The organism is Pseudomonas kuykendallii (assembly GCF_900106975.1).
Classification (GTDB): Bacteria; Pseudomonadota; Gammaproteobacteria; order Pseudomonadales; family Pseudomonadaceae; genus Pseudomonas_O; species Pseudomonas_O kuykendallii.
Map to the genome: position 1 here is coordinate 280,928 of NZ_FNNU01000005.1, position 164,313 is coordinate 445,240.

Genomic DNA, 164,313 nt, shown 5'->3' on the forward strand with positions numbered 1-164,313 from the left:
TTGCGCAATACGGAAGCGGCTAGGCCACCTCCGCCGTGGTTTCGAACTCGAAGGCCAATTCACCGGCCTCGACATCGATGTGCACGATTCCGCCATGCTCTGCGAGTTCGCCGAACAGGATCTCTTCGGCCAGAGGACGCTTGATCTTGTCCTGAATCAGGCGCGCCATCGGCCGAGCCCCCATCTGCGCATCGTAGCCACGCTCCGCCAGCCAGCCGCGAGCGGCATCGCTGACTTCGAGTTGCACGCGCTTGTCCTCGAGCTGCGCCTGCAATTCGGTGAGGAACTTGTCGACGATGCTCTTGATCACTTCGGTGCTCAGACGGCCGAACTGGATGATGGTGTCCAGGCGGTTGCGGAACTCGGGAGTGAAGCTCTTCTTGATGACTTCCATGGCATCCGAAGAGTGATCCTGATGGGTGAAGCCGATCGAGGCGCGCGAGGCGGTTTCCGCACCGGCGTTGGTGGTCATGATCAGGATCACGTTGCGGAAGTCCGCCTTGCGCCCGTTATTGTCGGTCAGCGTGCCGTGGTCCATCACCTGCAGCAGCAGGTTGAAGACTTCCGGGTGCGCCTTCTCGATCTCATCGAGCAGCAACACGCAATGCGGCTGCTTGGTGATCGCTTCCGTTAGCAGGCCGCCCTGGTCGAAGCCGACGTAGCCCGGAGGCGCGCCGATCAGCCGGGAAACGGTGTGGCGTTCCATGTACTCCGACATGTCGAAGCGCACCAGCTCGATGCCCATGGCTTTCGCCAATTGCCGCGCCGCTTCGGTCTTGCCGACACCGGTCGGTCCGGCGAAGAGGAACGAGCCCACCGGCTTGTCCGGTGCCTTCAATCCCGCACGAGACAGCTTGATTGCCGTAGACAGCGAGTCGATGGCTGCATCCTGGCCGAACACCGTGAGCTTGAGGTCGCGCTCCAGGTTACGCAGCAGTTCCTTGTCGTCGCTGGACACGTGTTTGGGAGGAATACGGGCGATCTTCGCCACGATGTCTTCCACCTGCGCCACGTCGATGCGCGCGACACGCCGCTCTTCGGGCTGGAGACGCTGATAGGCGCCCGCCTCGTCGATCACGTCGATGGCCTTGTCGGGCATGTGTCTGTCGTTGATGTAGCGTGACGCCAGCTCGGCGGCGGCGCGCAGCGCCTCATCGCTGTACTCGATGTGGTGATGCTGTTCAAAACGAGCTTTCAGGCCGCGCAGGATGCCGACGGTGTCCTCCACGGAAGGTTCGACCACATCGACCTTCTGGAAGCGCCGAGCGAGTGCGCGATCTTTCTCGAAGATGCCGCGGAATTCCTGGAAGGTCGTCGAGCCGATGCAACGGATCTCGCCGGAAGACAGCAGCGGCTTGAGCAGGTTGGACGCATCCATCACGCCGCCCGAAGCTGCGCCGGCGCCGATGATCGTGTGGATCTCATCGATGAAGAGGATCGCATGAGGCCGCTTGCGCAACTCGTTGAGCAGCGCCTTGAAGCGTTTCTCGAAGTCACCGCGGTACTTGGTGCCCGCCAGCAGCGCGCCCAGGTCTAGGGAGAAAACGATGCTATCGGCGAGAAGGTCAGGTACCTGGCCATCAACGATGCGCTTGGCCAGGCCTTCGGCGATCGCCGTTTTGCCGACACCGGCCTCGCCAACCAGCAGTGGGTTGTTCTTGCGCCGACGGGCCAGGATCTGAGCCACACGCTCAACTTCGCTTTCGCGCCCGACCAGCGGGTCGATACGGCCCTGACGAGCGAGCTCGTTCAGGTTGCTGGCGTAAGCTTCCAGCGGATGATTGGTGGAGACGGCTTCACCACCTTCCTCATCGTTGATTTCCTGCTCGCCGTCACCCTGATCACCCTGACCAGGCACCTTGGAAATGCCATGGGCGATGAAGTTGACGACGTCGATGCGGGCAACGCTCTGCTGCTTGAGCAGGAAAACCGCCTGGCTCTCCTGCTCGCTGAAGATGGCGACCAGCACATTCGCGCCGGTTACTTCGCGCTTTCCAGAACTTTGCACATGGAAAACGGCGCGCTGCAGAACTCGCTGAAACCCGAGCGTGGGCTGAGTTTCGCGTTCTTCATCATGCTGCGGAATGAGCGGAGTGGTCGAGTCGATGAACTCCTGCAACTCGTGCCGGAGCTTGTCGAGGCTGGCGCCGCAGGCACGCAATACGGTGGCTGCAGCTTCGTTATCCAACAGGGCCAGGAGCAGGTGTTCCACCGTCATGAATTCATGACGCTTGGAACGGGCTTCCTTGAAGGCCAGATTGAGGGTGACTTCGAGTTCGCGGTTCAACATAGCTTCACCTCATACCCAAGTGGCCGGCGTCTAACCGTCCTTCTCGATTTCACAGAGTAGCGGATGATGGCTTTCCCTCGCGTACTGATTGACCTGTTCAGCCTTCGTTTCTGCAATATCCCGGGTGAACACTCCGCATACTGCACGCCCTTCTGTATGGACGGCCAGCATGATTTTGGTCGACAGTTCTCGGTTCAGATTGAAAAACACCTCCAGCACTTCGACGACGAAATCCATCGGCGTGTAGTCATCGTTATACATGACCACTTTATACAGCGGAGGTGCCTGCAATTTTGGTTTGGCTTCCTGCACAGCGAGCCCGGACGCTTCGTCCTCCCACTTGTCCGGGCCATCCTGATTGAATGTTAGTCGAATCTGGCTGCTTGCAAACATACGGAAATAAAGGCTCGCACATGGTTGGAGCTGGGGCTGCAGGGCAAATATGACAGGCTTCTCAACCGTCCGCCGCATAGCCTTGACTAACGGCGAAACGGTGTTACAAACAATGAATGCCCAGTTGGGTATTAGGAGCCCACGCGAGTGCTTTTTTGCGTGGAGTCGTCGTGGATGATACTCCAGAGATGGAGTCCTTTGCAGAGGGATGTCAGCATGCTCAGCGGTAAGGTCAAGTGGTTCAACAACGCCAAAGGCTATGGATTCGTTCTGGCCGACGGCCGAGATGAGGACCTGTTCGCTCATTACTCGGCCATTCAGATGGACGGTTATAAAACCCTTAAGGCAGGACAGCCTGTGAGTTTCGACATCATTCAAGGGCCCAAGGGGCTACACGCGGTGAACATTAGCCCTGTGTTGAGCAATGCCGAAAACCTGACGCCGGCGGTAAATCTACAGAGTCAGGCCGCCGAGGCCTGACCCTTGGATAGCGTGCAAAAAAAGGCCGATCTCTGATCGGCCTTTTCTTTTATCCCTCACTTTACATATGGGCGATCAATGCGTCGCCGAACTCGGAACAGGACAGCAGCGTTGCGCCATCCATCAGGCGCTCGAAGTCGTAGGTCACCGTCTTGGCCGAGATCGCCCCATTAGTACCCTTGATGATGAGATCCGCCGCCTCGACCCACCCCAGGTGGCGGAGCATCATTTCCGCAGACAGAATCACCGACCCTGGATTGACCTTGTCCTGGCCGGCGTACTTGGGCGCAGTCCCGTGGGTAGCCTCGAACATGGCGATGGTGTCCGACAGGTTGGCGCCCGGCGCGATGCCGATGCCACCCACTTCCGCCGCGAGCGCATCGGAGAGGTAGTCGCCGTTCAGGTTCAGGGTAGCGATGACGTCATATTCCGCCGGGCGCAGCAGAATCTGCTGAAGCATGGCGTCGGCGATGGCGTCCTTGACGACGATGTTCTTGCCGGTCCGCGGGTTCTTGAACTGCATCCAGGGGCCGCCATCGAGAAGCTCCGCGCCGAATTCGTTCTTGGCGATCTCGTAGCCCCAGTCTTTGAAGGCACCTTCGGTGAACTTCATGATGTTGCCCTTGTGGACGATGGTCAGCGACTCGCGGTCGTTGTCCACGACGTACTGCAACGCCTTGCGCACCAGGCGCTGGGTGCCCTCCTTCGATACCGGTTTGATGCCGATGCCGCAATCCTGGTCGAAGCGGATCTTGGTGACGCCCATCTCTTCCTTGAGGAACTTGATGACCTTGGTCGCCTCGGGCGATCCGGCTTTCCACTCGATACCGGCATAGATATCTTCGGAGTTCTCGCGAAAGATCGTCATGTCGACGTCGCCTGGCTTCTTCACCGGGCTCGGCACGCCCTCGAACCAGCGCACCGGGCGCAGGCAGACGTAGAGGTCGAGTTCCTGCCGCAGTGCGACGTTCAGCGAGCGAATGCCGCCGCCCACCGGGGTGGTCAACGGGCCCTTGATCGAGACGACGAAATCGCGAACGGCCTCGAGGGTCTCCTTCGGCAGCCAGGTGTCCTGATCGTAGACCTGGGTGGCTTTCTCGCCGGCATAGACTTCCATCCAGGAAATCTTGCGCTCGCCGCCGTAGGCTTTCTCGACGGCGGCGTCGACGACTTTGATCATCACCGGGCTGATATCGATACCGATGCCATCGCCCTCGATGAAGGGAATGATCGGATTGTTCGGCACATTCAGGGTGTTATCGGCGTTTACGGTGATTTTCACACCATCGGCAGGCACCTGAATCTTTTGATATCCCATGCTGTACTCCACGTTGTGGTTAACCTCAGGCAGGTGTTCAGCGTAGTCCACCTGCGTCGAGCCGAGCTGTATTCCTTAGTCTAATCATCGGGCACCGGCAAGCTCCCGACGAACAACACGGTGGTATACTGCGCCGCGTGACTAAAGAGTCATCGAGAGCCGAGACATCTGCAACAGGATGTCCGCCCTCGCAACGGTCGAATCGCAAACCAGATCCGACCGCACAACGCTCTACTGGTGCCATCAACATCACCTGCGGCAAATTCTCGAATTTCGACTCTGACCTGAGCGAAAGCGTCTATCCGGCGCGCCTCGAGATCCTGTGCACGCCCAGCAAAGAGAGAGTTCTCGCCAATGTCCACCCGCTCGAAGATTACCTACACCTTCACCGACGAAGCCCCCGCCCTCGCAACCTATTCGCTTCTGCCCATCGTCAAGGCCTTCGCGGCCTCCGCCGATATAGACGTCGAAACCCGCGATATCTCTCTGGCTGGACGCATCATCGCAAGCTTCGCTGACCAGCTCGACAGCAGCCAACCGGTCGAAGACGAACTGGCCCAGCTGGCAGTTCTAGCCACTTCGCCGGACGCCAACATCATCAAGCTGCCCAATATCAGCGCCTCCGTGCCGCAACTCAAAGGCGCGATCGCCGAGCTGCAGGCGCAGGGTTTCGCCGTTCCGGATTTTCCCGAAGACCCACAGACCGACGCGGAAAAAGAAGTCCGTGCGCGTTACAGCAAAGTGCTCGGCAGCGCCGTGAACCCGGTGCTGCGCGAAGGTAACTCGGATCGTCGCGCCCCGGCCGCGGTCAAGGCCTACGCCCGCAAGCATCCGCACTCGATGGGCAAGTGGAGCATGGCTTCGCAGTCCCACGCCGATTACATGCGCGGCGGTGACTTCTTCTCCAGCGAGCAGTCCTTCACCATGCCCCAGGCCGGTGACGTGCGCATCGAATTCGTCGGCAAGGATGGCAAGGTCGAGCTCAAGAAGCAGCTGAGCCTGAAGGAAGGCGAAGTCTTCGACGGCATGTTCATGAGCTGCAACAAGCTGCGCGCCTTCTTCGAGAAGACCCTGCAGGACTGCAAGGAAACCGGCGTCATGTGGTCCCTGCACGTCAAGGCGACCATGATGAAGGTGTCCCACCCCATCGTCTTCGGCCATGCCGTCAGCGTGTATTACAAGGACGTCTTCGAGAAGCACGGCGCGCTCTTCGAAGAGCTGGGCGTGAACCCGAACAACGGTCTGTCCAGCGTCTACGACAAGATCAAGTCGCTGCCTGCCTCGCAGCAGGAAGAAATCCTCCACGACATCCACGAGGTGTACAGCCATCGCCCGGAAATGGCGATGGTCGACTCGGTCAAGGGCATCACCAACCTGCATATCCCGAGCGACGTCATTGTCGACGCCTCGATGCCGGCGATGATCCGCAACTCCGGCCAGATGTGGGGCCGCGACGGCAAGCAGAAGGACACCAAGGCGGTGATGCCGGAAAGCACCTACGCGCGCATCTACCAGGAGATGATCAACTTCTGCAAAACCAACGGCGCGTTCGATCCGACCACCATGGGCTCGGTACCGAACGTAGGCCTTATGGCGCAGAAGGCCGAGGAATACGGTTCCCACGACAAGACCTTCGAGATGAAGGCCGACGGCATCATGCGCGTCGTTCTGGCCGACGGCACCGTGAAGATCCAGCACGAAGTCGAAGCCGGCGACATCTGGCGCGCCTGCCAGACCAAGGACGCCCCGATCCGTGACTGGGTGAAACTGGCCGTTACCCGCGCCCGCCAGTCCGGCACCCCGGCGGTCTTCTGGCTCGACCCGGAGCGTGCGCACGACCGCCAGCTGAAGCTGAAGGTCGACGCGTATCTGCAAGAGCACGACCTGAACGGTCTCGACATCCGCGTCATGGATTACAACGAAGCCATCCGTTTCAGCATGGAGCGAATGATTCGTGGCAAGGACACCATCTCGGTGACCGGCAACGTCCTGCGCGACTACCTGACCGACCTGTTCCCGATCATGGAGCTGGGCACTTCGGCGAAGATGCTTTCCATCGTTCCGCTGATGGCCGGCGGTGGCATGTACGAAACCGGCGCCGGCGGTTCGGCACCCAAGCATGTCCAGCAGTTGATCGAGGAAAACCACCTGCGCTGGGATTCGCTTGGCGAGTTCCTGGCCCTGGCCGTATCCCTCGAGGAAACCGGGATCAAGACCGATAACCGGAAAGCCAAGTTGCTGGGCACCACCCTCGACGCCGCGACCGGCAAGCTGCTCGACAACAACAAGTCGCCTTCGCGCAAGACCGGCGAGCTGGACAACCGTGGCAGCCACTTCTACCTGGCGCTTTACTGGGCCGAAGCCCTGGCCACCCAGAGCGAAGACGCCGCGCTGCGCGAGCGCTTCAGCAAGCTCGCCAGCACCCTGGCCGAGCAGGAAGCGACCATCGTCGCCGAGCTGAATGCGGTCCAGGGTTCGCCGGTGGACATCGGTGGCTACTACCGCTCCAACCCGGAGCTGACCAGCCAGGTCATGCGCCCGAGCAACACCTTCAACGCCGCGATCGACGCCCTGATCCAGGGCTGACAGCGAAGGTTGTTGCGTTTCAACAGACCCCCGGCCACGTGCCGGGGGTTCTGTTTCCGGGCGATCATGGTCGTCCGTCCACCACTACAGAGATCATCCTTATGGATTGGAATCCGCACATCACCGTCGCCACCGTCGTCGAAGACCAGGGGCGCTTCCTGCTGGTGGAAGAGTTCGCGGGCGAGAAAGCCGTCCTCAACCAGCCGGCGGGCCATCTCGAAGCCAACGAAAGCCTGCTCCAGGCCGCCTTGCGCGAGACCCTCGAGGAAACCGGCTGGGAGGTCGAGCTGACCGCCGTTACCGGCATTTATCTGTATACCGCGCCGAGCAACGGCGTGACCTACCAACGCGTCTGCTTCGCCGCGCGGCCGCTGCGCCACCTGCCCGATTCGCCGCTGGACCACGGCATCATCGGGCCGCGCTGGATGACCCGCGACGAACTCGCCGCCGTGTCCGAGCGCTGGCGCAGCGAGCTGGTAGTGCGCTGCATCGACGACTACCTCCGCGGCGAGCGCTTTCCGCTGGCGCTGATCCGCACGGCCGGCTGATCGCCCTGCGGCAGTTCGCCTGTTAGAATTATTCCTTTTTTGTGGCCGTCAACCCCGAACCTATGCACGATCCAGCCCATACACGCGTCATCGTCGGCATGTCCGGCGGCGTGGACTCCTCGGTTTCCGCCCTTCTCCTGCTCAAGCAGGGCTACCAGGTGGAAGGTCTGTTCATGAAGAACTGGGAGGAGGACGACGGCACCGAATACTGCACCGCGCGCGAAGACCTCGCCGACGCCCAAGCGGTGTGCGACCGGATCGGCATCAAGCTGCACACCGCGAACTTCGCCGCCGAATACTGGGACAACGTCTTCGAGCACTTCCTCGCCGAGTACAAGGCCGGGCGTACGCCGAACCCGGACATCCTCTGCAACCGCGAAATCAAGTTCAAAGCCTTCCTCGACTATGCGCTGATGCTCGGCGCCGACCTGATCGCCACCGGCCATTACGTGCGCCGCCGCGATGTCGATGGGCAGACCCAGTTGCTCAAGGGCCTCGACCCGAACAAGGACCAGAGCTACTTCCTCCATGCCGTCGGCGGCGAGCAGATCGCCCGCACGCTATTCCCGGTTGGCGAGCTGGAGAAGGCCGAAGTGCGCGCGATCGCTGAAATGCACGGGCTGGCGACCGCGAAGAAGAAGGACTCCACCGGCATCTGCTTCATCGGCGAGCGGCGCTTCTCCGACTTCCTCAAGCAGTATCTGCCGGCGCAACCGGGCGAAATTCAGAACACCCGCGGCGAGGTCATTGGCCGGCACGCCGGGCTGATGTACCACACCATCGGCCAGCGCCAGGGCCTGGGTATCGGCGGCTTGAAGGATGCCGGCGACGAGCCGTGGTACGTGCTGGCCAAGGATCTGGAGCGCAATGTGCTGATCGTCGGCCAGGGCAACGACCATCCGCTGCTGTTTTCCAGCGCCCTCCTCGCCAGCGAGATCTTCTGGGTCAATCCGGTCGAGCTCGGCGCCACGCCACGGCCGTTGACCGCAAAGGTCCGCTATCGCCAGTCGGATCAGGCCTGCACGCTGGAGCGTACGCCCGACGGCTATCGCGCCGTTTTCGAAGAGCCCCAGCGCGCCGTGACGCCGGGTCAGTCGGTGGTGTTCTACGACGACGAAATCTGCCTCGGCGGCGGCGTCATCGAAATCGCCGAACCCTGCACCACCAAGGAATTCGCATGACGCCGATACAGGAACAACTGGTCGCCCTGGGAGCGGTGTTCAGCGCCGCCGCGCTCGCCGACCGGATCGCCAGGACCGGCCAGGTCAACGAAGGCGCCCTTGGCTGTCTGCTCGGCAGCCTGCTGGTACGCGATCCGCAAAACACACTGGACGTCTACGGCGGCGACGATCTCAACCTGCGCGACGGTTATCGCGCGCTGGCCAGTGCCCTGGAACGCGACCCCAACAGCCTGCAGCGCGAGCCGCTGCGCTACGCGCTTGCGCTGCTCGGCCTCGAACGCAAGCTGGCCAAGCGCGACGACATGCTGGAGACCATCGGCACCCGCCTCGACCAGATCCAGCTGCAGGTACAGCATTTCGGGCTCGTTCACGACAACGTCATCGCCGCCTGTGGCGGGCTCTATCAGGACACTCTGAGCACCTTCCGCCAGCGCATCCAGGTGCATGGCGACATGCGCTTCCTGCAGCAAAGCAGCAACGCCTCGAAGATCCGTGCCCTGCTCCTCGCCGGTATTCGCTCCGCACGCCTATGGCGCCAGCTGGGCGGACATCGCTGGCAACTGGTGTTCAGCCGCCGCAAGCTGCTGGCCGAGCTCTACCCGCTGCTGCGCAACTGACCGTCGGGGCACGCGGTCGGCAGGTCGGCCGATTCGTGTATGATACGCGCCCCATTTCCTGCCCCGACCGTCCGAGAACGCCCCATGCAGCTTTCCTCGCTCACCGCGGTTTCCCCCGTCGATGGCCGCTACGCCGGCAAAACCAGCGCTCTGCGCCCGATCTTCAGTGAATATGGCCTGATCCGTTTCCGCGTACAGGTCGAGGTCCGCTGGCTGCAACGCCTGGCCGCCCACTCCGGCGTTGCCGAAGTCGCGCCGTTCTCGGCCGAAGCCAACGCGCTGCTCGATCGGCTGGCCGAGGATTTCCAGCTCGAACACGCCGAGCGCATCAAGGAAATCGAACGCACCACCAATCACGACGTCAAGGCCGTGGAATACCTGCTCAAGGAGCAGGCGGCGAAGCTGCCGGAACTGGCCAAGGTCAGCGAATTCATCCACTTCGCCTGCACCAGCGAGGACATCAACAACCTGTCCCACGCCCTGATGCTCCGCGAAGGCCGTGACACCGTGCTGCTGCCACTGATGCGCCAGGTCGCAGAGTCGATCCGCGAGCTGGCGGTGAAGTTCGCCGACGTGCCGATGCTTTCGCGCACCCACGGCCAGCCGGCCTCGCCGACCACCCTCGGCAAGGAGTTGGCCAACGTGGTCTATCGCCTGGAGCGCCAGATCACCCAAGTCGCCGGCGTACCGCTGCTGGGCAAGATCAACGGCGCGGTGGGCAACTACAACGCGCATCTGTCGGCCTATCCGGACATCGACTGGGAAGCCAACGCCCGCGAGTTCATCGAGCAGGATCTCGGCCTGCAGTGGAACCCGTACACGACGCAGATCGAGCCGCACGACTACATCGCCGAGCTGTTCGACGCCACCGCGCGCTTCAATACCATCCTCATCGACTTCGATCGCGACATCTGGGGCTACATCTCCCTGGGTTACTTCAAGCAGCGCACCATCGCCGGCGAGATCGGTTCGTCGACCATGCCGCACAAGGTCAACCCGATCGACTTCGAGAACTCCGAAGGCAACCTCGGCATCGCCAACGCGCTGCTCCAGCACCTGGCCAGCAAGTTGCCTGTATCGCGCTGGCAGCGCGACCTGACCGACTCCACAGTGCTGCGCAACCTCGGCGTCGGCTTCGCTCATAGCGTGATTGCCTACGAGGCAAGCCTCAAGGGAATCAGCAAGTTGGAGCTCAATGCTCAACGTATTTCCGAGGATCTGGACGCCTGCTGGGAAGTCCTTGCCGAGCCGATCCAGACCGTCATGCGCCGCTACGCCATCGAGAATCCCTACGAGAAACTCAAGGAGCTGACCCGCGGCAAGGGCATCAGCCCGGAGGCGCTGCAGACTTTCATCGACGGGCTGGAGATGCCGGAAGACGCCAAGGCCGAGCTGCGCAAGCTCACGCCAGCCAACTACATCGGCAATGCCGTGGCCCAGGCCAAGCGCATCTGACCCGCTTCACTTTCTGCACGCCCGGCAGTGCCGGGCGTTTTTATTTGCATAGGCAAAACCATGACTTCCGATCTTCCCCTGCAAATCCTCGGCGGCATCAGCGCGCGTGAGTTCCTTCGTGACTATTGGCAAAAGAAGCCGCTGCTGATCCGTCAGGCCATCCCCAACTTCGAAAGCCCACTGTCCCCGGATGAGCTGGCCGGCCTGGCTCTGGAGGAACAGGTCGAGTCGCGGATGGTCATCGAGCACGGCGAGCGCCCCTGGGAATTGCGCCGCGGCCCGTTCGCCGAGGACGTCTTCCAGAATCTGCCCGAGCGTGACTGGACGCTGCTGGTGCAGGCCGTCGACCAGTTCGTTCCGGAAGTCGCCGAGCTGCGCGAACACTTCCACTTCCTGCCGAGCTGGCGCATCGACGATGTGATGATCAGCTATGCCGCGCCCGGCGGCGGCGTGGGACCGCATTTCGACAACTACGACGTGTTCCTGCTGCAAGCCCATGGTCAGCGTCGCTGGAAGATCGGGCAGATGTGCGACAGCGACAGCCCGATGCTCGACCATGCGGACCTGCGCATCCTGGCCGGCTTCGACGAGACCGACGACTGGGTCCTGGAGCCCGGCGACATGCTCTATCTGCCGCCACGCCTGGCGCATTTCGGTACCGCGGTGGATGAGTGCATGACCTATTCCGTGGGCTTCCGCGCCCCCAGCGCTGCTGAAGTTCTGACCCACTTCACCGATTTCCTCGCCCAGTTCCTTCCGGACGAAGACCGTTACAACGACGCCGACATCGCGCCGGTCAGCGACCCGCACCAGATCCAGATGGACGCCCTGCAGCGCCTCAAATCGCTGCTGGACGAGCACATGGGCGACGAACGTCTCCTGCTCACCTGGTTCGGCCAGTTCATGACAGAACCGCGTTATCCGGAACTCGTCGCCGGCGAAGAGCTCTCCGAGCGCGATTTCCTCCAGGCTCTTCAGGATGGCGCGGTGTTGATCCGTAACCCCAGCGCGCGCATGGCCTGGAGCCAGGTCGATATCGGCCTGCTGCTGTTCGCCAGCGGACAGAGCCGTCTGTTGCCCGAACACCTGCTGGAGCTGCTGAAGCTGGTCTGCGCCTCCGACGCGCTGCACCAGGAAAACCTCGCGCAATGGCTTGCCGACGACGACGGGCGTAATCTCCTGTGGGAGTTGGTCAAACAGGGAAGTCTGGAGTTTGCCGATGAGTAGCATCCACGTTCGTGTCGCCGACTGGCAGAAGGAAAATGCCGAGCTGAGACGTATCCGCGAAAGCGTGTTCATCGCCGAACAGGCGGTGCCGCCCGAGCTGGAATGGGATTCGGACGACGCGAGCGCCGTACACTTTCTCGCCCTGGAGGGCGACTACCCGATCGGCACCGCGCGGCTGTTGTCCAACGGCCACATCGGCCGGGTGTCGGTGCTGCGCGACTGGCGCGGGCTGAAGGTCGGTGATGCGCTGATGCGCGCCGTGCTGACCGAGGCGGAGCGCCTCGGGCTGCAGGAGCAGATGCTCAGTGCGCAGGTCCATGCCACGCCATTCTACGAGCGCCTTGGCTTCGAGATCGTCAGCGGCGAATACCTCGAAGCCGGCATTCCCCACGTCGACATGGTGCGCCGCAGCCACTGAGGATTCGCATGAACGATGCCCCGGAATTGCCTGATGAGCCGAGCGACCTGCCCGCTATCGAGTTCCAGTCGCCGGGTCGTTTCGATGTGCACAATCCTCTTCCCGATCTCCCCGAGGCGGAGCGCTGGGAAGCGGCGCCCTTCACGCTCAACCAGACCACCGAACTGCAGGCGTTCCGCACGGCGGACGAGACTCGTCGCCATGCCACCGCTCTTCTGCAGCAGGCGCGCCGCTCCCTGTGCCTGTACAGCAGTGACCTCGAGCCCTGGCTGTACAATCACAGCAGCATCCAGGAAGCCTGCACACGCTTCCTGCTGGCTCATCCGCGGAACCACTTGCGCATCCTCCTGCGTGACTCCGGCCGCGCCGTGAAGGAAGGCCATCGCCTGTTGAACCTCAGCCGGCGCCTGTCGAGCAACTGCCAGATACGCAAGCTGCATCCCGACTACCCCAACGAAGAGTGCGCATTCCTTATCGCCGACGACTGCGGGCTGCTGCTGCGTCCCGAGCTCGATCAGTACGCAGGTCACGTCCGTTATCGCGATGTTGCCCAGGTGCGGCTGCGCCAGGCGCAGTTCGACCAGGCATGGAACACCAGCACACTCGATCCCGATCTGCGGAGTTTTCTGCTATGACGCCTCGCACCCTCCTCGTCGCCCTGCTGCTCGCCGCTGCCGTGCCCGCGCAGGCCGCCACCGAGATCATCCAGCTGAACTTCCGCACCGCCGAGGATGTGCTGCCCACCGCGCGCTCGGTGCTCGGTCAGGAAGGCAAGGTGAGCGCTTACGGCAACCAGTTGGTGGTCAACGCGTCGCCGGAGAAGATTCAGGAACTGCGCGGGTTGCTCGGTCAACTGGATACCCAGCCGCGTCGGCTGTTGATCAGCGTCGACACCGAGGAAGCCAGCTCGCGCGATGACCGGGGTTACCGCGTGGACGGTTCGGCTAGCGCTGGTGGTGTTTCCGTCGAGAGCGGGCGTGGCGAAGTGAATGGCCGAGACCAGCTGCGGATCATCCGCCACAGTACGGAAAGCCGCGGCGACGGCGTGCAACAGGTGCAGGCAACCGAAGGCTATCCGGCGCTGATCCAGATTGGTCAAAGCGTGCCCCTCACAACAACGAGCACCGGTCCCTATGGGCAGGTGTATCAGGACACCCAGTACCGCAACATCACCCAGGGTTTTTACGTCACTGCCAGCCTGACGGGCGATACCGTGCACCTGAGCATCAGCAGCAACCGGGATCGTCTTTCGCAGCGCCAACCCGGCGCCATCGATATCCAGAGCACCGACACCCGCATCAGCGGACGGCTCGGCGAATGGCTGCCGCTGGGTGGTGTGACTCAGGGCAGCCAGGCCGACCAGCGTGGTTTCGTGCAGCATTATTCGACCCAGGGGCAGGACGACATGACCTTTCGGGTGAAGGTCGAGGCGCTCGACTGATCAGTCATCTTCAGCCTCATCAGACTTTTGTAGTAGCCTTAAAAAAACACTACAAAATCGTTTGACGAACGTTTTTGCCAGGGGCATGATGGCCTCGCTCCCGCTAGCCAGGGGCCTCGAAAGAGGTCTCCCGGGGCGTGCTCAGACCAACCAGTCGAGCCGTTCCGTGTCTGCGCCGCCCACAAGGCAGTTTGACGAGGTTGCGACTGGAACGAAGTCGTCCTGAGGGACGGGGAAGCGCTTGGCGTTACAACGAGATGGACTGCATGCTTCTGTCGGCGAACCGCCCGATCGGTTCGGAAACCCGCTAGAACGCCGCCCGCCCCGCTCGTTCCCCTCCTCAGCAGCAACCTCGCCCTAGTCGATCCCTCGACGCAGTAGCCCGAGCACCCGAACCCATTGACTTCAGCACACAGGTTTCGAGTGGCAGCGCCCAGCGCTTACCCATTCTCTACTTCGAAAGGATCGACCATGTCCGCTTATCAAAACGACATCAAGGCCGTCGCCGCTCTCAAAGAAAAGGCAGGCAGCAGCTGGAGCGCCATCAACCCCGAATTCGTCGCCCGCATGCGCACCCAGAACCGCTTCAAGACCGGGCTGGACATCGCCAAGTACACCGCCGCGATCATGCGCAAGGACATGGAAGAGTACGACGCCGACTCCTCCGTCTACACCCAGTCGCTGGGCTGCTGGCACGGCTTCATCGGTCAGCAGAAGCTGATTTCGATCAAGAAGCACCTCAAGACCACCAACAAGCGTTACCTCTATCTGTCCGGCTGGATGGTTGCTGCGCTGCGCTCCGAGTTCGGCCCGCTGCCCGACCAGTCCATGCACGAAAAAACCTCGGTAGCTGCGCTGATCGAAGAGCTGTACACCTTCCTGCGCCAGGCCGACGCCCGCGAACTCGACCTGCTGTTCACCGCACTGGACGCTGCCCGCGCTGCCGATGACAACGCCAAGGCCAGCGAAATCCAGTCGCAGATCGACAACTACGAGACCCACGTAGTACCCATCATCGCCGACATCGACGCCGGCTTCGGCAACCCGGAAGCCACCTATCTGCTGGCCAAGAAGATGATCGAAGCGGGCGCCTGCTGCATCCAGATCGAAAACCAGGTCTCGGACGAGAAGCAGTGCGGCCACCAGGATGGAAAAGTGACCGTTCCCCATGCCGACTTCCTGGCCAAGATCAACGCGGTTCGCTACGCCTTCCTCGAGCTGGGCGTGGACGACGGCGTGATCGTAGCGCGTACCGACTCGCTGGGTGCCGGTCTGACCAAGCAGATCGCCGTGACCAACGAGCCGGGCGACCTGGGCGACCTGTACAACTCGTTCCTCGACTGCGAAGAAATCAGCGCCAGCGAGCTGGGCAATGGCGATGTCGTCATCAAGCGCGAAGGCAAGCTGCTGCGTCCCAAGCGCCTGCCGAGCAACCTCTTCCAGTTCCGCAAAGGCACCGGCGAAGACCGTTGCGTGCTGGACTGCATCACCTCGCTGCAGAACGGCGCCGACCTGCTGTGGATCGAAACCGAGAAACCGCACGTGGGCCAGATCGCCGCTATGGTCAACCGCATCCGTGAAGTGATCCCGAACGCCAAGCTGGTCTACAACAACAGCCCGTCGTTCAACTGGACGCTGAACTTCCGTCAGCAGGTGTTCGACACCTTCGTCGCAGAAGGCAAGGACGTTTCGGCCTACGATCGTGCCAAGCTGATGAGCGTCGACTACGACGAAACCGAGCTGGCCAAGATCGCCGACGAGAAGATCCGCACCTTCCAGCGCGACGCCGCTGCCGAAGCCGGTATCTTCCACCACCTGATCACCCTGCCGACCTACCACACCGCCGCGCTGTCCACCGACAACCTGGCGAAAGGGTACTTCGCGGACCAGGGCATGCTGGCCTACGTCAAAGGCGTTCAACGTCAGGAAATCCGCCAGGGTATCGCCTGCGTGAAGCACCAGAACATGGCCGGTTCCGACATGGGCGACGCTCACAAGGAATACTTCGCCGGCGAAGCCGCTCTCAAGGCCGGCGGCAAGGACAACACGATGAATCAGTTCCACTGACGATCGGTTGATCCGCCGGAAATAAAAACGCCCCGGGCTTCAATCCGGGGCGTTTTTTTTATCCCATTTTTATAGCGCTGCGGCATAATGACCTACAGCGCCAAGCCCATACGGGTCGTCCGGTCTAGCATTTCCTTTAATAGGAATTCTTATCAACAAGCGGTAACAGAACGGATTGTTCGATATTTAATTCCGAGAAAAATTTACTTGAGCCCGGACAAACGCATAAAATCTCGCTCCAAGTCGGAAGACTGAACCTGTCCAAATAATTCAAAAGCCGTCCCAACGAGGAGTCCGGCATGCCTGATGCAGTTTCTACGATGCCTCACAACTGGGCATTTGCCATTTTCTTCCTGGGCGTATTCGGCCTTTGCGCCTTCATGCTCGGTGTCTCCAGCCTCCTGGGCAGCAAAGCTTTCGGTCACAGCAAGAACGAGCCCTTCGAAGCGGGTGTCGTTCCCACCGGCAATGCGCGCCTGCGCCTGTCGGCAAAATTCTATCTGGTCGCGATGCTCTTCGTGATCTTCGACGTTGAAGCCCTCTTTCTCTTCGCCTGGTCGGTGTCCGTTCGCGAAAGCGGCTGGGCCGGTCTCATAGAAGCTACCGTTTTCATAGCAATTCTGTTGGCAGGTCTTGTCTACCTTTGGCGGATCGGTGCGCTCGATTGGGCTCCCGAAAGCCGTCGCAAGCGGCAGGCGAAGCTAAAACAATGAGGCTTTGGCGATGCAATATAAACTTACTCGGATCGATCCGGATGCGGTCAATGACCAGTATCCAATCGGCCAGCGGGAGACCGTAACCGACCCTGTCGAAGACCAGGTTCATCGCAACATCTACATGGGCAAGCTCGAGGACGTGCTGAATGGCGCGGTCAACTGGGGTCGCAAGAACTCCCTGTGGCCGTACAACTTCGGGTTGTCCTGCTGCTATGTGGAGATGACCACGGCCTTCACTGCTCCCCATGACATCGCCCGATTCGGTGCCGAAGTAATTCGTGCATCACCGCGCCAGGCCGACTTCATGGTCATCGCCGGTACCTGCTTCATCAAGATGGCGCCCGTTATCCAGCGTCTCTATGAGCAGATGCTCGAGCCCAAGTGGGTCATTTCCATGGGCTCCTGCGCCAATTCCGGCGGTATGTACGATATCTACTCGGTCGTTCAGGGGGTGGACAAGTTCCTTCCCGTGGACGTCTACATACCCGGCTGCCCGCCCCGTCCCGAAGCATTCCTGCAAGGCCTGATGTTGCTGCAGGAATCCATCGGCAAGGAGCGCCGCCCGTTGTCCTGGGTCGTCGGCGATCAAGGCGTTTACCGCGCCGAGATGCCTTCGCAAAAGGAACAGCGCCGCGAACAGCGTATCCAGGTCACCAACCTGCGCAGCCCCGACGACGTGTGAATCCCGCGCTTTCCCGCGAAAGCGCACCTTCATACCTGACGTTGACCGATAGCGATCGAGACCATGACTGCAGACAGCGCTCTGTACATCCCGCCTTACAAGGCTGACGACCAAGATACCGTCGTCGAACTGAATGCGCGCTTCGGCGCCGACACCTTCACCGTGCAATCCACCCGCACCGGCATGCCGGTTCTCTGGGTGGCGCGCGAACGGCTGATCGACGTACTGACTTTCCTTCGCCAGGTGAGCAAGCCGTACGTGATGCTGTATGACCTGCACGGCATGGACGAACGCCTGCGGACCCACCGCCGTGGCTTGCCAGGCGCCGACTTCAGCGTGTTCTACCACCTGATGTCGCTGGAACGTAACAGCGACATCATGATCAAGGTCGCGCTGTCGGAGAGCGATCTCAGCCTGCCCACCGCCACCGGGATCTGGCCGAACGCCAACTGGTACGAGCGCGAGGTATGGGATCTCTACGGGATCACCTTCCGCGGCCACCCGCATCTGACCCGCCTGCTGATGCCGCCCACCTGGCAAGGCCACCCGCTGCGCAAGGACTATCCGGCGCGCGCCACCGAGTTCGACCCCTACAGCCTGTCCGTTGCCAAGCAGGATCTGGAGCAGGAAGCGCTGCGCTTCAAGCCCGAGGACTGGGGCATGAAGACTCACGGCGAGAACGAGGACTACATGTTCCTCAACCTCGGCCCGAACCACCCTTCGGCACACGGTGCGTTCCGCATCATCCTTCAGCTGGACGGCGAAGAGATTATCGACTGCGTGCCGGAGATCGGCTATCACCACCGCGGCGCGGAAAAGATGGCCGAGCGCCAGTCGTGGCACAGCTTCATTCCCTACACCGACCGCATCGACTACCTGGGCGGGGTGATGAACAACCTCCCCTACGTGCTCTCGGTGGAGAAGCTCGCCGGAATCAAGGTGCCGCAACGGGTCGACGTCATCCGCATCATGATGGCCGAGTTCTTCCGCATCCTTAACCACCTGCTGTACCTGGGCACCTACATCCAGGACGTGGGAGCGATGACTCCGGTGTTCTTCACCTTTACCGACCGCCAACGCGCCTACAAGGTGGTGGAAGCGATCACCGGATTCCGCCTGCACCCGGCCTGGTATCGCATCGGCGGGGTCGCCCACGACCTGCCGCGCGGCTGGGACAAGCTGGTCCAGGAGTTCCTTGACTGGATGCCCAAGCGCCTCGACGAGTACGAGAAGGCCGCGCTTCGCAACAGCATCCTGAGGGGGCGCACCATCGGTGTCGCTGCCTACAACACCAAGGAAGCCCTCGAGTGGGGCGTCACCGGTGCCGGCCTGCGCGCCACGGGTTGCGATTTCGACCTGCGCAAGGCGCGCCCCTACTCGGGTTACGAAAACTTCGAGTTCGAAGTGCCGCTGGCCGCCAATGGCGATGCCTACGACCGCTGCATGGTCAAGATGGGCGAGATGCGCGAGAGCCTGCGCATCATCCAGCAGTGCCTGAAGAACATGCCGGAAGGCCCGTACAAGGCCGATCACCCGCTGACCACGCCGCCGCCGAAAGAGCGCACGCTGCAGCACATCGAAACCCTGATCACCCACTTCCTGCAGGTTTCCTGGGGCCCGGTCATGCCGGCCAACGAAGCCTTCCAGATGATCGAGGCGACCAAGGGCATCAACAGTTACTACCTGACGAGCGACGGCAGCACCATGAGCTACCGCACGCGCATCCGGACGCCGAGCTTCGCCCACCTGCAGCAGATTCCCTCGGTGATCCGCGGGAGCATGGTGGCTGACCTGATCGCGTATCTGGGCAGCATCGATTTCGTCATGGCCGACGTGGACCGCTGATATGACTACCACGACCCTCATCCAGTCTGACCGCTTCGTACTCAGCGAAGCCGAACGTTCTGCCATCGAGCATGAACTGCACCATTACGAAGACTCGCGCGCCGCTTCCATCGAAGCGCTGAAGATCGTCCAGAAGCAGCGCGGCTGGGTACCTGACGGCGCGATTCCGGCGATCGCCGAAATCCTCGGCATTCCCGGTAGCGATGTCGAAGGCGTCGCCACATTCTATAGCCAGATCTTCCGCCAGCCGGTCGGACGCCACGTGATCCGCGTCTGCGACAGCATGACCTGCTTCGTCGGCGGGCATGAAAGCGTGGTGCAAAGCATTTCCCGCCAACTGGGCATCGGCCTGGGTGAAACCACGCCGGACGGTCGCTTCACGCTGCTGCCCGTCTGCTGCCTGGGCAACTGCGACAAGGCTCCCGCGCTGATGATCGACGACGATACCTTCGGCGGCGTGCAGGCCGACGGCGTTGGCGCCCTGCTGGAGAGCTACCCATGAAGAAGCTCACCTCCTTCGGCCCTGCCAACCTGATCGCCCGCAGCGCCGAAACCCATCCGCTGACCTGGCGCCTGCGCGAAGACGGCGAGCCCGTCTGGCTCGACGAATACCAGCGCAAGGATGGCTACAGCGCCGCCCGCAAGGCCCTTGCCGAAATGGCCCAGGCCGACATCGTGCAAACGGTCAAGGACTCCGGCCTCAAGGGTCGCGGCGGCGCCGGCTTCCCCACCGGCGTGAAGTGGGGGCTGATGCCTGCCGATGAATCCATGAACATCCGCTACCTGCTGTGCAACGCGGATGAGATGGAACCCAACACCTGGAAAGACCGCATGCTCATGGAGCAGCTGCCGCACCTGCTGGTGGAAGGCATGCTGATCAGTGCGCGCGCGCTCAAGGCCTACCGCGGCTATATCTTCCTGCGCGGCGAGTACGTCGACGCGGCCGCCAACCTGAATCGCGCCATCGATGAAGCCAAGGCTGCCGGTCTGCTGGGCAAGAACATCCTCGGCAGCGGCTTCGACTTCGAACTGTTCGTCCACACCGGCGCCGGCCGTTACATCTGCGGCGAAGAAACCGCGCTGATCAACTCGCTCGAAGGCCGACGTGCCAACCCGCGTTCCAAGCCGCCCTTCCCCGCCGCCGTTGGCGTCTGGGGCAAGCCGACCTGCGTGAACAACGTCGAGACGCTGTGCAACGTGCCGTCGATCATCGGCAACGGCGTCGACTGGTACAAATCCCTGGCCCGCGAAGGCAGCGAGGACATGGGAACCAAGCTGATGGGCTTCTCCGGCAAGGTGAAGAACCCCGGGCTTTGGGAACTGCCGTTCGGCATCACCGCTCGGGAACTGTTCGAGGACTACGTCGGCGGCATGCGCGACGGCTACACGCTGAAAGCCTGGCAGCCCGGCGGCGCCGGCACCGGCTTCCTGCTGCCGGAGCACTTGGATGCGCAGATGTACGCCGCCGGCATCGGCAAGGTTGGCACCCGCATGGGTACCGGCCTGGCGCTGGCCATCGACGACAGCATCAACATGGTCTCCCTGCTGCGCAACATGGAAGAGTTCTTCGCCCGCGAATCCTGCGGCTGGTGTACCCCGTGCCGTGACGGGCTACCGTGGAGCGTGAAGATCCTGCGTGCCCTGGAACGCAAACAGGGCACTTCCGAAGACATCGCCACGCTGCTCGGCCTGGTCAATTTCCTCGGCCCCGGCAAGACCTTCTGTGCGCATGCGCCAGGAGCCGTGGAGCCGTTGGGCAGCGCGATCAAGTACTTCCGCGAGGAGTTCGAGGCCGGCGTGGTGCGCGCACCGCAGGAGCCGAAACCTTCGGTGGTGGAGACGCTGCAGTAACGAAACCGATGATGAGGTCCGTGCAGCGGTGGGCAGGACGTTGGCAGTCGCCATTTCCCCAGCCGCCCTGCACGGCAGCAAAGAATTCCATTAGCCAAACCCGCTTCGGCGGGTAAAGAAGAAAACCTAGCCATGGCCACTATCCACGTAGACGGCAAAGACTTCGAAGTCGATGGAGCGGACAACCTCTTGCAGGCCTGTCTGTCCCTTGGCCTCGATATCCCCTATTTCTGCTGGCATCCCGCGCTCGGTAGCGTCGGTGCCTGCCGCCAGTGCGCGGTGAAGCAGTACAGCGACGAAAACGACAAGCGCGGACGCATCGTCATGTCGTGCATGACACCCGCCACCGACAACACCTGGATCTCCATCGACGACGATGAATCCAAGGCGTTTCGCGCCAGCGTCGTCGAGTGGCTGATGACCAACCACCCGCACGACTGCCCGGTCTGCGAGGAAGGCGGTCACTGCCACCTGCAGGACATGACGGTGATGACCGGCCACAACCAGCGCCGTTATCGCTTCAGCAAGCGCACCCACCAGAACCAGGAACTGGGCCCGTTCATCGGTCACGAGATGAACCGCTGCATCGCCTGCTACCGCTGCGTGCGCTACTACAAGGACTACGCCGGCGGCACCGATCTGGGCGTCTATGGCGCGCATGACAACGTGTACTTCGGTCGCGTCGCAGACGGCGTTCTGGAAAGCGAGTTTTCCGGCAACCTGGTCGAGGTCTGCCCGACCGGCGTTTTCACCGACAAGACCCACTCCGAGCGCTATAACCGCAAGTGGGACATGCAGTTCTCGCCGAGCATCTGCCACAGTTGTTCGAGTGGCTGCAACACCAGCCCCGGTGAGCGCTACGGCGAAATCCGCCGCATCGAGAACCGTTTCAACGGCTCGGTGAACCAGTATTTCCTCTGCGACCGCGGACGCTTCGGCTATGGCTACGTCAATCGCGACGATCGCCCCCGCCAGCCGTTGCTGGAAAGCGGCGCCACCCTGGGCATCGACGCCGCGCTGGACAAGGCCGCCGAACTGCTCAAAGGCAAACGCGTGATCGGCATCGGTTCGCCCCGCGCCAGCCTTGAAGGCAACTTCGCCCTGCGCGAACTGGTCGGCGCGGAAAACTTCTATTCCGGCATCGCCGCCGGCGAGCTGGAAAACATCCGCCTGATTCGCGACATCCTGCAGAACGGCCCGCTGCCGGTTCCGTCGATGCGCGAGATCGAGGAACACGACGCCGTGTTCGTTCTCGGCGAAGACCTGACCCAAACCGCCGCCCGCGTTGCTCTGGCGCTACGCCAGTCGGTGAAAGGCAAGGCCACGGAAATCGCCGCCTCGATGAAAATCCAGGACTGGCACATGGCGGCGGTGCAGAACGTCGCACAGCACGCGCTCAACCCGCTGTTCATCGCCAGCGTCGCCGCCACCCGTCTCGACGACGTAGCCGAAGAATGCGTGCATGCCGCGCCGGATGACCTCGCTCGCCTGGGCTTCGCCGTCGCCCACGCGCTGGATGCCAGCGCGCCGGCGGTGGAAGGTCTCGACAGCGAGACCGGCGAACTGGTGCAGCGCATCGCCGACGCCCTGCTCGCCGCAAAGCGACCGCTGATCGTCTCCGGCGCCTCCTTGGGCAGCAAGGCGCTGATCGAGGCGGCCGGCAACCTCGCCAACGCCCTGAAGAATCGCGGCAAGAGCGCCTCGATCAGCCTGGTCGTTCCGGAAGCCAACAGCATGGGCCTGGCGCTGCTCGGCGGCGAGTCGCTGGATGCGGCGCTCGACGCGCTGACGGGCGGCCAGGCGAACGCCGTACTGGTTCTGGAGAACGACCTGTACCGCCGCGCCGAGGCCGCCAAGGTCGACGCCGCGCTGGCGGCAGCCGAGGTCGTGATCGTCGCCGACCACCAGGCGACCGATACGCTGGTGAAGGCCGATCTGGTCCTGCCGGTCGCCAGTTTCGCCGAAGGCGACGGTACCCTGGTCAGCCAGGAAGGCCGCGCGCAGCGCTTCTTCCAGGTCTACGATCCCGCTTACTACGACTCCAATGTGCTGATCCGCGAAGGCTGGCGCTGGCTGCATGCGTTGCACAGCACGCTGCAGGGCAAGGCCGTCGACTGGACGCAGCTGGACGAGGTCACCGCTGCCTGTGCCGGCAGCAACGCGCAACTGGCCGGCATCGTCGACGCCGCGCCGAGCGCCTCGTTCCGCATCAAGGGCCTCAAGCTGGCGCGCGAACCGCACCGCTACAGCGGCCGTACTGCCATGCGCGCCAACATCAACGTCAGCGAGCCCCGCGCTCCGCAGGACGTCGATACGGCCTTCGCCTTCTCCATGGAAGGCTACTCGGGCAGCGCGGAAAACCGTCAGCAGATCCCATTCGCCTGGTCGCCGGGCTGGAACTCGCCGCAAGCCTGGAACAAGTTCCAGGACGAAGTCGGTGGTCACCTGCGTGCAGGGGACCCAGGCGTGCGCCTGATCGAGGCCAAGGGTGAAAGCCTGCCGTGGTTCAGCGTCGGCTCGGCATTCAATCCGGCGCCGGGCACCTGGCAGGCGGTTCCGCTGCATCACCTGTTCGGCAGCGAGGAAAACTCCTCGCGCTCCGCACCGATCCAGGCGCGCATTCCCCAGCCTTACGTCGCCTTGGCGAAGGCCGAAGCCGACCGCCTGGGCGTCAATGACGGCGCTCTGCTCAGTCTGAGCGTCAACGGCCAGGCCCTGCGTCTGCCGCTGCAGGTTCGCGAAGAGCTGGCTATCGGTGTCGTCGGGCTGCCGACCGGCCTGCCGGGCATTCCGCCCTTCGCCGCCGGGGCCGAAGTCACCCTTCTGCAGGAGGCCGCGCAATGAGCTGGCTGACTCCCGAAGTGGTCGACACCCTCATCGCCGTGCTGAAGGCCATCGTCATCCTGCTCGCCGTGGTCGTAAGTGGCGCGCTACTGAGCTTCGTCGAGCGGCGCTTGCTCGGTCTCTGGCAGGACCGTTACGGTCCGAACCGCGTGGGCCCGTTCGGCGCCTTCCAGCTCGGTGCCGATATGGTCAAGATGTTCTTCAAGGAGGACTGGACGCCGCCGTTCGCCGACAAGTTCATCTTCACCCTGGCTCCCGTGGTGGCGATGAGCGCGTTGCTGCTGGCCTTTGCGGTGGTTCCGGTCACGCCGACCTGGGGCGTGGCCGATCTGAACATCGGCCTGCTGTTCTTCTTCGCCATGGCTGGCCTGACGGTGTATGCGGTGCTCTTCGCCGGCTGGTCGAGCAACAACAAGTTCGCCCTGCTCGGCAGCCTGCGCGCCTCGGCGCAGACGGTCTCCTACGAAGTCTTCATGGGCCTCGCGCTGATGGGCATCGTCGCCCAGGTCGGCTCGTTCAACATGCGCGACATCGTCGAATATCAGCACCAGAACCTGTGGTTCATCATTCCGCAGTTCTTCGGCTTCTGTACGTTCTTCATCGCCGGCGTCGCGGTGACCCACCGTCACCCGTTCGATCAGCCGGAAGCCGAGCAGGAACTGGCCGACGGCTACCACATCGAATATGCCGGGATGAAATGGGGCATGTTCTTCGTCGGTGAGTACATCGGCATCGTTCTGGTCTCTGCACTGCTGGTGACGCTGTTCTTCGGCGGCTGGCACGGTCCGTTCCTGGAGACGCTGCCCTGGCTGTCGTTCATCTACTTCGCCCTGAAAACCGGCTTCTTCATCATGCTTTTCATCCTGCTGCGCGCCGCCATTCCCCGGCCGCGCTATGACCAGGTGATGGCTTTCAGCTGGAGGTTCTGCCTGCCGCTGACCCTTTTCAACCTGCTGGTGACCGGCGCTTTGGTGCTGGCCGCGGCCCAGTAAGGAGAAGAATGTGAGATATATCCTCGACGTGCTGCATGGCACCTGGACCCAGTTGCGCAGCCTGGTGATGGTCTTCGGCCACACCTTCCGCAAGCGTGACACCCTGCAATACCCCGAAGAAGCGGTTTACCTCCCACCGCGCTACCGCGGCCGGATCGTGCTGACCCGCGATCCCGATGGCGAGGAGCGCTGCGTGGCCTGCAACCTGTGTGCGGTGGCCTGCCCGGTCGGCTGCATTTCCCTGCAGAAGACCGAGGCCGAGGACGGCCGCTGGTATCCGGAGTTCTTCCGCATCAACTTCTCGCGCTGCATTTTCTGTGGCCTGTGCGAAGAGGCCTGCCCGACCACCGCGATCCAGCTCACGCCCGATTTCGAGATGGGCGAGTACAAGCGCCAGGACCTGGTGTACGAGAAGGAAGACCTGCTGATTTCCGGCCCCGGGAAGTATCCGGACTACAACTTCTACCGTGTCGCCGGGATGGCCATCGCCGGCAAGCCGAAAGGCGCCGCGCAGAACGAAGCCGAGCCGATCAACGTGAAGGGCCTGCTGCCATGAAGTGTCTTTCCGTCATCGCGTCCCCTTCCCTCACGTCGTCCGCAGGCCTGTCTGGGCGGACGCCGTGGGCGGCCGTGCCGAGGAGTTTTTAAACATGGAATTCGCTTTCTACCTGTCCGCGGGAGCCGCCGTCGTGGCGACGCTGCGGGTGATCACCAACAGCAACCCGGTGCACGCGCTGCTGTATCTGGTGGTGTCGCTGCTCGCCGTGGCGCTGTGCTTCTTCGCCCTTGGCGCGCCGTTCGCCGGCGCACTGGAAATCATCGTCTATGCCGGCGCCATCATGGTGCTGTTCGTCTTCGTGGTGATGATGCTCAATCTCGGCCCGGCGGGCGAGGCACAGGAGCGTGTCTGGCTGAAACCGGGCATGTGGGTCGGCCCGTCGCTGCTCGCAGGCGTACTGCTGCTGCAACTGCTCTGGGCGCTGTTCAAGCAGCCGAGCAATGCGCCGCTGGGGCTCGCCACCGTCGATGCGAAAGCCGTCGGTATCAGCCTGTTCGGCCCCTACCTGCTGGTGGTGGAGCTGGCCTCGATGCTGCTCCTCGCCGCGCTGGTCGCCGCCTACCACCTCGGCCGCCAGGAGGCGAAGGAGTAACGCCATGCAAGCCATTCCCCTCGAACACGGCCTGGCCGTCGCCGGCATCCTGTTCTGCCTCGGCCTCACCGGCCTGATGGTGCGGCGCAACATTCTGTTCGTGCTGATGAGCCTGGAAATCATGATGAACGCCGCCGCTCTGGCATTCATCGTCGCCGGTAGCCGCTGGCAACAGCCCGATGGCCAGGTGATGTTCATTCTGGTGATCACCCTGGCAGCCGCCGAAGCCTCCATTGGCCTGGCGATCCTGCTGCAGCTCTATCGCCGCTTCCATACCCTCGATGTCGACGCTGCCAGCGAGATGCGCGGATGAACCTACTATTCCTCACCTTCGTCTTCCCGCTGATCGGCTTCCTCCTGCTGTCGTTCTCCCGCGGTCGCTTCTCGGAGAACCTGTCGGCACTGATCGGCGTGGGTTCCGTCGGCCTCTCGGCGCTCACCAGCGCCTGGGTCATCCTGCAGTTCCACACCAACCCGCCCGCCGATGGCGTGTTCAACCAGTTGCTCTGGCAGTGGATGAGCGTCGACGGCTTCGCGCCGAACTTCGCCCTGCACCTGGATGGCCTGTCGGTGACCATGCTCGGCGTGGTGACCGGCGTCGGCTTCCTGATCCACCTGTTCGCGTCCTGGTACATGCGCGGCGAGAACGGCTATTCCCGCTTCTTCGCCTACACCAACCTGTTCATCGCCAGCATGCTGTTCCTGGTTCTCGGCGATAACCTGCTGTTCCTCTACTTTGGCTGGGAAGGCGTGGGTCTGTGCAGCTACCTGCTGATCGGCTTCTATTACAGCGAACGCAAGAACGGCAATGCGGCGCTCAAGGCGTTCATCGTCACCCGCATCGGTGACGTATTCCTCGCCTTCGGCCTGTTCATTCTGGTGGTCCAGCTGGGCACCCTGAACATCCAGGAACTGTTGGTGCTGGCGCCGCAGAAGTTCTCCGTCGGTGATCCGTGGATCGTCATGGCGACTCTGGCGCTGCTCGGGGGAGCGGTCGGCAAGTCCGCTCAGCTGCCGCTGCAGACCTGGCTGGCTGATGCAATGGCCGGCCCGACTCCGGTTTCGGCACTGATCCACGCGGCGACCATGGTCACCGCCGGTGTCTACCTGATCGCACGTACCAACGGCCTGTTCCTGCTGGCACCGGAAGTTCTCCATCTGGTCGGTGTCGTCGGCGCCGTGACCCTGGTGCTGGCCGGTTTCGCCGCCCTGGTGCAGACCGACATCAAACGCATCCTCGCCTACTCGACCATGAGCCAGCTGGGCTACATGTTCCTTGCTCTGGGCGTCGGCGCCTGGGATGCGGCGATCTTCCACCTGATGACCCACGCGTTCTTCAAGGCCCTGCTATTCCTCGCCTCCGGTGCGGTGATCGTTGCCTGCCACCACGAGCAGAACATCTTCAACATGGGCGGGCTGTGGAAGAAGCTACCGCTGGCCTATGCCAGCTTCATCGTCGGTGGTTCGGCGCTGGCCGCCCTGCCGCTGGTGACCGCGGGCTTCTACTCGAAGGACGAGATTCTCTGGGAAGCCTTCGCCAGCGGCCACCAATGGCTGCTCTATGCAGGCCTGGCCGGTGCCTTCCTCACCTCGATCTATACCTTCAGGCTGATCTTCATCGCCTTCCATGGCGAAGCGAAGACCGAGTCGCATGCCGGCCACGGCGTTTCCCATTGGCTACCGCTGGGCACGCTGATCGTGCTGTCCACCTTCATCGGCGCGTTGATCACGCCGCCGCTGGCCGGTGTGCTTCCGGAAAGCGCCGGCCATGCCGGCGGCGACGCCAAGCACAGTCTGGAAATCGCCTCCGGAGCCATCGCCATCGCCGGTATCCTGCTCGCCGCACTGCTGTTCCTGGGCAAACGGCGTCTGGTCGGCGTGATCGCTGCCAGCGCACCCGGCCGCTTCCTTGGTGCCTGGTGGTATGCCGCCTGGGGTTTCGACTGGCTTTACGACAAGCTCTTCGTGCAGCCGTACCTGCTGTTGGCCCGCCTGCTCGCGCGCGACCCGATCGACTCGGGCATCGGCCTCGTCCCGCGCCTGGCGCGCGGTGGCAACGGACTGATGAGCCGCACCGAAAACGGCCAGCTGCGCTGGTATGCCCTCTCCATCGTTGGCGGAGCCGTGCTGTTGCTCGGCGTCGTTCTGCTCTGAAATTGCGCAAGGAATCGAACCCGTCATGATTCTGCCTTGGCTAATCCTGATTCCCTTCATCGGCGGCTTCCTGTGTCTGGTAGCCGAGCGTTACAGCAATACGCTGCCGCGCTGGATCGCCATGCTCACCATGTCCCTGGAGCTCGTCCTGAGCCTCTGGCTGTGGCACACCGGAAACTTCCAGCTGGCTCCCGCACCGGGCGCCGATCCGACTTGGACCATGGAGTTCAAGCACGTCTGGATTCAGCGCTTCGGCATCAACCTGCACCTGGCGCTGGACGGCCTGTCGCTGCTGATGATCCTGCTCACCGGCCTGCTCGGCATTCTTTCCGTGCTCTGCTCGTGGAACGAGATCCAGCGTCACGTCGGCTTCTTCCACCTGAACCTCATGTGGATTCTCGGCGGTGTGGTCGGCGTGTTCCTCGCGCTCGACCTGTTCCTGTTCTTCTTCTTCTGGGAAATGATGCTGGTGCCGATGTATTTCCTCATCGCGCTCTGGGGTCATAGCGCCACTGACGGGAAGATGTCGCGGATCAACGCAGCGACCAAGTTCTTCATCTTCACCCAGGCCAGCGGCCTGATCATGCTGGTGGCCATCCTTGGCCTGGTGCTGGTCAACTACGACAACACCGGCGTGATCACCTTCGACTACAGCCAGTTGCTCAAGGCCGACCTTGCGCCGGGTACCGAGTACATCCTGATGCTCGGCTTCTTCATCGCCTTCGCGGTGAAGTTGCCCGTCGTGCCACTGCACTCCTGGCTGCCGGATGCCCATGCCCAGGCACCTACGGCCGGCTCCGTCGACCTCGCCGGTATCTTGCTGAAGACGGCGGCCTACGGTCTGCTGCGCTTCGCCCTGCCGCTGTTCCCCAATGCCTCGGCCGAGTTCGCGCCGATCGCGATGACCCTGGGGCTCATCGGCATCTTCTACGGCGCCATCCTGTCGTTCGCGCAGACCGACATCAAACGCCTGGTCGCCTATTCCAGCGTGTCGCACATGGGCTTCGTGCTGATCGGCATCTACTCCGGCAGCCAGCAAGCACTGCAGGGCGTCGTCGTGCAGATGCTCGCCCACGGTCTTTCCGCAGCGGCGCTGTTCATCCTCTGCGGCCAGCTCTACGAGCGCCTGCATACCCGTGACATGCGCCAGATGGGCGGGCTCTGGGCCAGGGTTCCGTACCTGCCGGCGCTCAGCCTGTTCTTCGCCTCGGCGTCGCTGGGTCTCCCGGGAACGGGCAACTTCGTCGGCGAATTCCTGATCCTGCTCGGCGCCTTCGCCAGCCAGCCGATCATCGTGGTCATCGCCACGTTCGGCCTGGTGTTCGCCTCGGTCTACTCGCTGATCATGATCCACCGCGCCTACTTCGGCCCCTCCCGGGCGGACAGCGTACTGGCCGGCATGAATGGCCGTGAGCTGGGCATGGTGCTCAGCCTGGCCGTACTGCTGATCCTGCTCGGCGTTTACCCGCAACCGGTGCTGGATGTCTCGTCCGCCAGCATGCAGGGCGTCCAGCAATGGCTGGGTGCCGCCCTTTCCCAACTCGTTTTGGCCCGGTAGCCGTTATGGAAAGTCACGCCTTGGAACTCACTTCGCAACACTTCATCGCCCTGCTACCGCTGCTGGTGACGTGCGCCACCATCGTCGTGGTGATGCTCGCCATTGCCTGGAAGCGCAATCACAGCCTCACCTTCGTCCTGTCGGTGGTCGGCCTCAACCTCGCGTTGCTGTCGATCATCCCGGCACTGCAGGTAGCGCCGCTGCAGGTCACCGGGCTGATTCAGGTCGACGCGTTCGCCTGCTTCTACATGGCCCTGATCCTGGTCGCGGCGCTGGCCTGCACGACGCTCGCGCATGCCTATCTCGGCGAGAAGACCGGCCCGGGCTATCCCGGCAACCGCGAGGAGCTGTATCTGCTGATGTTGCTGTCCGCTGCCGGCGGCCTGGTACTGGTCAGTACGCAGCATCTCGCCGGACTGTTCATCGGTCTGGAGCTGCTCTCGGTGCCGGTCTACGGCATGGTCGCCTACGCCTTTTTCAACAAGCGCTCGCTGGAAGCCGGCATCAAGTACATGGTGCTGTCCGCCGCTGGGTCGGCGTTCCTGCTGTTCGGCATGGCGCTGCTGTACGCGCAATCCGGCAGTCTGAGCTTCCAGGGCATCGGCCAGTCGCTGGCCGCAGGCGCTGCGCAGCTTCCGTTGGTGCAGATCGGTGTCGGCATGATGCTCATCGGGCTGGCCTTCAAGCTGTCTCTGGTCCCGTTCCACCTGTGGACGCCGGACGTCTACGAAGGCGCTCCGGCCCCGGTCGCGGCCTACCTGGCGACTGCCAGCAAGGTCGCGGTGTTCGCCGTGCTGCTGCGCCTCTACCAGATCTCTCCGGCTACCGCCGGTGGCTGGCTGAATGACGGCCTGACGATGATCGCCATCGCCTCGATCCTCATCGGCAACCTGCTGGCCCTGCTGCAATCGAACCTCAAGCGTCTGCTCGGCTACTCGTCCATCGCTCACTTCGGCTATCTGCTGGTGGCGCTGATCGCCAGCAAGGGCGTCGCCGTCGAAGCCATCGGCGTGTACCTGGCGACCTACACCGTCACCAGTATCGGCGCTTTCGGGGTGATCACGCTGATGTCGAGCCCGTTCCAGGGTCGCGATGCCGACGCCCTGTACGAATACCGCGGCCTGTTCTGGCGTCGTCCGTACCTGACCGCGGTGATGACCGTTATGATGCTGTCGCTGGCGGGTATCCCGCTCACTGCCGGTTTCATCGGCAAGTTCTACGTCATCGCCGTGGGGGTCGAAGCCAAGCTCTGGTGGCAACTGGCGGCGCTGGTTGTCGGCAGCGGCATCGGCGTCTACTACTACCTGCGGGTGATGGTCACGCTGTTCATGATCCAGCCGAACCTGCGCCGCCACGATGCCCCGTTCAACTGGGGCCAACGCGCCGGTGGCATCATGCTGGTGTTGATCGCGGCATTGGCATTCGTCCTCGGCGTTTATCCGCAGCCGCTGCTGGAGCTGGTCCAGGGCGCCGGGCTCTGACCTGAAAGCCAAAGAAAGAGCCGCATCAGCGGCTCTTTTCGTTTCTGCAATCTGCAATCGATAAAAAGGGCCGCAAATGCGGCCCTCTTCTTGTCGGCAACGCGACTCATCCCAGGTGATGGACCTCCGCGCGCTTGAACACCTCGGTATCCAGCCCCTCGTAACGCGCTTTGAGTTGCAGGGCGAGGTACAGGGAATAGTGGCGTGACTGGTGCAGGTTGCCACCGTGAAACCAGAGATTGTCCTGCCGGGTTGGCTTCCACATGTTGCGTAGTTCACCCTCGTAGGGGCCGGGGTCCTTGCCGGTGCCCGAGCCCAGGCCCCAGCAGCGCCCGACCCGGTCGGCAACCTCCTGGGAAATCAGCTGCGCGGCCCAGCCGTTCATCGAACCGTAGCCGGTGGCGTAGACGATCAGGTCTGCCGGCAGGCGCGTGCCGTCGTTGAGCAGCACCGCATCCTCCTCGATACGTTCGACACCCAGGCCCGGCGCGCTCTTCAGCTTGATGGTGCCGTTGGCGATCAGCTCGCAGGCGCCCACGTCGATGTAGTAACCCGAGCCGCGGCGAACGTACTTCATGAACAGCCCGGAGTCGTCGTCGCCGAAGTCGAGCATGAAACCGGCAGCAGCCAGGCGCTCGTAAAACGCCTTGTCGCGTTCGCGCACCTGGTCGAAGACCTTGCGGTGAAACTCCGGCATCACCTTGTACGGGATGGAAGCGAACAGCATGTCGGCCTTGTCGGTGGTCAGGCCCTGCTCCAGCGCATCCTCCGAATACAGCGGCCCGAACACCAGCTCCATCAGCGATTCCGAACGCACGATATGCGTCGAGGAGCGCTGCACCATGGTCACTTCGGCGCCGTTCTCCACCAGGTCTGCGCAAATGTCGTGTGCCGAGTTGTTGGCGCCGATCACCACGGCCCTCTTGCCTCGCCAGGCATCGCCCCCCGGATGCCGGCTGGAATGGTGCTGCTGCCCTGCGAAGCGCTCGGCGCCTGGATACCGCGGGATGTTCGGCACGCCGGACATCCCGGTGGCCAGGATCAGCTGGGTCGGCTGCAGGGTGATGGGCGTCCCGTCACGGCGCACCTCCACCGTCCAGCGGCCGACGTCCTCGTCGTAACTCGCCTTCACGCACTCGGTTTTCGTCCAGTAGTTGAGTTCCATGACCTTGCTGTACATCTCCAGCCAGTCGCCGATCTGGTCCTTTGGCGTGAACACGGGCCAATGCTCGGGAAACGGCAGATACGGCAGATGGTCGTACCAGACCGGGTCGTGCAGGCATAGCGACTTGTAACGCCCGCGCCACTGATCGCCGGGGCGCTCGGCCTTATCGACGATCAGCGTTGGCACACCCAGACGCTTGAGTCGCGCGGCCAGGCCTAGCCCGCCCTGGCCGCCGCCGATGATCAGGCAATACGGCTGCTCGGTGATACCCAGACTGGCCTCCTCGTCGCGTCGCCGTTCCGCCCAGTTGCGGCCATCGGCATGGCCATGACCGTGCTGCGCGCCGAGCGGCCGGCGGCGCCCGCTCGGCTCCTCGAAACCCTTCAGTTCGCGCATTGCGGTGAGCAGCGTCCAGCAGCGGCCGTCCTTAAGACGCACATAGCCCTTGCCGCGCGCCACCTCGGTTTCCAGCGATATCCAGCCTTCCAGCACACCATCGGCCTGGCTCGCTTCGCCTTCGAGGCGCCAGTGGTCCGGAGCGGTGCGCGTCAGGCATTCCTCGAGCATTTCGCGAATCGCGGCCTTGCCCTCCAGGGTCACGAGGTTCCAGGAGAACAGCACGAGGTCGCGCCAGTGGCAATCGTCGGCGAACAGCTCCAGCGCACCGTCGATGTCGCGTGCGGCCAGGCGCGAGGCCAGTGTTTCGATCCAGGCGGCCAACTCGCTGGTGGGTGTCTGCAGGGTGATGGGATCGACAGGTACATTCATGCGAGGTCTCTCCTCCGGGGCATTCTTGTCATGCGCAGCTCCGTCCCCGGAATAGGCGGGGCCACGTGGATGGAAAGCGCAATCGGCTCAGAGGGAGCCCGGCCGGCTGTTGTCGCGGATGCAGCCGGCGCAGTAGCGGAAATGGTCGGCGGACAGCGGTACGTCGGCGTTCAGCGTCTCGCGCACGGTCTTGCCGTTGCCCCAGGTTTCGGCGGCGGCATGCGCGGCGTCCAGCGCCTTGTAGATGTCCGCGGCCGAGGAATGCGGGAATTCGTCGATTACCGAGCCGTTTACCGGCGAGGTATCGGTGAAGCACCGGCCCTTGACCGGCGGCACGAACTCGCCACCGATGTAGTTGCCGTAGCGCGGCTTGAGGGTGAGGACGGAGCCAGGGGTGTTGGGGACTGCGTAACGCATGGGTGTTCTCCTGATCTTGTTGTTGTCATGGGCGGAACCCGCAATAACCTGAGCAAGAGCGAGGCCAGAAGAGACAAGGCCCCGGCTGACGCGGCCTGCAGCCTAACGCAATGGAGCCTGGGTACCCTCGATGTACCAGATACGAGACACCCCCGGTGACACCTCGTACCGCCGATGACCTGTATGCCTCGAGCGACATTTTGTCCTATGCTGGGCCGGCACCCGCTGCGGCACCGCTTCGGAGAACAACAAGAATGAACACGATCCATCAGCACGCGCAGCAGGTCCTGCGCTTTGGTGAAGGCCTGCCACCCATCCAGGGGCCGGCCAGCGACCCGGCCATCGCGCGTTCCTGGCGGCGCTGCCTGGAGCAGCACCACCTCGATCCTTCTCGGCTGCACGCGCCTTGCGTGATGGAACGTCCGCGGCTGAACGAATGCCGCGAACGTCTGCAGCGGATCATCGCCATCGCCCGCTGGCAGATGAATAGCCTGCATCAGCAACTGGGCGGCAGCGACCACGCGATCCTTCTGACCGACACCCAGGGAGTGGTCATAGATAGCCTGGCCCGGGACGCCGAACGCGCCGACTTCCAACGCGCAGGCCTATGGCTGGGCGCGGTGTGGGACGAGGCAACCCAAGGCACCAACGGGGTCGGCACCTGCCTGGTGGAGCGCCAGCCGCTGACCATCCGCCGCGATGCGCACTTCCACGGCCGCCATACCGGTCTCACCTGCTCCGCCAGCCTGATTCTCGACCCGCAGGGCGAGCCGCTGGCGGTGCTCAACGTTTCCACGTGCAGGGACGAGCCGACCGGCCGCAACAACTACCAGACCATGGCGCTGACCAGCCTGTCCGCCAAGCTGATCGAAGGCGCCTACTTCGTGCAGACCTGCAACGGCCGACGCCTGCTGCGCCTGCATGCGCGGCCTGAGTATCTGGGCATGCTCAGTGAGGGCTTGCTGGCCTTCGACGAACGTGGCCACATCGAGGCGCTCAACGAAGCGGCGCTGAGTCTGTTGGGCGAAACGCGCGAAGCGCTGCTCGGCCGTCCGCTGGAACATCTCTTCGAGCTGTCCGTCGAGCGCCTGCTTGACCCGTTACCCGGCGACGCCGGTGGTTGCCTGGCCTTGCGCACGCGCGATGGACGTTTGCTGCATGGCCAGCTCGCCCGCCCCGCCCCGGCAGCGAAACCGTCCAGAGGAAGCAGCCTGGCACCCTCAGGCACGGCGGGCCCTTGCCTGGCCGATCCGCGCCTGCGCGAAGCCTTCGGACGTGCCTGCCGCGTGCTGGAACGCGACGTACCGGTGCTGCTGCACGGTGAAACCGGCACCGGCAAGGATGCTTTCGCCGCCGCGTTGCATCGCGCCGGTTCGCGTTCCGGCAAGCCGTTCGTGGCGATCAATTGCGCGGCGATTCCCGAAAGCCTGATCGAGAGCGAGCTGTTCGGCTACCGCGGCGGCAGCTTCACCGGTGCGCACAAGGATGGCATGACCGGCAAGCTCCTGCAGGCCGACGGCGGCATCCTCTTTCTCGACGAAATCGGCGACATGCCCCTGGCCATGCAGACCCGCCTGCTGCGCGTGCTCGAGTCCCGCCAGGTGCAGCCGCTCGGTGCCTCGCAGGCATTGCCGCTGGACGTAAGGCTGGTCAGCGCGAGCCACCGCGATTTGCCGGCGATGATCGCCGAGGGCACGTTTCGCGAAGACCTCTACTACCGGCTCGCCGGCCTGCAGATCAGCTTGCCACCGCTGCGTGAGCGAAGCGACAAGGCCGAACTGATCGAACAGTTGCTGAGCGAAGAAACCGCAGGCGAACCACTACGGCTGGCTCCGGACGCCCTCCAGGCGCTGCTCGTACAGCCCTGGCCGGGCAATGTGCGCCAATTGCGCACCCTGCTGCGTGCGCTGGTGGCGCTAGCCGAGAACGGACGCATCGAACTGGAGGATCTGCGCGCGGTGCAACCGGAACTGTCCGTCGCACCGCTGCCCAGCACCGCCCCGCTGGCCGATGCAGAACGTGACGCACTGCTCGCCACCCTCAACGGAGAGCACTGGCACATGACTCGCAGCGCCCAGGCCCTGGGCATCAGCCGTAACACGCTGTATCGCAAACTGCGACGCCACGGCATCGCCCGGAATTGACACTAGCCGGGTCGCTCCGTGGGCGGCACTACGGGCATTTCCGCGCTCAGTGGCGACGGCGCGCTGGCTGGCCCGGTGAACAGCCCCCATGCCGACATGAACAACGCCGCGATCAGCGGGCCTACGACGAAACCGTTGAGTCCGAACAGCGACAGTCCGCCCAGCGTCGACACCAGCACCACGTAGTCCGGCATCTTGGTGTCCTTGCCGACCAGTATCGGACGCAGGATGTTGTCCACCAGACCGATGACGAAGATGCCGTAGAGGGTCAGAAGTACGCCCTGGGTCACCTGGTCGTTGAGCAGGTAATAGATCGCCACCGGAGTCCAGATGATGCCCGCCCCTACCGCCGGCAGCAGCGAGAGGAACGCCATCAGTACGCCCCACAGCAACGGGCTGGGAATGCCGAGGAACCAGAAGATCAGCCCGCCCAGCGCGCCTTGGGTGGCTGCCACGACGATGTTGCCCTTCACCGTCGCACGCGCCACCCGGGTGAACTTGCTGAACAGCTTGCGCTTCTGGTTCTGACTCAGCGGAATCGCCTGGCGGATGCGGGCAACCAGCTCCGGGCCATCGCGCAGGAAGAAGAACAGCAGGTAGAGCATCACGAAGAAGCCCACCACGAACTCGAACGTGCCCTGGCCGAAGCTGAAGGCCTTGGTCGCGAGGAACTGGCTGCCGGCGAGTGCGCCGCTGGAGAGGCGGTCACGCAGACTGCCGAGGTCATTGAGGCCGAATCGATCCAACTGGTGCTGAACGAAATTCGGCAGCATTGCGCGGAACTGTTCCACATAGGCACCGACGTTCAGGTCACCGCTTTCGATGCGCTGGTAGAGCGTGGCGCCCTCCTGGACCAGCAGCGCGGTGATGATGATCACCGGCAGCACCGCCACCAGCAGGCTGACCAGCAGCGTGGTCAGGGCCGTCAGGTTGGGTCGCCCGCCGAAGCGCTTGAGCAGGCGCCGCTGCATGGGCCCAAAGAGGATGGCCAGGATCACCGCCCAGAACACGGCGCCGTAGAACGGCAGCAGGATCCAGGCGAATGCCAGCGAAACTACCAGAAGCAGTGCCAGGAAGACCTTCTGTTCCAGGTTCGGTTTGTTCATCAGTTTCCCTAGATAACCACAGTCGACTCCTGCATTAGTCAACGCCGGCCGAAGCAAAGTGCCGGCGTTGAAGCCGAGCGCGGTCGATACGCCGCGGGCCGATTCCTTCGCGCGCCGAATAGCGGCATCATGCGCGCCTGTTTTCGCCACTCGACCGCCCCCACCGGACACGCACCACACCATGCCATTTCCCCTCGAACTCGCCGTAGATCCCGGCACCCTAGCCGTCCTCGCCCTGGTCGCGTTCCTCGCCGGCTTCATCGATGCCATTGCCGGCGGCGGCGGTCTGCTGACGATGCCGGCGCTGCTCACCGTCGGGCTGCCGCCGCACCTGGTTCTGGGTACCAACAAGCTTTGCGCGACCTTCGGCTCGGGGATGGCCGGCTTCACCTTTTACCGGCGCAAGCTCTTCGATCCGGGTGAGTGGCGAATCGCCTTGCTGGCGACGGCAATCGGCGCGCTGATCGGCGCGATCGTCGCCCACTGGGTGCCGGCACGCTGGCTCAATCAGTTGCTTCCGCTGATCGTGTTCGGCTGCGGGCTGTACCTGTTGTTCGGCAAGGTGCCGGAGGGTGCCCTTGAGGGCAGCGCAGCGCCCATCGCCAAGGGACGGCAGTGGCCGCAGGGACTTGGGCTGGGGTTCTACGACGGCGTGGCCGGCCCGGGGACCGGGGCATTCTGGACGGTCAGCAGCCTGCTGATGTACCCGCTCGACCTGCTGCGTGCCAGCGGCGTGGCGCGCAGCATGAACTTCGTGAGCAACGCCACGGCGCTCGCGGTGTTCATCTGTTCCGGCCAGGTGGCCTGGGCGCTCGGGCTCGGCATGGGGCTGGCGTTGATGCTCGGCGCGTTCATCGGGGCGCGCACCGCGATCAAGGGCGGCGCCCGATTCATCCGCCCGGTGTTCATCCTTGTGGTGCTGGCGTTGACCGCGCGGCTAGTCTGGCAGCACTGGATCGGCGCCGCCTGAGCGGCGAGCCACATAGAGATCGATCAGATACCGCGCGATGGACTTCGCGTTGGGCAGCGGTGGCAGGTCGTTCACGTTGAACCACTGCGCATCCTCTATCTCGCCGGGTTGCGGAACGATGTCGCCACCGGCGTATTCGGCATGGAAGCCGAGCATCAGCGAATGCGGGAACGGCCAGCTCTGGCTGCCGAGGTATTGCAGGTTTCGCACCTCCACGGCAACTTCCTCACGCACTTCGCGCACCACGCACTGCTCCACCGTCTCGCCCGGCTCGACGAACCCCGCCAGCGTGCTGTAGACCCCGCTGACGAAGCGCGGTGAGCGTGCCAGCAGGACCTCATCCCCCCGGGTGACCAGCACGATCATGCTGGGCGAAATCCGTGGGTACTGGTGCAGCCCGCACTCCACGCAATGCATCGCGCGCTCGCCGGAGTGCCGCTGCATCCGCGCACCACAGCGACCGCAGAAACGGTGCTGGCTGGACCAGGTGCCGATCTGGCTGGCATAGGCAAGCATCTGGAACTGCTCGGCATCGCTTTGCATCATGAACTGGCGCAAGCCCTGCCAGTGCGCGCCAGGCAGCTCGAACGGCTGGTCCGCCTGCAGCAGGAACACCGGTTGCCCGTCGAACTGACCGATCCCGTGCTCCTCGAACCTGGCCAGCTCCTGGCGCTTCAGCCATTCACGGGGGAACAGCACGCCATTGGCGTCCGAGAGAAAGCCCTCGGGGGACGCGGCCAGCGCCCATCCACCGGGAACACCGGCATCCACCAGCCCGGCACACCAACGGCTACCCATCAGGCAGCCACCGGCATGCCGAGGGCGCGAACGCTGTCGGCGGCGAGGTCGAGCACTTCCGAATGCTCGTCGGGCAGCAGCGTGCCGGCTTCCAGGTAGTACTCGAGACTGGCGAGGGCATCCGCGAGGGTTTCCAGCATCTGTTCCGACGGTCGCGCGGGTGCTTCGAGCATATGCCGCTGGATGTAGTCGGCGCAGGCGCCGATCATCGCCGCCGCTCGCGGCTGATCGAGGAACCACAACCCACCACGGGCGGTTTGCAGCGTTCCAGGGACGTTGAGCAGATGCATCTTGTCTCCTTCGGATTCCAGGTAAGCGGTGATCGCCCGCTTGGCCAGCGCGAGGCACGCCTGCGCTTCGTCGATCACCAGGATGCGCGCTTCCGCGAGCTGGTGAATGGCGAAGGACTGCGCGTCGGCCCCGGGAGCGGCTCGTGGACGGGCTTCGCGCCGCTCGCCGCGGTCGAGACTGGCAACCATGCCTTCCACGTACAACACCGCATCGGCCAGACCATGCAGTGCATTGGCCGGAACGGGATTCTGGTCGACCCAGGAAGAAACCTCGGCCAGTTGCGTCTGCAGCGCGTTGCCCGCGGAGGTCAGGCCAACCATCGCCAGGGTCTTGGACAACTTGCCGAGCAGCGCGTGCAGGTTGCCCAGGCTCTCTTCGTCGGCGGCGCCCCGTTCGATGAGATCGAGCAAGTCCTTGACGCTGGCGAGCTCCTCGCCGATCGCCGAAGACAGCGAGCGCATCACCGCCTGGCCGGGGCCGGTGAGGCGCTGGTATTCCTCTTCGAGAAGGTGGTCGGTGAACGGCAGCGCGGTCAGGCTGAAGGTCTCGCGCAGCGGTTCGACCAGCGGGCCATGGGTATCGGCCAGCGCGACCAGGTAGAGCATCTCCTTGAGCAACAGGCGCGGCGCCTCGTAATCGGGCGCGGCGAGCAACTGGCGGAGTTCGCGATCGATGCGGGCGAACAGCTGCTTGCGCGATTTGCGCGGCAACAGCTGGCCGTCGACCTGGGCTTCGATCGCGGCCGCAGCGATCCAGCACAGTCGCGAACGCGGATCGTCGCCGAGCAGCCCGTCGAGTCGCGTCAGCGCGCGCAGCATCAGGCGCAGGCTGGAGGCCGAACTCTGCTCGCGGATGAAACCAAGCAACCCGACCTGATACATCTGCCGCAGCCGGCGACCCTCGGCCGTCAGGTCGACCGTTTCGCGGGTTGTCCCATCGCGCAGCGGACGCGGCTGGTCGAGGCGGACACTGAAAAAGAAACTCTCCGGCAGCGGCGGCTGGTTGCCGGCCTTGCGCAGATCGTTGATCGCCGGCAGCAGGACTTCCGGCATTTCCTCTCGGTGCGCATCCAGGTTTTCCAGGTAACGGCGCAGCACGAAGAGTGCGGTGCTGAGCGCAGCCAACTGGATGTCGCGCACCTCGCTGGCACCCGCGGGAATGTCGGTCGCCTGCTGCTGAATCTCCTGGGCGAGCATTTCAGCGCCGGTGAGCTCGATCAGCTTGAGCGTTCCGCGAACCTGCTGCAGGCTTTCGATCGCCTGTTGCAGCAGGCTGACGTTCTCGCGTTCGGTGATGAACTGCTCGAGGCTCTGCTCGGCCTCCTCCATGGTGGCGAACAGCTCGTCGCGCACCAAGCCGAGGGATGTGGCTCCAGCCATGCCTATCGCGCCTCCGGCGCTCTGTCCGAAACCGAATTCAATCGGCGAAGTCCGCTTTCTGCTTGGTCATCTGCGCGGCCATGGCCACGCGCAGATCGGCCGACTGCAACATCGCGGCATTCCAGGTCGCGATGTACTCCAGGCCGTCGTCGACCCGGTGATCGCGCATGTAGCGGATCATTTCCTTGGTCCCGCGAATGGCCACCGGGGATTTCGCGGCGATCTCGCGGGCGATGGCGAATACCCCGTCGAGCAACGCCTGCTGGTCGGCGTAGGTCCGGTTGACCAGGCCCAGCTGGCGCGCTTCCTCGCCGTCGATGCTGCGACCGGTGAAGGCGAGTTCGCGCATCATGCCGTCGCCGATGATCCGCGGCAGGCGCTGCAGGGTGCCGACGTCGGCGGCCATCCCCATGTCGATCTCCTTGATGGAGAACTGCGCGTCCGTGGTCGAATAGCGCATGTCGCAGGCACTGATCAGGTCGATGGCGCCTCCCAGACAGTAACCCTGGATCGCCGCGAGCACCGGCTTGCTGCACTGGTCCACGGCGTTGAAGGAGGCCTGCAACTGCAGGATCTTGCGCCGCAGCACCTGCGCGTTGCGGCCGACGTCGTTGCCCAGCTCGCTGCCGACCGACGCCAGCATCGCCAGGTCGATACCCGATGAGAAGTGCTTGCCGGCACCGGATACGATCACCACGCGGATGTCGTCGGTCTCGTCGATCCAGCGGAAGATGTCGATGATTTCCGTCCAGAAATCGGCGTTCATCGCGTTAACTTTTTCCGCGCGGTTGATCGTCACGTGGGCGATCTTGTCCTGGGTTTCGACGCGGAAGGCTTTGTAGTCGGACACGGCTGTCATCCTCGACAACGGACAGTTGGGCGCGGCGAGGCGCGCGGCGGCGTAGCCGGCCAACTATAACAACAAGCGCCTCGCAAAAGTCGACCCCGCCGCGCCTGCCAGGTCGGCACCGCCGGCCTGATACGTCATTCCTTGATGCAGTCGACGGTGTAGACCCGCCCCGCCTCGCCATCCTCGTGCTGCAGACCGTGCACATCCGAATCGAAGCCGGGGAAGCTGCGGTCGAAGGTGCCGGCGAACTCGAGGTAGTCGATGATCGCGCGGGTCGCGGGGGTGAAGCGCTCGCCCGGCATGATCAGCGGAATGCCCGGCGGATACGGCACCAGCATCACCGCGGCGATACGGCCTTCGAGCCGATCGATAGGCACCGCTTCGACGTCGCCGCGCACCAGCTTGTCGTAGGCATCCGCGGGCTTGATCGCCAGTTCCGGCAGCACCGTGTACATGCGCTTCTGCGCCTTGGCGGTACGGTTTTCCCGGTAGCAGCCATGCAACTCGTCGCAGAGATCGCGCAGGCCCAGCCCGGCGTAGCGCGTGCCGCCCTGGCGGGCCACCGAAGGCAAGGCTTCGCTGAGCGGCACGTTGGCGTCGTAATGGCGCTTGAACTCCAGCAGCTCGGTGACCAGCGTGCTCCACTTGCCCTTGGTGATGCCCATCGAGAACAGCACCAGCATCGAATAGAGTCCGGTCTTCTCCACCACCAGTCCACGTTCCCAGAGGAACTTGCTGACCACCGCGGCCGGAATCCCGCGCTCGTCCAGGCGCCCTCCGGCGGTGAGGCCCGGCGTGGTCAGGGTGACCTTGATCGGATCGAGCAGTACGTAATCCTCGGCAACCTCGCCGAAGCCGTGCCAGTCTGCGTCCGGCGCCAGCAGCCAGTCGGCCGTGGTGGCGCTGTCGGCACCCTCCGCCAGGGGTGGCTGCCAGATGCTGAACCACCAATCGTCCTCGCCCAGGCTCTGCTGCAGATTGGCCAGGGCGCGGCGAAAGCTCAGCGCTTCGTCGAAGGTTTCCTGGATCAGCGAACGCCCGGCAGGCCCTTCCATCATCGCCGAGGCCACGTCCAGCGAGGCGATGATGCTGTACTGGGGCGAGGTCGAGATGTGCATCATGAAGGCTTCGTTGAAGCGGTCGCGGTCCAGCTGGCGCACGCCGCCGTCCTGCACATGGATCATCGACGCCTGGCTGAAAGCCGCCAGCAGCTTATGCGTGGAGTGCGTGGTGAACACCAGCGGCGCCTGTTCATGGCGCCGCGTGCCCATGCCATAGCGGCCGGCGTAGAACTCGTGGAACGCGGCGTAGGCGTACCAGGCTTCGTCGAAATGCAGCACTTCGACGCTATCCCCGAGGGTCTGCTTGATCAGTTCGGCGTTGTAGCAGAGGCCGTCGTAGGTGGAGTTGGTGACCACCGCGAGCTTGACCTTCGGCGGCCGGCCGCGAGTGAGCGGGTTGGCGTCGATCTTCGCCTGGATCGACTCGCGGCTGAATTCGGACAGCGGGATCGGCCCGATGATGCCCAGCTCGTTGCGCTCCGGCACCAGATACAGCGGCACCGCCCCGGTCATGATGATGGAGTGCAGGATCGACTTGTGGCAGTTGCGGTCGACCAGCACCAGGTCGTCACGGCCGACCATGCTGTGCCAGACGATCTTGTTCGCCGTCGAGGTACCGTTGATCACGAAGAAGGTGTGGTCAGCGCCGAAATTGCGCGCGGCGCGGGCCTCGGCCTCGGCCAGCGGGCCGGTGTGGTCGAGCAGCGAGCCGAGTTCCGGCACCGACACGGACAGGTCCGAACGCAGTGTGTTCTCGCCGAAGAACTGGTGGAACGCCTGGCCCACCGGGCTCTTTCGATAGGCCACGCCACCGCCATGGCCGGGCGTGTGCCAGGAGTAGTTGGATTGTGCGGTGTGCTCGACCAGCGCCTTGAAGAACGGCGGCAGCAACCCCGAGAGGTAGTTGCGCGCGGCCCGCGCGACCTGCCGGGCGAGAAACGGCACGGTGTCCTCGAACAGGTAGAGCAACCCGCGCAGGTGGTTCAGGTCCGCCATCGCCTCGGCGGGCGCGTTCTCGATGGTGACCTGCTCGCCGAGGGCGAAGATAGGCAGTTGCGGGGCGCGCACGCGGGCCAGGCGGATCAGCTCGATGACGTCCTGCAGCAGGCGCTGGTTCTCCCCGGCACCCTCGGCGGCGACCAGGATGCAGGCCAGGCCGTGGTGGGTCGACGCGACGATGCGCCCTTCGGCCGAGCTGGCGGTGGAAAGGATGCTGAACCCGTCCTGCGCCAGTTCCTGGGCAATACCGCGCACGCGTTCACCGGCGACCGTGTCGGCCTTGATGTCGCGATGCACGATGAGCACGGGGAATTTCAGATCTTTGTACATGTCACCGCCCTGAGGTCGGCAGGTCCGCCCTGCCCGTCGCCTCAGGGTAGAGGCTCGCCCCGGCGGGAGGAACCCCCGGCCGCGACCGCTGTACGAAAAGGTCGCGCGGCGATAACTCGCCGCGGCCGTTTCAGGCTTCGCTCAGCGCTTCGGCCGGCGCCTGCTCCAGCTGCATCCAGAGCGCCGGGGCGCCGGCGGATTTCTCGATGACCGCGAGCCGCGCCGCATGGGCGGCGAGTTCGGCCTCGCTGGCACGAATCACCCGGGTGAGCGCGCGATCGGCACCCAGACGTCGGATCGGCGTGGGATGGGCGCGGCCACCGGTTTCGCTTTCGCTGCCGTCACCGGCGAGGGACAGGTTGGTCTGCCCGCCGGTCATGGTCAGGTAGACGTCGGCGAGAATCTCGGCATCGAGCAAGGCGCCGTGCAGGTCGCGACCGGAGTTGTCCACGCCATAGCGCTTGCACAGGGCATCGAGGTTGTTGCGCTGGCCAGGATGCCGTTCCCGCGCCATGGCCAGGGTGTCGAGCACCGAGCAGTGTTCGCTGATGTCGGCGCGCTCGCGCTGCCCGAGCAGGGCGAACTCGTTGTTGATGAAGCCGATGTCGAACGCCGCGTTGTGGATGATCAACTGGGCGTCTTTGATGAACTCGAAGAAGTCGTCGGCGACATCCTTGAAGCGCGGTTTGTCGGCGAGGAAGTCCAGGGTGATGCCGTGGACCGCAATCGCACCTTCGTCGATCTCGCGATCGGGGTGGAGATACACATGGAAATGCCGCCCGGTCAGGCGGCGCCCGATCACTTCGACGCAACCGATCTCGATGATGCGGTGGCCGTCGGTAACCGGCATGCCGGTGGTTTCGGTATCGAGTACAACTGAACGCATGGCGCTTCCTGTCAGACGGAGGTTCTGTGTTTCGCCGAGACGACGCCGCGGTTGGCCAGCATGTCGGCATGCTCGTTGCCGGGATGGCCGTTGTGGCCGCGCACCCACTGCCAACTCACGTTGTGCCGGGCGACCTGCTCGTCCAGCTGTTGCCACAGATCGGCGTTCTTCACCGGCTGCTTGGCGGCGGTCTTCCAGCCGCGCTTCTTCCAGTTCGGCAACCATTCCTGGATGCCGCGCATGACGTACTCGGAGTCGGTCACCAGCAACACGTCGCACGGACGCTTGAGCTCGGCCAGGCCGCGGATCGCCGCAGTGAGTTCCATGCGGTTGTTGGTGGTATCGGGCTCGCCGCCCCAGAGCTCGCGCTCGACGCCCTTGTACACCAGCAAGGCGCCCCAGCCGCCGGGGCCGGGATTGCCCTTGCAGGCGCCATCGGTATAAATCGTGGTCTGTTCAGTCATTTCATTGCTCGGAATCGCGCCGGCTGACCTTCGCCACCGGCATCGGCAGCAGCTTGCCCATGGGTTCGCGGCGGGTCTGCGGCAGCGGGCGCAAACCGACGACCAGTTTGCGCGCCACCAATAGATAGAAGCCGGGGCCCGGCATGTGCCCGCGGTCGCCCCAGCGCTCCAGACGAGCCAGGCGGTTCTGCCAGGCGCTGGAAGCGAGCGGCGGACGATAGCACCCGAAGCGGCGTTTCTCCAGCGCGAATCCGAGCAGGTTCATCCAGTCGCCGACCCGTGTCGGGGCGATGCAGCGGGCCTGGCGAAAGGCATCCTGGGCGAACAGGTGGCGCATCCCCCAGCTGCTCCACGGGTTGATCCCGACGATCAGCAGGTGGCCTCCGGGACGCACGCTGCGCGCGGCTTCGCGCAGCAGACCGTGGGGCGACAGCGAGAAGTCCAGGCCGTGCTGCAGCACCACGATGTCCGCCGCGTGCTCGCCCAGCGGCCAGGCCTGCTCCTCGCAGACGATCTCCACGCCGGGAAACGGCGCACCCAGGCTGACGCTGTGCTGGATCTGCTTCGCCGCCGGCAGCGGTCCGGCCTGCGGACCGTAATGCACCAGGTAACCGCCAAAGTAGCGCGCCAGTTCCTCCTCCAGCACCCGGCGTTCTTCCACCAACAGTTGCTGCCCGAACGGGCCCTCGAACCATTCGCGGGCGGCGCCAATCAGCGCCTGCCACTGCGGATCGGCCTGGGCGATGGTGTTTTCGGTCATGCGATTCTCCTGCAAGGAGGCCTGGGCCTGCTTAAGATGCACCTTTGTAATCCGCATAGCGAGCCAAGCCATGTTGCGTATCGATGCCCTGCCCGCCTTCGCCGACAACTATATATGGCTGCTGCAGGACGACCAAAGCCGCCGCTGCGCGGTGGTCGATCCGGGCGACGCCACCCCCGTGCAAGCCTGGCTGGACGCCCACGCCGGCTGGACCCTGGAAGCGATTCTGACCACTCATCACCACGCCGACCATGTCGGCGGGGTCGCCGCCCTCAAGGCGAAGACCGGCGCGCGGGTCTTCGGCCCGTCGCAGGAGAGCATTCCGGCCCTCGATCAGGCGCTGGGCGACGGCCAGCGTATCGAAGTGCTTGGCCTGGACTTCGAGGTGATCGACGTCCCCGGTCATACCCTCGGCCACATCGCCTACTTCCATGATGATGCCCAGCCCTGGCTGTTCTGCGGCGACACCCTGTTCGCCGCCGGTTGCGGCCGGCTGTTCGAGGGAACGCCCCGGCAGATGTTCGATTCGCTGAACAGGCTCGCCGCGCTGCCGGACGCCACCCAGGTCTACTGCGCCCACGAGTACACCCTGAGCAACCTGCGTTTCGCCGCGGCCGTGGAGCCGGAGAACCCGCAGATCGCTGCTCGCGTGGCGCAGGTCACGCAGTGGCGCGCGGAGGGACGCATCAGTCTGCCGTCGCAGATCGGCCTGGAGCGGCAGACCAATCCTTTTCTGCGTTGCGGCGAGGCCAGCGTCGAAAAGACGCTGGACCAGCGCTGCGGCCCTCAAGCACGCACCTCGTGTGAATCCTTCGCCGCACTGCGCAGCTGGAAAAACAGTTTCTGAGGTCCGGAATGCGGACGGAGGGGCTGGTGAAAACTTGACCACCTGGAGGGCGGTTCCTAGAATCGCCCGACCTTTTCGCCTGGACAAGCACCTCACCCGATGCCGCCAACCGACCGCAAGACCTCAGCCCCGGACACCTTGGCGCGCCTTTCGAGACTGTCCCCGCTGGTCTTCGCTCTGATTCTCGGCGGTTGCCAGAACTTCGCACAACAGACTCCTGAACAGCTTGGGCGGAGCACCGACACCGCCGTCGGAATGCCTCAGCAGCGCACGGAGTGGTTGAACCAGGCGCCGGCGCCCCAGCCGCCGCAGGACATCTGGGAGCGGATGCGCAGCGGGTATGCGCTGCAAGGCGAGATCGGCCTGAACCCGCGCATCGAACGCCAGCGCCTGTGGTTCGTCAGCAATCCCTCGTTCCTCGAAAGCAGCTGCGAGCGCGGCAGCCTCTACATCCACTATGTCGTCGAACGCCTGGAAGAGCGCAACATGCCGCTCGAACTGGCGCTGTTGCCGATGATCGAGAGCGCCTACAACCCGCTGGCGCTGTCGCGTTCCAACGCCGTGGGCATCTGGCAGTTCATCCCCGCCACCGGTCGCTACTACAACCTGCGCCAAACCAGCTGGTACGACGGCCGTCGCGACATCACCGCCTCGACCAACGCCGCGCTGGATTACCTGAGCAAGCTGCAGGACATGTTCAACGGCGACTGGCTGCTTGCCCTCGCGGCCTACAACGCGGGCGAAGGCACCGTCAGCCGGGCCATCGAGCGCAACCAGAAACTCGGCTTGCCGACCGACTACTGGAACCTGCCGCTGCCCAAGGAAACCCAGGAGTACGTGCCCAAGCTGCTGGCGCTGTCGCAGATCGTCCTGGCACCGGAAGCCTACGGGATGGACCTCAGCCCGATTGCCAACGAGCCCTATTTCGAGACGGTCGAGATCAAGCAGAACATGGACCTGTCGCGGGTCGCCGCCATGGCCGATCTGGACGCCGACGAGCTGATGCTGCTCAACCCGGCGTTCAAGCGCGGCATTACCCGCGACGGCCCGAAGCAACTGCTGGTGCCGACCGAGAAAGCCGAACTGCTGGCCGCCAACCTGTCGATGATGAAGGCCCAGGAACCGGTGGACTGGCAGGATTACAAGGTTCGTCCGGGCGACAGCCTGCACAGCATCGCCAACCGCTACCGGCTGACGGTGGCGACGATCAAGGACATCAACCGGCTGAGCAGCAATCACCTGAGCGTCGGCCAGGTGCTGAGCATTCCCGCGGAGCCCGGCCAGACCGGCGACGTACCGCTGTTCGGCAACGTCGCTGCCAGCGCGCCTGCCGCCAGCGCGCGCAGCTACCGGGTCAAGGACGGTGACAACCTCTGGCAAATCGCCCGCGACAACAAGGTCGAGGTGAAGGACCTGCAACGCTGGAACAAGCTCGCCGGCAAGGACCTCAAGGTGGGCCAGACGCTCGCCCTGCAAGGCGGCGGCTTGCAACTGGCGTCCGCCGGCGGCCCGGTGAAGGCAACCTATTACAAGGTGAAGAAAGGCGACTCGCTGCACCAGATCGCCAAGCGCTTCAATGTCGAAGTCGATAGCCTGAAGCGCTGGAACCCGCAAAGTGGCCAGTCGCTCAAACCCGGCCAGACGCTGACCCTGCGCCTCTCGAACTGATTGGCGCGCGCCACGCCTCCGCGCCTTCCGGCCGAGGGAGGCAAGCTGCTACTGTACCGATCCCCATTCCACGTGCCGTCGTCCTGGATCGGATTTCCCGCCTGATGCGTTTTCTTCTCTCTCTGCTCTTCGGCCTCATGACCTGCACGCCGGCCTTCGCCGCGATCAGCGTCAGCCACGGCTATGCGCAGTTCGGAACGCTCAAGTATCCGGCCGACTTCAACCACTTCGACTGGGTGAATCCGCAAGCGCACAAGGGCGGCACCTTGCGGGTGATGGCGTCCGGCACCTTCGACACTCTCAATCCCTACACCCTCAAGGGCAGCCCGCCGTCGGGCACCGCGGACTTCCTCGATTACGGGGTCAGCGAGCTGAACGAAACGCTGCTTGCCGGCACCGGAGACTATGACCCGTCGGGCGACGAGCCGGCGTCCAGCTACGGACTGATCGCCTCGAGCGTGGAATACAACGAGGACCGCAGCTGGGTGGTGTTCAACCTGCGCCCGGAGGCGCGCTTCCACGACGGGGTGCCGATAACCGCCTACGACGTGGCGTTTTCCTACCGCTTGCTGCGCAAGAAGGGCCATCCGCAGTACCGCACCAGCCTGCAGGAAGTGGAGCGCGTCGACATTCTCGGTCGCCAGCGCATCCGTTTCGTCTTCAAGCGCGCGGGCAACCCGCTGCTGATCCTGCGCGTGGGTGAGTTGCCGGTGCTGCCGCAGCACTACTGGAAGGACCGCGACTTCACCGCCACCACCTATGAGGCGCCTCTGGGCAGCGGGCCGTATCGCATCACCCGGGTTTCTCCGGGCCGCCGGCTGGTGTTCGAGCGGGTCGTCAACTGGTGGGGCGAGAACCTGCCGGTGAACCGCGGCAAGTACAATTTCGATCGCGTCGAGGTGGAGTTCTACCGCGACAGCCATATCGCCTTCGAGGCGTTCAAGGCCGGCGAATTCGATATCTACATTGAGCATCAGGCGAAGAACTGGGCCAACGGCTATCGCTTTCCGGCCGTGGAGCAGGGCGCGGTGGTGCGCGCGGAAATCCCGCACAAGATCCCGACCCAGACCCAGGCGCTGTTCATGAACAGTCGCCGTGCGCCGTTCGCCGACATCGCCGTGCGCGAGGCCGTGGGCCTGATGTTCGACTTCGAGTGGGCCAATCGCACCCAGTTCAACGACGCCTACCGGCGCGCGGAGAGCTACTACCCCAACAGCGCGTTCTCGGCCACCGGCGTGCCCACCGACGCCGAGCTCCAGCTGCTGGAGCGCTACCGCGCGCAGTTGCCAGAGAAGCTCTTCGAGGAGCCGTTCGATGTTCCGCACACCGACGGGCGTGGCATCCCCCGGGAAACCCTGCGCCGTGCGCTCGGTCTATTGGCCGGAGCCGGTTACCGGCTATCCGGGCAACGCCTGCTGGATGCCGACGGCAGGCCCCTTCGATTCGAGATACTGCTGGTCAATCCCAATCTGGAGCGCATTCTGCAGCCGTACGCCGAAAACCTCGCCCGCATCGGTATCGACGTCAGTCTGCGCACGGTGGACCGCGCGCAGTACAAGCAGCGCCTGGACCAGTACGACTACGACATGATCCTGCTGACCCTGCCACAGACCCTCAGCCCCGGCCTGGAGCAGTGGCAGTACTTCCACTCCAGCCAGGTGGCGCTCAAGGGCGGCCGCAACTATGCCGGCGTCGCCAATCCGGTGGTCGACGGGCTGCTCGAAAGCCTGCTCGCCGCCGGCACCGAATCCCAGCAGCAGGCCGCCGCCCGCGCCCTTGACCGGGTCCTGCTCTGGCAGCACTACAGCATTCCGAACTGGTACATCGATTATCATCGCATCGCGTACCGCAATCGCTTCGCCTTCGTCACCACGCCGCCCTACACCCTCGGGTTGCGCGCCTGGTGGCTGAAGCCCACGGAGAATTCCCGATGAGCAATACCCTGAGCGCACTTCGCCGATTCGGCTGCGCCGCGCTGCTGCTGGCGCTGGCCGGCACCGTTTGCGCCGGCCCCCAGCATGCGATCACGCTGTACGACGAAGCGCCGAAGTACCCGGCGAACTTCAAGCACTTCGCCTGGGTGAATCCGGATGCGCCCAAGGGCGGCATCCTCCGCCTCTCCGGATTGAACGGTTTCGACAGCCTCAACCCGTTCATTCCCAAGGGCAACTCGGCGGATCAGCTCGGTCTGATCTACGACACGCTCACCTACCACTCCCCGGACGAGCCCTTCACCGAGTACGGGTTGCTGGCGGAGAAGATCGAAAAGGCGCCGGACAACAGCTTCGTGCGCTTCTACCTGAACCCCAAGGCACGCTTCAACGACGGCACGCCGGTCACCGCCGAGGACGTCGAGTTCACCTTCCAGACGCTGGTGGACAAGGGCGACCCGATGTATCGCCACTATTACGCGGACGTCGACAAGGTGGTCGTCGAGGACAAGCAGCGCGTGCGTTTCGACTTCAAGCACCCCGGCAACCGCGAGCTGCCGCTGATTCTCGGCCAGCTTCAGGTGCTGCCGAAGCACTGGTGGGCCACCCGCGATTTCGCCAAGAGCAGCCTGGAACCGCCACTGGGCAGCGGCCCGTACCGCGTCTCCAAGGTCGATCCGGGGCGTTCGATCCGTTACGAGCGGGTCAAGGACTGGTGGGGCAAGGACCTGCCGGTGAACCGCGGCTACTACAACTTCGACGCGATCAACGTCGACTATTACCGCGACTCCTCGGTGGCGCTGGAGGCCTTCAAGGCCGGCCAGTTCGATTTCAACCTGGAGTACTCGGCGAAGGACTGGGCAACGGGTTACGACAGCCCCGCCCTGCGCGCCGGCAAGATCGTCCAGGAAAACCTGGTCAACCATAACCCGGCGGGCATGCAGTCGTTCGCCTTCAACATCCGCCGGCCGGTGTTCCAGGACCGCCGCGTGCGCGAGGCGATCGCCCAGCTGTTCGACTTCGAGTGGACCAACAAGCAGTTGTTCTTCGGCTCCTACAAGCGCACCCGGAGCTACTTCGAGAACTCGGAGATGGCCGCCACGGCGCTGCCGGACGCCGACGAACTGAAAATCCTCGAGCCCCTGCGCGGCAAGATTCCCGACGAGGTGTTCACCCAGGTCTTCGCTCCCCCGGTCAGCGACGGCAGCGGAATCATTCGCGACCAGAAACGCCGTGCCTACCAGTTGCTCACCGAGGCCGGCTTCAAGATCGAGAACGACAAGATGGTCGGCCCGGACGGCAAGCCGCTGGCGTTCGAGTTCCTCACCGCGCAGGCGAACCTGGAGCGGATCATCCTGCCGTTCAAGCGCAACCTCGCCGAGCTGGGCATCGACCTGCAGATCCGCCGGGTCGACGTCTCGCAGTACATCAACCGGCTGCGTTCGCGTGACTTCGACATGGTCCCCGCGACCTGGGCGCAGTCCAATTCGCCGGGCAACGAGCAGATGGAGTTCTGGCACTCGCGCAGCGCCGACAGCCCCGGCAGCCGCAACTTCATCGGCCTGCGCGACCCGGCCATCGACACGTTGGTGGAGGGGCTGATCCGCGCCGACTCGCGCAAGAGCCTGATCCTCCACTGCCGTGCGCTGGACCGCGTGCTGCAATGGGGCAATTACGTGGTGCCGAACTACTACGTCGATACCTGGCGGGTGGCCTACTGGACGCGCCTCGCCCACCCGGAAACCACCTCGCTGTACGACTTCGGCATGATGACCTGGTGGCAGAAGCCAGGCGAAGCCGAGGTCGCGCCCGAAACCGACGGCGCCCCGGCCGAGCAGGAAGCGCACTAGATGCTCGCCTATATCTTTCGCCGCCTGCTGCTGATCCTGCCGACGCTGTTCGGCATCCTGCTGATCAACTTCATCATCGTCCAGGCCGCGCCCGGCGGGCCCGTCGAGCAGATGATCGCCAAGCTCGAAGGCTTCGATGCGGCTGCCGGCGGTGCCACCGGGAGGATTTCCGGCGGCGGATCGGAGGTTTCCGGCGGGCACTCCAACTACCGCGGCGGCCAGGGGCTCGACCCCGAACTGGTCGCCGAGATCGAGAAGATGTACGGCTTCGACAAGTCGGCGCCGGAACGCTTCTGGATCATGCTGAAGAACTACGCGCAGCTGGATTTCGGCGAGAGCTTCTTCCGTAACGCCAAGGTCACCGACCTGATCGTCGAGAAGATGCCGGTGTCGATCTCGCTCGGGCTGTGGAGCACGCTGATCATGTACCTGGTGTCGATTCCGCTGGGCATCGCCAAGGCCACCCGCCACGGCAGCGCGTTCGACGTCTGGACCAGCTCGGCGATCATCGTCGGCTATGCGATCCCGGCGTTCCTTTTCGCCATCCTGCTGATCGTGGTGTTCGCCGGGGGCAGCTACTACGACTGGTTCCCGCTGCGCGGGCTGACCTCCAACAACTTCGACGAGTTGAGCTGGGGCGGCAAGATCCTCGACTATTTCTGGCACCTGGCGCTTCCGGTGTCGGCGCTGGTGATCGGCAACTTCGCCACCCTTACCCTGCTGACCAAGAACAGCTTCCTCGACGAGATCAACAAGCAGTACGTGGTCACCGCCCGAGCCAAGGGGCTTTCGCGTACCGGCGTGCTCTACGGCCACGTGTTCCGCAACGCCATGCTGCTGATCATCGCCGGCTTCCCGTCGGCCTTCATCGGCATGTTCTTCACCGGCTCGCTGATGATCGAGGTGATCTTTTCCCTCGACGGCCTCGGCCTGCTGAGCTTCGAGTCCGCGCTCAACCGTGACTATCCGGTGGTCTTCGGCAGCCTGTTCATCTTTACCCTGCTGGGCCTGCTGGTGAAGCTGATCGGCGACATCACCTACACCCTCGTCGATCCGCGCATCGACTTCGAAAGCCGGGAGAAATGAGATGACGTTTTCTCCTCTCAATCGCCGCCGCATCGAGCGTTTCAAGGCCAACAAGCGTGGCTGGTGGTCGCTCTGGCTGTTCCTCATCCTCTTCGGCCTGAGCCTGGGCGCCGAGCTGATAGCCAACGACAAACCGCTGGTGGTGCGCTACGACGGCGAGTGGTATTTCCCGGTGGCCAAGCGCTACCCGGAAACCGCGTTCGGCGGCGAATTCCCGCTGGAGGCCAACTACAAGAGCCGCTACATCCGTGAGCTGATCGAGGAAAAGGACGGCTGGATGATCTGGCCGCCGATCCCCTTCGACTATGCCGCGATCAACTACGACCTCTCCGTGCCCGCCCCCGCGCCGCCCTCGGCGGCCAACTGGCTGGGCACCGACGACCAGGGCCGCGACGTGCTGGCCCGGATCATCTACGGCTTCCGCGTCTCGGTGCTGTTCGCCCTGACCCTGACCATCCTCAGCTCGATCATCGGCGTGTTCGCCGGTGCGCTGCAGGGCTTCTACGGCGGCTGGGTCGACCTGCTCGGGCAGCGCTTCCTGGAGGTCTGGTCCGGGCTGCCGGTGCTCTATCTGCTGATCATCCTCGCCAGCTTCGTTCAGCCGAACTTCTGGTGGCTGCTGGGCATTATGCTGCTGTTTTCCTGGATGAGCCTGGTGGACGTGGTGCGCGCCGAGTTCCTCCGCGGGCGCAACCTCGAGTACGTCCGTGCGGCGCGGGCACTGGGCATGCAGAACGGCGCGATCATGTTCCGTCACATCCTGCCCAACGCCATGGTTTCCACCATGACCTTCATGCCCTTCATCCTCACCGGCGCCATCGGCACCCTCACCGCCCTGGATTTCCTCGGCTTCGGCCTGCCGGCCGGCTCGCCGTCACTGGGCGAACTGGTGGCGCAGGGCAAATCCAACCTGCAGGCACCCTGGCTGGGTATCTGCGCATTCGCCGTGCTGGCGCTGATGCTGAGCCTGCTGGTGTTCATCGGTGAGGCCGCGCGCGATGCATTCGATCCGAGGAAATAGCGCTTCATGAGCGAGATATCGTCACCCCAGAACCTCGTCGAAGTGCGCGACCTGGCCGTCGAGTTCGTCGCCGGCAACCAGTGCCAGCGCGTGGTCGAGGGCGTCAGCTTCGACATCCGCAAGGGCGAGACCCTGGCGCTGGTCGGCGAAAGCGGCTCCGGCAAGTCGGTCACCGCCCACTCGATCCTGCGCCTGCTGCCCTACCCGCTTGCCCAGCATCCCGCCGGCTCGATCCTCTACGACGGCCAGGACCTGCTGGCCCAGAGCGAACAGCGTCTGCGGCACATCCGCGGCAACCGCATCGCGATGATCTTCCAGGAGCCGATGACCTCGCTGAACCCGCTGCACAGCATCGAGAAGCAGGTCAACGAGGTGCTCACCCTGCACAAGGGCCTGCGCGGCAAGGCGGCGACAAAGCGCACGCTGGAGCTGCTCGAGCTGGTCGGCATCGTCGATCCGCACAAGCGCCTGAAAGCCTATCCGCACGAGTTATCCGGCGGACAACGGCAGCGCGTGATGATCGCCATGGCCCTGGCCAACGAGCCGGAACTGCTGATCGCCGACGAGCCGACCACCGCGCTGGACGTCACCGTGCAGCTGAAGATCCTCACCCTGCTCAAGGAATTGCAGGCGCGCCTGGGCATGGCGTTGCTGCTGATCAGCCACGATCTGAACCTGGTTCGGCAAATAGCGCATCGCGTATGTGTCATGCAGTGCGGACGCATCGTCGAACAGGGGTCGTGTGAAAAACTGTTCCAGACGCCCGAGCATCCGTATACGCGTGAACTGCTCTGCGCCGAGCCCCGTGGGGAGGCAGCCGCCAATCCGCCGGGGCCGCCGCTGCTGGAAGTGCAAGACCTGCGCGTGTGGTTCCCGATCAAGAAAGGGCTGCTGCAGCGCACCGTCGATCACATCAAGGCAGTGGACGGAGTCGATTTCAGTCTGCCGAAAGGCCAGACGCTGGGGATCGTCGGCGAAAGCGGTTCGGGCAAGTCGACGCTGGGTCTGGCGATCCTGCGTCTGATCGCGAGCCAGGGTTCGATTCGTTTCCAGGGCCAGCCGTTGGATCAGCTGACCCAGCAGCAGGTTCGCCCGCTGCGGCGGCAGATGCAGGTGGTCTTCCAGGACCCGTTCGGCAGTCTCAGCCCCCGTATGTCGGTGGCGCAGATCGTCGGCGAAGGCTTGCGGATTCACGCCATGGGCAACGAGGCTGAACAGGAACAGGCAATCATCGACGCGCTCAAGGAGGTAGGTCTGGACCCGGACACCCGGCACCGCTACCCCCACGAGTTTTCCGGCGGGCAACGGCAGCGAATCGCCATTGCCCGCGCGTTGGTGCTGAAGCCGGCGCTGATCCTGCTCGACGAGCCCACTTCGGCGCTCGATCGGACGGTTCAACGTCAGGTAGTGGAGTTGCTTCGATCGCTACAGGCCAAGTACAACCTGACCTACCTGTTCATCAGCCACGATCTGGGGGTGGTCAAGGCGCTGAGTCATCAGTTGATGGTGCTCAAGCAGGGTCAGGTGGTTGAACGCGGCCCGGCGGATGCAGTCTTCGCCGCCCCGCAGCACCCTTATACACGGCAGTTGTTGGAGGCCGCCTTTCTGGCCCCGCAACCGTCGCCAAACCAAGAAAGAGGATAAGCACATGGGTTTTCTCGCCGGTAAGCGCGTACTGATTGTTGGTGTCGCCAGCAAGCTCTCGATCGCCTCGGGTATCGCCGCCGCCATGCACCGCGAAGGCGCCGAACTCGCCTTCACGTATCAGAATGAAAAGCTCAAGAGCCGCGTCGAGGAGTTCGCTGCGGGCTGGGGCTCCAACCCTGAGCTGTGCTTCCCCTGCGACGTCGCCAACGACGAGGAAATCGCCTCGGTCTTCGAAGCGCTGGGTAAGAAATGGGACGGCCTGGACATCATCGTCCACTCGGTCGGCTTCGCCCCGGGCGACCAGCTCGACGGCGACTTCACCGAAGTCACCACCCGTGAAGGCTTCAAGATCGCCCACGACATCAGCGCCTACAGCTTCGTCGCCCTGGCCAAGGCCGGTCGCGAACTGATGAAGGGCCGCAATGGCAGCCTGCTGACGCTCTCCTACCTGGGCGCCGAGCGCACCATGCCGAACTACAACGTGATGGGCATGGCCAAGGCGAGCCTGGAAGCCGGCGTCCGCTACCTGGCCGGCAGCCTCGGCCCGGAAGGCACGCGCGTCAACGCCATCTCCGCCGGCCCGATCCGTACGCTCGCGGCAAGCGGCATCAAGAGCTTCCGCAAGATGCTCGCGGCCAACGAGAAACAGACCCCGCTGCGCCGCAACGTCACCATCGACGAAGTGGGCAACGCCGGCGCGTTCCTCTGCTCCGACCTGGCCTCGGGCATCAGCGGTGAAATCCTCTACGTCGACGGCGGTTTCAACACCACCGCGATGGGCAACATCGAAGAGTGATGGCCTGACCGGTCGCGGTGATCGATCCTGAGCAAACGCCCCGAACGCCGGGGCGTTTTGCTTTGCTCGCGGCGAAACCAACCGGTTTCCCGATCGACAGACGCAAAAAAGCCCGCTTCTTTCGAGGCGGGCTTTTTTCTTCTGCCGAACCGCCGGAGCGGTTCGACAGAATCCCGAGGCTTACTTGGCCTGGGCTTCCACTTCGGCTTCTACGCGACGGTTGACGGCACGGCCAGCTTCGGTCGCGTTGTCAGCCACCGGGCGCGACTCGCCGTAACCGACGGAGTCAACACGGTTGCCGGCTACGCCGTACTGGTTGACCAGCACGTTTTTGACGGCAGCAGCACGACGCTCGGAGAGCTTCTGGTTGTAGGCGTCGGTGCCGACGGAGTCGGTGTGGCCTTCAACGGTCGTGGTGGTCTGCGGGTACTGGTTCATGAAGTCAGCCAGGTTCTTGATGTCGCCATAGCTGTCTTGCTTCACGGTGGCCTTGTCGAAGTCGAATTTCACGTCGAGCTCGACGCGAACAACTTCAGGAGCCGGTTCCGGCTCTTGAGCGACCGGAGCCGGGGCTGGAGCCGGAGCCGGCTCGACCGCTGCGACTTCGCGAGCACCGCCACCGAAGTTCATGCCGACGCCTACGCCAGCCATCCACTCGGTTTCGCCGCGGTCGATGTTGTACATGCCGTCGACGCTGGCTTTAGCGAAGAAGTTTTCGGTGAAGTAGTACTTCACGCCGGTACCGACGTTGGCAAAGGTGCTGTGGTCACGACCGCCGCGAGTCGCCTGACCGATGCTCTGGTGAGCCAGGCCGGCGGAAACGTACGGACGCAGGCCTACACCCGGAGTACCGAAGTTGTAGATAGCATCGAGGGAAGCCAGGTTGCCCTTGATGTTCTTGCTGCCAGTGTCGCTATCGCCACGAATGTCGTGGTACTCGCCGTAGGACAGAGCCAGCTCGACGTCGTCGGTCAGGTAGTAGCCGACCGAACCGCCAAACAGTTTGGCGTTCGAAGCGTCTTTAGAGCTGTCGGTGAAGTACTTCTTACCGAAAGCTTCCACCTCGACAGCGCCTTGGCCCTGGGCCAGCGCGTGAACAGAAGTCGCGGCTATCAGAGAGCCAATGACAACGCCTAAGGTGTTCTTGAGTTTCATCCGTTTAAATCCCCATCAAGTGTGATGAATAAGCCAGCAGGCCGATGCTCGCTAACTTGGCAATAGTTTACCAGAGCGGGCCTGACCATATGAGAGCTTATTGCCCCACTAAGTTTCGGAAATGCCCGAAAATTTTTCACGAAGCCTATCCAACGCCCTTTTGTAGCGCATTTTTGTCGCGCTCAGGCCCATATGCATGATGTCGGCAATTTCCTGAAACTCGAGTTCCGCGACGAAACGCAACACGAGGATTTCCCGGTCAATCGGGTTGACATGAATCAGCCAGCGGTCAAGCCCGCCGCGCTCTTCAACCTTTGGAGCCTTCTCCTCGGAGGCCTCCTCGAGCGGGTCGAGACTGAGGGCGTCGAGCAGACGCCGCTTACGACGCTCCTTGCGATACTGGGTGATGCATTCGTTATACGTAATGCTATAAAGCCATGTCTTGAACTTCGACTTGCCTTCGAAGTTCTTCAGGCCGTAGAGCACTTTGAGCATCACTTCCTGACATACATCGTCGGCATCCCGGTCGTTACCCAGATAGCGGGCACAGACATTGAACAAGGTGCGCTGATAACGCCGCATCAACTCTTCGTAGGCACGGGTGACATGGAACAGTTCGGCATGCGCGCGCTGTACCAATTCCTCATCGGTAAGCTCGCGGGGATCGTAGCGCTGGGGGGCAGATTGGGTTTTGTTCAAAACAAGTCGGGCCGACAGTCAGATCGATAGCAGCCTCCGCGGTCCCCTGGGGACCGTCCGGCGGCGGCATACATTAGCAGGGATTGCGCCCTTAGCGGCTACTGACCCGCTGCTCGAGGAGAATCCGGTTGGCCACGGAAACCAGTTCGCCATTGGCGTCCAGCAAGGTGGTTTTCACGGTGCCGATCTCTTCGATCTGACCTTCGATATCGCCGATGCGCACGTCCTGACCGACTTCATACAGTTCGCGCACGTAGATGCCGGCGATGATTTGGCTGGCGATGTCGCGACTGCCGAGCCCCAGCGCCAGCGCCACGGCCAGACCGACCGAGATCAGCACGATGGCGATCACGTTGTTCAGCAGGTCGGTCTTGATTTCCAGTTGGCCGATCGCCACCGAGATACTGATGATGATCACCATCGCCTGCGCCACCCGGCCCAGGCCATTGGCGTAGTCGAGACCGACACCCTCCGCCGCGCCACGCACCAGGCTGCTGGCCAGTTGCGCCAGCAGTACGCCGGACAGCAGCACCAGCGCCGCACCGAAGACCTTGGGCAAATAAAGGGCGAACACGTCGAGCGTTGCCGACACCCGCTCCAGCCCCAGCGATTCCGCCGCCGAAACCAGAAACACCAGCAAAACGAACCAGTAGACGATCTTGCCGATCAGCGTCGATACCGGCACCTGGATACCCGCGCGGCCGAGCAGCTTGGTAAGGCCGGTCCCGGCCATCAGGCGGTCCAGGCCGATCTTTGCCAGCAGCTTCGACAACAGGGTATCGAGCAGCTTGGCGACGATGAAGCCAAGCAGCACGACCACCAGCGCACCGAATAGCCGCGGTATGAACGCCGCGACCGAGCCCCACATGGTGCTCATGGCGTTAACGAGGCTCTGTGTCCAAGGGTCGAATTCCATCTTCAATCAGCCTTATCGGTGCGGTCGGGTGAGGAACGGCGGCTCCGCGGCGAGACGTTCGCCGCGCCGCTGTTGAGGGCGATCATCAGCGCCTCGAACCAGTGGCCCGCCAGGCTGAACAGATCGCCGACGCCAACCTGACGGTTGGCAGTCTTCAATACGCGGTCGAGGCAGGCATCGTCATCGCGTGAGGACGATGAGCCCTTGAGCATATCGCGCAGGGATTCTTCGAAAGGATCGTGCATACGTACCTCGGATGATCTCTCGGCTAGACGCGACGTCGCGCCATCGAGTCACATCACAGCCAACGCAGGCGACGAAAGATCCACCACTGCGAAACCCCAAGAACGGCCATCAGCGCGCAGGCGCCAACGAAACCGTAGCGGCTGTCGGCGCCGGGAATGCCGCCGACGTTGATACCGAGCAGTCCGGTGAGGAAGGTCATCGGCAGGAAGAAGCAGGTGATGATCGCCAGCAGGTACATGGTGCGGTTCATTCGCTCGCTCATGCGGCGCTGTTCGGATTCGATGATCAGATGGCCGCGCTCGCGGATCAGCTCCAGCTCCTCGAGATAACGCACCAGGCGGTTGCTCAGTTCGTTCCAGTAGTCGCCATCGTCATTGGCGAACCAGGGCAGATGGTTGCGCGCGAGCTGGGTGAAGATCTCCCGCTGCGGCGACAGGAAGCGGCGCAGGCTCGCGGCGCGGCGGCGCAGCAACAGGACACGCCCCTGCTCCGTGTAGCTTTCCCCTGCCGCGGTCGACTCCTCCATCGCATCGGCCTCTTCGGACAACGACTCGATCAGTTGATCGACCTTTTCGGTCAGGGCGTCGGCCAGGTGCAGGATGACCTCGGATGGGCCCTTCGGCCCTCTTCCCTCAGCCCATTGCTGCAACAGTTCATCGGTGGAGCGCAGCGAGCGCAGGCGCAAGGAAATTACCCGGCGGGAGTCGGCGAAAATGCGCAGGGATACCATGTCCTCCGGTTCGGCTCCGGGGTTCAGGTTGACCCCGCGCAGGAACACCAGCAGCTCGTCACCCGGCAGCGGCAGCAGCCGCGGCCGGGTGTTCTCTTCGAGCAGGAGGTCGCAGGCGAAATCGCTCAGACCACTTTCATTGCGCAGCCACGCCTGCGACTGCGGATGGTGGCGATGCCAGTGCAGCCAGACGCTTTCTTCGTCGCCGAGCTGGAGGACCTCCAACTGCGTGTAGTCGATCGGACGCGCTCGTCCCTTGCCGTCCAGGACCAGTGCGTGGATCAACCCGTACTGCGTCGTTTCGTCTTCGTTTGCCGCCAGTTCCGGTACTGCATCGACCACCAGGTCTTACTCCGTCATGGGCAACGCTTTGGAGGAAACGATGATGCCGTTGTTGTCCGCGTAGACGAATTCGCCGGGACGGAAGGTGACGCCGCCAAAGGTGACCACGACGTTGAGATCGCCGATGCCGCGCTTGTCGGTCTTCATCGGGTGGCTGGCCAGCGCCTGGATGCCGAGGTAGGTCTCGGCGAGTACATCGACATCGCGGACGCAGCCATAGATCACCAGGCCTTCCCAGCCGTTCTTGGCCGCCTTCTCGGCGAGCATGTCGCCCAGCAGTGCACGCCGCAGCGAGCCGCCACCGTCGACCACCAGCACCTTGCCCACGCCTGGCAGATCGACCTGCTCCTTGACCAGCGAGTTGTCCTCGAAGCACTTGATCGTGACGATCTCGCCACCGAAGGAATTGCGGCCGCCGAAGTTGGCGAACATGGGTTCGACCACGTGGACCAGATCGGGATAGGCATCGCACAGATCGGGAGTGACATATTGCATGGTGAACCTCCTTGGGATTGTTGACGGGGGTGCGCTGGTCGGGCCATCGCCTGACCCCAGCCTTTTCCGTCGACGAGACGGGCGAGCTTCGCGGTCGTGACCGGGAAGCTCCGTTGCGTCATATTTTAACGGTTAACTGCTGGACACGGAACGCTGCGACAGCGGTGTATCCACTGTAGACGGCTGGCGCGCCGGCAACGCCTGGTGCTGCAGCCAGTGCGAGACCAGCGGGTAGACCTCCTCTTGCGCCGCCTTGCTCACCAGCATCTGCACATGGCCGAAGGCCGTGCTGAAACCGCTCTGCGGCCCAAGGCACAGGTAGACGCGGTTTTCCGAGCCGAAACGCTCCAGCAGCGCCTGGCAGGCCGACGGCGGATCCTGGCGATCGCCCTCGGCCGTGACCATCAGCGTCGGCATGTGCGCCTCGGCAAGGCCTGCCAGCCAATCGCGCCCTTTCTCGCCAAACCGGCCGAACAGGCCATGCCAGCGCAGGCTCTCGATTAGCAGCCCGGCGGGTTCGTCTTCAGGACCGCGCATCGAGCGAGTGCCGGATACGCCGCCGAAATGCTTGAGTAGCGAACGGGCGACCCACTCCACCGGCGGGATTTTCAGTGCCCAGTGCGACTGGCTGACCTGGCTGCCGAACAGCGCCAGGGTCGCGGCTCGCCCATCGTCCAGATAGCCGCCACCCACCGCCGCCGCCAGGCTGATGCCCCCCAGCGAATGGCCCAGCCAGTGAGGCACGCGTCCGGTTTGTTCGATGACGAAGTCGGCGATTGCCGGCAGATCGTAACGGGCGTAATCGGCCACGCGGTTGCGCGCGTAGGTCAGATTGCGCGGCGAAAGCCCATGCCCGCGCATTTCGGCGATCCACACATCGAATCCGGCGCGCGCCAGATAAGCGCCCAGGCCGATGCCCTTGGGCGAAAACCAGAAGCGTCGGTTGGAGAAGCTGCCGTGCAGCAGGATGACCGGCAGGCCACGGGTCGTGCCGGCGCGTAGCAGGCCAAGCCGGGTCAGTGCCAGTTCCACGCTCTGGTCGGGACTGTTGTTGGGTTTCAGGCGATAGACATCTTCGGTCAGGTCGCCCCGCAACTCCGCGCTGATCAGCGCTACGGGGAACAGTTCGCTACTGCTTTGCATGGTGCTTTTACTTCGTGCACAAAAAAGGGCGGGGTGTGCACCCGCCCTCTTCGTATCGTTACGAAACCTTAGGCCTGCTGGCCCTCGGCAAGGAAGAACCAGGTGTCGAGCACCGAGTCCGGGTTCAGCGAGACGCTCTCGATGCCTTGCTCCATCAGCCATTTCGCCAGGTCCGGATGGTCCGAAGGACCCTGGCCGCAGATACCGATGTACTTGCCGGCCTTGTTGCAGGCAGCGATGGCGCTGGCGAGCAGCTTCTTGACGGCCGGATTACGTTCATCGAACAGATGCGCGATGATCCCGGAGTCGCGGTCCAGCCCCAGGGTCAGCTGGGTCATGTCGTTGGAACCGATGGAGAAACCGTCGAAGAATTCGAGGAACTCGTCGGCCATCAGCGCGTTGGAGGGCAGCTCGCACATCATGATGACCTTGAGCCCGTTCTCGCCACGCTTGAGGCCGTAATGGGCCAGCAGGTCGATCACCTGGGACGCCTCGCCCAGGGTGCGTACGAACGGCACCATCAGCTCGACGTTGGTCAGACCCATGACTTCACGGACCTTCTTCATCGCCCGGCATTCGAGCTCGAAGCAATCGCGGAACGACTCGCTGATGTAGCGCGAAGCGCCACGGAAGCCCAGCATCGGGTTCTCTTCTTCCGGTTCGTAGAGCTTACCGCCGATGAGGTTGGCGTACTCGTTGGACTTGAAGTCGGACAGGCGAACGATGACTTTCTTCGGCCAGAACGCGGCAGCCAGGGTGCTGACACCCTCGACCAGCTTCTCGACGTAGAAATCCACCGGATCGTCGTAACCAGCGATGCGCTTCTCGACGCTTTCCTTGATGTCCGCCGGCAGGCTGGCGAAGTTCAGCAGCGCCTTGGGGTGCACGCCGATCATCCGGTTGATGATGAACTCCAGACGGGCCAGTCCCACACCGGCGTTCGGCAATTGAGCGAAGTCGAAGGCGCGGTCCGGGTTGCCGACGTTCATCATGATCTTGAACGGCAGATCCGGCATGGCGTCCACGGAGTTCTTCTTGATGTCGAAGCCCAGTTCGCCCTCGAAGATGAAGCCGGTGTCGCCCTCGGCACAGGACACGGTGACGCGCTGGCCGTCGGTCAGCAGGTGGGTGGCGTTGCCGCAACCGACCACTGCCGGAATACCCAGCTCGCGAGCGATGATCGCCGCGTGGCAGGTGCGCCCGCCACGGTTGGTGACTATGGCGCTGGCGCGCTTCATCACCGGTTCCCAGTCCGGATCGGTCATGTCGGAGACCAGCACGTCGCCGGGCTGGACCTTGTCCATTTCCGACACGTCCTTGATCACCTTGACCGGGCCGGCGCCGATGCGCTGGCCAATGGCACGGCCTTCGACCAGCACCTTGCCTTTTTCCTTCAGCAGGTAGCGCTCCATCACGGTTGCGCTGGCGCGGCTCTTAACGGTTTCCGGACGGGCCTGGACGATGTACAGCTGCTGGTCGTCGCCATCCTTCGCCCACTCGATGTCCATCGGGCGGCCGTAGTGTTTCTCGATGATCAGCGCCTGGCGGGCCAGGTTGCTGACTTCATCGTCGGAGAGGCAGAAGCGCGCGCGATCGGCGCGGTCGACGTCGACGGTCTTGACCGACTTGCCGGCCTTGGCTTCGTCGCCGTAGATCATCTTGATCGCCTTGCTGCCCAGGTTGCGGCGCAGGATGGCGGGACGACCGGCTTCGAGGGTTTGCTTGTGGACGTAGAATTCGTCGGGGTTGACCGCGCCCTGGACGACGGTCTCGCCGAGGCCGTAGGCGCCGGTGATGAACACCACGTCGCGGAAGCCGGATTCGGTGTCGAGGGTGAACATCACGCCCGCGGTGCCGGTTTCAGAGCGAACCATGCGCTGCACGCCCGCAGAGAGCGCGACCAGCTTGTGGTCGAAGCCCTGGTGGACGCGGTAGGCGATGGCGCGGTCGTTGAACAGCGAGGCGAAGACTTCCTTCGCGGCGCGGATCACGTTCTCGACGCCGCGGATGTTCAGGAAGGTTTCCTGCTGACCGGCGAACGAGGCGTCCGGCAGGTCTTCTGCGGTAGCCGAGGAGCGTACAGCAACCGCCATGTTCTCGTTGCCACCGGCCATTTCGGCGAAGGCGGTGCGGATATCGGCGTTGAGCTGCTCGGGGAACTCGGCTTCCATGACCCACTGACGGATCTGCGCGCCGGCCTTGGCCAGTTCGTTGACGTCGTCGACATCCAGTGAGTCGAGGATGGCGTGGATACGATCGTTGAGCCCGCTGAGATCGAGGAAATCGCGATAGGCCTGGGCCGTGGTGGCGAAACCGCCGGGCACCGATACACCGGCACCGGCGAGGTTGCTGATCATTTCGCCCAGGGAGGCGTTTTTGCCCCCTACCCGCTCGACATCGTGATTGCCGAGCTTATCGAGGGAAATTACGTACTCGACCAAGGTGATCTCTCCACTGAAAGTTGAAAAGCTCCTGCGGGGCGGATTCCGCGGCTCCAGCCTTGTGGCCCACCCCATGGAAATAAGTGACAATGCCCTTCGGCAGGCCCCTGAAACCGGGCGCCATGATAGCCAAGAATCGTTCCTACCTTAAGGCCTGAGCGCAATGAAACGAACCGCTTTCTTCATTTCCGATGGCACCGGCATCACTGCCGAAACGCTCGGCCAGAGTTTGTTGGCGCAATTCGAGAACATCACCTTTCACAAACTCACCAGGCCGTACATCGATAGCGTCGAAAAAGCGCGCGCAATGGTACAGCAAATAAACGATGCGGCAGATCGCGATGGCGCCCGTCCGATCATCTTCGACACCATAGTTAACCAAGAAATCCGTGACATCCTGGCAAAATCCAACGGATTCATGATCGACATCTTTTCGACCTTCCTCGCGCCCCTCGAACACGAGCTGATCGCCAGCTCTTCCTACTCGGTAGGCAAATCCCATTCCATCGCCCACAGTGCCAATTACATGGAGCGCATCGAGGCGGTGAACTTCGCCCTGGACAACGATGACGGCGCGCGGACCCACTATTACGACAAGGCCGATCTGATCCTCGTCGGCGTGTCGCGCTGCGGCAAAACCCCGACCTGCCTCTATATGGCCATGCAGTTCGGCATCCGCGCCGCCAACTATCCGCTGACCGAGGAAGACATGGAGCGCCTGCAACTGCCGCCGGCACTCAAGCAGTTCAAGCACAAGCTGTTTGGCCTGACCATAGATCCCGACCGACTCACCGCGATCCGCCATGAGCGCAAACCTAACAGCCGCTACGCCAGCTTCGCCCAGTGCGAGTTCGAAGTGCGCGAAGTCGAGGCGCTGTTTCGTCGGGAAAACATCGCCTTCATCAACTCCACTCATTTCTCGGTGGAAGAGATTTCGGCAAAGATCCTCGTGGAAAAAGGCGTCGAACGCCGCTTGAAGTAACGCCCAACGCATTCCGGACCTGCCCACATGACCCTGATGGACGCCGTACTCTTCGCCCCCGTTGCACTGCTCATTTCGCTGATGCCAGGGCCCAACAACTTCTGCGCGCTGAACAATGGCATTCGACGTGGAGTAGGCGCGGCGGTGCTGGCGACCAGTGGCCGGGTGCTGGCGTTCGCGATCTTCCTGACGATTTCCGCGATCGGCCTGGGCGCGATGCTGCTGGCGTCGGAAGCCGCCTTCACCGCGATCAAGTGGATCGGCGCCGCGTACCTGCTCTATCTCGGTATCGTCGCCTGGCGCAGCCGTGATTTCAGCGGGCTGGACATGCTCGACGGCACTCAATCCGCAAGCCAGCAGCGGAGCGTCTGGCGGCTGATGCTGCAGGAATTTCTCATCGGCATCAGCAATCCCAAGGCGATCCTGCTGTTCGCCGCGATCTTCCCGCAGTTCATCAAGCCGGATCAGCCGGCCACCGAGCAGTTTCTCTACTTGGGCACCACCTACCTGCTGGCCGAATACTGCGCCTCGGTGCTCTACGCGCTGTTCGGGCTGCAAATCCGCCGCCTGGTGAAGACCAGCAAGGGCGTGATTCGCCTGAACAAGACCACCGGTGCCTTCTATATGGGCGCTGGCGGCCTGCTGTTGGGCACCAGCCGCCTGTGAGGTCGGCGGACGCCCGAACGCCACTCAGAACGCGTCGCCCGGCACCCGAACCCAGCCTTCCATGAGCACCCGCGCACTGCGGCTCATGATGGCCTTCTTCACCACCCATTCGCCGTCGATTCGCGTCGCCTCCGCACCTACGCGCAACACGCCTGAGGGATGCCCGAAGCGCACCGCGGTGCGCTCGCCCCCGCCGGCGGCCAGGTTCACCAGCGTGCCGGGGATCGCAGCCGCGGTGCCGATGGCCACCGCGGCGGTGCCCATCATGGCGTGGTGCAGCTTGCCCATCGACAATGCGCGCACCAGCAGGTCGACATCGCCGGCCTGCACGGCCTTGCCACTGGATGCTGCGTAGCCCTTTGGATTGGCGACGAACGCGACCTTCGGCGTGTGCTGGCGCGTCGCCGCCTCCGCCGCCGTCCTGATCAGTCCCATGCGCAGCGCCCCGGCGACACGAATCGCTTCGAAACGCGCCAGCGCCGCGGGATCGCCGTTGATGTCGTCGCGCAGTTCGGTGCCTTGATAGCCGATGTCCGCGGCATTGACGAACACCGTGGGGATGCCGGCGCTGATCATCGTCGCCTTGAGGGTTCCCACGCCGGGGACTTCGAGGTCGTCCACCAGATTGCCGGTGGGGAACATCGAACCGCCCTCCTCGCCGTCGTCGGACGGATCGAGGAACTCCAGCACGATCTCCGCGGCCGGAAAGGTCACCCCGTCCAGCTCGAAGTCGCCGGTCTCCTGCACCTGCCTGGCGCTGACCGGCACGTGGGCGATGATGGTTTTCTGGATGTTGGCCTGCCAGATCCGCACCACGCAGACTCCGTTGTCCGGCACGCGTGCGGGGTCGATCAGGCCGGCATGCAGGGCGAAAGCGCCCGCGGCGGTAGAGAGGTTGCCGCAGTTGCCGCTCCAGTCGACGAAGGCTTTGTCGATGGAAACCTGGCCGTAGAGGTAGTCGACGTCATGATCCGGCTGGCTGCTTTTCGACAGGATCACGCACTTGCTAGTGCTGGACGTGGCGCCACCCATGCCGTCTATCTGTGCCGAGTACGGGTCGGGGCTGCCAATGACGCGCATGAACAGCCGGTCACGGGCAGCGCCCGGCACCTGGCAGCTCTCGGGCAGATCCTGCAGGCGAAAGAACACGCCCTTGCTGGTACCGCCACGCATGTAGGTGGCGGGAATCTTGATTTGCGCTGCGTGAGACATGGCCTGTTTCCTGAACAATTCGGGGGTTCCGTAGGGTGCGCCGTGCGCCGTGCGCACCAGCACAGACCTCGCTGCCTGCGGTGCGCACGGCGCACCCTACGGGACCGCGTTTAGGCGGTTGCGGTCGCTTCCAGGAAGTCCTGGGCGAAGCGCTGCAGCACGCCACCGGCTTCGTAGATCGACACTTCCTCGGCGGTATCCAGACGACAGGTCACGGGCACGTCCAGGCGTTCGCCGTTCTTGCGCGTGATCACCAGCGTCAGGGTCGCACGCGGGGTGCGCTCGCCGAGCACGTCGTACAGCTCGGTCCCGTCCAGGCCCAGGGTCAGGCGATTGGTGCCGGGTTTGAATTCCAGCGGCAGCACGCCCATGCCCACCAGGTTGGTGCGGTGGATACGCTCGAACCCTTCGGCGGCGATCGCTTCCACGCCGGCCAGGCGCACGCCCTTGGCAGCCCAGTCCCGCGACGAGCCCTGACCGTAGTCGGCGCCGGCCACGATGATCAGCGGCTGCTTGCGCGCCATGTAGGTCTCGATCGCCTCCCACATGCGGGTGACCTTGCCCTCCGGCTCGATACGGGTCAGCGAACCCTTCTTCACCTGGCCGTCGACCACGGCCATCTCGTTGACCAGCTGCGGGTTGGCGAAGGTGGCGCGCTGCGCGGTCAGGTGGTCGCCGCGGTGGGTGGCGTAGGAGTTGAAGTCCTCTTCCGGCAGGCCCATTTTCGCCAGGTACTCGCCGGCCGCGCTGTCGGGCATGATCGCGTTGGACGGCGACAGATGATCGGTGGTGATGTTGTCCGGCAGCAGCGCCAGCGGGCGCATGCCCTTGAGCGTACGTTCGCCGGCCAGCGCGCCTTCCCAGTACGGCGGGCGACGGATGTAGGTGGACTGCGGACGCCAGTCGTACAGCGGGCTTTCCGCTTCGGCGAAGGTGCCCAGGTCGAACATCGGAATGTAGACCTGGCGGAACTGCTCGGGCTTCACCGAGGCAGCGACGATGGCGTCGATTTCCTCATCGCTCGGCCACAGGTCCTTGAGGGTTACCGGGTTGCCGGCCTGATCGTGACCGAGCACGTCCTGCTCGATATCGAAGCGCACGGTTCCCGCGATGGCGTAGGCGACCACCAGCGGCGGCGAGGCCAGGAACGCCTGCTTGGCGTACGGGTGAATGCGGCCATCGAAGTTGCGGTTGCCCGACAGCACGGCGGTGGCGTACAGGTCGCGGTCGATGATTTCCTGCTGGATCACCGGGTCAAGCGCACCGGACATGCCGTTACAGGTGGTGCAGGCGTAGGCGACGATGCCGAAACCCAGCTGTTTCAGCTCGCTGAGCAGGCCGGCCTCTTCCAGGTACAGCTTGGCCACCTTGGAGCCCGGCGCGAACGAGGTCTTCACCCAGGGTTTGCGCAGCAAGCCCAGCGCATTGGCCTTCTTCGCCAACAAGCCGGCGGCCACCACGTTGCGCGGGTTGGAGGTGTTGGTGCAGCTGGTGATGGCGGCAATGATCACCGCGCCATCGGGCAGCAGGCCTTCGCTCTCCTCCACCTTGGCGGCGGCCAGCAAGGTTTCGCCGGCAATGCCGCGCTCTTGCAGCGCCGAGGTCGGCAGGCGTTTGTGCGGGTTGCTCGGGCCGGCCATGTTGCGCACCACGGTGGACAGGTCGAAGCGCAGCACCCGCTCGTACTCGGCGGTCACCAGAGCATCCGCCCAGAGACCGGTGAGCTTGGCGTATTGCTCCACCAGCGCCACCTGCTGCGGCTCGCGCCCGGTGAGCTTGAGGTAGTCGATGGTCTGCTGGTCGATGTAGAACATCGAGGCCGTGGCGCCGTATTCCGGGCACATGTTGGAGATGGTCGCGCGGTCGCCAATGGACAGGCTATTGGCACCTTCGCCGAAGAACTCCACGTAGGCGCCCACTACCCGCTCCTTGCGCAGGAACTCGGTGATCGCCAGCACGATATCGGTCGCGGTGATGCCGGGCTGGCGCTTGCCGGTGAGCTCCACGCCGACGATGTCGGGCAGGCGCATCATCGAGGCGCGGCCGAGCATCACGGTCTCCGCCTCCAGCCCGCCGACGCCGACGGCGATCACGCCCAAGGCATCCACGTGCGGCGTATGGCTGTCGGTGCCGACGCAGGTGTCCGGGTACGCCACGCCGTCGCGCGCCTGGATCACCGGGCTCATTTTCTCCAGGTTGATCTGGTGCATGATGCCGTTGCCGGCGGGGATCACGTCGACGTTCTTGAACGCGGTCTTGGTCCACTCGATGAAGTGGAAACGGTCCTCGTTGCGGCGCTCTTCCACGGCGCGGTTCTTCTCGAACGCATCGGGGTCGAAACCGGCGTATTCCACCGCCAGCGAATGGTCGACGATCAACTGGGTAGGCACCACCGGGTTGACCTTGGCCGGGTCGCCGCCCTTGTCGGCGATCGCGTCACGCAGGCCGGCCAGGTCCACCAGGGCGGTCTGGCCGAGGATGTCGTGGCACACCACGCGCGCCGGGTACCAGGGGAAGTCTAGGTCGCGCTTGCGCTCGATCAGCTGTTTCAGCGCATCGGTGAGCAGCGCCGGGTCGCAACGGCGCACCAGTTGTTCGGCCAGCACCCGCGAGGTGTACGGCAGTTTGGCGTAGGCGCCGGGCGCGATGGTGTCGACTGCCTCGCGGGTGTCGAAGTAGTCCAGCGCAGAGCCCGGCAGGTTTTTGCGGTACTTCGTGTTCATGCTGATCATGGGCGATCCTTGAGCGGCACAAACTTAAGGTCTTCGGGACCGGTGTAGTTGGCGCTCGGGCGGATGATCTTGCCGTCGATGCGCTGCTCGATCACATGGGACGACCAGCCCGAAGTGCGGGCGATGACGAACAGCGGCGTGAACATGGCGGTGGGCACGCCCATCATGTGGTAGCTCACGGCGCTGAACCAATCGAGGTTGGGGAACATCTTCTTGATGTCCCACATGATGGTTTCCAGGCGCTCGGCGATGTCGAACATCTTGCTGTTCTTCTGTTCGACGGAGAGTTCGCGCGCTACCTCCTTGATCACCTTGTTACGTGGATCGGACACGGTGTAGACCGGATGACCGAAGCCGATCACCACTTCCTTCTTCTCGACGCGAGCGCGGATATCGGCCTCGGCTTCGTCCGGGTTGTCGTAGCGCTTCTGGATCTCGAAGGCCACCTCGTTGGCGCCGCCGTGTTTCGGACCGCGCAACGCGCCGATGGCGCCGGCGATGCAGGAATAGATGTCCGAACCGGTGCCGGCGATCACCCGCGAGGTGAAGGTGGAGGCGTTGAACTCGTGCTCGGCGTAGAGGTTGAGCGAGGTGTGCATCGCACGCACCCACGACTCGCGCGGCTTCTCGCCGTGCAGCAGGTGGAGGAAATGGCCGCCGATGGAGTCATCGTCGGTTTCCACATCGATGCGTTTGCCGTTGTGGCTGAAGTGATACCAGTACAGCAGCGCCGAACCCAGGGACGCCATCAGCTTGTCGGCGATATCGCGGGCGCCGGGGTGGTTGTGGTCGTCCTTCTCCGGCGATACGCAGCCGAGCACCGAGACGGCGGTGCGCATCACATCCATCGGGTGCGCCGAGGGCGGCAGCTGTTCCAGCGAGGCTTTGAGCGCTGCCGGAAGGCCACGCAGCGCCTTGAGTTTGGCCTTGTAGCTGGCCAGCTCCGCCACGTTGGGCAGCTTGCCGTGCACCAGCAGGTGGGCGATTTCCTCGAATTCGCAGCGGTTGGCGAAGTCGAGTACGTCGTAGCCGCGGTAGTGCAGGTCGTTGCCGGTGCGGCCGACGGTGCACAGGGCGGTGTTGCCGGCGGCGGTGCCACTCAGGGCCACCGATTTCTTGGGTTTGAAGCCCGGCGTGGTCGTCTCTTGGGTTGCGCTCATCGCGGGTTGTTCCTCATCTGATCCGATTGATGTTCTTGTTGTTCATCGGTGCCGCCTGCTCGATACGCGGCCCGATCGATCACTTCTTGGCGGCGAACAGCGCATCGAGCTTCTGCTCGAAGGCGTGGTAATCGATGCGCTCGTACAGCTCCATGCGCGTCTGCATGGTGTCGACCACGTTCTTCTGGGTGCCGTCGCGGCGGATCGCCGTGTAGACGTTTTCCGCCGCCTTGTTCATCGCGCGGAAGGCCGACAGCGGGTAGAGCACCAGGGAAACATCGGCGCCGGCCAACTCCTGCGTGGTGTACAGCGGGGTCGAACCGAATTCGGTGATGTTGGCGAGGATCGGCGCACGGACCTTCTCGGCGAACAGCCTGTACATGTCCAGCTCGGTGATCGCCTCGGGAAAGACCATGTCGGCACCCGCCTCGACGCACGCTGCGGCACGCTCCAGCGCGGACTCCAGGCCCTCGACCGCCAGCGCATCGGTACGCGCCATGATCACGAAGCTGTCGTCCGTGCGTGCATCCACCGCGGCCTTGATGCGGTCGACCATTTCCTGCTGGGAAACGATTTCCTTGTTCGGCCGGTGACCGCAGCGCTTGGCACCCACCTGATCCTCGATGTGGATCGCGGCGGCGCCGAACTTGATCATCGACTTGACCGTACGCGCGACGTTGAACGCCGAGGAGCCGAAACCGGTGTCGACATCCACCAGCAGCGGCAGGTCGCAGACATCGGTGATCCGGCGCACGTCGGTAAGCACGTCGTCGAGACCGGTGATACCGAGGTCGGGAACCCCCAGCGAGCCCGCGGCCACGCCGCCACCGGACAGGTAGATCGCTTTGAAGCCGGCACGCTTGGCCAGCAGTGCGTGGTTGGCGTTGATTGCCCCGACCACCTGCAGCGGGTGCTCGCTGGCTACGGCGTCACGGAAACGTTGCCCGGCAGATACATGACTCATGGCTGACCTCTTGTTGTGGTTGTTTCCTGGGTGCCCGGGTGGGCGCTGGGATAATGGCGCTCGACGTTGCGCTTGGACGCGGCGATGTGACGGCGCATCAGGAGTTCGGCGAGCTCTCCGTCGCCATCGGCGATGGCGTCGAGAATGCGGTGGTGTTCGGTAAAGGCCTGGCGCGGACGATTGGGTATCGCCGAGAACTGGATGCGGTACATGCGCACCAGTTGGTAGAGCTCGCCGCAAAGCATCTGCGTCAGCGTGCGGTTGCCGCTGCCCTGGATGATCCGGTAGTGGAAATCGAAGTCGCCTTCCTGCTGGTAGTAGCCCAGCCCGGCCTGGAACGCCTCGTCGCGCTCGTGCATGTCCAGCACCTGGCGCAGCTCATCGATCTCCGCCTGGCTCATGCGCTCCGCGGCCAGGCGACAGGCCATGCCTTCGAGGGATTCGCGGATTTCGTAGAGCTCGATCAACTCGGCGTAGCTCAGCGAAACCACGCGAGCCCCCACGTGGGGCACGCGCACCAGCAGGCGCTGGCCCTCCAGCCGGTGGATCGCCTCGCGCAACGGGCCGCGGCTGATGCCATAGACGCGGGCCAGCTCGGGCTCGGAGATCTTGCTGCCAGGAGCGATCTCGCCCTTGACGATGGCCGCCTGGATGCGCCGGAAGACGTGCTCGGAAAGGGTTTCCGACTCGTCTGCCACGGCCAGATTGATATCGGCGTCTTCTAGCATATTGTCGACACCAGGAAGGTATGGTTCGGGCAAAATTACGCCTGAAGACCTATTCAGTCAAACCCAATCACCAGATTGTTGACAATCCTCCGGGATGACCGAAAGACGCCATGGCCAGAACCACCGCTGTTGCGGCCTATATGCGTCTGTCACCGCAGAAAATCAGCATGCTAGAATGCCCACCGCTTGCGCTGCCCAGGAATGATGCCCGCCATGCCCGCGAGCCCCGAGAACAAAGGCTCCAGCCACCCGCCGGTCATGCCGACCCGCCGTCGCGATCATCCAGGACGTATGAGATTCAAGCCCTTCGCTCCTTCCCTCTTCTGCCTGTTCCTTGCGCCCGACGCGGGTTTCGCCGGTGAGAAGACCGTGTACGGCCTGAACGAGCACGCGCGCCTCGCCGAGCTGGATCTGGAAGTGGCGGCGAAGCTGGACACCGGCGCCAAGACCGCCTCGCTCAGCGCACGGGACATCCAGCGCTTCAAGCGCGACGGCGAATCCTGGGTACGCTTCTACCTCGCCATCGACGACGCCCATGCCCATCCCATCGAGCGACCGCTGGCGCGGATCAGTAAGATCAAGCGCCGCTCGGGCGACTACGATCCTGAACAGGGCAAGACCTACACCGCGCGCCCGGTGATCGAACTGAGTGTCTGCATGGGACGCGCCCGGCGCGACATCGAGGTCAATCTCACCGACCGCAGCGCCTTCGAATACCCGCTCCTGATCGGCTCCGAGGCGCTCAAGCGCTTCGATGCACTGGTCGACCCCAGCCTCAAGTACGCCGCCGGCAAGCCCGGATGTGCCGACTCAATCTCTGCCGAGTAGACCCCATGCGCTCTCTTACCCTGCATCTGAAAGTCCTGATCACCGTGCTGGTGACGCTGGGCGTTCTGATTACGGCTTACCAGATCTTCATCCTCGGCATCCCGGTGACCGAGGACGAAACCGACGATCTGTGGAACATCGACGCCAAGGTCGAGTTCGTGGCCACGCCGCATGAGCCGGTCAAGGTGCAGATGTTCGTTCCGCCGCTGAACCAGAACTACGTCAGCCTCAACGAGAGCTTCATCTCCAACAACTATGGCGTGAGCATCAACCGCACCGGCGACAACCGGAAGGTGACCTGGTCGGCGCGCCGTGCCAAAGGCAACCAGACGCTCTACTACCGCCTAGTACTGACCAAGCGCTACAGCGGCGAGCAGCTCAAGCCCAAGGGGCCGATTTTCCGCGACGAGCAGATTCCCGTGGATGGCCCCGAGAAGATCGCCGCCGAAGCGCTGATGGCACCGATCCGCCAGCATTCGGCGGACGTCGAAACCTTCGTCGGCGAGACCATCAAGCGGGTCAACAACGTCAACGACGACAACGTCAAGCTGCTGCTGGGCGGCGACCAGTCCACCGTCAACAAGGCCAGGGTGGTCGACCTGCTGCTGTCCATCGCCCACGTGCCGATGGAGCGCGTGCACACCCTTCGCCTGATCGCCGACCAGCCGCAGAACCCGGAACTCTGGCTGCGCAGCTTCAACGGCGACAAGTGGCTGTACTTCAACCCGGAGACCGGCGAACAGGGCCTGCCGGCTGACCGCCTGATGTGGTGGACCGGCGACGAACCGCTGGTGACGCTGGATGGCGGCAAGAAGATCCAGGTCAACTTCACCCTGAACAACAGCGAGATGAACGCCATCCGCCTGGCCAAGCTGACCGACGAGAACACCGACGTCGATTTCCTCGAGTACTCGCTCTACGGCCTGCCGCTGCAGACCCAGCAGACCTACCAGATCATGATCATGATCCCGATCGGCGTGCTGGTGATCCTCATCCTGCGCAACCTGATCGGCCTGCAGACCCTCGGCACCTTCACCCCGGTGCTGATCGCCCTGGCCTTCCGCGAGACGCAGCTGGGCTTCGGCATCGCGCTGTTCACCCTGATCACCGCGCTGGGCCTGTCGCTGCGCTCCTACCTCGAACACCTGAAGCTGCAGATGCTGCCGCGGCTGTCGGTGGTGCTGACCTTCGTCGTGGTGCTGATCGCGGTGATCAGCCTGCTCAGCCACAAGCTCGGCCTGGAGCGCGGGCTGTCGGTGGCGCTGTTCCCGATGGTGATCCTGACCATGACCATCGAGCGTCTGTCGATCACCTGGGAAGAGCGCGGCGCCGGCCATGCGATGAAGGTGGCGATCGGCACGCTGTTCGCCGCGACCCTGGCGCACCTGCTGATGATGGTGCCGCAGCTGGTCTACTTCGTGTTCACCTTCCCGGCGATCCTGCTGGTGATGGTCGGCTTCATGCTGGCGATGGGTCGCTACCGCGGCTACCGCCTGACCGAGCTGTTCCGCTTCAAAGCCTTTCTCAAGGATTGAGCCATGATCGGTCTGTGGAAGAGATGGAAGGCCCTGGAAGCGCTCGGCATCATGGGCATCAACCGGCGTAACGCGGACTACGTGCTGAAGTACAACAAGCGCAGCCTGTACCCGATCGTCGACGACAAGATCATCACCAAGCAGCGCGCCATCGAGGCCGGCATCCACGTGCCGGAAATGTACGGGGTGATCTCCACCGAGAAAGAAATCGACAAGCTCGACGAGATCATCGGCGAGCGCACCGATTTCGTCATCAAGCCGGCCCAGGGCGCCGGCGGTGACGGCATCCTGGTGATCGCCGACCGTTTCGAGGACCGCTACAAGACGGTGTCCGGGAAGATCGTCAGCCATGAGGAAATCGAGCACCAGATTTCCAGCATCCTCACCGGGCTGTACTCCCTCGGCGGCCACCGCGACCGCGCGCTCATCGAATACCGCGTCACCCCCGACCAGATCTTCAAGAGCATCAGCTACGAAGGCGTACCGGACATCCGCATCATCGTGCTGATGGGCTACCCGGTGATGGCCATGCTGCGCCTGCCGACGCGGCAATCCGGTGGCAAGGCCAACCTGCACCAGGGCGCGATCGGTGTCGGCGTCGACCTCGCCACCGGGATCACCCTCAAGGGCACCTGGCTGAACGCCAAGATCACCAAGCACCCGGACACCACCAACGCGGTGGACGGCGTGCAACTGCCGAACTGGGACGGTTTCATGCGCCTGGCCGCTGGCTGCTACGAGCTGTGCGGTCTGGGTTACATCGGCGTCGACATGGTGCTGGACCAGGACAAGGGCCCGCTGATCCTCGAACTCAACGCCCGCCCCGGCCTGAACATCCAGATCGCCAACGACTGCGGCCTGACCTTGCGCACCCACGCCGTCGAGGCGCACCTCGCGCAACTGGCCGAGCAGGACGTTCAGGAAAGTCCGGAAGAGCGCGTGCGCTTCGCGCAGTCGCTGTTCGGCCACGTGCCGAACAAGGACTGAACCTGCTGGCGCCCCGCGGCGCCGGCCCTCTCAGCCTTCGCTGATCAGGCCCAGCGTCTTGCCCTTGAGCACCGCCTGGGTGCGGCTGCGCACGCCCATCTTGGCGAACAGCTTGTGCAGGTGCCATTTGATCGTCGCCTCGGAGAGGTGCACGGCCTGGGCGATGTCGCGGTTGGACATGCCGGCGGCGACGAAACGCAGGATTTCCTGCTCGCGGTAGCTGACGTCCTGGTTTTCGTCGATGGTGTCCGGGTCGATGCCGAGGCGCGCGAACTGCCCGCGCAGCAGCTCGCCGAGCCCTTCCCAGGCACTCGCACGCAGCGGCTCCTGCACCTTCCAGGCCTCCCACAGCGGCAACAGCCAGAGCGCATCGTCCTGGAAGGCGCGGCGGTAGCCCCGGCTCCAGGCGTCTTCCAGGTGAGCCTGGAACAGCGCGAAGGCTTTCTCCAGATAACCCTTGCGCCAGTACGCCACCGCCAGCAGCAGCGACAGGCGCAGGCGGCGATCGCGCTGGTGCTCGGCCGCTTCGCCGGCAAGGCTGCTCTCCAGCACGGCCTGGGCCTTCTCCGGGCGCCGTTCGCTGAGCGCCAGACGCGCCTGCGAAAGGGCCAGCGCGGTGCAGGCGTCGGGATAGCGTTCGGCCGGCAGACCCTCCATGAGGCGCGCCAGCTGCAGGCAGATGCGCTCGGCCTCGCCAAGCTGGCGCTGCCACAGCAGCAGTTGAACCTTGCAGCCCATGCCCAGCGCCAGCACGCGCTCGTGCCCCGAGCCCTGCAAGCCGGTGAGCCAGGCATCGAGCTGCCCGAGCCCCTGCCGGGTATCGCCAGAGAAGAACCGCGTCCGCGCCATCACCAGTTGGCCGCGGCTGAACAGCTCCAGCGGCGTCGCCACGTCGCGCCAGGTGTTCGCCGCCGGCAGCTCGACGAGGATCGACGCATGCCGGTCCTGTTCGTACAGGAGATCGGCGTAGGCCAGCGCCAGCGGTCCGCCTACCCGGCTGTTGGCGCCGAATACCCGTTCGACCCGGCCGCGCGCCGCCTCGGCGATCGACCGGCCACGTTCCAGCTCGCCGCTTTCCTTGCAGATCAGCGCCTCGATCAGGCTGGTCAGCGCCAGCAGGTATTCGCTGTTCACCTCCTTGAGGTTCTCATGCACCCGGGCGATCGAGCGGGCCGCCTCGCCGTAGTCGCCCAGCAGACCGAAGGCGGCGGCCTGCACGCAGAACAGGCTGGCACGGAACACCGTCTGGTTCTCCGGCGCCAGTTTCAGCCAGTAGCGCGACACCTTCAGGCAGCTTTCCAGCTTGTCCTGATAGAGCATCACCAGCGCCTTGAGCACCTGCGCCGCCGCTAACAGCTCGGCCAGGCCGTAGTGCATCGGCCTGCCCTGCCCCTGCATCAGGCGCGTGCTGACCTCCTCGATCAGGGCCTCGGCCTCCGCGTACTTCTGCTCGAAAGCCAGCTGCCAGGCATAGAAGATCTGGAACACCGGATGCTCGCGGATTTCCTCGGCGGGCACCTGTTCGAGCCGCTTCAGTACGCCGTACACGCGGTTACCGGCGATCAGCCCGGCGCCCTTGCGCTCCAGCAGGTCGGCCGCGTGCGGGTAGTCTCGGGCCCGCAGCGCGTAACCGATGGCCCGTTCCGATTGCTCGTTGCTCTCGCACCAGCGCGCCGCGGCGCGCAGCAGGTTGGTGCTGTCGCCGCGCTTGTCCAGGCGGCCCTGGAGAAATTCGCCGAACAGCGGGTGATAGCGAAACCACTCGCCGCGCTCGTCCAGTGCGATGACGAACAACTGCTCGCTCTGCAGGCGCAGGAGCATGTCCAGCGCATCGCGGCGTCCGGTCAGGGCGTTGCACAGCTCGGCGCTGAACTCGTCGAGCAGCGAGGTCTGCTCGAGGAACGCCAGCAACGGCGGCGACAGGCCCTCGAGCACGTCTTCCTCCAGGTAGTCCGCCAGCGTCCGCTCGGTCCCGGAGAAATCGGCGATGAAACGCGCCTGATCGGATTGCCGGCGCATGCCCAGCGCCGCCAGGTGCAGGGCGGTGATCCAGCCCTCGCAGCGTTTGCCCAGCTGCTTGCGCGTCGCGTCGTCCAGCTCCAGTGCGCACACTTCGGCGAAGTAGCGCGCCATCTCATCGCGAGAAAAGCGCAGGTCCTCGGCCTTGATCCAGAACACCGATGCCTTGAGCACCGGATCGTCCTCGATGAACAGTGGCCCGAAACGGGTGCTGACCACCAGGTGGACGTGCTCCGGCAGGCGTTCCAGCAGGTAACGTCCGCCCTTGCCGAGGAACGGATGGCGGAGCCGGTGGAAATCGTCCAGCAGCAGGTAGAGCGGGCGATTGAGTGTCTTCAGGTCGGCGATCAACGCCTCCAGCAGGGCCTCTTCCGGCCAGTTGGCCTGATCGTCGAGCAGCCCCATCGCGCGGCTGCCGAAGCCGGGGCAGACCGCACCGATGGCGGCGATCAGATAGCGCAGCAGGCGCTCCGGCGGGCTGTCCGACTCGTCGCAGGAGAGCCAGGCGACGCACTCGCCGGACGCCGCCAGGCGCCCGGCGAACTGGCTCAGCAGCGTACTCTTGCCGTAGCCCGCCGGCCCGCTGACGATCAGCAGGCGCCGCTCGCGGGCGGCGAACAGGCGCTCGACCAGCGCGGTGCGTGCCAGCTGCGCCTGCTGCCCGCGGTCCATCGGCGCCAGCTTGGTGCGCAGCAGCGGAAATCCGGATACCTGAGCCAGTGGGCCATTCATGCGTCGAGCAACTCCAGTTCGCGGGCGCGGCGGATCGCGTGGGTGCGGTTACGCACCTTGAGCTTGTCGTAGATGTTGTGCAGGTGCCATTTCACCGTACCCAGCGCCAGCGCCAGGCGAATGCCGATCTCCTCGTTGGACATGCCGGTGGCGGCCAGACGGATGACTTCCATCTCGCGATCGGTGAGGTCATCGCCCGGCGACTCGACCGTTTCGCGCGCCGGGCTGCCCGGCCAGACCGTCAGCAAACCGCGAATGAAGCCCTGCAGCGCCGGTTGGCGCTCGGTGACTTCGAGCTGCTGGAGCATCTGCCGGATGGCCTCGCCCTCCTCGATGAACAGACTGCGCAGCCCTTCGCGTTCGGCATCGATGAGGCATTGCACGAGCGTGCTCAACGCCCGCTCCTGATAGCCCAGCCGCTGGTGGCTGAGTGCCGCGAGAATCTCCAGGCGCAGGCGCTGCACGCCATGCCAGCCGGGTTGCAGCAGCTCACGCAACTGGGCGATCTCGTGCAACGCCTCGCTGTATTGCCCGCGCGCCTGTTGCAGGCGCACGCGGCTAACGCCCAGGCTCCAGCGCACCGGATTGAACGGCTGCGCGGCGTAATGCGCGGCATGACGTTCCCAGTCGAGGCTCTTCAGGCGCTGCTCGGCGCGGCGGATGCGGTCCGCCGCCGGTTGCTGCAGGATCAGCGCGATCTCGTCCGCCACCGCCTGCGCCTGGAAGCGCCAGGACTGGTTGCGCACCGCCAGTCCTTGAAGCAGCACCAGGCTTTCCAGCGCCTCGCAGGTCTGGTTTCGGGCGCGCTGGAGGCGCGAGAGGAACAGCAGGCCCTGGGCATAGAGGTCGATCGGGTTGATCACATCGACCTGGCGCAGCGCGCGTCCGAGGCGCTCCTCGAGTCCGTCGTAACGCGCCTGCTGGTAAGCGATCAGTGATTCGGTGATGGCGGGCAGCGCCAGCGCGCGGGACCTGTCGCCGAACCACGGCATCAGCCGCCCGCGCAGGCGTTCGGAAAGCAGCTGCGCCTGCCGCGTGCAGCCCTGTTCCAAGGCCAGCAGCACCTCGACGTTGCTCAGTTGCATCGCCAGGTAGCGGCCTTCGAGGAAGTGATTGCGCTGCTGCGCCAGCGCGAGCAGGTGCCGCGCCGCTTCGGGACGGGCGAGCATCACCTGCGCCAGCGCGCCGACGACCAGCAGTGCCACCTCGAGAAACGCCGCATGCTGACCCAGCTGTGCTTCGACCTTGCCGGCCAGTTCCACGCACAGCGCAAGTTCGTCCTTCTGCAGCGCGATCAGCGCCTTCACCGCCATGGCAGCCAGATAACCCTGCTGCAACGGCTCGCCTTCGCCCGCGTCCCAGCGTTGCAAGAGTTCGTCGAGCAGGCGCTTGGCCTCGGGCAACGACTGGCCGGCTGCCTTCTCCCAGACACTCGCCAACACCAGCACCGGGTAGCGCTCGGCAATGGCGTCGGGAATCTGCTGGCGCCAGCGGTAGATCTGGCTGAGCTGACCGCGGTTGATCAGCTCCAACCCGCAGCCATCCACCAGCGCGGCAAGCATTTCCGGGTCTTCGGCGAGGCAGGCGTGCTCGATCGCCAGGTTCTGCATGTGATGGTTGGTGAACCACAGGCTGGCGTTGAAATGCAGGTGCTTGAGGCGTTCCGGGTCGCGCTGGCGCAGGCGCGCGCGGAGGAAGTCCGCGAACAGGTGGTGGAAGCGGTACCAGTGCCGGGCGCGATCCAGCGGTTCGAGGAACAGCTGGCGCTGCTCCAGTTCCTCCAGCAAGGCCTGCCCGTCGTCGCAGCCGGTCAGTGCCCCGGCCAGTTCGCCGCTCAGTTGGTTGGCCACCGCCAGCGCCAGCAGTTGCTCCTGCAGCGGCTCCGGCAGTTGCTCGAATACGGTGCTCAACAGGTAGTCGCCGACCGCCAGTTCGCTGACGTTGCGGGGCATCGGTGCGTCATCGGAACGGTTGTGCAACCACAGGCTGGCGAGGTGTACGCCGGCAAGCCAACCCTCGGTCTGCGCATGCAGCGCCGCAACGGTGGCGGTATCCACGCAGAGCCCGGCGCTGCGCAGGTATTCGCCGGTCTCCTCCAGGCTGAGGCGCAGCTCGTCGCTGCCGATCTCCAGCAACAACCCTTTGGCGCGCAGGCTGGCCAGACGCAGCGCGGGCAGAGAGCGGCTGCCGAGGGCGAGGACGAATCCGGGTGGCCCCAGCAGCACCATGCGATTGAGCGCAGCCAACAAATCGGGGTCCTGAATCAGGTGAACGTCGTCAATCACCAGCAGCAGCGGCTGCCGCTGCTCGGACAGGTCCGCCAGCAGGCTTTCCACCACCGCGGCCACCGGCACCTGCATGGTGTTGCGCAGGTAGCTCAGCGCATCCGCGCCGATGCCCGGAAAGGCGCTGCGCAATGCGGCGATCAGCTGAGTCAGGAAATGCAGTGGATCGTCGTCGCCTTCGCCCAGGGAATACCAGGCGCTGGCGTAGCCCTCGGCGCTGCGCGACGCCGCAAGCTCGGCCAGCGCGGTGGTCTTGCCGAAGCCCGCGGGGGCGCGGAACAGCACCAGCCGCGCGGAGGGTGCGCCGAGAAGGGCCTGGAGATGGGGCCGGGGAAGGCTCGCGGACGGTTGCGGTGGCAACAGCTTCGAGCGCGACAGACTGCTTGAGGCTGGATCTAGAACTGCGTCCACGGCCTGGGTCCTCGTCCTTATGGTTGTTAGTCGGAGTCATACTCCTCGGACTCCGACATTCTAGGGGCTGTCGAGGCCTCACCGCGAGCCGCATCGCCGCGAATCAGGCCTCAACCGACCCCAGTAGCCGCCGAAGAAACCCCTGGCGGCTAGGATCATGCGTACGGCGGCACTACAATCGCCTCCCGTGCCCGTCTGACCCCTCCCCATGTCGACCTGTTCCCTCCACGCCCTCGGTTACCGCGCCGACCCGTCCGCCTTCTTCGCCTCGATCTTCGACGCGCCGGGAGCCGTGCTGCTCGACGCCGGGCGCCCGGACGCCGAGCGCGGACGCTTCGACATCCTCAGTGCCTGGCCGCTGGCGGAATTCACGCCTGCCGCCGACGAGCCGGCCGGAGCCTTTCTCCAGCGCCTGCGCCAGGCCCTGGCCGAGATGGCCCCGGCCGAGCTGCCGGCGGGCGTCGAACTGCCCTTTGCCGGCGGGCTGATCGGCTACCTCGGCTACGATTTCGGTCGCGGCCTGGAGCGCCTGCCGAGTCGCGCGCAGGACGATCTGCATCTGCCCACGGCGACCCTTGGTCTGTATGCCTGGGCGCTGATCAGCGATCACCAGCTCGGCACCAGCCAGTTGCTGTTCCACCCGGCACTGGCCGAGTCCGAACGCCGGCGGCTGTGCCGCCTGTTCGAGCAGCCCACGACGTCCGAGCCTGAGCCGTTCTCGCTGCGCGCGGCGTTTCGCGCCGATATCGATGCCGAACAGTACCGTTCCGCGATTGCCCGCATCCAGGCCTACATAGCGGCCGGAGACTGCTACCAGGTGAACTTCGCCCAGCGCTTTCGCGCGCCGTGCCAGGGCGAACCCTGGCTGGCCTACCGCGCGTTGCGCCGCGCCTGCCCCACTCCGTTCGCCGCCTACCAGGCGCTGGCGGGCGGCGGCGCGATCCTCAGCCTCTCGCCCGAACGCTTCCTGCAACTCAGCCAAGGCCAGGTGGAAACCCGGCCGATCAAGGGCACCCGGCCGCGCGGCGCGACGTCCGCCGAAGACGAACGACAGGCCCGCGAGCTGCTGGCGAGCGACAAGGACCGCGCGGAAAACCTGATGATCGTCGACCTGCTGCGCAACGATCTCGGCCGCAGCTGCCGCATCGGCTCGGTGAAGGTGCCCGAGCTGTTCGCGCTGGAAAGCTATCCGAACGTGCACCACCTGGTCAGCGCGGTACGCGGCGAGCTGGCCGAAGGCCGCGATGCGCTCGACCTGCTCGCGGGCTGCTTCCCCGGGGGCTCGATCACCGGCGCACCGAAGATCCGCGCGATGCAGATCATCGACGAGCTGGAGCCAACGCGCCGCGCGATCTACTGCGGCTCGCTGCTCTATCTGGACGTACGCGGGGAGATGGACAGCTCGATCGCCATCCGCAGCCTGCTGGTCAAGGATGGTCAGGTCAGTTGCTGGGGCGGCGGCGGCATCGTCGCCGACTCGGACTGGCAGGCGGAATACGAGGAATCCAAGACCAAGGTGCGCGTGCTGCTGCGCACCCTGGAAGCCCTGTAGCGGTCGCCCGCCACAGGCAGGCGGGAATTACAGCGTCAGGCTGCGATTGGAGGCCTTGAGGAACTCCTGTTTGAGGGCCTCGAAGGTATGCACGGCGGGGAACTGCGGAAACTCGCGGATGACGTTCTCCGGCGCATGGAACAGGATGCCGGCATGCGCTTCGTCGAGCATCGCGGTGTCGTTGTAGGAGTCGCCGGCCGCGATCACGCGGTAGTAGAGACTCTTGAAGGCGATCACCGACTGGCGCTTGGGGTCCTTTTGCCGCAGTTCATAGCCGACCACGCGATCGCTCTCGTCCACCACCAGCGTGTGGCAGAGCAGCGCCGGGAAACCGAGCTGGCGCATCAGCGGCTGGGAGAACTGGTAGAAGGTGTCCGAAAGGATCACCACCTGGAAACGCTCGCGCAGCCAGTCGATGAACTCTCGCGCGCCTTCGAGCGGCTGCAGCGTGGCGATCACCTTCTGGATGTCGGAGAGTTTCAGGCCGTGCTCGTCGAGGATGCGCAGGCGCTGCTTCATCAGCACGTCGTAGTCGGGAATGTCCCGAGTGGTGGCCTTGAGCGCGTCGATACCGGTTTGTTCGGCGAACGCGATCCAGATTTCCGGTACCAGGACCCCTTCCAGGTCGAGACAGGCGATTTCCACAGGAGTCTCCAAAGACTGCTTATCGAAGGGGCGGCACTTTAGCAGCCAGCCCAGGCGAAGGCTATCGGACCGCGGAGCGGTGGTTGGCGCCCGGCGCCGCTGGTACCATCGCCCTCCTTCGCGAACCGCGCTCAATCACAGGAGCCTGCCATGAGCCTCGATCTGGACACCCTCAACGCCGAACTCGGCCACGATGCCGAGAAGCTCGTGGAATGGGCCCTGGGCCTGGGCAAGACGGCCATCTGCACGACCAATTTCCGGCCTTTCGAGGCGGTGATTCTGCACATGGTCAGCCGCGTCGACCCGAACATCCCGGTGATCTGGATGGACAGCGGCTACAACACCGCCGCCACCTACCGCTGCGCCGACGAAATCTGCCGCAAGCTGAACCTCAACCTGAGCATCTATCTGCCGAAACGCTCGCGCGCCCATCGCGAAGCCGTCGAAGGCGCCACGCCGGCGCTGGACGATCCGCGTCACGCGGCGTTCACCGAGGAGGTCAAGCTGGAGCCCTTCGCCCGGGCCCTGCGCGAAACCGCGCCGCAGGTGTGGTTTACCGCGCTGCGCGCCACCGACACTGCCGTGCGCGCGGCGATGGAGCCGATCAGCCTCAACCCGGACGGCCTGATCAAGGTTGCGCCGCTGCTGCACTGGTCGTCGAAGGACCTCTACCAGTACCTGACCAAGTACGACCTGCCCAACGAGTTCGACTACTTCGACCCGACCAAGGGCGAGGACAACCGCGAGTGCGGGCTGCACCTGAGCCACTGACTCCTGGCGGAACGAAGAAAGCTTCCCGGCGGGAGGCTTTTTTCATGGCGCGGACGCTCAGTAGACCGGCAGCTCGACGTTCTTGAACAGCTCGTCCATCTCGGCCTTGTTGTGGCACTGCACCGCCTTGGCCAGCACGTCGCGGGTCAGGTGCGGTGCGAACTTCTCGATGAAGTCGCACATGAAGCCGCGCAGGAAGGTGCCGCGCCGGAAGCCGATCTTGGTCACGCTGGACTCGAACAGGTGGCTGGCGTCCAGCGCGACCAGGTCGTCATCGAGTTTCTCGTCGACCGCCATGTGGGCAACGATGCCGACGCCCAGCCCCAGGCGCACGTAGGTCTTGATCACGTCGGCGTCCACCGCGGTGAACACCACTTTGGGCGTCAGCCCGCGGTGGCTGAAGGCTTCGTCGAGCTTGGAACGGCCGGTGAAGCCGAACACGTAGGTCACCAGCGGCTGTTCGGCGAGCCCCTCGAGGGTCAGCTTGGGCAGTTTGGTCAGCGGATGGCCCTTGGGCACGATCACGCAGCGGTTCCAGCGGTAGCACGGCATCATCACCAGGTCGCCGAACAGTTCGAGGCCCTCGGTAGCAATGGCGAAATCGGCCGAACCGTCGGCGGCCATTTCGGCGATCTGCAGCGGCGTGCCCTGCTGCATGTGGAGGGTGACGTCCGGGTACTGCTTGATGAAGGAGCTGATCACTGGAGGCAACGCATAACGCGCCTGGGTGTGGGTGGTGGCGATGGACAGCGTGCCCTTCTTCTCGTTGGAGAATTCCTGGGCGATCTGCTTGATGCTCTCGCACTTGCGCAGGATCTCGCCCGCGGTGGTGATGATCCGTTCGCCCGCCGGTGTCACGCGCGTCAGATGCTTGCCGCTGCGAGCGAAGACTTCAACGCCCAGTTCGTCCTCCAGCAGGCGGATCTGTTTGCTGATCCCCGGCTGGGAGGTGTACAGGCTCTGCGCCGTGGCCGACACGTTCAGGTCGTGATGGGCGACTTCCCAGATGTAGCGCAGTTGCTGAAGCTTCATGGCTGTCCCTCAAGTGGTTCTTCCGCTGCCCATCGGCAGGTTTTTATAACCATATTATTAGTTGAGGGTGTAAAGCTAGACGATTTTTATAGTCACGCTCACATTTAGTGCGCGCTATTTCAAAAATCCGCCCGCGCCCGCGTCTGCAACATCGGCACCAGGTAGACCGGCACCTCGGCCAGTTGCATCACACAGGTGGCGGTGCGTCCGAGGGAAGTACCGTTACAGCTGTCCTGGCTGTGCGCACCGAGTACCACTGCATCCACTGCCAGTTCACGGGCCTGTTCGAGGATGACCTGGGGCGGGTCGCCGCGGATCACCCGCACCGTGCGGATCAGGTCCAGGTTTTCGTAGGCTTCGCCCATTTCGTCGCGGAAGCCTTCCAGCACGCGCTGCTGGATGTTCGACATGACCACGTCCAAGCCATCGGTGCGCAAGCGCTCGAGCGTGTCCTTGTCCAGGTAGGTCTGCAGCACCGACTCGGCGAACAGTCCCATGGGCTCCACCGCGTGCACCACGTAGAGCTCGGCCTTGTAGGCCTGGGCCAGGGAAACCGCATGCTGTAACACGTAAGGCGCGTATAGACCGAGGTCCGTGGCGTAGAGAATGGTCCGGATCATATGCCCTCCGACTGCGAGCGAATTGGGCCTCGCCACAGCTTAGCAGCGGATATGAAAATGGCATGCATCGGTCGACCGTCGACAATCCGGCCCCATTCGGCCCCGCAGAAAGGCGCTAGACGCGCCCCTCGCTCAAAAAGCTCAGCGCCTGATACAGCGCGCGCGTACAGGGCATGTCTTGCCCCTTGGCCTCCGCCGCGGAGAGCGGCGCGGCATAGATGGCCGGCAGTTCCAGCGGGCGGCGGGACAGATGATCGTGGTACATGCTCGGCAGGTAATCGCTCATCCGTTCGGTCATGACCAGCAACTTGTCGGCAAGACCGGGCGGCATTGCGTGGCCGCAGGCCTCGGCGCCCTGCACAACCTCCAGCATGATCGAGCGGATCAGCGCGCGGCTGTCCGCCTGCCCCATGAGTGCCTCGGTTCCGGCATCGAGCAGCACCGAGAGCCCGTTGTAGGGCACGTTCCACACCAGCTTCTGCCAGCGCGCCTGGTCTAGGTTGGCCATCGCGGTGGATTCGAGGCCCGCCTGGCGGAACATTTCGCAGCCGCTTTCGAGGATCGCCTGGCGCTCTGCCGCGTCGATCGCCGGCCCCGAGTGATAGCCGAGGTTGACCCCGCCCAGGGCCTGATGCACCACTTCCCCCGGCGCACGACGGTGGGCGCAGATGTAGCAGAGCCCGCCGATCAGGTGCAGCCCTTCGGGCAACAGCGGGCGCAACGCCTCCTCGACCCCCAGGCCGTTCTGCAACAGCACCACCTTGGCGTCCGGCGCAGCCGCCTGCGCGATCAGCGGTGCGAGGTCGGCGTTGCTGGTGGTCTTGGCACCGACCAGCAGCCAGTCGCAGGGCGGCATCTGCGCAGCCTCCCGGTAGGCCTGCACCGGGTTGAGCAGCAGTTCGCCATGCACCGCGCTATCCACCCGCAGGCCGCGCTCGCTCACGACAGCGAACTCGCTGCGCAGCAGGAAATGCACGTCGTAGCCGGCACGCGCCAGCATCAGGCCGTAGAAGCCGCCGATGGCGCCCGTGCCGATGATGCCGATGCGTGGACGATGGATTTCGCTCATCAGGGAAGCTCCTCTGCGGGACCGGCCAACGCCGCGTCCAGGGCTGAAACAAGGGAAGCGCGTTCGAGTCGCGCCTGCAATGCGCCAAAGAACTGGCCGTCGCGGATCACGAACAACGCCGGCAAGTGGAAAACGCCATAGCGTTCCACCAGCCCGCCATTGTCGCCAGCGTCCACCCAGCACAGACGCTCGACGGGCAACGCCATGCCGGGCAACTCGCGACGCGCCCTGCGGCAACTGGCACAACCGATGCTTGTGAATACCACCAGCGAAACGCCCGACAGGTCGAGCAGGCGGTGATCCGCGTCGAAGTCTGTCAACTCGAGCTGGGCTCTTATACTGTCTTCAGCAGCCATCGTCGTGTCATTCCAGGAGTCGTCCATGCGCCGGTTCTTACGTCACCCCAGCGACATGCCCATCGAGTTGAAGCCGCGCGACCAGGAGCGCCTGCCGCGACAGCGGCTGAACAATATCAGCCTTGGCGGGGTGGCGTGCAATTGCACGGAGCGCCTGCAGAACGGCACGCCGATCGAACTGCGCATTCCCCTGTTCGGCGACGACGCCACCTGCAACGGCGTGATCGCCTGGTGCGAACAGGAAGCCGGCGGTTACCTGGTGGGCATCACCTTCATCGACGAGGACACCCTGTTCAAGGCGCGGATGGTGCAGCAGGTCTGCCAGATCGAGCGCTATCGGCGCGAGCGCGAGGAACAGCTGGGTACCCAACTGGGCATCGAGGACGTCGCTCAGGAATGGATGAGCGCCCATGCCGAGGAATTCTCCCGCGACAGCTTCGACCGCCACTGACGCCGGTCCGCGCAGGCGCATCGCCCATTGTCTCGCTCCCGCCTAAGCGGTAAGGTTCCGTTCCCCCGCGCTCGACCCTCGGTGATCCGCCTCGCAGGGGAACGCGAGCGGCTCGAAAGCCGCGCTCCGACGACCCGACCTGATGAAAAGCACGATGGCTGATTTACCGATCGACGATCTTAACGTTGCCTCCAACGAAACCCTGATCACCCCTGATCAACTCAAGCGCGAAATCCCTCTCAGCGAAGCGGCTCAACGTACCGTGGCGCATGGCCGGCAGGTCATCCGCGATATCCTCGACGGTCGCGACCATCGTCTGTTCGTGGTGGTCGGGCCCTGCTCGATCCACGACATCAAGGCCGCCCACGAGTACGCCGAACGCCTGAAGGCGCTTGCCGCGAAGGTATCGGACAGCCTGTATCTGGTCATGCGCGTGTACTTCGAGAAGCCGCGCACCACGGTCGGCTGGAAGGGCCTGATCAACGATCCTTACCTGGACGACTCCTTCAAGATCCAGGACGGCCTGCACATCGGCCGCAAGCTGCTGCTTGACCTGGCAGAAATGGGCCTGCCCACCGCCACCGAAGCCCTCGACCCGATCTCGCCGCAGTACCTGCAGGACCTGATCAGTTGGTCGGCCATCGGCGCCCGCACCACGGAATCCCAGACCCACCGGGAAATGGCCTCCGGCCTGTCCTCGGCAGTCGGCTTCAAGAACGGCACCGACGGCGGCCTGACCGTGGCGATCAACGCGCTGCAATCGGTTTCCAGCCCGCACCGTTTCCTCGGCATCAACCAGCAGGGCGGCGTCTCCATCGTCACCACCAAGGGCAATGCCTACGGCCACGTGGTGCTGCGCGGCGGAAACGGCAAGCCGAACTACGACTCGGTGAGCGTGGCGATCTGCGAGCAGGAACTGACCAAGGCGAAGATCCGCCCGAACGTGATGGTCGACTGCAGCCACGCCAACTCCAACAAGGACCCGGCGCTGCAGCCGCTGGTGATGGACAACGTCGCCAATCAGATCGTCGAGGGCAACAGCTCCATCGTCGGCCTGATGGTGGAAAGTCACCTGGGCTGGGGCAACCAGTCGATCCCGAAGAACCTGTGCGACCTGAAGTACGGGGTGTCGATCACCGATGCCTGCATCGACTGGGACACCACCGAGAAAACCCTGCTGGGGATGCACGCGAAGCTCAAGGACGTGCTGCCCAGACGCCAGCGCGGCTGAGCGATCGGGCAATGAAAAACGCCGGGCATTGCCCGGCGTTTTCGTGTCTGGACCTGCTTCACTCCTTGGCTTTGAGCTTCTCCTGACGCTCCATGTAGCGTTCGACGTAGGAGCAGGAAGCGATCACCGAATAGCCGATGCGCTCGGCGTAGGCCAGCGCGTGCTCGGTCAATGCCAGGGCGATACCGCGTCCACGCAGGGCGTTGGGGACGAAGGTGCGGTAGATGTCCAGCGTCTGTTTACCCAGGTCCATGTATGCCAGGTAGGCTCGATTACCATCCACGATGATCTCGAACTGATGAGCCGTCTGGTCATGCCGGATGGATAATGCCTCGCTCATTGCTTACTCCTCGGCGGACCTCGTGGGCGGGTCCGAATCTTATTGATCTTATTCTGGCGGAGACTGTGACCGGTCGTTGCCACTTCGACAGGCGTTGATGCCTCGGCGTTCTGGCTTTGTAACACTCCGATGCCGGCCAAGTGAATAGTCGATATGCCCGACGGTGCACTCGACAGTACGCGGGAGGATCACGGCGACCCTCCGCGGAGTTGTACCGGGCGTTTTCAGGACAGGAGAGATCGCTCGGTCAGGCCGACGTGCTGGAGAATTCCTGGCTATTGCCTATTAGGCGAATGAAAAGTGTCATCGCCGCATAGTGTCCGCGGACTGGGCGGATATGTTGGAAGAACACCAGCTGGTTGTTTTTTATACAAAAAAAGGCGCCGAGAGCATTCTCTGCGCAACTTCTTCAAAAAACTACCTATACCTTGCGTTTGCCGCGTTTACTTGGCCCAAGTTATAGGTAACATATAGCCCGCAAATTTCCTGGTTCGGGAAATTGCTTGAATAGATTGTCCACCTTAAGGGGAACACGATGAACAACGTTCTGAAATTCTCTGCTCTGGCTCTGGCCGCAGTTCTGGCTACCGGTTGCAGCAGCGTCACCAAAGAAACTGAAGCCCGTCTGACCGCCACCGAAGACGCCGCTGCTCGCGCTCAGGCTCGTGCCGACGAAGCCTACCGCAAAGCCGACGACGCCATGGCCGCTGCTCAGAAGGCTCAGCAAACTGCTGACGAAGCCAACGAGCGCGCTCTGCGTATGCTGGAAAAAGCCAGCCGCAAGTAATAGTCTCCGGACTATCGAAGCCGACCCCTGGGTCGGCTTTTTAATGCCTGCGATTCGTCCAATAAAAAAGCCCCGCCGGCAATACACGGCGGGGCTTTTTTGTCGGCGTGTCACTGGGCGACGGGAAGGCTCGCGGCATGCATGACGCTGTCGGCGACTTCGATCGGCAAGCCGTCTTCGGCCGCCACCACCTCGCGAACGATTTCCCAGTCCATCTGCTGGTTGGCGGCGATGTCCTGACGCTGCAGCAGCGTGTTGATCACCGCGGTGTGCTTGTCGACGTGCGACGGGTCACCGTGGTCATCCAGCGGCTGATGGGCTTCGAGATAGATCTTTCCGCCGCTGACGCCGAACTTGTAGGGCTCGTTGATGATGCGCACCGGCGTACCCACCGGCGCCATCTTGGCCAGCTCCAGCACGTTCTGGTTGAGCATGCGGAAACAGCCGTGGCTGACGCGCATGCCGATGCCGAATTTCTTGTTGGAACCGTGGATCAGGTAACCGGGCAGGCTCAGGCTAAACTTGAACGGACCCAGCGGGTTGTCCGGCCCCGGCGGCACCACCGCTGGCAACGGGTCACCCTCGGCGGCGTGTTCGGCGCGGATCGAAGCCGGCGGATACCAGGCCGGGTTGGCGGTCTTGGCGGTCACCTTGGTCAAGGTGATCGGCGAGCCCCAGCCCTCGCGACCGATGCCCAGCGGGTAGGTGTGCACCACGTTCTCCCCTTTCGGGTAGTAGTACATGCGGTACTCGGCGAGGTTGATGACGATGCCTTCGCGCGGGCCGGGTGGAAGGATGAAGCGCGTCGGCAGGATGATTTCGGTGCCGGCGCCCGGCAGCCACGGGTCGACACCGGGGTTGGCGGCGACCATTTCCAGGTAACCGAGGTCGTTGGCCTCGCCGACGTCGGCGAAGGTGTCCTCGTACTTGGCGGTGACCACCTGAATCTGCCCGACCACGTCTTCACCTGGCGGCGGCAGAGGCAGCTCCAGTGCGGAGGCGGAACCCGCGACACTCAGCGCGGTGAAGAACAGTGAGCAGGCGACCGCAGGAACGCGCGACGACATCCGAAGATCCTTGAGGGGTATGACGGGAAAGAGGCGAAATTGTACACGCAGGCCTCTGCCTCGGGGAGTCCTCGGGGGTGCCCGAGCTCAGGCCATCGACCATTCGGGGCGGCTGCCGCGCCGGTGCTGCTGCAGCATGGCCTTGCAGTGTGCGCACAGGCGCCGGTCATGCAGCGCAGCCCGCTCCATGCTCCGCCAGCGCGGCATGGCCGGCAGCAAACCGCCGCACAGGGTGCGATCGGCATGCCCGCTCAATTCGAGTTGGCGTTCGACGATATGCAGGCGTATCTCGCGACAGGCGAACAGGTCGAGCTGCTCGTCCGGCTCGATCAGTTGATAGGCATGCAGAGACCAGGCGGGACGCGGCATCGGGGGCTCCAGAACGGGGCCGCCACCTTAGCCGAAAGGCCCCGCGCGGAAAAGATGGCGCCGCGCGTTAAAGCAGCGGTTCCAGGGTCGGCCAGAGGTTGTCGAGCATGCGCGGCTGACCTACCGCCGCCGGATGGATGCCGTCCGCCTGCATCATCCCCGGCACGCCGCCGACGCCTTCGAGGAAGAACGGCACCATCGGCACCTTCTCCTGCTCGGCCAGCGACGCGAAAACCTGTTCGAAGTTGCGGTTGTAGCGCGCGCCATAGTTCGGCGGCAGACGCATGCCCAGCAGCAGCACCCGCGCGCCACTGGCCTTGGACTTCTCGATCATCGCGGCAAGATTCTGTTGCAATTGCTGGGGAGGCTGGCCGCGCAGTCCATCGTTGCCACCAAGCTCGATGATCACCAGCTCCGGCTTGTGTTCGGAGAGCAGCGCGGGAAGCCTGGAAAGCCCGCCGGCACTGGTGTCGCCGCTGATCGAGGCGTTCACCACCTGATGCTCCAGGCCCTTCTGCTGCAGGCGTTTTTCCATCAGGGCGACCCAGCCCTGGCTGGTATCCAGTCCCAAACCCGCGCTGATACTATCGCCGACGACCAGCAGGGTGCCGGCAGTCGCCCCTTGGGCCCACAGCAGCAAGGCGATGGCGGTACCGAAAAACCACGTACGCATTGGATTCTCCATGAGCGCAAGCATTCTCAAAGCGCAGAACCTTAGCAAAGTGGTCCCCAGCGCGGAAGGCGCGCTGATCATCCTCCACGACCTCTCCCTCGACCTGCAGCCCGGCGACAGCATGGCCATCGTCGGCAGCTCCGGCTCCGGCAAATCGACCCTGCTCGGCCTGCTCGCCGGGCTCGATCTGCCCAGTTCAGGTGAAGTGACGCTGGCCGGGAACAGCCTCAACGACCTCGACGAAGACCAGCGAGCCCAGGTGCGTGCCGATCACGTCGGGTTCGTCTTCCAGTCGTTCCAACTGCTCGACAGCCTGAGCGCGCTGGAGAACGTGATGTTGCCGCTGGAACTCGACGGCCTTCGCGATGCCCGTGAACGCGCCCGCGACCTGCTCGACCGCGTCGGCCTGGGTCAGCGCCTCACCCACTACCCACGCCAGCTTTCCGGCGGCGAGCAGCAGCGCGTGGCGATCGCCCGCGCCTTCGCCGCCGAACCGGATGTGCTGTTCGCCGACGAACCCACCGGCAACCTGGACAGCCATACCGGCGCGCACATCAGCGACCTGCTCTTCACGCTGAACCAGGAGAACGGCACCACGCTGGTCCTGGTCACCCATGACGAACGCCTGGCCCAGCGCTGCCGCCGGGCGATCCGCCTGGAGGGCGGCCAACTGGTGGATCGTCGGGAGCCCTGATGAAACGCCTGCCTCTGACCCGCCTGTTCGCCCTGGCCTGGCGCCAGTCGCTGCGCGATGCCCGCGCCGGCGAACTGCGCGTGCTGTTCTTCGCCCTGCTGGTCGCCGTGGCGGCGAGCACCGCCATCGGCTACTTCGGCGCCCGCCTGAACGGCGCCATGCTGATGCGCGCCACCGAGTTTCTCGGCGCCGACCTGGTCCTGCGCGGCTCCTCGCAAGCGTCCCCGGACCAAGTCGAAACCGGCACCGCGCTCGGCCTCGACCATGCCCGGGTGGTGGAGTTTTCCAGCGTCATCGCCACCGATGCCGGCATCCAGCTGTCCAGCGTCAAGGCGGTCGACAGTGCCTATCCGCTGCGCGGCGAACTGAAGAGCGCGGCCGAGCCCTATGCGGAGGAACGCTCCGGCGGCGGCCCGAAGCCCGGCGAGGCCTGGGCGCAAAGCCAGTTGTTCGCGGCGCTCGAGTTGAAGGTCGGCGACACCATCGAGGTCGGCGAGAAGAGCCTTCGCCTGACCCGCGTGCTGACCTACGAACCGGACAGCAGTGCCGACTTCTATAGCCTGACGCCCCGCGTGCTGATGCACATCGACGACCTCGCCGCGACCGGCATCATCCAGCCTGGCAGCCGCGTGAGTTACCGTGAGCTCTGGCGCGGCGACAGCCAGGCCCTGGCGCGCTACCGCGATACGCTGACGCCGCGGCTGCAACCCAACCAGCGCCTGGAGGATGCCCGCGACGGCAACCGCCAGATCGGCAACGCCCTCGGCCGCGCCGAACGCTACCTGAACCTCGCCAGCCTGGCGGCGGTGCTGCTTGCCGGTGTAGCGGTCGCGCTATCCGCCGCACGCTTCGCCTCGCGACGCTTCGACGCCAGCGCGCTGCTGCGCTGCCTGGGTCTTTCGCGGCATGCCGCGCTCGGCCTCTACGCGATGCAACTGGCGATGCTCGGGCTGCTCGCCTGCAGCATCGGCGCACTGCTCGGCTGGCTGGCCCAGTACGGGCTGTTCCATCTGCTGCGCGGCATGCTGCCGGCTACCCTTCCGGGCGGTGGCGTGTGGCCGGCACTGGCAGGGATCGCCACCGGCATGGTCGCCCTCGCCGGCTTCGCCCTGCCGCCGCTGGCGGCGCTCGGCCGGGTTCCGCCGCTGCGCGTGCTGCGCCGCGACATGCTTCCGGTGGCACCCAGCACATGGTTTATCTATGGCGCCGCCCTGCTCGCCCTCGGCCTGATCATGTGGCGCCTGAGCCTCGACCTGATGCTGACCTTCGCCCTGCTCGGCGGGGGAATCGCCGCGGCGCTGCTGCTCGGCGGCCTGCTGTTGCTGGCGATGCGCGGGCTCCGTCGGCTGCTGGCGAAGGCTTCGCTGCCCTGGCGCCTGGGTCTTGGCCAGTTGCTGCGCTATCCGCTCGCCGCGGCCGGCCAGGCGCTGGCCTTCGGGCTGATCCTGCTGGCGATGTCCTTGATCGCGCTGCTGCGCGGCGAGTTGCTGGACACCTGGCAGAACCAGTTGCCGGCGAACGCGCCGAACCACTTCGCCCTCAACGTGCTGCCCGCCGACAAGGATGCCTTCGCCGCACGCCTCGCCGAGTTGTCGCCGCATCCGGCGCCATTGTTCCCGATCATTCCCGGTCGTCTGCTGACGATCAACGGCGAGCCGGTGCGCGAACTCGTAAGCAAGGACACCCAAGGCGATCGTGCGGTGCGCCGCGATCTCAGCCTGACCTGGGCGCAGGACCTGCCCAGCGACAACACGCTTACCGCCGGTACCTGGTGGGGCGGGCTACCGACCGGCGGGCTGCCTGGGCTGTCGGTGGAAACCCAGCTGGCCGAAAGCCTCGGCCTGAAACTTGGCGACCGCCTGCGCTTCAACATCGGTGGGCTGGAGCGCGAGGCTCAGGTCACCAGCCTGCGCGACGTGCATTGGGACAACTTCCAGCCGAACTTCTACATGATCTTCCAGCCCGGCACGCTGCAGGATCTGCCGGCCACCTACCTGACCAGCTTCTATCTGCCGCCCGGCAACGACAAGGCGCTGGTCGGGCTCGCCCGGCAGTTCCCGGCCGTGACGCTGCTGCAGGTCGAGGCGCTGCTCGCGCAATTGCGCAGCATCCTCGCCCAGGTCACCGCGGCGGTGGAGTTCGTCCTGCTGTTCGTTCTCGCCGCCGGTCTCGCGGTGCTCTTTGCCGGCTTGCAGTCGACGCTGGACGAGCGCATCCGCCAGGGCGCGCTGCTGCGTGCGCTGGGCGCCGGGCGACCGCTGCTGCTGAAGGCGCGCCGCGCTGAGTTCGGCCTGCTCGGCGGCTGCGCGGGCGTACTCGCCGCGCTGGGCTGCGAGCTGGTAAGCGCCCTGCTCTACCGGCTGGTCTTCGATCTGCCCTGGCATCCGCACCCGTGGCTGCTTCTATTGCCGGTGATCGGCGCGCTGCTGGTCGGCAGCGCCGGGGTGATCGGCACCCGTCGCGCACTGAATGCCAGCCCGCTGACCGTTCTGCGCGAGGGTTGAGCTTGCTAGACTCCGCGCCCTAACCCTCGCTGCGAACCCCATGAGCCGCTATCGCCCACCGCGCACCGCCGGAACCCCACTGATCACCCCCGAAGGCGAGGCACGCCTGCGCGCCGAGCTGCACGAGCTGTGGCACGTGCGTCGGCCACAGGTCACCCAGTCGGTGAGCGAGGCAGCCGCCCAGGGCGATCGTTCGGAAAACGCCGAGTACACCTACGGCAAGAAGATGCTGCGCGAAATCGACAGCCGCGTGCGCTTCCTGACCAAGCGCCTGGAAAGCCTCAAGGTGGTGGATGCGCGCCCTGCGGACGCCGGCAGGGTCTATTTCGGCGCCTGGGTGACGCTGGAGGACGAGGACGGCGTCGAGTCGCGCTACCGGATCGTCGGCCCGGACGAACTGGACCTGAAGCAGAACTTGATCAGCATCGACTCTCCCCTCGCCCGGGCCTTGGTCGGCAAGGCGCTGGACGCGGAAGTGAGGGTGCATACCCCAACAGGCGAGAAGACCTGGTACATCGTCGCCATCGACTATCCGTGAGAGCGCAGCGCCGTCGCTGACTCTCAGCGACGGGTGATCAGCCCCTGCCGCGCGACGCGGGTCAGCTCGTGTATGCAGGCTTCCAGGTTCTTCGCATCCGGCGCCGGAAGTACCGCGAAATCGAAGCTGTCGCTGGCGAGGTCGGCCAGGGATTCGTCGGCACGCACGAACTGGATGAGGAAGTTGCAGGCCTTGTTGCGATCCTTCGGCCAGCCGTCGAGGTAGCGCAGCAGTCGCGGCTGGTTGTCGCCGGCGAGGAGGATCTTGGGGTTGCGCGGTAGCAGCCTCGAGGTGATCGGGGCCAGGCGCAGATTGGAAGGAGAAGGAATCACGTCTATTAATCTCTGCCTCGGGGTCCGCTGGGCAGCGGCGAGAGGCATCACCGAACCAGCGCTTTAGCGGTATTTCGAAGCCTTTGGGCTCCCGGCGCCCCGCAAGTAGCTGACTAAATCGGCGCAGGGGTGAAATGCTAGAGAACCGCGCCCGCCACTGTCAACCGGCGGGCGATCCGCAGACCAGGTCTAGCCACACGCGTGACCCAAGCGTCCGGCGCTACGAAAATGCTGGGTAACGCTGCACCCCGAGCCGCATCGCGTTCCACCTCGTAACAACCTACGGTTTGGCACACGGCCTGGCCAGCATTTGGCCATGCCGCCAACGGCCGCGTCATAGAGGCATCGAGGCCGAAATTGCTGCAGCTGGCACGCATCCTGCGAAGCCGATGCGGTAGGCGCGCCATGGGGACGCGTCGCGAAATCGGTCGCCATCCATGAAGAAGCACCTCAGCGTCGCTTCGCCAGCGGAGCACCGCCCTTATCGCACAGGGAATACGCGCGCGGTCGCTTCCCGTGCGGAACCGCCGGCGGCTCGCCGCCTGCTGCCCTTGTCGCTGCTGACCGCGGTGTGCCTGGCCGCCACGCTGCACTCCGCGCCTTTACAGCAGAACGGCGGCGGCCTGTCGAACGCCGAACAGCGCGCCGAGCTCGAACAGGCTCAGCGCTGGGATCACCGGCTGCAGTCGTTTCGCAAATCGAAGGCGCGTATCGAGCTGAACGAGCAACTCGATCAGGGAGAACGAGCGGTGGCGATCCGGCGGCTGGCCGAGGCGTCCTTCGCCGCCGACGAGATACGCTGGCTGGAAGCGTCCGAGCAACTCGCCTGGGCCCGCAGCGGCGGCAATCGCTGAGTCAGTTGGCGCTCAGCGCGGTGCGCCGCGGCTCCAGCCGTTCGCGCTCGCGCTGGTAGGCGAGGAAATACTTGTTCACCGCATTCACGTAGCTGACCACGCCCATGCCCAGCTGCTCGGCGGCCACGCGCTCCACCTGGAAGAACCACTGATTGGGGTTGAGCCCGCGGCGCTTGGCTTCCGCACGCAGCCCCTGGACCCGTTGCGGACCAAGGTTGTAGGCGGCGAGCACGAACGCCATCCGCTCGCGCTCGTCGAGCCTGCCGCTGTTGAAGTACTGGCGGCGCAGCATCGCCAGGTACTTCGCGCTCGCCTGCACGTTGTTGTCCAGCGACTGCACATCGTTGACTCCCACCGTGCGTGCCGCCGCCGGAGTGATCTGCATCAGCCCCACCGCGCCACTGGCGCCGCGCGCCGCCGGGTTGAGGGTCGATTCCTTGAACGCCAGCGCGGCAAGGTTCAGCCAGTCGAACTCGTGCTGATCGGCGTAGCGCTGCAGCACCGGACGCACCTTCTCCAGGCGCTGCCGCTCGCTGCGCGCCAATGGATCGTGTACCTGGTAGAGCCTGCGGTAGACGCGCTGGAACGTGGCGTCGCCGTTCTCCGGTGCGCGATAGCCCTGCAGGAAGCGATCGACGCTGGCGCGCAGCATGGGCGCATCGTGGCTGGCGAACCACGCCACCTGACCCTCGTCGCCCAGCGCGATGTTGCGATCGACGCGCAGCTTCGGCAGCACCTTGGCCCAGCGCTCGGCAATCGGGCGTTCGACCACGGTGAGCGGATAGATGCCGGCCTGGACCATCTCCAGCACGTCCTCCACCGCCAGCGACGGGTCCACCCATTCGATGAGGATCGGCTTCTGCTTGCGCCGGGCCAGCTCCTGGTTCACCTTGCCCAGCGCCTCGCCGGCCGCACTGCCGGCGGGCAGGACGACGGTGCGCCCGGCCAGTTGGTCGACCCGTTGGTAACAGCGATTGCCCGCGCGCGCGACCAGCACCAGAGGCACCTTGTCGATGACCGCGGTACTGGCGCTGACACCACGCTCGTTGCGCATCCCCATCAGTTCGCCTGGAACAACCAGATCGCCCTCGCCGCGCTGCAAGGCACCGAACAACTGATCCTTGGCCCGCGGAATCAGCTTCAGGCTGAGCGTCCTGCCATCGCGGGCGTTACGATTGAGGTATTGCTCGAAGGCCCGCAGACGGTTGTACTCCACGCCGATGGACTCACCGGCGACTTCGCCGGAGGTGTTGCGGCTCTGGTTCACCAGCACGCGCAGCACGCCGCTGCGGCGTATATCGGCGAGATCGCGCACGTCGCTCTGCGGCTGCCAGTTCTCGGCCTGACCCGCCAGGCGCGCTGCGGCAGGCAGCGGAGCCAGGGCCAGAAGGCCGAGAAGAAGGAGCAACGCCCGCGTCATCGGATCTCCCGGCCGGAACGCCTGCATGCAGGGGCTCCAGCCGTCCAGGAATGAGAGACTGTCGGCGACCGTGGCCGCCCACTCGATCGACGAGAGTCTCACAGGCCGTGCAAAGGCGCCAGTCCGACAGGACAAAGCACATCAAGTAATATTCTTATCATTATGTTTTTATTGAAGATATTAGATGAGTAAAGATCCTGATACGCAGCCCCTTGAGCTGATCGACATCGGCGTCAACCTGACCCACCCGAGTTTCGCGAATGACTGTGAAGCCGTGCTGGATCGCGCCTACGAGGCCGGTGTCAGCCAGTTGGTACTGACCGGCACCAGCGTCGAGGAGAGCGAAAAAGCGCTGCTGCTGTGCGAGACGCTAGACCTGGATGCCGTTCGCCTGTTCGCCACCGCCGGCGTGCACCCGCACGACGCCAGCCAGTGGTCCGCCGACAGCGCGAGCCAGCTGCGCGTGCTGCTCGGCGATCCGCGCGTGCGCGCCGTCGGCGAATGCGGGCTGGACTTCAACCGCGACTTCTCCCCGCGTCCGCAGCAGGAAAAGGTGCTGGAGGAGCAACTGTCCCTCGCCGCGGAACTGAACCTGCCGGTGTTCCTGCACGAACGCGACGCCAGCCAGCGCCTGCTGGAAATCCTCCGCGACTATCGCGATCGTCTGCCCGCCGCGGTGGTGCATTGCTTCACCGGCGAGAAACGCGCGCTGTTCGGTTATCTCGACCTGGACCTGCACATCGGCATCACCGGCTGGATTTGCGACGAACGCCGCGGCCTGCACCTGCAACCGCTGGTGCGCGAAGTGCCCCGCGGCCGCCTGATGCTGGAGAGCGACGCGCCCTACCTGCTGCCACGCAGCCTGCGGCCCAAACCCAAGAGCAACCGAAACGAGCCAGGCTATCTCGGCGAAGTGCTCGGCGTGGTGGCGCGCCACCGCGAGGAGTCGCCAGCGCTCCTGGCGGAGCACAGCAGCGCTTGTGCGCGAGAGTTTTTCCGCCTTCCGCTGCCGCCGAGATAAATCGGTCGCTATCCTCAAGCCTGAGGTTTAGCCGCCGTTAACCTGTCATGACGGCTTGACCATCGTCAGCAGCCAACGAGCCATTGCTGGCAAAATACTGGCACTGCCAATCGATCAGTTTTGAATAGAAGAAGAACGCCATGGGTGTCTGGATTCGCGACCTTTCTCTGAAGTACAAATTCTGGGCGCTCAATGCAGTGTCGTTCCTCACTACCTTGCTGGTGGTGCTCTACGCGATGCACCTGGAACAGGGTGGGCGCAGCGTCGATGCGCAGCGCCATGCCCAGGAGCAGGCTCGGATCGTCGCCAGCTGGCCAGCGCAGCAGCCCCTGCCCACCTCTTCCAACCTGCTGAGCTTCAGCAAGGACGCGCCGCCCCGCCTGGAGAACAACCTCGGTGCCGAACTGACCCGCGCCAGCGGCTGGATCGAGTTGCCGCACGATTCGCTGTTCGGCGACCAGCCGTTGATCGGCGCCCAGGTGATCGACCTGAATGGCGCACGCGTCGCGCTGCTCGCGCGGGCGCCGAGCCTGCTGGATATCTTCATCGAACGCGCTCCGGCCTATGCCATTGCCGTGGCCGTGCTGATGCTGCTGTTGCTGGCCGCCTCGCAACTGCTCATCCGTTTCCTGCTCAGCCACCTGAACATGCTCAAGGACGTGATGCTGCACGTGGAAAGCAGCGGCGATCTGTCCGCCCGCGTGCCGCTCGAAGGCAAGGACGAGGTCGGCCGCATGGCCAGTGCCTTCAATGCCATGCAGGCGGGCTACCAGCGTGTGGTGAGCACCGTCGCCCAGGCCGCTTCGCGCCTCGACGAGGGCGCCGGCAGCCTCGCCACCAGCATGAGCGAGGTACGCCAGGGCATGCTCGGCCAGCAGAGCGAGACCGACCAGGCAGCCACCGCCATCAACGAGATGTCCGCCACCGTTCACCACATCGCCCAGCACACCGCCGACACCCGCGATCAGTCGCGCTCGGCCGACCAGCTGGCCGGCGCCGGGCAGAATGTTGTAGGCCGGGTCAAACAGTCGATTTCCGGGCTCTCCACCGGCGTACAGCAGACCGCCGAGATGATTCAGCAACTGGCGGCCGACAGTCAGAAGATCAGCAGCGTGGTCAGCGTGATCCACGGCATCGCCGAACAGACCAACCTGCTCGCCCTCAACGCCGCCATCGAGGCCGCACGCGCCGGCGAAATGGGCCGCGGGTTCGCCGTGGTCGCCGACGAAGTGCGCAACCTGGCCAAACGCGTCCAGGACTCCACCGACGAGATCACCAACATGATCGGCGCGCTGCAGTCCGGAACCCGCGACGCCGTGGAATTCATGCAGGAAAGTTCGCTGAAGGCCGATGACTGCGTGAAGCTGGCCAACGATGCGGGCGAGGCGCTGGAAGCCATCACCCAGGCCGTGGCGCAGATGCGCGACAGCAATACCCAGATCGCCGTCGCCGCCGAGCAGCAGAGCCAGGTCGCCGAGGAAATGACCCGTTCGGTGGTGGGCATCCGCGACGTCACCGAACAGACCGTGCAGCAGACCGTCTCCTCCGCCGCCACCAGCAGCGAGATCGCCTCGCTGGCCGGCGAGCTGAGCCGTGCGATCCGTCAGTTGAAGCTCTGAGCCTTTCCGCGTAACTGCCTATGGCCTCCATAGGCAGTCCTCATTCGCCGCCCGGCATGGCCGCACCCTAGACTTCAGGCATCTCTTCAAGGAATGCCGACCATGGGCCTGCGCCTGCAATACCCGTCCCGCTCGACGCCGGACTACGCCGCCACTCACCGTCACCCGACCAACCTGCTGCTGCACCTGATCGCCGTGCCGCTGTTCATCGTCGCCAGCCTGCTGTTGCTCACCGGGTTGCTGGGCGCGAGCCTGTTGCCGGTGGTGCTGGGGGTGATCGGGCTGGTCGCCGCGCTGGCGCTGCAGCGCCAGGGGCACAAACGGGAGCAACACGCGATGGACGCCCATCAGGAATGCCTGCAGGAGGTGCTGCTGGAGCAATTCGTGACCTTTCCGCGCTTCCTCCTCAACGGCGGCTGGTGGCGTGCCTGGAAGCGTCGCCGACCCTGAACGCGCGACGCCTCAGCCAAACACCGTGACGGTTTGCCGGCTCAACGCGACCAGTTCGCCAGTGGGTGTCCACAGTGCAGCGGCGACGTGGCCGTAGCCGTCTCGGGCATGTTCGATATCGGCGCGGTACAGGCACCAGTCGTGGGTGGTCAGCGGCGGTATCGGCTGGACGAATTCGATGGTCCAGGTCAGCGAGCTGCCCGGCACCGGACTGCGCAGGTGGGAAAGCGGCGCGGGCGGCCAGGCGTCGACGAGCGCCAGCAGATGTGCCTCGTTCACCGGCAACTCATCGACCTCACCGCGCAAACGCACCCAGCCGCCCATTTCCCGAGACGGGTTGTTGCTGAATGGAAAGCCGCCGAGTCCCCAACGCATCGACAGGTGACGGCCGAATTCCGGCGTGATCCCCCTGATGTAGGGCAGCTCCTGGCACTCCTCGACCGGTTTCATGGCCGGAGCCGGCAATGCCGGAACGTTCACCGCGGACTCGCGGGACGCGCCAAAGCTGCCCTGTACCAGGGTCACTACCTGGCCATCCTGAACGGCGCGACCGAGCACCTGGCTCACTGCCTTGCCCTCACGCAGCACCTCCGCCTCGAAGCGCACCGGCTTCTCGCAGATCAAAGGGCCAACGAAGGTGATCGCCAGCGATCTCGGCGGCCGGCCTTCCGGCACTTTCGCCCGCATCGCCTCGTAGACCAGCGCCGCCGCCAGCCCGCCAAAGCCGGCGCGGCCCTGACCCCACTCCTTGGGAACCTGGATGTTGTTCGGGTCCATGCGTACAGCCTGGATCAGTTCGAACAGGGTCATGCTCACCTCATCATTGTGCACTGCGACCTGGAAAGGGATGCATCTTAGGGGATGGATGCCGGCGCCAGACAAGGCTGTTACGCCAATTGCGCTGGCTGATCGGCGCTTCAGCGGGTGCTGCGGGTGAACCGCCAGGGCAGGCGCCGACGCAAACCGGTGAGTGCCTGACGCAGTTCGCCGACGGCGCCGGGCCTGCCGGCATAACGCTGCGCCTCGTAGACGCGGAGGAACGCGCGGATGCTTTCGGCCTGTTGCGGCAGCGCCGTGGCGGCACGCTCGGCGAATGCCCGCGGCCCCTCGCCCCGCGCCCGGCGCAGGCCGTGGCGCGCCAGCAGACGCTCGAAGCCCAGAAACACCCGCTGCTGCGGATCGCGTTCGCGACGCCAGGGTTTCAACAGCCCGAGCGCCACCCCCGACAGAATCAGCCCACCGCCACCGACCAGGGCAATCAGCAGCAGACGTGTATCGAAAGCGCCAAACCACCGCTGCAACAGATTGGCCTGTTCCTCGCCCTGATAAGCCAGCACCCAGCGTTGCCAACCGTAGTTCAGGTTGTCCCAGGACAGGCGCAGCTGGTTCATCCAGCCGATGGAGCGGTAGCGCAACGCGGAGAACAGCGAGCCTTGCAGGAAGCTGCGCTCTCCCGCCACTGCCTCCTCCAGGCCCTGCTCGATACGTGTCGGGGCGACCTGGAACGTGGGGTCGACGCTCACCCAGCCGCGTTCGGGAAGCCAGTACTCGACCCAGGCGTGGGCGTCGAACTGGTGGACCGAGATGTAGTTGCCGGCCGGATTCACCTCGCCGCCCTGGTAGCCCGCCACCACCCGCGCCGGAATGCCGGCCGCGCGCAGGACGAAGGTCATGGCGCCCGCGTAGTGCGCGCAGAAACCGCGGCGGGTATCGAAGAGGAACGCATCGATGCCATCCACCCCGGTCGGCGGCGGTTTCAGGGTATAGACGTAGGGTTCCCGATTGAAATGCTGCAGCAGCGCCTGCACCAATGCCTGCGGGTCGGCATAGCGGCGTTTGAGGTCGGCGGCCCAGGCACGGGCGCGCGGTTCGCCCTGCTCGGGCAACTGCAATGCACGGCGCTGAAGGAGGGGCGAATCCTCGGGTTCGCGCACGGCATCCGGCCATGAGGTCACCTGATAGAACAGCGACTTGTCCACCGGACGATAACGCTCCAGGCGGAAATCGCTCATCAGCCGGGTGCGCTCCAAGCTGGTCTCGCCGGTATCCAGGGCGAACAGCCAGGGCCTGGAGCTGGGCTGCATGATGACGTTGTAGCGCAGCGCCTCGCCGCGCTTCTGCCACTGCGGCTCGATCGGGTACTGCGCCACCGACGACTGCGACCAGCGTCGCCCGTCGAAACGCTCCAGTGTCAGCGCCCGCCAGTAGAGCTGCGAGCGGGGCGGCATCGGACCGTCGAAACTGGCCCGGAAGGCCAGTTCGCCGGACTGGCTGAGCTCGGCGATATCGCCGGGCTCGATGTTGTCGGAAAGCCCGGTCACAGCGCCGCCCGCCGGTTGCGGCAACGACCACAACGGGCCGAGCCGGGGGAAGAAGACGAACAGCAGCAGCATCAGCGGCAACGCCTGCGCGAGCATCCCGCCGGCCAGGCGCAGGGTCGGCCAGGGCCGCTCGGCGAACGCGCTTTGCTGCAGGCCGATCAGAGAGGCCAGCAAGGCGCTCACCGAAAGCAGCGTGAACAGCGCGAGGAGCATGCTGTCGTCGAACAGGTAACCGGTGACCACCACGAAGAAACCGAGGAACACCAGCACCAGGGCGTCGCGTCGGCTGCGCGTTTCCACCAGCTTGAGGACGAACGCCGAGATCAGCAGCACGCTGCCGGCATCCAGGCCGATCAGGCTGCCGCGGGAAAACCATACCCCGGCCGCGGCGCCGGCCATCAGCACGACCTTGGCCAGCGCATTCGGATAGCCCGCGCGCATGCGGTAAATCTGGATGCGCCAGAGCGCGCAGACCAGCCACAGGGCGATGGTCCAGGCAGGCAGATGGAACAGGTGCGGCACCATCACCAGCGCCTGGGCGATCAGCAGCCAGGTCAATGCCACCCGCGGGATGGGCTGCGCGACGCTGGAACGGCGGGTGCTCACGGGCGGTTCCCTGGGCGCTGCTCGTTTGCGTACAGCGCCAGTGCGCGCAGGCACGCCTCGCGATGGGTCTCGCCGCTGTCCGGCCCGAGCTGGACGCCGGGAAGATGCAGCGCGAACGCCTGGCCTTCGTTGCAGAACTGCAGCACCCAGTGACAGAGCAGCGACAACCTGGACTCGAGGTCGCCTTCCAGCGCATCCAGGTCCAGGTGCAGGTCGCGACCGCTGAGCGCGGCGAATTCCTTGACCAGCAGGCCATGCCCGCGTGAGTAGGCCTTCCAGTGCAGGCGCTGTTTCGAGTCGCCCGGCTGGTAGGTCTTGAGGCCCTGGTAATCGTCCGCGCCCTGGCCCAGTTGATGGCTCCCGGACTCCTCGCCGTCGTCGCCTCGGCCGGCGGCCAGCGGCAGGTCACCGGGCAGCGGCCGCGGATAGACCAGCAACGCCTGGTCCAGGTCGACCCACGACCAGGCGACCAGGATGCCCAGCGGGAAGCGGCTTTCCACCTTCAGCCGACCGGGACGCAACCAGCCGCGACGCAGCGCCGGCTGGCTCAATTCGCACTCGCCAAGGCCAAGCGCTGGCACATCGAGGCTCTGCAGCTCTGCCGGCGGCCAGCCGATGGCGATCGCCTGGTGCGCCCGCCCGCTGCTTTCCAGCAGGACCTTGAAGCGCGCCTGCTCGCCGACGAACACCGCGCCGCCGCCCCCGGCCTTGAGCACCAGCCCGGCCAGGTTGCGGTAGGTATGCAGGATGGCGACGATGCCCACGGAGGCCAGCAGGAAGGTCAGCCCGTAGGCCAGGCTGTTCTGGTAGTTGATGCCGGCAAGCAGCATGAGCAGCAGGGATACGCCGAACGCTGCGCCGACCCGGCTGGGCACGATGAAGATGCGCCGCTGATCCAGGCGCACCCGCTGGGCCGCCGGGATACGTTTGGCCAGCCAGCGATCCCATCGCGGACGCAGTGGGGTATCGGCCATCAGACCGCCGCCACCTCGGTCAGCAGCCAACGCACCAGCGCGCCACCACCGTGCCCGCTGGGATCGGCGCGCTCGCGCAGGCGGTGGCCGACCACCGCCGGCAGAACGGCCTGCACGTCTTCGGGAATCACGTACTCGCGGTCGGCGAGGAACGCCCAGGCACGGGCGGCGGCGAGCAGGGCCAGGCTCGCGCGCGGCGACAGTCCCCAGGCGAACTGTGGCTGGCTGCGCGTGGCCTCGACCAGCCTCAGCACATAGTCGACCAGTGCATCGCTGGCACGGACCTGCGGCACCAGCTCCTGCAGCTTCGCCAGCTCGGCATGGTCGAAGACCGGCTCCAGGCGCGGCAACAGGTCGCGCCGCGCTTCGCCGAGCAGCAGCGCCTTCTCGGCGCCCTTGGCCGGGTAGCCCAGCGACAGGCGCATCAGGAAGCGATCGAGCTGCGATTCGGGCAACGCGAAGGTGCCGCCCTGAGTCACCGGGTTCTGCGTGGCGATGACGAAGAAAGGGTCCGGCAATGGCCGGGTAGCGCCTTCAATAGTCACCTGGCCCTCCTCCATCGCCTCGAGCAGCGCGCTCTGGCTCTTCGGCGTGGCGCGGTTGATTTCGTCGGCGAGCACCAGCTCGGCGAAGATCGGCCCGGGATGGAAGGCGAACTGCCCGCTGTCCTTGTCGAACACCGAGGTGCCGAGGATATCCCCGGGAAGCAGGTCGGACGTGAACTGGATACGCTGGAAACTCAGGCCCAGAGCCTTCGCCAGGGCATGGCTGAGGGTGGTCTTGCCCATTCCCGGCAGGTCTTCGATCAGCAAATGGCCGCGTGCCAGCAGGCAGGTCATCGCCAGGCGAACCTGATGTTCCTTGCCCAGCAGTACACCGTTGACCATCTGCAGGCAGGCATCGAGTTTGGTGCGCATGCGGCTCTCCTCCGGGATGAAAGGCCGATGCTACTGGCCCCGTCCCGGCCGGCAAAGCCTTTGTAACCTTTACTGACGAAAAACCGGCGTCATAAAAGTCGGCGTGCGCGAGGCGTCAGTTCGGCCGCGTCAGGTCGAAACGCTCGCGGGTGTAACTGTAGGACTTGCCGCCCAGGCGTCCGACGATATCCAGCTTGCCGGCATCGATCCGGCCCTGTTCGTCGAGCACGCTCTGATCAATGTGCGCATAGAGTATTTCGGCGAACACAAGGGTGCAGTTCGGCTCGTGCGCCGGATAAGGCAACAGTTGCGCCACCCGGCATTCGAAGGCCACCGGCGCACCCTTCACGCGCCGCGGCGCGACCCGCACCGAGGCCTCGCTGGCGATGCCGCAGTGCTCGAACTCGCTGGTGCCGCGTGGCAGGGTCGCGGAGCTGGCGTTCATCGCCTCGACCTGATCGGCGCAAACCAGCTGAATCACCAGCTCGCCGGTTTCCTGCAGGTTCAGCATGCTGTCCTTGAGGCTGCCATCGCCGCGTGTGGAGATGTTCACCATCAGGGTCGGCGGGGTATCGCTGATCACCTGGAAGAAGCTGAACGGCGCCAGGTTGGCGACACCGTCGGCGGACAGCGTGGAGACCCAGGCGATCGGCCGCGGCGTCACGGTGTTGGCCATCCAGCGATACGCTTCGAGCGACGTCAGGGCGGAGAAATCGATCTGCATCGGGAAACTACTTGGTAGGAGGACGCCACCGGCGCCACGGGCGTGGCGCCGGCGTGCGGGTCAGCGGCCGGCGCGGGATTCGCGCAGGTAGAAGCGCGCCTTCTCGACCTTCTTCACACAGCCCGAATAGGCTTCGAACTGCTGCTGGGTCTTGGCAGCGGTGAGCAATGTCACCGCTTTGGAATAGCTGACCGTACCGGCGAAGCCTTCGGCTTCGGCGAGGCTCTGCTCTTTCCAGGCGGCATCCAGACCATTGGCGCAGCTGGTGCGGTACGAGGTCTTGCCTGCACAACCGGCCAGCGTGAGCGCCATGAGGGGAATCAGTATCCAGGCTTTCATGTGTTTCTCCTTCGGAAGGTGTACAGCTTGCCTTCGCTGAGACCGGTCTGCCACTCAAAAAGTGCCGGCCTGGCGCGGCTTCTTGGCGTCGGCAAAGCGGACGCGTATCGTCGCACGATCGGTTTCCGGGGAGGTGTGGATGAGCAAGCGAGTGGCCCTGGTTCTGGGTTCGGGAGGCGCGCGTGGCTACGCGCACATCGGCGTCATCGAGGAACTCGAGGCGCGCGGCTACGAGATCGGCTGCATCGCCGGCTGTTCGATGGGCGCGGTGGTCGGCGGCGCCTATGCCGCCGGAAAGCTGCGCGAGTACCGCGAGTGGATCGAGAGCCTGGACTACCTCGACGTGCTGCGCCTGGTCGACGTCAGCTTCTCGCTGGGGGCGATCCGCGGCGAAAAGGTCTTCGGCCGAATACGCGAGATCGTCGGCGAGATCGATATCCAGGACCTGCCGATTCCCTATACCGCGGTTGCCACCGACCTCACCCACCAGCAGGAAATCTGGTTCCAGGAAGGCAGCCTGCACCAGGCGATGCGCGCCTCGGCGGCGATTCCGAGCCTGTTCACCCCGGTAGTCCAGGGCAACCGCATGCTGGTCGATGGCGGCCTGCTGAACCCGTTGCCGATCGTGCCGGTGGTGTCCAGCCACTGTGACCTGATCGTCGCGGTCAACCTGAACTCGTCAGGCCAGCAGCACTACCGCTTGCCGGTGATCGAGCGCCCGGCACTGCTGAAATCGCGCTTCGATGCGCTGGTCGCGGCGCTGAGCACACGGTTGCCCTTCCGTCGCCGTGAAGAAAGCGGCGAGCCGCTGCTGCTGATCGCCGCGGAAGGCGGCGAGACCGTCGACCCCTGGCTGGATGCCGCGCCAGACGCCCAGCAACCCTCGGCCGCGCCGCAGGGCAACAGCTCGCCGAAATCGGCCAGCGGTTCGCGGGTACTGGAGAACGTCGGCCCGGCGTCGCTGCTGGACCTCGTCAACCAGAGTTTCGAGGTGATGCAGACCTCGCTGGCGCAGTACAAGATCGCCGGCTATCCACCGGATGTGCTGATCAACGTGCCCAAGCGCGTCTGCCGCTTCTTCGAGTTCTACAAGGCGCCGGAGCTGATCCAGCTCGGCCGGCAGATCGCCAGCGACACGCTGGACAGTTACGAGGCGACGCACTGACTCGCCATGTAACGATCTCGTTACCTGGCGGAAAACGGGCCGATATGAATGCGTGCGAGCATCGCGACCTTTTTTGTAATCGCCTCGGGAGCCGAGCCTCGTGGAAACAGCCAGCAGCGCCTTCAAAGCCACCCGCGTCCTGATCGTCGATGACGATGCCGACATCCGCGAACTGCTCTGCGGTTACCTGGAGCGCTTCGGCATCCAGGCCGAAGGCGTCGCCGACGGCGTGGCGATGCGCGCAGCGCTGGATCGCGAGCATTTCGACGCCCTGGTGCTGGACCTGATGCTGCCCGGCGAAGACGGTCTTTCGCTGTGCCGCAGCCTGCGCGCCAGCTCCGACATTCCGATCCTGATGCTCACCGCGCGTTGCGAACCCACCGACCGCATCATCGGCCTCGAACTGGGCGCCGACGACTACATCGCCAAGCCCTTCGAGCCGCGTGAACTGGTCGCGCGCATCCAGTGCGTATTGCGCCGGGTGCGCGATGGCCGTGACGCGCCACGCAGTGACCAGCGCAAGAGTGTCCGCTTCGATGGCTGGCGACTGGACAGCGTGCTGCGCCAAGTCGAATCCGCGGACGGCATGCTGGTGCCGCTGTCCAACGCCGAATTCCGCTTGCTCTGGGTGTTCCTCGAGCGCCCGCGACGCGTGCTCAGCCGTGAACACCTGCTCGACGCCGCGCGCGGGCGCAGCATCGAGGCGTTCGACCGCAGCATCGACCTGCTGGTCTCGCGGCTGCGGCAGAAGCTGCGCGATGATCCGAAGGCGCCCCGGCTGATCAAGACCGTGCGCGGCGAAGGCTATCTGTTCGACGTGCGGGACATCGACTGATGCGCCGCGGCGATACGCTGTTCGCCCGGCTGTTCGGCATCTTCGTCGCCGCCATCGTGCTGGGCCATCTGATTGGTTTTCTCTGGTTCCGCGCTTATGGCCCCCCGCCACCGCCGCCACCCAAACACCCGAATTCACTGGTGATTCTCGAAGAGTCCGAACTGCGCCAACCCTCACCACTGGGCGGGCCGCTGGTGCCGCTGCTGCTGCAACTCCTCCTGTTGCTGGCCGCCGCCTGGTTCGGCGCGCGCCTGCTGACCCGGCCGATCCGCCAGTTGAGCGCCGCCGCCGAACGCCTGAGCGAGAACATCGACAGCGCACCGCTGGCCGAGAGCGGCCCGCAGGAGGTGCGCAAGGCCGCCCGCTCGTTCAATCGCATGCAGGCGCGTATCCGCGAACAGATCGCCCAGCGCAGCCGCATCCTCACCGCCGTCTCCCACGACCTGCGCACGCCCCTGGCGCGGATCAAGCTGCGCGTCGAAGAACTGGAGGACGGCCACCTGCGCACCCGCATGAGCCAGGACCTGGGCGAAATGACCGCGATGCTCGACGCCACCCTCGCCTACCTGCGCGAACAACGCACCAGCGAGACGCGGCACCTGTTCGACCTGCAGTCGCTGGTCGAATCACTGGTGGAGAACGCCCAGGACAACGGCGCCGCAGTCAGCGTCGTCGGCGCCTGCCTGCCGCTGCACACGCAGCCGCTGGCCTTGCGTTCGTGCCTGAACAACCTGCTGGACAACGCGCTGCGCTATGCCGGCCATGCGCGCATCGAACTGCACGACGGCGAGGGGCAGATTGAGGTGCGGGTCATAGACAATGGCCCGGGCATACCGGTCGAGCAGCGCGACGCCGTTTTCGAGCCGTTCTTCCGCCTGGAAAGCTCGCGCAACCGCAACTCGGGGGGCGTCGGGCTGGGATTGTCGATCGCCCGTGAAGCCGCGCTGCGCCTGGGCGGCGAGCTGCTGCTGGAAGAAAGCCCCGGCGGTGGGCTGACCGCCGTGCTGCGCCTGCCACGCCGTTAACGCCCACCATTCCACACCCCGGGATTGAACGTGCCTTCAGCGCGCCCACGCTCAGAGCGGCGGCGCATCCTTCTCCTCGCCGGCTGGCAGGGCCTGGTGCGCCCGCGGCGCGATCCAGTCGGAAATCAGGCTGAAGGCCACCGCCAGCAGCGTCGGGCCGAGGAACAGGCCCATGAAGCCGAACGCCAGGATGCCGCCGAACACGCCGAGCAGCACCACCACCAGCGGCAGGTTGCCGCCACGGCTGATCAGGTAGGGCTTGAGCACGTTGTCCACCCCGCTGATGACGAACACACCCCACACGCCGAGGAAGATGCCCATCCCGTAGCTCCCGTGCCAGAGCAGCCAGGCCGTCGCCGGAATCCACACCAGCGGCGGGCCGACCGGTATCAGGCTGAGCACGAAGGTCAGCAGGCCGAGCACCAGCGCGCCCGGGATCCCGGCAATGGCGAAACCGATCATCGCCAGCAGCGCCTGCGCCGCGGCGGTGCCGATCACACCGTTGACCACACGCTGGATGGTGCCCGCCACCAGCCGCTGGTAGTGATCGGCGCGCTCGCCGATCAGCCGCTCCAGCAGGCGCAGGACGAAATCGGCCATGCGCGGGCCGTCGCGGTAGAAGAAGAACACCAGCACCAGGCTCAGGGCGAGCTCCAGCATGCCGCCTCCCACCCGCGCGCTGCGCGCCAGCAACCAGTTGCCGACCTCCCCGACGTAGGGGCGCAGGGTGACGAAATAGGCGGTGCCCTGCTCGTCGACCCGATTCCACCATTGCACCAGCCGATCGCCCACCAGCGGCACGTTGTCCAGCCAGTCCGGCGGAGGCGGCAGGCCGTCGACCTGGACTTCCTTGATCAATTGCATGCCGTCGCGGATGTGGTCGGCGACGTTGAAGCCGAGCAGCACCAGCGGCACCGCCACCAGAATCATCCAGCCCGCCGTGAGGATCGCCGCCGCGAGGTTCTCTCGCCCTTTCAACGCCCGTGTCAGCAGGCGCATCAGCGGCCAGCTGGCGAAGGCCAGCACGGCGGCCCAGAACAGCGCGGAAACGAACGGCGCCAGCACCCACAGGCACGCGCCGAGCAGCCCGAGGAGCAGAATCTGCACCAGCAGGCGATCGTTGTTGGGCATCGAAAAACGCTCCGAAAAACGGTTGGGGGGAGGATCAGGCCGCCGAGTGTGACACTTCGGCGGCTTGGCGGCATGACGCCTAGCGCAACAGGTCCAGATGCAGCCCCTCGCGGGTCGCGCCGTCCACCTCGATGCGCGGCGCGCGCACGCCGCCCTGCACCAGCGCATCGCGCCATTGCTCCGCCTGCACACCGGACAGCGTCACGCGCACGCCGCTGTTCTGGTTGAGGCTGCGCACCAGCAGTTTCACCCAGTCGTCCTGCGGGCCTTCGTCAAGCAGACTCAGGTCCAGCTCGCCGCTATCCAGCAGTTGCCGCAGCAGGGTCGCCGGCGTCGGCAGAACCACGCCCAGCGGACTGCTGGCGTCGAATTGCTCGACATGCAGATAGGCGCGCCTGTTACCGCGCGTGATCGCGTAGAGCGCCACCAGGCGGTCGTCCATCTCGCCGACGCTCAGGCGCACCAGCGCATAGGCCTGGCGATCGTCGGGGCCGTAGAGCTTGGAGCTGCCGAACACTGCGTTGGCCCACAGGCTGCTGGAGCCGCAATCGCGCCCCTCGCACCAGTAGAGCAGGTGTCCGCCCTGCTCCTGCAAGGCGCGGCGAGCCTGGGTGAAGGCCTGTTCGGAGGTGTGTTCCGCGGGCAGTTCGTAGGTCAGCGAAAGCTGTCGTCCCTGGGTCGCCACCTGCTGCTCGAAGCGCAGGTCGCCGCTGATCCTGCGGATCGAGCCCTGCGGGAAGATGCGCTCCAGATCGGCGGTTTCGCGGAAATCGACGATCTCGGCGTTCGCCGGGCGCGGCAGCATCTCGAGATCGTGACTGCCAGCGACGTCCGCCGCCTGGGCATGGCAGGCCGCGAGAAAGAGGCCGAGCAGCATCGGCCGAAGGCTATGAATGCTCACCGGACGAGGATGTCCTGTGCCGTCTTGATCTTTGCGTCGCCCTCTTCCCGGCTCGGCCTGGCAAGGCCGCGCTGCACCGCGGGTCGTGAGTCGATGGCGTCCAGCCAGCGCTGCAGATGCGTCAGCCCGTCAAGTGAAACGCCGGACCAGTCGTGGATCTTCACCCAGGGGAAGGTGGCGATATCGGCGATGCTGTAGTCGCCGGCGAGATACTCGGCCTCGCCCAGCCGGCCATCGAGGACCTCGTAGAGCCGGCGGGTTTCGTTCTGGTAGCGGGAGATCGCGCCGGGCAGTTTTTCCGGAAAGTAGCGGAAGAACACGTTGGCCTGGCCTTGCATCGGGCCGACGCCGCCCATCTGGAACATCAGCCATTGCAGCACCCGCGAGCGGCCCTTGACGTCGCTGGGCATCAGTTGGCCGGTCTTCTCGGCGAGGTAGACCAGGATCGCGCCGGACTCGAAGACCGCGAAGTCGTCGTTGTCGCGGTCGACGATCGCGGGAATCCGCCCGTTCGGGTTGATGCGCAGGAATTCGGGGGTCTTCTGCTCCTTGCGATCGAAGCTCAGCACGTGCAGGTCGTACGGCAGGCCGAGCTCTTCCAGAGCGATTGAGACCTTGTGGCCATTGGGCGTGGCGGCGGTGTAGAGGTCGATCATGATCTTCTCCCTTGTCTGGCCGCCCAGCCTTCCCAGTTGCCGACGGCAAGTCAAGCCGAAGCGAAGCGCCTATTGAAACAGTCTGCTACGGAGGCGGCGCCCGCCTCGTCGTCCAGGTGCAGGTGATGACCGCCGGCGAGCCGGGTGACGTTGAACGGCAACGCTTCGAGCATCTGCAACAGCGGCAACTCGCCCTTGAGCAGGCCGTTCTCGGCGAGCACCAGATCGACCGGGCACTGTACCGCGGCGAGAAACGCCTGGCTGTGCGCGCGGGTGAAACGCAACGGGCTGGGCAGCGTCAGCCGCGCATCGGTACGCCAGGTGTAGCCGCCGGGCACCGGCATCAGCCCGCGCTGAGCGAGCAACTCGGCGGCGTCCCGGCTTACCGCGCCAACCCCCTTCATGCGCGCCACCACCGCTTGCTCGACCTTCTCGTAGACCGGCTTGCGCTTGTTCGGCAGGTCGAGCTGCGCCTGCAGCGCCTCGCCCAGTTTGCGCGGCGCATCGGCCGCCTCGCCCAGGTAGGGAATCAAGCCATCGATCAACGCCAGACGCTCGATGCGCTGTGGCATGGCGCCGGCCAGCAGGACGGAGACGATGGCGCCCATCGAGTGGCCGAGCAGCGAGAAGCGCGGCCAGCCCAGTTGCTCGGCGACGTGCAACACGTCCAGCGCGTAGTCCCAGAGTTGGTAGCCGGCGCCCGCGGCGCGGTGCGCGGAATGCCCGTGCCCGGCGAAATCCAGGGCGACGACGCGCATCCCGGTCAGTTTGGGCGCCAGCCGGGCGAAGCTCGCCGCGTTGTCCAGCCAGCCATGCAGGGCGATCACCGGCCGCCCGTCCTCCGGACCGTAGAGATGGGCGGCCAGCTCGATGTGCGGGAGGTTGAGGCGGATCTCTTCGACGGGCGCGCTCATGCGGGCTCCTTTTCGGCATCGGAATGGGACTCCCAGCGCTGGAACAGCGACCTGAGCAGGTCCGCCGTCTGCGCCGGGCGCTCCAGCGGGAACATGTGGCCGCCAGGCAACGTCAGGTACTCGCCGCGCGGGATGCGCTGCACGGAACGCGCATGGTGCGGCAGCACTACCCGACTATGCCGGCCGCGCACCACGGCCAGCGGCACCTGCAACTGCTGCGGCCGCCCGGGGCTCAGATGCGGCACGCTGCGGTAGATGCTGATCTCGGTGGCCGGGTCGAATTTCAGGCGCAGTCCCTTATCGCTGGGCGCGAGGCCGTGCTCGACGTAGGCGTCCAGGCACTCCGGATCGAAACGGCGGAACAGCCCCTTGCCGGCGAAGTACAGGCGCGCCTGCGCGGCGTCGTCGAAGGCTTCGCGGCGCCCGAGGGTTCGCCCGGCCGGGGTGATACGGTCGATGAAGCCAAAGCGTTTGGCGGCGCGAATGACCAGCCGATCGGCGAGCGTCAGCACCGGCGAGTCGAGCATCACCACCCCGCGGTACAGCTGCGGACGGCGTAGCGCCGCGTGGTAGTGCAGCACGCCGCCGAGGGAGTGGCCGACGCCCCACACCGGCTGATCGAGGGCCTCGAGGTGATGCAGCAATTCATCCACCAGCCCGCCCCAGTTGTCGTCCACCGGGAAGCGCGGATCGTGGGCGTGCTGCTCCAGGTAGTGCAACGGGTAGTCGGGTCGCAGCGCGTCGAACAGCTTGCCGTAGGTGGCGGACGGAAAGCCGTTGGCGTGGGCGAAGAAGATCGGCGATGGCATGCGCGGCTCTCGGCTCGGGATTCTCTGGGGAATCTATCGGGGAATCGTCCAACGGATTCTCCGGCAGCCGTTCCTGCGCGGCAACGATCGTAACTGCCAGTGATGGCGGTGCAACGGCCAGGCGTCAGTGCGGCAACGCCAGCCGCAGCAGGATCGCACCGGCCACCAGCAGGAACACCAGCCCGCAAAGGCCGTCGATGACGGGCGCGGCGCGCAGCAGGCGCCGCTGCAGGCGCGGCTGGGTCAACGCGACGCTGAGCAGGCTGAACCAGGCCAGGCCGAAGAAGAACAGGATGCCCGCGGCGGCGAACTTGCCCGGCAGCGACATGTGCGGCGGGATCAGGCTGGTCAGCAGCGCGAGGAAGAACACCAGGGCCTTGGGATTGAACAGGTTGGTCGCCACCCCGCGCAACCAGGGGCCGAGCGGCGACGGCGCGAGTTCACCGTCGAGCCCGCCGCCGGACGCCTCGCCGCGGCGAAACCAGGCGCGCAACGCACCGACGCCGAGCCAGCCGAGGTAACCCGCGCCGAACAGCTGGATCGCCGTGAACAGCAACGGCGAGCGGCTCAGCAGCAGCGAAACGCCGGTGAGCACCAGGGTGCCGTGCAGCAGGATGCCGCACGCCAGGCCCAGCGCGCTGAGCAGGCCGGCGCGACGGCCCTGATGGATCGCGGTGCGCACCACCAGCGCCACGTCCGGGCCGGGGCTGATCAGCGCCACGGCGAACACCGCCATCAGCGACAGCAAGACGGAGGTCTCCTGCATGCTTTTCTCCAGAATTCGGGGGTAAGGTCGAAATGAACGAGCGTGGCCGTCAGCCCTGGCGCAGACGCGCGGGCGGCAGCCCATAGGTACGGCGGAACAAACGGGAGAAGTGCGCCTGGTCGTAGAAGCCCAGGCGCAGGGCGATGTCGCTCAGCGGAAGGCCGCGCAACACCAGCGGCAGCGCCCTCTCCAGGCGCAGCGACATCAGCCACTGGTGCGGCGGCAGGCCGGTGTGCTTGCTGAAGCGGCGCAACGCCTGCCACGGGCTGACACCACAGAACGCGGCCAGCTCTTCCAGGGTCGGCGGCGCGTCGAGGCGCGATTCGAGCCAGTCGCGCAGGCGCCTCCAGGTCGTCGGGTCGAAGCCCTGGGCGGGCTCGCTGATACGCAGGCTCGAGCCCATGTCCAGCAGATGCGCCAGCGCCTGCCAGAGGGTGCTTTCCTGGGACAGCGGCGAGCCACCGAGCATGGCCGCGTGGAAATCCTGCAGATGCGCTTGCAGGCGAGGATCGCGCAGCACCGCGCTGGTCAGCCGCGGCGCGCCCTGGCGCCCGTCACTGAGGCTGCGGCTGGCGTCGTCGAGCCACTGCGGGTCGAGCGCCATCACGCGGATGCGATAACCCTCGCCCGTCAGGCTGGCGCCGTCGTGGATGCATTCCGGAGCCATCAGCAGCATGTCGCCGGCGCCGACCTGGCGCTTTTCGCCGCGATGCATGTAGCGGTGCTCGCCGCGCAGCAGCAGGCCGACGTGGTACTCCAGATGGAAATGCCGGGGGAACGCGAAGCTGTGGTACTCGGCGTCGATGAGACGCACGCCCGACAGCCCGCTGGTGATGTGGTTGATCTGCTCCATGCGCCCACTTTACCCGCTGCAGGCGCCGCGCTCTTGGACAAAATTGCAGCGCGGCGCCGGAGGGCACCGGCGGTCAGTCGTGCCAGAGAACCGTCTGCGAGCGTGCCGCCCATTCGCCGAAGCGCGCTCCGTAGGCATCTTCGATCATCGCCCGCTTGATCTTCAGGGTCGGCGTGAGGAAGCCGTTGTCCACTGCCCAGACGTCCTTGACCAGCACCAGCCCCTGCAACCGTTCGTGCTTGTCGAGGCCGTCGTTGACCTCTTCGAGCAGGTTGCGCAGGCTGTTTTCCAGTTCATTGCGGGTGCCGTTAGCCGCTTCCGCGCGACCGACCTCGGAGAGCACGCACAGCGCCATCGGTTGCGCGAGGCCATCGCCGATCACGCAGACCTGCTCGATCCGCGAATGCACCGCCAGGCGGTTCTCGATCGGTGCCGGGGCGACGTACTTGCCCTTGCTGGTCTTGAAGATTTCCTTGATCCGCCCGGTCAGCCGCAGATAGCCCTCGGCATTCTGTTCGCCCTTGTCGCCGGTACGCAGGAAGCCGTCCTCGGTAAGGGCCTCGGCGGTTCGCTGCGGGTCCTTGTAATAGCCGCTCATGGTTGCGTCGCTGCGAATCAGCACTTCGCCGGAGTCGTCGATCTGCACCTCGACGCCCGGGCTGGCGATGCCGATCCAGCCCGGACGTTGCAAACCGGGGCGGCCCAGGTGCGAGTAGCCGCAGTTCTCGGTCATGCCGTACACCTCGAGCACCTCCAGGCCAAGACGCCGATACCAGTCGAGCAGCGCCTCGGGCACCGGCGCGGCACCGGACAGCGCGAAGCGCACGGCGTCCAGGCCGAGACCGGCGAGTACCTTGCGCCCGACGACACGGCCGACCAGTGGCAGCGCCAGCAGGCGATCCAGCTTTCGCGCGGGCATCTTGCTGTAGACGCCCATCTGGAACTTGGTCCAGATGCGCGGCACGCCGAAGATCACCGTAGGCCGCGCACGCCGCATGTCATCGAGGAAGGTTTCCAGGCTTTCGGCGAAGAACACCGTGAGCCCGGCGTACAGCGAGGCCATCTCGACGAACATCCGCTCGGCGACATGACACAGCGGCAGGTAGGACAGCACGCGATCGCCCTCGCCCACCTCGGTGAGCTGGCTGCCGTTGCTGGCGGCGAAGCCGAAGCTGCCGAAGGTCTGCATCACACCCTTCGGCGTGCCGGTGGTGCCGGAGGTATAGATGATGCTGGCGAGCTGCTCGGCCGGCGGCAGCGGATTGTCGCGGATCGGCGAGCAGGTCTGCAGCTCGTCCCAGGTGTGGTCGAAATCGGCCGCCGGGTGCAGCGGCAGGCTGACCGTCTTCACGCCCGGCGGCACGCCAGGCGCCATCGCGCCCCAGTCGTCCAGCTTGCCGATGAAGGCCACCTGCGTCCCGGAATGTTCGAGCACCTGGCGCACCGAATCGGCCGTGAGGTTCGGATACAGAGGGACGGAGACATGCCCGGCCATCCAGATCGCCAGGTCGGCGACGATCCAGTGCGCGCAGTTCTTCGAGATGATCGCGATACGGCTACCCGGCTCCAGTTCGAGGCCGCGCAGCCAGCACGCGACGCGCCGCGCCTGCTCGCCCACCTCGCCCCAGGTGAGCACCTGCAGTTCTCCGCCGGGCAACGGCTGGACCAGATAACGCTTGTTCGGATGCCGCTGTTCGCGCTCGTAAAAGAGCGCGAGGGGTAAACGCTGCGCAGTAGCCACAGGGACGCCTCCATTGTTGTTGTTATGGGGATCAACCAAGCACTTGCTTGGTTGACTATTCCATGAGCAACAAGGGGCTGCAACCGCGAGATTGTGTCTTTTTGAAATCAGACCCGCGGGTGGGTCAGGGAAACCAGCTGCATGCCGCCGGTCAGAGCCATTTCGCCGTCGAGGACCGCCAGGCTCGCCGTGCTCATGGGCAGCGGCTGCTGGCGGTGGCCGTGGACCAGCAGCCCGCCCAGCGCGCCGACCAGGGGCTGATGGGTGACCAGCAGCAGTTCGTCTTCGCTGCGCTCGTTCAGGCGGTCGAGGGCTTCGCGCAGGTCGCTGTCGGGGGTCAGCCATTCGGCGCTCTCGATCACCCCGCGGTGGCCGAGCTGAGTCGCCACCAGCTCGGCGGTCTGCTGGGTGCGCACGTAGGGGCTGGCGAGGATCGCCTGCAACGGTCTTTCGGCGAGCAACGCCGCGCTGGCGCGGACTTCGTCGCGACCGTGTTCGGTCAGTGCGCGGCGCGCATCGCTGGTACGCGGCGCCTCGGCCTCGCCGTGCCGCAGCAGGTACAACCTCACGGTTGCGCCTCGTCGCGGTTCAGCGGCTCGACCGGACGCAGCGGGGCTTCGCCATCGGCGACACGCGGCGCCGGCCAGTCGGCGAACGGCCAGGGCTTGCTGTCGGTGTGAAAGGCGCCGAAGCGACCGATCTGCGCCAGGTACTGCGCGAGGCTGTCGCCAAAGTCCATCAGCGCACCGCTCGGCGCGCCGTTGATCAGGCGGAACACCACCTGCGCCACCACCAGCAGCGCCAGCAGCACCTCCGTCACCTGCCAGACGAGAAAGAACAGCAGCATCCAGAGAATCCGCAGCACAAGGGATTCACGGCGCGGTTTGGCGTCGTTCATGTACAGCTCCTTGGGTTCAGAAATCGCTGATCGAGATGAAGTCCACGTCGGTCTTCGGCTCGGCCCGCATCAGGGCCTCGATGACCTGGGCCAGGGTACGGCCCTCGAAGAGGATCGCGTGAAGACCGGCGACCAGTGGCATGTAGACCCGCAGTTCCTCGGCCTTGGCACGCAGCACCTTGATGGTGTTGACGCCCTCCGCCACTTCGCCGAGGCGATTGACCGCCTGCTCCAGGCTGAGTCCTTCGCCGAGGGCGAAGCCGACCTGGTAATTGCGGCTCTTCGGCGAGGAACAGGTGACGATCAGGTCGCCCACCCCGGCCAGGCCGAGAAAGGTCATCGGATTAGCGCCCAGCTTCACCGCGAACCGGGTCATCTCGGCCAGTGCGCGGGTGATCAGCATGCTCTTGGTGTTTTCGCCCATGCCCAGCGCCACGGCCATCCCGGCGATGATCGCGTAGACGTTCTTCAGCGCGCCACCCAGCTCGACGCCGAAGCGGTCCTGGCTGGCGTAAACGCGGAACGTGCGACCGTGCAGGACCTGCTGCACGCGGCTGCAGAGGTCGGCGTTTTCGCTGGCGACGACCGTCGCCGTGAGGGCATGCTCGGCGATTTCGCGCGCCAGATTCGGCCCGGAAATCACCCCGATGGAAGCCTCCGGGGCGATCTCCTCGAGGATCTGGCTCATCAGCAGAAAGCTCTGCGCCTCGATGCCCTTGGTGGTGCTGACCAGGTACTTGCCGCTCAATCGATCGGCCACCGGCGACAGCACGCTGCGCAGCGCGCTCGAGGGCAGCGCGACGAACAACAGATGGCTGGCCTCGAGCGTGGCGGCCAGATCGGTGACCGGCTCCACCGCCGGATGCACCTTGATGCCCTTGAGATAACGCGGGTTTTCGCGGTTCTGGCGAATCGCCTCGGCCTGCTCGGGGTCGCGCATCCATTGGCGGACCGCCTGGCCGTTCTCGGCCAGAAGGTTGGCGATGGCGGTGCCGAAGCTGCCGCCACCGAGGACCGCGATGGGTTGCTGTGCTGTCATGGAAGGTCCGCAGGGTTATGGCAATCGGCGTCCATTATACGGCGCGCCGTTGAAGCGACCAGTGGCACGGCCAAATGCCACCGCGGTGCGCTGGCAAAGCCCGGCCGCTCGGTTAACATGCGCGCTTTGCTGCCCCCGATGATCGCCGTCGTGCCACTACACCCTTCGCTCCCTTTCTCCTTCGCGCTGCTGGCGTTGGCCACGACCCATCCTGCGGCTGCCGAAGACCTCTTCGCCGACGGCGAAAGCGTGCCGCAAATTCTCACCGCGACCCGACTCAAGCAGTCGCCCGCCGCCGTTCCCGGCAGCGTGACCCTGCTCGACCGGCAACTGATCGAGTCCAGCGGCGCGCGCAGCGTACCGGAGCTGATGCGGCTGGTGCCGGGGATGATGGTCGGCTACCTGTCCGGCAACCAGGGCATGGTCAACTATCACGGCAGCAGCGTCAGCGAAGCTCGGCGCATGCAGGTACTGATCGACGGCCGCTCGGTGTACCGCGCCGGCCTGGCGACGGTGGACTGGGCGGACATTCCGGTGGCCCTGGAAGACATCGATCGGATCGAGGTGTTTCGCGGGCCGAATACGGTCAGCTACGGCGCCAACGCGCTGATGGGTGTGATCAACATCATCACCCGCTCGCCGTCCGAGAGCATCGGCACGCGCCTGAAGGTCACCCGCGGCAAGCGTGGCGTGAACGACTGGTACGCCAGCCAGGGCTTCAACTGGCAGGACGGCGACATGCGCCTGTCGCTCTCCGGGCTGCGGGACGACGGTTTCGACCATGACGACGAAGGCAACGACTTCCGCGACAGCACCCGCGCCAACCGTTTCAACCTCTCCACCACTCACCGCCTGGATGCGCAGCAGACGCTCGACTGGCAGCTGGCGGCCAAGGAAGGAACCAACCAGCGGCCCTACAACTATGAACCGGTGTTCGACAGGCTGATTCCGGGCGGCATCGCGCCGGGGGACAACAACTCCGACGTGGTCGCCCGCGATTATGCCGGCTCGATGCGCTGGACCTTCGACATGAACCCGCGCCACAGCCTTTACGTTCAGGGAGCGGCACAGCACTGGGACCGCAATCAGGAATGGGTGGCCTGTGACGCCGCTCTGGCCTTCAGCCCGCAGCTCGCCGAGCTCTGGAGCCTGAACCCGGTACTGACCAAGCGGGTATTTCGCCTTCGACCGCTACCTGCGGGCACCACACCGAGGGAAGCAGAACTGGCGCAACAGGTGCTGCAACAGATGCAAGAACAGGTGACCACGCAGCAGCCGGCCGTCTGCGGAGACGTCAACCAGAACATCCGCGAAACTCGCTACGACCTCGAACTGCAGGACACCTACAGCGTCACCGACAGCCTGCGCCTGCTCAGCGGCGCCGGTTACCGCCGCGAGGAAGTGGCGTCGGAGACCTACTTCGGCGGCAAGCTGAACAACGACATCCTGCGTACCTTCGCGCACCTCGAGTGGACGATCGACCCGCACTGGATCCTGCAGGGTGGCGCGATGCTGGAGAACGACCGCAACAGCGGCGAATCGCTCACCCCGCGCCTCGCCGTGAACTACCTGATCACCCCCAGCCACGGCCTACGCGCGGTGTATTCCGAAGCCGTGCGCACCCCCGACATGGCCGAGAACAACCTCGACCTGCGCTATGAAGTAAGCAACCTTTCGCCGAGCGTGAACGGCCAGAACAGCGCCTATTATTTCTCCAGGGTCACGGGTACGGGTGGCCTAAAGGAGGAGCACATGCGCTCGCGCGAGCTCGGCTACAACGGACTGTTCTCCAACCTGGGGCTGAGCATCGACCTGAAGCTGTTCCGTGAAGACGTGAGCGACATGATCAGCGAGGCCTTCACCAGCGACGGCTACACCCCCAGCAACGCCAACAGCATGAGTTTCCAGGGCGCCGAACTGCAGGCGGACTGGCGCCTGAGCGCCAGTGACCGCGTGCGCCTGACGTATGCCTACGTCGACCAAACCGCCACCGAAGACCGCGACCTGCGCCTTTCGGCACGCAACAGCGGCTCGGCGGCCTGGATGCGCGAATGGGCCCACGGCTGGTCGAGCAGCGTCATCTATTACGGCGCCGACGCCCTCAACGAACGACGCTTCGAGCGGCTCGACCTGCGCCTCGCCAAGCGCGTCCGCCTCGGCAGCGCCAACCTGCAGATCGCCGGCGTACTGCAACAGCGGCTGGACGACGAGGCGCTGACCTGGAAAGAAAACCTCTACGACGACCGCCAGCAGTTCTACCTCAGCGCCGAACTGGGCTTCTGAGATGCGCCCCTCCTCAAGGACGAGTCTGCTGAGCGCCACGCTGGCCTGCGTGGCGATGCTGCTCGTCCTCGCGCTGCGCGGCGCGGATGCCGCCGAGATCATCCTCAGCGCCCAGGACGCTCCCGCGGTGCGCCAGTTCACTGCCGCACTGGCGGCGCAGCGACCTGAAGATCAGGTGCGCTTCGTGCCGATCGGCGAACTGGCGATCGGCACGCTTCCGCCACCGACCACCCGGCTGATCCTGATCGGCGAGGACGCCCTCGTCTGGCGCCTCAAAACGGCCATCGAATCGCCCACCCTGATCATGCGGGTCAACCGCCTGGAAGCACGCCGCTGGCTGAACGGCCAGCGGCCGGAAAACGTCACGCTGCTGTGGAACGATCCGCCGCTGGATCGCCAGTTGAAACTGCTGCGCCTGCTGCTCCCCCATGTGCGCCGGGTCGGCGTGCTCTTCGACGCCGACAGCCAGCACCTGCTCGAACCGTTGCGCCAGGCCGCGGCGCCCTTGCAGTTGGAGATCGTTGCTAGGGAATGGCCCAACCCGCGCGACAGCCGTCCACTCCTGGAGCTGCTCAACGACAGCGACGTGCTGCTCGGCTTCGAGGCGCCCAGCCTATACAACCCGCTGACCGCCAAGAGCCTCCTGCTGACCAGCTACGCCCGCCAGCGCGCGCTGATCGGCCCCAACGCGCCCTTCGTCCGAGCCGGTAGCCTGAGCAGCACCTACAGCGACCAGGACGACTGGCTGCAAAGCCTCGACGAATTGCTCGACCAGCCTCCCGCGAGCTGGCCGAGAGCGCTCTATCCGACGCATTTCAAAGTGCTCAGCAACCCCCAGGTCGCACGCGCCCTGGGCATCGCCCTGGACGACGACGCCGAACTGGCGAGGCGCCTGGCAGCAGGAGAACACAGCCGATGAAGTTCCGACCGAGCTGGGATATCCATACCCGGACGCAGCTGATCAGCGTGGGGCCGGCGCTGTTGCTGACCCTGCTGCTCACCGGCCTGTTCACCTTCACCCGCCTGCAGGACCTGCAGCAGGAGCTGCAGCACACCGGCCAGTTGATCGCCGACCAGTTGGCGCCGGCCTGCGAATACGGGGTGATTTCCGGAAACCTGCCGGTCCTGCGCAGCCTGCTCAAGGCGACGATGGAAACGCCCCATGTGCGCTATCTCGAGGTGCGCGACCGCGACGACAAGGTCCTGGTCTATCTCGAACGCGGAAGCGGGGATAGCGGAGGGAAATCCTCGGCGACCTTCCAGGCGCCCATACGCCTGCAGCCGCTGGTGTTTCCGGATGACGAGGCAAGCCTGACCGGTGAGCCGGAGATACCGCCGCCGGCTACTGGCGAGCACCTCGGCCGCGTGGTGGTCGGCATGTCCAACGATGCGTTCAGCAGCCGCCAGCAGGAAATCCTCCTGAAAGCCGCCGCGCTGGCGCTGTTCGCGCTGGTCTTCACCTTCATGCTCGCGCGCCGGCTGTCGCTGCGCCTCGCCGAACCGATCAGCGCGATGGGCCAGGCGGTGCAGGCGATCCGCGCGGGTCGTTTCGAGACCCAGTTGCCGGAAGTCGACGAACATGAGCTGGGCGACCTGGCGCGGCACATTAACCGCCTGGCCGACGGCCTCGCCCAGGCCAGCGCCGAACAGGAAGGCACCATCGCCCAGTTGACCAACGCCCGCGAGGAGGCCGAACAGGCCAACCGGGCGAAATCCGACTTTCTGGCGATGATGAGCCACGAGTTGCGTACGCCGATGAATGGCGTGCTGGGCATGCTGCAGCTGCTGGAAACCACCGAAATGACCCGCGAGCAGGAGGAATACGCCGCGCTGGCCAGCGAGTCCACCGAGCATCTGCTCAAGGTGATCAACGACATCCTCGATTTCTCGCGTATCGAGCGCGATGCGCTGGAGCTGGAGAGGATTCCCTTCTCGCTCTTCGAGCTGATCCAGACATCGGCCATGGTCTTCCAGCACAGCGCCGCGCAGCGCGGCCTGGAGCTGCGCATCGATACCCAGCCAGGGCTGGAATGGCTTCAGGTACAGGGCGATCCGACACGCATCCGGCAGATTCTCGTCAACCTGATCGGCAACGCGCTGAAGTTCACCGAGGAAGGCCAGATCCTGGTCGAGGTGCGCTGGCAGCCGCTGGACGCCGAAGTGCTCTGGCTGACCTGCGCGGTGAAGGACAGCGGCATCGGTATTCCGCCGGAGCGGCTCGAGCACATGTTCGACGCCTTCCAGCAGGCCGACAGTTCCATCTCCCGCCGCTACGGCGGCACCGGCCTCGGGCTGCCGATCGCGCGGACGCTGGCCGAGCGCATGGGCGGCACGCTGCGCGCGGAAAGCCAGGCGGCGCAAGGCTCGGTATTCACCCTGGAAATCCCCCTGCCGTTCCGCCAGCAGGTGCCTGGTGGTCACGGCCAGCGCGCCGTCGTCGGCAGTACCGGCAGCGGCCAGCGCGTGCTGCTGGTGGAAGACAATCCGGTCAACCAGACGGTCATCGAAGCGATGCTGCGCAGCCTCGGCTACACCGTCGCGCTGGTCGACGACGGCGTGCAGGCGGTGCGCGAAGCCGAGCGCAACGAATTCGACGTGATCCTGATGGACTGCCGCCTTCCCGGCCTGGATGGCTATGAGGCGACACGTCGCATCCGCCGGCTCGAAGGTCGCGCGATGCTGCCGATCATCGCGCTGACGGCGAACGCCCTGCAGGGCGACCGCGAGCGCTGCCTGGAAGCCGGGATGAACGATTACCTCGCGAAACCGTTCAAACGGGCAGAGCTGCAGCAGTTGTTGCTGCGCTGGCTGCCGCCCCGCCCGTTCGGAAGCGGTGAGTAATGATAAAGTGCCGCACGCCCGCCGAATCGGCGACAATGCAAGTGTACGACTGTACTCGCTACGCTGTGACTTTCAGCCAGGCCGGGCAGTCTATGACTAGGCTGACGGCATGCGCTGCCGTCGCCAGGACGATGATCCACCCCGGTCTTCACGCACGGGACCATTGAGGAGCTCGCATGACCAAACAACACGCCTTTACCTACGAAGACCTGCTCGCCTGCAGCCGCGGCGAGCTTTTCGGTCCGGGTAATGCGCAACTGCCCGCCCCCAACATGTTGATGATCGATCGCATCGTTCACATCAGCGAAAGCGGCGGCAAGTACGGCAAGGGTGAGATAGTCGCAGAGCTCGACATCAACCCTGACCTGTGGTTTTTCGCCTGCCATTTCGAGGGCGACCCCGTCATGCCGGGCTGCCTGGGCCTCGATGCCATGTGGCAACTGGTCGGTTTCTACCTCGGCTGGCAGGGCAATCCGGGCCGCGGCCGTGCGCTGGGTTCGGGCGAGGTGAAGTTCTTCGGCCAGGTCCTGCCGACCGCCAAGAAGATCACCTACAACATCCATATCAAACGCACCATCAACCGCTCGCTGATCCTCGCCATCGCCGATGGCTCGGTAAGCGTCGATGGCCGCGAGATCTACAGTGCCGAAGGCTTGCGCGTCGGCCTGTTCACATCCACTGACAATTTTTAAGGGTTATCCGCATGCGCCGCGTCGTAATCACCGGTCTGGGTATCGTTTCCTGCCTGGGCAATGACAAAGACACCGTCTCAGCCAACCTGCGCGCCGGCCGTGCAGGGATCCGCTTCAACCCGGAATACGCCGAGATGGGCCTGCGCAGCCATGTCTCCGGCTCGGTGCAGCTGAACCTCGAAGAACTGATCGACCGCAAGCTGTTCCGCTTCATGGGCGATGCCGCCGCCTACGCCTACCTGGCGATGCAGCAGGCCATCGAGGACGCCGGCCTGAGCGAGGAGCAGATCTCCTCGCCGCGCGTCGGCCTGATCGCCGGTTCCGGCGGTGCCTCGACGCTGAACCAGATGGAAGCCATCGACACGCTGCGCGAGAAAGGCGTCAAGCGCATCGGTCCATACCGCGTCACCCGCACCATGGGCAGCACCGTTTCCGCCTGCCTGGCCACGCCGTTCAAGATCAAGGGCGTCAACTTCTCGATCTCCTCGGCCTGCGCCACCAGCGCGCACTGCATCGGCAGCGCCATGGAGCAGATCCAGTTGGGCAAGCAGGACATGGTCTTCGCCGGCGGCGGTGAAGAGGAGCATTGGAGCCAGAGCTGCCTGTTCGACGCCATGGGCGCCCTCTCCACCCAGTACAACGACACGCCGGAAAAAGCCTCGCGCGCCTACGACGCCAAGCGTGACGGTTTCGTCATCGCCGGTGGCGGCGGCATGGTGGTGGTCGAGGAACTCGAACACGCCCTCAAGCGCGGTGCGAAGATCTACGCCGAAATCGTTGGCTACGGCGCCACCTCCGACGGCTACGACATGGTCGCGCCGAGCGGCGAAGGCGCGCTGCGCTGCATGCAGCTGGCGATGAGCACCGTCGACCAGCCGATCGACTACCTGAACACCCACGGCACCTCCACGCCGGTGGGCGACGTCGCCGAAATCAAGGCCGTGCGCAACATGTTCGGTGACAAGGCTCCGGCGATCAGCTCCACCAAGAGCCTGTCCGGTCATTCCCTCGGCGCCGCCGGCGTCCAGGAAGCGATCTACTGCATGCTGATGATGGAAGGCAACTTCATGGCCGGTTCGGCCAACATCGACGAGCTGGACGCCGAGGTCGGCGACCTGCCGATCCTGCTGAAGACCCGCGAGAACGCCAAGATCGACACGGTGATGAGCAACAGCTTCGGCTTCGGTGGCACCAACGCCACCCTGGTGCTGAAACGCTTCCAGAACTGATCGATCGCGATGACGAAAACGGCGCCCCAGGGCGCCGTTTTTCATTGTCGCGACGCATGTCGGCGCATCGCCACGATCATCGCTCCGTCGTGCTCTGCATCGGCGGATTCGTTCATACGCATTGGAATTTTCCGCTGGAAACACCGCACGGCGCTGTCGAAGATGAAGGCCTGATCAAGGAGTTCACCATGCTGCCCAGTCTGTTCATTTCCCACGGTTCGCCGATGCTCGCCCTGGAACCCGGCGCCAGTGGCCCGGCCCTGGCGCGCCTGGCCGCCAGCCTGCCGCGCCCGCGAGCGGTGCTGGTGGTATCCGCGCACTGGGAGAGCCCCGACCTGCTGGTCGGCAATGCCGTGCAGCCGGAAACCTGGCACGACTTCTACGGCTTCCCGCCGGCGTTGTACGCCGTCGACTACCCGGCACCGGGCGCGCCTGACCTGGCCGACGAGGTGATCGCGCAGCTCCGCCAGGCCGGGCTCGATGCCCAGCTCGACCCGCAGCGTCCGCGCGACCATGGCGCCTGGGTGCCGATGCGGCTGATGTACCCGCAGACAGATATCCCCGTGCTACAGCTGTCCCTGCCGTCGCGCCGCGGCCCGGCTTTCCAGCAGCAGGTGGGGCGCGCGCTCGCCGGCCTGCGTGAGAGCGACGTGCTGCTCGTTGGCTCCGGGAGCATCACCCACAACCTCGGCGAACTGGACTGGCACGCCGGGCCGGACCGCATCGAGCCCTGGGCGAGCGCGTTTCGCGACTGGATGGTCGAGCGCCTGGCCGGCGACGACGAGGCCGCGCTGCTCGACTACCGTCGCCAGGCGCCATTCGCGGCGCGCAATCACCCCAGTGATGAACACTTGCTGCCGCTGTACTTCGCCCGCGCGGCTGGCGGGCCGACGTTCAGTGTCGCGCACGCCGGCTTCACCCTAGGCGCGCTGGGGATGGACATCTACCGCTTCGACTGAGCGCAACACTTTCCAGCGCCCATGAAAAAGCCCCGCACTGGCGGGGCTTTTTCATTCAGCGAAGGATCAATCCTCGCGATAGCGACGCAGCTTCAGCTGCTTGCCGGCAACACGAGTGTCCTTGAGCTTGCCCAGAAGGCGGTCCAGGCCGTCTTCCGGCAGCTCCACCAGGCTGAAGCTCTCGCGGACCTGAATGCGACCGATGGCTTCGCGGACCAGACCACCTTCGTTGAGGATGGCGCCGAGCAGGTTCTTCGCGGCGATGCCGTCGCGAGTGCCCAGCGCGGTGCGGCAACGCACGCGGCCTTCAGCCAGCGGAACCGGCGCACGGCGTTCGCCGCTGCGCTCGCCATCACGCTCACGGCGTTCGCGCGGAGCGCCGGCGCTTGGCACCAGCGGCTGCTCGCGCTCGACTTCGGCAAGGGTCAGCGCCTGGCCGTTGGTGGCCTTGCGCAGCAGCGCTGCGGCGAGGGCACGCGGGCTGCAGCCGATGTCGGCGATCAGACGGTCGAGCAGATCGCCGTGGCTGGCTTCGGCATCGGCCACCAGGGGCGAGAGGCTGGTGGTCAGCTTGCGGATGCGCGCATCGAGCACCTGCTGGCTGTCGGGCAGACGCACCTCGGCGACTTTCTGCCCGGTGACGCGCTCGATCACCTGCAGCATGCGGCGCTCGCGCGGGGTGACCAGCAGCAGCGCGCGACCGGCACGCCCGGCGCGGCCGGTACGGCCGATGCGGTGCACGTAGGACTCCGGATCGTAGGGCATGTCGACGTTCATCACGTGGGTGATGCGCGGCACGTCCAGGCCACGGGCGGCGACGTCGGTGGCGACGACGATGTCCAGACGGCCATCCTTGAGCGATTCGATGACGCGCTCACGCTGGTTCTGCGCGATGTCGCCGTTCAGTGCGGCCACCTTGTAGCCCTTGGCTTCCAGCGCCGACGCGAGGTCCAGGGTGGCCTGCTTGGTGCGCACGAAGGCGATCAGGGCGTCGAAGTCCTCGACCTCCAGCAGACGGCAGACGGCGGCGACTTTCTGGTCGGCATGCACCATCAGGTGCGCCTGCTCGATCGCGGTCACGGTCTGAGTCTTGGTCTCGATCTTGACGTGCTTCGGCTCTTTCAGGTGCTTTTCGGCGATGGAGCGGATCGAGTGCGGCAGCGTGGCGGAGAACAACACGCTCTGGCGGGACTCCGGCATGGCCTGGAAGATCACTTCGAGGTCGTCCATGAAGCCGAGCTTGAGCATTTCGTCCGCTTCGTCGAGTACCAGGTGCTGGATGGTCGACAGGACCTTCTCGTCACGACGCAGGTGGTCGACCAGGCGACCCGGCGTGGCGACGATGACCTGGGCGCCCTGGCGTATGGCCTTGAGCTGCGGGCCCATCGGCGCGCCGCCATAGACGGCGATGACGTTCAGGCCGGGCATCTGCTTGGCGTAGGTTTCGAACGCGGTGGCGACCTGCAGGGCCAGCTCGCGGGTCGGCGCGAGGATCAGCGCCTGGGGTTCTTTCTTGGCCGGGTCGATGCGCGACAGGATCGGCAGGGCGAAAGCCGCGGTCTTGCCGGTACCAGTCTGCGCCTGGCCGATCATGTCGTGGCCGGCGAGGATCACCGGAATCGACTGCAATTGGATGGCCGACGGCTCTTCGTAGCCGGTTGCGATAACGGCTGCGAGTACGTTGGGATTGAGTCCGAGCGCGGCGAAGCCGCCGAGTTCCTGGGTCATGGGTCTGCCTCGTGTGCATCCGCAAAGACCCATTGTTCCAAGGCTGCACATGCCGTGTAGGACCTTTTGGGTCACCCTGGCAGCCTGGTCGGCGAGAATTTGCGAGAACGCGTGATGAATGAATGAAACTAGATGCCCGCCTTGCGTGTGCAACCGAAGCAGCGCTTCGTGAGGTGCACAGTAACGGGGCCGGCTTTACGGCGGGCGCGCATCATACCGGAAAAACCTGACCTGTGGGCAGGTTTTTTCGACGGACGACGCGTACTTAGCCAGCGCCGAAGCAAGTCCCGCTACCGCGCGCCCCGGACCGAACGCCTCGGCGGCGAAGCATTCTGACCCGCGCGTGGCGCGAAGATTCAGCGGGGCGGCCTGAAGTCCCCAGGCTAGAGGCCTTCTGACAGCAGGCGTGGCCGCTTCCCTGAAGTCGCCATCCGCCTCAGTAGGCGGCCGACAAGCCCCCTACCGAGCTGACCTCGAATTGGCCGACCAGCTTCTGCAGCTTGTTGGCATTCAGCCGCACGGTTTCGGCGCTGTTCTGCAGCACGATGACGGTCTGGCGCATTTCCCCGGATGCCTGGTCGACCTGCTGGATGGTCTTGCCGTAGTCCAGGCTGCTTTCGTTGAGCTGCTGGATGATGTTGAACATCCGCTCGACCGCCTGGTGCAACTGGACGTTCTCCGACGAGGCCTCCTCGGCCAGGCGCAGACTGTCGTCGACATCCTTCACGCCCTCCTCCATGAACGCCACGGCCTGCTGGGTTTCTCCCTGCAGCCCTTCGACCACCTGGCGAATCTCTTCCGCCGCCTTGGACGTGCGCGCCGCCAGGGTGCGTACCTCGTCGGCGACCACCGCAAAACCGCGTCCATGGTCGCCGGCACGCGCGGCCTCGATGGCGGCGTTGAGGGCCAGCAGGTTGGTCTGGTTGGTGATGTCCGAAATCAGCCCGACGATGCTGCCGATCTGCGACATGCGGCTGTCGAGCATCTGCACGCTGCTGGACGAGCGCTCGACCACGTCGCGGATGTTCTGCGTGCCGGCGCGCACGGCCTGGAACTGCTCGCGGGCACGCCCGACCACCTCGTCCATCGCCCGCTTCATCTCTTCCGCGGTCATCGACGCCTGCTGGATTTCGCCCAGTTGTCCCTCGACGATGACCATCATGCGGTGGACCGCCTCCGCGACCTCGCCGGACGTCATGTTCGCCTCCTGGCTGCGCCCAAGCATCATCTCGTTGGTCCTGCCGACGGTGAGGGACGCATTGATCACCTGCCCGACGATACCGTCCAGGTTGTCGATGAAGCTGTTGATCCAGCGTCCCATGTCGCCGGTCTCGTCGTTCGCCATGCGCGCGACGTCCAGGCGCTGGCTGAGGTTGCCTTCGCCCTCGGCGAGCGTACGGATGACCCCGGTGAGCTCGTTCATCCGCGCCGCCAGCCGCCTCGGACCCAGGGTGGAGAACAGCAACGCGGCGAACAGCATGCTCAGCAGTTGCAACCCGTCGATCCAGGCCAGGCTGAGGCCGCTGTAGTGCTGCACGATGAAATTGCAGCCGAGCACACCCAGCATGGTGAAAACGTAAGGCTTCATCAGGTTGAAGCTCAGCGAGCGGCGCCGATAGACCTCTTCCAGGTCCGCCTCGCACATCATTCCCCAGCGGTCCGGCGAGCCGGGCAACTGGAAGGTGACGCCCTTGCCGATCACCGGAATGTGCCGGTAATCCGAGTAGCCGGGATAGGTGACGAACAGGTTCGAACCGTTGCGGATGGTCTCCCGCACGCCGGGGTGCAACTGCTTGGTCGCCGGGTCGATGAAGCGCAGCTCCAGCTCGGTGTGGCGCTGGATGCGCACCGGGCCCCAATCGGTATTGACGCCGCTGCGCAGGTTTTCGCCGAGGGTGAAGGTGTCATCCTCGAAACGCGAGCGGGACAGCGCCACGCCCGGCTGGATGGAGGGGTCGAAATCCGAACGCACCATGAACAGATAGTTGTCGCCGGATTCCGTATAGATGTGCCCGGCCTCGCGCTGGATCAGATCGCCCAGCACGTCGTTCGGCACGCGGCCACACAGGCAGCCCAGGGTGGTGCCATCGAGCATCAGCGGCTGATAGAACATCAGCGTCACTTCATCGTGGAAGCGCGAGGAGGAAGGTCCGATCTTCAGGGTCAGCGGATCGGTGTAGGGGCCGTGCAGAAAAGGCTGCCTGAGGCCCTGCGACAGTGCACGCGGGTCGAGATCCTTGCCGTTGCAGTGCGCCTGGTGCGTCGATGCGATCACCTCGCCACCTGGCGAGACGACGAAAAGCTCCGAGAAATCCCTGGCCTGGAGCAGTTTTTCGCCAAGCACGCGCGGGTCCAGGGCGTCGAACTCGCGGGCTAGGGTGGTCGCCAGCTCGGCCAGATGGTCCCACTGCTCCTGCGTCCAGTTCTGCAGGAGCTTCACGCGGGTCTCGGCGATGCCCTCGAACGTCTGCTCGATAATGGGATAGATCGATCGGTTGGCGCGGCAGGCCCAGCCCATCGCCAGTTTCCCGGTCTTGCCGAACACCGGTAACCAGCTTCTTTCGGCGGAGGTTAGCTGCATGGATTCACTGCGAAGATACATGGCCCGACTCCTTGACTTCTGCGAACGAGGCACATCGAATCTGATATCAATGCGACATCATCCAGAGCAAGTTCCGGACCATTGCAGTCGGGTATCGGACGAGACCTGACACAAGGCGGGTTTTCGACCCGCCGCTCTAGCTCGACGGGCGCAACGCGGCGAGCAGCGAATCCAGCGAATAACCGAGCCGACCTTCCAGTGTCTTGCAGCGCGCACGCAGGGCGTCCATGTCGAGCGACTGCTCGAGGTCGGCCGGCACCAGCAGGATGACGTTGCCCTCCTTCACCGGACACTCCCAATAATGCCGATGGTAGAGGCCGCGCAGCAGCGCCGCGCCCAGCGGCTTGCCGTCGGTGGTGGCCCACTGGTTGATCACCAGCCAGCCACCCGGATTGAGCTTGAGCTGGCAGGCTTCGAGGAATTTCCAGGCCAGGTGGCCGACGCCCGGCCCCTGGTCGGTATAAAGGTCGACGAAGATCAGGTCGGCGGTTTCCGCCGAGTCCAGCAAATCCAGCGCGTCGCCGATGCGGATGGTCAGCCGCGGATCGTCGGTCAGGCCGAGGAATTCCATGGCGAGCCGCGGCACGTCGGGGCGCAGCTCGATGACCTCGACATCCTCCAGCGGCAGGAAGCGCAGGCACGCCTGGGTCAGGTTGCCGGCACCCAGGCCGAGGAACAGCGCGGTTTCGGGCGCCTCGTGGCAGAGCGCGCCGATCAGCATGGCGCGGGTGTAGTCGTACTCCAGCCAACTCGGATCGCGGACGAACACGCAGCTCTGCTCGACCGAATCCCCGAATTCGAGGAAGCGATAATCACCCACCTCCAGCACCCGGATCAGGCCGAAGTCGTCGCGCACTTCGGCCAGCAGGCGTTCCTCTCGTTCCATTCCCGACTCCTCGTTGGCTCGGCGCATCTTAGAGGCTGCACGAGGCGATTTCACCCCGTCGCCATACAGGCGCTCTATCGGCGGCCCGGCGGATGATCGGTTACCATGCCGCACCGCCGCCCTTCGACGAACAGAGCACGCAATGAGCCAGACCTGGAGCCCCGATAGCTGGAGAAGCAAGCCGATCCAGCAGCAACCCGAATACCCCGACGCCGCGCACCTGGCACAGGTCGAGCGCACGCTGGCCAGCTATCCGCCGCTGGTGTTCGCCGGCGAGGCGCGCGAGCTGCGCCGGCAGTTCGCCGAGGTCACCCACGGTCGCGCCTTCCTGCTGCAGGGCGGCGATTGCGCGGAAAGCTTCTTCGAGTTCTCCGCGGCGAAGATTCGCGACACCTTCAAGGTGCTGCTGCAGATGGCCATCGTGATGACCTTCGCCGCCGGCTGCCCGGTGGTGAAGGTCGGACGCATGGCCGGGCAATTCGCCAAGCCGCGCTCCTCCGGCAACGAGACCATCGACGGTGTGACCCTGCCGGCGTACCGCGGCGACATCGTCAACGGCATCGGCTTCGACGAGAAGAGCCGCATTCCGGACCCGGAGCGGCTGCTTCAGGCCTACCACCAGTCCACCGCCAGCCTCAACCTGCTGCGCGCCTTCGCCCAGGGCGGTTTCGCCGACGTGCACCAGGTGCACAAGTGGAACCTGGATTTCATCGCCAACTCGGCGCTGACCGAACGCTACAGCCAGCTCGCCGACCGCATCGACGAGACCCTCGCGTTCATGCGCGCCTGCGGCCTGGACAGCGCGCCGCAGCTGCGCGAGGCGAGTTTCTTCACCGCCCACGAGGCGCTGCTGCTGAATTACGAGGAAGCCTTCGTCCGTCGCGACAGCCTGACCGGCGAATGCTACGACTGCTCGGCGCACATGCTCTGGATCGGCGACCGCACGCGCCAGCTGGACGGCGCCCACGTGGAATTCCTCAGCGGAGTCGGCAACCCCATCGGCGTCAAGGTCGGCCCGAGTATGGACACCGACGAGCTGATCCGCCTGATCGACATCCTCAACCCGGAGAACGATCCCGGCCGCCTCAACCTGATCGTGCGCATGGGCGCGGACAAGGTCGAAGCCAATCTGCCGCGCCTGGTTCGCGCCGTGCAGGGCGAAGGCCGCCAGGTGCTGTGGAGTTCCGACCCCATGCACGGCAACACCATCAAGGCGTCCAGCGGCTACAAGACACGCGACTTCGCGCAGATTCTCGGCGAGGTGAAGCAGTTCTTCGACGTGCACCAGGCCGAGGGCAGCTACGCCGGCGGCATCCACATCGAGATGACCGGGCAGAACGTCACCGAATGCATCGGCGGCGCCCGGCCGATCACCGAGGACGGCCTATCGGATCGCTACCACACCCATTGCGACCCGCGGCTCAATGCCGACCAGTCGCTGGAACTGGCCTTCATGATCGCCGAGACGCTGAAACAGGTTCGCCGCTGAGCTTCTAGAGCGCGGCCCGGAGCCGCGCGTCCAGTTCTCCACTGCCGGTCAACGCCACCTCCGCGAGGCCCAGCCAGCCGGCCATCGCTCGTAGCTGGCCGGCGAGCGCGGCCAGCGCCGCATCGTCCAACCCCGTACTTTCCGCATGCACGCCGTGCACCGCCAGGCGGCCATGGGCGCGCTCGGCACGCAGGTCGACGCGGCCGACGAGGCGTTCGCCGTGCAGGAACGGCAGCACGTAGTAGCCGTACACGCGCTTGTGCGCCGGGGTATAGATCTCCAGCCGGTAGCGGAAATCGAACAGTCGCTCGGTGCGCGCCCGCTCCCATACCAGCGAATCGAACGGCGACAGCAGCGCGCTGGCCTCGACCTTGCGCGGGATGCGCGGCTCGCCGAGGCAGTACGCCGGCGTCTGCCACCCCTCGACGCCGACGCGCCGGAACGTGCCGGCCTCGACCAGCTCCGCCAGACGCGCCTTGCTGTCCGTCGGAGTCAGCCGGAAATAGTCGCGCAGGTCCTTTTCCGTGGCGACACCCAGCGCCTGCATCGCATGCAGCAGCAGGCCGCGTTGCGCCTGTGCCGTCTCCAGTTCGGGCGCATTGACCAGCGCCGCGGGCAGCACCCGCTCGGTGAGGTCGTAGAGACGCTCGAAACCACGCCGCCCGGCGACGCTCACCTGGCCGGCGGCGAACAGCCATTCCAGCGCGGCCTTTTCCTTGCTCCAATCCCACCAGGGGCCGGCCTTCTCCACCCGTTTGGCAAGCGCGCCCGCGCTCAGCGGCCCCTGTTCGCGCACCGCCTGCAGCACCTGGGCGATCGCCTGCGGATGCTCGCGACCGAAACGCGACAGCCAGTCATAGATTCCGATGCCCTGCTCGGCGCGGCGCATACGCCAACGCAACAGCGGGTAGCAAGACAGCGGCATCAGCGACGCCTCATGGCCCCAGTATTCGAACAGCGAACGGCGCCGTTTCGGCCCCCAGGCCAGTTCCTCGAGCAGCGCGGCGGGATAGTCGCCCAGGCGGGAGAAGAGCGGCAGGTAGTGCGAGCGCACCAGCGCGTTGACCGAGTCGATCTGCAACACGCCGAGGCGTTCGATCAGCCCGCGCACGCGGCGCGTGTCGACCGTCCCGATCGGCTTGCCGAACTGCTGGGCCGACAGTGCCAGGCGCCGGGCCTGCTTCAGCGAGAGCGAATCACTGCCGCGCATCGACACTCCCGGCTGCCCGCAGGCGGAACGCCTTGCGCAGCAAGGCCTCGCCATTCACCAGGCCGATACCGGCCAGCACCAGCAGCGCGGCGGCGATGAAGCTGGGCGCCAGTTTTTCGCCGAGGATCATCACACCGAAGCTGACACCGAACAGCGGGGTCATGAAGGTGAACACGCCTAGGTTCGCCGCGCGATAGCGGCGCAGCAGCCAGAACCACATGAAGAAGCTGAAGAAGGACACGACCAGTCCCTGGAACATCAGGCTGGCGACGCTGACGCCGGTCAGCCGGACGTGATCCAGTTGCCCGCTCAGCGCGGCGTAGGCCAGCAGCAAAACCACCGCCATCGACAGTTGGTAGAACAACGTCAGGCTGGGCGGTGCGTCGGACAGTTTCGAGCAACGCACCACCACCGTGGTCGCGCCCCACGCCAGCCCCGCCAGCACCCCGAGGGCATCGCCGATCAGCACGCTCGTGCCCATCGCCCGGCTGAAGCCGCCACTGAAGGCCACGCCGATACCAACGAAACACACGCCGATACCCATCCACTGCAAGGGACGCAGGCGTTCGGTGGGCTGCAGCAGGTGCAGGCCCAGCGCGGAGAAGATCGGCGCGGTGTAGAGGAACACCACCATGTGCGAGGCCGACGTGTATTGCAGCCCCACGGCGACCAGGCAGAACTCCAGGGCGAACAGCGAACCGGCGAACATGCCGACCGTGCGCGTGCCCTTCCCCGTGGCCCAGGCACCGCTCCAGCACAGCGGAATCAGCATCAGCAACCCAGAGATGACCGAACGCAACGCCACCTGCATGACGGGCGCGATGTCGCCGGCGGCCAGCTTGATCGACACCTGCTGACCACCCCAGATCGCGCAGAGCAGCACCATCAGGAGGAATGCCTGGACATCGGCACTCTTGCGTCCGCTCATCGACGGACTCCGGCCAGGCAGGAGGGAACGGCTTGGAAGGACACGCGGATACCCTTGTTGGAGGCTGGCGGGAAAGAACCCTCCCGGAGAACCTGTTCACGATCCGGGAACGTCACAACTGACGCGATCATGAACAGTTTCCGAGAGGCGGCAAGGATAACCTCAATCATGCGACCGGTCGTCCCTGAGCACGTCGCTCTCCGCCGGGCCGTCCCAGAACGGGCGATGGATTTCCTGCTCGATATCGGCGCGCGAGAGGCCGAGGTCCTTCAACGTCGCCTCGCCCAGGGTCGCGAGACGATGACGCTGTACCGAGAGCGCGCGCCAGGACCTGACGCGTTGTGCCAGCCGCCGCCACAGCGGCAGGTAAGACGTTGGGCGCACTACCAGAGCGTAGCCTTGCTGTTGTTTTTTCATGCTGCCTCCGAGCGGAACGGGTCCGCGGACCGATTGATTCGTCCAGGAATCTATCCGGCGAAAGCCCGGAGCTCTTGGACGATCCTGCACGCCCGACACCGAATCGACTGCGTATCGGAGAAGGGATTGGCAACAGTCTCGGCTGCAGCTTAAGATCAATCCAACGAATGTTTCTTATGCGTAGCATCTTGGATATTGATGAATGAGCAGCTTCCCCAGCATCGATACCGAGTTGCTGCGCACCTTCGTCGCGATCGCCGACAACGGCGGTTTCACCCGAGCGGCGAAGATGGTCAACCGCACGCAGTCGGCGGTGAGCATGCAGATGAAGCGGCTGGAGGAAGACGTGCTGCAGCGCTCACTGTTCGCCCGCGACGGGCGGCAGATCCGGCTGACGGCGGAAGGCCAGGTGCTGCTGGGTTTCGCCCGGCGAATCCTCAAGCTGCATGGCGAGGTGTTCACCACGCTGCGCGAACCGCACATGATCGGCGCCGTGCGCATCGGCACGCCGGACGACTACGTGATGCGCTTTCTGCCGGGAATCCTGTCGCGCTTCGCCCAGGCCTATCCACTGGTGCAGGTGGACGTGCATTGCGAATCCTCTCTGCAGCTGTTGCAGCGGCAGGACCTCGACCTGACCATCGTCACCCGTGAGCCGGGCAAGGAAATCGGCCAACTGCTGCGTCAGGAGCGCTTCGTCTGGGCCGAAGCAAACGGCTTCACGCCGCACGAGCAGAATCCGATTCCCCTGGCGATGTTCAACACCGACTGTTTCTGCCGTGACTGGGCCTGCAACGCGCTGACCAGCCTCGACCGGCCTTACCGCATCGCCTACACCAGCCCGAGCCTGTCGGCGATCATGGCGGTGGTCAGCGCCGGGCTGGCCGTCACCGCTCAGTTGCAGAGCCTGATCACCGCCGACATGCGCATCCTCGGCGAGGCCGAAGGACTCTGCGAGTTGCCGGTGGCGAACATCATGCTGCTGCGCAACGCATCGAGCCAGGGACCGATTACCGAATGCCTGGCCGAACACATCGCCGAAGGCTTCAAGCTCTGAGCGACGCGGCGCTCACTTGAGGTAGAGCGCCACCGCACTGATCACCAGGAACAGGCAGAAACCGGCCCGCAGTGCCTGTTCCGGCAACGTATGCGCCAGGCGCACGCCCCAGCTGATGCTGAGCAGCCCGCCGATGGCCATCGGGATCCCCAGCGCCCAGTCCACTTCGCCATGCAGCGCATAGCTGACCAGGGTCACGAAGGTGCTCGGCAACGCCAGCGCCAGAGACAGCCCCTGGGCGACCACCTGGGAGGCGCCGAACAGACTGGTCAACCCCGGCGTGGCGACCACCGCGCTGCCCACCGCCATCAATCCGCCCATCACGCCGGCAATCGCACCGAGCACACCAAGCGCGAACAGCCCGTGGCGCAACTGCGCACCGCCCGAGGGCGCGCGGGTGACCAGTCGATAGAAGTTGTAGAACGCCAGCACCAGCAGGAACACCACGAAGAACAGGCGCATCACCTCGGCCGGCAGGCTCAGCGCCAGGCGCGACGCCAGCAGCGCGCAGCTAAGGCCGGGAATCGCCAGCGCGGCGGCCTGGCGAAGGTCGATTCGGTTGTGCTGGTTGTAGCGCCAGACCGCGAGCACGACGTTCGGCACCACCATCACCAGCGCCGTTCCCTGCGCCATCTGCTGATCCAGACCGAAGAACAGGCCGATCACCGGAATCGCGATCAGCCCGCCGCCAATCCCGAACAATCCTCCGATGGTGCCGAGCACCAGGCCCAGCAACAAATCCAACAGCACGTCCAGCAGACTCATCATCAGGTACTCGGAAAAAACGCGGGCCATCCTACCGCAAATGCACGACCCGCCTATCGGCCATGGCGGCGATCGGTCAGACCGCCGCCCGCGGCGCTCAGGCGCCCTCGCCCAGCTCGCGCATGACCGCGTACAGCGCCGACTTGGCCTCGAAGCCGACTCCGGGAATCTCCGGGAGACCGACGTAGCCGTCCTCGACGCGGATGCCATCGGCGAAACCACCGAACGGCTGGAACACGTCCGGGTACGACTCGTTGCCGCCCAGGTGCAGGCCCGCAGCGATGTTCAGCGACATCTGATGGCCGCCGTGCGGCACCACGCGGCGCGACGACCAGCCCAGCTCGTCGAGCACCTCCAGCGTGCGCAAGTACTCGACCAGCCCGTAGGACAGCGCGCAGTCGAACTGCAGGAAGTCGCGTTCCGGGTTCATGCCGCCGTGACGCAGCAGATTGCGCGCGTCCTGATGGGAGAACAGGTTCTCGCCGGTGGCCATCGGCCGGTCATAGTGCTTAGACAGTTCGGCCTGCAGCGCGTAGTCCAGCGGGTCGCCTGCCTCCTCGTACCAGAACAGGTTGTAGGGCTTCATCGCTTCGGCATAGGCGACGGCGGTTTTCAGGTCGAAGCGCCCGTTGGCGTCCACGCACAGGCGCTGGCCGTCGCCGACCACATCGAGCACCGCTTCGATGCGGCTGATGTCCTCGCCTAGCGAAACGGCGCCGATCTTCATCTTCACCGTGCTGTAGCCGCGATCCAGATAGCCGCGCATCTCATCCTGCAGCTTGGAGTGGTCCTTGCCCGGGTAGTAGTAGCCACCGGCGGCGTAGACCCACACCTTGTCGTCGGCCACGCCGCCGCGATAACGCTCGGCGAGCAGGCGATACAGCGGCTTGCCGGCGATCTTCGCCACCGCGTCCCATACCGCCATGTCGATAGTGCCGACCGCCACCGAACGCTCGCCGTGGCCACCGGGCTTCTCGTTGGTCATCAGGGTCTTCCAGATGGCGAACGGATCGAGGTTGTCGTTGGCGTGGTCGATCAGGCTTTCCGGATCGGCCTCGGCGATGCGCGCGAGAAAGCGGTCGCGCATCAGCGCGCCCTGCCCATAGCGCCCGTTGGAGTTGAAGCCGTAGCCGATCACCGGCTTGCCGTCGCGGATCACGTCGGTGACCACCGCGACCACCGAGCAGGTCATCTTGGAGAAATCGATGTAGGCATTGGCGATGGGCGATGCGATGGACGCGGTCTTTTCGCGGATTTCGACGATGCGCATGGAAGCGGCCTCTTGTTGTAGAGGCCCGGACAGTAAGGCTTGTGAGCGCGCGACGACCAATGCTAAAAATGCGCCGCCCCATGCAGCCACGGCATCACCCATGGAATTGATCTGGTTGGAAGATTTCGCGGCCCTCGCCGAGCACGGCACCTTCTCGCGGGCCGCCGAGGCGCGGCACGTCACCCAGCCAGCCTTCAGCCGGCGCATCCGCGCGCTGGAAAACTGGATGGGCGCCGAACTGTTCGAGCGCAGCGTGCACGGCGCCAACCTGACCGACGCCGGCCGCCAGGTGCTCGGTGGCGCTCGGGACCTGACCCGGCGCCTGCAGCAATTGCGCAGCGAGGCGCAGGAGGTCGCCGGCAAGGCCGCCAGGACGCTGCAGTTCGCCGCGACCCACTCGCTGTCATTCACCTTCTTCCCGCGCTGGATTCGGCGCGCCGAGCGCGGTGCGCCGATCGAGGCCGTGCGTCTACTGTCCGACAGCATGGCCAACTGCGAACAGATGCTGCTGCAGGGCCAGGTTCAGTTCCTGCTGTGTCATGGCGACCCGCACGCCTCGCCGCTGTTCGAGCCCGAACAGTTCCACAGCAAGGTGATTGGCAGCGACGTGCTGCAACCACTGATCAGCCCTGCGCTAGGGCCGGGTGATGCGACCGGCGCCCTTCCCTATCTGGCCTACAGCGCCGACTCGGGGCTCGGCCGGATCGTCGCCGCGCGGCTCGCCAGCCGGGCGACGCCGCACGCGCTCGACGCGCTGTTCAGCAGTCACCTCGCCGCCGTGCTGATGTCCATGGCGCTGGAAAACAAGGGCGTCGCCTGGCTACCGGAAAGCCTCGCCGAGGCGGAGGTCGCGGACGGCGCGCTGGTCCGCGCGTTCGACCAGGACTGGGACATCCCGCTGCAGATCCAGCTGACCCGCCCAAAGGCCCCGCTGAGCGATTTCGCCGAGGCGTTCTGGGCGCGCCTCTGACATTTGCGCAGGCATGAAAAAGCCCGGCACATGGCCGGGCTTTTTCGTCGCGACAAGGATCAGGCCTTGATGCGCGACTTGTACTCGCCGGTACGGGTATCGATCTCGATCGAGTCGCCGATTTCGCAGAACGCGGAAACCTGCAGCTCGGCGCCGTTGTTCAGGCGCGCGGTCTTCATCACCTTGCCCGAGGTATCGCCACGTACGGACGGCTCGGTGTAGGCGATCTGGCGAACGATGGTGGTCGGCAGTTCGACGGAGATGACCTTATCGCCGAAGAAGATCGCTTCGCAGACGTCGGTCATGCCGTCCTCGATGAAGGTCAGCACGCTTTCCAGGTCGTCTTTCTCGATCTCGTACTGGTTGAACTCGGTATCCATGAACACGTACAGCGGATCGGCGAAGTAGGAATAGGTCACTTCCTTGCGATCCAGAATGATCGGCTCAAGCTTGTCATCGGCCTTGTACACGGTCTCGGTAGCGGAACCGTTGAGCAGGTTCTTCAGCTTCATCTTGACCACGGCGCTGTTGCGGCCGGACTTGTTGAACTCGGCTTTCTGGATGACCCAGGGAGCGCCGTTGATGTTGGCTACCTGGCCAGCGCGAAATTCTTGTGCGGTTTTCATACGAGATATCCGGTTGGATGAGTGACGAAAAATTGGCCGCCTATGATAGCCAATTTGCACCGAGCTGTAACCAGGGGCCGACCGGGGGCCCAGGCACCTGAGTCAACGGGGCCGGCCCGCGCGGTCAGGGGCGTGGAATCACCCGGGAGAACGCCAGCAGTTGCGTGGCCAGATCCTCCTGTACCGCCAACGCCGCACACCAGTGCTCGGCATGCGCGTTCAGCTCCCCCTCGTGCCGGGCCAGTTCCGTCCATGCCGCGCCAATCGCTCCGCCGGCATTCCAGGCGCGCCAGAGCGCCTCGAACGCGGCGTGCGCCGGAGCCGACAGCCCCTCGAGGTAGAGCCTGAGGAACGCCTCCAGCTTGTCCCAGTGCGCATCGTCCTGCTGCGGATAGATGTGCCAGAGCAGCGGCCGGCCGGCCCACTGCGCGCGGAGGAAGGAATCCTCGCCGCGAACAGCGTTGAAATCGCAGCACCACAGCAGACGGTCGTAGTCATCCTGGCTGAGGAAGCTCAGCACCTGAATCGTCAGGGCGCCGCGCGCGAAACGCTCGCCGGCGCGGACGGACTCCACGCCGAGCCAGGCGGCAAGGCTCGTCCCGATGCGACCTTGGGGAACCAGCAACTGGGTGGGTCTGCTGTCGCCGGACAACGCCTCCAGCCAAACGCCCAGTGCCGGGTTCTCGTAAGCGAACAGCGAAACCAGGCGGGCTCCCGCCTCCCGGGTCACGCCGAGACCGGAGAGAAAGGCAGCCTGGGCCGCCGGGTCGCTCTGGAATGCCTTACGGCGCTCGAGCAGATCGCCTTCGCGCAACAGGCCGCCGGTGCCGGAAACGAAGCCGGGAAAGAAGAAATACTTGCGCACGCCATTCGGCTGCAGCGACGGCAACGCGTGGCAGTTACCCACCCACCCTTCGGCGCTGAGGTATTCGAGGTTCAGCCAGAGACTGCGCGCGTGGCTAGCCATGGCGGCCTCGTACGCCTCCGGCAACTGGCAGGCGAACGCCTCGATTACAACGTCGGCTGGCTCGGTAGCGTTCGGCCAGCGCTGAGGCCATTGCCGAACCTCGATACCTTCATGCCATTGCTGCGCCGCGAGCGGGTCGGCTTGCGGACACAGCGCGGCGAACGCACCGAGGTCGTCGACCCACAACCGGACCTCCTGGCCATGCTCGCGCGCCAACTGCTTCGCCAAACGCCAGGTCACCCCGATATCGCCGAAGTTATCCACCACTGCGCAAAAGATGTCCCAGGATCTGCCCTGCATGCCCGCCTCGTTCGATCGGATTTCCAGATTGATGGTGCTCTTTGCTATCGGAGCAATAGTTAAACCGACATGGTCTTTCTGTAGACTTCCTGTAGAGTTTTATTGACGTCAATATGACATCACACAGCAGGCACTTCCGCTAGGCTGTTCAGGCGATGGATCGCGCGCTTCCCCACGGGTGAAAAAATGAATCTTACCGTCAAGGCGAAGCTGGGCCTCAGCTTTGCCTCCGTCACCGCCACGGCGCTGCTCGTCTCGCTGATTTCCCTCTACGCACTCAATGCCGCCAACGACCGCCTCTCGGACATCGTGCACGGCGCCAACGAGCGCAGCCAGTTGGCCGGCAAGGCCCGTCTGGCCACCACTCTTCGAGCCATCGCCGCACGCAACCTGGTGCTGGTCAGCGAGAACGACGATCGCCAGCACGAGCGCGCGGCCGTGCTGGCCGCCCACCAGGACGTGCAGACCACCATGGGCCAGCTGAAGCAGAAGATCGCTGCCAGCCCCGACGTCACATCCGAAGAGAAGGACCTGGTTGCCCGCATCGACAGCGTCGAAGCGCAGTACGGCCCGGTGGCGCTGAAGATCGTCGACCTCGCCTGGAAAGGCGAGCGGGAAAAAGCCATCAGCATGATGAACACCGACTGCATGCCGCTGCTCAGCCAACTGATCGCGGCTACCGGCGACTACATGGCCTACAGCGAACGCCAGGCCGAGCGTGATTTGAGCGACGCCCAGAATGCCTACTTCAACCAACGCAACCTGCTCCTGCTGGTCTGCGTCGCCGCCATCATCCTCGCCTCGGTGCTCGGCCTGACCATCACCCGGGGCCTCTTCACCTCTCTGGGAGCGGAACCTTCGCTGCTTTCCGACGAAGCCCGGCGTGTCGCCGAGGGCGATCTGCGTGCCGCTGCCACAAGCCAGCCGGCGGGCAGCGTGATGGCATCGCTCGGCGAGATGCAGTCGAAACTCAACGTCCTGATCGGCAGCGTGCGAGGCTCGGCCAACGTCATCTCCTCGGCGGCCGAAGAGCTTTCCTCCAGTGCCGAGCAGACCCGCGCCGGTGTCGCCGCGCAGAAATCCGAGGTCGACCAGGTTGCCGCGGCGATGCACCAGATGACCGCCACCGTGCAGGAAGTTGCACGCCACTGCGAACAGGCCGCCGCCGCGGCACAACACGCCACCGACGAAGCCACCGCAGGCAACGGCATGGCGAGCCGGGCGGTTAGCCAGATCGAACGTCTTTCCGGGGAAGTGAACCGCTCGGCCGAGGCCATGGGCCGCCTGCAGCAGGAAAGCACCAACATCGGCGGCGTGCTGGACGTGATCAAATCGGTCGCCGACCAGACCAACCTGCTGGCCCTCAACGCCGCCATCGAAGCCGCCCGTGCTGGCGAAGCGGGCCGTGGTTTTGCCGTGGTCGCCGACGAAGTACGCAGCCTCGCGCGCCGGACCCAGGACGCCACCCAGGAAATCGAAACGCTGATCGCCGGGCTACAGAAGATCGCCCAGGAAGTCTCCACCATCATGCTCAACTGCAAGGCGACCAGCGATGCGACGGTCAAGGACGTCGGCGACACGGGCAACGCCGTCCTGAGCATCACCCGCATGATCAGCGACATCCAGCAAATGAACCTGCAAATCGCCACCGCCGCCGACCAGCAAAGCCAGGTCGCCGAACAGATCAGCCGCAACGTCCACAACGTCAGCAGCATCGCCGACCAGTCGGCCAGCGCCACCGACGAAACCGCCGCCTCGAGCATCCAGCTCGCCCGCCTGGGCAGCGACCTGCAATCACAGGTAGCGCGTTTTCGGCTCTGACTCCCGGCCAGAAGCCGCAGCTGTCAGCACAACTGGCCGATCCCAAGGGCCCAGAAAGCAAAAGCCCCGAGAACCTGCCGGCTCTCGGGGCTTTCTGCTTGTGGTCTGGTGCGAAGGCGGGATTCGAACCCGCTTCGGCACACATTCGTTAGCGGCAACATCGGCCAAAGCCAGCCAGAACAGGCCTCCCCTTCTCTTTCATCCAGTCACTTTTGCCTTGCATGGGCTGTGGTTTCGACACCATGGCTTCCGGCCATTGTTCTTCGCTTCATCTGCAAGCTAATCTCCGCTCAACCGCCAGCTCGCTGGCAAAGGGACTTGCAGGGCTGAGGCCGGCGTATAACGCCCCCTCGTAGCGCATGCCGCTGACTAGAGCTGTGCGCTAGATCTGCAAGAGTTTTTTATCCACCAATTTTCAGATTGTTATGCACCAATTGGTGTCTATTTATAGTTAGGCCTCCGCAGAGATCACAGCGCATGAATCCAATTGAAAACTACGGCGAACTAATGTGGAAAATACGTAGTCGATTCGATGTCATTGAGGCACTTCGCCAATCGGATTCAGACCCGTTTTCTCGGGCAGAGTCTGCGGCATTTCACGGTCGGAAAATTGTTGAGGCTATTGCCTTTGCCTGCTTAGTTGCGGTTAATAACGGCCTCAAAATTATTCCTAGGGATGCCAAAGGACAATGGAATGCCGAGGCAATTTTCAAGAATCTAAAATCAAAGAACATAACTGCACTGCCAAGCCCGAGCAATATACGACAAGCAACACTAGAAGAACAAATGACTGACGGCGTCAATGTAATAATTGAAGGTATTCCGGAAAAACGGCTTACCACTGAAGAGCTTATTGAAATATACAAAAGATTGCACGTGTGGCTACATGAACTTAATCCCTATTCGTACCAAGGCCATTCTGAGTTTTATACGCAGAAGTCCGGAACACTGTGGGCCGACTTAGAGAAGCTTCATTTATTTATCGAACGGCATTTTATTTCAATTCGTGGCACTGCATTTTTTTGCGTTTTGCGAGATACCCAAGATCGAGAAACCAAGGTCATTCCACTTGCTAAGCAAGAAGCCTAACAAGTGATTCAAGTCACTCGCTTCGCTCGCTAGGGACAGGCTAAAGCCTGCCCCTTAACCAAACGTTAGGCATCCATATGTACTCCCTAAGCCAAAGTATTGAATTTGAAGAAATCGCAAATCCACACTCTTGGTTTTTGGTTGCCAGCGAATTGCATGAACAGGCCAAGCTCCTTAGAGACGGCACCACTTCTAAAATTTCTCGCCGCGATTTTTCCAGCTTAAATATTAAAACCTGGAACTCATCTAATCGAACCGTAATACTACTGGCTGGCTTTGCACTTGAGAACATCATTAAAGCTTACTTAATATACGAACATCCAAATTATGTCAGCAACGGGTTCCTCTCAAACAACATAAAAACGCACAAGCTCACCAAGCTAGCAAAGGATTCAAGCTTTCTCCCTTACCAGTCACAAGGTTCAAATACCCTTAAATACTTTGAAGAAGGCCTTGAGTCTTGGGCTAGGTACCCGTGCGGCTTGAATTGGGCCCAAACAAAAGAGCAAAATATTCTTTCCGGGAAGGTCTGGAACAATTATCTTTGGCTTATGCGCGCCTATGAGTCGCGCTTTAAAAAGCTGGTGCTCAAAGGCTGGAAGGGACCTCATGAATTTGAAGGGTCTTTTAAAATTTCAGGCTCATGGCTGCAATGATGAAAAGCCTAACAATTGGTTCAAATCGCTCGCTCCGCTCACTGGGACGGGCTAAAGCCCGCCCCTTAACCAAACGTTAGATTTTCGGTTCGGAACTCGACCTCATGCGCGGATCAATATTTCTTTTCGGTCTTCTAGCTGTTGTGGCGACGACTCCTGTGGTCGCCAAAGATTGTGTGAGGGTGAGGAACGAGAAAGGTGGTCACGACTGCATGACGTTCACCCCGAAAGAACAACAAGTCGCCGCAAATTACGGGGTGCGTCTTGGCGCTCCATTTAAAGACGTTAAGCGCCAACTCACCAACAGCGGGTGGAGTATCGATAAAGATTGGCTTAGTGAAAACGCGGCGGATACTAAGGGTGAAGTTCAGCCGGTCTGTGGCAATGGGCAGGATTCCGTTTGCTCCATTACCTTTGCCAAAGGCAAGTTGCAAATTTATTTGGTGCTGAGTGGCACGAATGATGGGCTTCCTCTGATCAGCCTAGAAGAACAACCCTAGTATGGACCACCAATCTAACCCTGCAGTCGAGCGGGACAGCCAAAAGCTGCGCTTTTGGTTCCCTACGCTTCGCTCCGGCTGCCCCTCACTTCCACGTTGGCCGCATTTGGCACTTATAGAGGCGTTGCGGGCAGATAACTCCGTAGAGTTCCACCTGGACTCCAGCATCCTGTAGATCATTCGATGGATAACCTCACGGGAGCCTATTCCAGGCGTATCAATATCCAGCACAGACTGGTTTATCAATCGCTCCAGGATGAACAGACGGTGAAGGTTCTCAGGCGCTGGCCCATCTACGCGTGACCGACGCTCGACAGTTCTTCGACACTTGCAGGCCCGGAAAGCAAAAAGCCCCGAGAACCTGCTGGCTCTCGGGGCTTTAGCTTTTTGGTCTGGCGGTGAAGGTGGGATTCGAACCCACGATACGGTTTCCCGTATACACACTTTCCAGGCGTGCTCCTTCAACCGCTCGGACACTTCACCGGATCTCGGCGGACTGTCTGGTCCGTCGAGGCGCGCTAATTTAGTCGAAGGCCGCCACGAAGGCAAACTTTTTTTCAGGCTATTCATGCGTTTAGGTGGCGGGCGTTTTTCGAGGGGCGCTCCGCTCGCCGCCGTGGTCGATCGGCACGCCTTCCGGCCCGGCACCGGGCGGAAAACCGCCGGATGGCTGACTCACCGGTCAGTCACGGCGCTTTACCTGTGGCCCGCGGGTGGGTAAGTTCGGCCGACTAATTCCAAGGAATACCCGCCATGAGTGAGCTGATCTCCTACCACCTCGAGGACGGCGTTGCGACCCTGACGCTGAGCAACGGCAAGGTCAACGCGATCTCCCCGGACATGATCGTCGCCTTCAACGAGGCGCTGGATCGGGCGACACAGGACAAGGCGATCGTCATCATCACCGGCCAACCCGGCATTCTCTCGGGCGGATACGACCTCAAGGTGATGACCTCGGGCCCGCAGAACGCCATCGAGCTGGTGGCGCAGGGTTCGACGCTGGCGCGACGGATGCTCGCGCACCCCTACCCGATCATCGTTGCCTGCCCCGGTCATGCGGTGGCCAAGGGCGCCTTCATTCTGCTCTCGTCGGACTACCGGATCGGCGTCGACGGGCCGTTCAACATCGGTCTGAACGAAGTACAGATCGGCATGACCATGCATCACGTCGGTATCGAGCTGGCGCGCGACCGCCTTGGCAAGGCCGCGTTCCAGCGCTCGGTCATCAATGGCGAAATGTTCGACCCGCAGGGCGCGCGGGAGGCCGGTTTCCTCGACCGGGTGGTATCGGTCGGCGAATTGCTGCCCACCGCGAAGGCCGTCGCCGCGCAGTTCAAGAAGATCAACATGAACGCGCACCGCAAGACCAAGCTGAAGGTTCGCAAGGCGCTGCTGGAAACGCTCGACGAGGCCATCGAGCTGGATAAACAGCACGCCGTCTGAGCCGCACAAAGCGCTCCGAAAGCCCGGCCCCGTGCCGGGCTTTTTGTTGCCAAGTGCCCGGCTGGCGCGGCCGCGAATCCCGATTGCCGAAAACAGTGAACACTCATACACTCGGCGCCGTTTTCATTCCCGGGCGACGATCGATGCTGTTTCTCCTGCGTATGTTCTTCATGGGCGTGCATTTCATTGTGGCCGGCATCCTCGGCTTGCTGATCGGTATCTGCCGTCCGTTCAACCCGGATAACAGCAGGCTCTGCGCCCGCCTCTACGCACTCGGCGGGCTGCCCATTCTGGGGTTGCGGCTGAAGGCCGAAATGGATACGCCGAGGGATGTGCGCACCTGCGTTTACATCGCCAACCACCAGTCCAACTACGACCTCTACGTACTCGGCCGCGTCGTCCCGCGGCGCACGGTGAGCATCGGCAAGAAGAGCCTGAAATGGGTGCCACTGTTCGGCCAGTTGTACTGGCTGGCCGGCAATGTGCTGATCGACCGCAGCAACGCCCGTCAGGCGCGCCAGGCGCTGCAGGCCACCACCGATGCGCTGCAGCATCGCGACACCTCGATCTGGGTGTTCCCCGAGGGCACGCGCAACCAGGGTGAATTGCTGCCGTTCAAGAAAGGCGCGTTCCAGATCGCCGTGGATGCCGGCGTCCCCATCGTCCCGGTCTGCATCAGCAGCTACGCACGGAGCATTCGCCTGAATCGCTGGAGCAGCGGGCGCGTCCTGATTCGCTCGTTGCCCGCCATCCCGACCCTGGGGCTGACCCAGCACGACCTGCCGGCGCTGGCAGAGCGCTGCCGGGTGCAGATGCAGCTATGCATACAGGCGATGGACCAGGAACTGGCGCGCGACTGAATCGATGCGGATACGAAAAAGCCCGGCAATCGCCAGGCTTTTTTTTGTTGGGCGGCGATCAGGCCGTGTCGGTGACTTTCTCGCGGGCTGGCGAGAGCTGTGCGAACCGTTCACCGGCGACGAAGCGCATGATCCACTCGGCTACCGTGGGGCCGTGGTGCGGATGCTCCAGACTGGCGATGCCCTGCTGGTAGACATGCTCGCCAATGCACTTCTGGCGGATGTCCAGCAACGCCCGGGAATAGTCCGGAATGAACTCCGGATGGCCCTGGAAGCACAGCACCTGATCCTCGATACGGTAGGCGGCGATCGGGCAGAAATCGCTGGAGGCCAGCACCGTGGCCTTTTCCGGCAACTGCGTGACCTGATCCTGGTGGCTGATCAGAAGAGTCAGTTCCTCCACCGCCGGCTTCATCCAGGCCGGCTGTTCGGCGAGGCGGTATCGGTGGATGCCTACGCCCCAGCCCTGGCTCGCACGCTCGCTGCGGCCACCCAGCAGCAGTGCCAGCAACTGGTGGCCGAAGCAGATGCCGAGCAGCTTGTCGCCGCGCCGGTAACGATCGAGGAGGAAGGCTTTGAGCGTCTGGATCCACGGGTCGCTGGCGAAGGAATCGGCCTTGCTACCGGTTACCAGGTAGGCGTCGTAGCGCTCGTCGTCGTCCGGGTAGACGCCCTCGACGACGTTGAACAGCTCGAAACGGGCCGGAATCGGTTGCTGCGCGAACAGGCGCTCGAACATGCGCCCGTAACCCTGATAACGGTCGACCAGTTCGGGACGAAGGCTATCGGTTTCAAGAATGCAGATACGAAGCGACATTGGCGAATCCCGATTGTGACGATAAGGCGCACCCATGACGGATGATGGCCTTTTCTTAACATAGCCTCCGCTTCCGCGAAACAGGCTTCGGCTCACTGGCATGCTCCGCGACCTTATCGAACCGGACGATGGCCGCGCCTGAATCATCAGCCGCTTCGATGTTCACCATGCGCGCCATTCACTTCCTGGTGCGCCGGCACTCGGCAATGATTCAGCCATCGGGCACATCGCCCCATTGCCATTTCGAGGATACGCAGATGAACAAATACGCCGCCATCGCCAGCCTTATCGCCGCCTCCGCTTTCGCCACGCCGGCCTACTCGGAGTTCTATCGTCCGACGCCGAAAAGCACCGGCCAAAGTGACCGCAAGGCAGCCGCCAGCAAGCATCCCTGATACGGATCGCCACCTCACGGTGGCGCCGAGGAGACGAACGATGACCAATGTCCTTCACAGCAAGCATGCCTACGGCGTCACCTACGTGACCGTGAGCGATGCGGGGCTGGAGTTTGAAAGCGAGGCCGCGCTGCATCTCGATGATGGTGGCCTGATGACCCTGAAGGTTCCAACGCTGCACAGCGAGCGACTGGCCGTACATGACCTGCTCTGTCTGCAGAACGGTCTATGCCAGGCGGCCTGAAGGCCGCTGGTTTTCGCCTTGATGCCTCTACTCAATCGGTCACGTTCACGCCATCGGCGCGGTCCTGATCGACAGGAGCAACCGCTGATGAACAGCCAGACCGTGAGATTCGCTCGTAACGGTGCCTTCGGCGCCATCTGCCTGTACCTGCTGGTGGCGCTTCCGCTGCTGGTGGTCAGCATGGCCCCGCACACCGCCAACGCGGCCTCGGCGGCTACGTTGGAAAGGCCCCGCTGACCTCGCGGTAGGCGTTCGCCCGAAGCGACGTACCTGATAAGGCACAGGGGCGCAACCTCAGCCGAAGCCCTCAACAGCCATTCCTGCCGGCCTGAAAGGCGCCGGCACCCTACTGCTTGCGCCGGTTTTCCATCTCGCTGCCGATCTGCCGCCGCTGTTGCTCCAGCGAAGGGCGCTCCTGCACGGAAGGTTCGGGCGCCACGTCGCGCGCGTTGTTGTTCGAGTTGTAGGCTGGTGCGTTGGGCGCGCGGGGCGCCATCGGTGCGCGCGGTGCCTGGTTCGTGACGTTGCCCGGAGCGACGCCGGAGGTGCCGCCCGACGATTGTTGCACCGGGGCCGCGCGCATGCCTGGCGAGTCGGCGACAGCGCCGCTGCTGGCGAACACGCACAACGCGAACAGCAGCGGCAGCCCGGCGGTTCGGATGGCCGTAGTCATGGTTGTTCGCCTCCTGTGGTCTGCTTGCGCAGTTGCTCTTCGGTGGTCTTCTGGTCTTCGGCGCGGGGTTGTTCACCTTCCTGATTCATGCGCTTGTGCTTCTCGCCAACCCTGCTCGCCTGCTCTTCGGTGTTCTCGACCGACTCTTTTCGCTGACCTGACATGCTGAGGTCCTCCGCTGTGGGTCCTGGAGTTTTGGCATCACGCGCAGGCAAAGGTGCTATCGGGTGGCCTCCGCCAGCTGACCGGCGGGCAAGAAAAAGCCCGGCGGGTGCCGGGCTCTTTGTACCTTTCACGGCTCAGAAGCGCGTGCCGCTGGCCGCCTTCTCCCGCAACAGCGCCGGGGGCTCGAAGCGCTCGCCGTACTGTTCGGCGAGGTACTGCGCGCGGGCGATGAAGTCATCGATGCCGTACTGGTTGATGAACTGCAGCGCACCGCCGCTCCAGGCGGCGAAACCGATGCCCATGATCGAGCCGACGTTGGCATCGGCCACCGAGTTCAACACGCCCTCCTCCAGGCAGCGCACGGTTTCCAGGGCCTGCACGAACAACAGGCGGTCGCGCACGTCCTCCTCGGAAATGCGCGCCTCGGCCTTCTCGAAGTGCTCCTTGAGTCCAGGCCACAAGTGCTTCTTGGCACCGGCCGGATAATCGTAGAAGCCGCCTCCGGCGGCCTTGCCGGGGCGTTTGTACTCCTCCAGCATCAGCGCGATGGTGGCGAACGCCGGGTGCTGTGGCACCGGCTTGCCTTCGCCGGCGAGGTCCTTCTCGGCCTGCTGGCGGATGTGCTGCATCAGGCTCAGGGAAACCTCGTCGGAGATCGCCAGCGGGCCGACCGGCATCCCCGCCTTGCGCGCCTCGTTCTCGATCAGCGCCGCACCGATGCCTTCGCCGAGCATGGCGATGCCCTCGTTGGTGAAGGTGCCGAACACCCGCGAGGTGAAGAAGCCGCGGCTGTCCTCGACGACGATGGGCGTCTTCCTGATCTGCTGGACGAAGTCGAAGCCGCGCGCCAGGGTTTCCTCCGAGGTCTGCGCGCCGCGGATGATTTCCACCAGCGGCATCTTGTCCACCGGGCTGAAGAAATGCAGGCCGATGAATTTCTCCGGGAGCACCACGGCCGACGCCAGGCCGGTGATCGGCAGCGTCGAGGTGTTGGAGGCGATCAAGGCATCGGGCAGCGCAGAAGCCTCGGCGCTGGCGGTGACCTTGGCCTTCAACGCGCGGTCCTCGAAAACTGCCTCGATGATCAGGTCGCAGCCGGAAAACGCCGCATCGCTGTCGGTCGGCTGGATCCGCGCGAGGATGGCATCGCGTGCTTCCGCGCTCATGTGGCCGCGGCCGACCTTCTTATCCAGCAGCTTGGCCGAGTAGACCTTGCCCTTCTCGGCCGCTTGCGTCGACACATCCTTGAGCACCACCTCGATGCCGGCGACAGCCGACACGTAGGCGATGCCCGCGCCCATCATGCCGGCGCCGAGAACGCCGACCCGGCTGACCTTGCGCCGCTCGAAGCCCTTGGGCCGGGAGCCGCCGGCATTGATTTCATTGAGCTGGAACCAGAAGGTGCCGATCATGTTCTTCGCCACCTGGCCGGTCGCAAGCTCGGTGAAGTAGCGCGTTTCGATCAGGTGCGCGGTGTCGAAATCCACCTGCGCGCCCTCCACCGCCGCGCACATGATCTTCTCCGGCGCCGGGAAGCAGCCCTTGGTCTTGTCACGCAGCACCGACGGCGCGATGGCGAGCATCTGCGCCACCGCCGGGCTCGACGGCGTGCCGCCGGGAATCCTGTAGCCCTTCTGGTCCCACGGCTGGCTGGCGTTCGGGTTGGCCAGCACCCAGGCTCGCGCCTGGCTCAGCAGGTCTTCGCGGCTGCTGGCGAGGGCGTGGATCAAGCCGGCCCTGAGCGCTTCCTGCGGACGCACCTTCCTGCCTTCGGCGAGGTAGGGCAAGGCCTTCTCCAGACCGAGCAGGCGCACCATGCGCACTACCCCACCGCCGCCGGGCAACAGGCCGAGGGTGACCTCCGGCAAGCCCAGCTGCACGCTGGAATCGTCCAGCGCGATGCGCTGATGGCAGGCCAGGCAGATTTCCCAGCCACCACCCAGCGCCGCGCCATTGATGGCGGCCACGACCGGCTTGCCGAGCGTTTCCAGGCGGCGCAGCTGCGCCTTCAGGCCGAGCACCATGCGGTAGAAACCTTCGGCATCGGCCGGGGTGACCTTGACCAGTTCGTTGAGGTCGCCGCCGGCGAAGAAGGTCTTCTTGCCCGAGGTGACGATCACCCCGGCGATGGAGTCCTTCTCCGCCTCAAGGCGCGCGACGGTGTCGGCCATGGCGGCGCGGTAGGTCGCATTCATGGTGTTGGCGCTCTGGCCGGGGATGTCGATGGTCAGCAGGACGACATTGTCCTGGTCTTTCTCGTAACGGATGGCATCGGTCATTGTGTTGTTCTCCTGATGGAGGAGCGCCTCAGGGGCATTACGGGCGAAGGTCAGGCAAGGCGGAAATCCCCGGAGTTGGCTGTAGCCAATGAGCATTCTCGGTGGATTTCCAACGCGGCATGGCCGAGCGCAGTAGCCCGTGATCGCTCCTCAGAGGCGTTCGATGATGGTGGCGATACCCATGCCGCCGCCGACGCAGAGCGTCGCCAGGCCGTAGCGCGACTGGCGGCGCTCCAGCTCGTCGAGCAGCGTGGCGAGGATGATGCAACCGGTGGCGCCGAGCGGATGGCCCATGGCGATGGAACCGCCGTTGATGTTGACCCTGTCTTCGCTGACGCCCATCTCGCGCATGAAGCGCATCACCACGGAGGCGAACGCCTCGTTGACCTCGAACAGGTCGATGTCCTCGACCCGCAGCCCGGCCTTGGCCAGCGCCTTGCGCGTGGCCGGCGCTGGGCCGGTGAGCATGATGGTCGGATCGCTGCCGGTCACCGCGGTGGCGACGATACGGCCGCGCGCCTTCAGGCCCAGCTCGCGGCCCTTGGCCTCGGAGCCGATCAGCATGGCCGCGGCGCCATCGACGATGCCCGAGCTGTTGCCCGGCGTGTGCACGTGCTCGATGCGTTCCAGATAGCTGTACTTGCGCAGCGCCGTGGCATCAAAGCCCATCTGCCCCATCATCTCGAAGCTCGGCTTGAGGGCGCCGAGGCCTTCCAGGGTGGAATCCGCGCGGATGAACTCGTCGTTGTCGAGCAGGACGATGCCGTTCTGGTCGGTCACCGGCACCAGCGTGCGGGCGAAGCGCTGCTCGGCGCGAGCCCGGGCGGCTTTCTGCTGCGAGCGCAGGGCGAAGGCATCGACGTCCTGACGGCTGAACCCTTCGAGGGTAGCGATCAGGTCGGCGCCGATCCCCTGCGGGACGAACTGGGTATGCAGGTTGGTTTCCGGGTCCATCGCCCAAGCGCCGCCATCCGACCCCATCGGCACCCGCGACATGGACTCCACGCCGCCGACCAGCACCAGGTCCTCGAAGCCCGAGCGTACCTTCATCGCGCCAATGTTCACCGCTTCCAGGCCGGAGGCGCAGAAACGGTTGATCTGCTGTCCGGCGACCTGCTCGTCCCAGTCGGCCACCAGCGCGGCGGTCTTGGCGATGTCGGCGCCCTGGTCGCCCACCGGCGTCACGCAGCCGAGCACGATGTCGTCGACCTGCGTGGTGTCCAGGTCATTGCGCTGCTGGATCGCGCGCAACAGCCCGGCCATCAGGTTCACCGGCTTGACGCTGTGCAGCGCACCGTCCTTCTTGCCCTTGCCGCGGGGCGTGCGCACCGCGTCGAAAATCATTGCTTCGGTCATGGTTTGTTCTCGTTTTGCTCACGAACGAACCGGCGGCAGGCCGGGGTGAGTTCACCTTAATCGCGCGTGTGCAGGTGGCAATGACCGATGCGCTCAGCGAACTTGACCGCGACGCTCAGACGAACGGCAACCCGTCGACGCATGGGGCAAGGCGCCTGGAGAGGCTCTGGAATGGGGAATCGCGGCGGAAAAGCCAGCGTCGGGGCAAACACAGCGAAGCGGTGCAACAGGACACGGCGCGTGGAGTCTACTCGAACAGACGCTATCGACCGGCAGCGCCGCCCGCGTGCCGACCGGTCGCAGCACCGTCAACAACAAGAAGAAAGGCCGTGCCTATGTTCAAAAAGCCGAAAATGCGCCAGGCAGGATTGATCGTGGTCGCCATCGCCCTGATCCTGATCGTCCCGAACCTCACCGGCTTCATCGGCTGAAGCCGTTGCCCCTCAGCTCGACGCGGGCAGCAGCCAGAGCAGCAGCAACGGAAGAAACACGAACGAGAGCAACGTCGAACACAGCACCAGGCTCGCCACGTCTTCCGGCGAGCGGTTCGCACGGACCGCGAACAGGTAGTTGAACACCGCCACCGGCATCGCCGACTGCATCACCAGCACGCCCAGACTCAGCGGCGGCAGGCCGAGCAGCACGCCAACCAGCCAGCCGACACCGGCTCCGCACATAATCCGCAATCCGCCGAGCAGCATCCCGCTGCCCAGGTGATGCACGCGGATCGATGCCAGCGAGACGCCGAGCGTAAGCAGCATCAACGGAATGGTCATCCCGGCCAGCAGATCGAGGCTGTTGTCCAGCCAGCGCGGCAGCTCGATGTCGAAGATCACCAGCGGCAGGGCCAGCACCAGGCTGATCAGGATCGGATTGCTGAAGACTTTCTTCAGCGGGGGCGCGCTGCCGGAAATCGCCGGCCCGATGCTGAAATGCCCCACCGAGAGGACCATGAAGAATGCCACCGCCAGCGCCAGACCGTGCTCACCGAAGGCATACAGGCTCATCGGCAGACCCATGTTGCCGGAGTTGGGAAACAGGAAGCCCGGCACCAGCACCCGCCAATCCTTGCCCGACACCCGACTGGCGATCAACCCGACCACGCCCATGGCGACGGTGACCAGCACACAGGCGATGGCCATCTCGGCGAAGGCATGACGATCGAGCTGCGCGCGGCTGAGGGTGGAAAGAATCAGGCAGGGCGTGGCTATGTTCAGCACCAGCTTGGCGATGAAGTCGGTGGGGTACGCATGGCCGCTGCGGGCCCAGCCATAACCGAGTCCGGCGGTGATCAGAACGGGGGCCAGAACGGCGAACAACTGGGCCAGCATGGTGACTCCGAAGCAGGAAAACACCCATGCTAGCGGGCCGCGACACCCGGCCGCAATCGACGGCGGCGAAGCGGCGGAGTTGCGTCCATCAGCCGGTGCACACGCATCAGGCTTGCCAGCCAGACGGCGCCGACCTACCCTGCCGAGCTTATCTGCGTACATCCCTAGGTAGATCAATGTCCCTGGAAAAGAATTACACGGAAATCCTGGCCGAGATCGGCGAGGACGTGAACCGCGAGGGCCTGCTGGACACCCCCAAACGGGCGGCCAAGGCCATGCAGTACCTCTGCCGCGGTTACCAGCAGACGCTGGAAGAAGTCACCAACGGCGCGCTGTTCAGCTCCGACAACAGCGAGATGGTGCTGGTGAAGAACATCGAGCTGTACTCGATGTGCGAACACCACATGCTTCCGTTCATTGGCAAGGCGCATGTCGCCTACCTGCCCAGCGGCAAGGTTCTCGGCCTGTCGAAGGTCGCCCGCATCGTGGACATGTACGCGCGCCGCCTGCAGATTCAGGAAAACCTCACCCGGCAGATCGCCGATGCCGTGCAGAGCATCACCCATGCCGCCGGCGTCGCGGTGGTCATCGAGGCGCAGCACATGTGCATGATGATGCGCGGCGTGGAGAAGCAGAATTCCTCGATGGTCACCTCGGTGATGCTCGGCGAGTTCCGCGAGAACTCCGACACCCGCGCCGAGTTCCTCAGCCTGGTGAACTGAACCACCCGCCATCGAGCGGCAAGAAAAAACCGGCCCTCGAGGCCGGTTTTTCGTTTCTCAGTCGAGCATCCCGACGTGCCGCGGATGGCTCGCCACCCGCTTCATCCAGGCCTGGATCGCGGGGAATCCGGCGAGGTCGAAGCCGCCTTCGTCAGCAATGTGGGTGTAGGCGTAGAGCGCGATGTCGGCGATGGTGTACTGCTCGCCCACCAGATACGGCGTGCGCTGCAACTGCTGCTCCATCACCGCGAAGGCGTGGTAGCCGTCGATCAGCTTGCCTTCGTACTCTTCGCGACGCGCCTCCGGCATGCCCTCCAGCCACTTGATGCGCCGCGCCACGGCCACGAACGGCTCATGGCTGTACTGCTCGAAGAACTGCCACTGCAGCACCTGGGTACGCAGGCGAGGCTCGGTCGGCAGCAGGTCGCTGCCGTCGGCGAGGAAATTCAGGATCGCGTTGGACTCCCACAGCGTGGTGCCGTCTTCGAGTTGCAGCACCGGAATCTTGCCGTTCGGATTCAGCGCGAGGAACTCGGGGCTCTTGGTGCCGCCGTTGAGGATATCCACCGTCACCCACTCGTAAGGCTTGCCGAGCAGGTTGAGGATGAGTTTGACCTTGTAGCAGTTGCCCGACCGGAAATCGCCGTAAACCTTGTACATGCCGATGCTCCCTATGTTTCCGTACTCAGGCCGCCTCAGCAGCCTGGGCTTCGCGTATCACGCCTGCCAGCCGCCTGAGGCCTTCGCTCAGTCGTTCCGGCGCCACATGGCTGAAGTTCAGCCGCAGATAACCCGGATTGGCCTCCGGATCGATGAAGAAAGGCTCGCCCGGCATGAAGGCGACATTCTGCGCCAGGGCCGGATTCAACAGTGTGCGCGTGTCCAGCGGACGATGCAGCTTGAGCCAGTAGAACAGCCCGCCCTGCGGCACTTCCCAGCTGGCGAGGTCGCCGAAATGCTCTTCCAGCGCCGCCTGCATCGCATCGCGGCGGGTGCGATAGAAGCTGCGCAGCTCGACCAGGTGCGCGCGGTACTGCTCGCTGCCCAGCCACTGCAGCGCCTGCCACTGGCCGATGCGGTTGGTGTGCAGGTCGGCCGACTGCTTCAGCCGCAGCAGATGCGGATAAAGGTCCGGCGTGGCGATCAGAAAGCCCACGCGCAGGCCCGGCAGCAGCGTCTTGGACACGGTGCCGGTGTAGATCCAGCTGGTCTTTTTCAGGCGCGTGACGATCGGCGTGGCGCTGCCGCCGTCGAAGGTCAGCTCGCGATAGGGTTCGTCTTCGATCAGGGTGACCTGGAATTCGTCGAGCAGCGCCGCCACGGCATCGCGCTTGGCCTCGCTGTAGCGCACCGCGGACGGATTCTGGAAGGTCGGGATCAGGTAGGCGAAGGCCGGCTTGCGGGTTTCCAGCGCTTCGCGCAGGGCGCCCAGTTCCGGACCGTCGGCTTCCTGCGGCACGCCGATGCAGTCGGCGCCGAACAGCTGGAATGCCTGCAGCGCGGCCAGGTAGGTCGGCGCTTCGAGCAGCACTTCGGTGCCCGGATCGATGAACAGCTTGGCGGCGAGGTCGAGCGTCTGCTGCGAACCGCTGACGATCAGCACCTGGCTGGCTTCGCAGGGCACGCCCAGGGCGCGCGCCTCGGCGGCAATCGCCTCGCGCAGCGCCGGCTCGCCTTCGCTCATGCCGTACTGGCCGATGCTCGCCGGCAGCGCGCTCCAGTCCATCGCCGGCAGCATGGATTCGGCCGGCAAACCGCCGGCGAAAGACATCACTTCCGGACGCTGCGCCGCGGCGAGAATTTCGCGGATGAGGGAACTCTTGAGACGGGAAACGCGTTCGGAAAAGGCCATGATGTCACCGGAGCAAGGCGTGGAATTTTGGTCAAACTGCTTGACCGAAACTACGCTGCCCGTTGTATAAACGTCAATATGACTGACCTAAAAAAATCGACCGATCAGCGCCAGGCGATGGAAGCCTTCTTTTTCGGCTACCAGGCCTTCACCGCCAAGCCTGACGAGATGCTCGCGCGGCGCGGACTGTCCCGCGTGCACCATCGCATCCTGTTCTTCATCGCCCGCTACCCGGGGCTCAGCGTGAAGGAGCTGCTCGGCTACCTGGGCGTCAGCAAACAGGCGCTGAGCACCCCGTTGCGCCAGCTGGTGGAAATGCGCCTGGTGCAGAGCGTGACCGCCGAGGATGACAAACGTAAGCGCCTGCTCGGTTTCACCGCCGAAGGTGCGAAGCTCGAACAGGCCCTGCGTCGCGAGCAGGCGCGAATCCTCCAGCGGGTGTTCGCCGAGACCGGCGAGCAGGCGGTGGAAGGCTGGCTCGCGGTGAACCGGGCGCTGAGCGCCGGGCGCCTGGCCGGCGGCGAAGAGGACTGACGTCTCAGGCGATCTGTTCGCGCACCTCGGCCGCGCCCTTGAAGAACACCACCATCATCGCCAGCGTGGCGCCGAGCAGGGGCAGCATGCCCAGCAGCATCAGCACCAGGGTCGCCATCATCAGCCCGCCGACGATCTCCAGCCAGGCCATCAGGCGGAACACCGGATAGACGTTCTGCACCTTCAGCAGCCGAATGCCGTACCAGGTGCTGCTGGCGCCGAGCGCGAACACCAGGCCGAAGTACACCAGCGTTTCCCAGCTGAAATGGGTGAACGAGCGGTTGCCGAAGGCCAGGTCGAAGGCTTCCATCAGCAGGCTCAGCGCCACCACCGTCCACACCGGCGCGCCCAGCCCGCGCGCATCGAAGCGGGCCTGGGCGAAGGCGTTCAGGCGCAGCAACAGGTAATCCCCCAGCAGCACCATGACCAGACCGAGCCAGTTCGAGTAGCGCTCCAGCCCGGCCTGCGCGGTCAGTCCGCCGACGAACGCCAGCACCAGCAGCACCAGTGTGCCGAGCACCGAAACCAGGCTCAGCCAGCCGAGCAGTTCCAGTTGCGCGACACTCCAGCCAGGCAGTTTCGAGGGGCAGTGGTCATCGACCAGTGCTACCTGGGGCGCGCTGTAGGGGTTTTCTTCCATGTTCCGATCTCCATGACACTGGACAGTGCAGACAGTACCTACCGATACAGTTCAATAACAGTCCCAGACTGTACTGCTCAAAGCAAAACCGGCTGTATGGCGACGCCATCCGGGGGCGCCCTTAGGCTTTCCCCTCCCAAGGAGAACGCCCATGAGCCCGGACCTGCTGGTCGCCCTGATCGCCTTTGCCTTCGTCACCTCGGTCACGCCCGGACCGAACAACATGATGCTCCTCGCGTCAGGCGTTAACTTCGGCGTGCGTCGCACGCTGCCGCACATGCTCGGCATCAGCCTGGGCTTCATGCTGCTGGTGATCGCCGTCGGCCTTGGCCTCGGCCAGCTATTCGAGCGCGTGCCGCTGCTGTTCACCGCGCTGCGTTACCTGGGCGCGGCCTACATGCTCTACCTCGCCTGGAGGATTGCCGGCTCCGCCGCGCCGCAAACCCGCGCCGACGCGCGTGGCAAACCGTTCACCTTCCTTCAGGCCGCCGCCTTCCAATGGGTCAACCCGAAAGCCTGGATCATGGCGATAGGCGCCATCACCACCTATGCGCCCCAGGAGAATTTCATCATCAATGTGCTGCTGATTGCCGCGCTGTTCGCCCTGATAAACTGCCCCAGCGTCGGACTCTGGACGGTTGCCGGCAGCCTGTTGCGGCGCTGGCTGGAGCGGCCGCGCATCCTGCGTGTGTTCAACGTCGGCATGGCGCTGTTGCTGGTGGCCTCGCTGTACCCCATTTTCACGGATGTTCAGGGAGCGTTCCGATGAACCAGATGACGACGGCGCGGGTACGTCCGTTCGCCGACAGTGCGCCCTCGGCGGTAGTGGCCGGCTTCATCGCCATGCTGGTCGGCTATACCAGTTCGCTGGTGCTGATGTTCCAGGCCGGGCAGAACGCCGGGCTCAGCGGCGGCCAGATCGCTTCGTGGATCTGGGCGCTGTCGATCGGCATGGCGGTGTGCAACATCGGCCTTTCGCTGTACTACCGCACGCCGGTGACCGTCGCCTGGTCCACGCCGGGCGCGGCGCTGCTGGTGACCAGCCTTGCCGGTGTGCCGTACAGCGAGGCGATCGGTGCCTATTTGTTCAGCGCCGCGCTGGTGCTGCTCTGCGGCCTTACCGGCAGCTTCGAGAAGATCATGCGCAAGCTGCCCGGCTCGCTGTGCGCCGCCCTGCTCGCCGGCATCCTGTTCAAGATCGGCAGCGAAATCTTCGTCGCCGCGCAGCACCGTACCGGGCTGGTGCTGGGCATGTTCTTCAGTTACCTGATCGCCAAGCGTCTGGCACCGCGCTATGCGGTGCTGGTGGCGCTGCTGGTCGGCTGCGTGCTGGCGGGCGCCCTGGGGCTGCTGGATTTCAGCCACTTCACCCTGGAACTGGCAGCACCGGTGTGGACCACGCCGAGCTTCTCCTTCGCCTCCGTGGTCAGCATCGGCATTCCGCTGTTCGTGGTGATGATGACCTCGCAGAACATGCCCGGCGTCGCGGTGCTGCGCGTCGACGGCTACCAGACACCGGCCTCCCCGCTGGTCAGCGCGACCGGGATCATCTCGCTGATCACCGCCCCGTTCGGCGCCCACGGCATCGGTCTGGCGGCGATCAGCGCCGCCATCTGCACCGGCCCGCACGCCCACGAAGACAAGAACAAGCGTTACACCGCAGCCTTCTGGTGCGGCATCTTCTACGCCATCGCCGGTACTTTCGCCGCCACCCTGGCCGCGCTGTTCGCCGCCTTCCCGCGCGAGCTGGTGCTGTCGATCGCCGCGCTCGCCCTCCTCGGCTCGATCATGAACGGCCTGACCAATGCCATGCAGGACGCCCGCGAGCGCGAGGCGGCGCTGGTGACCTTCATGATCACCGCCTCCGGCATGACCCTGCTGTCCATCGGCTCGGCGTTCTGGGGCATCGTCGGCGGCGTGGTGACCCTGCTGATCCTCAACGGGCGCAAAGCCTGATCGCACTCAACGCGCCGCGGCTCTCCAGGATGGTCTCGATACGCTTCAGTAGGGTGCGCCGTGCGCACCGCGGCCGCCGTCGAGTAACACATCCGCAGAAATCGAGCCTCCCCGGTGCGCGCAGCGCACCCTACGGCTGCTGATTGCAACCCGATTGTAGGGTGCGCCGTGCGCACCATCGGCGCCGTCGCATCCGGCTCCGGATTCATCTCGCGCCCGCAGCAATCGGGGAGCCGCTCGGTGCGTGCAGCGCACCCTACGATGTTGGTTGGGCGCGCGGCGTGAGCACCGCTGTTTCGGGCTGGATTCGTGAGATGTCTGGGCGGTACGCGGATGAGCATTCGTAGGGTGCGCCGTGCGCACCATCGGCGCCGTCGCATCCGGCTCCGGATTCATCACGCGACCGCGGCAATCGAGGAGCGGCTCGGTGCGCGCGGCGCACCCTACGGTGGCGCCGTGCAAAAAAAACGCGGCCGAAGCCGCGTCTGAAGGGGGGTGAAACGAGGAGTACAACGACGTGCAGACGGAGCGCGCCAGGCGCGCCCCGAGGGTGGATCAGAAGAAGCCCAGCGGGTTGGTGTCGTAGCTGACCAGCAGGTTCTTGGTCTGCTGGTAGTGGTCGAGCATCATCTTGTGCGTCTCGCGGCCGACGCCGGACTTCTTGTAGCCGCCGAACGCGGCGTGCGCCGGGTACAGGTGGTAGCAGTTGGTCCATACACGACCGGCCTTGATCGCCCGGCCCATGCGGTAGGCGCGGTTGATGTCGCGGGTCCACAGCCCGGCGCCCAGGCCGAACTCGGTGTCGTTGGCGATCG

The 164,313-nt window shown here is 64.6% G+C and carries 151 protein-coding genes, 1 tRNA gene and 3 pseudogenes; 78 read left to right on the plus strand and 77 right to left on the minus strand.

The window, feature by feature from the left end; translation table 11 throughout:
• Positions 1–19 precede the first annotated feature (19 nt).
• Both clpA and clpS read right to left on the minus strand, forming a co-directional pair.
• Positions 20–2,290, minus strand: coding sequence for an ATP-dependent Clp protease ATP-binding subunit ClpA (clpA, locus tag BLV15_RS17265; RefSeq protein ID WP_090230933.1), 2,271 nt, complete (start codon positions 2,288–2,290; stop codon positions 20–22).
• A 30-nt stretch (positions 2,291–2,320) separates the two neighbouring features.
• Complete coding sequence (gene clpS, locus BLV15_RS17270; protein ID WP_090231082.1) at positions 2,321–2,683, minus strand: ATP-dependent Clp protease adapter ClpS; 363 nt, start codon at positions 2,681–2,683, stop codon at positions 2,321–2,323.
• A 216-nt stretch (positions 2,684–2,899) separates the two neighbouring features.
• On the opposite strand from clpS, the gene cspD reads away from it, so the two are divergent.
• Positions 2,900–3,163, plus strand: coding sequence for a cold shock domain-containing protein CspD (gene cspD / locus BLV15_RS17275; protein ID WP_090231083.1), 264 nt, complete (start codon positions 2,900–2,902; stop codon positions 3,161–3,163).
• A 61-nt stretch (positions 3,164–3,224) separates the two neighbouring features.
• On the opposite strand, the gene icd is transcribed toward cspD, so the two are convergent.
• Positions 3,225–4,481 carry an NADP-dependent isocitrate dehydrogenase gene (gene icd / locus BLV15_RS17280; RefSeq protein WP_090230934.1) on the minus strand — a complete coding sequence of 419 codons (1,257 nt, stop codon included), beginning with the start codon at positions 4,479–4,481 and terminating at the stop codon, positions 3,225–3,227.
• 354 nt (positions 4,482–4,835) lie between these two features.
• On the opposite strand from icd, the gene BLV15_RS17285 reads away from it, so the two are divergent.
• The 23 genes from BLV15_RS17285 to nuoN all read left to right on the plus strand — a co-directional run bounded on the left by BLV15_RS17285 (position 4,836) and on the right by nuoN (position 31,295).
• Positions 4,836–7,067, plus strand: coding sequence for an NADP-dependent isocitrate dehydrogenase (locus tag BLV15_RS17285; protein ID WP_090230935.1), 2,232 nt, complete (start codon positions 4,836–4,838; stop codon positions 7,065–7,067).
• Positions 7,068–7,168: 101 nt separating this feature from the next.
• Positions 7,169–7,615, plus strand: a complete 447-nt coding sequence (locus tag BLV15_RS17290; RefSeq protein ID WP_090230936.1) for an NUDIX hydrolase — start codon at positions 7,169–7,171, stop codon at positions 7,613–7,615.
• Positions 7,616–7,677: 62 nt separating this feature from the next.
• Positions 7,678–8,796 carry a tRNA 2-thiouridine(34) synthase MnmA gene (mnmA, locus tag BLV15_RS17295; protein WP_090230937.1) on the plus strand — a complete coding sequence of 373 codons (1,119 nt, stop codon included), beginning with the start codon at positions 7,678–7,680 and terminating at the stop codon, positions 8,794–8,796.
• On the plus strand, positions 8,793–9,413 hold the full coding sequence (gene hflD / locus BLV15_RS17300; RefSeq protein WP_090230938.1) for a high frequency lysogenization protein HflD: 621 nt from the start codon (positions 8,793–8,795) through the stop codon (positions 9,411–9,413). The genes mnmA and hflD overlap by 4 nt, the downstream gene beginning before the upstream one ends.
• An 84-nt stretch (positions 9,414–9,497) precedes the next feature.
• A complete protein-coding gene (gene purB / locus BLV15_RS17305) occupies positions 9,498–10,868 on the plus strand; it encodes an adenylosuccinate lyase (RefSeq protein WP_090230939.1) in 1,371 nt (456 codons plus the stop codon).
• 60 nt (positions 10,869–10,928) lie between these two features.
• Positions 10,929–12,095: a ribosomal protein uL16 3-hydroxylase gene (locus tag BLV15_RS17310; RefSeq protein ID WP_090230940.1), complete on the plus strand. Its 1,167-nt coding sequence runs from the start codon at positions 10,929–10,931 to the stop codon at positions 12,093–12,095.
• On the plus strand, positions 12,088–12,513 hold the full coding sequence (locus BLV15_RS17315) for a GNAT family N-acetyltransferase (RefSeq protein ID WP_090230941.1): 426 nt from the start codon (positions 12,088–12,090) through the stop codon (positions 12,511–12,513). Before BLV15_RS17310 ends, BLV15_RS17315 begins: the two co-directional genes overlap by 8 nt.
• Positions 12,514–12,521: 8 nt before the next feature.
• Positions 12,522–13,148 carry a DUF7931 domain-containing protein gene (locus tag BLV15_RS17320; RefSeq protein WP_090230942.1) on the plus strand — a complete coding sequence of 209 codons (627 nt, stop codon included), beginning with the start codon at positions 12,522–12,524 and terminating at the stop codon, positions 13,146–13,148.
• Positions 13,145–13,954, plus strand: coding sequence for a secretin N-terminal domain-containing protein (locus tag BLV15_RS17325; protein ID WP_090230943.1), 810 nt, complete (start codon positions 13,145–13,147; stop codon positions 13,952–13,954). The genes BLV15_RS17320 and BLV15_RS17325 overlap by 4 nt, the downstream gene beginning before the upstream one ends.
• 471 nt (positions 13,955–14,425) lie before the next feature.
• A complete protein-coding gene (locus tag BLV15_RS17330; RefSeq protein ID WP_090230944.1) occupies positions 14,426–16,021 on the plus strand; it encodes an isocitrate lyase in 1,596 nt (531 codons plus the stop codon).
• 299 nt (positions 16,022–16,320) lie between these two features.
• Positions 16,321–16,734, plus strand: a complete 414-nt coding sequence (locus tag BLV15_RS17335; RefSeq protein WP_090230945.1) for an NADH-quinone oxidoreductase subunit A — start codon at positions 16,321–16,323, stop codon at positions 16,732–16,734.
• A 10-nt stretch (positions 16,735–16,744) separates the two neighbouring features.
• Positions 16,745–17,419, plus strand: coding sequence for a NuoB/complex I 20 kDa subunit family protein (locus BLV15_RS17340; protein WP_090230946.1), 675 nt, complete (start codon positions 16,745–16,747; stop codon positions 17,417–17,419).
• Positions 17,420–17,482: 63 nt separating this feature from the next.
• Complete coding sequence (gene nuoC, locus BLV15_RS17345) at positions 17,483–19,264, plus strand: NADH-quinone oxidoreductase subunit C/D (RefSeq protein WP_090230947.1); 1,782 nt, start codon at positions 17,483–17,485, stop codon at positions 19,262–19,264.
• A gap of 1 nt (position 19,265) precedes the next feature.
• The gene (gene nuoE, locus BLV15_RS17350; RefSeq protein ID WP_090230948.1) at positions 19,266–19,766 is read left to right on the plus strand and encodes an NADH-quinone oxidoreductase subunit NuoE; all 501 of its coding nucleotides are present in this window, start codon (positions 19,266–19,268) and stop codon (positions 19,764–19,766) included.
• Positions 19,763–21,115 (plus strand): NADH-quinone oxidoreductase subunit NuoF, encoded by a 1,353-nt coding sequence (nuoF, locus tag BLV15_RS17355; RefSeq protein ID WP_090230949.1) that lies wholly within the window; start codon positions 19,763–19,765, stop codon positions 21,113–21,115. The genes nuoE and nuoF overlap by 4 nt, the downstream gene beginning before the upstream one ends.
• A gap of 132 nt (positions 21,116–21,247) precedes the next feature.
• Positions 21,248–23,959 (plus strand): NADH-quinone oxidoreductase subunit NuoG, encoded by a 2,712-nt coding sequence (nuoG, locus tag BLV15_RS17360; RefSeq protein WP_090230950.1) that lies wholly within the window; start codon positions 21,248–21,250, stop codon positions 23,957–23,959.
• Positions 23,956–24,951: an NADH-quinone oxidoreductase subunit NuoH gene (gene nuoH, locus BLV15_RS17365; protein ID WP_090230951.1), complete on the plus strand. Its 996-nt coding sequence runs from the start codon at positions 23,956–23,958 to the stop codon at positions 24,949–24,951. The genes nuoG and nuoH overlap by 4 nt, the downstream gene beginning before the upstream one ends.
• Before the next feature lie 10 nt (positions 24,952–24,961).
• On the plus strand, positions 24,962–25,507 hold the full coding sequence (gene nuoI, locus BLV15_RS17370; RefSeq protein WP_090230952.1) for an NADH-quinone oxidoreductase subunit NuoI: 546 nt from the start codon (positions 24,962–24,964) through the stop codon (positions 25,505–25,507).
• A gap of 94 nt (positions 25,508–25,601) precedes the next feature.
• Positions 25,602–26,102: an NADH-quinone oxidoreductase subunit J gene (gene nuoJ / locus BLV15_RS17375; protein WP_090230953.1), complete on the plus strand. Its 501-nt coding sequence runs from the start codon at positions 25,602–25,604 to the stop codon at positions 26,100–26,102.
• Positions 26,103–26,106: 4 nt separating this feature from the next.
• Complete coding sequence (gene nuoK / locus BLV15_RS17380) at positions 26,107–26,415, plus strand: NADH-quinone oxidoreductase subunit NuoK (RefSeq protein ID WP_090230954.1); 309 nt, start codon at positions 26,107–26,109, stop codon at positions 26,413–26,415.
• The gene (gene nuoL / locus BLV15_RS17385) at positions 26,412–28,256 is read left to right on the plus strand and encodes an NADH-quinone oxidoreductase subunit L (protein ID WP_090230955.1); all 1,845 of its coding nucleotides are present in this window, start codon (positions 26,412–26,414) and stop codon (positions 28,254–28,256) included. The genes nuoK and nuoL overlap by 4 nt, the downstream gene beginning before the upstream one ends.
• A gap of 25 nt (positions 28,257–28,281) precedes the next feature.
• Positions 28,282–29,814: an NADH-quinone oxidoreductase subunit M gene (gene nuoM / locus BLV15_RS17390; protein WP_090230956.1), complete on the plus strand. Its 1,533-nt coding sequence runs from the start codon at positions 28,282–28,284 to the stop codon at positions 29,812–29,814.
• Positions 29,815–29,834: 20 nt separating this feature from the next.
• Positions 29,835–31,295, plus strand: a complete 1,461-nt coding sequence (nuoN, locus tag BLV15_RS17395; RefSeq protein ID WP_090230957.1) for an NADH-quinone oxidoreductase subunit NuoN — start codon at positions 29,835–29,837, stop codon at positions 31,293–31,295.
• A 106-nt stretch (positions 31,296–31,401) separates the two neighbouring features.
• On the opposite strand, the gene BLV15_RS17400 is transcribed toward nuoN, so the two are convergent.
• Together BLV15_RS17400 and BLV15_RS17405 are read right to left on the minus strand one after the other, a co-directional pair.
• The gene (locus BLV15_RS17400) at positions 31,402–33,228 is read right to left on the minus strand and encodes an NAD(P)/FAD-dependent oxidoreductase (protein WP_090230958.1); all 1,827 of its coding nucleotides are present in this window, start codon (positions 33,226–33,228) and stop codon (positions 31,402–31,404) included.
• Positions 33,229–33,342: 114 nt separating this feature from the next.
• Positions 33,343–33,645 (minus strand): annotated as a pseudogene (locus BLV15_RS17405) (aldehyde dehydrogenase family protein); the annotation flags it as partial.
• A gap of 254 nt (positions 33,646–33,899) precedes the next feature.
• Here BLV15_RS17405 and BLV15_RS17410 point away from each other — a divergent pair.
• Positions 33,900–35,789: a sigma-54-dependent Fis family transcriptional regulator gene (locus BLV15_RS17410; protein ID WP_090230959.1), complete on the plus strand. Its 1,890-nt coding sequence runs from the start codon at positions 33,900–33,902 to the stop codon at positions 35,787–35,789.
• A 2-nt stretch (positions 35,790–35,791) separates the two neighbouring features.
• Here the strand turns inward: BLV15_RS17410 and BLV15_RS17415 are convergent, their stop codons facing one another.
• Positions 35,792–36,895, minus strand: coding sequence for an AI-2E family transporter (locus tag BLV15_RS17415; protein ID WP_090230960.1), 1,104 nt, complete (start codon positions 36,893–36,895; stop codon positions 35,792–35,794).
• Positions 36,896–37,076: 181 nt separating this feature from the next.
• Here BLV15_RS17415 and BLV15_RS17420 point away from each other — a divergent pair, with 181 nt between their 5' ends.
• Positions 37,077–37,865, plus strand: a complete 789-nt coding sequence (locus BLV15_RS17420; protein WP_090230961.1) for a TSUP family transporter — start codon at positions 37,077–37,079, stop codon at positions 37,863–37,865.
• Here BLV15_RS17420 and nudC read toward each other — a convergent pair.
• The 7 genes from nudC to BLV15_RS17455 all read right to left on the minus strand — a co-directional run bounded on the left by nudC (position 37,833) and on the right by BLV15_RS17455 (position 45,683).
• Positions 37,833–38,663: an NAD(+) diphosphatase gene (gene nudC / locus BLV15_RS17425; protein WP_090230962.1), complete on the minus strand. Its 831-nt coding sequence runs from the start codon at positions 38,661–38,663 to the stop codon at positions 37,833–37,835. The two genes, BLV15_RS17420 and nudC, sit on opposite strands and share 33 nt — an antisense overlap.
• A complete protein-coding gene (locus tag BLV15_RS17430; RefSeq protein ID WP_090230963.1) occupies positions 38,663–40,333 on the minus strand; it encodes a FimL-related protein in 1,671 nt (556 codons plus the stop codon). The genes nudC and BLV15_RS17430 overlap by 1 nt, the downstream gene beginning before the upstream one ends.
• 37 nt (positions 40,334–40,370) lie before the next feature.
• Positions 40,371–41,183, minus strand: coding sequence for a crotonase/enoyl-CoA hydratase family protein (locus tag BLV15_RS17435; protein WP_090230964.1), 813 nt, complete (start codon positions 41,181–41,183; stop codon positions 40,371–40,373).
• Between the two features lie 134 nt (positions 41,184–41,317).
• A complete protein-coding gene (locus BLV15_RS17440; RefSeq protein WP_090230965.1) occupies positions 41,318–43,573 on the minus strand; it encodes an arginine/lysine/ornithine decarboxylase in 2,256 nt (751 codons plus the stop codon).
• 130 nt (positions 43,574–43,703) lie between these two features.
• Complete coding sequence (gene dnaQ, locus BLV15_RS17445) at positions 43,704–44,459, minus strand: DNA polymerase III subunit epsilon (RefSeq protein ID WP_090230966.1); 756 nt, start codon at positions 44,457–44,459, stop codon at positions 43,704–43,706.
• Positions 44,460–44,470: 11 nt separating this feature from the next.
• Positions 44,471–44,923, minus strand: a complete 453-nt coding sequence (rnhA, locus tag BLV15_RS17450; protein ID WP_090230967.1) for a ribonuclease HI — start codon at positions 44,921–44,923, stop codon at positions 44,471–44,473.
• A gap of 1 nt (position 44,924) precedes the next feature.
• A complete protein-coding gene (locus BLV15_RS17455; RefSeq protein ID WP_090230968.1) occupies positions 44,925–45,683 on the minus strand; it encodes a class I SAM-dependent methyltransferase in 759 nt (252 codons plus the stop codon).
• A gap of 70 nt (positions 45,684–45,753) precedes the next feature.
• Between BLV15_RS17455 and gloB the strand changes: the two genes are divergently transcribed.
• From gloB to fabI, 8 genes are all read left to right on the plus strand, one after another.
• The gene (gene gloB, locus BLV15_RS17460) at positions 45,754–46,530 is read left to right on the plus strand and encodes a hydroxyacylglutathione hydrolase (protein WP_090230969.1); all 777 of its coding nucleotides are present in this window, start codon (positions 45,754–45,756) and stop codon (positions 46,528–46,530) included.
• A 99-nt stretch (positions 46,531–46,629) separates the two neighbouring features.
• Positions 46,630–48,198: a lytic transglycosylase domain-containing protein gene (locus tag BLV15_RS17465; protein WP_090230970.1), complete on the plus strand. Its 1,569-nt coding sequence runs from the start codon at positions 46,630–46,632 to the stop codon at positions 48,196–48,198.
• A gap of 104 nt (positions 48,199–48,302) precedes the next feature.
• Positions 48,303–50,132, plus strand: a complete 1,830-nt coding sequence (locus BLV15_RS17470; RefSeq protein ID WP_090230971.1) for an extracellular solute-binding protein — start codon at positions 48,303–48,305, stop codon at positions 50,130–50,132.
• Entirely contained in the window at positions 50,129–51,979 is a 1,851-nt protein-coding gene (locus BLV15_RS17475; protein ID WP_090230972.1) for an extracellular solute-binding protein, read from the plus strand. Before BLV15_RS17470 ends, BLV15_RS17475 begins: the two co-directional genes overlap by 4 nt.
• Entirely contained in the window at positions 51,980–53,065 is a 1,086-nt protein-coding gene (locus BLV15_RS17480; RefSeq protein WP_090230973.1) for a microcin C ABC transporter permease YejB, read from the plus strand.
• A gap of 1 nt (position 53,066) precedes the next feature.
• Positions 53,067–54,086 carry an ABC transporter permease gene (locus tag BLV15_RS17485; protein WP_090230974.1) on the plus strand — a complete coding sequence of 340 codons (1,020 nt, stop codon included), beginning with the start codon at positions 53,067–53,069 and terminating at the stop codon, positions 54,084–54,086.
• A gap of 6 nt (positions 54,087–54,092) precedes the next feature.
• Positions 54,093–55,730 (plus strand): ABC transporter ATP-binding protein, encoded by a 1,638-nt coding sequence (locus tag BLV15_RS17490; RefSeq protein WP_175534390.1) that lies wholly within the window; start codon positions 54,093–54,095, stop codon positions 55,728–55,730.
• 4 nt (positions 55,731–55,734) lie between these two features.
• Positions 55,735–56,529, plus strand: a complete 795-nt coding sequence (fabI, locus tag BLV15_RS17495; RefSeq protein ID WP_090230975.1) for an enoyl-ACP reductase FabI — start codon at positions 55,735–55,737, stop codon at positions 56,527–56,529.
• Positions 56,530–56,709: 180 nt separating this feature from the next.
• Here the strand turns inward: fabI and BLV15_RS17500 are convergent, their stop codons facing one another.
• From BLV15_RS17500 to ppsA, 8 genes are all read right to left on the minus strand, one after another.
• Positions 56,710–57,684 carry an OmpA family protein gene (locus tag BLV15_RS17500; protein ID WP_090230976.1) on the minus strand — a complete coding sequence of 325 codons (975 nt, stop codon included), beginning with the start codon at positions 57,682–57,684 and terminating at the stop codon, positions 56,710–56,712.
• A gap of 108 nt (positions 57,685–57,792) precedes the next feature.
• Positions 57,793–58,383 carry an RNA polymerase sigma factor SigX gene (gene sigX, locus BLV15_RS17505; protein ID WP_090230977.1) on the minus strand — a complete coding sequence of 197 codons (591 nt, stop codon included), beginning with the start codon at positions 58,381–58,383 and terminating at the stop codon, positions 57,793–57,795.
• A gap of 91 nt (positions 58,384–58,474) precedes the next feature.
• Complete coding sequence (locus BLV15_RS17510; protein WP_090230978.1) at positions 58,475–59,299, minus strand: mechanosensitive ion channel family protein; 825 nt, start codon at positions 59,297–59,299, stop codon at positions 58,475–58,477.
• 2 nt (positions 59,300–59,301) lie between these two features.
• The gene (locus BLV15_RS17515) at positions 59,302–59,544 is read right to left on the minus strand and encodes a CrfX protein (RefSeq protein ID WP_090230979.1); all 243 of its coding nucleotides are present in this window, start codon (positions 59,542–59,544) and stop codon (positions 59,302–59,304) included.
• A 53-nt stretch (positions 59,545–59,597) separates the two neighbouring features.
• The gene (locus BLV15_RS17520; protein ID WP_090231085.1) at positions 59,598–60,596 is read right to left on the minus strand and encodes a zinc transporter ZntB; all 999 of its coding nucleotides are present in this window, start codon (positions 60,594–60,596) and stop codon (positions 59,598–59,600) included.
• 27 nt (positions 60,597–60,623) lie between these two features.
• Positions 60,624–61,112, minus strand: a complete 489-nt coding sequence (rraA, locus tag BLV15_RS17525) for a ribonuclease E activity regulator RraA (RefSeq protein WP_090230980.1) — start codon at positions 61,110–61,112, stop codon at positions 60,624–60,626.
• Between the two features lie 132 nt (positions 61,113–61,244).
• A complete protein-coding gene (locus tag BLV15_RS17530; protein WP_090230981.1) occupies positions 61,245–62,255 on the minus strand; it encodes an alpha/beta fold hydrolase in 1,011 nt (336 codons plus the stop codon).
• Between the two features lie 68 nt (positions 62,256–62,323).
• Positions 62,324–64,696: a phosphoenolpyruvate synthase gene (ppsA, locus tag BLV15_RS17535; protein WP_090230982.1), complete on the minus strand. Its 2,373-nt coding sequence runs from the start codon at positions 64,694–64,696 to the stop codon at positions 62,324–62,326.
• A gap of 163 nt (positions 64,697–64,859) precedes the next feature.
• Here ppsA and ppsR point away from each other — a divergent pair, with 163 nt between their 5' ends.
• Together ppsR and BLV15_RS17545 are read left to right on the plus strand one after the other, a co-directional pair.
• Complete coding sequence (ppsR, locus tag BLV15_RS17540; RefSeq protein ID WP_090230983.1) at positions 64,860–65,678, plus strand: posphoenolpyruvate synthetase regulatory kinase/phosphorylase PpsR; 819 nt, start codon at positions 64,860–64,862, stop codon at positions 65,676–65,678.
• 27 nt (positions 65,679–65,705) lie between these two features.
• Complete coding sequence (locus BLV15_RS17545; RefSeq protein WP_217632897.1) at positions 65,706–66,344, plus strand: LysE family translocator; 639 nt, start codon at positions 65,706–65,708, stop codon at positions 66,342–66,344.
• 24 nt (positions 66,345–66,368) lie between these two features.
• Here BLV15_RS17545 and prpF read toward each other — a convergent pair whose 3' ends face one another.
• From prpF to BLV15_RS17570, 5 genes are all read right to left on the minus strand, one after another.
• Positions 66,369–67,556, minus strand: coding sequence for a 2-methylaconitate cis-trans isomerase PrpF (gene prpF / locus BLV15_RS17550; RefSeq protein WP_090230984.1), 1,188 nt, complete (start codon positions 67,554–67,556; stop codon positions 66,369–66,371).
• 110 nt (positions 67,557–67,666) lie between these two features.
• Entirely contained in the window at positions 67,667–70,279 is a 2,613-nt protein-coding gene (gene acnD, locus BLV15_RS17555; protein WP_090231087.1) for a Fe/S-dependent 2-methylisocitrate dehydratase AcnD, read from the minus strand.
• 5 nt (positions 70,280–70,284) lie between these two features.
• Positions 70,285–71,448 (minus strand): bifunctional 2-methylcitrate synthase/citrate synthase, encoded by a 1,164-nt coding sequence (gene prpC, locus BLV15_RS17560; RefSeq protein ID WP_090230985.1) that lies wholly within the window; start codon positions 71,446–71,448, stop codon positions 70,285–70,287.
• Between the two features lie 79 nt (positions 71,449–71,527).
• Positions 71,528–72,412 carry a methylisocitrate lyase gene (gene prpB / locus BLV15_RS17565; RefSeq protein ID WP_090230986.1) on the minus strand — a complete coding sequence of 295 codons (885 nt, stop codon included), beginning with the start codon at positions 72,410–72,412 and terminating at the stop codon, positions 71,528–71,530.
• Entirely contained in the window at positions 72,409–73,140 is a 732-nt protein-coding gene (locus BLV15_RS17570; RefSeq protein WP_090230987.1) for a GntR family transcriptional regulator, read from the minus strand. Before BLV15_RS17570 ends, prpB begins: the two co-directional genes overlap by 4 nt.
• A gap of 291 nt (positions 73,141–73,431) precedes the next feature.
• On the opposite strand from BLV15_RS17570, the gene rloA reads away from it, so the two are divergent.
• The 3 genes from rloA to BLV15_RS17585 are packed head-to-tail and all read left to right on the plus strand — an operon-like array spanning position 73,432 to position 76,490.
• Positions 73,432–73,968 (plus strand): retropepsin-like aspartic peptidase RloA, encoded by a 537-nt coding sequence (gene rloA / locus BLV15_RS17575; RefSeq protein ID WP_090231088.1) that lies wholly within the window; start codon positions 73,432–73,434, stop codon positions 73,966–73,968.
• A gap of 5 nt (positions 73,969–73,973) precedes the next feature.
• Positions 73,974–75,503, plus strand: coding sequence for an osmotic stress tolerance membrane protein RloB (gene rloB / locus BLV15_RS17580; protein ID WP_090230988.1), 1,530 nt, complete (start codon positions 73,974–73,976; stop codon positions 75,501–75,503).
• A 6-nt stretch (positions 75,504–75,509) separates the two neighbouring features.
• The gene (locus BLV15_RS17585) at positions 75,510–76,490 is read left to right on the plus strand and encodes an alpha-L-glutamate ligase-like protein (RefSeq protein WP_175534393.1); all 981 of its coding nucleotides are present in this window, start codon (positions 75,510–75,512) and stop codon (positions 76,488–76,490) included.
• Between the two features lie 30 nt (positions 76,491–76,520).
• Here the strand turns inward: BLV15_RS17585 and BLV15_RS17590 are convergent, their stop codons facing one another.
• Together BLV15_RS17590 and BLV15_RS17595 are read right to left on the minus strand one after the other, a co-directional pair.
• The gene (locus BLV15_RS17590; protein WP_090230990.1) at positions 76,521–79,241 is read right to left on the minus strand and encodes a winged helix-turn-helix domain-containing protein; all 2,721 of its coding nucleotides are present in this window, start codon (positions 79,239–79,241) and stop codon (positions 76,521–76,523) included.
• The gene (locus tag BLV15_RS17595) at positions 79,238–81,937 is read right to left on the minus strand and encodes a winged helix-turn-helix domain-containing protein (protein ID WP_090230991.1); all 2,700 of its coding nucleotides are present in this window, start codon (positions 81,935–81,937) and stop codon (positions 79,238–79,240) included. The genes BLV15_RS17590 and BLV15_RS17595 overlap by 4 nt, the downstream gene beginning before the upstream one ends.
• Before the next feature lie 208 nt (positions 81,938–82,145).
• On the opposite strand from BLV15_RS17595, the gene pabB reads away from it, so the two are divergent.
• Positions 82,146–83,489, plus strand: coding sequence for an aminodeoxychorismate synthase component I (gene pabB / locus BLV15_RS17600; protein ID WP_090230992.1), 1,344 nt, complete (start codon positions 82,146–82,148; stop codon positions 83,487–83,489).
• Positions 83,490–83,516: 27 nt separating this feature from the next.
• On the opposite strand, the gene thrH is transcribed toward pabB, so the two are convergent.
• Positions 83,517–84,134: a bifunctional phosphoserine phosphatase/homoserine phosphotransferase ThrH gene (gene thrH / locus BLV15_RS17605; RefSeq protein ID WP_090230993.1), complete on the minus strand. Its 618-nt coding sequence runs from the start codon at positions 84,132–84,134 to the stop codon at positions 83,517–83,519.
• Positions 84,135–84,284: 150 nt separating this feature from the next.
• Here thrH and BLV15_RS17610 point away from each other — a divergent pair, with 150 nt between their 5' ends.
• Complete coding sequence (locus tag BLV15_RS17610; RefSeq protein ID WP_090230994.1) at positions 84,285–84,905, plus strand: phosphoadenosine phosphosulfate reductase domain-containing protein; 621 nt, start codon at positions 84,285–84,287, stop codon at positions 84,903–84,905.
• 57 nt (positions 84,906–84,962) lie between these two features.
• Here BLV15_RS17610 and cysB read toward each other — a convergent pair whose 3' ends face one another.
• The 4 genes from cysB to BLV15_RS17630 all read right to left on the minus strand — a co-directional run bounded on the left by cysB (position 84,963) and on the right by BLV15_RS17630 (position 88,009).
• On the minus strand, positions 84,963–85,937 hold the full coding sequence (cysB, locus tag BLV15_RS17615) for an HTH-type transcriptional regulator CysB (RefSeq protein ID WP_090230995.1): 975 nt from the start codon (positions 85,935–85,937) through the stop codon (positions 84,963–84,965).
• 119 nt (positions 85,938–86,056) lie between these two features.
• On the minus strand, positions 86,057–86,557 hold the full coding sequence (locus tag BLV15_RS17620) for a universal stress protein (protein ID WP_090230996.1): 501 nt from the start codon (positions 86,555–86,557) through the stop codon (positions 86,057–86,059).
• A 115-nt stretch (positions 86,558–86,672) separates the two neighbouring features.
• A complete protein-coding gene (locus BLV15_RS17625) occupies positions 86,673–87,626 on the minus strand; it encodes a putative 2-dehydropantoate 2-reductase (RefSeq protein WP_090230997.1) in 954 nt (317 codons plus the stop codon).
• Positions 87,626–88,009: a thioredoxin family protein gene (locus tag BLV15_RS17630; RefSeq protein WP_090230998.1), complete on the minus strand. Its 384-nt coding sequence runs from the start codon at positions 88,007–88,009 to the stop codon at positions 87,626–87,628. The genes BLV15_RS17625 and BLV15_RS17630 overlap by 1 nt, the downstream gene beginning before the upstream one ends.
• On the opposite strand from BLV15_RS17630, the gene BLV15_RS17635 reads away from it, so the two are divergent.
• A complete protein-coding gene (locus BLV15_RS17635; protein WP_090230999.1) occupies positions 88,008–88,433 on the plus strand; it encodes a PilZ domain-containing protein in 426 nt (141 codons plus the stop codon). The genes BLV15_RS17630 and BLV15_RS17635 overlap by 2 nt on opposite strands.
• Positions 88,434–88,587: 154 nt before the next feature.
• Positions 88,588–89,664 carry a 3-deoxy-7-phosphoheptulonate synthase gene (locus tag BLV15_RS17640; protein WP_090231000.1) on the plus strand — a complete coding sequence of 359 codons (1,077 nt, stop codon included), beginning with the start codon at positions 88,588–88,590 and terminating at the stop codon, positions 89,662–89,664.
• A 58-nt stretch (positions 89,665–89,722) separates the two neighbouring features.
• On the opposite strand, the gene BLV15_RS17645 is transcribed toward BLV15_RS17640, so the two are convergent.
• Positions 89,723–90,004, minus strand: a complete 282-nt coding sequence (locus BLV15_RS17645) for a GNAT family N-acetyltransferase (RefSeq protein ID WP_090231001.1) — start codon at positions 90,002–90,004, stop codon at positions 89,723–89,725.
• A 535-nt stretch (positions 90,005–90,539) separates the two neighbouring features.
• On the opposite strand from BLV15_RS17645, the gene BLV15_RS17650 reads away from it, so the two are divergent.
• Positions 90,540–90,791 (plus strand): Lpp/OprI family alanine-zipper lipoprotein, encoded by a 252-nt coding sequence (locus BLV15_RS17650; protein WP_090231002.1) that lies wholly within the window; start codon positions 90,540–90,542, stop codon positions 90,789–90,791.
• Positions 90,792–90,901: 110 nt separating this feature from the next.
• Here BLV15_RS17650 and BLV15_RS17655 read toward each other — a convergent pair whose 3' ends face one another.
• The 3 genes from BLV15_RS17655 to BLV15_RS17665 all read right to left on the minus strand — a co-directional run bounded on the left by BLV15_RS17655 (position 90,902) and on the right by BLV15_RS17665 (position 92,900).
• Entirely contained in the window at positions 90,902–91,858 is a 957-nt protein-coding gene (locus BLV15_RS17655; protein WP_090231003.1) for a L,D-transpeptidase family protein, read from the minus strand.
• 87 nt (positions 91,859–91,945) lie between these two features.
• Positions 91,946–92,227: a hypothetical protein gene (locus BLV15_RS17660; protein WP_090231004.1), complete on the minus strand. Its 282-nt coding sequence runs from the start codon at positions 92,225–92,227 to the stop codon at positions 91,946–91,948.
• 67 nt (positions 92,228–92,294) lie between these two features.
• Positions 92,295–92,900, minus strand: a complete 606-nt coding sequence (locus BLV15_RS17665) for an arylesterase (protein ID WP_090231005.1) — start codon at positions 92,898–92,900, stop codon at positions 92,295–92,297.
• Between the two features lie 10 nt (positions 92,901–92,910).
• Between BLV15_RS17665 and BLV15_RS17670 the strand changes: the two genes are divergently transcribed.
• The 3 genes from BLV15_RS17670 to greB are packed head-to-tail and all read left to right on the plus strand — an operon-like array spanning position 92,911 to position 96,636.
• Positions 92,911–93,594, plus strand: a complete 684-nt coding sequence (locus BLV15_RS17670) for an ABC transporter ATP-binding protein (RefSeq protein WP_090231006.1) — start codon at positions 92,911–92,913, stop codon at positions 93,592–93,594.
• Complete coding sequence (locus BLV15_RS17675; protein WP_090231007.1) at positions 93,594–96,098, plus strand: ABC transporter permease; 2,505 nt, start codon at positions 93,594–93,596, stop codon at positions 96,096–96,098. The genes BLV15_RS17670 and BLV15_RS17675 overlap by 1 nt, the downstream gene beginning before the upstream one ends.
• Before the next feature lie 40 nt (positions 96,099–96,138).
• Positions 96,139–96,636 carry a transcription elongation factor GreB gene (gene greB / locus BLV15_RS17680; RefSeq protein WP_090231008.1) on the plus strand — a complete coding sequence of 166 codons (498 nt, stop codon included), beginning with the start codon at positions 96,139–96,141 and terminating at the stop codon, positions 96,634–96,636.
• 23 nt (positions 96,637–96,659) lie between these two features.
• On the opposite strand, the gene BLV15_RS17685 is transcribed toward greB, so the two are convergent.
• Positions 96,660–96,968 (minus strand): hypothetical protein, encoded by a 309-nt coding sequence (locus tag BLV15_RS17685; RefSeq protein WP_090231009.1) that lies wholly within the window; start codon positions 96,966–96,968, stop codon positions 96,660–96,662.
• Between the two features lie 437 nt (positions 96,969–97,405).
• Between BLV15_RS17685 and BLV15_RS17690 the strand changes: the two genes are divergently transcribed.
• On the plus strand, positions 97,406–97,822 hold the full coding sequence (locus BLV15_RS17690; protein WP_139210737.1) for a lipase secretion chaperone: 417 nt from the start codon (positions 97,406–97,408) through the stop codon (positions 97,820–97,822).
• Position 97,823: 1 nt separating this feature from the next.
• On the opposite strand, the gene BLV15_RS17695 is transcribed toward BLV15_RS17690, so the two are convergent.
• Positions 97,824–99,242, minus strand: a complete 1,419-nt coding sequence (locus BLV15_RS17695; RefSeq protein WP_090231089.1) for an MltF family protein — start codon at positions 99,240–99,242, stop codon at positions 97,824–97,826.
• A 184-nt stretch (positions 99,243–99,426) separates the two neighbouring features.
• Between BLV15_RS17695 and BLV15_RS17700 the strand changes: the two genes are divergently transcribed.
• From BLV15_RS17700 to BLV15_RS17710, 4 genes and pseudogenes are all read left to right on the plus strand, one after another.
• Positions 99,427–100,263: a TatD family hydrolase gene (locus BLV15_RS17700; RefSeq protein ID WP_090231011.1), complete on the plus strand. Its 837-nt coding sequence runs from the start codon at positions 99,427–99,429 to the stop codon at positions 100,261–100,263.
• A gap of 587 nt (positions 100,264–100,850) precedes the next feature.
• Positions 100,851–101,012, plus strand: a pseudogene (locus BLV15_RS22590) (HAMP domain-containing protein); the annotation flags it as partial.
• A gap of 114 nt (positions 101,013–101,126) precedes the next feature.
• Positions 101,127–101,882 carry a methyl-accepting chemotaxis protein gene (locus tag BLV15_RS22595; protein ID WP_414704003.1) on the plus strand — a complete coding sequence of 252 codons (756 nt, stop codon included), beginning with the start codon at positions 101,127–101,129 and terminating at the stop codon, positions 101,880–101,882.
• Positions 101,883–101,984: 102 nt separating this feature from the next.
• Positions 101,985–102,332 (plus strand): Mpo1-like protein, encoded by a 348-nt coding sequence (locus BLV15_RS17710; RefSeq protein WP_090231013.1) that lies wholly within the window; start codon positions 101,985–101,987, stop codon positions 102,330–102,332.
• A 12-nt stretch (positions 102,333–102,344) separates the two neighbouring features.
• Here BLV15_RS17710 and BLV15_RS17715 read toward each other — a convergent pair whose 3' ends face one another.
• The 6 genes from BLV15_RS17715 to BLV15_RS17740 form a co-directional block, all read right to left on the minus strand.
• Entirely contained in the window at positions 102,345–103,142 is a 798-nt protein-coding gene (locus BLV15_RS17715; protein ID WP_090231014.1) for an acyl-CoA thioesterase, read from the minus strand.
• A gap of 107 nt (positions 103,143–103,249) precedes the next feature.
• Entirely contained in the window at positions 103,250–105,259 is a 2,010-nt protein-coding gene (locus BLV15_RS17720) for a transglutaminase TgpA family protein (protein ID WP_255964486.1), read from the minus strand.
• Positions 105,256–106,233, minus strand: a complete 978-nt coding sequence (locus BLV15_RS17725) for a DUF58 domain-containing protein (protein WP_090231015.1) — start codon at positions 106,231–106,233, stop codon at positions 105,256–105,258. The genes BLV15_RS17720 and BLV15_RS17725 overlap by 4 nt, the downstream gene beginning before the upstream one ends.
• Positions 106,233–107,150, minus strand: a complete 918-nt coding sequence (locus BLV15_RS17730) for an AAA family ATPase (protein ID WP_090231016.1) — start codon at positions 107,148–107,150, stop codon at positions 106,233–106,235. Before BLV15_RS17730 ends, BLV15_RS17725 begins: the two co-directional genes overlap by 1 nt.
• 115 nt (positions 107,151–107,265) lie before the next feature.
• On the minus strand, positions 107,266–107,874 hold the full coding sequence (locus BLV15_RS17735) for a flavin reductase family protein (protein ID WP_090231017.1): 609 nt from the start codon (positions 107,872–107,874) through the stop codon (positions 107,266–107,268).
• A 60-nt stretch (positions 107,875–107,934) separates the two neighbouring features.
• A complete protein-coding gene (locus BLV15_RS17740) occupies positions 107,935–108,213 on the minus strand; it encodes a hypothetical protein (protein WP_090231018.1) in 279 nt (92 codons plus the stop codon).
• 139 nt (positions 108,214–108,352) lie between these two features.
• Here BLV15_RS17740 and BLV15_RS17745 point away from each other — a divergent pair, with 139 nt between their 5' ends.
• From BLV15_RS17745 to BLV15_RS17755, 3 genes are all read left to right on the plus strand, one after another.
• A complete protein-coding gene (locus BLV15_RS17745; protein WP_090231019.1) occupies positions 108,353–109,378 on the plus strand; it encodes a patatin-like phospholipase family protein in 1,026 nt (341 codons plus the stop codon).
• Between the two features lie 100 nt (positions 109,379–109,478).
• Positions 109,479–110,213 carry a response regulator gene (locus BLV15_RS17750; RefSeq protein ID WP_090231020.1) on the plus strand — a complete coding sequence of 245 codons (735 nt, stop codon included), beginning with the start codon at positions 109,479–109,481 and terminating at the stop codon, positions 110,211–110,213.
• A complete protein-coding gene (locus BLV15_RS17755) occupies positions 110,213–111,238 on the plus strand; it encodes an ATP-binding protein (protein ID WP_407072432.1) in 1,026 nt (341 codons plus the stop codon). The genes BLV15_RS17750 and BLV15_RS17755 overlap by 1 nt, the downstream gene beginning before the upstream one ends.
• A gap of 51 nt (positions 111,239–111,289) precedes the next feature.
• Here the strand turns inward: BLV15_RS17755 and BLV15_RS17760 are convergent, their stop codons facing one another.
• From BLV15_RS17760 to BLV15_RS17810, 11 genes are all read right to left on the minus strand, one after another.
• Entirely contained in the window at positions 111,290–112,369 is a 1,080-nt protein-coding gene (locus BLV15_RS17760) for an AI-2E family transporter (protein WP_090231022.1), read from the minus strand.
• 79 nt (positions 112,370–112,448) lie between these two features.
• Positions 112,449–113,246: a DUF4892 domain-containing protein gene (locus BLV15_RS17765; protein ID WP_090231023.1), complete on the minus strand. Its 798-nt coding sequence runs from the start codon at positions 113,244–113,246 to the stop codon at positions 112,449–112,451.
• Positions 113,247–113,266: 20 nt separating this feature from the next.
• A complete protein-coding gene (locus tag BLV15_RS17770) occupies positions 113,267–113,926 on the minus strand; it encodes a glutathione S-transferase family protein (RefSeq protein ID WP_090231024.1) in 660 nt (219 codons plus the stop codon).
• Between the two features lie 50 nt (positions 113,927–113,976).
• Positions 113,977–114,840: an alpha/beta fold hydrolase gene (locus tag BLV15_RS17775; protein WP_090231025.1), complete on the minus strand. Its 864-nt coding sequence runs from the start codon at positions 114,838–114,840 to the stop codon at positions 113,977–113,979.
• Positions 114,837–115,649: an alpha/beta fold hydrolase gene (locus BLV15_RS17780; RefSeq protein WP_090231026.1), complete on the minus strand. Its 813-nt coding sequence runs from the start codon at positions 115,647–115,649 to the stop codon at positions 114,837–114,839. The genes BLV15_RS17775 and BLV15_RS17780 overlap by 4 nt, the downstream gene beginning before the upstream one ends.
• A 124-nt stretch (positions 115,650–115,773) precedes the next feature.
• Positions 115,774–116,415, minus strand: coding sequence for a LysE family translocator (locus tag BLV15_RS17785; RefSeq protein ID WP_090231027.1), 642 nt, complete (start codon positions 116,413–116,415; stop codon positions 115,774–115,776).
• Positions 116,416–116,464: 49 nt separating this feature from the next.
• Positions 116,465–117,268 (minus strand): AraC family transcriptional regulator, encoded by an 804-nt coding sequence (locus BLV15_RS17790; protein ID WP_090231028.1) that lies wholly within the window; start codon positions 117,266–117,268, stop codon positions 116,465–116,467.
• A 73-nt stretch (positions 117,269–117,341) separates the two neighbouring features.
• A complete protein-coding gene (locus BLV15_RS17795; protein WP_090231029.1) occupies positions 117,342–119,009 on the minus strand; it encodes an AMP-binding protein in 1,668 nt (555 codons plus the stop codon).
• Between the two features lie 107 nt (positions 119,010–119,116).
• Positions 119,117–119,578: a phosphohistidine phosphatase SixA gene (sixA, locus tag BLV15_RS17800; protein WP_090231030.1), complete on the minus strand. Its 462-nt coding sequence runs from the start codon at positions 119,576–119,578 to the stop codon at positions 119,117–119,119.
• A complete protein-coding gene (locus BLV15_RS17805; protein WP_090231031.1) occupies positions 119,575–119,907 on the minus strand; it encodes a DUF4389 domain-containing protein in 333 nt (110 codons plus the stop codon). Before BLV15_RS17805 ends, sixA begins: the two co-directional genes overlap by 4 nt.
• Before the next feature lie 16 nt (positions 119,908–119,923).
• A complete protein-coding gene (locus BLV15_RS17810; protein WP_090231032.1) occupies positions 119,924–120,946 on the minus strand; it encodes an NAD(P)H-dependent glycerol-3-phosphate dehydrogenase in 1,023 nt (340 codons plus the stop codon).
• Positions 120,947–121,096: 150 nt separating this feature from the next.
• On the opposite strand from BLV15_RS17810, the gene BLV15_RS17815 reads away from it, so the two are divergent.
• The 6 genes from BLV15_RS17815 (at position 121,097) to BLV15_RS17840 (ending at position 128,950) form a co-directional block, all read left to right on the plus strand.
• Positions 121,097–123,229: a TonB-dependent receptor plug domain-containing protein gene (locus tag BLV15_RS17815; RefSeq protein ID WP_090231091.1), complete on the plus strand. Its 2,133-nt coding sequence runs from the start codon at positions 121,097–121,099 to the stop codon at positions 123,227–123,229.
• 1 nt (position 123,230) lies between these two features.
• On the plus strand, positions 123,231–124,148 hold the full coding sequence (locus BLV15_RS17820) for an ABC transporter substrate-binding protein (RefSeq protein ID WP_090231033.1): 918 nt from the start codon (positions 123,231–123,233) through the stop codon (positions 124,146–124,148).
• A complete protein-coding gene (locus BLV15_RS17825; RefSeq protein ID WP_090231034.1) occupies positions 124,145–126,070 on the plus strand; it encodes a response regulator in 1,926 nt (641 codons plus the stop codon). The genes BLV15_RS17820 and BLV15_RS17825 overlap by 4 nt, the downstream gene beginning before the upstream one ends.
• Before the next feature lie 176 nt (positions 126,071–126,246).
• Entirely contained in the window at positions 126,247–126,762 is a 516-nt protein-coding gene (gene fabA / locus BLV15_RS17830) for a 3-hydroxyacyl-[acyl-carrier-protein] dehydratase FabA (protein ID WP_090231035.1), read from the plus strand.
• An 11-nt stretch (positions 126,763–126,773) separates the two neighbouring features.
• Positions 126,774–127,991, plus strand: coding sequence for a beta-ketoacyl-ACP synthase I (gene fabB / locus BLV15_RS17835; protein WP_090231036.1), 1,218 nt, complete (start codon positions 126,774–126,776; stop codon positions 127,989–127,991).
• Positions 127,992–128,179: 188 nt separating this feature from the next.
• Positions 128,180–128,950 carry a DODA-type extradiol aromatic ring-opening family dioxygenase gene (locus tag BLV15_RS17840; RefSeq protein ID WP_090231092.1) on the plus strand — a complete coding sequence of 257 codons (771 nt, stop codon included), beginning with the start codon at positions 128,180–128,182 and terminating at the stop codon, positions 128,948–128,950.
• A gap of 66 nt (positions 128,951–129,016) precedes the next feature.
• Here the strand turns inward: BLV15_RS17840 and BLV15_RS17845 are convergent, their stop codons facing one another.
• The 3 genes from BLV15_RS17845 to BLV15_RS17855 all read right to left on the minus strand — a co-directional run bounded on the left by BLV15_RS17845 (position 129,017) and on the right by BLV15_RS17855 (position 134,166).
• Positions 129,017–130,678 carry a DEAD/DEAH box helicase gene (locus tag BLV15_RS17845; RefSeq protein WP_090231037.1) on the minus strand — a complete coding sequence of 554 codons (1,662 nt, stop codon included), beginning with the start codon at positions 130,676–130,678 and terminating at the stop codon, positions 129,017–129,019.
• A gap of 436 nt (positions 130,679–131,114) precedes the next feature.
• A complete protein-coding gene (locus BLV15_RS17850; RefSeq protein WP_090231038.1) occupies positions 131,115–133,280 on the minus strand; it encodes a methyl-accepting chemotaxis protein in 2,166 nt (721 codons plus the stop codon).
• Between the two features lie 136 nt (positions 133,281–133,416).
• Positions 133,417–134,166 carry a spermidine synthase gene (locus tag BLV15_RS17855; RefSeq protein WP_090231039.1) on the minus strand — a complete coding sequence of 250 codons (750 nt, stop codon included), beginning with the start codon at positions 134,164–134,166 and terminating at the stop codon, positions 133,417–133,419.
• A gap of 142 nt (positions 134,167–134,308) precedes the next feature.
• On the opposite strand from BLV15_RS17855, the gene BLV15_RS17860 reads away from it, so the two are divergent.
• Complete coding sequence (locus BLV15_RS17860; RefSeq protein ID WP_090231040.1) at positions 134,309–135,655, plus strand: class II 3-deoxy-7-phosphoheptulonate synthase; 1,347 nt, start codon at positions 134,309–134,311, stop codon at positions 135,653–135,655.
• A gap of 4 nt (positions 135,656–135,659) precedes the next feature.
• Here BLV15_RS17860 and BLV15_RS17865 read toward each other — a convergent pair whose 3' ends face one another.
• The 3 genes from BLV15_RS17865 to BLV15_RS17875 all read right to left on the minus strand — a co-directional run bounded on the left by BLV15_RS17865 (position 135,660) and on the right by BLV15_RS17875 (position 138,210).
• Positions 135,660–136,865: a winged helix-turn-helix domain-containing protein gene (locus tag BLV15_RS17865; protein WP_090231041.1), complete on the minus strand. Its 1,206-nt coding sequence runs from the start codon at positions 136,863–136,865 to the stop codon at positions 135,660–135,662.
• The gene (locus tag BLV15_RS17870) at positions 136,852–137,793 is read right to left on the minus strand and encodes a DMT family transporter (RefSeq protein WP_090231042.1); all 942 of its coding nucleotides are present in this window, start codon (positions 137,791–137,793) and stop codon (positions 136,852–136,854) included. The genes BLV15_RS17865 and BLV15_RS17870 overlap by 14 nt, the downstream gene beginning before the upstream one ends.
• Before the next feature lie 162 nt (positions 137,794–137,955).
• Complete coding sequence (locus tag BLV15_RS17875; RefSeq protein ID WP_090231043.1) at positions 137,956–138,210, minus strand: DUF1127 domain-containing protein; 255 nt, start codon at positions 138,208–138,210, stop codon at positions 137,956–137,958.
• Between the two features lie 202 nt (positions 138,211–138,412).
• Between BLV15_RS17875 and BLV15_RS17880 the strand changes: the two genes are divergently transcribed.
• The gene (locus BLV15_RS17880) at positions 138,413–139,267 is read left to right on the plus strand and encodes a LysR substrate-binding domain-containing protein (protein WP_090231044.1); all 855 of its coding nucleotides are present in this window, start codon (positions 138,413–138,415) and stop codon (positions 139,265–139,267) included.
• A 12-nt stretch (positions 139,268–139,279) separates the two neighbouring features.
• On the opposite strand, the gene BLV15_RS17885 is transcribed toward BLV15_RS17880, so the two are convergent.
• Positions 139,280–140,026, minus strand: coding sequence for a sulfite exporter TauE/SafE family protein (locus BLV15_RS17885; protein WP_245728221.1), 747 nt, complete (start codon positions 140,024–140,026; stop codon positions 139,280–139,282).
• 103 nt (positions 140,027–140,129) lie between these two features.
• On the minus strand, positions 140,130–141,302 hold the full coding sequence (locus BLV15_RS17890; protein ID WP_090231045.1) for a mandelate racemase/muconate lactonizing enzyme family protein: 1,173 nt from the start codon (positions 141,300–141,302) through the stop codon (positions 140,130–140,132).
• A 100-nt stretch (positions 141,303–141,402) separates the two neighbouring features.
• Here BLV15_RS17890 and BLV15_RS17895 point away from each other — a divergent pair, with 100 nt between their 5' ends.
• Positions 141,403–142,272: a LysR family transcriptional regulator gene (locus BLV15_RS17895; RefSeq protein ID WP_090231046.1), complete on the plus strand. Its 870-nt coding sequence runs from the start codon at positions 141,403–141,405 to the stop codon at positions 142,270–142,272.
• A gap of 59 nt (positions 142,273–142,331) precedes the next feature.
• Here the strand turns inward: BLV15_RS17895 and efp are convergent, their stop codons facing one another.
• Positions 142,332–142,898: an elongation factor P gene (gene efp / locus BLV15_RS17900; protein WP_090231047.1), complete on the minus strand. Its 567-nt coding sequence runs from the start codon at positions 142,896–142,898 to the stop codon at positions 142,332–142,334.
• Positions 142,899–143,022: 124 nt separating this feature from the next.
• Positions 143,023–144,165, minus strand: a complete 1,143-nt coding sequence (earP, locus tag BLV15_RS17905; RefSeq protein ID WP_090231048.1) for an elongation factor P maturation arginine rhamnosyltransferase EarP — start codon at positions 144,163–144,165, stop codon at positions 143,023–143,025.
• 186 nt (positions 144,166–144,351) lie between these two features.
• Between earP and BLV15_RS17910 the strand changes: the two genes are divergently transcribed.
• From BLV15_RS17910 to BLV15_RS17915, 5 genes and pseudogenes are all read left to right on the plus strand, one after another.
• The gene (locus tag BLV15_RS17910; protein ID WP_090231049.1) at positions 144,352–145,986 is read left to right on the plus strand and encodes a methyl-accepting chemotaxis protein; all 1,635 of its coding nucleotides are present in this window, start codon (positions 144,352–144,354) and stop codon (positions 145,984–145,986) included.
• A gap of 477 nt (positions 145,987–146,463) precedes the next feature.
• Positions 146,464–147,075: a hypothetical protein gene (locus BLV15_RS21915; protein WP_139210738.1), complete on the plus strand. Its 612-nt coding sequence runs from the start codon at positions 146,464–146,466 to the stop codon at positions 147,073–147,075.
• A gap of 77 nt (positions 147,076–147,152) precedes the next feature.
• Positions 147,153–147,731 carry a hypothetical protein gene (locus BLV15_RS21920; RefSeq protein ID WP_139210739.1) on the plus strand — a complete coding sequence of 193 codons (579 nt, stop codon included), beginning with the start codon at positions 147,153–147,155 and terminating at the stop codon, positions 147,729–147,731.
• 212 nt (positions 147,732–147,943) lie between these two features.
• Positions 147,944–148,231, plus strand: a complete 288-nt coding sequence (locus tag BLV15_RS21925; RefSeq protein WP_139210740.1) for a hypothetical protein — start codon at positions 147,944–147,946, stop codon at positions 148,229–148,231.
• 144 nt (positions 148,232–148,375) lie between these two features.
• Positions 148,376–148,534: pseudogene (locus BLV15_RS17915) on the plus strand (type II toxin-antitoxin system YoeB family toxin); the annotation flags it as partial.
• Between the two features lie 90 nt (positions 148,535–148,624).
• On the opposite strand, the gene BLV15_RS17920 reads toward BLV15_RS17915, so the two are convergent.
• Positions 148,625–148,714, minus strand: a tRNA-Ser gene (locus BLV15_RS17920).
• A 270-nt stretch (positions 148,715–148,984) separates the two neighbouring features.
• Between BLV15_RS17920 and BLV15_RS17925 the strand changes: the two genes are divergently transcribed.
• Positions 148,985–149,674, plus strand: a complete 690-nt coding sequence (locus BLV15_RS17925) for a crotonase/enoyl-CoA hydratase family protein (RefSeq protein WP_090231051.1) — start codon at positions 148,985–148,987, stop codon at positions 149,672–149,674.
• A 143-nt stretch (positions 149,675–149,817) separates the two neighbouring features.
• The gene (locus BLV15_RS17930) at positions 149,818–150,534 is read left to right on the plus strand and encodes a 1-acylglycerol-3-phosphate O-acyltransferase (RefSeq protein ID WP_090231052.1); all 717 of its coding nucleotides are present in this window, start codon (positions 149,818–149,820) and stop codon (positions 150,532–150,534) included.
• Positions 150,535–150,592: 58 nt separating this feature from the next.
• On the opposite strand, the gene BLV15_RS17935 is transcribed toward BLV15_RS17930, so the two are convergent.
• Positions 150,593–151,351, minus strand: a complete 759-nt coding sequence (locus BLV15_RS17935; RefSeq protein ID WP_090231053.1) for an amidotransferase — start codon at positions 151,349–151,351, stop codon at positions 150,593–150,595.
• A 128-nt stretch (positions 151,352–151,479) separates the two neighbouring features.
• Here BLV15_RS17935 and BLV15_RS21930 point away from each other — a divergent pair, with 128 nt between their 5' ends.
• The 3 genes from BLV15_RS21930 (at position 151,480) to BLV15_RS22150 (ending at position 152,227) form a co-directional block, all read left to right on the plus strand.
• Positions 151,480–151,746: a hypothetical protein gene (locus BLV15_RS21930; protein WP_139210741.1), complete on the plus strand. Its 267-nt coding sequence runs from the start codon at positions 151,480–151,482 to the stop codon at positions 151,744–151,746.
• A 40-nt stretch (positions 151,747–151,786) separates the two neighbouring features.
• Entirely contained in the window at positions 151,787–151,990 is a 204-nt protein-coding gene (gene ptrC, locus BLV15_RS17940) for a type III secretion system co-regulatory protein PtrC (RefSeq protein WP_090231054.1), read from the plus strand.
• A gap of 87 nt (positions 151,991–152,077) precedes the next feature.
• Complete coding sequence (locus tag BLV15_RS22150) at positions 152,078–152,227, plus strand: hypothetical protein (RefSeq protein WP_175534392.1); 150 nt, start codon at positions 152,078–152,080, stop codon at positions 152,225–152,227.
• Between the two features lie 109 nt (positions 152,228–152,336).
• On the opposite strand, the gene BLV15_RS17945 is transcribed toward BLV15_RS22150, so the two are convergent.
• From BLV15_RS17945 to BLV15_RS17960, 5 genes are all read right to left on the minus strand, one after another.
• Positions 152,337–152,663: a hypothetical protein gene (locus tag BLV15_RS17945; protein ID WP_090231055.1), complete on the minus strand. Its 327-nt coding sequence runs from the start codon at positions 152,661–152,663 to the stop codon at positions 152,337–152,339.
• The gene (locus BLV15_RS22155; protein WP_175534381.1) at positions 152,660–152,827 is read right to left on the minus strand and encodes a hypothetical protein; all 168 of its coding nucleotides are present in this window, start codon (positions 152,825–152,827) and stop codon (positions 152,660–152,662) included. Before BLV15_RS22155 ends, BLV15_RS17945 begins: the two co-directional genes overlap by 4 nt.
• Positions 152,828–152,962: 135 nt before the next feature.
• Positions 152,963–155,107 (minus strand): 3-hydroxyacyl-CoA dehydrogenase NAD-binding domain-containing protein, encoded by a 2,145-nt coding sequence (locus BLV15_RS17950; RefSeq protein WP_090231056.1) that lies wholly within the window; start codon positions 155,105–155,107, stop codon positions 152,963–152,965.
• A gap of 150 nt (positions 155,108–155,257) precedes the next feature.
• Positions 155,258–156,463, minus strand: a complete 1,206-nt coding sequence (locus BLV15_RS17955) for an acetyl-CoA C-acetyltransferase (protein WP_090231057.1) — start codon at positions 156,461–156,463, stop codon at positions 155,258–155,260.
• Between the two features lie 443 nt (positions 156,464–156,906).
• On the minus strand, positions 156,907–157,794 hold the full coding sequence (locus tag BLV15_RS17960) for an AEC family transporter (RefSeq protein ID WP_090231058.1): 888 nt from the start codon (positions 157,792–157,794) through the stop codon (positions 156,907–156,909).
• 176 nt (positions 157,795–157,970) lie between these two features.
• Between BLV15_RS17960 and folE the strand changes: the two genes are divergently transcribed.
• Entirely contained in the window at positions 157,971–158,516 is a 546-nt protein-coding gene (folE, locus tag BLV15_RS17965) for a GTP cyclohydrolase I FolE (protein WP_090231059.1), read from the plus strand.
• 57 nt (positions 158,517–158,573) lie between these two features.
• Here the strand turns inward: folE and BLV15_RS17970 are convergent, their stop codons facing one another.
• Positions 158,574–159,176, minus strand: coding sequence for a glutathione S-transferase family protein (locus BLV15_RS17970; protein WP_090231060.1), 603 nt, complete (start codon positions 159,174–159,176; stop codon positions 158,574–158,576).
• Positions 159,177–159,201: 25 nt separating this feature from the next.
• Positions 159,202–160,368 (minus strand): aminotransferase-like domain-containing protein, encoded by a 1,167-nt coding sequence (locus BLV15_RS17975; RefSeq protein WP_090231061.1) that lies wholly within the window; start codon positions 160,366–160,368, stop codon positions 159,202–159,204.
• 78 nt (positions 160,369–160,446) lie between these two features.
• Here BLV15_RS17975 and BLV15_RS17980 point away from each other — a divergent pair, with 78 nt between their 5' ends.
• Positions 160,447–160,902 carry a MarR family winged helix-turn-helix transcriptional regulator gene (locus BLV15_RS17980; RefSeq protein WP_090231062.1) on the plus strand — a complete coding sequence of 152 codons (456 nt, stop codon included), beginning with the start codon at positions 160,447–160,449 and terminating at the stop codon, positions 160,900–160,902.
• Between the two features lie 4 nt (positions 160,903–160,906).
• On the opposite strand, the gene BLV15_RS17985 is transcribed toward BLV15_RS17980, so the two are convergent.
• The gene (locus BLV15_RS17985) at positions 160,907–161,542 is read right to left on the minus strand and encodes a hypothetical protein (RefSeq protein ID WP_090231063.1); all 636 of its coding nucleotides are present in this window, start codon (positions 161,540–161,542) and stop codon (positions 160,907–160,909) included.
• Between the two features lie 151 nt (positions 161,543–161,693).
• Between BLV15_RS17985 and BLV15_RS17990 the strand changes: the two genes are divergently transcribed.
• Positions 161,694–162,311 carry a LysE family translocator gene (locus tag BLV15_RS17990; protein ID WP_090231064.1) on the plus strand — a complete coding sequence of 206 codons (618 nt, stop codon included), beginning with the start codon at positions 161,694–161,696 and terminating at the stop codon, positions 162,309–162,311.
• The gene (locus tag BLV15_RS17995; RefSeq protein ID WP_090231065.1) at positions 162,308–163,498 is read left to right on the plus strand and encodes a benzoate/H(+) symporter BenE family transporter; all 1,191 of its coding nucleotides are present in this window, start codon (positions 162,308–162,310) and stop codon (positions 163,496–163,498) included. The genes BLV15_RS17990 and BLV15_RS17995 overlap by 4 nt, the downstream gene beginning before the upstream one ends.
• A 555-nt stretch (positions 163,499–164,053) precedes the next feature.
• On the opposite strand, the gene BLV15_RS18000 is transcribed toward BLV15_RS17995, so the two are convergent.
• The coding region (locus tag BLV15_RS18000) for an aldehyde dehydrogenase family protein (RefSeq protein WP_139210742.1) at positions 164,054–164,313 on the minus strand (260 nt) is incomplete at its 5' end.

What these genes read in the sequence shown, in the direction of transcription:
- BLV15_RS17470 (WP_090230971.1), top strand. Translation starts at nt 48,303, where the DNA reads ATGCGTTTTCTTCTCTCTCTGCTCTTCGGCCTCATGACCTGCACGCCG.
- fabI (WP_090230975.1), top strand. Translation starts at nt 55,735, where the DNA reads ATGGGTTTTCTCGCCGGTAAGCGCGTACTGATTGTTGGTGTCGCCAGC.
- BLV15_RS17310 (WP_090230940.1), top strand. Translation starts at nt 10,929, where the DNA reads ATGACTTCCGATCTTCCCCTGCAAATCCTCGGCGGCATCAGCGCGCGT.
- BLV15_RS17430 (WP_090230963.1), bottom strand. Translation starts at nt 40,333, where the DNA reads ATGGCTGGAGCCACATCCCTCGGCTTGGTGCGCGACGAGCTGTTCGCC.
- BLV15_RS17865 (WP_090231041.1), bottom strand. Translation starts at nt 136,865, where the DNA reads ATGCGCGGCAGTGATTCGCTCTCGCTGAAGCAGGCCCGGCGCCTGGCA.
- BLV15_RS21915 (WP_139210738.1), top strand. Translation starts at nt 146,464, where the DNA reads ATGAATCCAATTGAAAACTACGGCGAACTAATGTGGAAAATACGTAGT.
- BLV15_RS17545 (WP_217632897.1), top strand. Translation starts at nt 65,706, where the DNA reads ATGACCCTGATGGACGCCGTACTCTTCGCCCCCGTTGCACTGCTCATT.
- BLV15_RS17640 (WP_090231000.1), top strand. Translation starts at nt 88,588, where the DNA reads ATGGCTGATTTACCGATCGACGATCTTAACGTTGCCTCCAACGAAACC.
- BLV15_RS17735 (WP_090231017.1), bottom strand. Translation starts at nt 107,874, where the DNA reads ATGCAGATCGATTTCTCCGCCCTGACGTCGCTCGAAGCGTATCGCTGG.
- nuoJ (WP_090230953.1), top strand. Translation starts at nt 25,602, where the DNA reads ATGGAATTCGCTTTCTACCTGTCCGCGGGAGCCGCCGTCGTGGCGACG.
- BLV15_RS17710 (WP_090231013.1), top strand. Translation starts at nt 101,985, where the DNA reads ATGGGCCTGCGCCTGCAATACCCGTCCCGCTCGACGCCGGACTACGCC.
- BLV15_RS17410 (WP_090230959.1), top strand. Translation starts at nt 33,900, where the DNA reads ATGAACACGATCCATCAGCACGCGCAGCAGGTCCTGCGCTTTGGTGAA.
- BLV15_RS17945 (WP_090231055.1), bottom strand. Translation starts at nt 152,663, where the DNA reads ATGACTACGGCCATCCGAACCGCCGGGCTGCCGCTGCTGTTCGCGTTG.
- BLV15_RS17860 (WP_090231040.1), top strand. Translation starts at nt 134,309, where the DNA reads ATGAGCCAGACCTGGAGCCCCGATAGCTGGAGAAGCAAGCCGATCCAG.
- BLV15_RS17700 (WP_090231011.1), top strand. Translation starts at nt 99,427, where the DNA reads ATGAGTAAAGATCCTGATACGCAGCCCCTTGAGCTGATCGACATCGGC.
- folE (WP_090231059.1), top strand. Translation starts at nt 157,971, where the DNA reads ATGTCCCTGGAAAAGAATTACACGGAAATCCTGGCCGAGATCGGCGAG.
- BLV15_RS17570 (WP_090230987.1), bottom strand. Translation starts at nt 73,140, where the DNA reads ATGCTAGAAGACGCCGATATCAATCTGGCCGTGGCAGACGAGTCGGAA.
- fabA (WP_090231035.1), top strand. Translation starts at nt 126,247, where the DNA reads ATGACCAAACAACACGCCTTTACCTACGAAGACCTGCTCGCCTGCAGC.
- cysB (WP_090230995.1), bottom strand. Translation starts at nt 85,937, where the DNA reads ATGAAGCTTCAGCAACTGCGCTACATCTGGGAAGTCGCCCATCACGAC.
- clpA (WP_090230933.1), bottom strand. Translation starts at nt 2,290, where the DNA reads ATGTTGAACCGCGAACTCGAAGTCACCCTCAATCTGGCCTTCAAGGAA.
- BLV15_RS17740 (WP_090231018.1), bottom strand. Translation starts at nt 108,213, where the DNA reads ATGAAAGCCTGGATACTGATTCCCCTCATGGCGCTCACGCTGGCCGGT.
- BLV15_RS17725 (WP_090231015.1), bottom strand. Translation starts at nt 106,233, where the DNA reads ATGGCCGATACCCCACTGCGTCCGCGATGGGATCGCTGGCTGGCCAAA.
- rloA (WP_090231088.1), top strand. Translation starts at nt 73,432, where the DNA reads ATGAGATTCAAGCCCTTCGCTCCTTCCCTCTTCTGCCTGTTCCTTGCG.
- BLV15_RS17990 (WP_090231064.1), top strand. Translation starts at nt 161,694, where the DNA reads ATGAGCCCGGACCTGCTGGTCGCCCTGATCGCCTTTGCCTTCGTCACC.
- BLV15_RS17970 (WP_090231060.1), bottom strand. Translation starts at nt 159,176, where the DNA reads ATGTACAAGGTTTACGGCGATTTCCGGTCGGGCAACTGCTACAAGGTC.
- BLV15_RS17330 (WP_090230944.1), top strand. Translation starts at nt 14,426, where the DNA reads ATGTCCGCTTATCAAAACGACATCAAGGCCGTCGCCGCTCTCAAAGAA.
- BLV15_RS17875 (WP_090231043.1), bottom strand. Translation starts at nt 138,210, where the DNA reads ATGAAAAAACAACAGCAAGGCTACGCTCTGGTAGTGCGCCCAACGTCT.
- nuoG (WP_090230950.1), top strand. Translation starts at nt 21,248, where the DNA reads ATGGCCACTATCCACGTAGACGGCAAAGACTTCGAAGTCGATGGAGCG.
- prpB (WP_090230986.1), bottom strand. Translation starts at nt 72,412, where the DNA reads ATGAGTCATGTATCTGCCGGGCAACGTTTCCGTGACGCCGTAGCCAGC.
- icd (WP_090230934.1), bottom strand. Translation starts at nt 4,481, where the DNA reads ATGGGATATCAAAAGATTCAGGTGCCTGCCGATGGTGTGAAAATCACC.
- clpS (WP_090231082.1), bottom strand. Translation starts at nt 2,683, where the DNA reads ATGTTTGCAAGCAGCCAGATTCGACTAACATTCAATCAGGATGGCCCG.
- ppsR (WP_090230983.1), top strand. Translation starts at nt 64,860, where the DNA reads ATGAAACGAACCGCTTTCTTCATTTCCGATGGCACCGGCATCACTGCC.
- BLV15_RS17515 (WP_090230979.1), bottom strand. Translation starts at nt 59,544, where the DNA reads ATGCACGATCCTTTCGAAGAATCCCTGCGCGATATGCTCAAGGGCTCA.
- rnhA (WP_090230967.1), bottom strand. Translation starts at nt 44,923, where the DNA reads ATGACTGAACAGACCACGATTTATACCGATGGCGCCTGCAAGGGCAAT.
- BLV15_RS17855 (WP_090231039.1), bottom strand. Translation starts at nt 134,166, where the DNA reads ATGGAACGAGAGGAACGCCTGCTGGCCGAAGTGCGCGACGACTTCGGC.
- BLV15_RS17325 (WP_090230943.1), top strand. Translation starts at nt 13,145, where the DNA reads ATGACGCCTCGCACCCTCCTCGTCGCCCTGCTGCTCGCCGCTGCCGTG.
- BLV15_RS17955 (WP_090231057.1), bottom strand. Translation starts at nt 156,463, where the DNA reads ATGACCGAAGCAATGATTTTCGACGCGGTGCGCACGCCCCGCGGCAAG.
- earP (WP_090231048.1), bottom strand. Translation starts at nt 144,165, where the DNA reads ATGCAGGGCAGATCCTGGGACATCTTTTGCGCAGTGGTGGATAACTTC.
- BLV15_RS17590 (WP_090230990.1), bottom strand. Translation starts at nt 79,241, where the DNA reads ATGAATGGCCCACTGGCTCAGGTATCCGGATTTCCGCTGCTGCGCACC.
- pabB (WP_090230992.1), top strand. Translation starts at nt 82,146, where the DNA reads ATGTCGACCTGTTCCCTCCACGCCCTCGGTTACCGCGCCGACCCGTCC.
- BLV15_RS17760 (WP_090231022.1), bottom strand. Translation starts at nt 112,369, where the DNA reads ATGCCCAACAACGATCGCCTGCTGGTGCAGATTCTGCTCCTCGGGCTG.
- BLV15_RS17485 (WP_090230974.1), top strand. Translation starts at nt 53,067, where the DNA reads ATGACGTTTTCTCCTCTCAATCGCCGCCGCATCGAGCGTTTCAAGGCC.
- BLV15_RS17755 (WP_407072432.1), top strand. Translation starts at nt 110,213, where the DNA reads ATGCGCCGCGGCGATACGCTGTTCGCCCGGCTGTTCGGCATCTTCGTC.
- BLV15_RS17660 (WP_090231004.1), bottom strand. Translation starts at nt 92,227, where the DNA reads ATGCCGCGTCCCGCCTGGTCTCTGCATGCCTATCAACTGATCGAGCCG.
- BLV15_RS17610 (WP_090230994.1), top strand. Translation starts at nt 84,285, where the DNA reads ATGAGCCTCGATCTGGACACCCTCAACGCCGAACTCGGCCACGATGCC.
- BLV15_RS22150 (WP_175534392.1), top strand. Translation starts at nt 152,078, where the DNA reads ATGAACAGCCAGACCGTGAGATTCGCTCGTAACGGTGCCTTCGGCGCC.
- BLV15_RS17340 (WP_090230946.1), top strand. Translation starts at nt 16,745, where the DNA reads ATGCAATATAAACTTACTCGGATCGATCCGGATGCGGTCAATGACCAG.
- gloB (WP_090230969.1), top strand. Translation starts at nt 45,754, where the DNA reads ATGTTGCGTATCGATGCCCTGCCCGCCTTCGCCGACAACTATATATGG.
- BLV15_RS17975 (WP_090231061.1), bottom strand. Translation starts at nt 160,368, where the DNA reads ATGGCCTTTTCCGAACGCGTTTCCCGTCTCAAGAGTTCCCTCATCCGC.
- BLV15_RS17745 (WP_090231019.1), top strand. Translation starts at nt 108,353, where the DNA reads ATGAGCAAGCGAGTGGCCCTGGTTCTGGGTTCGGGAGGCGCGCGTGGC.
- BLV15_RS17315 (WP_090230941.1), top strand. Translation starts at nt 12,088, where the DNA reads ATGAGTAGCATCCACGTTCGTGTCGCCGACTGGCAGAAGGAAAATGCC.
- BLV15_RS17775 (WP_090231025.1), bottom strand. Translation starts at nt 114,840, where the DNA reads ATGAGCGCGCCCGTCGAAGAGATCCGCCTCAACCTCCCGCACATCGAG.
- BLV15_RS17400 (WP_090230958.1), bottom strand. Translation starts at nt 33,228, where the DNA reads ATGAATGTACCTGTCGATCCCATCACCCTGCAGACACCCACCAGCGAG.
- BLV15_RS17670 (WP_090231006.1), top strand. Translation starts at nt 92,911, where the DNA reads ATGAGCGCAAGCATTCTCAAAGCGCAGAACCTTAGCAAAGTGGTCCCC.
- prpF (WP_090230984.1), bottom strand. Translation starts at nt 67,556, where the DNA reads ATGTCTCACGCAGCGCAAATCAAGATTCCCGCCACCTACATGCGTGGC.
- cspD (WP_090231083.1), top strand. Translation starts at nt 2,900, where the DNA reads ATGCTCAGCGGTAAGGTCAAGTGGTTCAACAACGCCAAAGGCTATGGA.
- BLV15_RS17490 (WP_175534390.1), top strand. Translation starts at nt 54,093, where the DNA reads ATGAGCGAGATATCGTCACCCCAGAACCTCGTCGAAGTGCGCGACCTG.
- BLV15_RS17500 (WP_090230976.1), bottom strand. Translation starts at nt 57,684, where the DNA reads ATGAAACTCAAGAACACCTTAGGCGTTGTCATTGGCTCTCTGATAGCC.
- greB (WP_090231008.1), top strand. Translation starts at nt 96,139, where the DNA reads ATGAGCCGCTATCGCCCACCGCGCACCGCCGGAACCCCACTGATCACC.
- BLV15_RS17475 (WP_090230972.1), top strand. Translation starts at nt 50,129, where the DNA reads ATGAGCAATACCCTGAGCGCACTTCGCCGATTCGGCTGCGCCGCGCTG.
- BLV15_RS17480 (WP_090230973.1), top strand. Translation starts at nt 51,980, where the DNA reads ATGCTCGCCTATATCTTTCGCCGCCTGCTGCTGATCCTGCCGACGCTG.
- nuoE (WP_090230948.1), top strand. Translation starts at nt 19,266, where the DNA reads ATGACTACCACGACCCTCATCCAGTCTGACCGCTTCGTACTCAGCGAA.
- dnaQ (WP_090230966.1), bottom strand. Translation starts at nt 44,459, where the DNA reads ATGCGTTCAGTTGTACTCGATACCGAAACCACCGGCATGCCGGTTACC.
- BLV15_RS17320 (WP_090230942.1), top strand. Translation starts at nt 12,522, where the DNA reads ATGAACGATGCCCCGGAATTGCCTGATGAGCCGAGCGACCTGCCCGCT.
- nuoL (WP_090230955.1), top strand. Translation starts at nt 26,412, where the DNA reads ATGAACCTACTATTCCTCACCTTCGTCTTCCCGCTGATCGGCTTCCTC.
- BLV15_RS17765 (WP_090231023.1), bottom strand. Translation starts at nt 113,246, where the DNA reads ATGCTGCTCGGCCTCTTTCTCGCGGCCTGCCATGCCCAGGCGGCGGAC.
- BLV15_RS17895 (WP_090231046.1), top strand. Translation starts at nt 141,403, where the DNA reads ATGGAATTGATCTGGTTGGAAGATTTCGCGGCCCTCGCCGAGCACGGC.
- BLV15_RS17530 (WP_090230981.1), bottom strand. Translation starts at nt 62,255, where the DNA reads ATGCAAAGCAGTAGCGAACTGTTCCCCGTAGCGCTGATCAGCGCGGAG.
- BLV15_RS17645 (WP_090231001.1), bottom strand. Translation starts at nt 90,004, where the DNA reads ATGAGCGAGGCATTATCCATCCGGCATGACCAGACGGCTCATCAGTTC.
- fabB (WP_090231036.1), top strand. Translation starts at nt 126,774, where the DNA reads ATGCGCCGCGTCGTAATCACCGGTCTGGGTATCGTTTCCTGCCTGGGC.
- BLV15_RS17845 (WP_090231037.1), bottom strand. Translation starts at nt 130,678, where the DNA reads ATGACCCAGGAACTCGGCGGCTTCGCCGCGCTCGGACTCAATCCCAAC.
- BLV15_RS17650 (WP_090231002.1), top strand. Translation starts at nt 90,540, where the DNA reads ATGAACAACGTTCTGAAATTCTCTGCTCTGGCTCTGGCCGCAGTTCTG.
- purB (WP_090230939.1), top strand. Translation starts at nt 9,498, where the DNA reads ATGCAGCTTTCCTCGCTCACCGCGGTTTCCCCCGTCGATGGCCGCTAC.
- BLV15_RS17790 (WP_090231028.1), bottom strand. Translation starts at nt 117,268, where the DNA reads ATGGAGCAGATCAACCACATCACCAGCGGGCTGTCGGGCGTGCGTCTC.
- acnD (WP_090231087.1), bottom strand. Translation starts at nt 70,279, where the DNA reads ATGAACACGAAGTACCGCAAAAACCTGCCGGGCTCTGCGCTGGACTAC.
- BLV15_RS17880 (WP_090231044.1), top strand. Translation starts at nt 138,413, where the DNA reads ATGAGCAGCTTCCCCAGCATCGATACCGAGTTGCTGCGCACCTTCGTC.
- BLV15_RS17625 (WP_090230997.1), bottom strand. Translation starts at nt 87,626, where the DNA reads ATGAGCGAAATCCATCGTCCACGCATCGGCATCATCGGCACGGGCGCC.
- BLV15_RS17695 (WP_090231089.1), bottom strand. Translation starts at nt 99,242, where the DNA reads ATGACGCGGGCGTTGCTCCTTCTTCTCGGCCTTCTGGCCCTGGCTCCG.
- nudC (WP_090230962.1), bottom strand. Translation starts at nt 38,663, where the DNA reads ATGGGTAGCCGTTGGTGTGCCGGGCTGGTGGATGCCGGTGTTCCCGGT.
- efp (WP_090231047.1), bottom strand. Translation starts at nt 142,898, where the DNA reads ATGAAAACCGCACAAGAATTTCGCGCTGGCCAGGTAGCCAACATCAAC.
- BLV15_RS17935 (WP_090231053.1), bottom strand. Translation starts at nt 151,351, where the DNA reads ATGTCGCTTCGTATCTGCATTCTTGAAACCGATAGCCTTCGTCCCGAA.
- BLV15_RS17910 (WP_090231049.1), top strand. Translation starts at nt 144,352, where the DNA reads ATGAATCTTACCGTCAAGGCGAAGCTGGGCCTCAGCTTTGCCTCCGTC.
- nuoF (WP_090230949.1), top strand. Translation starts at nt 19,763, where the DNA reads ATGAAGAAGCTCACCTCCTTCGGCCCTGCCAACCTGATCGCCCGCAGC.
- BLV15_RS17455 (WP_090230968.1), bottom strand. Translation starts at nt 45,683, where the DNA reads ATGACCGAAAACACCATCGCCCAGGCCGATCCGCAGTGGCAGGCGCTG.
- BLV15_RS17665 (WP_090231005.1), bottom strand. Translation starts at nt 92,900, where the DNA reads ATGCGTACGTGGTTTTTCGGTACCGCCATCGCCTTGCTGCTGTGGGCC.
- BLV15_RS17335 (WP_090230945.1), top strand. Translation starts at nt 16,321, where the DNA reads ATGCCTGATGCAGTTTCTACGATGCCTCACAACTGGGCATTTGCCATT.
- BLV15_RS17770 (WP_090231024.1), bottom strand. Translation starts at nt 113,926, where the DNA reads ATGATCGACCTCTACACCGCCGCCACGCCCAATGGCCACAAGGTCTCA.
- BLV15_RS17825 (WP_090231034.1), top strand. Translation starts at nt 124,145, where the DNA reads ATGAAGTTCCGACCGAGCTGGGATATCCATACCCGGACGCAGCTGATC.
- BLV15_RS17805 (WP_090231031.1), bottom strand. Translation starts at nt 119,907, where the DNA reads ATGAACGACGCCAAACCGCGCCGTGAATCCCTTGTGCTGCGGATTCTC.
- BLV15_RS17950 (WP_090231056.1), bottom strand. Translation starts at nt 155,107, where the DNA reads ATGACCGATGCCATCCGTTACGAGAAAGACCAGGACAATGTCGTCCTG.
- prpC (WP_090230985.1), bottom strand. Translation starts at nt 71,448, where the DNA reads ATGAGCGCAACCCAAGAGACGACCACGCCGGGCTTCAAACCCAAGAAA.
- BLV15_RS17960 (WP_090231058.1), bottom strand. Translation starts at nt 157,794, where the DNA reads ATGCTGGCCCAGTTGTTCGCCGTTCTGGCCCCCGTTCTGATCACCGCC.
- BLV15_RS17985 (WP_090231063.1), bottom strand. Translation starts at nt 161,542, where the DNA reads ATGGAAGAAAACCCCTACAGCGCGCCCCAGGTAGCACTGGTCGATGAC.
- BLV15_RS17620 (WP_090230996.1), bottom strand. Translation starts at nt 86,557, where the DNA reads ATGATCCGGACCATTCTCTACGCCACGGACCTCGGTCTATACGCGCCT.
- BLV15_RS17655 (WP_090231003.1), bottom strand. Translation starts at nt 91,858, where the DNA reads ATGTCGTCGCGCGTTCCTGCGGTCGCCTGCTCACTGTTCTTCACCGCG.
- BLV15_RS17995 (WP_090231065.1), top strand. Translation starts at nt 162,308, where the DNA reads ATGAACCAGATGACGACGGCGCGGGTACGTCCGTTCGCCGACAGTGCG.
- nuoC (WP_090230947.1), top strand. Translation starts at nt 17,483, where the DNA reads ATGACTGCAGACAGCGCTCTGTACATCCCGCCTTACAAGGCTGACGAC.
- BLV15_RS17420 (WP_090230961.1), top strand. Translation starts at nt 37,077, where the DNA reads ATGCCATTTCCCCTCGAACTCGCCGTAGATCCCGGCACCCTAGCCGTC.
- nuoH (WP_090230951.1), top strand. Translation starts at nt 23,956, where the DNA reads ATGAGCTGGCTGACTCCCGAAGTGGTCGACACCCTCATCGCCGTGCTG.
- BLV15_RS17690 (WP_139210737.1), top strand. Translation starts at nt 97,406, where the DNA reads ATGAAGAAGCACCTCAGCGTCGCTTCGCCAGCGGAGCACCGCCCTTAT.
- BLV15_RS17510 (WP_090230978.1), bottom strand. Translation starts at nt 59,299, where the DNA reads ATGGAATTCGACCCTTGGACACAGAGCCTCGTTAACGCCATGAGCACC.
- BLV15_RS17635 (WP_090230999.1), top strand. Translation starts at nt 88,008, where the DNA reads ATGCGCCGGTTCTTACGTCACCCCAGCGACATGCCCATCGAGTTGAAG.
- BLV15_RS21930 (WP_139210741.1), top strand. Translation starts at nt 151,480, where the DNA reads ATGGCCGCGCCTGAATCATCAGCCGCTTCGATGTTCACCATGCGCGCC.
- mnmA (WP_090230937.1), top strand. Translation starts at nt 7,678, where the DNA reads ATGCACGATCCAGCCCATACACGCGTCATCGTCGGCATGTCCGGCGGC.
- BLV15_RS17285 (WP_090230935.1), top strand. Translation starts at nt 4,836, where the DNA reads ATGTCCACCCGCTCGAAGATTACCTACACCTTCACCGACGAAGCCCCC.
- BLV15_RS17870 (WP_090231042.1), bottom strand. Translation starts at nt 137,793, where the DNA reads ATGAGCGGACGCAAGAGTGCCGATGTCCAGGCATTCCTCCTGATGGTG.
- BLV15_RS21920 (WP_139210739.1), top strand. Translation starts at nt 147,153, where the DNA reads ATGTACTCCCTAAGCCAAAGTATTGAATTTGAAGAAATCGCAAATCCA.
- BLV15_RS17730 (WP_090231016.1), bottom strand. Translation starts at nt 107,150, where the DNA reads ATGCGCACCAAACTCGATGCCTGCCTGCAGATGGTCAACGGTGTACTG.
- rloB (WP_090230988.1), top strand. Translation starts at nt 73,974, where the DNA reads ATGCGCTCTCTTACCCTGCATCTGAAAGTCCTGATCACCGTGCTGGTG.
- BLV15_RS17630 (WP_090230998.1), bottom strand. Translation starts at nt 88,009, where the DNA reads ATGGACGACTCCTGGAATGACACGACGATGGCTGCTGAAGACAGTATA.
- BLV15_RS17980 (WP_090231062.1), top strand. Translation starts at nt 160,447, where the DNA reads ATGACTGACCTAAAAAAATCGACCGATCAGCGCCAGGCGATGGAAGCC.
- BLV15_RS17465 (WP_090230970.1), top strand. Translation starts at nt 46,630, where the DNA reads ATGCCGCCAACCGACCGCAAGACCTCAGCCCCGGACACCTTGGCGCGC.
- BLV15_RS17415 (WP_090230960.1), bottom strand. Translation starts at nt 36,895, where the DNA reads ATGAACAAACCGAACCTGGAACAGAAGGTCTTCCTGGCACTGCTTCTG.
- BLV15_RS17810 (WP_090231032.1), bottom strand. Translation starts at nt 120,946, where the DNA reads ATGACAGCACAGCAACCCATCGCGGTCCTCGGTGGCGGCAGCTTCGGC.
- ptrC (WP_090231054.1), top strand. Translation starts at nt 151,787, where the DNA reads ATGACCAATGTCCTTCACAGCAAGCATGCCTACGGCGTCACCTACGTG.
- rraA (WP_090230980.1), bottom strand. Translation starts at nt 61,112, where the DNA reads ATGCAATATGTCACTCCCGATCTGTGCGATGCCTATCCCGATCTGGTC.
- nuoM (WP_090230956.1), top strand. Translation starts at nt 28,282, where the DNA reads ATGATTCTGCCTTGGCTAATCCTGATTCCCTTCATCGGCGGCTTCCTG.
- BLV15_RS21925 (WP_139210740.1), top strand. Translation starts at nt 147,944, where the DNA reads ATGACGTTCACCCCGAAAGAACAACAAGTCGCCGCAAATTACGGGGTG.
- BLV15_RS17440 (WP_090230965.1), bottom strand. Translation starts at nt 43,573, where the DNA reads ATGTACAAAGATCTGAAATTCCCCGTGCTCATCGTGCATCGCGACATC.
- BLV15_RS17675 (WP_090231007.1), top strand. Translation starts at nt 93,594, where the DNA reads ATGAAACGCCTGCCTCTGACCCGCCTGTTCGCCCTGGCCTGGCGCCAG.
- nuoK (WP_090230954.1), top strand. Translation starts at nt 26,107, where the DNA reads ATGCAAGCCATTCCCCTCGAACACGGCCTGGCCGTCGCCGGCATCCTG.
- BLV15_RS17715 (WP_090231014.1), bottom strand. Translation starts at nt 103,142, where the DNA reads ATGACCCTGTTCGAACTGATCCAGGCTGTACGCATGGACCCGAACAAC.
- BLV15_RS22595 (WP_414704003.1), top strand. Translation starts at nt 101,127, where the DNA reads ATGCTCGGCCAGCAGAGCGAGACCGACCAGGCAGCCACCGCCATCAAC.
- BLV15_RS17290 (WP_090230936.1), top strand. Translation starts at nt 7,169, where the DNA reads ATGGATTGGAATCCGCACATCACCGTCGCCACCGTCGTCGAAGACCAG.
- BLV15_RS17820 (WP_090231033.1), top strand. Translation starts at nt 123,231, where the DNA reads ATGCGCCCCTCCTCAAGGACGAGTCTGCTGAGCGCCACGCTGGCCTGC.
- BLV15_RS17850 (WP_090231038.1), bottom strand. Translation starts at nt 133,280, where the DNA reads ATGTATCTTCGCAGTGAATCCATGCAGCTAACCTCCGCCGAAAGAAGC.
- BLV15_RS17890 (WP_090231045.1), bottom strand. Translation starts at nt 141,302, where the DNA reads ATGCGCATCGTCGAAATCCGCGAAAAGACCGCGTCCATCGCATCGCCC.
- BLV15_RS17840 (WP_090231092.1), top strand. Translation starts at nt 128,180, where the DNA reads ATGCTGCCCAGTCTGTTCATTTCCCACGGTTCGCCGATGCTCGCCCTG.
- BLV15_RS17780 (WP_090231026.1), bottom strand. Translation starts at nt 115,649, where the DNA reads ATGCCATCGCCGATCTTCTTCGCCCACGCCAACGGCTTTCCGTCCGCC.
- hflD (WP_090230938.1), top strand. Translation starts at nt 8,793, where the DNA reads ATGACGCCGATACAGGAACAACTGGTCGCCCTGGGAGCGGTGTTCAGC.
- BLV15_RS17930 (WP_090231052.1), top strand. Translation starts at nt 149,818, where the DNA reads ATGCTGTTTCTCCTGCGTATGTTCTTCATGGGCGTGCATTTCATTGTG.
- BLV15_RS22155 (WP_175534381.1), bottom strand. Translation starts at nt 152,827, where the DNA reads ATGTCAGGTCAGCGAAAAGAGTCGGTCGAGAACACCGAAGAGCAGGCG.
- BLV15_RS17785 (WP_090231027.1), bottom strand. Translation starts at nt 116,415, where the DNA reads ATGCAGGAGACCTCCGTCTTGCTGTCGCTGATGGCGGTGTTCGCCGTG.
- BLV15_RS17925 (WP_090231051.1), top strand. Translation starts at nt 148,985, where the DNA reads ATGAGTGAGCTGATCTCCTACCACCTCGAGGACGGCGTTGCGACCCTG.